We start from the raw sequence: 230,686 nt of genomic DNA, 5'->3' as shown, positions 1-230,686 counted from the left end.
CGATGAGAAAATCTGCATTGGTGATATATTTTATCGTACAGCCGGTGATTGTCGCATATGCGGCCGCCGCAGCACGATTAAAGTTCTGATGATCAGCGATTGCACGTGCTCCCTCAATGTCACGTACACGGGTCGCGTCAGAGAGGCGGCGTTTCAGGATCTGATCCTCGTCCGTCTCTACCAGGATGATGATATCCGGTTTGAGCTCACGAAGCACCCATTCAGGAAGTCCAGCCAGAAACCCGGCAGGAGTCTTCACTGAAGCATGGGTATCAATGATAACATTGCCTTCAATCTTTGCGATAGCCTGGGATGCAAGCTGCTGAAGCCTTCTCTGGGCATTCTTGTCAAGCTTACGCATCTCATCGCGATCTTTGACCATCCCTTCACGCTGGGCGACCTCGAACATAAAGGTTCCAAAATTGATGTTCTGGTAGGGAACCCCTTCAGCCTCAAGCCGAGCCATAGACTCGTTGATAACTGAAGTTTTTCCTACTCCCGGAACACCCGTGATGATGACCTTTTTCCCAGCCATAGATATAATCCTTTATTACTCCTTGCCAAAGAACGTTCTCATGAAGGGATACATCTCCATGATCTGTTCACTTGCAATCTGTTCGTACAGCCGGTAGGTAATACTCACCGTCAGCAGCAGACCGGTACCAGAGACGGAACCGATCACACCGAAAAGGTTTGCGACCACAGACATGAGACCGATGAACACTCCACCGATGATAGTAACACGGGGGATGTACCGGTCAAGAACCTTCTCAAGGATTGCCGGGTTACGCCGGTATCCTGGGATGGACATTCCTGAGTTCTGAATCTGTCGTGCAACTGCCTTTGAGTCGAGACCTGCAGTCTTCACCCAGAAGAGTGCGAAGATTGCACCACCGACGATCATGACCATTGAGTCAATGCCGAGTCTGATGAGAACTTCCCATGGCGGGTGAGTTCCGACGTAATTCGGCATCCACCACATCCAGTCGGTCGGGTGGTTGATCGGAGCGAGGAACCACATCAGGCCGCTGACCGGTGACTGTCCCTGGAACTCACCAAGGAAGGTGATCCCGATATTATTCAGGAACAGACCGATCATCTGGAAGTTTGCCTGAAGCACACGGACGAGAATCATCGGAAGCACACTTGCGTAGATCAGTTTGACAGGGAAGCGTGCCCTGGCCCCTCTGACCTGTGTGTGTGCCAGCGGAATCTCAACCCTGGTAGACTCTACATACACGATCAGGAGGAAGATACCAATTGTACAGATGAACGCGATCAGTTCGGTTCCAAAGTACTGGATAAAGTTTGCACCGTCCAGCACAACCGCGAATAACCGTGGGAAGAAACCAACCGGATACGCATCGTTCACTGACGTCCAGTTGATGAAACCGTTCACAAGTGCCTGTGAGATACCTGCAATGATGAAGAGACCCACACCAGAGCCAATACCCCACTTGGTCACTACCTCATCCATCATGAATACCAGAACGCCACCAAGGCAGATCTGCAGGAAGATGATGAGTGCAAGTACTGTCGAATTTCCTCCGAAGAGTGCGAGTGCAACAGCCGGATCCGGCTTTAAAAATCCACCCACAATCATCGGTGCTGCTTCAACTGCAATCATCACAAAGATCATGAGTTTCTGCAGACCCATGTACTGGATCTGCCCTTTGATCTCACTGGTATCTATGTGAATGATGTCCGCTCCCTTGAGGAGCTGAAGAACGATCGATGCAGTAACAATTGGTCCGATACCGAGATGAACGATTGAACCACTTGCACCGGCAAGCAGAGCCCGGTAGTACTCGAACATATCCTGGGATGACGTAGCCAGTCCAAACACAGGAATGTTTGTCAGAATAAAGTAGACCAGCAGAATCCCGGCTGTCCAAGCCAGTTTGTTCTTAAAATGAACGTGACCTTCCGGAGCTTTTACTGCTGGCATCATTGCCAGAAGAGGCTCCATCCGGTCTAGAATCTCACCCATTATATTCCCCCAAAAAAGAGGTTCAGGAGGTCATCGCATGACCGCCTTTCGCCTCAATCTTGGCGATCGCCTGCTGGGAGAACGCCGCGGCCGTGATTTTCATCTTGTGGCTGACCTTACCGCCACCAAGAACCTTTTCAACACCAAGGACTGCTGCATCGAAGACAACGGTGTCGCCTTCTTCTTGTGCAGCTCCGGACCTGACGAGGACCGGCACCATCTGGTCGATCTCGCCAATGTCCAGGACGTCTCCGGTGATAGAGGCCTCATGGTGGTGCTTGAATCCGCACTTGCCAAAGACCGGGCCTCTGATCATGTAGGCCCTGACAAAGTGGTGTGCATTGACACCGGCATTGCCTCGGCCTCCGCGGTTTCCTGCTCCACGACGGTTCTTGTGGGTCCCACCACCACAGGTGCGTGAGCCACGGTACTTGGATCGCTTGTTGACTGGCATCTGCTCACCTCATCTTGTAGAGGAGATCGTTAATATTCTCCCCATGGTACCCGAGTGAACCGCCCTGCTGGTAGGTCCTCTTGGTGGTCTTATACCCTTTGCGTGGCGGGTGAAGCCGCAGAACCGGTTTGAGTTCGGGAACATCTGCCAGCCGTGCCTCGCCTGACGAGAGTGCCTTTGCAAACTCCGAGATTCCTGCGTACTGGGAGTTCTCCTTGATGTACTCATCAGTAAGATGAATATCACCAGTGAGACGTCCACGGGTTTTCAGAAGTTCCTCAACCGTACTGGCATCAACTTCACCATATGCAACAAAGTCCTTGACCTTGCGAATCATTCCGACGTAGGCCGGAGTGTCAGGGATGATGACACAGTGGTTGATGTGGTGAAGACGGAGCATCTTCAGGGTGTCCTTGATCTCCCGGCGGGTCTTAACCGTTCCGCGGACCTGAACAACTGCATACATTACTCCTTTCCTCCCAGCCTGATCATATTGGTCGCTTTCAGAGCGTTGAAGGTCGCCTTGGCGTAGTTGATGGTCGTCCGGGTCTGACCCTCGGTCTGTGCCCAGACATCACGGATACCGGCGAGCTGAAGCACCTTCTTCCCGATGTCTCCGGTAACAAGCCCGATACCCTGTGGTGCAGGCTTGAGTGTCACTCTGACACTGCCTGCATCCCCGGTGACCTGCATAGGGATTGAGTGTGGATGGACACATCCACATTCCCATGAACCACATCCACGCTTTACCTTGATCACGTGTGTCTTGGCATTTACGATCGCTTTCTTGATCGCGTCTCCAACCTGGGAGTCCTTGCCCTGTCCGAAGCCGATGTATCCGTCGTGGTTACCGACGACGACAACAGCCCTGAACTTGACACGACGACCGGAATCGGTCATCCGCTGTACCATGTTGATGTCGAGCACCTCATCCACGAGGTCAGGGAGGAATGCATCAACGATCTCAGGTTCTTTGATGGGTTTCCCACTGGCGAGCGCCTCGTCAATGCTCTTGATCTCACCGGCCTGGACCATGCGTCCAAGACCGGTCAGGGGTACCCATTCTGTCTTCTCGTATGCCATCTCAGTTCAGCTCCCCCATGATTGCATCCCGAGTTGCTGCCACATTGGCAGGCAGGGCTCCTGCACGGTCGGGGGCGTATGCTGCGATATGTTCTCCGGTACACCGCTCATCAGAGGGAAGGATATCCTCAGAGTGCGGAATGTCAAGACCAGCTTCTGATGCACCCTTCAGTGCGGCAAAGACACGTGCTCCTGCACTTGCACGGTGAAGACCGATATCAAGGATTGCAGTGTCTTTTCCAGCATTGAGTGCCCTGACTGCAAAGAGGATGCCGGTCAGGTATGCTGCAGGGGTGTTGCTCAGGGATCCCTGGTACCCGAACTTGCGAAGATCTGCTGAGTTCGCAGTAACATGGGTACGGTCTCCCTCAAGGTGAGCAGTCACCATCTGACAGATGATGTGCTTGTTGGTCTTTCTGACAACCATCCGCGGACGGATTGACACGACAAGTTTGTGTCGTGCATGGTAGTCGGTTCTTCCTTCGCGCCTGCGGCGGAAGGAGACAAAGTATCGTGGACCTGTTGCCATTACTGTGCCCTCCCTATTTCGATCTGGGCCTTCAGATGTGCCACAGTCCTGAACTGACCACCAGCTGCACGACGGTAGAACCGGCGGTACACGGAACGTTCAATATCACCAGATTCACGCAGGTCACGGAGTACCTTCCGCTGGGCACGGATACGCGAAACCCAGCGTTCCTTGCTGACGGTACGGGAACCAATTGCTCCCTTTCTGCGGCCCGGACCCTTACGGTGTCCGTAACTCCGCTTTGCCATCATGATACGTGCCCGTCCACGGGAGTTACCTACCTTCTGGTGGGCAGCAATGGCTCCCTCCGTGATCAGGTTTCTGATGTCTTCACGAGAGATAGCCCGCTGCACGTCGTCGATCTTTTCGGGATCGAACCAGACGCGGTTGAGGCCACACTTAAGGACCTCGGCAGCCAGGCGTCTCTGACCAGAAATCTGACTCATTTATTCTTCCTCCTCACTTGCATCAGTCTTGGCGACTTTTGATGCAGATTTTCCTGCCGATGCCGGCTTGGTTGCATCCTTCCAGTTAAGAACGCGGATCTTTACTTCTGCGGCCTTGTTCTGGATGATCTCACGCTTTTTGCGCCCGACAGTTGCACCGATGCGGATTGCCTGGGTTGCTGCGTCGAGCCCTTCCATATCGTTCAGGTTGCAGACTCTGACTTCACGCAGGCCGCACGGGTGCATACCGCGAACAGCGAGAGGACTGCCGTACCCTGGATCCGGATGAGCGCCCTTAGCCTTGCGGAGTTTCCTCTGCTTGCTGTGCAGACCACGGGGTCTTCGCCAGGAGTCCTTGATGGTTACCTTCTTATCAACGCCCTCACGTTTAAATCGGGCTTCTTTTGCCTTTCTTACACGGAGGAGGCGTCTGATCTCTGATACCATTACTGTTCACCTCTGGCAACGATGTAAATCCCGTCCTGGAAGACACGTGGGTCACGATCCCGAATCCGGGTAGCCTTTTCGATGTTTGAAGCGGTTGAACCGACAAGTTCCTTGTCAATACCGGTCACAGACACCTCGTCGGTTCCGAGTTTTACTGATGTTCCCGGAAGGACACGTGCATACCGTGGGTATTTCTCACCAAGGAAGTTGACAATCTCAAGTTTCTCGCCCTGCACCTTCAGCTGGATCGGGAAGTGGCTGTAGACAACCTTGAGGTTGTACTGGTACCCGTTGGTCACACCTGTGCACATGTTCTTGCAGTGTGACGCAAGGGTTCCGACCATTGCCACGACCAGCTTCTTCGGCGAGTCGGTGGTAAAGTTCGCGTGACCATCTTCGATAGCGATATTGATGGCAGGGTGCCACATGTCACGCTGAAGTTCGCCTTTGGGTCCTTTTACTTTAAGAACGGAGTCAACCATGGTTACGGTGACTCCTTCCGGAATGGATACAGTTCTATGAGCTGACATCTGTTCCACCCTTAGTACACGTACCCCAGCAGTTCGCCACCGATTCCAAGTTCTCGTGCTTCGTGATGTGGAAGTACCCCTTTCGAGGTAGAAACCAGCAGCATACCGATGCTCTTGGATGGGAGGTACTGCTGTTCCCAGCTCTCCATGTCAGCCAGCTTTACCGAGAACCGGGGGGAGATGGCACCACACTTGTTGATCATACCTGACATGGTTACCTTAAACTGGCCGCCACGTCCGTCCTCAACAAGGGTATACTCCCTGATATAACCGGCATCTTTCATAACGCGAAGCATCTCGCCGATCAAGGTAGATGCAGGCTGGACAATGCATTCAGCTCGTCCAGTATCTGCAGCGTTCTTGAGCGTGCATAACGCATCCGCAACCGTATTCAGTCTTGCCATTACTCTCCTCCTCAGTTCAGTTTCTTAAAGCCAAGTTTGCTGGCCCACTCTCTGAAGCACTGTCTGCAGAAGTATATACTGTATCTGCGGACAAGTCCCTGTTTACGCCCACAGAGCTTGCATTCGTGTGCTCCGCGTCCGAAAACTTTTGTCCTCTCTTTTCCAGCCTTCTCAGACATTACTGAACCTCCACACCGTATTTCTCTCCCAGGAAACCAACCGTGTCTTCATGGGAGACCCGCTGTTTTAGCGGAAGTTTCTTGGTCTGGATGTGTCTCCGGGCAATCCGAAGACCGTTGCGTTTTACAACAACAGTAACATCAAGACCAAAGATTCCGATCTTCGGATCATAACTCTGACCCGGGTAATCGGTGTGTTCTTCGATACCAAAGGAAAAATTCCCCTGCTGATCGACTGCTCGTGTCGAGAGTTTGTTCCCGACTACCTTGAGTGAGGTGGTCAGAAACTCTTCTGCTACAGCGCCACGGAGAGTGGTCTTGCAACTGAGAGGCATTCCCTTACGAAGTCCGAATGCCGGGATTGTCTGCTTGGCCACACCGCGAACAGGCTTGTTCCCGGTGATCTCACTCATGATCTTCTCTGCACTGACAAGACGATCTCCGGCTTCTCCGACACCCATGTGAACGACAATCTTGTCGATGGAGACTGCACGGTTTGGGTTCATTCTTCAATCCCCCAGTTGTCTACTGCTGACTTCTCACGGCCAACGGTCACAACATACTCATCGATGGTCTCGAAGGCATCCCCGGTCTCTTCATCCTTGAGGATGACACGGTTTGGAAGACTGCCGCTCACAATGACACGGTCAGTAATCCGGGCGATGTTGCCGGAGTGCTTCCCACCGATGACCATAACCATGTTACCGGCCTGGTACGGGAAGTGATCGAGGATCTTGTTCATCTCACCATCTTTCAGGGAAAGAACAATCGAGTCACCGGATTTGTAACTGTTATCTGCGATAAGGTTGGAACCATCACGCAGATTCAGCTGAACCTTGCCACCCTTGATGATCGTCTTGTTGGTGATCTTGACCAGTCTGGACTGGGCTGCTTCTGCATCGATCTGGATGGTCTTGTGCCGGCCTTTTGCGTCACGAAGAATCCGGTAGTGTTTGCCGGTCTTCGGGATGGAGATGATATCAAAGATACCAATTCCCATGTCTGCATGCCTGCATGCACGGCCATTCACAATAACCTCACGCTGCCGAAGGATCTGCTTGACTTCCTTCATATTGCGGGCTACCCCGATATGATCACGGAGCCAGACAGCGATCGGCAGTGCATTGGTGTTGTGCGGACCCGGGGAGGGCTTCATGACGAACTTGGTCGTCTTTCTTGCAATACCCCAGGAATTTGGTGCTACAACTCTCTTCAGGTGTTGTCCCATCTTATTCACCACCCAGTTTCTGCTCGCGTCGCTTGTCCTCAAGGTTCAGTTCTGTAACTATGACATTTGAGGGATCAATCGGGCGTGGTACTTCAGTACCATCAGCTTTCTTGACGGCCACGCCGTCAACGATGATCTGGGATTTCTTTGTTATTACTGAATCCACAGAGCCTGATGTCCCGGTGTGGTCACCACGGACAACCTTGACGGTGTCACCCTTGATAACCCGGACACTTCTCTGGTGGTACTTCTCACGCAGTTCCTTGGAGAGGGAAGCGTGCAGAAGTGATCCGCGCTCGTGGTGCGCGGCATTGTACCGGGCTTTGCGCTGCTTTCTTGGTTGTTTGCTTGCAATCCTTACCATTCGCACCACTCACACGATGATCGTGGCCATCGAACCAATACGTGGGTACCGGATCGCGACCTCACGAGCAACCGGACCCTTGATCTCGGTTCCTCGTGGCTCATTCTTCTCATCAACGACCACAACAGCGTTGTCCTCAAAGCTGAGGCGCAGTCCGCTGGGGCGGCGAATCTCTTTCTTCTGGCGGATAACCACAGCACGCACGAGTTTCCTCCGCATGTCTGGTGTACCCTTCTTGACACTCACCGTAGCGATATCAGCAAGTCCGAGCTTTGGTTGCCTGCGGCGAACACCGTGGTACCCAAAGACCGAGACGACCTGAACAAGCCGTGCTCCGGTGTTGTCTGCACAGGCCATTCTGGTTCCGGTGCTGACTGATCGTGGGACCTTTATCCCAAGACCCTTCATGACTTGTTCACCTCAATGACCACGAAGGTCTTGGTCTTGGAGAGTGGTCTGCACTCGGCTATACTCACGGTATCTCCAACCCGTGCATGCAGGCATGGTGGGTTGTGTGCGTGAATCTTTGAACTCCGCTTCTCGTACCGCTGGTACTTCTTGACAAAGTGCAGGTAGTCCCTCCTGATCACTACCGACCCCGTCATCTTGTCGCTCACGACTTTGCCGGTGATCACCTGGCCGCGCACCGGCAAGGTGCCATGGAACGGGCAGTTTACGTCCGTACACTCTTTTTCCGGTACAGGGACGTTAAATCCGATATTTCTTGCCATTATGAACCTCTATCTTCTGATTCGCATTGTTGTCCGTCTCTCCGGAGCCATCAGGAGTGCTGAGCCATCCAGATCGACGACTTTTCCCCCTGAAAGCCGGGTACGAAGGGTTACACCCTTCTTTCCCACCATCTTCAGACCAGATTCGGTCTTAACCATGACCGTATTTCTGGTCTCATCGATGATGAGCCCGGTGACCCCCACAAGGGATGGGTTTGAGGCATGTGCCACCGCAACATCCAGTCCGATGAGTTCATGGAACAGGATGTTCTGCGGTGTGATCATGCCAGGGTTCTGCGGTTCTGTTCGGTCTTCATCCGGGCGATGGTCCGGCGAATCTCGCGGATCTGACCCGGGTTTTCTGGAGCGCCACCAGCACTGACCTTGCCACGGAACTGGATCAGTTCCATTTTAAGCTTGTCGACCTGTTCTACCAGTTCGACGTCAGATAACTGGCTGACATCATGTGCTCTGAATATCGCCATCAGAGATCCTCTCCTGCATCAGGCTCGTCAATCAGCTCTTCGAGAGAAACATCCTCTTCACTGGCTGATTCAGATGCAATCTTTGTCAGATGAGGAGCGAGGCTTGCCTTCTTCTTCTCAAGAACTGCAGTGACCTGGAAGTGATCAGGGAGCTGTGCGCCTGGCGGAATGATCCGTACCTGAACACCGATAACACCGAGTTTCTTGATTGCTACCGCGAATCCCTTCTCGACGATGGTGTTTACCGGATCTCCGGAGTGCTTGATGTATCCTTCAGTGAACTTCTGGACACGACCACGGGAACCGGTAAGTTTTCCGGAGATGACGACCTCACAGCCGAGTGCACCGGATTCCATGATCCTGCGGATCGTGGAAGAGCCTGCCTTTCTGAAGTACCAGCCGCGCTCAAGCGCACTGGCAAGCCGCTCTGCCATGATCTGTGCATTCAGGTTCGGGTTGTCGACCTGCTGGACCTCGATCTGTGGGGATTCGACCCCGTAAACAGTTGCAAGGTCCTGAGTCAGGCCACGGACTACCTTTCCACCTTTTCCAATGACGATACCCGGCTTTTCTGCAAAGATCGTCACCTGGGTGCCGAGAGGGGTACGGATAAGATCCATACCACCATACCCGGCACGCTTGAGCTCGCGGGAGAGGTGTTTCTCTACCCTGACCTTCCGGACGCCGTCTGCTACAAACTTACGTTCAATTGCCATACGTTCAGGCCTCCTGCTCGGAGACGATCATCTCGATGTTGACGGTCTGCCGATCCTTGGGGGTTGCCCTTCCCATTGCACGGGGCATAAAGCTCCGGCGGCGGATCCCGCGGTTTGCAGAGACGTGAATGATCCGAAGTTTTTCGGTGTCAAGTCCGCTGTACTCGGCGTTCTTGCGCACGCTGTTAAAAAGCCGGAGGTAAACCAGACTTGCCTTCTGGGGATAGCGACCGCCATCCCAACCGACAAGACCACGCTTGTGGGCAACATTTCTGTTGAACTTCTTGAAGGGGATGGCCTTTTTCAGGTCAACCACATCATTCAGGTATGCTTCAGCCTCTGCAAGGGATTTCCCCCTGACAAACCGGGCAATCTCAATTGCATGTTTGGGGGAGATCGGTGCCTCATTTACCCTGCCACGAGCAAGATTGTCCCCTTCCACCTTGTTTGAATACTCGATTCTTCCCATTCACATCACTTCAGTGGAACGAACTTGCTCGACCGGGTTGCTCCGATACCAGCAGAACCGTGAGAGACTTTCCTTCGTGTCAGGGCGAATTCACCAAGGTAATGGAAGACTGATTCAGGCTGAATTTCAACCTTTACAAACTCCTTCCCGTTGTAAATCTCGATCTCACGTCCGATCATCTCAGGGAGAATGATCATATCACGGACATGGGTCTTAACACGGTTGTCACCCTTACGCAGATCAGCAAGGAGTTTATCCTCACTGATGGTCCATCCACGGAGAACCTTCCGGCGTGCCCGTGATGGCATGACCGGGAGCAGTTCCTCAATAGTCATGGATTTGAGTGCCTCGGCGTTGAATCCATGATAGGTGAACTCCTCCTTTCGCCGTGGCAACTTCTTCACTATCTTCTTTGCCATCCGCTTACCTCCTTCTGCCTGTGCGGCGTGCAGCTACGTGCCCGACCTTCCGACCTGGCGATGTTCCGCGGCTCACTGTCTTTGGTCTGCCGGCGTGCTGATGTCCTCCACCACCGAACGGATGGTCGATGACGTTCATAGCCTCACCTCTGACCCGTGGCCAGTTGCTTGCGGTATTCTTCATCTTGTGATATTTCTTACCAGCCTTGACGAACGGCTTCTCGCTGCGGCCACCGCCAGCGACAACACCAACGGTTGCACGGCACTGGCCGTTGAACCACTTGGTCTTCCCGCTCGGCATCCGGACTGCAACCCGGCCCTCCATCTTGTCGGTGATCAATGCCTGAACACCGCCTGCACGGACGAACTTGCCGCCGTCGTTTGGTCTGGCTTCAATATTACAGATATATGCACCAGTCGGGATTTCCGACATCGGAAGTGTGTTTCCGTTCTTGTAGGAGACTTCGGATCCCCAGGACATTGTGTCCCCGACTCCGAGTCCTTCTGGGACAAGAACGTACTTCTTCTCTTTGCCCTCAATCTCGACCTTTGCAATCGGCGTGTGCCTGGCCGGATCGTGCTCGATATCAATAATGACTGCGTTCACCGTCAGGTCATTGCGGCCAAGGTGGCGCAGTGCAGCCTTGTACCGGTGTGACGGTGCACGGTAGGTTGGTCCTCCGTGTCCACGGCTCTGTGTTGTGATTCGATGTCCCATCTTACACCACCTTACATTATGCCGAGACGGCTGAGGATCTCCTCTGCGGACTTCTCATTGGTAAATCCGATGATGGCTTTCTTTTCACCCTTGGTGGTCATCATCGTCCTTACTGAGGTGACCTGCTGGCCGAACATCTTCTCGACCGCCTTCTTGATCTCCGGTTTGGTTGCGTTACGATCAACGACAAACTGGATTTTACTCTCGTTCTCTACCCCGTAGGTTGCTTTTTCAGTTGCATGCGGGTACTTCAGAACCATTATTGTTCACCCCCGAGCCTGACGATTGCATCCTCAGTCCAGACTGTCAGCCGTGCCGACTGGGTTCCCGGAGCGAGGAGTTCGACATTCAGGCTGTCAACCGGGCAGACATCCACACCTGCAAGGTTGCGTGCTGCACGGAGTGGCTGGTTTCCGGTAACAATGAGCAGACTCTTGCGCTGTTTGTACCGGCGTCCACGCATCTTTCCGCGACCTGCACGGACCTTGCGTGATCCTTCAGCCTTGAGAATATCGTTGTATACACCGATTGCTCGCAGTGCTGCGATAACATCCTTGGTCTTTCCAAGAGCTTCAAACTCGTTGGTCAGCACAAACGGAAGAGAGCCTTCAAAGACATGACCACGTGACTTGACAAGATCATCGCTGATGGTTGCTGCAATTGCTGAACCGAGAGCTTTTCTTCTCTCCTTGCGGTTGATGTCGCGGGTCAGGACTTTCTGGACTACAGGCGGATGAGCCTCACGACCACCCTTTGCCTGCGGAACCTTTGCAGCCCGTGAACTGTTCTTCAGACGTGGAACATGTGATGCACCACGACCACTACCCCAGCCGACGGCTGACTTCGTGATACCTGCATAGACGTATGCTCCATGGGGCTGGTACCGGTGACTCTGAATCGAGATGACCGCCTTCTTGATGAGATCCGGGCGGTACTCGGATGCAAAGACAGACGGGAGTTCAATCTCATGGTCAACCGAACCTGACAATGATAAAACCTGTGCTTTCATCTAACTCACCCCTGTTTGCTCTGCTGGCTCACGAATTCAACCACAGGCTCGCGGATCTTATGCTCACCCTGGCGGATTGCGTGTCTGATTCTTACAAGGCGCTTGCACGGACCTGGAAGTGAACCCTTGATGAGAACATACCGGCTCCGGACGTTACCATAGTGCAGGAATCCTCCCTCTGGGGTCACATCTGCGCCATCTTCTCCGATCCGGATGAGGCGCTTGTTGTATTCAGTCCGCTGCTGGTATCCCATCTGACCCATCATCGGAACCTGCCACCGTACATGGTGCGGATTCCATGGTCCGAGAGTACCAACATGGCGTTCTTTGCCACCACGGGAGTGCTTGCGTTTGCGGAGGTGAACTCCCCAGCGCTTTACAGGACCCTGCGTACCCTTTCCTTTGGTGATTGCAGTAACATCGGTGTACTGACCAACCTGAAACATGCCACGGATGTCTACATCCTTTCCAAGCATGCCGACAGCAAAGTCGAACCGTTCTGCAATGCTTCCTCCACCAACACGAGTCTCCATAAGGTCAGGGACCTTCTTTGGGACACCGGTGAGAAGTGCAGGGCGGGTGTATGTAATGGCAACGACATCGACGATCTTGTCTGCTTCAATTGCCTCGCGAATCTTCTTTTCAGCCTCTTCGCGTTTGTAATTCTTTGGCAGGTTGATTCTGCGTCCGAGGTCTGACTCAAGGTTCTCTGCCCAGATCTCGGTCATCGGGTGGTGACCGTAGGTATCTTTGCGGTAAACACGGATTGCAGCAACCTTCATGTCAGGTACTTCAACAACCGTGACAGGAACCATGATGTCCTTGCCTTCATTTGGACTCTTAACATGGTCGTCGACCATGATGACATGGGTCATTCCAACCTTATATCCGGCAAAACCCTGGAGCGCTGGCTCTCCTTCATATGCGGGCCATGCATGATATTTCGGCACCTGGCTCTTCGCCCGTTTCCGTGGGCTGAATGCCAGGGAACCCATGCGGGGTCTGTGTACGTTTGGCATTTTTCAATCAGTCCTTCTGTCTGTATCAGATCATTCAGGCAGTTCTGCCAGAATGATAGTCGATGCAGGATCAGAGACACGAAGTATACCTTATAGCAGAAGCTGCATGAAGCGGAACTTCTGCTGAACGAACGTTCAGACCTGCCTCTCCCCACAGCGTCAAGGTACCAGAGGTCATATGCGCCCCTAATTATTCAGGGTGCCAGAACGAAATCCTTGGCGTGTAGTCAGGCAGTCAGATGTAATGCGTTCAGATACCGGTCTCTCGTAAGATGCGTGAAATTCAGGCTTAACCTGTGATCAGTCACAGGCAATGGGCCGCATCGTCCACCCTTGCCGAAATCACATCCCACTATATCAGCCCATTGCGATGAACGCAATCCTGTCACTCCACAGAAATTTTATTTTTCTGCGATTTGACCGTCAAATATACAGGTACATAAAAATACCTATAGATTCAGGCTTCATACATATGAGAGAAAAAGAGTAATAAAGGTATTGCCATCAGGAAACTTCATTCAAAGTAAAGATCCCCATCATCTTTGATGTAGACCTCGATCGGATTTCGAACATACCGTGAACGGTTCTTCTCAGGGATCTCATCACGAATCCGGTTCATCAGTTGAACCGTATCATACTTTACCTTAATACCAATCTTTTCTGCTTCATCAAATATTTGCTGAACAGACTCTAGCAGATCCTGACCCTTACCAATTGTGCAGAGATGACGTGAATCCAGACTGTGAAAGAACTCAATCGTCTCTCTGGCACGTTTGATATTCTCCATCGCTGACTTCTCAACGGTGCAGACATTTGCCTTCGATGTATTGATGATATCGGCAATCTGTTGTTGTGTCAGGCCTGACTTCCGGTATCGTAGAACCTCTTTCTGTCGGTCGGTCAGTAGCCCATCTTTCATACATACCAATAAGATTGAGATAATTTAAACGCTTTTCGTTAACAATACAAATTTTATCTCATTTCTGATACTTTTGTGCATGAAGAATTACCCAGGCGGAGGAGGATTCACATCCCTGCTCCATTTATTACAATAAATACTCCGAAAAAACGATTTCACAACCTTTATTATGATATTTATCATAGTATCGTTGAACACACAGAGGTGTGCAATGGTAGTAAAAGTAGGAATTGCAAAACTTGGAAATATTGCAAGCGGTGTCATGGCAGAACTTCTCCTCGATGAACGGGCAGACCGTGAGGATATGCAGACCTTCATGGCCACCTCGGGAACCAAGCTCCAGCCAGAAGATATCGAACGTGTCGTCTCCAATATGAAAGCATGGGGTCCGGACTTCTGCGTTGTTGTTTCTCCAAACGGAGTTCTTCCAGGGCCAAAAGGGGCACGCGAGGCACTCGCAGCAGCAGGCATCCCCTGTGTTGTCATTACTGACGACATCACCACCAAGAAAGAGGAGTGGGAAGCACTCAAGGCAAGCGAATTCGGATACATCATCATGAAGGGAGACTCCATGATCGGTGCACGCCGCGAATTCCTTGACCCCATCGAGATGGCTGACTTCAACGGAAACCTTGTCAAGGTGCTCGCACTCACCGGTGCATTCCGTAAACTTCAGGTTGCTCTTGACGAGGTCATCGACCAGGTCAAGGCAGGAAAGAAGGGCAAGGACCTCGCACTGCCAAAGATTGTCATGACCTCAGACAAGGCTGTCGAGGGAGAGTTCAGCAACCCATACGCATATGCAAAGGCACGGGCAGCATACGAGATCTCCAGCGCTGTTGCAGGAGTCAATGTCAAGGGCTGCTTTATGACAAAGGGCTTTGAGAACTACACTCCAATCGTTGCATCTGCACATGAGATGATGCGCCAGGCCGCATTCCTCTGTGATGAGGCACGTGAGATGGAGAAGGCAACCGACGCAGTCATCCGCAAGCCACACAAGAACGACGGAACCCGCGTTGCAAAGAAGACCCTCATCAGCAAGCCTGAATAATCGGATCTTTCCATTTTTTCCTTTTTTTTCTAAACACCAAAGCGGCGAAGGTTTTCGATAAGAACTAATTCTTCAGGGACTCTCTCCAGGTATCTGCCAGGTCTTCAGGGAGGGTGAGAATCACGGGTTCAAGATGCAGCCGCTCCATAAATGCAGTATCAGATGTTGAGAGAGGGTTCGGGTTGATGCGCGATATGAGTGAGCAGAACGCTGAGAAGTGATCACGGTCCTCATCCGTTCCGAAAAATATCGCCATATTGAATGCACTTGTTCCGAGATCCTGGTAGAATCCAAGAATTGTAACCAGGTCATCTGCAAAAACCTCGAGGACCCTGCGAAACTCCTGAATGGTTGTAAGTGGGAGAAGACATCTGATCTCCCGTTCACCCACCGGAACAGGATTTGCATACCAGAACATTCTGGTCCCGGGGAGGTCTCTTTTATTCTGTTCTTCATACTCCCTGACATGTTCGAAGTATTTTTTCCCATGTAGTCCGGGATATCCAGCTCCTGCAGAAAGATACCGGGCAGGTAGTGTGTCTGGAGCTTTATCGCACAGGCCCTGGAGGTGGGGATGAGGAAGTGAAGCTCCGGCTGAGGGAAGGTAGTTCCAGTTGATAGAGACATACCCGGTCTGCTTTTCAAGAGCGACCACCTGTCCGCGAAGGGCATCTGCAATCTGCCGGGGTGTAAAACGGGAGACCGTGTGTTCATGTGTTATTGAGGTCACCACATGGTAGGCTGCAAACGGGTAGAGGTTTGGAAATGTGATACTCTCACCGACACATATCCGTTTCCCGTCAGGAAATACCGGAGTGACCTCCTCAATATGATCAGGGCAGAACGGACAGCCTTCATTGGAATATGCAGGAACATAGGCACCACCGATACCCCTCTTTAGTCGTTCAGGACAGATTCGGGTCCGAAGTCCGGTCAGTTCTTCAGTGCGGTATTCGATAAAGCCACCAGCGTGCTCTGTTTTGAATGAGGTAAACATCAGCCTGCCCTACTCCTCGTATGGGCATGTCACTATAAATATGAACCGAAAAAAAGAGAATTTTGTTTTGCGCTCAGACTACGTACTTTCCAAGCAGGCGGATAGAGTTGACAACATCCGGGCCGAGTGGTGATCCGAAGATAACCTGGGTAACACCGGATTTCATCAGGTCCTCACACTTCTGCTTGACAGTGTCAGGGGTTCCTGCAATGGTGAATGCATCGATGGTTGCATCATCGACATTTTCTCCAGCAGTCTTGAAGTCAAACTTGCCTAGTGCTGCCTTGATATTTGCAACCTTTGCAAGGTCGAGGCCGTGGCGCTGGAGCAGTGGCTCTGGAGATCCGGCTGCAATAAATGCTGCAACAATCTTTGCTGCATTGCGTGCCTTCTTCTCGTTTTTGTCGATTGACATTGCGGTGTATGCACCGATGTCGAAGTTCTTCTTACCAACCTTCTCGCAGGCTGCCTTGATGATTGGAATTGCGACTTCGAAGTCCTTCGGGTTGGATGCGTTGATCAATGCACCGTCTCCGATGGTACCGGCGAGTTCGAGGACTTTTGGACCCTGGGCACCGATGTACATCGGAATACCCTTCTTTCCTGGGAGGGTGACACCGGTGAGCTTGGCACCGTCGTAGTCAAAGAATTTCATGCCGCTCTTTGAAACCTGTTCACCGGCGAGGAGCTTGCGCATCTGCACAACTGCTTCCTCAAGACGGCCGACTGGTTTCTCTGGGTTGATTGCAAGTTTCGGAAGGGTTGAGAGGTCACCAGGTCCGATACCCATGACTGCACGGCCCTCTGATATCTCATCAAGGGTGCATGCAAAGGATGCCATTGCAGCGGGTGTGTCGGTGAAGGCGTTCATAATACCCGGACCCATCTTCAGGGTTGTGGTTGCCTGAGCGATTGCTGCAAGGGTTGGGTAGCAGTGGCGGTTGTTGTAGTGGTTGGTAATCCAGGCAAAGTCAATATCCTTTGACTCTGCGAGTTTACAATAATTGACCACCTGTTTGACGTTAATGTTTCCTGGAACGAATTCTATACCATAACTCAAGGTCTGTCACCTCAAAAAATTAATAAAACCCGAACCGGTAAAAACATTATTATTTGAATCTCAAAAAATCAGGCAATATTAGAATAATAAAGCGATATCATCCGAATTTTCATGTCGAGATCTCTATTATGACAAAAAAATAATTGCAGACGCATGGAGTTACGGAGCATACCGGCTGTTACGGGCAAATTTTCAGGTTGCCCCCAGATACTCTATATGAGATCAAGGGAGTACATATATACACTTCAACGACCGGTTTGAGGATTATCGTGCAACGGGTGATGAAATGAGACTCTTGATATTAGGACTTGGCACGGCTGGGAGCAGGATTGCTGATGCGATAGCTGAACCGGCCGGCAGAGCAACCCGTGGCCCTGCAGTCCATGCGATAGCGGTTGACAATGATCCTGTAATCCTTGAGAGCCTTAAAAATATCGACAGAGAAAGGAAGATCTACTTTCCAAGAGACTCCATTTCCACGCCCGAACTCCGGACCACCACCTTCACTATCGATGAAGTGAAAGCCCTGCTCCGTTCCAATGATGCCGGGGGTCATGATGCAGTACTCCTTTGTGCAGGGCTCGGAGGCGGTCTTATCGATCTGGTCCCTCACCTGGTCGATATCATCAGGGAGACAATGTTTGAACCTGTATTTGCCCTGGTCACCCTCCCCTCTGATGAAGAGGGCCAGGAAAGGCTCAAACGTGCTGCTACAAATATGCGTCAGATACGTGCGATCCTTGACGGGGTCATCGTTTTTGACAACCAGCTCTGGCTTGACAAAGTCCGTGAGCAGATGGAGACAGCGGTCCAACAGACCGGACCAGGAGTGACCGAACGGTTCTGGATACCGGGAACTCCAGAGAAGACTTCGGTCGAACCGTATGATCTGATTAACCACCAGATCGCAATACGAATACAGTTGCTGATTCAGGCAGGAGAAATACAGGATACACCACCACAGATGGTTCTGGATACCAGGGAGATCCTGAATACTATCACCGGTGCTGGACTGATCACAATAGGTTTTGCAGACGAACCTCTTGAAGAGCACTCAAAGATAGGATTCTTCCGCCAGAAACAGGAGTCAATCGTATACCGGCAGGAACGGGCAGGAAGAATTGTAAAACTTGCTGAGAAAGCGGTATTCAGGGATATATCAGCATATAGCGATCTTTCATCAGCCACGAAAGCCCTTATCCTGCTGGTCGGACCTGAAGAAGAACTTTCCATGAAAGGGTTTATGGCTGTCAGAAAGTGGATTGATGACAGTATCAACGGATATGAACTCAGGTCCGGGGACAGTCCTGTTTCAGCACGGCATGGATCCCATGTAGCAGTCCTTATTGTCCTCTCAGGTCTGAATGAGATACCCAGAGTCAGTGAGTTGGATCAGTTAATTCAGACGAAGTAAAAAAACGAGTATTTACTTTTAATTTTTATTTTCAATCCGGGAGAAGGAAATCGTTCCTGCTCCTATCTCAGTGGAAAGTTTGAGACCTTCTTCTGCCGCATACCCGATGGAGTTCATTCCGGAGTATGAAACAAGGGAAATTCTACCAGGATCGGTCACCAGATTAAAGATCTGACCTCTTCCCATCATAAGTGGAAATCTGAATCCACATCCCTGCATTCTGGTGATCAGATCTGATGCCCGATCCCATGACGAACCCGGAATCTGCCTGATATTTGCCAGAAGAACCCCTGAACCATCGGATATAAAGGGGCCGATTGAAGTGAGACCTGAGTTGATGAAGAGTTGGAGGGGATCCACAGTGGAGCCCTGATAGCCGATCAGATCTACGAACTCAATCGGCTTATTATTCTCAATCCGGATCGTCCCCCCATAGGCCATCTTCACCGGGATGCCATTGTGCTGGAAGACACCATCCATTGTAATACTACAGACGGTTAGAATCCCGGTGTGATCTGCCGGAACCCGCGTGTCGCGATCCAGAAGAGCGTAGGAGTGGAAAAAACTGCATCCTGCATCCCGGACCCGGTCAAAAACGCTTGTCACGGCATCAAGTTTCTCGTTTGGAACAATGGTCAGGTTATAGGCCACATCGCCGGTTGAGGTGTCAGGGTTGAACGTACTGCGAAATGCCAGACGTTCAAGTTTTGAGATAACAAACCCGATACGATCTTCCACCAGGGCACGATCTGTCTCTGCAATACCGGTAGAAGTCAGAATCCGTCCCTGATTGCCAACCTTCTCGGTGAATCCACGGGTATCAAGGTACCTGAGATAGTACTGAACCGCCCGGTCAGTCATCACGTATCCCCGTTCTGCCAGAAGTTCAGAGAGACGCTTTGCCCCCATAGGCTCCTGGTGATCCTTGAGGATTCGCAAAATCTCGATATATTTATGCTCTGTTTTTATCATCGTGCTGGAACCACTCCGTTGCTGTCCTGGTATCTCCCATTATAGATCTCGTCACCTGCACTAACTTCAGAGAAGATCATCTGCACAACCCGGTCACCTGCACTGATAGAGACGGGTTCTGCACCCATGTTCACCAGACAGAGGGTAAGGTGTCCCCTGAATCCGGGATCCACAAATCCCCCGCTGAGCAGGAGACCACGGCGTGCGTATGAGGAACGACAACGAAGTGTGGCTGCCAGGTCACCAGGCAGTTCCACCCATTCCATCGTTGCAACAAGCGTCATCATCCCGCGTTCAAGGGTGTAATCTTCTGCAGCCCTGAGATCATATGAAGCAGGCTGTTGGCACTCTGTGCCATACGGCTCGAGGACAACACCTCCGTTACCGGCAGGAATCCCGAGTCTCTGCCGGAGCGAGCGTGATGACAGAATCATACCATACAGGTAGGATAAAAATCATTAATACCTTACGGATGGAACCATCTAGAGGATCCATGGGGTAGCGGATATCCTTCCGGGCTTCGAACCCGGGGACGTGGGTTCGATTCCCACTGGATCCGTAAAAAAAATCAGAGTGATCTCCTTCTGAGATCAATTCGTCTTCTTCTTGCACGTGATGATGGTCTCTTCCCGCCACCCCTGAAATAGAGGATAAGGAGTAACGCCACCACCACGAGGACTATGATTCCTGCCTGCATCAAGGGGAATGGAGTTACTACATTCTCTTTCTCTTTGGGGGTAAGAACGAGAATCACCGGGGTTGAGACAGGTGGGATTATGGTTGTATTATTCTGCAGATACCCTGCCAGTTCTGCCCCGATATGATAGGACTGTTTTTCTTTGAGGGCCAGAACTGTCGATCCATTGCCGTTACTTACAGCCATCTGGGAGCCATTGACCAGAACCGAAGCATTGGGAAGGGATCGTCCTTGAGTATCCTTGACCATCACTGGCACCGAAATCAGATCAGGAGTCAGATCAAAGATAATATCTGATTTATTTGATGTGAGATCAACGGTCCTGCTTTCAGGTTTGTACCCTTTCTTACTGACACTAATGAGATAGGACCGGAGTTCAAGATCTGGTATCGAGATTCTCCCATACTGGGTTGTAGATCCTGCTGACTCACCATCTATCCGAATCTCTGCCCCCTCGATAGGTTGTTTAGCAGGATCATATACAGAGACAAACACTGTGGACTTGAGGGGTATCAGGGCAACATCCAGAATGAGATCCTCTTCACCAGGATTTTTCTGCAGGATCGTCTTCTCATATCCCGGGGATCTCGCTTCGATCATATGATCCACACCCCGGCTCATATTGGTGATAAGAATTCCTTTCTCGTTAGTCTTCCCTGAATCCTTGCCATCAGTAAATACCTGAACGTCTGCAACCGGGTGTTTGGTTTGAGCATCCTGCACCAGAAGTGAGATCCGATCATTTCTGATCATCGAGTACTGAACAGCCGTATTCTCAAACCCTGTCACCAGTTTGTCCCTGATAGTCTGATATTTGCCTCCAGTGATCGTGAGATCATAGACCTGCTCGGTTCGGAGAGGGAGGAGAACACTCCCGTTCGAACTGGTATGATTCTGACGAACTGTCCCATCCGCCAGGCTGGCTTTTACCTGAAGGTCAGGTAGAGGAAGGAGTGTATCAGCATCAAAAACCTGGATCGAATATGTACAGTTGCGAATCTGCAACGGAACCAATAGCAGGGTGTCATTTACATGCGGTGTTCCGGTCCACTCGCGATATCCGGCCTTTGCTATCCTCAAAGCAGGAGGAACGCCTTCATATGAGAGGTTGTAGGTCCCGTTCTCGTTAGTAGTTGCAGCATACTCCCCGTTTGTGTAAATGAGTGCCTGAGGGATCGGGGCTGTCCGATCAGTCTGCTCAAACACCATGATATTGAGACCACAGACCGGAGCAGTTGCCAGAAGGCAGAGCAGGAGAAGTATTCCTCCTGATACCAGTCTCAGTTTCCTGTGTTCCATCTGTCACTTCCTGCCTTACTGTCCAGAATTTTCCTCACAGTACATTATTCAACACCGTTGGTACGCTGCCTGGAGGGGACCCACTCCCTCTGGTTTGGAACACGATCGATCAGCATCCCTTCCACAATCACCGGACGGAGTGTCCGGGCAGTTTCAAGTGCCTTCTCTAGTCTCCATTTCCTCTCGGCATACAGAGTAAATATCGGATCACCACGCTTGAGACGGGTTCCTGGCTTTGCATGAATGTAGAGTCCGGCCCCATGATCATTTGGCGCTCCGGCAACGCGGGCAATAGTGATAAGGGAGCGGTTGTTGAGATCCACAACATATCCGTCATACTCTGCCTTTACGATATGGAAAAACTCCCCTGGTTTTACCATATCAGAAGTGACCTCCGGATTTCCACCCTGGATTGCAATGATATCCTGCATCTTTTTCAGGGCTTTTCCAGTCTTGAGAAGTTCAAGGGCCAGATTTGCTCCTTCACCGCGGTTTGCTTTTCCTGCAAGCTCTAGGGCTATTCCTGCAATCACCGTGCTCTTCTCAATTAGTGAGTTCGGGGATTCAGCTCCTTCAAGGATAGCAAGGGCCTCTTTCACTTCCAGTGCAGGGCCGATTGCCCGTCCAACCGGTGCGTCACCATATGTCAGAGCACATTCAACACGCATTCCCAGCCGATCACCGATCTCAATGAACAACTGGGCAAGTTTCCTTCCTTCCTGTATGGAATGAACCTTGCAGTTTATCCCCACCGGAATGTCAATGGCAACAACATCAGCACCGACTGCATATTTTTTTGCCATGACACTGGCGATCATCTGCCCAACCTGATCAATTTTGAACGGATACTCCTGAATGATGATCTTGTCATCAGCAGGGGCAATGTTGGTTGCACCACCCCACACAATGACACCACCGACCTTCTGTGTCATCTGCTGAACTTCTGTAGCCGAGAATTCCACAGGTGCCAGTACTTCCATCAGATCAGCAGTTCCCCCTGCCCCCGTAATTGCACGAGAACTGGTTTTAGGAATCAACAGTCCGGCAGCTGCTATGATAGGAACAACTAGAAATGTGATCTTATTTCCCGGAACCCCGCCGATCGAGTGTTTGTCAACAATGGGTCCGGTATGAAACTCAAGTTGGTCTCCAGTCTCCACCATCGAACGGGTGAGAGATTCAATCTCATCAATATCCAGATTGTTGATGTAGGAACTGATAACAAACGCAGTGATCTCGCTTGGTGACAGATTGTCATGAACAATATCGCTCACGATCATTTTGATCTCTTCACGTGAGAGACGGGTTCCGTCCATCTTCTTCCTGATATAATCAAGCGATACCGGACGGTCAGCCACCCTGACCTCTACAGATTCACCATCTTTTACCTGTAGTTGCTCGTTACTCTGGTGATAGATACCGAGTTTTCCTTGTTTAATGAGAGAAGAGGTAGTTTCAACATAATCTGCTATGGAGAGACCTGTTGAGATATTGGTAATTTCAACCCGGTCTCCTGGAAAAACACCCAGGGATTTTGCATCCTGCTGGTGCAGGAGCACACCCCGTGCAGCAATATCAACGAGGCGTACAGCAAGTTTCATGCATAAAATTGACGCTGTATCCTAATTAGTTCATTGGAAGAATCAGCGGAGACAAAAAGCAGAGTACACTAACAGAACTTGCTGTGTAAAAAAAAGAAAAATTAGGGTTTAACCCTTAGTTCCGGCGCAGTGCAAGGAATGCAACTGCTCCGAGGCCTGCGAGTGCTGCCATTGCGCCAAATCCTGGGGACTTCTTAGTCGGCTCAGGGGTTGGAACGGTGGTTGCCTTCTCGGTTGGCTTGCTGGTTGGAGCTGCAGTGGTTGCTACTGCGGTCGGCTTCTCGGTTGGAGTTGCGTTCTTCTCAGTAACATTTGCTGCTGGAGTTGCATTGGTCTTCTCTGCTACTGGTGCTGCTGGGGTGACTTTTGCTGCCGGGGTAGCTGCTGCTGCCGGAGCTCCGCCTGCCTCAACAACGTTGAACAGTGTAGTCTCAACTACGTCGGTGGTAACACCGGAAACACGGACGATGTACTCGTCTGGCTTGAAGGTGGATGCGTCAACGCTGAAGCTCCACTTGTTCAGACCGTCAGTGCCCTGCTGGACCTTGACAGTTCCGGTTGCGCCGCTGAACTCACCGCTCTGTGACTTGTCGGTCGGCTTGAATGAGGATGAAGTAACCTCAACGAGCAGATCGTTGTCGTCGTATGCCAGGTTGGTGGTACCGGCGATCTCGAACTTGGAACCTACCTTCTGCTCACCGATCGGGTTGATGGTGACTTTTGGCTCCTCTACGAGGAACTGCAGTTTGGTGTAGGTGTCGTCTACCATGGCGTTGTTGATTGCCTGGATGAGTGCCTCTGCTGCGTCAGTGCCCTGAAGTGCACCCTGACCGCCGATCTTGAAGAGCTGTGATCCACGGGTTGGGTATGAACCAAGGACATTCTGTGGGCTTAATGGGTTGTCTGGGTAGACATCGAACTCGTTGTTGTACATTGGGTGCTGAACAACGACGAAGTACTGACCTGCGTAGAGGCTCTTGGTGGTTTCCTTAGTGAGTTCGTATTCGAATGACATGTCATCATTCACGGACTCTGTTGCGTAGAGAACCTTGTTCTTTCCAAGAATCCACAGTGCAATTCCCAGTGATGGGTCGCCTTCTGCGGTACCTCTGACGTAGAGCTTGTCACCCTTTGCAACGACTGAGCCGGATGCAGTTGCCTGGATGTACGGCTTCTTGATCACGAGTGAGACAGTGTCATACTGTGCATCATTCAGGTGATCCTTGTCGTTTGGTGCACTTACTGCGTAGATTGTGTAGGTTCCTGCATCCATCTCAAGGTTTGCAGTCTGCCACTTGTACTCGTAAGTGTCGTCATCCTGAACATCAGCTTCGTCAAAGGACTGTGGCTGATTGTTGTTGACTTCCTTCTTTGGAGACTTGAGCATTGCTCCATTTGTTGGAAGGTTTGGACCAGTGATGAAGAGATACGTAGTGTCAGTCTCGGAGTTAGTTCCGGAGAGTTTGACTTCCTCACCAAGGTAGTAGCTCTGATCGCCTGCAGCGACGATGGTGACATCGCCCTTCTCTACCTTGATATCGACCTCATCGGACTTGTACTGGTTGCCGGACTTGCGCTCGACACGTACGGTGTACTTCTTGTCCTTGGTGTCCTTGGTTGTCTTGAACTCAACGGTTCTGGTACCACTGGAATTAAGTTTTACCTGTGCGTAGCACTTGGTTCCGTGGTAGTCGGGGTCGTCGGGGACATCTTGCTTAACGCTTTTCCCTGCGCCACCCTCGTACTGATACTTACCAATCTCGTATGGGCCTGCCGGGTCGTCCTGCTTAACGTTGTCCTGAGCTGTCAGGATCATCGGTGGCTGGTCGCCGGTTGCGCCGGTCATGGAGTTGGTTCCCTTAACCCAGAGAACGTACTGGGCGTTTGGAACACCAGTGATGGTGACGGAGAACGGATTGCCACGGACTACAGTGTCCTTGTTGGCTTCGATCTTAACTTGATCGGTGGCAATCTGAACGCTCTTTACAGCGGAAACAGTTTTTCCAGTGTAGTCCGAGCCATCTGGTGCCTTGTACTGGTCCTTCATTGCATTGGCGTTGCACTCTGCCCAGACAGTGTACACACCGGCCTTGTACAGGCGGTTGTTGTTCTTGTCTTCAGCTGCAGTGTTCCAGCCATCGTTCTTTGCATACTTTGAGTGATCGCTGCCTTCTCCGACCCAGTACCAAAGCTGGTTGTTAATGGTCAGAGCGTTGAGTGGCCACTCTTTGCCGTTGTTTCCAACGAGCTGCTGGTAGACACCACCGTCTGAGGTCTTAACCTTCAGCTTGAATGGGCCATCAGCTGCCTGGTATCCTGGACGGGATGCAATGCTCTGCATGTTGGTTTCAACTGCAAAGTTTGCATAGTTCCCGACTGGAATTGCCTTGCCGGTGATATCCTCACCTGCGGTTGCGTCCCAGATCTTAAGACTAAGGGAAGGCTCCTTCACGTTGAAGGCTGGGGAACCCTTTATAGTCCCATTCCACTGGTACCAGATACCGGTCTTGCCGACGAAGATGTCTGGTGACACATAGAATGTTTTAGCGTCGGAAACTGACTGAATGTCAGCAGGCTGCTCAGTGTCTGAGTTGCTGCCTGGCTGCCACCATGCAATCTGCTTGGCGCCGCCGGTTGCTGCGCTCACATCAAGGTTCTTTTCTCCAAGGAAGATATCTCCTCCCTGGCTGACCTTGTTGAGTGCTGCAGATGCCGGAAGTGCAATACATGCACATGCGACAAGCACCATTAATATAACTGCGATTCGTGCGTTCATTGAATGTCCTCCGAACAATCCGATTGTTCGAAAAGCACTGATTCTGGAAACACCGCTGATCCAACGATGATAACCAGAACGTCATGCCACATACTCCGAGATAATCGAAGTATGACTAGATGTTTGTGAACTCCATATTATATCCTTTCTGGTATCTCTGCGAAGAAAAGAGGCAAAAATCTGGGCCAAAATTCAGTAGAATCCTCAATGTCAAAAAATTCAGGATCTATCAGCCCGGTATCACCAATGATGATGAACGAATAAACCGGCCCTCGGAAGGCCGATATCGCGCCAGCATGAGGAAGCAAAAAATCCTGAAAAAAGATACCGATGAGCAGCACTATTATATACCACGAGCGAGAAAAATATGGAGGCACGAAGCCCGATAGTGTAGAGGTCAATCATACGAGGCTCTGGACCTTGTGACAGCAGTTCGAATCTGCTTCGGGCTATTACGTTCAGAAATTCTCTTTTTTGCATACAATAGCTGCATGATCCCGATGGTATTTGTCTAGCCATGTTACGTTGATCTCATCAAGACCTGCATTCTGTAATGCTGATACTGCTTCACTACAAACCTGCTTAGGGTCCAGCTGGGAAGCTACACTCCGCGTTTTCAGCATCAGAATTAACAATCCCCCAGGATTCAGAAAGAACAGATTTTTTATTACTATCTCTACCTGTTCTTTCTGCGCAATATCCTGATAGATCAGGTCTACCCTGCTGACCAGTGGAGCGTAGGTTCGAGGATTAGCAGCATCAGCAGGGATAGGGATAATATTCTTCTTTATACCACAGACCTGGAGTAACTTCACAAGAGGCTCCGGTGCTATCTCAACAGCATATACAACCCCTGCATAGTCAGCGATAAACGAGACCGTGGTTCCTGATGCAGCACCAAGATACAAAATCTGATCTGTTGCATTGATCTCAGGGCCAGATCCCAGATAATAAAGAGCAGATAGTTTACTTCGCTCTGGTGGCCAGACCCGAAAGGAGCCTATCATCCTGTCACCTTTGATGGCTCTCCCATGAGAACACAATATACCATTCTGCCAGATCAAGACTTTCTACCCGCCTTTTCTATCCGTAACCGTGCTCGTTCCAGAAATGTTATATCCCCTATCCCCCGGTAGTAATCAATTCTTGATGCAATGGCAAGATTTGCAGCAAGCGTCCGGGAGACCCTCCCCCTAATCTTACGGGATGCAGAATGTATGCGTTTGTGCTCAAAGATAAGCCCGTGCTTAGGAGGGGGAGAGCCTGATGAGAGATGGGAGAAGAGAGCATTGCGGGCCCCCAGAACCTGGATCTTTGATGCTGGCATTTGAGATAAGTGTCTCAAATTACCTGCCTCTACAAGCAGCCTTGCAGCAACCAGGGGACCCACTATAATACTACTGTTGGGAAGGAGTCTCTCGCTTCTTGTTGAAATATCACGGACCAGTCCTGCCCGGCTCTCCTTCATGCTTACAAGACTGCGACAAAGTAGTGTAATACCATCATTCCCACTTCCTGACGCTACCTCCCTGATAGAATCCTGACCTTTTTTAACCGGGCTACTTGAGTCATACCCATTCTCCCCCATCGAGAGCCAGAAGATGATCTGTTCAGACAGGCGGCTGATCATCTGATCAGTCTCACGAAGTATCAGCATCAGTTTTATCAGCCTAACCTCTTCGGATGAGTTATAAATCTGCAACTCTTTCCGGGACCAGAACATACAGATCTCACGAAGTGAGGAGTAATATTCATCCTTATCTTTACAGATACCCTTGACAACTGCCTCCTGCCAATTGGGAAGGATCGAAAATTTATCTCTATTTGCGATATTTGCTATGAATCCGGAGTAGAGTTGAGTCAAATCAGATGAGTCAGACCCCTCAACCGACTTGCACTCATTGTACCAGTAATGAGAAGTTATCTGCTGGTTACCGGTTTGATCAGATTGTTTTGAATCCATCAAAATCCCCAGAGCCCAAGTGAATATAGAATAACAGGCAATGTTACAACTCCCATGCAGGTTATGCGTGAGAGGTTCAGAAGCACAGGAATCAGACCAATCCCAGTTGCACAGGCGAGGATAAATAATCCAAATGGGCCGGATATGACTCCGCAGAGAAGAATCACAAACCCGGCCACAAGAGTGTTGAGTTTTTTGCCATCAACTCCTGAGAACCACCTTGCATAAGAGGCAAGGCGCAGGGTTATCAGATAAGCTGCCCCCGATGCAATTACCGTAATCAGGAGAAGCACCCAAAACGAAGGTGGATCCAGAGATGATATCATCACCATGACGCCGTTCCTGGTTCTTTCAATTCCGTAAAAAGCAGCAAGGCCGACCACCACGTTTGCACAGGCTGCAGCTCCGGCAGCAACCAGATAGGTTCGCCGGTTTGTATCATATTTTATTCTGGCATTAATCACAGCAGTTGCAGATGCTGTTGAGAGGCCCGGGAGCCATCCAACCAACAGACCAGCAATTGTCCCGGAGAGTGACGCATACAGAATGTTTCCTGTTTCAAGCCCAAGATCTGTAAACCGTTGTCGTGGAACCGGAGCATGGGAAGAGGAGATTAATACAGACAGTCCAAACAACCCGGTCAGAAGAGGCATCAGAACCGTACTCTCACCATTCATCCCCCAGACAAGATACTGGTACCTGAACGCAAAAAGCCCGAGCAGACCAGATGACACAAAGATCAAAAGCCCCCAGATTACAGACTCCTCCTGAATAATTATCAGACCCATAATCAGTACAAGCACCGGACCGGTGAACCAGTCGATGGAAGACTGGATCTGAGGCAGGGCAAGATATGCTATCACAGAAACAGGCACTCCAAAAATAACACCATATACACAACCAATAGCTGAAAGCCTGACTGCCTCTTCCCCTTTTCCTTCCATGGTCAGTGCATGTGCGGGAAGCACTGACAAGGCAGTTCCGGAGTCCGGAACTCCGAAGAATGTGGATGGAATCAGATCAAGAAACGAGTGACTGATAAGCATGGAGATCAGAGCAGCAGCAAGACCCTCTACACCGATAAACGGGATTAAAGCAGGAGAAAGGCCAGCCATGATTCCTGCCATGGTGTTTGAATGAATACCCGGGATCAGACCACTTATGACACCACAAGCAAGCCCGATCACAAGCCCTGATAGTAAGGGAATCATGGGATTCTCATGCATTATAAGTGTGAAGAGAGCTTAAAATAACCGCATATCAGGTCTGTGGACCAGTGATCAGGGGATGGAATGAAGATCGCAATTACCAGGCTTCGGGGGAAGGAACTGGATGATCAGCAGAGATGCGCACGTCGCGGACATGATTGTTACCCGGTAACACCGCTGACAGGGGAGATTGATCAGGATCAGATCGATCTCTTCATTGAACAGGTGCGCGAGGAGCGATTTGACTGCATATTCTTTACCAGTGCCCTTCCTGCCCACAAAATTGGCCCTCTTCTTGGACAGTGCCCACTTCCCCGGGTTATTGCAATAGGCCCGCAGACTGCTAAGGCACTTCGCGAATCCGGTGTTCCCTGTGAAGTATTGCCTGAGTATTACTCACGGGCTTTTGTCCCGTACCTGGGCGAGTGGATATCAGGAAAAACCATCGGCATTCCCCGGTCTGATGCACCAAATCCAGGATTATTGAATGCTATCTCAGAGGCAGGAGCAATTCCTGCGGAGTTCACTATTTACTCCCTGATACCAACATATGAAGAACTCGATCTGAATAGTGCAGAAGCGGTGCTATTCACAAGTGCATTCTCGTTTAAATCTGCAATATGGAAACGAAGGGAGGATCTGATCATCGTTGCAATCGGGGATGTAACTGGATCAGCCATGGAAGATGCTGGTCTGCCCCCTGATGTTGTAGGAGATGGTTCCCTTGAAGGGACACTTGATGAGTTGAACATGTTTCTCCTGATGAACCCCTGATACCCATGCAAACCACATCTGAAGTGAAATTAACAGGAAAGCCGATCATTCCATTACAAAATGGCGGGGGCATTCTCCTTATCGATAAGCCGAGAGGACCAAGCAGCCACCAGGTGGCGGCATGGGTACGAGAGATGACAGGAGTTTCTCAGGTGGGCCATACCGGAACTCTCGACCCTCAGGTTTCAGGAGTACTCGTGGTGCTTCTTGGCAAGGCGGTGCGTCTGACTTCAATCCTTCATCTGGATGAAAAAGAATACATCTGCCTGATGCGCCTACAGGGTAATGTAAGCCAGCAGGACCTTGAAAGGAACATCGCAGAGTTTACAGGCAAGATCTACCAGCGCCCTCCTCGAAAAAGTGCTGTGAAACGTGCTCTTCGGATCAGGGAGATTTTGGAACTTGAGATCCTGAGTCGTGAAGACCGGCTTGTCCTGCTCAGGGTCAGATGCGATTCGGGCACATACATCAGATCACTCTGCCACCATATCGGGATGGCCCTTGGCGTCGGTGCTCATATGCAGGAACTGCGAAGAAGCAGATCTGCAGATTTCCCAGAGTCTCAGATCCATACTCTTCACGATGTTCGTGATGCCGTAGAAGCAGCAAAAGCAGGACACCTGGAATTGTTATCGTCAATGATTCTTCCGATGGAGATCTCGATAAAACACCTCCCGACTGTGACGATCAAGGATTCTGCAGCCGGTGCGATCTGTCACGGAGCACGTCTCTCAATGAGGGGAATCATAAAGACCGACGCGTTTCAGATGGAAGATATGGTCACAATCTTCACCGATTCGGGTGATTTAATCGGAGTCGGCGAAGCGCTCATGAGTGCATCGAGAATTATACCCGGAGAAAAAGGGCTTGCTGTTGCTCCACGAATCATATTCCCGGATGCTGATGCATACCCGGCAATATGGAAAGGCCACCAGACCAGTGATAAGACCAGCAAGGCTTAAATCTGCAAGAGCTAACAGTATGAGGCAATTCTTTTGCTGAGGTAGTCTAGTCTGGGAAGGCGCAAGATTGGAAATCTTGTGAGGCTTGCCTCTCGGGAGTTCAAATCTCCCCCTTAGCGTTCTATTATTCAATTACTACACTGAATCAGAAATTCTGATCTCGAATCTGAAAAAAAGGTTATGCGGATTTGCGGATCCACTCTGCCACCCAGTCGCCAACACCGCTTGTAGTGGCTGAGCCGCCCATATCACGGGTCACAACACCGTTACTGATAGAGGCTTCAATTCCTTTTACAACCGCTGCACCTGCTTCTGTTTCGCCAAGGTGATCAAGCAGCATCGCACCTGCCCATATGGTTGCAAACGGATTTGCAACATTCAGGCCCTTGTACTTCGGCGCAGAACCATGAATCGGTTCAAACATAGAGGTTCCCGTTGGATTGATATTTCCTCCGGGAGCCAATCCCAGCCCACCCTGAATCATGGCACCCAGATCAGTGATGATATCACCAAACATGTTCGGAGTGACCACTACATCGAACCATTCCGGATTCTTTACAAACCACATGGTTATTGCATCCACGTAGTTGAACTCGGTAGAGATATCCGGGTTCTTTGCAGAAACATCACGAAATACATCTCTCCAAAGCCCATAGACATCGGACAGAACATTGGCCTTATCGACCGAAGTCACCTTTTTCCTGCGCTTACGGGAGGCATCAAAGGCGTACTCAATGACCCGCCTTGAACCTTCCCGGGTAAGAACTCCGATCTGGTATGCAATCTCCTCCGCGTCACTCTCGACATCAAGACCAAACTTGACAGAGTAGAGGTTTCTCACAACTTCAAGCTGTTTCTTCTCTTTTCCTGAAAAACGGGAGCCAATCCCAACGTAGAAGTCCTCTGTGTTCTCTCTGACAACGAGGAAATCGATGTCCTGAGGGCCTTTTCCTGCCAGGGGAGTTTCCACTCCTGCGAGCATCTTCACCGGTCTCAGGTTCACATACTGATCAAAGGCAAACCTGAGGGTCAGCAGGATGCCTTTCTCGAGAATGCCCGGTGTTACACGATCATCCCCGATTGCCCCGAAATATATCGCCGGATAGGAGGAGAGAGCATCAATTTCCGATTCACTGACCAGTTCACCGGTCTTCAGATATCGCTCCGCACCGATGTCAAAATCGGTCCAGCCGATCTCAAACCCGAACTTCTCTCCTGCTGCATCAAGCACTCTGCGGCCCGATACTATGATTTCGGGGCCGATTCCGTCCCCTCCGATTACCGCTACTTCATGCACAGGTCTTCACTCCTGATCTGCTTTGCGTATTCAACCAGTCCACCTGCATCTATAATTTGTTGCAAGAATACTGGAACCGGTTCAATGTCAAATCGTTTCCCTGAAACTTCAATGTAACCTTCTGCAAATTGACCCGTGATCTGATCCTGCTCGGTAATCTCTCCGGCTCGTGGGCATATCACAGGAAGGAGTCCAACATTGACACTATTGCGGTAGAAGATTCGTGCGAACGACTCAGCAATAACAACCCTGACACCAGAACCGGTCAGAGCAAGGGGAGCATGTTCACGTGATGAGCCACAGCCGAAGTTGCGCCCTGCAACGATCATATCCCCTTCCTTTACCCCTTTTGCGAATTCGTCCCTGAATCCTTCGAATGCATGTTCGGAAAGACCCTTGGGATCATTGATGGTGAGAAAACGCCCGGGAATGATCGCATCTGTATCGATGTTATCACCGAATTTCCAGACCCTCATTACTGCACCTCCCGTGGATCAGTGATAACCCCGGTGATTGCCGTGGCAGTAGCCGTGGCGGCAGATCCAAGGTAGACCTTGCCGTCAGTCGAACCCTGCCTTCCCTTGAAGTTCCGGTTAGAAGTAGAGAATGATACCTCACCTGACGCTATCAGACCAAATGAGCCTCCCATGCACGGTCCGCAACAGGGTGCCTCGACAAGTGCTCCTGCTTCAACAAACCGCTCTATGATGCCGGCCCTTAAGGTCTTCAGGTACTCAGGCTTTGACGCAGGAATTACAAGCACCCTGACGTTCTCAGAGAATGAGCGATCACCCAGAACCTCTGCTGCCTCCTGCATGTCTTCGAACCTCCCGTTTGTACAGGAGCCGATGAACACCTGGTCAACGGGCGTTCCGGCAATCTTGTCAACATCCACAACCTGGTCAACATTGTGCGGAACAGCGACCTGTGGCACCAGGTCACTTACATCATACTCCCTCCGTGATATGTAGGATGCACCATCGTCGCTTCCCAGATCTGTTGGAGGACAGGAGACCCGTTGCTTCAGATATTCAGCAGTGATCTGATCGGGCGGTACGATACCGGCTTTTCCACCCATCTCAATTGCCATGTTACAACAGGTCATCCTTCCTGCCATTGACATAGAGGAAACGGTTTCACCGGTAAACTCCACAGCCTTGTATGTCGCACCGTCAACAGTGATGTCTTTGATAATCTTCAGGATCAGATCCTTGGCACCGACACGTTTTGTAAACCTACCGGTCACATCTGCCCTTATTGTTTCAGGTACACGGAAGTACAGACACCCATACCGGAGTGCAAAGCCGAGATCAGTTGAACCAACCCCGGTGGCAAACGCACCAACTGCACCATAGGTGCAGGTATGCGAGTCACCACCGATGACAATGTCACCAGGACAGACCCGTCCTTTTTCGAGGGTGACCTGGTGGCAGACCCCCTCTTTTATGTCATAATTCAGAATCCCCTGTTCTTTTCCGAATGCACGCATTCTCTTCTGATTTTCTGCGGCATTCAGTGAATCAGCCGGGGTCTGGTGATCAAAGAGCATGATGACCTTCTTCGGATCAAAAACCTTCGTACCACCCATTTCGTAGAATTTTTCTATCGCCAATGGACCGGTGATGTCATGCATCATTGCACCATCTACCGGAGCCATTACTACCTCACCCGCAAAGACGTCTTTTTTGCATCGACGGGAGAAGATCTTCTCAACTATTGTCTGTTCCATTGCGATATACCATATTTAACGCATTTGCCATTGCTTCTGCCGATGCCAGGACGATATCGTCCCCTGATGCAGCTGCATCAAACAGTTGTCCCTTGTCATCCTGAACAACCAGTGCCACGTGTGCTATCGCATCACTTCCTTCAGAGATGGCGGAGACATTGAACTCCTTCAGTTCAGCATGCCGGGGGACAGTCCCGATCAGTGCTCTGACTGCGGCATCAACCGGACCGTTACCGGTGCAGCAGCATACCTTCTCTGAACCATTAACCATGGCTCTGACGGTTGCTGTCGGGATCATGTGATTCCCGGTCATGATAGCAATATCAACCAGGTCAATGTAGCGTCCGATTGTTCCTGTTCCCACTACAGTTTCCGCGATCTCATAGAGATCTGATTCTGTGATCTTCTTGCCTTTTGAAGCGATTTGCTTGACCCTTGCAATGATTGTATCGATCTGTTCCTCATCAGGCGTGATATGCACCTGATTCAGCATCTCTCTGACCGCATGCCGGCCGACGTGCTTTCCAAGTTTTAGCCTGCGGCGATGCCCGACCATTTCAGGGGTCATGATACCTGGCTCGAAGGTACTGGCATGTTCCAATACTCCCTGTGCATGAATCCCGCTCTCATGGGAGAAGGCATAATCACCGGTCACAGGCCAGTTAGGAGGCACCATCAGACCTGAGAATCTCGAGATCATCCGGGATGTTTCCACCAGCCTTTCGGTCTTAATCCCTGTGGTGTAGCCAAAGATCGACTCGATGATCATGGTGGTGCACGCCAGATCGGCATTCCCGGCCCTTTCACCAATACCATTCACTGTCACCTGGACCTGGTCAGCACCAGCCTCCACCGCAGATATGGTATTTGCAGTAGCCATCCCGAAGTCGTTGTGACAATGAACATCAATTGTGCAGGATATCTCCTTCCTCAATGCTGAAATGAGAGCCTTCATCGAGGTTGGTGTAGCAACACCGACCGTGTCAGGAACATTGATTGCAGTAGCACCTGCATCAACCGCAGTTTTGAAAACTTCCATCAGATCAGGCAGATCAGTGCGGGTTGCATCCATCGCTGAAAAAAGGACCTGATCAGCATGGTCACGGGCATATCTGACGATTTCTCCCGTTATAGAAACAACCTCCTGGTGGGTCTTTCTGATGGTGTGGGTCCGCTGCACTTCAGAAGTGGGGATAAACACATGCACCATATCAACACCGGCATCGATGCACCGGTCAACATCACCTTTCACCGATCTGGCCAGCCCACATATCGTGGAATCCAGACCTTCGGCTACAATTGCTTTGACCGTTGCATACTCATCCTGGGATGATGCTGGAAACCCGGCTTCGATGACACTGACGCCGATATCAGACAGTTGTCTTGCTATCTCGATCTTATCGGCAGTGGTAAAAGATACACCCGGAGTTTGCTCCCCATCACGGAGGGTTGTGTCGAAAACAGAGATCTTCTTTACAGTAGAATTCTTATCGCTGGAGAAAGCGACCTGCCGAGTGTACAACACCGGCGCTCCCTGCCTCGAAAGTGTTCTGAGACATGATCATACTAATCACCCTCATTGATATAAAGTCTTTGGGCTTATGGTGCAGAGACCCTCATACCATGCACCAAAAATGATCAGGATGCAGGGCTGACAACCTGATATACTTCAGCATCTCTGGTAGAGAAGACCTGTTTGAACACCGCAGGTGAGGTAAAGTCCTTATTGTATGAGAAAAATTCACCGGCGTTCATGTATTGATCATTACTCTTTTTCCCGTTCAAAGAAACGATCATCTGCCCGGGATGGAGTTTGGTAAGAAGTTTCCTTGCTGTTTCACCATTTCCCTGTTCAGGAAGAGTAGGAATCGCTCTGGACGTATGCAATTGCATCGCACGGGGATTGTTGCTGAATATTTCTGCACCATGAGGGATATTCTGCATTACCCACTGGTACTCTTCGATCGGTTCGTCGTACCATGATGGGTCAGTATAGGAGCGTCCCCCTTTTTCTGACATAATTGGGATAGAGGCAAACACCTGTCCGGATAAAAATCCTAGAATTAGAATAGTGCACAAAACACTGCTCATAACTCTGTATGAAGAGGGGTTCATACGGCCACATGCACCACGCATGAACGAAAGAACTAGTATGATAACAAAGGGATAAACCGGAAGAAGGTAACGCGTCTGAACAGCTGCAATATCTCCCATTCCAATCTCCAGAACAAAGAGTGAGGCAACATAAATCAGAATATAACTGATAATCACCCGTTTATCCGAGATAAATTTCCAGATATTCAAGTTGAACTTTCTTTTATCTGATAGATAGACACCATACAACAGTAACGCTGCAACAATTACCAGGATAATGCAGGTAACCGCAAAAACTCCATTGGATACACCCAGGTTTCCCAGAAGTTTGAAAGGAGTCAGATCAGATATGAGAATCTGTGACATATCATGAGCAACCCCCGCGATATTTCCAGAGCCACCACCACGGTCTGCACCACTAAAATGACCAGTGCTGGAAATATTCCTGATAAAAACTAAACATACAGGGAGAGATGAAATAATGCCGAACAATCCGATCTGCTTTAGTTGTGATACGGGTTTTTTCCATGGCTGGATTGCTATGATAAGTAATCCGGTTAAGATCAGGGTTACACCCATGTATCGTGTGACTGCACCAGCCCCACAGAGCAGGGCAGCAAATAGGAGAAACCAATACGTTCCTGACTTGAGATATCGGATGAGGAAATACAAACTAATAATCGAGAAAAAGATGTACGGCACCTCTGTTAACGCCATTCTGGCCATTTCCCAGAGTGTACTCATTAACAGGATTACAAAGGCTGAGAGATATCCCACAAGTGGAGAGTCAGTTTCCTTCCCCAGATGGAAAGAAACCACCACAATGCCTGCAAGGGAGAGGATTTGTACCCACATTGCAGCATTTACCGATGTAAAACCCACCAGCACGAAAGCAGCGATAAGAATCGGATAGAATGGAGGCCAGACAGTCAATGACCAGAATTTATGAATCGTATCTGACTCCCAACCACTGACAACCCCTTTCCCATGCACAATGTTTTCTGCCACATTGATGTAATCAGAAGCATCCCAGTCAACCCAGGGGGCCTGAAAAGTAAGGCCCATTCCTATGACAAATAATGCACAGCAGATACAGAAGCTCCAGGAGACATCCTGGCGTTTCATAAAGTCAGCATATCGCTGGCAGACTTGAGTATTCATACATCCTCCGGATTTAAAAATATTGGTTCTAGTTGTACCCTGATAGCCTTAATCGGGTTAGCAAATAGCCTTACCTAGATCAAATGCCTTGAGGTTCAACTCAACAGTCTTTTTTGGAACAATCCTGCTTACAGCATCACGGAGAGACTGCTCCTTTAACGGAAGACACCTGGAAGTTGCACCAAGAAGAACAATATTCTGAGTCAGAACGCTCCCAGCCTCTTCAGCCAATTTTCTTGCATCAATCACAACCACAGCGCGATCTCCAAGTAAACCCTTGAGCATATACTCATCAGGTGCAGGAAAATCCTGCATAAACACAGATGTGGGGACCACATACTCACGACTGGTAAATATCTGGCCACTTTCCTTGAGATAATGGCAGTAACGTGCTGCTTCCATGAGATCAAAGGAGATGATGAGATCTGCAGTGCCGGGAGCAATCAGAGGTCCATATTCCTGCCCGATTCGGATCTGACTCTCAACAGAACCACCACGTTGTGCCATTCCATGCGTTTCAGCACCACGAACCGGCACACCTTCAATAACACATGCCTCTCCCAGGATGTTTGAGGTCAGAATGGTACCCTGACCACCGATTCCGACAATGAGCACATCAAAACTCATTCTTTTACCTCCAGGGATATTGCAGATACAGGGCATAATTGGGCACAGGCCCCACACCCGGAACAGAGATCGGTGATCTGTGCAAGGCCATTGTGAAGTTCAATCGCAGGACATCCGAATTTGATGCATGCCTTACATCCGATGCATCCGTTCGGGTCGACCATGAACTTCCCACGGTTGACCTTTGCCCTACGCTCGGTGATAACACAGGGTTGTTTGGCGATGATCACCTTCACACCAGAGCGGGATTTTGCTTCCTTGAGAACACCGGTAAACTGGACAAGGTCGGAGGGGCTTACTGTCTCAACGAAGGACACACCGCATGATCTACAGAGCATCTCAAGGGAGACTGCCGGGCGCTCAACTCCACCGGCCGTAACTCCTGTGGTGGGGTTTGGCTGATGTCCGGTCATCGCAGTGATGCGATTATCGAGAATTACCACCGTGATATTCGCATTATTGTATACTGCGTTTAAAAGACCCTGGATACCGGTGTGGAGGAAGGTAGAGTCACCAATAGTGCAGACGATATCGTGTTTCTCACCAGCCTGGGCCATCCCTGACGCTATCGTGATCGAAGCACCCATACAGATAGTGGTATCAACAACACCCAGTTGAAGCCCGAGCGTGTAACATCCAATATCGCTCGGAAAAATTCCATCACGAAAGACTTTTCTCATTGCATACATGGCTGTGCGATGCATACACCCGGCACACAGGATAGGGGGTCTGACAGGAAGGCCTGCAGGTGTAGGTATAGCAGGATACTCTATCTTCACCTGGATTTCTGCTGCCTGAAGGTATTGGGCCACCCTCTCGGGGGATAGTTCTCCCTCATAGGGAACATGTCCGGTCTTCTTTCCCAGTACCGGAACCAGCCCTGCCACCTGTCTTGCTATCTCCTCGATCACCGGGGCCAGTTCCTCAACCACTAGGATTCGCTCGTGGCTTTTTATAAAATCAGAGAGCCACTCTTCGTCGATAGGATACGCACCAATCTGGGCAATAGAAACCGAATCCGCAACAACTTCACGAACATACGATGCTGCAATTCCTCCTGTTATCACCCCGGTCTTTCCCCGGATGGTACATCGGTTATACCCTGATTCAACGAGCCTTTTTTTGAGAGATGGCTGTTTTTCATTGAGTCGTTTATGAAGAATGCGTGTATGTGCAGGTATGACAACATACTGACTGGGATCTTTTTCAAAAGATGCTTGCCGGTCTGATGCCGCAACCTCTCCAAGGTTCACATCACTCTTTGAGTGACATATGCGCGTGGTTGGCCGGAAGAGTACAGGTAGCAGAAACTCTTCAGAGAGGGGGAATGCATCTCTGACCATGTCATGTGCTTCCTGGACAGAACTTGGATCCAGACAGGGAATCCGTGCAAAAGCAGCGTAACAACGGCTGTCCTGCTCATTCTGTGAAGAATGTGCAAACGGGTCATCAGCAGAAAGCACGACGAAACCTCCTTTCACCCCGGTGTAAGCAGAGGTCATCAGGGGATCTGCCGCGACGTTTAGACCGACATGCTTCATGGTTACAATTGACCTCAATCCACACCAGGATGATGCCAATGCCTCTTCATATGCCACTTTCTCATTTACTGACCACTCAACATACGACTGGCGGTCAGGCCATGCCCTGAGGGTATCAATGACTTCAGATGATGGGGTGCCCGGATATCCAAATGCAGTATCAAGCGCTGCTTCAAGGCAGCCATGGGCAATTGCCTCATTCCCAAGGAGATATTTCACAACCATGTCAGTTCAGTTCCAGATATTCAGATATTGGATTTGATTTCTCATCCAGATATGAACCATGCATCTGTCGGGAAGGGAGGCCGCCATAATTTCACAAGATTTAATACCTCATAGCATCCACCTAATTAGAGCCTCTGGGGCCCGTAGCATAGACAGGTGGTGCACCCGGCTGATAACCGGGAGGTCGTGCGTTCGAATCGCACCGGGCCCACTCTTCAATTTTAATCTCTGGGACCAAACAGAGTATGTGAATAAGAATATTGTTCTGACCGCTGTTTTTGGAATCATAATTACTCTACTTTTAGGGTTTTTTTTCGGACAGGCTGCAGCAGGCATTGCGGCAGTAATCCTTCTCACGATCCTACTTGCGATGGCGATATCCGAGGATGCAGCAAAGTCTGCGCACCCGGAGCTCTCTGCCTCATTACATGAGGATGCAGAAACGGTAATTGTCGAGAATCTTGGAACTGCACCTGCAAAATCAACACAAGTGCGAATAATTCCTGATGATATCAGATATGAGATCGGAGATCTGAATCCCGACTCTGTTCACCGGTACCTCCTTCCATCTATTGTGCGCAACGCAAAAGCAGCAGTATCATGGGAGAGGAAAGACGGATCGCGGACAGAGCGGATCTTCAGGTTATCAGGATATGAAGACGAGACTGATCCACTCAGGCCGCTTTTCCCTCTTTTCAACTGGAAAGAAAAATAGAACCTGATGATCAGGCAGAGTTCACGAGAAACTGGAGAGTAACCTCAAGGGCGCTCAGGAGCTTCTCCTGCCCTTCCAGGTACTGTTTCATTCCTTTGTACAGCATAAACACCGCATCGTATCCGTAAAGATCGATCAACTGGCGCGGAGTAAGTTCACCCATGTACGAATCGACCACAAGGTCATCTGTACTGTACATCACTTCGTAAAACTTCCCATCCTCGCTGAGAAGACAGAACTGATCAATAACCTGCCGCGACATATTATCCGGGCGGTATGGGGCAGGATCTGCACTTTTTCCAAGGACAAAAACCCTTGAGGAGTAGTGCTTCGCATCGTATATCTCCCCCTGATTGTCCTTTTTTCCTTTTTCAAGGATGGTTATTCCCATTGTGTGAATGACAGGTGCTGTAATTGCACCCATTTTTCCGACAAGGTCATCCTCCTGTGCGCGGATTACGGCGCTCCGCTGATCTATCCCAGTGTCTGTTGTCTGAATTAGATCGATAAGGCGATTATACCCATTGAGTATGACATCTTCCATGTATTCACCAGATACAGGTACCGTCTCCCGGGTGAGAGAAAAACCCCACTGACTTCACCACCAGTTTTGGATTCAGGAAAGTGATCTCACAACCCTTCCAAGCAGGTAATGTGTTCGTTCATCAGTGAACTCCACCAGATACTTAGTACCTACCGGGAGATCTTCACCGATAACAACCCCAGTATACGATCTGGTTCTTCCCATCACTGTGCCAGGCTTGAGTTTTTCTGTGATTATTACCTCTTCTGACCTTCCTACCAGTTCCCGTTTCTTCTCTTTCAGGATCGAGTATCCGATACGAACCAGTTCCCGTGATCGATCCTTCCTGATGCGGTCAGGGAGTTCACCTGATCGCGATGCCGTTGAACCCGGTCTGTAGGAGTACCGGGTAACATTAAGTGCATCCGGTTTTAGGATGGTAATGAGATTCCTCGTAGCCCTGAACTCCTCTTCACTTTCTGCCACGAAACCTGTAATAACATCTGTGGCTATTGAGATTCCAGGAGTACGTTTCCTGATAATCTCAACCATTTCAAGATAGGTAGAGGAACTGTACTCCCGGCCCATCCGCTGCAACACCTGATCAGATCCAGATTGAACAGGGAGATGAACAAAAGAGAAGATATGATCGTTGTCCAGCGCATCAGCAACATCATGAATGATTGGGAGCAGTGTCGCCGGGTTCATCATCCCAAGTCTGACATAGAAGTTGCCGGAGATTTTCCCGATCTCCCGAAGAAGGGCAGGAAGAGAAGGCTCACCCAGATCATACCCGTATGCACTCAGATCCTGTCCAGTGAGGCGGATCTCAACTACACCCCCAAGGACTGCTGAACGTATCTGCGAGAGTATTTCATCCTGCGGGACACTCCGGATATGCCCTCTTGCAAGTCTCGTAATACAGTATGTACAGTGACCAAGGCAGCCGGAACCGATCTGAACAACTGCAACAGGACCACAAGAAGTCATACAGGGATCCAGATCTATTGTATGGATGCTCTCTGGTGATAGCACCCGGACAGCAGGAAACTCATCAAGGACTGCTGGACGTGCAGCAGGAAGACAACCGGAGATCCAGATCTCCTTTCCCTCCAGTTCCCGCATCAGTTTGATCATCTTCCGTTCGGTCTTCTCTATAACAATGCAGGTGTTGAGAATCACTACATCCGCATCCTGCGGATCCTGTGTGAAGACAGAGCCCACACGAACAAGAATATTCTTGAGCCGATCAGAATCTCCTTCATTGTAGGTGCATCCAAAAGTCAGGATGCAGATCCGCTTTCCGGAGAGAGCCTGAACCCATGACGGAGAGAGAGGGCTTTTGGAACCATCACCCATTATCCTAATAATACAGCCTTCAGGCAGATAGGGACAGCGATTGTACCAAATATACCGTGCAAAGTTGTTTAATTTTGTTCGGCAAACATGTAGGCAATGGTCAGAATTGGGCTCCTGGGTTGTGGCAATGTTGGAAAGATTATAGCAACCCATCAGGAGGGTTTCCAGGTTGTTGCAGTCTTTGACCAACTGCCTGAACACGCAGAGAGCCTTGCAGAATTGACCGGATCAAAACCATACTCTGATTTTGATGAGTTTATCACTGCTGATTTTGATATCTGTGTTGAAGCAGCCTCTATCGTAGCAGTCCGGGCATATGCACTCAAGATAATCGAACGAGGAAAAGACGTTCTCATATTAAGTGTAGGGGCCCTTGCAGACAATGCATTCAGGGAAGATCTCATATCAGTGGCCAGAGAAAACCAAAGGCGTATCCATATACCAAGCGGTGCCATCATGGGCCTTGACAATCTCAAAGTGGGCCAGATCAGCCATATCGAGAGCATTCTTCTCAGAACTACAAAAAGCCCACAGAGTCTGAAGATGGATGTCAGTACCCGGACACTTGCATTCAAGGGAAAGGCAAAGGATTGCGTGAAACAGTTCCCAAAAAATATCAATGTCTCGGTGGCTATCGCTCTTGCCAGTTCTCATGAGGTCCAGGTAGAATTATGGGCAGATCCTACAGTTGATAAAAACATCCATGAGATTTTTGTAAAAGGGGAGTTTGGAGAGATGTATTCAAAGATCACTAATCTTCCATCGCCAGACAACCCGGCAACAAGTTATCTTGCTGCCCTCTCAGTGCTCTCCCTCCTGAAGAACATCGACAGCCCCCTGGTGATAGGGGCATGAGTCCGAAGGTAGATCCGGACATCCAAAAAATCAACCAAATCAAGGGAGAACTACACGCAAATATCCTTGCACATAACTACCAGATTCCAGAGGTTCATGCTGTTGCCGATGTCATCGGAGACAGTCTGGAACTGGCCCTTGCAGCCAGGGATACTGATGTCGATGTATTGATCGTCTGCGGTGTCAGATTTATGGCTGAAACCGCAAAACTCCTCAATCCAGAGAAACGGGTATATATACCGATTCCTGATGCAGGATGTCCACTCGCTGACTTCCTCACACCTGAATTAATCAGGGATTCTAGGCAGAAGTATCCTGATGCTGCGGTAGTTGTGTATGTCAATAGTTCGGCTGCATGCAAATCTGTTGCAGATATCGTCTGTACATCAGGAAATGCTGTAACGATTGTCAAATCCCTGCCCCAATCCCGGATTATCTTCGGCCCTGATGCTAATCTCGCGAGTTATGTCAGGGAGCAGGTGCCAGAGAAAGAGATCATCACAATACCTGTAGATGGTCACTGCTATGTTCATCAGCAGTTCAGCCTTGAGGACATCAGGAACGCACGACTGATTGGGGGCACCATACTTGCCCACCCTGAATGTCCGGAGATTATCAGGCATCATGCTGACATTGTTGCATCTACGGGGAGGATGATCAGGATCATCGGGGAACATGAAGAACGGGTGTGGCATATCTTTACCGAAGAGGGAATGGTGATGCGGCTTCGTTCACTCTTCCCTGACAAAGAATTCCACTCAGTTCAAAGTGCAGTCTGTAAGGATATGAGGAAGACAACCATCGGGGATATCATCCGGTGTCTTGAGAGTCTTCAGGGTGAGATCATACTTGACCAGGATTCATCAGAATCCGCACGGAGATCGCTTGATCGCATGCTGGAAGCATCATCATGATGTATCCCGATATCCCATTAGGGCATCTTATCAGTTTCGTAGAAGAGGATGCCCCGTTCGGCGATATCACCTCGGAGTATGTTCTTGAAAAGCAGACTTGCAATGCAGAGATCATTGCAAAAGAGGATCTGATTCTCGCGGGCCTCTCTGATATCTCACGCCTCTTTGAACACTATGGAGTGGTGACCTCTTCCCAAAACCAGGACGGAGACAGGATCAAAGCAGATACATCCATTCTTTTCCTCCATGGCGATGCCCATGCCATCCTTCTGGTGGAGCGGACCGCCCTGAATCTGATCGGCAGGATGAGCGGGATAGCAACTCAAGCAAGAAGAATGCAGGAGAGAGTGAGTTCAATCAATCCGGACTGCCGGATTACAGCAACCCGTAAAACCGCACCTGGCCTCAGGCTGCCTGACAAAAAGGCAGCAATGATTGGAGGGGCAGATCCTCACCGGTTTTCCCTCTCAGACGCGGTTCTGATCAAGGACACACACCGCATGCTGGTACCGATTGGAGAAGCCATCAGACGTGCCAGGAGTGCCGGAGCTTACCATATCATTGAAGCCGAGGCTGAATCTGCTGAAGAGGCCATGGAAGCAGCACGGGCAGGTGCTGACATCATCCTGCTCGACAATATGACGCCTGGACAGATCACAGTTGTTCTGGACCTCCTGAGAACCAACGGACTTCGTGATCAAGTCCTGATAGAACTTTCAGGCGGAATAAATCCTGATACCATCGATGAGTATGCAGCAGTTGGGGCTGATCGGATCAGCCTTGGAATGCTCACTCATACTGTCAGGAACGCAGATTTTTCCCTTGAGGTCCGACTAGAACAGTGAGATCTCCAGGATCTTTTACAAGTATCTCCCGCTTTCCTTTCCAGATCTGGACAGTCCCGTAAACCCTGATGATATCACCCTGGGAAATCTCTGCCATACCAGCAGCAGGAGAAGGGATAAAGATCGTGACACCTCCCAGATCAAGGATCAGGTTTTCTCCTGTGGCTGTATGAGTGACTGTTTGGACAATCCCCTGGAACGAGACCAGTTCTCCTTCCTGGGACTGGGAGGTATAATTCCGGGCGAACGGGCCCTTCCCAACCCCTTCACCAACCCATGCGAAGATACCGCAGGATATGAGTATAACCAGGAGGATCAGCAGAGCAGTCCTCTCCTGCCTCTCAATCATTACCGAGTGATTGGTACCCAGCATGCATAGGATTATCGATATGCATGACCCGGGGAAGTTTATACCGTATCATTACAGATGCTTGTACATGCATAGAATCCGATATCAGAGAGTTCTGATAACCGGGCTCTGCCTTTTTCTCATTCTGATGACCGGAGCAGCCGCATCAGAACAGCCGAAAGAGGTGAGCAAGGAGGTTACCAATCCTGATGTCACCGCTGTTGATCCAAGTGACTCCGGCCTCGGCTGGACAAAAATACCGATGACAGATGCAGTAACCGGAGAGCAGTTTACCATTGATCAACTCGCAAAGCAGGGGAAACCGGTCCTCCTTCATACCTTTGCGGTCTGGTGTCCTGCCTGTTCGATGCAACTCAAAGAGAGTGAAAGTATGCTGGCTGCATCACCAGATGCGTTTACCATCGTCGGAATTGATCTCGATCCAAATGAGAACCAGAATATGATAAAACAGCATATCGAGAAGGAGAAGTATACCGGGCACTTTGCTGCCTCACCTAAAGAACTGACGCGTGGTTTGGTTGGGACATTTGGGACCAGTTTCGCACTTGAACTTCCGCAGACTGTTATTGTCTGCAGCAGGACTGTGAACCATATCGGGTCAGGACTATTCAGAACACAGACCCTGAAGAGCGCCCTCTCTCAGGTCTGCGCATAACCATGGATTTCAGTCCTGACACCTGGATACTCTCATTTCTTGCAGGCCTGTACACTCCCCTCGGGGCGATGTGTGTTCTTCCATTGTACCCAGGTTATCTCGCATTTCTGGCAGGAAGAACTGCCCAGAGAAAAAGAGCCTCCACCCTTCTGCTTGGCCTGACTGTCACAGCAGGGGTGATCGGGGCGATGCTCGCATTCGGAGTGATTTTTGTATCAGTCCTGCAGGCTTCGACCAGCCTAGTTATCGGATACCTCGGCCCGGTTGTGTATCTGATTCTGGCAATTATGAGTATCGGCATGATACTGGGCGTTGACATCGGCAGGATATTTCCGACAGTTCAGACGCCTGAAGCAAAAACTCCCTGGATCACGGCTTTCCTGTTTGGTGCGTTCTTCGGCCTTGTAGCACTTCCCTGCAATCCTGCCTCGATCATCATGCTCTTTGCCCTCTCCACGACAACCGCTGATTTTCTTGCTAACTTCGTCAACTTTGTCATATTCGGGATAGGCATGGCAACCCCGCTCCTGGTCCTTTCAGCATTCTCAATCGATGCAAACAGACGGGCAGTATTATTCTTGACAACCTACCACGGTATAATCAACCGACTGGCAGGAGCTCTGATGCTAGTGGTAGCCCTCTATTATCTGATCTTTGTATTCCTGAGTGAATATCTCTGAACTCTTTTTTTATCGCCGATGACGCCACCAGTATAGTGCCCCAACCATGCAGATGATCATGCAGGCAAGGCCGATTTTCGTCATATCCAGTCCGGATTCAGCCTGCTGTTGTGGATGTTTATACCCACTCCAGTCTTGTTCAAACACAGATGCATAATACCCGGCAACACTGATGTCCCTGATGATGAGACCGGCCTCCCTGTTGAAAACAGGCGAGTTTTCATTCCAGTTGATGCTTGATATCAGTACAGAGTCATCGGCTATCAACCCTTTTGCATGAAGTTTGAGCAGTCCAGACCCCGATAGATCCAGAAGTCTTGGCTCAATCGGGATGTGCTCACGACTGGCAAGAGCAGTGATCTCGGCTGCGATCTCATCGTTATCGTTCTCTTCTTCAGTGTTGTAATAATACGAATCAAGAAGGATCCTGACATTCACTCCCCGCCTGGCAGCGTTGATTGCTGACTCAAGGTAGGGGTTCCGCTTTCCATGCGACCAGTGCTTGATGTAAGCCTCTTCAATCAGTAACCGGCTACTGGTTTCATTGATGAGCGAAAGGATAAGATCACTCGTATCAGGGGCCAGTACAGGAGTTACTGAAGAGGCAGTGAACTTGAGAGGAGCAAACACGGGAGTATACGTATCAGCAGAATAGGGAATGGTTTCTGAAGGGTGCCCCTCGATACCGGTCACGCCCGGCCCGTTCAGATCTGAGTAAAATACCTTTGAAAAGTATGAGCAGAGGTCAGGGGATGAGATCAGAACACCCCACCCACGGTTTCCGGCAAGGCCAGATCCGGGGAATGAGTGATCCTTGAAGTTCTCTGTTGTGAGAAGGAGGTCTTTCCCGTCGATGACCATGTACTTTGCATGATCATAGCGATACGGGGCATGGTCCTCCCCTGCTCCTGTCATGGCCTTCACCGGGATGCCTGCGGTTTGAAGTTTTGTGATGACAGAACGTTCTTCAGGGCTCACACCACCAACCGGACCACCTTCCAGCAGTACAGTAACCTTCACCCCGCGTGTGGCAGCCTGACAGAGGAGATCAGCCAGTCCCGGATCAGTAAATTCGTAGACATTTACCAGAATTTCGTGCCCTGCAGAAGAGATAGCCTGCTCAAAAACAGCACGCCCGCAGTCAGGAGATACAAAAGCCGTACCCTGAACCTGGGTGAAAGTTTCAGGTTTGAACCTGCTCGCCCCTGATATGAAGACCCGACTGTCCCATACCCTGTCTAAACCAAGGACATGAACCTGCCCTTTGCGGGGCTTAAAGGATCCCGGCCAGGTGAGATTCTGGATGAGGAGGCCATGCTCCATCAGCAGAAGTTCATCTTTCTGGTTTGCCAACTGGAACTTTCCGGTTATCATGGGCTTTGGAGCCGACGAATTCTTCCCTATTAGATCATAATCAGGATATCTTCCGGTGACCTTGTGGAATGCTTCTCCATCACGTGCTATAGTTATCGAACCAGATGATACTGCACCTGCCGGGAAGGTGATCCGTCCTTCCCCATCGGTCACCTCAAGAGAACTGAGCGATCCTTCTCCACTTATGACCAGGTACTCATCAGCGTCTCCATCCAGATAGGTGTCAGGATACACTTCAGTTATCTGAAAAGCACTGGTGACCGGACAGAGAAGAATAACCAGAACCAGTACGAAAAGACGCATGATGGAGAGTATACAGGCAGCCATAAATGAACCTGCTGAAATAAACTTCTCGTATGGAAAAGCCATTGGTGATCAAAATAGGAGGGAGCCTGCTGCCTCATTCCGCGGAGATCATCAGTACAATTCTTGAATCCGGGATAAGTGCCCTCATACTCCCTGGCGGCGGTATCTTCGCTGATGCAGTCCGGGAGACTGGAACAGATGGAACGATAGCCCACTGGATGGCGATCGCAGGAATGGAGCAGTACGGATGGTTCCTATCGGGATTTGGTATTGAAGTTATTGAAAATCCAGGGTTTTCAGATAAACCTCGGGTACTACTTCCCTACCAGTATTTCAGAGAGAGAGATCCTCTGCCCCATACCTGGGATATCACGTCAGACACAATCAGTGCCTGGCTTGCTGATCACCTGGGAGCGAAGCTCCTTGTCCTGAAGTCAATAGATCAGATCCGCGCAGCAGGTGCCCCGCTGGAACAGATATCCAGTCAGGTTGAGACTCAGGACCTCGATCCTCTCTTCATCCCTTATATCCTGCACCATTCCATAAGCGGCATGATTATCAACGGTACTTTTCCGGAAAGAATCGTAAAGGCACTGAGGGGAGAGACGATTGTGGGGACGAGATTTGGCATCATGATTTAAGAGGATCAAGAAAGAATAAGATAAGCACCTTTGGAGATATCCGAATATGAGTGAAGAGAAATGTACCTCATGCAACGGCCCAATGGCAGAGCAGGGATCAACTGAATTCGGTTGCCCAGCCTGTGGTGTCCGTATCAGCCGCTGCTACCGCTGCCGGGAACAGAGTGTCGAGTACGTCTGCCCGACATGTGGGTTCCGGGGGCCTTAAGGCATGGGCGATGTGGCACTGATCATCAAGGCAATGCCAGAATCCCCTGAAGTTAACCGTGAAGATATCAAGAAAGAGATTCGCGCAAAACTTCCACGGGTTCAGGATATTCAGGAAGAACCGATTGGGTTCGGACTTGTTGCACTCAAGGTTGTCGTTGTTGTACCGGATGCAGAAGGACAGACCGATGCAGCTGAGGCCGCACTGAATAGCATTCCCGGAATTGAACGGGCAGAGATCATCGGATCAACACTCGTCTAAACTAAAAACAAACCTATTTTTCAGGCTCTTTCTTACATGAATCAGACTGCTGAAGAGTGGTAAGAACCTGTTCAGTCAAATTGCGAATGCGTTCAACTGATCGTTGAAATGCATGTACCTCAAGCGGATCTAGCCTGATTGAGACAGGAAACACCCCTTTCCGGTTTATTCTTGCCGGGACACCGATGCAGACGTCACCAATGTTGTGAACCTCGCTCTTTACGTACGCTGATACTGTCAGGATCCGGTTTTCATTTCCAAGCAGGGTCTTGACGATCGTGGCTATTGCATCTCCCGGTCCCCAGACCGTGGCACCTTTACTGGCAATGATCTGCTGACCCGATGTACGGACCGTTCCCATGATCTCATCAATGGGCAGGTTGCCAAACGAGGGCAGATTCGATATCTGAATGCCACCGATAGTGGTTGCTGACCAGAGAGGCACCATACTCTCCCCGTGTTCACCAATGATGCGCGTATGAACCTCGCTGACATGAACCTGAAAGAACGACGCAATCAGGGATTTCAGTCGCATTGAGTCGAGATGAGTACCGAGGCCGAAGACCTGGTGAGGTTTTTTTCCCGAATACCGGAGCGCCACCGATGTCATGATATCAACCGGGTTTGTTACCATCATGATCATAGACTCGGGAGCATACTTCTGAACCTGCTGTGACAGGTCTGCTACAACTTTTGCATTCTCATACGCAAGATCCAGACGATCCTGATCAGGTCTGCGTGCCACTCCTGCAGTGATGATGACGACATCAGACCCCTTCATGTCTGCAAGATCACAGCTCCACCGCACCGCACTCGCGGTCCCGGTTGCAGCAAATGAATCGATGAGGTCACGTGAAATTCCATCAAGGAGAGACTGCGAACCTTCGCGGCCGTACAACTGGATCTCCCGGATATACGGTATCCGCGAAATCGAGAGGGCCGCGTACTGGCCAACCCGTCCGGTAGCACCAATGATCGTGACTTTTGTCATGAGAATCAGCGTATAAAAATAGGGACACGTTCTCGGTCGACAGACCGTTGCAACCCTGGTCTCAAGCCTTCTCCTCCGCCCCGCAACCCCATGGGCGCCGAACGTTCACGGTAAGTCTGCTCCCTTCCGGGCCTGGACCGTTCCCCGCGACAACAGGTCGTTCCTTCCTCCGAAGGTTTGATTCCTGGCCATCGACCTCACAGGACAGGGTTTCTTCGTTGAAAGCATGGAGAATTCAGGCAGTACGTGTAAGCCTTCCTCGAACTTCGCCCCCTGCGTACCGGCGGTTTCAGGTGACAGGTGACGTCGATCCACCCGGGCTAGTCCCCATTATTATGCGAAGACTTATGGAATAAAAACTTCCCCTCCGACGGTATTCGCCCATCCAGATAAAAAGGACTGATTCTGTCTGAACTGTTTTTTATTAAAGGGATCAAAGACCGTCAGAACCGGGTGATCATGAATCAAGGGAGAGAGTAGTTCCATCCGTCCCTGAAACACCTCAACATCTTTCTCTGAACCATGGCCTTCCGCAACCTGAAGTGGTTCATCATGAACTTTTTCTCGTGAAAGATGGAGAAAATCAGTTGTAAATGTGCATTCATCAAGACCTAACGAGTCTTTATTCACGAGTAGATTAAACGCAGAAAAATAGGCCGCAGCGTACCAGGGATCATTAAGAAGAACATGATGAACACCGAGGATTCCGCCAGCAATCCCCAGCGTTCCAACACCCGAACAAGCATCAACAAAGAGAGATGGATGGACCCTTCGTATCGCAGTTTCAACAGAACGGATTTTGGGATCACTTCCATGAGGAAATTCGATATGTGCTGCACCCTGTTTTTTGTATACTACTACCGGGCCTTTACTCGTTGGAAATAGATCTGCCCTGACATCACAACCGCAGAGAAGGTTCTGTTCAGAACAGACCGGAGGATGAACATCCACCCTATCTCCAATCCCTGGAGGATTTCTCCCCTCGTTGAGAATTCCAGATATTTGAGGGACTTCGTGGTATGCACGATGCGCGGTTGCGTCATCAAAAACAGAAGAGATCAGAAGAAAAGAACGGGAGGGAAGAAACGGAGGGGAGCGTAAAAAAATACCAGGATCAATAAGAGGTGTCCCAACGGAAGAGAGGGGCTCATCTCCTGAAAAAAGCCCGGTATCAACCAGGAGAAGGTAGAGCCGGGCATATACATCATCAATGAAAGCCTTGCCACAGTGGCAGGGAGGAGGCGGTGAATCATCGGGTGGCCCGGACTTATTTCGGATTATTCTGTTACAATCGGGACATGGAGAAAAATTATCATGCCGCCTGCTGAGGAGATCCTGCGCATAACAGATATGATCTTTCCCACAGACAGGACAATACATTCAGATAATGAATGCTACGAGACCATAGAATAAAAAGTAACCGGGTTATGGGCCTGATGCGATTCGAACGCATGACCGCCCGGTTATGAGCCGGGCGCTCTAACCACTAAGCTACAGGCCCAAAAAGAATAACGCCGCCAACAGGACTCGAACCTGTGACATACTGGTTAACAGCCAGTCACTCTACCAACTGAGTTATGGCGGCTCAGAGGTGCTCTATAATGTAAGATGAATTTCCATATAAATATTATGATATTCTCTCATTCAGGATCTCTGAATGAGTGATCTCATCCCACTCAACAAAACGGATATCTCCTCAATATCAGTATCAAGAGTGGTGAACAGCTCGTCTGCCTTCTCGGTCGTGATAGCACCGGTTGGGGAGGCGCGGATATACCCAAGCCCTTCCATGACCCTGAGCGAGTATCGTATCCGATGCTGGGGAACATCCAATACTTCGGATAATTTGATGATGCCTATCGGCTGATGCTGCGCTACCGTGGATAAGACTTCGAGATGTCTGCCGATTAACTCAATGTCCCCCTTAATCTTCTTTAGCATGACATCCTCATTCAGGCATTTTTATCCAGCCACTCTTTTGTTTTCAGGTATTGTCTTCTGAAAATTATCATGAGAATCAGTGCTATGATGAGAGATACAACTGATCCCGGGATCCTCCATGCTTGAGGGAAGAGAAAAAGAGCGAGTACCCCCACTGCAAAGAAGAGGATTACTCCATTCAAAATTACTGCATTGTACCAGAATTTCCATTTGAACTGCTCTTTAGCAGACTCGTTCATTATTCATACATCAGTTTTATCATAAAAGTACTTGTGGTCTCATCAGCAATGTGTAGAGGATGGACTACCTCGATGATCTCATTGGCCGGTCCGGCGCCTCCGCATACTGTCTGTTTGCCTCATCAGATGACCCGGATATGCGGTACCTCACCCGATTTGTAACCAATGACCCGGTCCCGGTGATAAAAAAAAGAGGGGAAAAGCCCATCATGATCCTGCCAGTCATGGAGGCTGACCGGGCAGAACGTGAATCAGTCGCGCAAAGCATTACCAGGCAGCAGGCTGGTTACCAGGAGATTGCTGCAACAGAAAAGAATCCGTACCATATCACTGCTGCCATGATAGAACGGTGTGCAGGTGGGGCAGTGATTGTTCCACCCCAGTTTCCTCTCGCCCTGGCCCGGGCACTTGAGAAAAAAGTACCGGTCATACTGGATGAGCATTCGGCAATTGCACAGATCAGAGCCAGGAAAAGCAGTACTGAGATCGAACAGATATCAGTTGTGCAAAAAGCAACTGAAAAAGCAATGGAGCAGGCAATAAACCTGATCAGAGAGACGACAATACGAAACGGACTACTCTGGCATGGCGAAAAAACACTTACATCAGAGCAGATCAGGTATACCATTCACTCCACACTTCTTGCTCATGGATGTACTGCCCATGACACCATCGTCTCCTGTGGAGAGGAGACTGCAATGCCCCATTGCACAGGAGAAGGGCCACTTCAGGCCCATCAGCCTATTGTGATCGATCTCTTTCCCAGAAGTGAGGCCAGTGGTTATCATGCAGATATGACCCGGACGGTCTCAAAAGGAGAGCCATCCCGGAAAGTCTGCGAATTATTTGAAGCCGTCCGTCAGGCAGAGATCCTTGGTGAGAGCCTGATATCTGCCGGAGTCAGTGGGGCAGACTGTTATCAGAAGGTCAGGGATTATTTCGATGACCATGGATTCAAAACAGACACTGAGGGATTTATTCACAGTCTTGGGCACGGGATCGGCCTTGAGGTACACGAAAAACCAAGCCTCTCTCCTGCAGGAGAAGAATTGAAAGAAGGGCATGTCGTGACTGTGGAGCCCGGCCTCTACTATCGGGGAGTTGGAGGCGTGAGGATAGAAAATATGGGAGTAGTTACCAGCAACGGATTTAACAGACTTACAAATTTCCCGGTGGAGTTGATTCTTTGAAAGAAGAAATTTTTGAACGATATATACAGGCAGGAAAGGTGGCATCCACAATCCTGAAAAAAGGAGCTGACATGATCAGACCGGATGCATCACTCGCAGAGACGGCTGCCCAGGTCGAACAGATGATCATCGATGCAGGCCTTGGTGTGGCATTCCCAGTAAACATCTCACTGAATGAATCTGCAGCCCATGACACACCCTCACCAGAGGACGACCGGACATTTCGTACAGGCGATATGGTAAAACTGGACCTGGGTGCGCACTTGGATGGGTATATCGCAGACACAGCATTAACCGTTGACCTTGGTGACCAGGGACTGCTTGTGGAGGCATCAGTTGCTGCGCGTGATGCAGCAATTGCCAGGGTAAGGCCCGGAGTCGCAATTGGTGAACTAGGAGTGGCTGTAGCGGCAGAGATTGGATCACGGGGATTCAGACCTGTTGCAAATCTTACCGGGCATGGCCTTGACCAGTTCAGACTTCACATGGGACCAAATGTTCCAAATATCGGAGGGATCGGCGGAGCAGTGCTTGAAGAAGGTATGGCAATCGCAATTGAGCCATTTGCAACAACCGGTACAGGATACGTCAGTGATCTAAAACGCGTTGAGATCTTCTCCCAGCAGTCATGGAAACCAGTCAGAATGCCAGCATCGCGAAAGATATTGAGCGAGATTGAACCACGTAAGGGCCTTCCCTTTGCAAGAAGGCATCTTAAAACGCCAAAACCGGATCTGGCCCTGCTCAGACTAGTCAGGGAAGGTGTCCTTCATTCTTACCCGGTTCTGGCCGACATCCCGGGATCGTATGTATCTCAGTCAGAACACACCATGATCGTCACCAGTGACGGGTGTGTTGTGACCACCGCATAAGTACCGAATAAAAATAACACGTTCATCTGTGATCAGCACCAACGATATGAGTTATTGACATGGCCCGTGACGAGGAGATCCTGGACCTGATCGAACTGCTTCTGGCGGCCGAGATTTTTAACCAGAATCAGAATCTGGATATCAACGATCTGACCCCCATTGCACGTGAGGTATATGGTGTTCAGAGCATGGAAGGGGAACGGGGACCCGTTGTGGTCTCGGAGAGCGCGCTACAGAAGGTTCTCGGTATCCCGGACGCACATCTGCGTCTGGAAAAACACCCACTCACGGTGTATGAGGAGTTCGGACACCGGCTCAGAATAACCACACTTCCAACCGGATTCAGTTGGTTTATCAAGCATAACGGAGAGAAACGGATAAAAAAGAACCCGGTTCTCGCCTGGTACGCTGAAGCCAACAATCTTCTTTCTGATGCCTCGCATGCTTCAGCCAGGGATCTTAACCCCAGGTTTGAAGACAGCCGGGTCTCTCTGGACCGGAGAATATCCCGGATGCTTGCAGAAGATGAGAAACTCAGGGCCGGCCTTGATCTTATCATCATCAGCGCACCGGAAGAGGTTGAACAGACCCTGGATGATATCATCTGCACCCCAGATCAGGTTCAACGGATCCTGAAACTGAAGGTGGCCCTGGAAAACCTTGAGTTTTTACGGACACACCAGGTGTTTGATATAGGAAAACTGCTCTTTATCGGTCCGCCGGGAACTGGAAAGACATCTCTTGCTTTTGCTCTCTCGCGGGTCTTCCATATGCCAATTCTAGAGGTGAGGCTCCCGATGGTAACCTCACAGTACCTTGGTGAAACCTCCAAGAACATCGACCGGATCTTTGAGGTTGCACGATCTCTCTCCCCCTGCATCCTGTTTATCGATGAGTTTGACTTCCTGGCAAAAAGCAGAATCGGCGACGACCACGGAGCCATGAAACGTGCAGTAAATGCACTTCTGAAAAATATCGACCGGATCAGTCTTATCAGAAACAACGTGCTCCTGATCGGAGCCACCAACCACCCACAACTGCTTGATGAGGCTGCATGGCGTCGGTTTGATGAGGTCATCCCCTTCGACCTGCCTGACCTGGCAACAAGACAACTCATTCTTGGAAGGCTTCTCCAGGGATTTTCATCAGGGTGTGACGTAAGTGAGGTAGCACGCGAGACTGACGGATACTCTGGAGCAGATCTCAAGATGGTTGTTCGTGAAGCCATACTCACCGCACTCATTGATGGCAGGAATCTTTTGAAAGATGAAGATCTGGCTGCAGGTCAGAACCTGATCAAGAACAGAGATGCCAACAGGACCAAAAACTGCCAGTAAGGACAACGATGGAGATAACCCTGCTCGGTACTGGGGATGCTGTTGGAACTCCCCATGTAGGATGTGAATGCGCACAGTGCACCTATGCAAAAAAGAACGGCATCGAACGGCTCAGGACATCAATACTGATCAGGAACGATGACAGAACCATCCTCATTGACTCCTCACCCGATCTGAGGAGACAACTCCTGCAGAACGGATCCCCGAAGATCGATGCGGTCATCTGGACACACGGACATTATGATCACTTCATGGGATTCGGGGAGTTTTACCGCGTGCAGAGGATCCCCCCGGTATATACAGCCCCGCAGGTTATGGAATACTGCGGAGAGGTCTTCCGGTTCCTGATCCATGAGAGACATGAGATCCCGGTGTATACCCCGTTCACTCTTTTTGGCCTTGAATTCATTCTGGTCGAGGTCACGCACCCGGATGTTTACACCTGCGGGGTTATCTTCTCTGATGGAAAGGTGAGGATAGGGTATACGTCTGATACAAATGAGCATCTCCCTGATAAGACCCGTGAACTCCTGACAGGAGTGGATCTCCTCTTCATAGACGGACTCTTCCCTTCATCATTCAAAAAGGTGGCCAAGCACCTCAACTATGAAGAGTCAGTTGCATTGGCCACGGAACTAAAGGCCAAGGATTTTCGGGTCGTTCATATGAGCCATTACCTTCCGTTCAATCTCCCTCATCAGGGCTATGACGGGGAACAATTTATCGTCTGAAGAGGTGGCTGTAGGTTTATGAGTTTTGAAGACACACTAATCTGGAATGAATATTACCGTTCTTGAACTGAGTGAAGATAAGGTTAAAATTGCCCTGATTGGTCAGGGCCATACGTTCATGAACGCCCTCATCAGCGAGATTCAGAAGGATCCAACTGTAGACGTTGCTAACTACGTCATTGAATTCCAATTTTCTGACCCGGTGCTTACTGTCACCACATACGACAAAAAAGACCCGGTTGCACCAATTATCGCTGCATGCACCCGTATTTCTGCAGCATGCAATGACCTGTTAAAAGATGTAGCGTCAGTAAAAAAGTAACTTATTTTTCAGCCTATGGCTGTTCGGTAAATATAATCGAGCCTGATACTTTTGCTATCCTGACTTTCAGTTTTTGACCTGGTTTTGCACCCTTTACATATACAATATACTTACCGATCTTGGCGACTCCATCACCACGACGGGAGGTAGACTCGATATTGACCTCGATGATGTTTCCGGGTTCAAGGCTGCTAGTTGCCATTTCAGTCTTTGCTTTGCGTTTTCTGACCGGGCGGTGACTACCGCAGGCTTCACATTTGATTACCAGAACGCGATCATCCTTGAATAATTTCGTATCAGGTTTGCCACACTCAGAGCAGATGACATAATCATCGACATAACTCTTGACGAGCGGGACGAACAATGACTCCTCAAATTTTCCGTTGAATATTACCCTGTTGCCATCGATCTTCCCGGATGTACCAAGTTCACCAAGGAAGAATTTCATGAGATGATCAGGGTCACGGCGGAGAGCACTGACAATATCGGTAAAGTTCTCAAGGATGGTCGTTTTGCCCTCGATTGAAATCCTGGGTTCGGGGTATGACCAGCGCTCACCATCCTCGGAGGGCTCAGTCACCTCCTCGTATGCCTTATGTAACAGGGCCTCGTATGAATCGACCATGGTACCTATCATTTCTCCCGGTAGCGGGATAAACATAAGGCACCCCCAAGGTACGGTACCCCCTATCTGTAGAGATGAAGGTTGAATGTATCAGCAAAGAACAAGGAGGAACAATTCCTGACATTATTATCCACCCTTTTATTATTGGATAGCAATGTCGCGGAATTTCATCTTTTCTGATTATGTGAAGCAATAGACAACCTATTAGTATCTCCAGTACTCAGTTGTAGGAACCAGCTCAATCCCTACTATAAGAAAGGAGCGATGATCATAACGAAAACTGCAGAGCGGGCCTTTGTCAGGGAACTCCCCGATGTACAATCCACCACCCCGGATGTCAGAATCAACCTCACCCGGGTGGGCGTCAAAAACGTCAAGAAGATGGTGGAGGTATCCCGTCCAGGAAAACGCCCGGTCATATTTATATCAAATTTTGATATCTTTGTTGACCTGCCAGGCAGCCTTAAAGGAGCAAATCTTTCACGGAATTTTGAAGTGATCGATGAGGTACTCCAGCAGGCAATTGAAGGAGAAGTCAAGGAGATCGAAGAACTATGCAGCATGGTTGCCAGAAAACTGCTTGACAAGCATGAGTATGCTGACCGGACTGAAGTCCTCATGCGGAGCGAGTTCATGGTTGCCGGTGAGACACCGGTTACCCGGACAGTCTGTCAGGAGGTTGTCAAGGTTTTTGCAAGTGCAATAGCCAAGCGAACCTTCAAGGACCCAATTGTCCGAAAGAGCATCGGTGCAGAAGTCACCGGGATGACTGCATGCCCTTGTGCCCAGAACATCATGCAGGAGCGGGCCCGGGAGGTTATGGAGGGGCTCAATATTGAGGCCGCAACCATTGAGAGATTCTTCCAGGAGGTCCCGATGGCCACCCATAACCAGCGGGGAAGAGGATTCCTCTCGATCGAGACCGATGACGAGAGTCATGTTCCGCTCGATAAGATCATCAAGATATTAAAGCAGTCGATGAGCACCCCGATCTTCGAACTCCTGAAAAGGGGAGATGAGGGGCATGTTGTACTTGCTGCGCACAAGAATCCCAGGTTTGTTGAGGATTGCGTACGAGAGATGGCACGCCGTGTTCATGCAGAGTTCGGAGAACTACCGGGTGACTCTGTTGTAACCATTGCACAGGATAATGAGGAGAGTATCCACCAGCACGACGCATTTGCCGAGCGACAGGCGACTATTGCAGAATTATCAGATGAGATCAACGGGGACAACACCTGATCTCATCCTAATAGGAAGATAACTACAAGGATACATACCAACAGCACTATCCCGGCAGCAAGAACCATCTGTTTGCGGGTAATGAGATTGGTCCGGCTGAGTTCTTCACGCATTAGGATAGCATAGGATTCATAGCGTGGAAGTGAGTCCATGACTTCTTTCAGATCCTCTTTTGTCACCTCATGAAAATGGTGAGAGCACTGGTTCCTGAAATTCACAAGAAAAATGAGATCCTGACGTGTTGCCGGATCAATAACATTGTAATCTGAAAGACGTTTGAAGATCGCTTTATTTCGAATCTCTTCTTCAGGTCCTGCGTACCCACGGAAATAGACAGTCTCTCTTCCAAGGTCGATCAGACGATTTGCAAGAGCAAAGAGTACCATAGAGAGGGCATAGAAATTACGTCTATCTCTATCCTGACGTGTCTGCTGCAGACTGATACTTCGGGCGTCTTCAAGGTACTGATTGATGTCCGAAAGGATCTTTCCTTGTTCCGGAGTGAGCCTGCTTCCCATATCTCACATTTAGTTGGGCATGGTTCAGGATAAGCAGATCAGTCCAGGTTGATTCGATCATCAGGATCATAAATCTGCTGCCGATTGATAAAATGTAAAGGAATCTTTACCGGTTCCAAGCGCAAACTGATAATTTTTATTCTTCTTAAAATTTAAGAGATTATAACTGCAGAATCAGTGTACCCACAAATAATAAACAGAGGATGCTGAAAAGGAGATAGATATTTGCAGTGAGTAATACAAAGAAAAAACATGAGGTAGATAATATCCAATATTTTTTATCCATTTTCAGAAATTTGCTAAATATGCAGTAGTTTATTTTTGGTCACCAAATTTTTTGTTGAAATAATAAAGGACATAGTAATACACCTGGTTGAAAAGTGCTACCCATAGCACCCAATACGAAATTAAATAACACACATCAAATAAATTTGGCGCGATTTTCCCCAATATTTGGGGTTCAAATGGCAAAATAGATATATGAAACTCTCAAATTACCAATTGTCGTACACTGGTACGGTCGTACCCTCAGATCTCCTGAGGGCTCTCTCGCGATGAGTGGTATAGCACTACGAACAAACCAATAATGAAAGGCGATTCTCTTGTCCAAAGTAGTAGAAATTTCCCCAACCACAAGACATGAGGGGCATTCCAAGCTCGTTCTCAAAGTCAATGATGAGGGAATTATTGAGCGAGGAGACTGGCTCAGTATAACCCCGGTTAGAGGCCTGGAAAAACTGTGTATCGGAAAGACGATGCACCAGGCACCAAAGATCTCATCCCGTGTCTGCGGTATCTGCCCGATTGCACACACTCTGGCAGGTATCGGAGCCATGGAGGCATCTATCGGCTGTGAGATTCCACAGGATGCATATCTGCTCAGGCTGATCCTTCAGTGCGCAAATAAACTTCACAGCATTGCACTGCACGACATCCTTGCGCTGCCTGATATGTACATCCCAGGCACCGAGACAAAGATCAATCCGTTCACTCCGGAAGAACCAGTCAGAACCGTTGCAAAGCGGATCCAGCGGCTCCGTGAGATCGGACAGACTATCGGTGAGATTGCAGGTGGAGAACCAGTTCATCCAAGCAACCCACGTGTCGGTGGAATGTATTACAACATCAGTCCTCAGGCAAAGCAGAAACTCTTTGATCTCGCAAAGGAAGCACTCCCGATGGCCATCGCCCAGATGGACTTCATGAATGCTGTCTTTAAGAACTTCGAGAAGAGGGAGACCGTTACCGTCGGGAAGACCACCGTTGAGATGCCAAAGGAATTCGGATACCACAACCAGGGATACATGGCTGTTGACTCGATATTCCAGTCATCCAGCCTGGACTTTGACCCCAAGTGGGATCCAAACCGCTGGACTGATGTAACCCCCTGGGACTGGTATATGGGTGAGTGTGAAGTTTCACTTGAAGACCCAGACTACCCAATTGGTGGAACCTCCAAGATCGGAACCAAGGCATGGCCACAGATGCAGGCCTGCACCTCCATTCCACTCTACGACGGCCAGCCAGTCGAAGTCGGTCCACGTGCCCGTATGGTCACCTTCAAGAACTTCGACCACAAGGGAGCCATGGGTCAGAACATTGCCCGAGAAATGGAGTACCCAGACTGTCTGTACACCATTATCGATGCCCTGGATGCCCTTGACTGCAATGGATCTGTCCTCGCTGACGAGATCCCACAGGGAGATGGCAGCCTCGGATGGAACGCCAACGAAGCACCCCGTGGAACCGATGTCCACCTGGCAAAGGTCAAGGATGGAAGAGTCCAGATGTACAACCTGCTTGTGCCAACCACCTGGAACTTCCCGACCTGCAGCCGGGCACTCGAAGGAGCACCCTGGCAGCTCGCAGAGGTTATTGTACGTGCATATGACCCCTGCGTCTCCTGTGCAACCCACATGCTGGTCGTAGACGAGAACAAGAAGATCATCGCCCAGAAACTCGTCCAGTGAGAGAGTCTCACGCATGCTATTCCAGGAGATCGTGATATGCGGGTGCGGTAACCCGCTCTTTGCTGACGACGGGTTCGGTCCGGAAGTAGTAGAGGAACTTAAAAAGATCTCACTACCTGAAACTGTAAAGGTGATTGATGCAGGCCTTGGAGGCCCGCATTTTATCTTTACTCTGCTAGACCAGTCTGAAGAGCCGGTGAAGAAGATAATCATCATTGATATTGCAGACTTTGGTGGAAATCCCGGAGAGATAACACTGTTAACTCCATATGATCTGCCTCCAGGCAAATACCGGGATGCTCATTCATGGGATCTTGCAGAACCACTTCACCGCTTAAAAGACAAGATAGACATCACGATCATTGGATGTCAGCCCAAGCGTGTTACTGCTCCTGATTTAGAAATCGGACTCTCGGATGAGGTTGCAAGCGCGATTCCACGAACAGTACAGTTAGTGCTGAAGTTGTTGGAGGAGCATTATGGGACTACTATCGCTGATATTCGGGAGGAAGGAGAAGAAGCCGGAAGAGGTAAAACCACCACAACCGGCTGCAGCTCCTAAACCCGTGGCGAGTGTGAAACAAGAATCACATAAGGAGGAAAGACCTGTGTCTAACAAAATTACTCTCGGACATGTGCACATGAGTGGGTGTACAGGATGCTGTGTCTCAATTGCAGACACCTATGGGGGCCTGTTCACTCTACTCGATAATTACGCAGATCTGGTATACACCCTGACGCTGGTGGATGTCAGACACATCCCAAAGATGGATGTTGCCCTCGTTGAGGGATCTGTATGCCTGCAGGATGAACTCTCTGTTGAAGAGATCAAAGAGACCCGTGAGAGAGCAACTGTCGTGGTTGCACTTGGTGGATGTTCAGCATACGGAAACATCACCCGGTTCTGCCGTGGTGGCCAGTTCAACCAGCCCCAGCACGAGTCATTTGTCCCAATCTCAAAGTTGATCGATGTAGATGTCTACATCCCTGGCTGCGCACCAAACCCAGAGGTAATCAGGAATGTTGCTGTTATGGCATACCTGCTGCTCAAGGGCAATGACGCACAGAAGAAGCTGGCAACTGCTTACCTTGCACCACTGATGGCACTGGCAAAGGACGGATCACGGATCGAGTCCGACAGTGAGGCCTGTGGCTGCGACATTATGCTCAAGGTCATCAACCAGGGCCTGTGCATGGGCTGTGGAACCTGTGCAGCATCCTGCCCGGTCTTTGCTATCAGCATGGAATACGGTAAGCCAAACATTGACCGCGAGATGTGCATCAAGTGTGGTGCCTGCTATGCCTCATGCCCACGGAGCTTCTTCAGTTTCGATGTATGTGGCGATTACGAGAACATTCTCGGCGCAATTACTGCTGCAATGAACCCAGGAGGCAACTAACATGGATATGCTCGGCAAGTACAAATCCTGTGTTGCAGCACGCAGCACCAGCAGTGAGATCCTGAAGTCATCCCAGGATGGCGGTATTGTCACCCAGATGTTCGTGTATGCTCTTGAAGAGGGCATCATCGACGGTGCAATTGTCGCAGGACCTGGCGATGAACCTTGGAAGCCAGAACCCATGGTTGCAACTTCTCCAGAAGAGATCCTTGCAGCCCGGGGAACCAGGTACAACATCTCACCAAATATGGCAGTTCTCAAGGAGTCTGTCCGGAAGTACGGCCTTGACAAGGTTGGTATTGTCGGTACTCCCTGCCAGATCCAGGCACTTCGCAAGGCTCAGCTCTACCCAATTGGGATGCGGTACGTCACCGACAAGATCGCTCTCGCAATGGGTATCTTCTGCATGGAGAACTTCTCCTACCAGAGCATGAAGCAGATCGTCGAAGACCACTGCAATGTGGATCTGCACTCACTCAAGAAGACCGATATCGGGAAGGGTAAGTACTGGGCATACACCAACCGTGGTGCGGTCTCCCAGATCCCCCTGAAGGTCACTCACAAGTACGAGCAGCCAGGCTGCCACGTTTGTCTGGACTATGTAGCCAACATGGCTGATATCTCAACCGGATCAGTTGGAACCCCGGACGGATGGAGCACAGTCTTTGTCCGGTCCACCAATGGTGACAACATCTGGAAGAAGGCAGTTGAGGCAGGCGTATTCGAGATCAAGGCAATCGACAGTGTCAAGCCAGGCCTTGACCTGGTGACCAAGCTCGCAACCGAGAAGATCACCAAGAACCAGAAGGAACTTGAACACCGTGCATCTATCGGTGTTGGCAAGGGTCTTCGCAACCCATACATCTAAAGGAACCTTCGGGTTCGTTTATCTTTTTTTGCCTCGATTGACCCTGAATTGAGAATACGGTTTAAACCTATCTACAGAATTCTATCAACTTCCAAAAAGCATCATAAGGAAATCCATAATTATTCATCCTTAAGGTGAGTAATTTGAACAATATATCGAATAATGATATACATAAGAGATAGCAAAACCCAATACCCATTATTCCAAGTGGATGAACAAGGATACCATGAAGAATAGAAAACTGCTGATTGCTAGGCTAACCGCTAAAGAGTAGAGAGCGAGTGATAGAGGACAATCCTGCTTATTGGGTCATTGTTGATACTTCAACGCTTGAAAGAGATCCCGGTTTTCAGCAGTTGATGAATCATAATCCAGCATGTATCCTCATGATTGTGTTGGGCCCTATTTGGAAATAGAGAGAAAGAGAGGTCAGAACAAAAATATCAGCAGGAACCGCAGAAGACGCGATTACACCACATATTGCGTAGTATACGACGATTACTGCGAACGTCAATCTTCAAACAAGACTCGTAACAGAAACGATGAATAATTACGCGTTTGGAGGCTGAAACATCAACCAAACTACCATTCCGAGAATATCTACATTGAAACTTTAGAAAGCTGGAACTGCAATAAGGTACTGAAAAAAGAGTTAGAAAGTATCAATCACAGATTTATGAATACTTAAACAATGAGGTAGAGGGCTGCATACTCTTGACATCGCTTGAGTTAAACTTCTCACTCGGCTGCATGCTCTTGACATCACTTGAGTTGAACTTCTCACTCGGCTGCATGCTCTTGACATCACTTGAGTTGAACTTCTCACTCGGCTGCATGCTCTTGACATCACTTGAGTTGAACTTCTCACTCGGCTGCATGCTCTTGACATCACTTGAGTTGAACTTCTCACTCGGCTGCATACTCTTGACATCACTTGAGTTGAACTTCTCACTCGGCTGCATACTCTTGACATCACTTGAGTTGAACTTCTCACTCGGCTGCATACTCTTGACATCACTTGAGTTGAACTTCTCACTCGGCTGCATGCTCTTGACATCACTTGAGTTGAACTTTTGACTCGGCTGCATGCTAGTCGGGTATAACACATCATCGGCAAAGGATACTCCCACAATGCCAACTAATAGGGCGATTATTACACCCGAAACCATCACCATACTCATACGCTTCATATCAGGATTCCTCATATAAAATTGATGGATATGGTATTTAATCTTACTATTCTTTAAAGAGAAAAACCGGAACAATCCATTTTAGAGAGAAATTTCTTTCAGAAATACACACTCTCTGTTAACCATTGCTTCAAAATCGGGAGGAATCACACTATAAAAAGAAAAACCAGGATTATTAAATTTAAACCCTGAATCCGGATTGATATGCAAAAGCCTTCTGGAAGTTCTTAATTCCTCCAGTTACCATTGTCGAATCTTTCCAGGTATTGGTTGCCGCGGTCTTGTTCCAGGTTGCAGTTGCTGAATTATAGTTATCATCGCCACCATCACGTGCTTCCATGATGCTGCCTGCGAAAACAGTCTTGACTGTTCCTTCAGCGTACCCACTTCCAGAATTGGAATCAGGAGTTACAGCAATCTGATAGTTCAGACCGGCAGGCACCCCTGCATCAGAAGCAACTGCCCGAATCTGGCCTTTAGTAGATATTTGAGCACTGTTTACGTTGATGAGGCTGCTCTTAGCTGATACAATATTACAGAAGGCCGGGAGGGCATCGTTCGCACTTGTTGAGAAGACACATCTGATGTTGCCATCTCCTGAAGCATAATTACCTGCTACCGAGAGGGTATACTCTTCTTCACCAACAAGGTGTGCACCTTCGGTACTGGCATATGTCAGAACTTTCTGTGCTTCAACATTGTACAGACCACTGGACTGATCCTTCGAACTGAAGTCAAAGTTCTTGTTCATACTGAGTTTACCACCATTTGTCATGATCGAATCACGATAGGTAATATCTGCAATCGATTGGGAGGCACCCAGAATACCTGTTGGGATCGCTCCAGGCGAGGCAATAACCCATGACAACATGGTGTTGTCAGATACAAAACCAGTAACATCAATCACAGTATCGATTGAGAACACCTGATTTTCCGGTGTCTGGTTGGGAAGCCGATCACCCGCGGCATAACCGATCATGGCGAAAAAAACCACCAACACAGCACATACAACTGTTCTATATTTCACAATAGTTCCCCACTACCATACCTGGAAAACCAGGCATATGAGGATACATTATGACCTGAATTATAAGTAGTTTCTTAAAGAAATTGTTCCAGAAAAAATCACAAATAAAATCCCATTCGCAAAACAAAAGCCAAAACAAAACGCAGTTTGAATTTACCGCGAAGCACTAAAAAAAGAAATCCCAAAAGGGAAATTATTGGGTATCAGAGTTATACTCTGAATCCGGAGCTGTATGTGAAGGCCTTCTGCATGGTCTTGATTCCACCGGTCACTGTGGTAGAATCTTTCCAGGTGTTGGTTGCAGAGGTCTTGTTCCAGGTTGCGCCTGAGCTCAGTGCATAGTTGGCGTCGCCACCGTCACGGGCTTCCATGATGGAGCCTGCGAAGACGGTTGAGACAGTACCCTCTGCAAAGCCGCTTCCGGAGTTTGCATCAGGGGTAACAGCGATCTGGTAGTTCAGGCCTGCTGGCACATCACCGGTCTCGGCGACTGCACGGATCTGGCCCTTGGTTGAAACCTGTGCGCTGTTCACGTTAACAAGGCTGCTCTTTGCAGAGACGATGTTGCAGAATGCTGGGAGAACACTGCCGTGGTTGGTTGAGAAGACACAGCGGATGTTGTCTACTGCATTTGCGTAGTTACCTGCAACTGAGAGAGTGTACTCCTCTTCGCCAACAAGGTGTGCACCTTCGGTGCTGGCGTAGGTCAGGACCTTCTGCTGCTCAATGTTGTAGAGGCCGCTTCCCATGTTCTTGGAGCTGAAATCAAAGTTCTTGTTTTCAGCGAGCTTTCCACCGTTGGTGAGGATTGCATCCTTAAAGGTGACGTCAGCGATTGTCTGGCCTGCCTTCAGAATTCCGGTTGGAATTGCACCTGGACCTGCAATGACCCAGGACATGGTGGTCTTGTCGTCGACTGCACCAGTTGCATCGATGACGGTGTCAATAGAGAATACCTGGTTCTCTGGGGTTGCGTTGGGCAGACGGTCTGCTGCTGCAAACCCGGTAACTGCCACAAGGGCAACCAGTGCAACAATTGCTGCAAATACGAACTTCATTTATTTCCTCCTACATTTCATGCTGATACTCTCAGCATCAACGTAGACACGTTGTCAGTAACGAGTTATATATTTTCTGAGTTTTATGATTTACCAAAAAGAGGCACATTCAAAACTCAAATTGAAAAATAAAAGAGGTACAGAGGATCACTTCCGCATAATCGTGATGTACCCACTGTGGCAGACACGGGTTGAAGGCCTTGTTCCTCGTTCACCACGGTCCATATCACGCATAATGCATTCGTACGAAGCACACTCACCAAACATGCCTTTCGAACCATCATATGCCAGGGCCATCTGTTCAAAAAATGGAGTGTAACACGCAAGGTATCCACCCGGTTTGAGGACAGAATGGGCATGAATTATATGATCATGAGTGAGCCCGAGATCCAGATGAACCACATCATACATCCGTGCCTCTTTCAGAATATCCCCGTTGATTATCTCAAGGTTCTGTATCCCTGCTTCACTGATGGTCATTCGGGCCTGTTCGGCTGATTCTGCCCTTCGTTCATATGATGTAACATGGGCCGCTACTCCAGCAAAAAAGATTGCCGAAATACCACTCCCAGTGCCGGCATCCAGAACATGATCATGCTTGTTCATGCCGGTCAGGCCAATCACAAGACCAATATCACGAGGCAGCATGGGAGCCGTGCTTCTTTTTGCATACTCAAAAAAGTCGGTTGAGCGGGGAAGCCGGATCAGGAACTCTTTTCCCGAATGTGTGTGGATGACATCCCCCGGCTCCTTTCCCACAAGTTGCCCCAGATCTACAAGACCGAGATCAGTCCCAAGCTTCCCATCTGACGCTCGCACAAACCAGGACTTCCCATTACAGGAGATGATAACCCGATCAGATAACCCGATCATTCACTATTTCCGGCTAACTTCAAAATAGCATCAGCAATGTCACCCTTCGATGCTTCAAGGGCTGCCCTGGCAGTATCCATCGGGACATGTGCCTGCTCGGCAACCAGCGATGCATCATCATCAGGAATTTCCAACACTGCATCTTCAAACCGGGGCTCTCCCGTTATCTGCCAGGTGGTAACACCCTGCATTTTCATTATGGCAACTTCAGCCTGATCAAAAACATATCGCCCTTTAGGGGTTGTGACCACAATCTCCAGGACATCCTCAACCGGGCGGACATCCATACCGAGCTGTTTCATTACCTGTTTCATCTTTCTGGGGTTCATTCCTGGTATCATTCCTTATCCTCCTGATCTTTTCCTTTTCGCACAGATACTGCTACACCACAATCTGACAGAACCATCTCATCCCCTGATATCATTGCATCCCCAACGGCCTGGAGAGTCCCGTCACCAGAGAGCACAAGAACCTCATCTCCGGCCTGGATATCAGAAGACGCTTGAGTCACATGTTTTGCAAAAACGCTCTTCCCAATAGCAATGTACGGGCAGACGTCATCACGGACTATCACCCGGTTCCGGGAAGAATCCAGAACCTGTGCAAGCCGTTCAGCCCCTAAAAGACCTAAAGTAAGCCGCCCGTCATGAGCACGAAGAGTGGCAAGCCGGCGGCCATCAAGCATAACCTGCCTGACACCACCCCTTCTGGAGGTGATAAAGCGGCTGGTTTGCGGAAATAACTGAACTCCGATACCCTTTCCAAACTGATAGTCAGCAAGAATCTGAACTCTTTTGAGCATATTGCTGCTTAATTATTCGGTTGACATCTTCGATAAACTCTTGTTCAGCATCACGGGGAATAAATGCCCCTGCAGCAATCCGATGACCGCCTCCCGAAGAACCGTCAACCCGTTCACATGCCACACAGAGGGCTTTCTGAAGATCAACCCCTTTATCCACGACTTCAGGCTTGGTCCGCATCGAGATCTTGGTTTTGGACGGATCAAGAGAGTCCTCGCACATGATTAAAATTGGTTTTTCAGGATTAAGACGCGAAAGTGACATCCCCGCACCAATACCAACAATGGTATCAGGGAACCGGTCACCGACATGGATATAAAGCAGATGAGAAAGCTCAGAGACTCCGTTGTCGGTGATATACTCCATCACTTCCCTGATCTTGTTCCGGTGATTTCTCAGCATCTGTTCAGCTTCACGGTATGCCACCACCCGATCCCCACGGCAGATTGCTCCTCCGAGTTCCGGCCTCTTCCATCTTCCGCATGAGTTCAGGAGGGTCGCATATTCTGATGCATTCCGGAGAGTCGCCTGGATTATATTCTCATCAGGAAAGAGATAATGATCTGCAAACAGCCGATCCAGACTCTTCCCAAAAGCCATCATCTGATCAATAATAGAACAGACAACAGTCTGTTTCTCCTCTAATGTGAGTGATTCCCATACCGGCCACCGGTTTGCGGAAACTGGTTTGATACCTATCCTTTCAAGGAAACGCCTTGCACCATCGGGATCGTGGGATACTCCGGGAATGTCTATGTCGTCAGAGTATGCAAGTGCATTCGGAAGGGGCCTTGTAGATATTCCGTATATATTGAGATCATGTTCCCAGACCTCGACATTACCATAGCCCACCCCATCGGCCATGATCTCACGTGCAGGACCTGATAATTTCAGGTTCTCCCGATCCATCATGTCGCCGATATTGCCGACCACTGCCAGTTTTGCAAGATCGCAATTGATCTCATCCATCTCACGAGCAACCAGATAGGCGACTCCGGCGGCACTCATCTTTTCATGCCCGTGCAGGAGGCAGTTAACCTCCAGATACCCCGTATCAGCGGGCTGGCTTACATGATGATCGATGATGACAACATTATCTGGATGAATCCCCTTCTCCTGGAGCATTGTCTGTTGACCTGAACCAAAGTCAGAAAAGATCTTGAGCGAGTTATCCCCGGGAATCTCATGAAGGGTGAGGGGATCCAGTTGTCTGAGATAGACACTCCTGACAGGGATCCCTGCACGCGAAATCGCCTGTGAAAGGATGGACTCGCTGGATATACCATCAGCATCGATATGAGAGATGACAGTTGCTGATTTACATGAAAGAATTGTTTCAGCAGCAGACCGCACATCCTTATCAAGACTCATTTAATGTATGATATGGGACTTGAGCAGAGAAGAATGAGTACCTGTGTGAGAGTAAGGTGACAACCAACAGGAATTGAATCATCTACTACTGAAGGCAGAGGTGCTCAAATACCCCAAATAATAAGTGAGGGTCTTAAGGTCAAATGATGAGATTTTGGGAAGATTCGCACCAGATCAGGAAATATCTGAATCAGCAGATCATCACCCCTGAAAGGATGAGGGTGATAGATGCAAACGCAAGGGTTCTTGGAGTCAGCGATCTGCAATTGATGGAGAGTGCCGGGCATGCTCTCGCAGATGTTGTCCGCCGGTACCACCCGACATCTGTTCTTATCCTCTGTGGCTCAGGAAATAATGGAGGAGATGGCATGGTTGCTGCACGTCTTCTCACGAGAGAGACCGAGGTTACCATCCTCTATTATGACAGTCCGAAGATGTCCCCTGCCTGTAGAACACAGTTGTCCGTTCTCCAGAATTGCGCAGTGAAACTCTTCCCAATGCGGTGCAAAGACGATCTTCTCACTAGGGAACATCTCTTTTCACAATCAGATCTGATAGTTGATGCACTGCTCGGAACCGGTGTGGCAGGGGACCTAAAAGAACCCTATAAGAGTTGCGTATACCTCGCCAATGAAACAAAATTGCCAATAATATCTGCAGACATGCCCACCCCGGGGATCATACCAACCGTAATCTGTTCATTCCACCGGGCAAAGTCAGAAGGTTCAGAAACTGTTGATATTGGTATTCCGGTTCTCGCAGAGATCTGCACCGGGCCGGGGGATCTGCTCCTCATACCTGATCGGAGGTCGTCCGCGCATAAAGGGATCGGAGGATCACTTCTTGTCATCGGGGGAGGACCATACCAGGGAGCACCATATCTCACAGGAATGGCAGCCCTTCGGGCAGGAGCAGATATCGTCCGCGTAGCATCTCCCTCGTATCTCCAGTTCCCGGATCTTATTCACGTACCAACAAAAAGAGAGCAGATATCAGAAGATGATATTGACAGTCTCGCCGGTTTGTGCGAGAGGGCTGATGTGGTCGTCTGCGGTATGGGGCTTGGTCCTGATTCACACCAGGTAGTCAGTGCAATTGCCCCGTACTGCAGAAAAGCAGTTTTTGATGCCGATGCCCTCCGCCTGCCTCTCCCGGTTGCAAAAGAGACGATATACACCCCCCATGCAGGCGAGTTTGCGAGGATTACCGGGAAAAACCCGGGTACAGAGATCCATACCAGGGCTGATGTTGTCAGGAATGCAGCAACTGATGGCACAGTTCTCCTCAAAGGAGAAGTCGATGTCATATCAGATGGAGAAGAGATCAGATTTAACCGAACAGGTACACCTGCGATGACAGTAGGAGGGACCGGAGACATCCTGGCAGGAGTGTGTGGGGCACTGTTTGCAGTGATCCCCGCATTTGATGCAGCATGCATCGGAGCCTATGTGACCGGTTCTGCAGGAGAAATTATTACAGAGCAGATGGGGTACGGACTTACCGCACAGGATCTTCTCCCGGTCATCCCTCAAATTCTGTACAGACATACAACACTGGGGCACACATGACAGAGTTCACACATATTACAGATGATCGCGCCCGTATGGTTGATGTTTCATCAAAAAACGAAGTAAACCGTGAGGCGGTCGCTTCAGGAGTTATCATCCTTCGCCCGGAGACACTGAAGGCGATCGCAGATGGAACAACTATTAAGGGTAATGTCCTGGCAACCGCACGGGTAGCCGCAACACTGGCAGTAAAAGATACCTCCCGGATGATTCCGATGTGTCATAATATCCCGGTGCATGGGATTGATATCGAATTTGAACAGGATGAGAGATCCATCACAGCGCGCGTAAAGGTGATCTCAAGCGGAAAGACAGGTGTTGAGATGGAGGCCCTGGTCGGAGCCAGCACTGCACTCCTCACAATATGGGATATGGTGAAATCGGCAGAAAAAGACGAGAACGGACAGTATCCGGTCACCCGGATCAGCGACATCATAGTAGAAGAGAAACGAAAAGGGCACCAGCCATAAGGGTACGGCAATAAATAGCAGCGCTCCCCATAAAGTAAGGAACACGGGATTAGTCCTGTTTAGGAATGTGGCCTGATATCAGGCTGAACCTTTGGAGAGATCATGGCAAAATCGATGTATGCATATGTCAGGGATGCATGGAAGGTTCCGGCAAAGTCCGGAGTTCGTGCACTCCTCTGGGAACGTATGCAGGTATGGCGCCGGGAAGGCAGCGTAGTACGTGTCCTCCGGCCAACAAGAATTGACCGTGCACGTTCACTCGGATACAAGGCAAAACAAGGAATTGTTGTCGTCCGTGTAAAAGTCCGTCGTGGTGGAAGAAGGGCATCCCGGTATGTCCGGGCCCGGAGAACTGCACGGATGGGCATCAACAAGCGCACCATGGGTAAGAGTATTCAGCGGATCGCAGAAGAGCGTGCAAGCAGAAAATACCCGAACATGGAAGCACTGAACTCATACTGGGTTGGTGAAGACGGTAAGCAGAAGTGGTATGAAGTTATTTTAGTAGACCCACACCACCCGTCGGTTATCAATGACTCCAATCTCAGCTGGATCAGTCAGACCGGACACCGCGGTCGTGCTGAGCGTGGAAAGACCAGTGCAGGTATGAAAGGCCGTGGTATGGGCAAGCGTGGAATCGGTACCGAAAAGTGCCGCCCAAGTGTAAGGTCCAATGCCAACCGGGCCAAATAATTTTTTTTGGAATGCAGCGTATTGACGGCTGTTCTTTTTTATTTCAATCAGGTTCCTACTCAGTCAGTCGTGCCATAAGGGAACTGAAAGAGATCGGATATACCGGAATGGTTGCCTGTGGCATCAGGGATGAGAAGGTACCATTCGATGATTTCCAGATTATTCCTGCCAGGTACATCAGAGGAACTAACATCAGAAATCTCCAGAAAGAGATCCAGGATCCTGCCGAAAAAGGCAAGTATTGCATGGTACAGGCTGGAGAAAACGGGCTCAATCGTTCTCTTTTAACCCTTCCAGGAATCCATACCCTTTGTGATCTGCAGAGTGCCCCGAAAAATGCTTTCGACCGCTTTTGCGGACAATTAGCGGTTGAACGGAATATCGCCATTGACATCAGAGTCAGACCACTCTGGGAACTGAGAGGAGTCCCAAGAGAACGAGTGATACGAGCGTATGAGGAAATCCTTCTCCTGCAGAACAGGTATGAATTTCCAGTCACAATCTCCAGCGGTGCACAGACAGTCTTTGAAATAAGAAACAGCCGGGCAGTTACGGCACTTCTCAAAGAGGTTGGAATGGACAAGGATCTCATCGCCAGATCCTTTGCATCAGTGCCTGGCCTTCTTGAAACCCATAAAGCAGTACAGGAGATATCCGAATGAGGCTCAGACCCTCAATGCGGGAGAATTATCGATATATCCTCACCAGAGTTGTATCTGCAGAACAGATTGATGCTAAAGATATCTACCTGGCAATTTCTGACACATTTGGTTCACTTTTTGGTGAGATTCACGCATCATGTGCCTGGGTAGCAGTAATGGAGTACAAAATCCCATACACCATTATCAGATTCAGAAGAGGGTATGAACAGAAAGTAGAGGCTGCACTTGCCACCATTACAACAGTAAAAGGATCAGCGGCAGCAGTACATCCGGTGAAGACATCGGGAACAATCAGGACGATCAGAGAAGAGATTCACAAGAGAAATTTCTCATCCCGCCCTGGCAAAGTGAAAATTAACGGCGAATGGTTCTCTGCTGAAATTCGAACAGACAACAGGATCGATCTGAAGGAGAAGGGCATTAATCCTAATATACCCCTCTATATAACAGAAGAGGATATCGAGGACCTGCACTATGATGAATAATAACCAAGCTGCATATGATCGTGCGATAACCGTCTTCAGTCCTGACGGGCGCCTATATCAGGTAGAGTATGCCCGTGAAGCGGTTAAAAGGGGGACCACTGCCGTAGGAATCAAATGTCAGGATGGAGTGGTTCTGATAGTAGACAAGCGAATCAACTCCCGCCTCCTTGAAGCAAATTCTATTGAGAAGATCTTCAGAATTGACGAACATATCGGAGTGGCCTCATCTGGTCTGGTCGGTGATGCGCGTGCTTTGGTTGACAGGGCACGGGTCGAGGCACAGATTAACCGGATCTCATATGACGAGCCCATTGATGTGGAGACTCTCTCAAAGAAACTCGGGGATCACATGCAGACCTACACCCAGTTTGGAGGAGCCAGACCGTATGGAACAGCTCTCCTGATAACGGGAATCTCTGATGGTCAGTTCAGACTGTTCGAAACCGATCCCAGTGGCACACTCCTTGAGTACAAAGCAACAGGGATAGGAACCGGAAGGCCGGCTGTAATGAAACTCTTTGAAGAAGAGTATACCCATGAATGTTCTCTCGATGATGCCATTAAACTCGGACTGAAAGCACTTCACGAGGCTACTGAAGGGAAATTTGATGTCTCAACGGTTGAGATCGGAGTGATCTCCCGAAGTGAAGGCATCTTTAGAAAGATGACCAGGGAAGAGGTCGCAACATACATCGATCAGCCCGCGTAACGCGGTGATGTGAGGGGATGAGAGATGATACCACTAGATCATGCAGTGGTTGCCAGAATCGAGAGTCATGGTGAACGGTTTGAAATTCTGGTAGATCCAGATATTGCCGCAAAAATCCGCCATGGCGAATCAATCGATATTGAGGATGCAGTTGCTGCCCTCTACATCTTTGAGAACGCATCACAGGCAGAGAAAGCATCAGATGAAGGTCTGAAGAAAGTATTCGGGACCACCTCTTTCCAGGAGATTGCAACAAAGATCATCCTGAAAGGAGAGATTCATCTTACCGCAGAACAGCGACGGGCAATGATTGTAGAGAAGCGTAAGCAGGTCGTATTCTTCATTGCACGAAACGCTATCAACCCACAGACAGGTCACCCGCATCCACCCCAGAGAATTGAGATGGCCATGGAAGAGGCAAAAGTGAATATCGATCCTTTCCGCAGCCTGGAAGAACTCGTGAAGGATACGATGAAACTGCTTCGGCCTCTCATTCCAATTAAATTTGAGGAGATCAAGGTAGCAGTCCATATCCCTGCCGATTATGCACCCCGGGCCTATGGCGAGATCCAGTCTGCTGCCACCATCGATCAGCAGGAGTGGCAGAAAGACGGCTCATGGATCTGTGTTGTAACCATCCCCGCAGGAATTCAGAACGAATTCTATGATCTGATCAACAAGATCAGCCGCGGAGAAGCAGAAACGAAACTTGTCAAGTAACTATAAGTGGAACTAGAACAGATTAGAAAGGACATTCGATAGAGGTATCTTATATGGGTAGTGTCAAGACAAAGGCCAAAGGAAGGGTTTCCGGATCAACTGGTCGCTTTGGCCCACGATATGGAAGATTTATCCGCAAACGCGTTCGAGAAATTGAAGTTATTTCAAAAGCTGCTCACACATGCCCACGGTGCGACAATATTACTGTAAAAAGAGTCGGAACCGGAATCTGGGAATGTAAGAAGTGCCAGTTCAAATATGCCGGAGGCGCATATGTTCCGGTTACTCCAAACCTGAAGATCGCACTTCGCGCAATTGAACGCACGGTAAAGGAGGGATAATCCCCCCATGCCAGGCTCATATAAGTGCGCCCGGTGTAAACAGAAGGTCGAGATCGATATTAATGTCCGCTGTCCTTTCTGCGGACACCGGATCCTCTTCAAGGAACGAGGAGCAGCGATCAAAGAACTGAAAGCCCGATGACTCTTGTAACCACATCACGCCGTTCAACCACTGAAAGCAGAGGTGTGGCAAAAGATCTCGCGTTTGCCTTAGGTGCCAGGTATGTTGCCAGGGGTAAACGGGGAATGCGTGAGCTCATTGAGGATGACTCATCTTTTTTCATCATTTCACAGGACGAGAGAGGTCTTATGCTTCGCTGGTATCATAACAGCTCTCCTGAACTTCAGCGGAAGATCGTTTCATATGAATGCAAAACCCGCGAAGGAGTTCTGACCAGAGGCGTTGTGACATCAGACAGGGATATTTATCAGCAACTGAACCGGATGTACCCGGTATTAATGCAGGAAAGCGATACTTCACTCCTCATAGCAGATGGACCACAGCGCCGGCAGAGTATTTTGAAACTTGGAAAAGCAGAATAAAATACTCATGCACGTTGCACAATTCAGGATAGAAACGATCTCAGCATCAATTATCTGTGAGGCTGTTGTTCCTGAAGAAGAGGATGAAAAAACCGGAATGAGATCACAGGGTGTGTGCCGGATGATATCTGATGAATGCCTTGAGATATTAATCCACGCTGCAGACCTTCCCGCACTTCGTGCATCAGTAAACTCATGGCTCAGATTGATACAGGTTGCATCCGAGATGATTGACAGCACTCAAATCAAAGTAGGTATAACATCAGAGGGAACTTCACTATGAACAGTATTCCACCAAAAGTGCAGAACCAGATAAATATGCTGCAGCAGCTGCAGCAGCAGTTACAGACTGTCGCGGGTCAGAAAAACCAATATGAACTCGCTGCCCAGGAAGCGAGAAGAGCAGTTGAAGAGCTCGGTGACGCTCCCGATGGTGCAGCGGTTTACATGACTGTGGGAACTGTTGTTATAGAAAAACCGCGCGATCAGGTGCTTGAAAAATTAAATGAAAAGGTTGAGACATTCGAGATCAGAATAAAATCAATCGAAAGACAGGAAAAAGCACTTCAGGAGAAGTTTGAAAAACTTCAGGCACAGGTCAGACAGGTTCTCGACGGGGGAAGCACTCCGGAAGCTGCCTGATATTTCCAGTTTATTCTCTTATCTCATTATTAGGTGGGAGTATCCGAGCCAGGTCAAAGGAGTAGGATTTAGGGTCCTATCGCGCAGGCGTTCGGGGGTTCGAATCCCTCCTCCCACACTCATTTCCTACGCATATATCCTATTGTAAAAACCTACCAGTGGTTTTCTATCTTCCCTTCATCCCACTCGTAAAGTTATCCATAGAATAAAAACATGATCAATAGCTATACTTTTTTATTGATACATAATATAATATCAGAGAGGATATATTCTGGAAGGTATCCTTTCTGGATGGGGGTTAAGATATGGATTTGGAAAGGGGGAGATGGGGAAATCCCCTGATAGCATCGGATTATAGAATATCACGAATCATTTTTTTGATTTTAATAATCGGGATTTTTTCTTTTCCGGCGGTATCAGGAGTCATACCACCGAATACGAACACAACATCAGACACTTCACCAGGGGTAAAGATCGTTGATGTTTCTGCAATAATGGATGTGAGTCAGATAGGTGAGGTGCCAATCGGGCAGATCCCTGATGAGCGGATAACAGTCATCACATCTGTGGTTAACACCGGGATCAATGTCCTGTCTGGACTGCGTATCAAAATATTTCTTGTGCGAGAAGGAAGAGAAGATACGATCAGTGCCCAGCTCGGGAGTGACTTCAGGAATGTTGATTTAAATCCGGGGGAACTGAAGGCATTCAAAAATAATTATATGGTACCCAAGAGCCTCAAACCCGCAAACTACAAGATTATGATCAGAATTGATTCAGATGGAAAGGAAGAAGGTAATTCATTTGTTCAATATATCAGCGATCATATTGTCAAGATCGGAGCATTCGCAGGATCGGGTGGATCTGTACCGGTGTACTCCCCAAATTCAATCGAGACACCGGGATCATATCTGTTGATGAGAGATATCCAGGGAGGTGACAGGAACACAATCATAAAAATTACCTGTTCTGATGTTACTATCGACGGAGGTGGCCATACGATACAGGGGCTGCCTACAGGGTTCACTTCTGCAATATATGCAGATGGAGGAAATGCAATCAAGAATATCAATATTAAGAACTGTGTCTTTGACGGGGTAGATTTCGGGGTCTGGTTGTACCGCGTCGAAGGTGGATCCATTGTAAACTGCACATTTAAAAACTGTAAAAATATCGGTATACGCCTGGATCAATCACGTACCACAACCATTTCTGATAACACGATCGTGGATAACGTGATGGGTATTGGTGCATTCCAGTCGGTGGGTAATAAAATCACCAACAACTACCTGAAAAACCAGTTTAATGCTGCAGCTAACGATGACCAGCGTAACTTCTGGAGTAGTGAAACGCAGGCAGGGACCAACATTGCCGGAGGAAGTGTAAGGGGAGGGAATGTGTGGCTGGATATCAACGGAAGCGGGTTTTCCATGCTTACCCCTGATCTGAACCACGATGGTATCGTCGATACCCCGTACACAATCAACGGAAACAATATCGATTATTATCCTATTGCAATTTCTCATACTGCCACGGCCCAGTCTTCACCAACACAAACCCCTGAATCAACCCAGGTTCAGGACGAGCAGGTGATAAATTCATCAGAAAACAGCACAGTTTCTGTAGCAGATCCTATTGTAAGGCAGCAAAATATCACTCCAACCAGGGAACAAAACCTCACACCTTCACAATCGCCAGCTTTTGACATCACGACAGGTGGACAGAACGGTACTGGTTATGCAGATCTGGTTCTTAGTAATCTGAATGCAACAGACAGCATCTGCAGCACATCAGGCCTTCCAATAACATGTATGATAGAGAACACCGGGGATCTGGAGGCAAGATACTTTTCAGTTCATTACTACCTGTCAGATGACCAGGTAATCACAGGATCGGATGAGGAACTCGGGTATCATATGGTCGAGAATCTTAACCCTCATGAGAAACAGGACCTCACCGATACCCTCAAAATTCCCGTCGGGACGCCCATGAAAATGTATTCCATCGGGGCAATCGCAGATCCATCCAATGATATCTACGAGAAGAACAAGATCAACAACACTGTACTCATGAATCACCGGGTACAGATCAGAGACTGTTAAACCATGTAGCCTTAAAGAACCACTGACCCCTCTTTTACATTAAGGTCCGATGTTCAGATAAGGTAACAAATCAGCTTACGTTTCTGAATTAAACAGATACAAAAAAGAATTAGAGAGTCTTCTTCTGGGTTGTTGCCTCTTGAGAAGAAGAGGACTGACTCTGGCCGGTTGTATCAACAGGAACCTGAACAGTCTGATTCTGCTCCTCCTGCAGTTGCTTCATCAACTCCTGAACCTCTTTTGCAGGAGTGACGTTGACAAGGGTAACCTCAAATGTAAGGCTCTGGCCTGCAAGCTGGCTGTTCAGATCAAATGTCACATTTGTGGTGTTCATCTCGATGATCTTTGCAGGGAAGTATGCCTGACCGTTAAACAGCGTCACGGTGTCACCGATGGTTACATTCTCACCCTTTGGGACAAAGTCAATTGGCATTGATTTGATCAGGGACGGGTCATACTGGCCATATGCCTCTTCAGGGCTCAGGGTGAACTTCTTGTCCTGACCGACCTTCATACCACGAATCTGATTATCGAACCCGGTAATCGCAGTACCGGTTCCAACAACGAACTGGAACGGACCACGGTCTTTTGAGCTGTCAAATACTGAGCCGTTTGCCAGGGTTCCGGTGTAGTTAATTTCAACCATGTCACCATTCTGAACCCCGTCTGCGGGGGCTGCTGACTGAGCGGCCTGGGATGGCTGTGATGTCGATGCTGGTGATTTTTCATCCTTGCTGGTGCACCCGGCGGCCAGCAGGGCAAGGGCGAGAAGAACGACGCAGACAACGGTGAGATATCTGTGTCTGCGGGGAATGATCTGAGATCTGTCCATACTCAGCTATAGCACAGATTTGGTCAAATAGTATTCCCTCATGAGGAGTTTTATTCATCTCCAATAATCACTCATCAAAATTTTTATCTGATGAAAAAGGCAGACCGGCGAGATCTCTACCGGGATCAAGAAGCAGGTGAGCAGGAAGCCCCACCAGTGCCACTGCCGCAAGAGCGCCGATCACACCATCACCACCAGAGAGGATGACCGAGGATGATTCAGCTATACTTCGGGCAGTCTTGCAGGATACGATTTCACGGCGGGCAGTAAGACCGAATGACTTCAGATCGTCAGAAATCCGAAGGCCGGAACGAACTGCAACACCCCATGACGGAGACACACTTTCATCACTAACAAACCTGACAGTTTCAGAGATGATCTGTTCGACTATACCAGGCTCAACTGCAAGTTCGATTGCGCTGCATGAGTTCCCGGCGGTCTTCTCGTAAACGCCAGGATAGAGCATCATCACATGATGAGTAATAGGAAATACATCGGAAAATCCGGCAAGATGCTGAAGCAGAGCGATTGCCAGTGCAAATGTTGCGCCCCCACTTTCTGAGTCTGTGTTGTCGATCCCGATGGTCAGGTGTGAGAGTGCCTTTGTACGAATAATTCCTTCAGTGCAGGGACCATCTTTGAGTATCTCCACATCAAGCACACCCCTGGCAAGTCCCATCATCCCGGAGAGTGAAAATGCCGGGCCACCTACAGATCGAATTCGCTGAAGAACCTGATCATTCTTTAGGTACACCCCGGTTACTGCAACTGCAGAATGAGGATAGAGCCCGACAACTGCTTCACATTCCCCGAGGTGGATAAACTCGCGGAGCAGGGTTCCATCCCTGACAACAGTCATTTGCTTTCCCCCGCCAAGCTGATGATGATAGCCGCAGAAGCCGGCACATGCACTACTCATACACTCATGTACAATCTCAACGAGATCGCCATCGATTGATGTGAAGATCCGCTTGCACGCACTTCTCGGAAGAGCACTTGTTGCTGCATACTGGGCAGGCGTTCTCCCTCTGGGAGGATGAAGAACGACCACACACCCTTCTTCACTCAGACGCAGGATCCAGTCCTGAGCGGTACTTCGTGGAACACCAGCCTCCTGCTGAATCTCCTGTACAGTAAAGAACCCTTTTTCTAGGGTCAGCCTGCGCATGAGCTGGAGATACGCACGCCTTCGCTCAATTACCCCCTGCATCCAAATCCCTTATTGAGAGAATATCACCAATAACAGCACTGGCAGTCTCTTTTGACCCTGCACCCTTTCCCACAAAGAGAAGATCACCTGCAAGATCTGTTCTGACAATGATGGCATTGAGTGAGCCCTGTACGACCAGAGGATGATCTCTCGGTACAATCCGGGGACAGAGCCGATAGATATTTTGTCCGGGTATAATCTCGCCGATGAGTCTGATGGTTGCATCCTGCTGCTCAGCAAGCCGTAGTGCCTCTTCAGTCAGAAGATCGATCCCGGTCACGTCCACATCATCCAGGCATATATTCTTCTTCCATACCGTATTTGCAAGGATGACCAATTTTATCGCGGCATCGATGCCCTTTACATCATAGGTTGGATCAGCCTCTGCATACCCGAGGGTCCGTGCTTCATCAAGGGCCTGTTTATAGGTGAGCCCTTCTTCTGCCATCCTGGTGAGGATGTAATTGCAGGTACCGTTGAGAACTCCGTAAAGGGAGAGGATATCGTTGCCCCCAAGGTTGTGCATGAGAGTCTGAAGAATCGGGATTGCTCCGGCTACCGTTGCTTCAAACCTGAACTGAACATTGTTCTTTTTGGCGAGAGAGGAGAGGTCGTGGTAGTGAAGAGCGACCGGACCTTTATTTGAAGTGACCACATGGCACCCCCTTGTCAGTGATTCCCTGATATATGATGTCGCAGGCTCTCCATTCCGGGCATCGGTGGGGGTCATCTCGACAAGGATATCATACGGTGCAGTCCTGACTATCGTCTCTGCACTGATGTTCACATCCCCACAGATCCCGGCCTTCTCTTTCCGATCGAGGAGTTCTTTGAGGTCAAGGCCATCAGGATCGATGCAACCGGACCGCGAATCTGCCACTGCTGTGATAACAAGTCCCAGATCTTTTTCTGCGACTGTCTGGATGATGCCACGGCCAACTGCACCCATACCAAGTAATGCTAGACGAACTGCCATTTCAGAACTCCAGAGGCTCGATCAGAAGGAACTCCTTCTGCTTTGCAACCTGCCTGAGTATCAGAAGAGCCTGTTGCATATGCTCTCGGGTCAGGGACTTGATAATAAACTGTGCAGATGTTCGTTCATTGATCGCCGGCATTGCAAGGCTCATATAGGTCACTTCGGCAAACCCGGTCTTATCGATGCGATCGATAGTATCACCCAGATCGGTATGCACAAGATGTCCGATCAGGATGACACTCTGACGGTAACTCATCCGCTCCTCGCCGAGCCGGAGGACATTTATCCCCCGTTCACGCAGCCGGGCAATCAATCCGTCAAGGAGTTCGGGTGGTATCTCAATCACCACCTCCACGCTCAGAACGCCCTGGCCTGAAGTATGTTCATGCTCATGGATGACAGTTTTGATATTACCACCCATATCAGAGATCGGCATGAGGGCAGCAACAAGTTGCCCGGGAGAATCACGGAGCTCAAGTTTCATCGATACCTGCACGAGTTACCCTCCATCACAAACAACAGACATTGTCGTATGTCTCAGATCACCTTAAAAGTTGGATGACTGGTTGAAAAGCCTTACCTTATCGGCAGGTTTTACCCGGAAAAAGAAGGGAATCAGGAAGGAGATCAGTGATCAGTCATGATGATCATGACATCATACCCGTCACCCAGGGTATTGGTTGTGGAAATTGTAGACACTTTGAGATTATTGTAGGTGTTTGTTTTTGGAGAGGTTTCAGTTGTGTTGTTCAGATGAGTGTACGACGAACCCGGGACCTCATTTCCTGATATTCTCATAACACCACGGGCAACATCGACTGCAACATCAGGGCCTGATGTGGTGTTATTACCGGTTTTGGTGTATGCCAGATGTGAAGACTGGGAAAGCCCGGGCATAAGATCAGAGAAAGCAGACCCTCCTGTCCGTATGCCTGAGCCTTGACTCAAGGTGATATGAAAGGAGACATCACGATCAGCAGTGACATACGCCTCCATTGTCTCATTCTGATACCCATCCTTGGTCAGGTTTACGATATAGGAGCCCTCCTTAAGCCCTGCAACTTTATTCGGAGTCATTCCCCGGAGGTTATTATTTATATAAATCTCAGCACCCTCCGGGTTTGTCGAGAGCATGATACCGCCGGTTCCACCTTCCCGGATCTGGGGATGATCAGTGCCGATACCCCTGACACCGAGAACCTGACTTGTGGAAAGGGCATAATCATCAGTTCCTATGAACCTGGCTCTGAGATATTCAGGTGAAGACCCCTTGGGTCTCATAAACTCATACCTGCCATTCCTATCGGTCACAACCATATCTATCGTTGAGAAACTGTCGTTGTCCTGGCTTGTTTTTTCTGAAGAGTCGAGGAGTATACGTTTGTTTCCAAGAGGCTCCCCTCCGGCAGATGTCAGGATCCCTGATATGTGAAATGACTGATTTATCGTCGGATCAACCGGAAGCGCACTGATGGTCAGGGAAGTAGGTATCTTCTCCTGGGTCAGCCCTGCAGTGGCGCCACCAGATCCGATGACAAAGATAAGGCAGATTAGAACTGAATATCTGATTAAAGCACGGAGATATTTTGAATCGAAGAGAGACATGAGTGTCTGAAGTTGGGTTTCTGCAGGCATGAAGATATCTTTTCAGGGTTCTTGTTTCTGGTGATGAAGAAAAAAGAGGATTCAATCCGGAAGATTATGTTATTGCTTAAGTGTTATTTCAAGGGAGGCGTCATATTTCGTGGTTATGTATATATCCTGGGTTTCGTTGAGATATCCTTTCTTAACCAGGGTTACATAATGGGTACCTTCTGTAAGCCCACCCGCGTGATAAGGGGAGACACCACGCAGAACATCATCAATATAGACATCTGCTCCCTGTGGGGTTGAGTAGATCATAACAGTACCCGTTTTCCCGGTACTGACCTGCGGGTGATCTGTTCCCGCTCCCCTGGCACTTATGGCCACACTGGTAACAGGTGCAAAATTATCATTTCCCAAAAATTTTACACGCAGGAATTCAGGAGGGGTATCTACGGGCCGGAAGAAGTCATACTTTCCTTCGGTATCGGTATCTTTGGTTGCCAGAACCTCATAACTGTCCGAATCTGTAGAACTCTTCTGGGATGATTCAAGGGTAATATGTTTGTTTCCGAGGGTTTTCCCGTCTGACGACGTGAGTATACCAGATACATGAAATGACTGGTTCGCTGCAGGATCTGCCGGTGAGAGTCCTATTGTCAGGTTTGTCTGAGTCTTATCTGCACTAGCCCCGGCAGTACCTGCAATCAGACTGATTGCACAGATGAGTCCGAGGGTTGCCCAGAGGTGAAGAGAATTTTGAGAGAGAAGATCCCGAACACATGACATACACCGGGGTTGGACAGCAGAAAAGATGAAGATATCTTTGAACGGGTTATCAGGTATATATAGCCATTAATATTGCAAATGGGGATAAAAAAGATGAAGATACCAATCAGAATCAAAATGAGAATCCGGCTTTACTCTGCGTAGCAACAAACTCCGGATTTCCGTCATGGTACTGTACGATCAGTTTTGCAAACTCAACCGAAGCCTCATGGCCGTTTGCAGTAACGATCCTGTCTTTGTATACTATCGGTTTATTCACGATGATCGCATCATCGATCATCATCTCACGGACAGTCGGACCCGGAGCAACTGTAGCCTCTTTCTTTTTGAGGAGACCTGCCTTGGCAATAACAATAGGCCCATTGTCAATACCGGCAATTACTTTTCCCTTGGCATTAAAGATCCGCGCAAGTTCGTGCAGATGGGTGTTATTCCAGAGGTGAACCATTGTACCCGGCCCACCAACGATCATCATGGCGTAGTACTCATCGGAACCTTTCAGAAGAATATCTTCAAATGTCCGGTTTACCTTTGCTTTTTTGCCCAGAACTCCCATCACAACCCCTACATGGGTTGAAGCCAGGTCAAATTTAATACCGGCTTCCTGAAACACCTGTACCGGTTGGAGCAGTTCTTCGTCCCTGAACTTTTCAGGGGGTATCACGATGAGTACCTTCATGTTACTAACCATTTTTCAGCAGAATTATTAACAGTATTGATATCAGACCTGCGATTTTAACGAACCTATCAAATTCCTGCAAAACCCTTAATTAATCATGTCAAATTTAAATATCGTAATAATCGGACCCGAAGATATCGGAAAAGAGATCGGAAAGAAAGGAACCTCTACCGATATCACATTCTATAATCTCAGGAAAGGAGAGTCAACACTCACGCTGATAGAGCCGTCACGGTATCCTGAAAAACTCTCCTCACTCTTCTATGCAGTTTCACTTGCTGATATGGCGGTTGTAGTCATCGACAAAGTCACCGCACAACTCGGGGAGTGCATTCTTGAGTTGAACTGTGCCCGGCTCTCACGGGGATATCTCATTCTCAGGAACTATCTGGATGTGGCACAGATCTCACCGCTCATAAAGGGGACAGTGCTTGAGCAGTACAAGGTGATTCCCGATGATTTCAACGCCCTCCGTGAAGCACTTCTTGCAGATGCAGATGCTTTACCGGCGGCAAAAACAGACTCACCGGGAATAATCCCCATCGATCACCACTTCAATGTAAAGGGGATTGGAACCGTGATCCTCGGGTGTGTCCAGGATGGGACCGTCCACAAGCATGATCAGGTCACCATTCACCCCCTTGGCAAGACAGCACAGATCCGCTCGATTCAGAAGCACGATGATGATGTGAATGAGGCCCATACCGGAGACAGGGTAGGACTTGCTCTCAAAGGAATTGAAGCTGATGACCTGGACAGAGGATATGTGCTGACAGCATCACAGGATATCCAGAGCAAATGCGAGGTGACAGGGAAAGTGACCATCATCCCATACTGGCCTGAACCCCTCAAAGAACAGATGGTCCTTTACGCAGGCCACTGGATGCAGTTCCTCCCCTGCAGGGTTCAGAAATTTACTACCGGAGGAGACTGGCGGTCAGCAGAGTTAACTCTTGCCTTTGAGAAGGAACTCATCTTCAGACCGGGATCAGTGGTAGTCCTGCATTACCTGGAGGGAGAAAAACTCAGAATTGTCGGGACCCTTGAGCTTGCATAATCCTGGCCAGTGGTTCCGGTCATGAGAGAAGAGCAGGATACAAAGCATCACCCCCAACCGGAATACCTTCCGATCTCGCTGGAGGAACTTGAGAAGATCGGGGTGGATCGCCCTGATATCATTCTTATTTCGGGTGATGCATACCTCGATCATCCTGCATCTGCCACAGCCCTTCTTGGCAGATCACTCTGGGATGCCGGGTACACCGTAGGAGTGATCCCCCAGCCTGATATCAAAAGTGATGATTCATTCACGGTCTTCGGACAGCCGAATCTCTTCTTCTCGGTATCTGCAGGATCCATGGACTCGATGGTGGCCCATTACACACCGGCACGAAAACGGCGGCATGAGGATGCATTCTCGCCAGGTGGATGCCTGCTCCGGCCAGACCGGGCCACCCTTGTATATACCGATCTCATCCACAGGATCTATCCTGATTCGCCCATTGTAATCGGTGGGGTGGAGGCGTCACTGAGAAGATTTGCCCACTATGACTACTGGTCTGACCGGATACGCCAGTCTCTCCTCGCTGATGCTCCTGCTGACATTCTGGTCTTCGGGATGGGCGAACAGCAACTCATACGCCTTGCCAAAGATGCTGCATCCGGCAAAAGCATACATGATACCCACGACATTCCAGGCACCTGCTGGAAGATAGCCCCAAAGAAGTGGGCAGAACAGAGGGAAGAGATGAACTGGGAGATTCTTGAGATCCCTTCCTTCACGGAGGTGAGCAACGATCCCCTCCTGTACGCACAGAGTCACATCCAGGTATCTGATGAACAGAACCCATTCCAGGGCAAAATGGTCCTTCAGCGGCACCCGAAGACTATTATCATCCAGAATCCTCCTGCATTGCCACTCTCCACAGAGAGGCTTGATCAGATCTACGGTCTTCCGTACAAACGAAAGGCTCATCCTTCATACCAGGAACCGATCCCTGCACTCGAATCCATCAGGTTCTCGGTAACCTCTCACCGGGGCTGCTTTGGCAACTGTTCATTCTGTGCTCTCGCCATGCACCAGGGAAAGATCATCCAGAGCAGAAGTCATGATTCTGTCATCAGGGAGATTGAGAGGATCGTCAGGATGAAAGAGTTCAGAGGCACCATATCCGACATCGGAGGGCCAAGTGCAAACATGTACGATGACTGGTGCGAACGCTGGGACTTACAGGGGGCGTGTTCTGAGAGAGAGTGCACCTCCTGCAAGAGCCGGAGATCAGGAATCTCAAGGTACCTCTCCCTTCTCATGGACGCCCTCGATGTGCCAGGCGTCAAACACGTCTTCATCGGCTCCGGCCTTAGATATGACCTGATTCCTGACGAACCCGGTACCATGCAACAGATCTGCACCCATGTTTCAGGACAACTGAAGGTTGCCCCAGAACACATCAGTCAGAGTGTGACAGACCTGATGAATAAGCCAGGTCCTCATGTGTTTGGCTCGTTCAGAAAGCGGTTTGAAGAAGCACAGAAGGGGAAAAATCCACGGCAGTATATCATCCCATACCTGATGTCAGGCCACCCGGGATGCACAATCCAGGATATGATCACACTTGCCGAGTACCTCAGAGACCATCGTCTCTACACCGAACAGGTACAGGACTTCACACCTACACCCATGACAACCTCGACCTGTATGTATGCGACAGGTCTCGATCCCAGGACCAGAAAACAGATCCATATACCAAAGGCTGAAGAAAAGAGGATTCAGCGGGCACTGCTCTCATGGCGTGACCCTGCCGGATATGATCTGGTCAGGGAGGGGCTCAGGCAGGCAGGACGGGAGGATCTCATCGGGAGCGGACCGGAGTGTCTTATTGGTAGAAGAAGACAGCAGAGAGAGCAGGCATCAGGAGAAAAAAAGACCGGAAAGAAAGGGAAGGGTATCGGGAGAATGTCAACCGGCAGTCGTCGCCCGGAGGATTACTGATCCTCTCCGGGAATCTTCATCGCACAGGCAGCACACTCCTCGATACTCTCCGCATAGGTCCGGTATGCATCAGCAAGGACGGTTGACTGGGACGTAAGGCCTGCAATAAGTATGGCCTCAAGTATCTCATCCTTTGTTGCTCCCTTCCTGATGGCTGCCTGTACATGATAATCAGTACAATGATTACACCGGAGTGCGGCAGAGACTGCTATACTGATGAGCTCGACATACTTCGGTTCGAGTGAACCTGTCTTGAGGACGGCTGTTTTATAGAGAAGATGAGAGACAAGAACCTCTGGGCGTTCAGCCATGCGTTCAAAGATCAGGGGAACTCTTCCATTCTCTGCGAGAATCGCATCCATCCAGGACTGGGCAGTCTCGGCTGCCCCGGACTCGAGAACACTTCTGATGATCTGTTCGTATCCTTCAGTGGGTTTTCCCATCTGTGCCTCCATCTCCGGTTATACCGGCAGGTAGTGTAATATCAGTGACCCAGATATCTGAAGGTTGGCAGGCCACAAAGTCAGGCCGCCATAACTATAATAGAGTACATTCAGCTCTTCTATACAATGAACCGATATCAGATTATTCTTATTGCAGGTCTCCTTGCCTGTTTGCTGCTGGTTGCAGGATGCACAGAGCAGGCAGCTCCCAAGCAGCAGACCCTGTCACCAACACCTGCACCCACCCAGATCATATCCACATCACCCACTCCGGAAACTCCTGTGCCATCACAGACACAAGTTCCTTCCCTCTTTGATAACCAGGTCATGCAGCCTCCACCGGAACTGGGTGTTTCGGTTTCAGTACAGAAAGACCCGGTATACTCGAACATCACCACAACCTTTGACGGTGGAAAAGGTCAGGAACTCACCCAGTCAGCTCAGGTCCGGATCACGCTGAGCGATGGCAGAATCATTGAACAGGATCTCGGAAAACAGAAAGGTGATGAGATCACAACTGCAGGAACCAAAGGAACAGATCGCGTTCAGGTCGTAGTCACATTCATGAACGGTGATTCGTACCTCATCCTTGACAAGAAGGTTGGTCAGGAGCGGGCGGGACTCGCTACAGCGACATCAACAGGGGTCACAACAGAGACAACCAGAAGCGATCAGGGGTTGTATGAAGGACCGGTCACCCAGCCGCCAAACAGTCTTTCAGTCTCTGTTGACGTGAACAAGGAGCCGATATACCGGGTGATCACCGGTACATTCAGGGGAGGACACGGCCAGTCCCTGGTAAGTTCAATAGACATGCGGGCAAAACTCGGCAATGGTGAACTGATAACCCGGCAGATTGCCAACAACATCGGAGCCATCGGGGAGATCCAGGGATCAGACGGAATAGATCATGTTCAGGTGATCGTATCATTCAAGAATGGTGAAACATACAAGATCTTCGAGAAAACATTCGGACCGAGAGGATAGGTCAGGTCCTCTCAACTCTATATTTATCTTCTTTTTATCTGTAGCACACAGGCACAGAGCAGTCCCAGAACTACAAGGACCGGAGCAGATCCTGCTTCAGGAGTTGGTACAGGAGTCGGTGCCAGGGTTGTTGGTAATGGTGTCGGCGTCGCAGTCGGCACCGGCTGGAGAAATACTGAAACAGGCACACGCTGACCGGCAGTAAGGACAACCTGGTTCTGTGCATTCTGATACCCGGGAAGGGCAAACCCGATGATATAGACTCCCTGCTCAAGTTCGGCTGCCGTGACAGGAGTGATTCCATATGACAACCCGTTGATAGTCACTGCCGCTCCTGCAGGAGTTGAAGAGACATCAAGAGTCCCGGTTGTAATTGGGTCAAGAGTAATTCTGACTTTATTTTCAAGGTTCGGGGTGACGTACACCTGCTGAATGAAGTCCTTATACCCGGGCATGGTCACCTGCACCATCCGGTTCCCTGAGTTGATGGTTCTGATCGTCATGATCCCTGACTGACCGACCACACCGACAGATACGTTATCGATACTCACTGCGGAGCCGGGAGGGCTAACTGCAAGAGAGAGCGAGCCGGTGAGATTGAGCGGAACAACCTGAAGGGTTCCCCGTATAACCATCGTGTCCCCTGCTTTGGGACCTTTCACCAGTGTTTCACGGTACGTGGAGTAACCATTCGCTTCCATGCGAAGTTCGCGTCTGAAAGAGGTATCATAGACATCCACCAGGATCTTCAGCGAACCCCCCCTGATTGTCCCGACACTCTGATTGTCAAGGATTACATTGGCACCTTCGACATTTGATCTGAACTCGAAGAATCCGCTTCCGACAGGTCCGGGGAGAACCTGATTATTCATTCCATTCTGCGGGGGGAGACCTCCCGGGAGATCTGCAACGCAGAGCCCGCATGAGATCAATGCCAATATTGCAATCAGGAGACGACCGTAGTAAATATTCATATTCCCACCTCATTCTGATGTCTCTGACAAGCAGGGTGATTGATATCAGGTGCCACCAGTATGAAGATCTGAGGAAACAATAGGGTAAAACTCTTTGCTATTGATATCCCATCTCATCGAAATAGGATATGAAAAACCCCCAATGGTGCCCATTGGGGGCCCCAGGCGAGACCTTTGAATTGTTTTTCATGAAAAATGGTATATCACCTGCTGTACCATGAAACCAGAAGCATTAGGCGAAGCAATGAACAGAAAAACTGGTTGGTACCAGAAGGAGAAACCTGCTCAGGGTTTCTGTCTCCTGAATGCCCAGACGACGATCACACCGCAACAGATGATAAGTATCACGAGAAGGATGAAAAATCCGTAGACTACAGAACTATTCTCCTGGGGCACAACCTGTTCAGGTGCGGGTGTAGCATCAGAACAGGTCGGTGTGGGAGTCGGGGGAAGAGAGACGAGGACTGCATCCACCTGGTTGGACTCTGCCCCCAGAACCGATATCTCGCTGCCCCAGTCCTGGTAGCCTTCCTGTGTGATCTTCACAGTATGGTTTCCGACAGGAACCTCCGGAATAGTGAGCGGTGAGAGACCTGCATACCTGTTGTTCAGATACACACCAGCACCTTCCGGCGAGGTATTGATATGAACATCCCCGGTCGTTGCGGGCTTGAGGCTTACCCGGTATACGGTGATCGCATTTGAGGAGACATACTGCTGCTCGCTTATCGAAAGATTCCCTGGTCTCTTCACAGTGAACTGGTACAGTCCGGCCGGGACAGCCTGGATCTGAAGAATCCCTGAATCAGGAGTTACTCCTTTCTTTTCACCGTTGAGGAACAGTTCAGCACCTGGAAGTCCGCTCTCAAATGAGATGATTCCTCTCCGTTCATACCCGGTTTTGTTCAGATCAGCCAGAACAGTCACGGTCTTTCCGGGAACCAGCTCAGGAAGCGGGCCAAGGTATGTCTGATACCCGGTGTACTCAATGATGAGATTGCTATATTGAGGAGACGCCATCACATCGACGGGGATCGTGATGGCCCCGTTCTGAATAAATCCCATAAAGATCCGATCCAGGTATACCCGCGCCCCATCCACGGGAGCCTGAATCTGGAGATATCCGACAGTAGCAAGATCAATTCCCCCGCTTTCAGCACCTGCAACGATGCCGGAGGAGAAGAAGGCTGGCATAACCAGCAGTACAATCAGGAAGAGAAACCTGTTCACAACACATCAACCCTTCGTTCTTTGAGGATGGATCTTCAGCAATCATAACCTTTTTGCGTGCAGAACAAAGCACCGGATTCAGGATTGCAGATGAAAACTGAAATGAGTAGAGTATAGCATCATAGGATTCATGATGATCGTACCCTTTTTTTCAGTTTTCAGTCCTCTTCCCACCGGTGTGAGATATTCTCACTTGCAGACACCACATAATGAGGAATTTCAGAGATTATGACGAGAAGAATCCGGTGATCACAGTACGGACACTTCCCCTGACGAAGCGAACGCATCTCGTTCATCTCGTCGGCTGAGGAGAGTGAGCGGTAATCAACAACCTCTGCCGTGGTCTGCGGGAGATTCATGAGAACTGCCGGGCTGAACTCATGATGACACTTCTGGCAGAACCCCCAGATGCCGTACTGAATAATGATCCTGGAGAGACCCTGCTCCTCAAGGGCCTGGATGACCGGATGATTCCGATAAAAGATGAAGAATTTCCTGATCGCAACAGGGAGAGCAGCATAAACTTTCAGCGAACTGATCTCGGTCCCTGTACAGTATCCTCCAGGAATGTGAAAGATATCGCCACAACTCTGGCACATCGGCTGGGCACCAAGGATGGGATGCACCTCACCTTCAGAGACGGTGTTGATGACATCACAGACAGGACACGGAAAGATCAGAAGACCATTTCTGCATTTCACATCGGTCGTGGTCTTGTTGAGGGGTATTCTGATCCTCTTCGGTACACACTCAGAATTCCCGGTACCAGGAGGAGTTTTTAATCCTGGCTTATCTGGTTCACGAACACATTCCTCAACTACATGAGGTGTCTGAAACCTGCTGAATATCCCCATAATTCCCACCAGCCACTATGGGGATAGTGAGTGGAGAACACGATAAAACTATTGTAATAAGCTGATGTGCCGAACACTGAACCACATAACTCATATTCTTTATCCTTACCCATGTTCAAATGAATTATGATGATTCGCACAGTCGCATTACTCACCTGTATCGTTATGCTTTTTGGAGCAGTCATTGCTGAAGATACAAACAGCACAACCAACTCAACCTCCAATCTGACAAATGCTACAAATATAAGCCAGACACTCACCAATACCACAATAGCGGCAGACAATCTGACGAACAGTTCCAGCCTCACTACAGAAGGAGGTGCCCCTGACATGAATGGCAGCAATCAGGCAACTGCCCAGGTAGCACCAGCAGCAACTCAGAAACCAGTATACAAGCAGAGCGTCGGCAGTGTCTATGAAGCAGACTACCAGGAACCACAGCCGATGACATTTACCAGTTATCCAACCTGCTAATAATATACGATACTACAAAATGTTCCGGAATACCCGGAACATATCTCCAGTAATGAGTCATTTATTACTGACGTGATGAACTAATCTCCGTTTCATACCAATTATTCAAACCATAATGTCTTGTCTATAACTGCAACCAGAACAGAATACAGATAGAACCATCAGGGTGTGACCTGCATAACAGTCTCATACCAGGTGTAATACAGGAAACCCAACGAATCTTCAGGGATTCAGTCAGGTCATCATGGGAACCGAGGAAAAATCAGGACAGTTCAGCCGGGGTCTGCGGGCATTCAAGTCTGGTGATTTTCAGACTGCAGTTGAGTACCTCTCTGACGCAGTTGAGTACGATGACCAGAACGATCGTGCATGGAATGCACTGGGAACTGCCTGCGCAAAGATAGGAAGAACCGAGGATGCCGATCTCTGCTTTGAGAACGCCCTGACCATTGCACCTGATAACCCGGTATACCTGAAGAACAAGAGGACCAACTCAAAGCACCTGAAAAACTCAAGCAACTCACATGAGTTGGCACCGAAAGGGGGAATCCTTGATCGTATCCCTCTCGATAAACTACCCTTTGACAAGCCGCTTCTGCTTGCAGGGATCGCCATTGCCCTGATCATCGTTCTCGGGTTTGTACTGATCTCTGCCATCTCCTTCTTCACAACTCCTGCTGTCCCTCCAGGACCGGGAATACTCCTCTCCGCAAGCCAGAATGGATCATTCATAAACGTCACCAACGGGGGGGGCCGTGAGATCAACTCTGTGGCATCCTTCTCCTGGAAAGTCAATAATATACCGATAGGCACAGGAAATCCTGGCGATCCGGCGACCCTTGGAGTGGAGAAAGGCTTCACTGCGACAGTCCCCTTGTCAACCCTTGCCGGAACAAACCTGAGTGAAGGGATACGGGTGATGGTCATCGCGACATACAAGGATGGATCCCAGATGCTTGCACTGGACACGAAGCTTCAACCTCCATCGCCTGACCTGATCACGCCACTTACAGGAACCCCTGTACCAACGCCCACCCTGCCTCCTGATGTTCCCCGGTTCAAGAGTGGAGACATCATACTGGAGGGCAGCAAAAACGTCTGGTGGCTGGTGACCGCCCCGCCGGTCAACGGCTCATACTCAATAGTTCCTGCTGCAAGACTGCCTAACGGATCGTTCACCAGCCTTGGCACAACAGCCACCAACGTCAGCCTGAAAAGTTTTGAGAAGAGCGGCACGTACATCGGAAACCAGGGGCCAGGAGGTACACCCGCCGGGCTCCCGGGTGAGGTTGCCCCGCCAGTCACCGGCATTCCTTCAACCCATCCACAGCCGATATATCCTGCCGGGGATCTGGTGAATCCTTCACCAAACGGCGAGACCGGGATGATGGTGATCCTCGGGTATGATCATGTGTCAGACCAGTACCAGGCAGACGACATCTACCCGTATTATACCGGGGAGTGGGGGTACAGGACAAACGCGACAGCCAAGTGGTTTATGAGGCCGATACTGGAAGAGAGGTACAGCCACCGGACAGGGCGAATCGCAACCAGTGATGTAGGGATAGGAGCCGACTCAGCGCCACCCCGCACCCCGGTGAAGTACACAGCAGGAGATATTATCAGCCCTGATCCGGCTGGTGTGGACCGTATCCTTGTCATCACCGGATACAACAAGAGCGATGACCGGTACCAGATCGATGCAGTCAGATCTGCATACGATGGGGGCTGGAAACTGGGTGGAGATCCAATATGGGAGAAACGTGCCTTTGTGGAACGGGACAACCCCTACCAGATCAGAAAGATTGACCTCTCACTGATCAGGAGTTGACCTGCTGCGAGATGACGCTCTGCATCCCCTGCAAAGGAAAGGGGCTCTGTGGACGGGAGCAATGCCCGGTCATCTCCCGGTTCCATGCCCAGATGAAGACCACGCCCAGATCTGAATACGTGGGCACAACCCCATCCATTTTTGTCGGAAGTTCGGGTTACCCCGATGTCAGTGCCGGGCCGCTGCTCACTGCAGATCAGGATCATCCTCCCGAATGGATGAACCGTGACCTCTCCATTGCTGATATCGTCAATATACGTGCCCAGACGATAAGGGCCACCACTCTGCCGCACCGGTACGAAGATCATCTCCAGGAGATAGCACGATCCAGTGTTCCACTCGGGGTCGAGACCGCTTTTGACAGGCCGGTCTCGTTTGATCTCAGGTTTGACGGGATGGTGGCCCCGATGGGGATGTCAGGGAATATCAGGTCGTTCGATCTCCTCGACAACGCAAAGGTCGAACGGGTGGTTGACCGGATCACCAGCGATACCGACCTTCCCGCAGCAGGTGCCTGTCATGAACTCACCGAAGGAGGAACTGACACCTACCGGATCATCAGCCTCATGTCTGCAGGTCTGCTTGGCACAGAAAAGAGCAGGCACATGGTCCCGACCAGGTGGGCCATCACTGCCGTGGATGATACGCTTGGAAAAAACCTGAAACCGCAGGTGTTCAGGTTTCCAGATTATGAGAGCATCAGCCTCTTCTACTCTAAAAGGTTCGGAAACGCCATTGCCGTCATTCTCCTGCCTGGTGACTGGCAGTTTGAGATGATAGAGATCTGGGGCAGTCAGTCGCTCTGGGCCGGGGGAAACGAGACCATTGTGGCTGACCGGGAAGGCCGGACAAAAACAGGATACTCACCGATCACCGGTGCATACTACTCGGCACGGCTGGCGATTCTTGAGTTTCTGACAGCAATCAACCGGAACGCACGGGTCATCGTGATCAGATGGATCACCTCTGAATACTGGGCACCGCTCGGCACCTGGGTGATCAGGGAGGTGACCAGGCAGGCCATGGCATCGCCCCCATCCCACCATGAGAACATCACTGCAGTTGTTTCTACAGCATCAGCAGCACTGGGAATGGACCGGTGGACTGCCCACAGTACACTGCTGACCGAGATCAGAACACAGCGATCACTCGCTGACTTCTTCTGATCACAACCACAAATTGTACTTCTCGCTCCAGAGAACGGGTCATTATGGGAGAGTCATCATCATACCGGGTTGCCGGAATTGCCATCATTCTCTGTCTGATTATCGCCGGATTCATCACCCTCATCACCAGTACTCCCCAAAATCATGATGAACTCACCAAGCAGTCCCAGGTAGCCACAAGACCGGATGCATCGCACACCCAGGCGGGGACTGCAAACCAGTCAGCAACCACCAGGATGAGGGTGCTCTGGTATGACGATGCAGGCAAGACCTACACGTTCCATGATTATTCTAGTCCAAAAGGAGTTGGTCCCGATACATGGAGGGAGGCCGATCTCCCATCACCCGAGAACGGAACACTGCAGCGAAAAGCTGCGATGGTGAGATTTCTCGATTGGGATGGATCCATCGAGCGGATGACGGGAACAAAATACCTCATCGATCAGGAGACAATTACCAGTATTCTCAACAGTTACACCCTGATAGCCCCGCCACCGGCGATTCAGACGCCTGAAGTCACAGGGACGCCAACCATCATACAGCCGACACCTGATGTTACCCCTGCCCCTGGCATGCTTATCCCGACCTGCAGCAGGCCGTGTAACCTGGGTGATGGAACAGTCCGGGTCTCGTTCGGGTACATCAATCGCCACAATGGCCCGGTCTCCCTGGCCATCGGTGACCGGAATTACTTCTCTCCCGGCTATCCTGACCGGGGTCAGCCTGCCTCATTCCAGCCCGGGATACACCAGGATATCTTTACAGTCCGGCTTCCTGAGAACGGAACAAATATCGCCTGGCATCTGATGGACACCATGGTCGGAGCAGGGCAGGTCCCGAGATTACAGGCAGGGTTGATCGCTGAACCTACTGTTGGATATGCCCCACTTGACGTCAGGTTTTCTGATCAGTCAACCGGAGGTACAACCGATGATCCCCTGACCGGATCATGGAACTTCGGGGACGGGACCACAGCTGAAGGCACATCAGCATTTCACCGGTACGAACTCCCGGGGACATATGAGAGCAGTAGGATCGTCAGCACATCATGTGGGAGTGAGACTGCAAAAAAGACCATCACCGTGAACCAGGTCTCATTCACTGCAGAACCTGTTCCAGACAGGCAGCAGACCTTTAGATTCACGGACCGGTCAACCGGTGAGCCGACGGTCTGGGCATGGGACTTCAACGACGGCTTCTCATCATGGGAAAAAAGCCCGGTTCATACCTGGAAGTCACCAGGTACCTATCTCGTCGGGCTGACAGTATCAGGAAAATCAGGTTCCGGGACGACGGTGCAACGCATCACTGTGTAGTAGGTTAGTTTCAGATCACTTTTTCGAGGATGAACCTGTCCTCTCCAGGGCCAAAGTATGCTGGTTCGCGGCTCCTGATAGTATATCTCTGCTTGTGGTAGAGAGCGAGCGCCCCTTCATTAACCGGAGAGCAGGAGAGGAGAATCCGGTTTATTCCATACCCTTTCATCGATTCTTCAATTCTGATCAGCATCCTGGTTGCAACTCCCATCCGCTGCATCGCTTCAACAACCCTGACCCTCAGTATCCAGCCTGTTTCCAGGTCATCACCTGATATCGATCCGACAAGATACCCTGCAGACTGATCTTCTACTTCGGCAACAAGGAACAGCCCGGGCCAGAGGGTCATCGCCTGCCGGACAAACACTGCTGCCTGGTACTGCGAGCCTGACTGACCCTGTTCAAGGAGGCATACATGAGGGTAGTCTGCCTCATCGATTGCTCGTACATCGATATATTTCATGGATTATTACGCTCCGGTGAGAGGGACTGGGGAGGATTGCCGTGCACTATAAAAGGAGACCTGACAGAACATATCCTATGGATATTATCAAGACGCTTTCGATATTGCTTCTCCTCCTGATGCTGGTACTCTCTTTTCAGGTGAGTGCTGATGAGAATATCTCTGCAACTGATTCAGAGTTCCAGGAAACCCTGACAGATACAGGAGAGATCGTAGAACAGAATGTCGTAGCAAATGATACTGGTGAACCAGTTGAGCCAGAACCCGTGGAGGTGAACTCCTCCCCTCCTCTGCAGAATACTTCACCAGTGAAGATTGAATCAGCGAACAAGACGGCCCCGGAAGGAAATAAGACAAACCAGACCGGCCCGAGTGCCGCTGACATTCAGAAGGCGTTCAACGGATGGTACGAGAAGGCACTAAACGCTTCAATCAGCGGAAACAACAAGGCTGCAGCAGATGCATTCGCAGCCGCACTCAGGCTCGACAAAGGATCAGAGAAGGCACTGACCGGGTATGGGGAAGTTCTCTCAAAACTCGGGCGGGATACCGAAGCACTTGAGATCTATTCCAGGCTTCAGAACCTCTCACCAACAAACACAACCATCCTCATCCCGCTCGGAAGGGAACAGAACGCAGTCGGCAGCCATGAGGCAGCACTTGCCACCCTGCTGAATGCGACCGCAGCATACCCGAATGATACAGAAGGGTGGAACCAGCTTGCAGCAGCGTATGATGGGCTTACACGGTACGAGGAGGCACTGACAACAGTCAGGAGATCACTCCAGATCTCGACCGACCAGGCCGGAGGATGGGGCCAGCTCGGTGCCATTCTTTCAGGACAGGGAAGATTCTACGAAGCAATCGCAGCCTTTGAGAAGTCTCTCACCCTTGATCCAAAGAACGGAATTACCTGGGCAGACCTCGGCAACACATGGACTGCACTGGGCAGATATAAGGAGGCAGCACAGGCTTATGAGGCTGCAACAGAGAGCAGGCCGTCAGACACAACTCTCTGGCTGAAACTTGCAGCGGTGTACGAGAAAGAACAGAAGACAAAAGAGGCTGCAGAAGCGTACCGCAAGGGAGGAGTTATTTCTCCTTCAGATACAACAAACCAGTCTGTTTTGGAGCTGAACAAAACAGAAACAAAGCCTGATGCAAATATAACAGTGAATATGACAGGAGAGAGCACATCCAACTCTCCTGCTCATAACGAAACCAGTCAGACAAAAGAGTAATTTATCAGGGACAGCGAGCAGATCACTGCCACGTTATCCCTGCTTTGTTTCCAGGCGGACCCACAATCCGCTCGACTGCCTTGAGAAGGTTTGTGGCCTGGTACGGCTTGACAACATACCCTTTTGCCCCGATTCTTCTGGCGAGATCGACCATCCCTTCCTCACCAACAGAGGTACAGAGCATCACCCGTGCTTCAGGATACTCCTCACGAATCCTGCGCAGGGTATCTATTCCATTCAGATCCGGCATGATCAGATCCAGCATGGCAAGATCAGGGATCATCTCCCGGTAGAGCTGAATCCCTTCCTCACCGCCGCTTGCCAGACCTGCTATCTCATAACCGGCAGAGACCAGAATATTCCTGAGAAGATTCCGGTCAAAGTCAGTATCATCTACAATAAGAACCCGAGGCATCCCCATCCCTCTTCTTTCCGATCATCTGCACCTGTTCCCCCATCAAACCCTCTGTTATTCAGAGATCAACAAGACCATATTCACCTGTACCTGCCTTCGATCTCCGTGGTGTACCCATAAATTACTTTTCTTTCGTTTGTCAGATGCTGAACAGGCCTGATCAGCATCAGACCTGTTCAGGAAGGCTTATCCAGAAGGTGGCTCCTGAATCCGGAACGCCTTCAGCCCATATCTTCCCTCCATGCCGAAAGACGATCCGCTGCACGGTTGCAAGACCTATACCGTTTCCTGGGAACTCCTCCTGAGAATGAAGCCGCTGGAGAGGGATGAAGAGAAGGTTCGCCTTTTCAGGCGGGAATCCTGCACCGTTATCCCTGACATAGAATGTCAGGCCCTTTCCACGCAGTGTTCCGGCCACTTCGATCCGTGCCTCGCTCCTCCTGCCGGTGTACTTCCACGCGTTGGTGAGCAGATTCTGTACTGCGATCAGGAGAAGACCTCTGTCTCCGACTGCCTCAAGGCCTGGCTCAACCGTCCAGATAACCTTCCGGTCAGGGTGCTCCTGTGACAGTCCCTCCAGAATTTCCGTGGCAAGGGCACTGATATCAACCGGTTCAATCACCAGTGAAGTCCTGGTTACCCGTGAGAGCCTGAGGAAGTCATTGACCAGTTTATCCATATTGGCTGCAGCCTGGCGAACCCGGTGAAGACACTCCTGCCCGTCAGGGGGCAGATATGTCATATATGACTCTTCAAGAATCCGGGAGAAGCCGTCTATGGCAATAAGGGGAGCCCTCAGGTCATGCGAGACCGAGTAACTGAATGAGTCAAGCTCGCGGTTGGCTGCTTCAAGTTCTGCTTCAAGCCGCGAGCGTTCCTGTGCCATCCGTATCGTCGCATGTAGATCCCGCTCCCTGAACGGTTTTATCAGGTACCCAAACGGCTTTGCCTCCTTTGCCCGCTCAAGGGTCTGGTCATCTGCATACGCAGTGAGAAATATCACAGGAATACGATACGAACCCGAGATACTTCCTGCTGCATCGATCCCGTCGATTGTGCCTGCTAGATGGATATCCATCAGCACAACATCAGGCCTGACCTCACCGGCGAGTTTCACCGCTTCTTCCCCGGTCGGAACCGGACCGGCGACGTCGTATCCGAACTTTTTGAGTTTGGAGGCGATAGACTCCGCTACAATAGCCTCATCCTCTACAATCAGTATCTGTGTCGCAATTATCTCCCCCTTCTATTCAGTGATCAGGAAACCGTATGGTGAAATGTGCTCCCGGACCATCTCCACCGCCGACAGTTACAGACCCCAGCAACTGACGGGTCAGAACACGTACGAGTCGCATACCAAGACTACTTGACGAATCGATGGAGAAATCAGGAGGAAGACCGACTCCGTCATCCGCATAGGCGAGCACGAAAGACCCCTCCTCGTGCTCCATGCAGACCCTGATAAGTCCCTTCCCCTTTCCGGTGAAGGCATACTTCATCGAGTTCACCATCAGTTCATTGATAATCAGACCCAGGGTGACCACGGTATCCAGGCTGAACCGTATATCACCGACTTCGATCTCTGTCCTGATATCCCTTACGGTTGCGATGCTGCTGATAACCTCTTCAGCAAGGTTCTCAAGGTACGATGAAAACGGGATGTCAGAGAGTGACTCACTGCGGTACAGTGTCTCATGCACCAGGGCCATCGATGCGATACGCTGCTCACAATCATGAATCGCTGAAATAACACGCTCATCCTCGATGTACTCCTCCTGAAGCTGGAGCAGGCTTGAGATCACCTGCATGTTGTTCTTGACCCGGTGATGGAGTTCACGGAAGAGGACATCCTTCTCCTCTATCGTCCGTTTGAGCTTCTCCTGATACTGCTTCATCTCGGTGATGTCCACGATCACACCGCGGACCCCGTCATACACGGTATCGCGGAATACCGGGGAGAGTGAGAGCAGAACAGAACGCTCTCCACCGTCTTTTGCCCTGACGGCAAATCCCCCGTTTCTGACAGCAGGATCTGCACGGACCTCATCCATAACACGCGCAAGTTCTCCCTGATCTGCGTCGCTGAAGAACCGGAGAAACGACTCACCGATAAGCGTTGCATCATCAGATGATGAGAGCAGGGCATGTGCTCCCCGGTTGCAGAAGGTAACCCGGCCGCTCGCATCAGTCTCAAAGACCGGTTCAGGCAGAAGGTCTGCAAGTTCACGGAAGTGCCGTTCACTCTCTGCCAGCGCCCGTTCTGCGAGTTTCTGCTCGGTCCGGTCACGTATGATCAGGAGAACAGCGGTATCACCTGCTTGAGTGATAGGTACTGCAATCAGCTCTGCAAAGATCTCTCTGCCTGATATGCTCCACATCACCGCTTCGCACGAGTTCGGGCTCCGGATTGAGAAACTCTGGGAGAGCATCTCGGTCACTGCCGGATATGATGCCTGATCAAAGTACTCGGTTAACGGCCTGGTCATAAACTCATCAAACGAGTGGACACCAAAGAGGCAGAGTGCAGCCGGATTGAGATACACAGGCCGGTTTTCTGACGAAAGAATTGCAATTGCGTCTGGTGATGACTCGGAGAGCTGCATATACCGCTCCTCACTCTCGATGAGTGCATCACGCAGGGCATCTTCAGCCTGGATTCTGGCGATCACGTTCCCTATCTGTGAGACCACCGTCTCCAGGGAGTCGCGGCAGTTGACCGGGACCTCCTTCATGCCATCAGATCCCAGCACAAACCATCCGATAACCTCATCATAGCGCTGGACAGGGACAAGTGCCATCGAGAGAAACGGAGAATCTGACCGGCTCATATCGGTCTGACTGTAGTACCGGGATGCACCTGCGAGGACAGCAAGGAGATCGATGTTCTCGTTCTGCCAGGCCTCCATGAACTGATAGAGTGAGCGACGGTGGGGACCTGAGTCATACGCTTTCGTTACCGCCCCGGTGGCACGGTCACGAAGATACACCGCCCCGGTCTCCAGCCCGGTGAGCCTCACCATTGCCCTCAGTGACATCTCAAGCACCATATCAGCTGAGGAGACCATCGCCAGTTCAAGAGCGAGATCACGCTGGATCGATATCTGTCGTGCCACCTCTTTCTGGGCACTGATGTCACGCCCTACTGCCAGGATCTCCCTCGGTTCAAACGAGGAGTCGAAGAGGAGCCTGAGCGTCCAGTGGAGATATGAACCCGAGCCGTCAGGACGAACCTGCCTGATCTCTGCATATACCACCGGATTATCAGGGTCACATACATCAGGGGCATCCTTCAGGTTCTCCCCTCCCTCCCCGAAGAGGGAGAAGAAGTCTGAACCAACGAGGTCACCGGGTTCGCGGGAGAGGTATGAGGCAAAAGAGGTGTTGACGAATCGTATCATCCCTTCAGGATCCATCTGGCAGATGAACTCGGTCTGATCCTCAACAACAGCACGGTAGAGCTGCTCACTTTCAAGGAGGGCACGTTCAGCCCTGAACTGTCGTGCCGCCTTTCCGATGTCATGCGCGAGTTCGGCAAAGAGTTCCTCAGCATTGCCTCCCTTCTGCAGGTAAAAGTCTGCACCGTTGTTGATGGCATCAATTACGACTTCCTCACGACTTTTGCCTGTGAAGACGATGACCGGAATATCAGGATCCACCTCCCGTATCGCCTTGAGGAGGGTGATACCATTCATTTCAGGCATATCGTAATCCACTACCAGGCAGTCATAGGAGAAGAGCTGCCCGCTCTGGATGGCATCCACAGGATCGTCTGTTATATCAACCTCAAGAGAATGAATAATCGTCAGATAATCGCGAATTGCATGGAGCATTGCCGGCTCGTCATCAACAAAAAGAACACGGACGGCATGATCAAACCCCATGATTACGGCCCTGTATTCTGCGGCGATATCGCCGCAATGACCTGACGCTGGTATTTTATTCGCGATACTACGATCATGCTTATCTTATCCGAATTAGTACAATGATACGTTACACAGAAGCATTATGAAGCAACACACATATTTTCTTCTGCTTGGGTTCATCGCACTGATCGAAGTGGGCATATTTATCTGGTCTGTTGAACACCTCGAACCACTGGTGATGACCGGTGCAGTTATCATCGGCGTTCTTGCCGCATGGATCGTACGGCAACTCGTCGATGAGGTGGTTGCCGATGAACGGACTCACCTGATCACAGAGAAGGCATCACTCAGGACCCTTCAGGTCCTCGGTGTGATCCTCTTCTCGTATGCACTCGGAGGTGCTGTCATCAGCCTCAGGGGTGAGGTGTTCGGCCCGTTCTCGTATCAGGTGGCCAGGTTTGCATTCATCCTCATGTTTATCGTCTTTCTCATGATCATCGTATACGTCATCTTTCTCTCCTGGTATGAACGAAAATACGGGGCCGGGGGGGAGGATGAAGAATAAGATAAAGGTCTTTCGTGCAATGAATGATCTTACGCAGGAAGATCTGGCCAGGGATGTAGGAGTGACCAGGCAAACTATTCTTGCCATTGAGAAGGGGAAGTATGATCCCTCTCTCGAACTCGCCTTCAGGATCTCATCGAGGTTTGGAGTTCACATCGAAGAGATTTTTACCTATGAAGAGATTGTGGGAGATGGACAGGGATCAGGAGACCATCCCTGACCGTAACCAGTCCGAACAGGCAGACTTTTTGAGTTCTTATCTGACAAAACGGCAAGCATACTTGCCGGATAGGAAAGTAGATATAACACAATGTAAATACTACTATACATGCGCAGGCAGAGACCTGCACAGAAGAACAGGAGGTGATACCAGAATCTTGTTGCATGTAACCCCACACCAACCCATCCGGTATGCCATCTTCATCAGAGGGTAATGTATGCCAGAACCCATGCCTCCCGACACGCCGTGTAGAAACACCCCCCATCCAGCACTCCCCGCATAATACAACCATGCACGGCTGACGGAGTCAATATACACCCCATACCCTTCAAGGCTGAGGATCCGTGCGGACACCACCGATCCAGACACAATATTCCCCGGATATACGGTTCCTGTCGATAACAGGAACCTCCTCAGCCGGCATAACCGCCAGACACTCACGAAAGTCTCAAAGTTGTTCTCTTTCCTTGTTACATTGTATCAGATTTGACGCAGAATACATTCTGCTTCGAGGATCTACACAAAAAATCATGCCTTGATCAGACGGGAGCGTCTGACAGTGGCGGACCTATCATACGCTCCACTTCCTGGAGCAGACGGTGTGCAGGATATGGTTTTGGAAAGAATGCAAAAGCCCCTGATCTCCGTGCAAGATCTGCCACCACCTCGTGACCGAACGAGGAGCAGACCATGACAGGAATTGAGGGATAGGCAGCACGGATGGAACGAAGAAGGTCGATGCCGTTCATATCAGGCATCACGATATCCAGGGTTACAAGAGAGGGTTTTATTGACCTGAGAAGTTTCACTGCTTCAGTGCCTGACGAGGCAGATCCGATGACAGGATATCCGGCTTCGTTCAGGATGGTTCTGAGTTGTTCGCGTTGAACCGGGTTATCATCCACGATCAGAATTCCACTCATACCTAAAAAATTCCAGTTTAGTATGCTTATGGAATGTTTCGATATTGAGTATAAAGAAATATGCCATGCAATACCCCAAATCGCGCGAGTTACGTGAAATAGAGAAGCCATAGGGCGTAGACCAGGGCCTGAAGAAGAGTCAGCGGAAGACCGGCCAGAAGAAAGTCACGAAACCGGATTGAAAAGCCAGCCTTTTCAGCCTGCTGAATGACGATAACGTTGCTTGCAGCACCGAGGATGGTCAGATTCCCTGCAATCGTGGAGCCAGCAGCAAGGGCCAGCATGGATCCCGATGAGAGGCCTGATACTGCAATAACAGGCTGAAAAAGGGCGATGAACGGGACGTTTGAGATCAACTGAGAGAGGATGATGCTTGCTGCAAGGATCAGGGGGATCGTGGTAAGATCAGTGAACGGCACCGACGACTGAAACCAGCCTGAATCATACACACTCTGCATCAGGACAAACATTGCTGCAAAGAAGATCAGGGTTCTCCAGTCGATCTGTCTGATGATGGTTGCCCGTTGTTCTGCCAGAAGAAGGATGGGAAAGGCAGCACAGAGGGCGATGGTCCCGAGAGGAAACAGGGGGAGGTCGAAGAATGAGCTGGTTATCCTGATACCGATCAGAGAGAGAAGGATCGCCATGGAGAGAATAGTCACTCTGGCAAGCCGTGTATCAGGAGCCAGCGGGAGATCAGGAGGCACAAAGGTTCCATCATCCACCTTCATCCACCGGGACCTCATCAGCAGCACGATCAGGCAGAGGCTGATGATCGTCGGGACGAGCAGACCCGTTGCAAATGACACAAAAGGCTCAGGAGGATTCCAGTACGTCGCAACCAGGAAATTCTGGGGGTTTCCAATTGGGCTCGGTACACTTCCGGTCGTCAGGGAGAAGCAGAGGACCAGGAGTACTGCTGCCGGGGGGATACGATACCTGCTGGCAAGAGAGAGTGCAAGGGGAGTACCGATGATCGCAACGGTGTCGTTGATCAAAAATGCAGACGACACGGCCATTACACAGATAAAAACAGGCAGCAGCCGATCACGGGTCCCGGCTACCCGGCAGATCTGATCAGAGATCCGGGCAAGAAGCCCGCTGGCAGAAACGGCCTCACCCACGACAAACATCCCGAAGAGGAAGATCATCACATCAGGATTGATCGCAGACAGGGCTTCAGGGAGGCTGATCTCCCCGGTGAGGAGGACAAGAACCGCTCCGACGGTCATCACCTGCCATATGCGGAATGTAAACCGTCCGATCTGTCTGACGGTGATGAGGAGAAAGACAAGGCCCAGGATAAGGAGACTCAGATGCGTGCAGAAAAGTAGTCATCCCTGATATTTGAGTTCCACGTTCTATGGGCCATCCGGGGCCATAACCCTAATGCCGCAAAACGGCACACGTAGCTGAGATTATTGTATGACGGATCGCATTCTCATTCCTTTCATCATTCTCATCGGACTCCTGTTTGTTCCTGCTGCTCTTGCAGCAGACAACAAAGTTCCCCATGGGGGGACCGTGTTTGTGGGAGAAGCAGACCTTGACCTCTCCAGTTGTGATGTTCATACCGGAGACGAGATCGCCTGGTGGGACTCAGGAAACGCCCAGGGAACGCCAACCTCCCGGTCCAGGGTGACTGATGTCCAGCATTTCAGCGTTGACACTGACACGTTCAAAGGTCACACAGGTCAATGGTATGCATTAATTACCAAAAAGCCGGTCTTCACGGTTGAAGACCCCACGCTTGAGGTTGCCCTGGTTGAGAACGGGATGGACACTGACCCAGACATGATCAAACGTGGAAACCTTGTCTCGTTCAAGATAGCAACCAACCTTGCAGGGATAAGCCAGCGTGCAGGATCGTCAGGTGCCCCGGTATCCATCAACCTCACCGGACCGAACGACACGGTGTTCCACACGATCACCTCCTCGCAGACCGGCGACTTCAACCTCGAAAAGGTGTACGTCTACGCATCCCCGTATGACACCGGTGCCGTGTGGGATACCTCTGATGCAAAGAAGTTCCCAGACGGAGAATATACGATCTCTGCGGTCACCAATGTCAACAAGATCAACGAGAACAACCCTGATTCAGGGGCCACCGTCACCGAAGAGAAGACGTACACACTCTCAAAGACAGGGGTAAAAGGGAAGGATAATTCTGATAAGACTGTTAGCAGCAAGGACAAGAGCGGGGATGTGAAGACCGAGAGTGTCACAACCGAGAAGAAATCTTCAAAGAAGGCTGCAAACGTTTCAGAAGATGCTACACCGAAGATAACCTCTGAACCCACTCCTGAAGAGACAAGCAGCAAGAGTTCAAAGAGCAAAAAGTCTGTAGACGAGGAAGAGACCCCTACCGAAAAGCCCACAAAGAAGGTGACAAGCGAACCGACATCTGAGGGCAAGTCAAACAAGACCAAGAAGTTAACGGCAGAAGAACTGGAAAAGCAGGAAAATCTGACCGAACAGAAGACCCAGAAACCGACCAGGGAACCAACCGAGGTCCAGACATCCATTGTCACCCCGATACCAACCAAAGAAGTGACTGATGAACCGACACCGGTCATCACCCCGCATCCAAAGAAGACCTACGCTCACCCGCCAACCCCGTCTGCAACAGCCACACAGGCAAGTCCGCTGCCGGTCGGAGTGATCTGCGCAGCACTCGGCGCAGCAGCCCTGCTCATCGGATCAAAGCGGAGCCAGTGAGCCCCAATACATCTCTTTTCTTTCTGCAGCCCGTCGGGCCATCACCCTCATTACCGCGTATGCCCTAGTATATTCCCATGAAGCGTGCACTGCTCTCAGTCTGGAACAAGGATGGGATCATCGATCTCGCAAAGGCGCTCTCTGCAGCCGGAATTGAGATCCTGAGTTCAGGTGGGACGGCAAAGACTCTGGAGAAGGAGGGCATCCCGATCATCGAGGTCTCTGACTACACCGGACATCCTGAGATGATGGACGGCAGGGTCAAGACGCTCCATCCCAGGATTCACGGCGGGCTTCTGGGAAGGCGGGGAAAAGACGAGGCAGAGATGGAGAAGAACAACATCCAGCCTATCGACCTGCTCGTCGTCAACCTCTACCCGTTCGAAGAGATGGCAAAACAGGCACTGCCTCTGGAAGAACTGATCGAGTTCATCGACATCGGCGGACCAGCCATGATTCGGGCTGCTGCCAAGAACTTCAAGGACGTCGTGGTCGTCACTGATCCTTCAGACTATCCTGCACTCATCACGGCAATAAAGAGCGGAGCAGGGTTCGGGTATGAGGAGCGTCTCGCCCTCGCCTGCAAGGTCTTCACAAAGATGGCAGCATATGACGGGGCCATATCCAACTACCTCCAGAGTCTTGAGGGAAAATTCCCTGACACGCTCTCTGTGCAGTACAGGAACGGGAGATCACTCAGGTACGGAGAGAACCCGCACCAGGAGGCTGCCGTGTACGGAGAGTCCGGAATTGCAGGGGCAGTCCCGGTCCAGGGGAAGGCGATGTCATACAACAACTACCTTGACCTGGATGCCGCCGTCTCACTGCTCAGGGAGTTCTCAGAGACTGCAGCGGTCATCATCAAGCACAACAACCCCTGCGGGGTTGCAACGGGCAAAGATGTCTGCACAGCCTACCTTACCGCACGGGAGTCTGATCCGGTCTCTGCGTACGGAGGAATCGTGGCTGTCAACCAGGAGGTCGGCGAGGATCTCGCACGCGAGATAGCATCCACCTTCATCGAGGTCCTGGTCGCCCCATCCTACGCACCGGGAGCACTTCCCATCCTGGCAAAGAAAGAGAACATGAGGGTGCTCACACTCCCTGACCCGGTGGATCATACCGAGATCAGGACAATAGACGGTGGAGCCCTTGCCCAGCGGAACACCACATTCAGGGAGGACTGGGAGGTCGTCTCTGACCGGGACCCGACCGCGGCAGAAGAGGCTGCCATGCACCTCGCCATGAAGGTCTGCAAGCACACCAAGAGCAACGCAATCATCTTTGCAGACAGCACGAAGGCGATTGGTATCGGGGCAGGACAGATGAACCGTGTTGATTCAGCACGTATCGCGGTCTCCAGATCGCTCTCACCACTCAAGGGCACGGCAGTGGCATCTGATGCATTCCTCCCGTTCCCGGATACCCTGCAGGTCGCTGCAGAGGCAGGAGCAACAGCCCTCATCCAGCCAGGCGGTTCAATCAGGGATGAAGAGGTGATCGCCGAGGCGAACAGGCTCAACATCGCAATGGTCTTCACCGGGGTCAGATATTTCAGACACTGATCCCACAAAACCAGACTTTCTTTTTTTGCCGGTGCGCTCCGTCATATATTTGAGGACCACAACAGCACCTTGTAATCATTCATGGATTCGTGTATCCCGCTGCAGGACCTGATGCTGATGATGATCTCCCGGATCGAGGAGGTCGCAAAATCGATTGATCAGCGCCAGGTGGAGTGTATTCTCACCGAGATTAACCGGGCTGAACGGATCTTTGTGCTTGGTGCAGGCAGATCAGGGTTTGTTGCAAAGTCATTCGGGATGCGTCTCATGCACCTTGGCCTGACCGCATATGTTGTCGGAGAGACGGTCACCCCTGCCTTTAACGAGCGTGACGTTCTTATCGCCTTTTCAGGTTCAGGAAAGACCAAGTCTGTACTTGAGGCATGCCAGACAACCCACCAGATCGGGGGATCGCTCTGCCTGATCACAGGAACGAAGAGTTCTCCAATGGCTGACCTTGCCACCTGCGTTGTCTACCTCATGACCGATGATGAGAGCATCCGCACCGGGTCTGATCACTTCGATCTCCGCCAGCTGAAAGGAGAACACCGATCCATATCACACCCGTCAACTCCGCTCGGCACACTCTTTGAGACATCAGCGATGATATTTGCGGATTCGATCATCTCTGCGCTTATCGAGCTGAAAAAATGTAGTATCGATGATATCATTCACCGGTACTCCAACATGCAGTAACAAACACGGACTTTTTATTCAGGAAGGCCTTATACGGTGTATGGCTGACAGCCTTGCAGAACAGACCGCCCCGGTGATCAGGATCATGACCGTCGTGCCGGTACTGATTTACATCGTGCTTGCGTTGTTTCTCACCATTGTGGCACTGATATCACTCGGAATAACCCTGTTTGATATCATCTCGCTGTTTACCACCCAGAACTGGGACGAAGGGATCATTCAGATAGTATACTCGATCCTACTCACCGTCATCATCATCGAACTCTTTGAGACGGTTATCGTGTACCTGCGGACAAAGCGGGTGCCGGTCAGGGCAATCCTCATCGCAGGACTTACCGCGATGATCAGGCATGTGATCATCTTCAACATATCAAGTGCCCAGCCGATCGAGATCATTGGCCCTGCCGTGATGCTTGCGGTCCTTATTGCAGGTGTATATCTGCTTAGGGAAGAGATCGACACAGGAAATATCAGGATCTGACGACGGTTCACCGGCAAGGAGTTAGCCTGAGTATCATCAGGAGCTCTCCTCCATCAACCCTCTCCTCTGCCACAGTACAACTCTCAAACCCGTTTTTTCTGACAAGATTACCAACCTCATCAGGTTCGGTCAGGGATGAGATAAGAAGAAGCACCCTGCCTTCTGGTGAGATGATGCCAGGTATCTGCTGCAGAAACCTGGCAATAATATCCCTGCCTGACGGGCCGCCATCAAGGGCAAGTTCAAGCCAGTCATCGATCCGCTCGGCTGGATCAGTAGGAAGGTATGGCGGGTTGAAGAGGATCAGATCAAAAGGTCCACACAGACCGGCCGCGAGATCGGTCAATACCACCGGGACACCAGTGGCATGAGCGATAGCGGCTGCATGGGGGTTTCTATCGGTTGCAATCAGCAGACGACAGGATGAGAGGAGTCCTGATGAGACATACCCTGACCCGACACCGATCTCAAGTACCCGGTCAGATGACCTGACCTCCTGTTTCGCTGTTTCAAGGAGGAGAAAAGAGTCTTCAGCAGGCTGGTAGACCTGACTGCTGTCAGCCTGAAAGGGCGTTTGCGATTGTGGCATAATCCTCGAGATAGAGTTCCTCGGGACGGGATGAGAGGATAGCAGGATCCAGACCTGAGAGCAGGGATGCAACCAGGTCAGCACCGAAGATACCCCCCGTGTTCTTCAGGATACTCCGCACCGTCTTTCTCCGGCCTGCATACAGGATCTTCACAACCTCTGCATACACAGACCGGTTATTAACCGGGAAGAGCGGCGGACGTGGCTCTATCCTGACGACCGTCGAGTATACCGCGGGCGGAGGAGAGAACGCCCCGGGAGGGAGGTCAAAGCACCGGCTTGCACGGGCAAAGGTCTGCACCATCACCGTGAGCCTGCCACAGTCGCGGGTCCCGATATCTGCAAGCATCCGGTCTGCAAACTCCTTCTGGTACATGAGAACCGCAGCCTCAAACCCGATATCAAGCAGACGAAACGTGATCTTGGATGATGCAGAATAGGGAAGGTTTGCAACAACGATGTCAAACGGCGGGATATCAACCCTTGTGGCATCACCAGGAACCAGCGTAAGAGCTCCTGAGTCTATCGCCTGGGCAAACTCATGCTTCAGAAAAGTAACCAGGGACCCGTCGAGTTCAACTGCGATAACCCGTGCCCCCCTGGCAAGCAGAGCACGGGTAAGCACACCCCTGCCGGGCCCTATCTCCAGAACCCGGCGATCTGCAAGATCAAGAACTGACGCAATCCGTTCTACCGCATTGCGGTCAGCAAGAAAGTGCTGATCCCGGTACGCACTCATCGTGAGGTGAAGAGGTGATACTTCACCGTCTGATCCTGAAGCTCTTCCAGAATCCGGTTGAGAATCATCTTTTCAGGGTGGGGAAGAGACTTGATCCGTGTTGAGATATCAGCAAAATTCTCAAACGGTTTCTTCTCCCTTGACTCGATGATCTCCCACATCAGTTTCTTTCCGATGCCAGGAAGCAGGTGAAGCATGTGAAGTTTGGGTGTGATAGAGATCGACTTGTTGTAGAAGTTGACATACTCACTCTCCCGTTCCTTGACGATCTTCTCGATGACGAAGGGAAGTTCTGATAAAGCCCCGTTGGTCAGTTCGTGATACCCAATCCTGCGTTTGACCCGCTCGATCTTCTCGCGTTCACCGCTCCCGATGTAGATCAGCTCACCGATCGCCACATCCAGTGTCTTTGGGATCAGTTCAAGAAGCTTGAACTGCTCCACACCGATTGCCTGCACAACCGGCTCTCGCTTATATATGGGACGCGGATCGCCAGGATACCCTTTAGGAAGGATATCAAGAACAACTGCGTTGATCTCCTTCTTCTCAGCCCGCTCAGTCTTCATCATGAGCGCACCTAGTTGAAGTGAGTTATAACGAGATCGATGATCTGGTCGAGTTCCTCGGTTGTGTGCGCAAACTTATCCTTGCCAAAGACGGCTCTAACCTCGTCTCTGGTCCTGGGCATTGTGTTTGCAATCCGAAGTGCTACATCAGGTTTTACCTTTTCAACCTGGAGCAGTGCATCAACAAGACTGCGGGACTTCGCTGCAGAGGTCCGGGAGATCTGGTTGGCATGTTCGATGCTCCTGCGGAGCTCATACGACATCTCTTTTCCTTTTTCCAGACGGACTGCTTCAACATTGAGCAGTTCCTCTTTCAGTTCAGGAACAGTGATCGCATTTTCTTCAATAATTCCTTTGATCTTCATGCCAACCGACCTATCTTCCGTTAGTACTGCTGCGCCTTAAGGTGCTGGGGACGTGAGATAATTGTCTTCATCTTGTTGCCGTCGTAGATCTGCACGAGCCATGCACGGCCTCTGCGACCAACAACTGAACCAGTCTTGCCGTGGAAGCGTGCATGAGGCATTCCCTTCTGAATGCTTGGCTCACAAACGATGTGAACCTTCTGTCCCATGTCAAACTCCTGGATGACGGTGGTGACCGGCAGAACGCCGCGCTTTCTCAGATCTTTCTTAAACTTATACCGGGTCTTCTTCCTCGGTCCATTGTGAAGTGCCATTTCCGTTCACCTACTCGATTCCCTGCACATCGACAACATCTAGTTGTACGACCCGTGCCGGTGTTCCCAGGATCTCTGATAGACTGGGCGTGGTCCGCCCCTGGTCACCTGATATTAACTCCTTGATGTACAGACCGGCCTCTCCTGTTACTTCGAACGCGAAGAGGTTCGCTTCACGGCCTGCCCATATGAGATCAAGGACAACCCTCTCCCGTACCTTGTCTGCCCTCCGGTGGGCAACCCGGGCCGGGGTGCGCTGATGTATCGTGGCACCCGTCAGCTGTTCTGCGGCTGCAGAGAGGGTTTCTTCGGGGATGGAGCCGTCTATATCGACCAGAATCCTGTATTTTTTATGCCCTTTGTGTGTCTTAAGGGTTTCCACCTCACCCCGTTCGGTCCATCTGAGATCCTTTACCCCCACTCTGCCGCCGGCAGCCTCGTTGATCCTCTTTTCAAGGGTTTCAACGTCTGCCTGTCTCAGGCGGGGTTCAGAGATCTCGATGATGAACGGGCGGCCGGATCCGATCATCACTGCATCGATGTCCTCGCGTCCGGCGCCGTGAAGTGTTGCTGCTGTGCCTTCGAAGATCTCGCAGAGGGGCCTGCCTATCAATTCCTCCACCGAATCTGCGTACTGTTTGCCTGTCCCGTTGCATGCTTCGCAGCCTGCGCCCTTGCATGACCTGCAGAACCAGTGAGTCTGGGGGATTCCCCGCTCGTACTTGAAGTACCTGCCATAGAGGAAGATTGGGCGGATCTGAACCTCTGCAATCTCTTCATGAAGGTTCAGGACTACCACCACGTCAGGGTTCTTCAGTTCGACCTGAAGCCCGTTTCGTGCTGATACGGCCTTACCTACCTCACGGTTGATCTCAGACTTGAGAGGCTCGGGGTCCTGCAGCGCCATATCGCTCCAGATCATCTCCTCTGCCTCGGTGATCAACGGAGGAATCCGTGATCCGATCAGAAAGGTCTTGCACTCGATTCCCACAAGAGACGAGATGACCCGCTCTGCCCACTCTGCAGTGTGATCAAAGAAGTTGTTGCAGATCCAGCAGGGTTCAGACGGTGGAGTGTACGGTTCATTTGCCTCAAGTGCAGACGCGATCCGGATCGCGCTTCCGCGCATATCATTCGATAATCCGTGCGAACGCTTTGCTACGAGGCGACCGAGACAGTGATCACAGATCGGCCCGTACTCCTGTACTTTGCGGTATAATTCAGTCAGTTCCATCCGGATCTTCTCCGATCGATCTCATTGTAGAGCAGGACAATTGCGTGGTCTGCATGCAGAATCTGCGGCCCCAGCGAGTACCTGGGCAGATCCCGGATCAACAGTTCCTCTTCAGGTGTGAAGTTCTGATGATCAGAGAGCAGAAAACCTTCAGGAAGATCTTTCACCCCTGCATTTCTGATGTCTGTTCCGGCTTCGTCAAGCACTCCGAACCGGTGCTCACCAAGAAGGGTTTCAAGTCCCGCCTTCCTAACCGAGACACCGGGGGTAACCTCCCGGAAGAGGCTGCCTGCCGGGATCTCAAGGGCTTTCTTGATGAAGGAGGCACTGCTCCGCTCATCCGGGCTCAGGCTGCGAACACTGGCCCCCTCAAACCTGACGGTCTTGGTTGCACCAGGCCCGCCTGCAAGGATCAGGAAACAGGATGCATCCTCCCTGATGCCGTGCGATAGGAAGAGCGAGGCCTGTACGCACCGGCAGAGGAGATCCATCCTGCCACCGCTGCTTGGAAGGTCGTTCAGGCTGAATGAGGCGTCATTCTTTGCCTGGTGACCTGTCACCGCAAAAAAGACCATGGGATCAGGAGAAGCGGCCGAACTTCTTCATAAGCCGTTGCATCCCCTTCTCCCCTCCTTTCAGGTTTTTGAAGGTGCGTTTCATCATCTTGTAGTACTTGATGAGTTCACGCACCTCTTCAAGAGTCGCACCAGCTCCCATGGCAATCCTCTGCACACGTGAACCGTTCAGCACCGTGGGATCATCCATCTCGATGTTGGTCATCGAGTCCATGATGATCCGGTAGCGTTCCATCTTGGTCGAGGTGACATCGATAGCGCCATCAGGAACCTCCATGCCTCCGAGCGGAAGCATGCTGAGCACCTGCTTGAGTGGCCCCATCTTGTTCACTGCCTCGAGCTGTTTGTACATATCCCGAAGCGTGAACTTGCCTGAGAGCATCGCGTTGACATCGATGTCCTCCTCCTGGATGCTCTCCTGGACCTTCTCGGCAAGGGCCTTGAGATCACCCATACCAAGCAGACGCGAGATGAAGCTGTCAGGATCAAACCATTCGAGATCCTCAACAGTCTCACCGGCACCAACAAAGACGATCCCTGCCCCGGTTTCGGAGACAGCCGAGAGGGCGCCTCCTCCCTTTGCGGTACCGTCCATCTTAGTGATGATGACACCATCTATCTGGACGGCCTCGTGGAACCGGCGTGCCTGCTCACGTGCCTGCTGACCCAGTGCTGCATCAAGGACAAGCCAGCGGTGGGTGGCATGGGTCATCTCATTGAGATCGATGATCTCCTGGATCAGTTCATCCTCAAGGGCGTGACGCCCCTGGGTATCCACGATGATGACCTCGTCCTTGAGGTGCTGGAGACCCTCTGCCACGATCTTACGGGCATCGGTCTCTTTGGGGTTGCCAAAACAGTTCACCTGCACCCGGTCACAAAGGGTCTTGATCTGGGTGTAGGCACCGGGCCTGAAGGTATCGGCACAGATGACTCCAACCCGGAGACCCTTCTTCTTGAAGTACCGGGCGATCTTGGCGGTGGTGGTGGTCTTACCAGACCCCTGCAGACCTGCCATCAGGATGGTCTGCCTGCCAAGCTGGACATCGACCTTGCCGCCAACGAGGTGAACGAGCTCCTCGTACACGATCTTGAGCACATGCTCACGTGCAGTAACCCCTTTCGGTGGTTCCTCCTCGAGAGAACGCTTCTTGATCGTCTGGGAGAGCTGCATCACCTGCTTGACGTTGACATCGGCCTGTAGGAGGGCACGCTGAAGATCCTTGACCAGTTCCTCAACAGCCACCCGATCGATGACCGTCTTTCCGGCAAGTTTCTTCAGGGCATCCTTGAGGTTGGTGCCGAGATTTCCGAGCATCAGGCCTCACCTGCAAGGAGGTCAGCAACGATCGCCTTCGGCTCAAAGGGCACAATGTCGTCGTACCCCTGGCCTACACCGATGAAGATGAGTGGTTTTCCAACCGCATGGGCGATCGAGATCGCTGCTCCGCCCTTGGGGTCCATGTCAACCTTGGTCAGCATCACAGCGTCCATACCGACAGACTTTGCAAACTCTTCGGCACGGATGACCGCGTCGTTGCCTGCAACAGCTTCGTCAACATACACGATGAGATCAGGCTGAATGACCCTGCGGATCTTGGCGAGCTGGTTCATCAGGTTGACACGGTTGTGGAACCTTCCGGCTGTATCTCCAAGAACCACATCGATGTTGTGGGCTTTTGCATACTGCACGGTGTCAAAGAGAACAGCAGAGGGGTCAGACCCCTCCTGGTGCTGAATAACCTTGAGACCGAGCCTCTCGCCATGAACATCGATCTGCTCTATCGCACCGGCACGGAAGGTATCTCCCGCACCAATAGCAACAGTCAGCCCGTTCTTGGTGAGATAGTGTGCAACCTTCGCAACCGACGTGGTCTTTCCGGTTCCATTCACCCCGGTGAAGAGGATCTTCACCGGTTTCTCACGTGCTGCGATGAAGTCAAGGATGTTGACTCCTTCACCGAGAACTGACAGAAGAGCATCGGAGAGGGCATTCGTGATGACCGAGTCGACCGAGGTTCCGATCTTGCGTTTTGATCCGGTGAGATCTGCACGGACCTTTGTCAGGATAGCATCGGTTGCAGAAAAGGCGACATCGCTCTCTAAGAGGCCGATCTCAAGATCAGAGAGGGACTCCTCGATGTCTTTTTCAGAGATGATAAACTCGCGGTCTCTGACGAGCGAGACCACCTTCTGGGCAAACCCAGGAGCCTTCTTCTCTTTGGCACCCTCATCAGCGTGAGCCACCGGTAGAGCCGGTTCCGGCTCTGAAGCCTGAGAGACTGCCGGAGATTCCGGAATCTCCCGGGTAACAGAAGCAGCCCCATCATCTGCAGGCTGCTCACTGATGGTGGTCTCCAGTCGCTGCCTGACCGAGAAGAGTTTCTCTTTAAGCGCTTTGAACATCAGAGACCACTCAAGTCCTTAAAAGGCCTTATCGCGGCCCTGCACCGCCGGCACCCTGTTCCTGCTGGGCCTGGCGGTAGAGCTGCTCAAGACGCTTGGAGATATCTTTGACCTGGGCGTCAATCTTCTGGAGTGCTTCGCTCAGATTCTTGCTTGATGCTTCCATCTCAACGATGCGATCCTTGAGGTAACTGGCACCACCCTCACTGGTCTTCTGGAGAATGATCTCTGAGCCGATGTTGACGTAGACCTCATCCGGGTGTTCTACCCGTGCCCGGACGTTTACGCCTCCGCCGACCGGCATCAGGATCGTGGAGTCTCCTGCCTCTAAAAGAGCCTTCAGGGTCTCAATTGCGGCATTCCCTTCCCGGATCCCCTCTTCCATGATACCGAGCTGGCGTGAGTAGATCTCTGCCTGCTGGTTGTACTGGTTCAGGTATGCCTGAAGGGACTGAACTTCACGGGGATCAACGGGTGCCATCGGGATCACTCACCTGCACATTCAGTGATGGTATCGATCTGAATATACATGCGTTTAAGGCGGTGTTTGCTTCCGATCAGGTTGTAGATCCGTTCCTGTGCCTGCTTCTCATTTGGGGCAACAAGAACCTTGGTGTATGGCTTCCATCCACGCAGTTCCTGGTATTTGCCCGTGACTTCGTACTTCTTCTGGTCCATAGTTCACTCCTCAAATCCGAAAATATCTTCTATTCTTCCGAGTTCGTAGCCGCTTGTCTCTGTTCCGGCAAGGTACCCTTTAGTATTTGCCACGAGACCGGTCCCGACCATTGCATTCCCCATGTTGATCGAGCCCTTCCCCACCGGCAGCTCGCAGACCTTCTCAAGAGTGCTCATCTCATGGAGGCTGCTACGTGGACTGACCACGACACCGTTGTTGGTTGCAACCGCAGCCATCCCGACAACCTTCACATCTCCAAGAGTGAGAGGGGTTATCGGGACCTTCAGAAACTCACCGATCTCTTTCTGAAGCTTCTTGTCCATTTCAGGATGAACAGCAGCGAACTTATCACACGCGAGTATGACGTTGCCGGCTGCGTTCATCCCATGTTCAAGGAAGAAGAGTTCGCGGTATTCACTAAGCCGATCGGCTTCTGCCTGCGTCGCAAGACCGGAGACCACAAACCCGTTGCTGTTTCCGGCAAGGAGGGAGCCGATGATCGGACTGCCCTGGATGTTTGTCCTGACTATCTCCAGATCAAAGGCCTCACGGTAATGAACCTCGAGCTCTTCAGGTGCCTCGAGCGGAATGACCGCGATGTCCTCAAAGACGCGGGTAAATACGCCAATATGGGAGTCGCCTGATATCGAGACCGTGCGGTCCATCTCACTCCTCAGCCAGTTCCGCCTGCACCTGACCGTCTTCAAGCTTCATAGCTTTGACACGGATCCGTGCTGGCGGCTTCTGGGAACCACGGGACCAGACCTTCTCGTTGATTGAGGCGTGAAGTTTCACATCCTCGCTCTTCATGTGGTGTCCCAGAAACTCCCTGATATCCTTCATTGCCTTTGCGCTGCGTCTCCAGCGGGGAACGCGCCGAACCGATCCCAGTGGAATGACATATATCTGCTCTTTCAGATTATCGACCATATTCTTACACCTTCAGGGTGCTGCGGCGCCAGCTGTGACGTGCGGGGTGAGTCATCACTTTTCTCTTCGTCTTTATCATAACCCACTGCGGCACACGCCTGTTCTGCTGGGTCTTTTTAGAAAGCCGGATCTTCCGGCACTTTGAAACTTTGCTCATTGTATTTCTCCAGATGACCGTCTTGCGGTCACGAGGGATTGCTCATGATTCGGGGGGAACACCGAAGAGACAGGGATTCCCCGACTCTCCAGTTCACACCTGATCTCATGTTCATAGTCCCCGCTGCGGATTTGTCCGGTCTCCCCGTATCTGATCTCGAGGTACCGGGCAGCAAGCCGCTGTACCTCCCGCTTCGGATACCCGATAAGCGGGCGGACATAGGAACATCCACATCCGTCTGATATACTCCTGACTTCGTCATTGGTCAGAAGTGGTACCCGGTCACCAAACCTGGTACCATCGCCAACAACCTCGTAGGAGGTGCAGAGGATACGAACCGCCTCCCGGTGGATCCGCTGGATTGCCTGTGACGGATGCCCGCACACCACGACTGTATCTGCTACCTCCGTAAGGAGGCCGGATGGAAATATCCGTTTATGGTGCGGGAATCCGAGTACTGCCGCCGCCTGTTCGATCTGCTCAATTGCAGATTCAGGTGAGAAGACAAAGGTGTTCAGTTCAACCTCATAGTTCTCTGCAAGCAGAATTGCTGCAAGAGAACTGTCTTTTCCGCCTGAGAACAGGACGCCGGCCTTCATCCTTTACGTCTGATATTGAATTCGCGCTTGGCAGGCGTTACCTGTTTAAGGATGACTTTCAGCTGCTCGTCATTGATCTTTGTCTTGATCCTTCCGCTCTGGGCAAGCATGATCAGCTGCTGTTCTACAGACTTGGCGAAATCAGGCTTGGTGAGCTTGATGGTGTTCAACCTCTCCCGGGCTTCAGGCTCAAGGATCTGTACGAGTGCCGAGTGAATCTGGGCCTCATACTGACGCTGCCGTTCGGCTTCATCCTGCTGGGAAGCAGCCTGCTGCTGCATCTCCATCATTCGACGCCGTCGGATCTCTGCTAATTCATCATCTCCCATTCAGGAGTACCTTCGTTTACGCGGACTCAGAGACGATACTATACGCTACTCCGTCAAGGAACGATGCGCCTGCAGGAGTGACGACTCTGCCGCTCTTCTGCTGGGCGATGTACCCTGCCTTCTCGAGCTGCTGAACCGCCTTTCTCAGGACGGAACCGCTCCCCTTCACCGTCTTGTTCGGCTTGGAGCCTCTGTTCTTGCTTCCGCCATAGGCAGACCGCATCCGCTCAACACCGACCGGGCCGTCAATGTATACGCGCCTCAGTACAGCTGCTGCCCGGGTGTACCACCAGTCAGAATCTTCAGGTGGCATCCCCTTGTGGGCACCGGTCTTTGCAAAGGCTGCCCATTCAGGAGCAGTTATTTCAGGTTTTTCCTTCAGTTCCGCTGCGACGCGTGAAATCAGCTTCTCAGCTGGAACATCATATACAGTTGTCATCGATAGTCCACACTCTCAATGCAGATAGTCGTCTCTACTTATTCGTATGAAGTGTTCTTATATATTTCGCGGACGGCTTCCGGAGGCAGAGCCTGAATCTCCAAGCACCATCGTTCTTCCACGCACCTGGAGGAGAACTGTGCCGCTCTCTGTTGCGACCGATGCAGGATCCACATCAACCGACTCAAGCCACTTCACCTTGATGGTCTTCCGGGTCTTGATCTGACTGCGGATCTCTTCGATGATCGTCTCGGTCATTCCCTGTTTGCCAACCCAGATGGTCGGTTTGAGGTCATGATATCCCCCGGCAGGGGCTGATGTCTTCTTTCGGGAACTTATTCTGTCTTGACTCATGGTTTATTCCGATATAGCGGGTAGCGGCGGCGATATCCACAGGCCATGCAGGTGACGACCACACGGCTTTTGTGTATGCGGGTCTGCACGGTCACACCGGGAACAAAGAACCGGTAGCAACTGCGGCAGAACTGCCGTCTGAGTTCGTGAGGCATGCGGATCCGCTCTTTCATCGCGATCCGCCGGGCGAGTGCCACGCACCGGTCACTCCAGACAGGGTTCTCGGGAAAGAACCGCGAAGCCTGGATGAAGAGGATGCGGACCCGCTCCCCTGCAATCTGCCTGCGATCCGAACGCTGGTGACGTTTGGCCATCAGTCACACCGGTTCAGGGAGGGGGAACTACTGATTCTCACAGCCCTTCCTTCGATCCTGAGCCTCTCTTCAAAGAAGAGACGGATCGCTTCAGGGAACGCCTTGTGCTCCTCGACAAGGATACGGTCTGCAAGGATATCACCGTCATCACCTTCGAGGACGGGAACGGTCCGCTGGATGATCACCGGGCCGGCATCCATATCCTCGGTCACGAAGTGCACCGTGCACCCGGCAACCTTGACACCATATTGTATCGCCTGATCCTGGGCGTGAAGCCCGGCAAATGAGGGGAGCAGACTCGGATGAATATTCACCATCCGTCCCGAGTATCTCCTGACGACCTCGCTCCCCAGGATCCTCATGTACCCGGCAAGCACGACGAGATCAGGGTCATACTTCTGAATCGCAGCGATGAGGGCCGACTCATACAACTGCTTGTTTGTGAACGATCTGAACGCAACAACCTCACCCGGTATCCCTGCGGCACGCGCACGTTCAATAGCATATGCATCAGGGTTGTCGGTGATGAGGGCGGTGCAGACCGCAGGGATGTATCCATCAGAAACACGGTCGATGATGGCCTGAAAGTTGGAGCCTCTCCCGGAAGCAAGTACGACAAACGTCTTCTCTGCCTTCATGCTGCACCCTTCTCAGGAACATTCCGGGGACGGGAGATCAGCAGTTTTATCCTGGTTATCCGCTTCCCTTTCATCTGAATCACGATCAGTCGTATACCCCCGTCCAGATCACAGGACTCACCAATTCGTGGAATATATCCCAGCTGATCGATGATAAGGCCTGCTATCGTTTCATACGTCTCGCATTCAGGCAGATCAAGATCTAGTTCCTTGTTGAGATCTGAAACCCACATCCTGGCATCCAGCGAGTAGACCCCTTCTGTAACCCGTATCAGTTCAGGCTCTTCGGTATCGAACTCGTCAAGGATATCTCCCACAAGTTCCTCAACGATATCCTCTACCGTGATGATCCCGACAAACGCCCCGTACTCGTCAAGGACGATGGCCTGGTGGTTCTTGCGTGCCTTCATCTCGCGGAGGAGATCATCTATCTTCTTGGTCTCTGGGACATAGACCGGTTCGGAACAGAGTTCAACAAGCGGGTGATGAGTCCTTCCATCCATCACGGCTGTAAAAACGTCCTTTATGTTGAGAATACCCCTGATGGTATCGATGTTCTCATGGTAGACAGGAATTCGTGAGAAACCGGTTTTCTTGAAGACCTCAAGGGCGTCCTCGGGGGAGAGGGTATCTTCTGCCATCACCACGTCGATACGCGGTGTCATCGCTTCCCTGACCCTGGTGTCAGCAAACTCAAAGACCGAGTGGAGCATCTCCTGCTCGTCCTTCTCAATAGTCCCCTCCTCCTGGCCGACATCGATCCACTCCTTGATCTCCTCCTCGGTGATGAGGTGCTGCGAGAAGACCGGACCACCGGTCATCTTTCCTGCAGCCGTATTGAAGATCCATATCAGCGGGCTGAATACCCGGGAGAGCAGGTAGACAGTGGGCGAGACACCGAGAGCCGTGCTGGTCGGGTTCCTGCTCGCGTACATCTTGGGCAGAATCTCACCAAAGACCAGCATGAGGAGTACCACAACCACGGTTGCTATGGCAACCGCAGCAGCCCCGGGCCCGAAGACGCCGATCGCAACCGCGGTCACAACCGAGGCGGCAAGGATGTTCACGATATTGTTGCCTATCAGGATCGTGAGGAGGAACCGGTCAGGGTTCTGTTTCAGTGTCAGGAGGGCCTGGGCACCCGGCACTCCATCGTTGATGAGGGTCCTGACCTTTGCACGGGTTGTCGAGAAGAGGGCCACTTCAGAGCCGGAGAAGAACGCAGAACAGATAACCGCCAGAATAAAGATGCCTATGTAGAGATAATATTCGATCGTCACTGAAAACCTGACCCCCGCAGACCAGAAGCGGCTGGCAGATATATTCGTATGGATGCCTGGGATACCTGTGATATTCCCATAAAGAACTCAAACACCGTCCGGGAGATACAGATCTCCTCAACTCTGATTAATGAGAGCGGGCCACAGAAATATAATCTTTTTCTCAATCTTTTCTGTCTTCACCAGGAGATCGCCCACTGCCTGAACGGATCAAAATGCGAAGCTGTCTGAATCTGAACCGGATCAGAATATAGATCAGGCCAGACGATCCCTGACGACCCTGACATCTTCAGAGATCATCCTGATCTTCTCCTCAGCAGAGAGGGGGTCTCCGACAGAGAGGTCGTTGATCTCCAGCGTGACAAGCCCGTCGTACCCGGCACCGGCAAGGGACAGGAGTGATTGCTCTGCCCATGCATTCCCCTTCACCGGCAGATGCATCACTGCCCCTGATGCCCCTGACAGGTGAACATTTGCAATCCTGCCCTTTGCAACCGAGAGGAACTCATCAAGCACCCCACTGCCACGCGATGAAACATGGCAGGCATCAAGGGTGACAGAGAGCCACGTGCGAGCCTCAAGGAGATTAGAGATCTCTTCAGGTGTTGTGAGCAGGGCGTTGACCTGCGGCTCCATGTTCTCGATCGCGACAGAGACCTGTGACGACTTTGCAAGATCGGCTATCTCATCGAGCATATGATCAAGGCGATGGTAATCGAGCTCTGTTGGTGGCCGTTTCGATGTTCTCCGCCCCGGGTGGATCGTGCAGACCGCAGCACCGAGGGATTCTGCCAGTCGTATTGAGTGTTGTATCCACTTGATCGAGGCCTCAACCACGTCAGGATTGATCGAGCAGGGGTTGAGATCAAGGACCGGGGCATGCACTGACAGGCGTGAAGGAAGTGGGTACTGCCTGACCACCTGGTTCAGATGGTCCTCCGGGAGTCCTGAAAGCCACCAGTCCGGTGTTTCTGGCCAGAACTCGAGGGTATCAGCGCCTGTTCTCCTGACCGCATCAAAGATCAGGTCAAGAGGATGATCGTGGAAGAACATCGTCGAGAAGGAGATCTCCATTACCATTGATTATCTATACCGGGGGAAATAACCTCAGGTGAAGATGGATCAGCAGACACTGGATTCCTGGGGAGCTCAGGAGAAACCTGCGGTCATGCGGGTATCTGAAGTGACTGCAGTGATATCCAGCCTTCTTGATACCCCGGCTCTGACCAACATCAGGGTGATCGGCGAGATCACCAACTACAAGAGGCACGGGTCAGGGCATATCTACTTCTCACTTTCAGAGCGGCAAGGAGCGAAGGAGTTCGTGATCAGGTGCACGATCTGGAAGACCGCTGCCAAGTACCTCCCCTGGACACCCGAGGACGGGATGATCGTCGAGGCGTTCGGGACCATCAACCACTACGAAGGGGGAGGGCAGTACAACCTGAACGTCACCCAGATGTGGCAGTCAGGGGCAGGCGAGAAGGCCCTGCTCATCGAACGGTGGAAGAAGGAACTCGGGCTGAAAGGATACTTCTCTCCTGACCGAAAACGTCCTCTCCCGGATTACCCGGTCAGGATAGGGGTCGTCACATCAGAGACCGGTGCCGTCATCCATGACATCCAGAACGTGCTCTCCTGCCGGTTCCCGGTCGAGATCGTCCTCTCACCGACTGCAGTGCAGGGCCCGACCGCCCATGAGGAGATTGCAGCCGCAATACGACGGGTTGCACCGATGGTGGATCTCGTGATCGTCGGGAGAGGAGGAGGCAGTTTTGAGGACCTCTTCGCCTTCAACAACCCTGCTGTCGTGGAGGCTATCGCCACCTGCCCGGTCCCGGTCATCGCAGCCATCGGGCATGAGGTCGATGTGACTCTTGCAGATCTCGCTGCAGATGTGAGGGCTTCAACACCCTCGCATGCAGCCGAGCTTGCTGTCCGGGATAGGAAGACAGAACTCGAACAGATATCCCAGATCAGGAGCCGGATCGTAAGAAGACTCCTCTCCAGGATGGAGCAGGCAGACGAGGAACTCAACGATCTCCGTGACCGGTTCTTACCGGTGAGGATGGAGCGGAGACTTGCTGAACGAAGGCAGAACCTGGTTGACATCACCGATCGGATGAGCAGCCTCTCTGAACTCTCGCTCGGCAGGCTGAAGGTCCAGGTAACTGAACTTCGTGCCAGGCTTGAGGCGAGGAATCCGTCAGGTATTCTTATGAGGGAGATTCCTGAACGGAGGATCAGGGTTGCAGATCTGGACAGGCAACTCTGCCACGGGGCAGGTTCATTTCTTGCACGATACCGTGCTGAACTCGATTCGTTATCCAAGATTCTTGAGGCACGGAGCCCGTATGCTGCTGCCAGGGACGGATACTGCATCGTCCTTATGGACGGCAGGGCAGTCACCTCTGCAGGTGTGCTCTCACAGGGCGAGATGGTGGAACTCAAATTCAGAGACGGGGCTGCATCGGCAGTCATTGAGCAGGTGAAACCGAGTGAAGAAGTATGAGGAACTGGTGAGCGATCTCAAGGAGATCGTCAAGAAGATTGAGGACGGAGAGACGAGCCTTGATGAGATGATCATGCTGTATGAACAGGGGAGTGTGCTCATCAAGCAGTGCGAAGAGCGGCTGGCTGAGGCAGAGATGAAGATCAGCAAACTTTCAAAGGAGTAATTATGAGAACAATTCTGCTCATTCTGGTTCTTCTGCTCGGAGGAATGGTCGCACTATCAGGCTGCACAAAGTATGCCGATCCTGAGATGAAGATAACGACAAACCTCTCAAAGGTATCTGATGACCCGGGCACAGGAAACATCACCTATGACGTGAAGCTGACAGTCGCCAATACCGGGACCAACAACGCGTACAGGGTCAAGGTCATGACGATCCTCTCAACTGCGAAGGATCAGCCAGAATACAGGTTTACAAACAGGAATACCGATGTCGGGGATGTGGAGAAAGGAGATGTCAAGTCATTTACCGAGCGAATGACCATTCCTGCAACGAAGACGAATTATGATCTCATCGTTGCCGGAACACAGCAGCCCACAGTAGAGACTCAGATCATGTCAGTCTCTTCAAACGTGATGGGGTAGGTCAGGCTACTCCAATACTTTTATCAATCCTCATGGAGAAGATGAGTCTGTGAGTGCCACCAACCGTGTCCTTCTGATCCTGGATGTTGTCAAGGGGATCATTGCGGTTCTCTTCGGCAACATAGGACTGCCACCTCTGGTCAGGTACCTGATCGGTATGATCCAGTCTGTGCAGGTTCAGCTGGAGACTAATACTCTTATAATCAGCCTTGTCTGTCTGCTTATTACGGTTGTTGCGTATCATAAGACAGAGAATAAGATCATCAAGGCCCTGGTAGTGATATGCCTCTTTGTCCCGGTCTTACTTATCTTTCTCTCGTACTTCACCGTGATGAAGGTCCCGATGCCGTTCTGATATTTTTGAACGGCTCAAAACCGGATCTGATACAGGTATCAAAGCCAGCGGTACTGATCTGAATGAGTCAATCACCGTGAACCCTGAAATGAAAATCTCCTGATCTCCAATCAGGTGTTCATGTCCGGGATCACAGGTCATCAGGAATTATGAACCTACACATGGTATCTCCGGTTTCAAGCAATAGGGATAAATCGGATCTTTTTTATTCTATACTACCACACACTGAAATATGTTGATGCAGGAGGCTTCTCCTAAAATGGTTAAAGCATGGAAGGCTACATATTCAAAATACCGGGCCAGGCTGAAACCAAATAACAGATCATCTTCAGAGATTATGACATATGTTACACAGAAATATCCTCTTGAGGAACTTCCCCATGAGGGGTTAAAAGAACTTGTCAGGCATAATATTCTCAATAACGAATGTTACGAAAGAAAAATTCCTGTTGGAAGACCTCTCATACCACGTGTCTTCCATGTTGAGCATACGGGATCAGGAAATGATCTGTATGAAAATCAGGATGACGAGTTCAAAGGATATGAGATCCTTGTTGGATTTGAACTCGAAACCGGTTACTTTCTTGTTGAAGGGAGTAGTCAACTTTGGGATGAGATATTCCTATTCAGGGGCCTTGATGAGTATGATATTGACAATGCATACCTTGTTTCTGAATATATTGATTGTCTCAAAAAAGCGGGTCAACTGGACAGTGTGCTCAGCCCAGAAGATACACCCACTCTCTGAATCATTCGCAGGGTCAGTTCATGTCCGGGTTACCTGATTCAGGTACGAGATATTTGATTTAATCTTTTTTATAATCAAAAAGCGTTGATCTTGAGCCATATCACCTTCGTACTGAGGAGAGATCGCTAAACCCCGGGCAGGGGATCTGGACAGGTTTTTCGATGAATTCAACCTGATGGGGCGATAGTGCTCTGTTCATCCAGATATGCCAGGGTCTCAGGGCACATTCAGGATAATGGCACTCAAGCCTGATACAAAAAGGAGACATAACCAGGAGAAAATAAGGATTTACACGTTCTCCCGGGAGAGTGTGATAAGGAGCGCTTTCATATCCGGGCCATCCTCGAAATATTTAAGCTTTAATTCATTATCGCTGTTCATTTTTCCGATTATGACTCCGGCAACGTAATCTACCAGGTAAATCGTTCCATCATCATCTACAATTCCGGAGAATGTCTCGTTATATGATTTCCCGTCCTTCTTCAGGTACTCTTTTGCACCAGTAAATGCCTGACCTTTCTGCTCTGTGATGTTATAGGTGACCGAGTCAAATTCAACGAAACCGTCGACCTTTGTGTGTCCGACTGCTGTACCATTCCATATCCCGACTAAATCCGGAGTAGAAACAGTTGTCGTTGCCTTTGTTTCTGCAGAAGCAGTTAAGACCAGACTCCCTACGATGACAAGGAGGATAATGAGGATAGCACCTGCGATCTTCATGATGGATACTACATCATACCGCTATATATAGAATCGGTGGCTGAGACCAGCCATCAGTGTTACCATTCAGAAAAATCAATCGATCTCCCACATTCAGAGGTCCTCTGTCAAAAATAGTATTGTGAAATTTAAGCGAGTTTAAGGCAGTATTATCCTTTCAGACAGTATGTATCCGGATTCAGCCATCACGTACCGTATGTGATACCACTTCTTTTCCTATGAGTCCTATTCCAGTTCTACCTGGGGCCCTCAACGATCAGCGTTGGGGTTTTTGCTGATACAGGAAATCAAGCGTTAATGCAGCGATCTGATCCGGAACCTGATACATCATACCATGCCCTCCTCCGGGCACTTCGACACATGTGGCATCGTTCAGATGAGAGGTAAGCACCTCTCCATCTTCAACCGGAGTAATACAATCTTCTTCTCCGGTCAGAAGAAGCACGGGTTTGCTGATGCCTGCAAGGGCTTCATCAGAGATCTCCCAGGCACCTATTGCATCCAGTTGCCGGAGAATTGCAGGTATATTTACAGGATGAGCAGAAGGAGGAAACACATCTGACAGGTCAGGATGCTCGTTCAGAAATTCCGGAGGAAACCGTGCACGAGGGGGAATGATTCCCGGATTTTCAGGGTCGAACCATGAGGTGATCCGATTGTACACACTGATACCGGACCGGGATGTACTACAGAGCACGAGTGAACTTACCAAATCCGGATGAGATACGGCAAGTTGCAATCCGATCATTGAACCAAGGGAATATCCGAAGATATGGCATGGAGAGATACCAAGCCCTTTCAAGAGGAGACAGGCGTCGGTTGCCATAGCCTGAATCGATACCTCAGCATTCTCACCTGATGAATACCCGGTCCCCCTGATATCATAGATGATCACTCGATATTCCTGTGAAAACTGCGAAATCAGCCTTCGATCCCATCCAGACATCGTCCCACCCATTGCCATAATCATAAGGATGGGTTCTCCGGATCCGATGGACCGGTACGCAGTCCTGACTGGTCCGGTCTGAAGGTGATGAACAGGATGGTCTGTCAGAAGATCGGTCATGGATTGAGAGATACCATCATTTCATCATCAGAGATATCGTGTCTGCCATACATGATTCATATACTCCGGTTGTGACACACTCAATTCCTGCAGTCCATATTCAAAGGCAGTATCTTATTCACCTGTTCTTTCAGGTCCTGACACCGGTTGCGGATCAGGGAGATAATCGGGATGCACCTGCGGGTACCCGAAGAACGCAACAACGAGGATGAGAATACTCACAAGAAAGGCAAATCCAAATGCCCAGTGAAACCCGGCTGCAAGGTTTACAACATCAACGGAGGCAAGTTTTTCCATATTGATACCGCTGGAAAGGGGCAGGTCTGGAATACCCAGCATAAAGATGATATTAAAAATGGGTATACCGATGATCAGGGGAATGAACCGTGAGAGACTGATAAAACTAGATATCATCCCCTGATATTTCTTTGATACCGAATGGATGACCATATTAGACGCCGAAGTCCAGATCAGACCTGACCCGATACCAATCAAAAGCAGGCAGGCTACCATATACCAGGAATCCATGAATATCCTGATGTAGTACACCAGGAAGTATCCAAGAATAAGAGGGATACAGGCTATGATATTGATGTATCTTCCCCCGATTTTGTTAAATAAATTCCCCGCACAAAAACCTCCGGCCATTAACGCAATGGGAAATGAAGTAAATATAAGGCCTGTCACATAGGGAGAGAACTTCATTACAAGTTGCAGATAGAAGGGAATGAGGTATACAAGACCATTGAAGTCGATGAACATCAGGATAGTCAACGCATTTATCAGAAAGAAATTTCTCTGCGTAAACAGGCGTAGTTCAAGGAGCGGTTTCGGGCTTCTGAGTTCACATACCCCAAACAAGCAGAGAGAACAGATGGCAAGAAGCATCGCCCCGATGATCACCGGATGCGTCCATCCAACTGTCTGACCTGTTGAAACGGTAAATAACAGGAAGGCAAGTCCGAGAAAGAATAAGACAGCACCAACCCAGTCAAACCCGGGCCTCCATTCAACCCCGGCCAGATCAGGAATAACTGCCAGTCCAAGGAGAATGGCACCAATGCCGATGGGGATATTGATGTAAAAGATCCAGCTCCAGGAGAGATACTGGATGAGTATCCCGCCTGCAGTTGGTCCAAGAGCCATTCCAAGACCGGCAAACGTGAATATGGTTCCCATCGCTTTTCCTCTCATCTCCATCGGAAGGAACGCAGCGACCATTGCAGGACCGATTGCCGTTATCATCGAAGCACCGATTCCCTGAATGACCCGGGAGGCGACCAACGCCTCAAATGAATTGAAGAAGACAGGGAGAAAGCCACAGAAAAAAGAACCCAGGGTGAAGATACCAAATCCTGATAAAAATAACCTTTTGTACCCGATGATATCAGATATGCCTCCAAATATCAGAACCAGACCGGCCATTACCAGAACATACACCGTCAGGATAGAACTTACAGTTCCGGGAAGGATATTGAACAGTTTTGAAATCGTCGGGTTTGCCACACTCACGATGGTGGCATCAAATGCTGCGATAAAATTGGCAAGGGAGATTGAGACAATGAGGAGCGTGAATCTGGTATGATGGGAGTGATCCCCCCGTAGATACATACTACCCTTTTGTTTTTCGTGAATATGAGCCTGACGAAGTAATTCAGACCATTACTATGGGTATTGAAATGTGAATTGGGTCAGGAGTATCCTGACGGTTCAAGCATTTATTAGTTATTTACAGCAGAATTAAATGCTGCCCATGCTCCATCTGCATTACTTGCAGTACTTTGCAATAAATTTAAGTTGAACTTAATATCACTCATTGAATCCCGTTCTGAAAGTGTGCTTGATGCGGTTGAGTAGAACAATTTCGAGCTTCCTAACGCGGTTTTCAATTTTGTTTTTGCTTCTTCACGGTCTTTTGAGACATTGAACTTCTGCAATCTTGCAATATCTACATCGATATCCTTCTTGTATCCATTTACGAGCGATAGTGCCTCATCCCATTTTTGTGCTTTTATCGCTGCACCTAACGTCTTCTGTTCATTCATGTATTTCGTTGCCAGATTCGCAAGATTCAGATCATCCTGCCCAATTGACTCGGTATCATTAGATTGAGACGTGCCTGAATCTTCGATGGTAAATGTCTTATTAATCAGTGATTGTCCGTCAAATTGAACATCAACGTTCCACGTCCCTGGAAACCGTGTCGGGGGATTTTTGGCGATGTTAATCTCAGCAAAAAGAATACATGGTGAGATGGTGTGACCTATCGGATTACTCCCGGTTATGGGAACTGACTTGTATAATATGTCACCCGGCCTATACCAGACAAAAGATACATCGTGAGGGCCGGTTACAGAATTCAGATCAATCCAGGCATAGACAGCCTTGTCTGACGTTGAAAATGTATCTTTTTGCGGACCCGGAACTTTTGTAAACGGATCTACCTGAGAAGTGATAATAAAGTCATCAACGGTTGGCGCTGCAAAAACAGGGAGAATTATACAGAAAATTGCTAACAGGAGCAAAAAAAGGGATGCTGATCGTGAAATTATCAATATTTGTCCTATTCTTTTAAAGTTTTCTGGCGGCATCAATGGGTTTAGGCTGATTAACCCTATAAATGTATTGCGTCATCACCAGAGAGAAAGGTGTGAGGAGCGGACTGTAAAATGTTACTCGTCAGATTCTGTAAAATAAAGAAAGATTCTCTTATTCAGGACAGATCGCAAACACCCTGGCAGGGAACCCGGACCCGTCACGGGGTTTTGGGAACGAGACCACGACCAAGGACCCGGACTCCGGGACCTGGTCAAGATCTGTGAGGAGTTCGACCTGGTATCTGTCCTTTGAAAGAATATAGGTCTCAAGCGGGTACTGATCACGGCTTACCACCAGACCCGGGTCAGTATCTGTCGTTTCATGCCCAGATGCAGTGATGTTGCACTGTTCATACAGGTATGTCAAAACCTCCTGGCTCCAACCCGGATAATGGGCCATTCCTTCAGCGTCAAGGTTCTGCATCGCATCCTGATCAGGCCATCGTGTGGACCAGTCGGTTCTGAGTGCAACAAACGAGCCCTGGGGAATATGCCCGTACTTCTTCTCCCATGCTCTGATATCATCCATTGAGACGACATAATCCGGATTCTCCTTCACCTTCTGGTGGATGTCAATGACAACAAGCGGGAGGATCATCTCCTTTGGGCTGATCTGATCGAGTGTCCGGAGACCTTTGATGAAATGTGCCGGTGGGTCGACATGGGTTCCCCATTGCCCCACATGAGAGTAATCCTGCATGTAAAAGCCAGATCCTAGCGTTCCATTGCCGGGTTCGTATGAGTACAATGTCTCCACCGTCTCATCAGGAGCTCCTTTCCAGTGAGGGATTCCAGGCTCAAACGTATGGGTAAGATCTACATAGGTTGAATTCTGCAATGTTTCCCAGACAGCGGTAAGGTTCTGAGGCTCTGAACCTGCTGATACCGGGCTGCAAACCAGCATCCCGGCAGAGATCATGATGATGAGAAGATGAAGTATCCCTGAAGACATACTGATGATGTATCATTGTGGAGCAGATGAATGTGCTGTCCCACTATACAGAACTAGGACGAAGTCAGGGTAAAACCAGAATGATTCCTTTTTACATCAAAAATCCTTCTCATCGGTTCTGCCTGGGGCCCCCGACGGGGCACCGTTGGGGTTTCAAGAGAGAAGAGCACCCGGTCATGAAGGTGAGTACTTCAGAGATCATCGCATATACATACTGAGTTTCATGGAGCACTATCCATTCTTCGCTGTCACTCCCCTCTTTCCGGTTTACCCGGAACCGGAGAGCCCATCATCTGCACATACACGCTGGATCATGGTCCAGGGTAATTCCGTATTCTTTCAGAGCAATTCAGAACCAGGCACCATCCTCATGCAGGAACCAGTCCCAAAGAACCTGACATCAGGAGATCATGTATACCTTGGCACTTGTGATGATCTCATCTATTATGCTGTTGAGATCGCTCCGGATACATCGATGCCTGCCGGATGGCAGCTCTCAGGGGTCAGGGAGCTTTCAGAAAAGGTCCCTGATAATGAAGTTGCCATAGCCTCGTATGCCGTCCGGATTCTGGACTTTCACAGATCAACAGCCTTCTGTGGCATATGTGGTACTAAAACAAACCCGGTCTGTACAGAGCGTGCACGGATCTGCCCGTCCTGTAGTCGGACCATCTACCCGAGGATCTCCCCGGCCATCATCGTTCTGATCAAAAAAGATGAGGAGATCCTGCTGGCACACTCCCCCCGCTTTCCATCCGGGTTCTATTCAGTCATCGCCGGTTTCAATGAGCCGGGAGAGAACCTTGAGCAGACGATTCACCGCGAAGTCCGTGAAGAGGTCGGAATTTCGGTCAAAAATATCAGGTACTTCGCGAGTGAGCCGTGGCCGTTTCCTGATTCACTCATGATAGGGTTTGTCGCGGATTATGCAGGCGGAGAGATACAGATTGATAAAAATGAGATTGATGATGCCGGATGGTATACCAGGGATACCCTGCCTGAATTTCCATCAAAGGTGAGCATCTCCCGGGCTCTCATCGATGCCTGGATCAGAAGAGAGATCTGATCAGACACTGGTTCTGGTCTGCAAACCTGAAGCAACACAGGAAAACAGTTGTAGTCATTCACAGGATGTCTGATGGATACCAATACCAGAGCATCAATAACCAGTTTCAAATGGCTGATGAACACCGACGGTCCTGAAACCTATGAACAATACATCGTCCCGACATGGATGACTGACTGGACACCTGAACTCATCAAAGCCGGATCTATCGGTCCGGACACCCGGGTTCTGGACGTTGCCTGTGGTACAGGGATTGTTGCACGAATGGCAGCAGAGATTTCCGGACAGAACGGGAGATTTTTCGGGATCGACATCAATGATGGGATGCTACGGCTTGCCAGGAGAACTACAGCAGAGAAGGGCGTAAAATGTGGATTCTATCTGGGGAATGCAACCCGGATGCCATTCTCTTCAGGAGTATTTGACACTGTTCTGTGTCAGCAGGGGCTGCAGTTCTTTCCTGACCGGTCTGCTGCCCTGCAGGAGATGAACCGGGTCCTTACACCTGAGGGAACACTTGCTATCAGCGTATGGGGACGGGCAGAGAAGAGCCCGCATGTGGGTGCCATATGCGAAGCATTCACCAAATACCTTGGAGAGGATTCGACAACGATGTTCAGGGTTGCCTGTTCACTCTCTAATCCCCACCTCCTGCAAAGACTGGTGGAGGATGCAGGATTTTCTAACATACAGATCAGAACTGGGGTGAAGACTGCCCGCCATCCATCACTTGCTGAGTTCCTCCCTGCATACTTCTCTATCTTTCCGGTTGCTGCTCAGATAACAGCAATGGCTGAAGACGACAGGACCCGGATGTTCAGAAGCATAGAGAGTGCTCTTGGACCATGGAAGGAGAATGAAGGTATTGCAGTGCCGACTGAAAACTGCATTCTGACCGCGGTAAAGAGATAATCACCGATCCCACCCCTGGAGATACCGGCATATGATACCCCTGATCCAGGATATCATGTCAGAAGGAATAACCCATATAGAACTGGAAAAACAAAGATCGGGATGACGATCTGCCAGCAAACAAGAAAGAACCAGGCAGCCAAATAGTTACTCTAAGCCCGAGAAGAAGATCAAGTATTTTTTGCCCTCCTTTTTACAAACCAGTTTTTTACATTCCGGTTCTATCCTTTGGATCTTTTACGATAAGCGAGAAGAGTATCTTCCGGAATCATCTCATCAGGACAAAGAACCGGAATAGTAAAAACAAGGGATAAAGGTCTGGCTCTTGCCAGGGTCTGCATTACAGATTATTGTACATCCACAGAGCCTGATTTGTAATATGCCCCGTCCTTGATGTATCTGCTACCTGAGTACGTATTACTTGAGATGTAAGCAGACCTTCCCGGCATCACTGCCTCTACAGATCTGCTAACCGGGGATCCCTGCACCGAATCAACCATCCATCGTCCATCGAGGGATGTTGCATTTGCATCAGTGAAATCGATCACCATCTTTGAGACACCATTGATCCGGGATGTTGACATTGAATTTCTGGGCTTTCCAGCAGTAATGTTGCTGTTAACCCCGGTCTCTACTGAATGCTGGTTATACGTCCCACCCTCTGCCTTCCGCTGTGTTGTTGCCCCTGATAACAGAATATCCTCTGATAATATGGCCGTATTGTCGGCAAATTCACCAAGCACCCATCCATCCATGGTAGCAGGAATTGCTGACTTGTTTGTTCCCTGCTGCACAGCTGATGCTTCGGTCCAACCCTCTGCAAATTCTAAATACGCGAAGGGGTCATCCGGATTTGTTTGCGGAGATATTTTGTAACTAATAGATTTCCCGGTTCCTTTTGTCAGACCATATGCTCCAAAGAGGTTCTTATTATAGATCGCTGCTCCGGTATGATCAAGCGAGGTAACGTCTTGAGCCACTACCTCTTCCATTGACTGGTTGCCATGCACATTCATGTTCTCAGTCGGCCACTCTTCTCCATATGAATTGACCCTGATAGTCGTTCCTGACCCCTCGCGGAGTTGATGATGCCCGAATGATTCATTATCCCCGCTTATCGCATACCCATAATAATTCCCTATCGTGCCATGATCAACCCATAAAAAATCACCAGCATAGTGATCATAGTGGAAAATTGCCGGGGATTCATTTCTGACACCACCCGAAGGGTTCCATTCAAGACCCGGAACTCCCGGGGCAGATACCTCTGAAGAGTTGGGTTCTATCGTATGATATGATCTACACAGGTGATCGATTGATCCGATTTCATTATCACCGGTGACCAGAGCCACCGTCCCGTATTCGTCTGTTTGAACCTCAATTCCAATATTCCCTGAATACCGGCCAGCATCGCTCCACAACTCATCAGGAAGGCCGGTTCCTGCATAGGCAACATACTGATCCCTGCTGATTGCATGACCCTGGAGAAGTATCTTGTCTGCATTCTCAACCTGAACTATTCCAGATGCAACGCATCCATCCGAAGTATTGCTGCTTTGAAGCAGATAACTCCAGTTTGTGGTATCTGTTCCTACGATCTTCAGTTCAACAAATGCATACGCACCTGCAGAGTTGTTTACTTCAACCAGTTTGGTCAGATTCCCGGTCCCATTGATTAATGAGGCCTTCTGATTACTCATATCGAGTGTCTTTGGAATTGCCCTGGTTTCCTGAAACATCGGTGTTACAGAAAGCCCTACCTCCAATGCAGCCTGCGATGAATTAAACGAAGTGTTTTCATTCTGCGATTCGGCAGATGTTCCTGATGAGAGAAAGAGAATTCCAAAAAGGATCAATCCGGTAACATACCATCGTGTACCCATACCCAACACCAATAAACTAATTTTATTACTTCAATTGCATAAAAAATGTTCTCATATAAGGAGACCACATAAGTCAGAATAATGAAAATGGTCCTGAAATATCCGACAGGACACGGGGTCACACCATAAGCTATGGGTAGTCAGGGCCTGTCTGTTCACTGAGTGGGATCTGCTGAACACCGTTTCAATACAAGTATACAGACATACCATCGCAGTTCAATGAAAAACCATCTCCGTTTTTTAATGAGATGCTTTTTTACCGTTACGAATAAACCGGGTACATGGTCTTTTACCCGGATATTTCGAGTCTGTATCAGTACCGGGGCCGGATAGTTCTTCTCCTGATGATTATCGGATATACGGGCCTTTATATCCTCAATATCATTCTGCCACTGGATCTTTGTGTTCCCTTTCAGTACTCAAACCTTACATCCCGGATATGGTCATGGACTGAACTTGTTCTGGGAATGCTGGCATTGTTCATTCTTGCAATAAACCGGCATACAGTATCCAAAAGTGAGATCTGCACAGGAACCATCCTTGGAATAATCAGCGGGATAAGTCATTATCTCATGAACAAGAGCCTGACTGACGGAGTCCTCACCACGATACTGGTCCTGATATGTTATTCATCTGCGGTACTCCTGATTCGATCAGGGACAGGGAGGACGATCATCACCTTTCAGGATTCTCCGGGCACCATTGCATGGCTCATTCTCCTTGGAATCATCATATCGATTCCGTTTGCTTCACTTAACCTTGCGTATTTTTATCTGAATTCCGGGTTGCAGCCCTTTACCGGAGGCATATATGCAGGTATTCTTGCATGCAACCCTGCGATATCAGAAGAGATCATCTTCAGATTATTCCCGGTAATCCTGGTCATTACACTGCTCAGGCATGAGTGTTCACAGCGATCTGCACTCGTGGCAGCGATCTGTATCGGGGTTATACCACACAGCCTGAACCATCTCCCTGACCTGTTCATCACCAATCCGGTTGCAGCGATGAGCATGTGGGTTCTGACTTCACTCCTCTTCGGTCTTCCCCTCTGCCTGCTGCAATTGTATAAGGGATTGCCATCAGCCTGTGGATTTCACTGGTTTGTTGATATGACCAGGTTTCTGTTTGGATATTGAAGGTGTATACGATGGATCAACTGACCTACGGTGTGAAGAGTAATGCGTGAACACCTATTGACCACATATCAGGTCATTCAGACGCTATGCATTATTTTTCTGATTGATTCGAGGAGTAACCGGTCGGCAAAAAGGGGAGATCCTTTTGAAGATCAGGATTCCAGCGCAATGTCATCCGGATCATTCATTCTCTGACTGGACTGCAGGGCAGAAGTTGCAGAGGGAGTACGGGACCTCTTTCTCTTTGTCTCTGATCAGGCAGTAGAAGACCCCATCCTTATCCTCAACTCTGAATCCACCCGGAAACGGCATTCCGACAGGATGCCCTGGTTCTTCAAGGATAAACATCGTGAATGCAGCGATGAGATAGTAGAAGAGCCGGTGCCTGATGGTGTACGGGATCGGCATCCTGCTGACTGTGTCATCCCACTCTGTGCATCCGGTAGGGATGATCTCACAGAATGCCCTGAAGGTCTCCAGATCAGGAATAGATTCGGACATTGTTTTGAACTTTCCTGACCGATGATATGTCATAAGCCGGTGATATCCTCCAAGAATCTGGTCACTCAGGTATGGGCCGACCTGCTCCCGGTATGATCGGGGGAGCCTAATCAGTTCGGTATGAAGTCTGCCACCGATGACCTGCAGATCATGCAGGGTATACCTGGCGACCACTTCGCTCAGGATCTCGCCAAGTTCTCCCTTTGTTCTGGCACGGGAGAGTTTTTTGGAGACCTCAATGGTACCAGCAATATCATCTTCATCAGTCATCTCTATCTCCTTGTTCTGAATTACCAGATTCTGCCCTTGTAATGGATGTCTTCCGCTATCCCCGGTAGCAGAATCAGAGCACACCCGGAAGAGTGAACGGTCTGGGGAGTGATCAGGTACCATGTTTCCACTTACCTTCCGGCACAATAATCTCAAACCTGACACCTTCTCCATGCACTCCGGTTTCTCTGATGGTCGCTTCAGTTATCGCCAGAATCTGTTTTGAAACATACAGTCCGACCCCGGTATGCTTTCCAAATGACCAGTCAAAGATGCGGGGTTTGTCTTCGTTGGCAATACCGACCCCATTATCCTCATATATCACTATCAGGACTGAATCCTGGAATTGTATCCTGAAGGTGATATCTGTCACATGCTCCCCATGCCGTGAAGAGTTCTCAACAAATGTATAGAATACCTTCTCAAACATCGGATCAGCCAGTATTTCCACAGGAACCAGATCAAGGTGCCAGGTGAATTGCACAGTAGGAAGAAGCAGGTGTATGCGGTTGATAATTGTCTCCAGATCCTGCCAGACCGGTTCAGTTGTTCCGATATTCTCATAGACCCGGGTAAATTCTATTTGAGCCTGAACAGATCGTGTCAGATCCATACATGAACGCAGATATGATTGAGTAGGTCCTTCAGAAGTCTCTTCCAGACAAATCTCCAGGTATCCGAGCAGCCCGGTAACCTGGTTCAGGATGTCATGGCGGGTTATCCCTGTCAGGAGATTTAGTCTGATATTCGCCTGCCTGAATGCTTCCTGTGTTGCATGGAGTTCGCGGGTCCGATCGGCAACCATGGTTTCAAGATCCTCATACAGACGGGTAAGTTTCTCTTCAGCGTCTTTCCGGAGCGTGATGTCAGTGAAACTTGCTCTGATCACCTTTGGACCAAGGCTCGGGAGATGGACAATTGTAACATCACAATAGATCTCTTTTCTGTCATACGTGGTTATTCTGCGCTCAAATTGAATAACCTGTCCTGATAAGACCTGGTTGATATGTTCCCGGATGATCGTCGCCAGATTATCATCCAATTCCGTGGCTTTCTCATAAAATCTGAAGAAATCCATGGATAATAATTGATCAAGCGAACATCCCAGCAGATACACTGCTTTCGGATTCGCGTCAATAAACCTGTTCTTTTCGAGATCATACACGATAATGGCATCAGGTGCGTTGTTAATGAGAGTCCGGTACCGTTCCTCGCTCTCCCGAAGAAGGGTTTCAGCAGATAGTCTTCGTCTCCGATTCACGATTAGACCAAAAATAAGCAGAGTTTCAGAAGAGATGATGATGATTATACTTATGATACCTGATGAGTACTTTTCCCAGACCGATTCCTCCCGGTTTACGATAATGCTTTCTTTGGGAAGGGTTGCCGGATCGACACCAAATCGTGAGAGTTCGTTCCAGTCAAACTTGTAAATTCTGATATTTTCCGGGTTCAATCTTTCAGGTTTTGTACCATTTCCCTGTAATGCCTGGAGAGCCAGAGACCCAATCTCCTTTCCATACATCTCCGGACTGAGCAGATATCCTCCGACAATTCCCTTGTTGATATATGTTTCAATTGGCCCGAATATCGGAGCCTGTGCTATGGTATATATCCGGCTCAATGAATCTTCAGGGCTAAAGTGGTTTCCATTGATATCCTGTGCATAACTGATATATAATATCGCAGAATCCCGTGGAATTTTTGATATTTGAGGCAATAGTTCATTGTGAGACTGGTTTATGAGATATGTTACCGGAACAGAGAGATTCATATCAGAGATCTGCTGTTTCAGAGCCTCTAATTCATCAATCTCATCAGGTCCTGATCCGGATATTACATAGATCTGTCTGGTATGAGGAAACAATGAGAGTATTGTCTCAATATTTTTTCCTGTGCTATATCCCTTCTCTGGAACCACCGGGGTGATTGTCAGGTTATGTATCACTCCGGGATCTACATCGCTGATGATTGGGATACCTTGTACAAGTTCCAGGGGCATCCGGGACAACAGATCGATTGCAAGGATATCTTTTGTAATTATTACATCCGGTTTGAGGGCTTGGATCTTGTATCTGAACAGGTCATCTATCTTTGAAAGATACGTCTCATCACGATAATCAGGAATATTCAGGTACTCGGTTACGAATCGTAGGGGAACAGAAGAGTTCTTTTTGAGTTCTTCGTTGATCCCTGTGATAAAAAGAGTCTCATAAGGACTTTTGCCGTCGGTTGATACGAGTAATAGAATCGTTTTGACTGAACTCTCTGAAAAATCTGAGTGCGCCGGATCATCTGATTGAAGAATGAGTTCTGAGGATGCCGGGATTGAAAACAGAGAAACGAGAACCAGCATCAGGATTACTCTTTGGAAAATCACCGAATATGGCATCATGAATCAACGAATACTTGTATCCTCTTTCATTGAAATTATTTTCAGAATATTCTCATGATGATATGTTTTCTAATATTTTATGTGATATGGTATACCAGGATGACTGATACCCCTGGAATGAACCTCATTTTTGGCTTTTTATTCTCAACTATTCCAGAAATTATCAGATCACCTAATTAGGCCATATGAATTGTGAGGGTATTCTCATTACGATGGTATCTTCTGCCTCCAAAAAATTGGTTGGACCGGAATTCACGTGAGAACAGGTATGAAAAATATACCATAAATCAGGATCTGTGACGTATACCGGTATAATACGGGATATATCGGATAATTATACCTGGAAAAAAGAGATCATTTCTGTCCAAATTGCCAAAAGGCCATAATTTTGGTTGCAGGTGGTTCTCAGGTACAGGAATCGTACTGTTCAGCAGAAACCATACTGAATTTGATCACCGAGCTACAGAGTAAACGATACTGGAAAGGGTACAGTGTAGAATACCGGAGATAGAAGTGATGAATCGGTCAGCTTTGGTGATCTTCTCGAGTATTCTACCAAATTAGAAAGGGACTAAAATTTCCCGGATTATATCACGTTGTTCTTTGATCAATATTTCCAAACAGTGTATCAAAAATTGATAGTTGTATATATATATAGTACACATGAAATGCGTTTTGTATTTGATCAAAATGAAAAAACAAAAGAATGCACAGTACAAGCAATGATATAAATAGTACATACGAGAAGTTAATGGTATGGCCTCTTCGACAAAGGAGAATACCACCTCTCAAAGGATTCTCTCTTATCTGAAGGAATGTCCTGAAGGGGCCAATATCATTGAGATATCTAAACGGATCGGCATTGGAAGAAACCAGGTTGCCAGGCATCTGGCTAACCTCAGTCAGGTCGGACGTCTTGATCTCATTACTGACGGGAATAATAAGATCTACCGGCTAGCCCACCGGATACCGTTTCACATCTTTTCCACATACCCAAAGGGGGGAGCGATCGGCTTTAATCGTTCGTTACTTGTCCAGGAAGTATCTGAAAATGCCCTTCGCATACTTGGATGTTCAGAGTCTGAACTCATTGATACATGGATTGAAGACCTGCCTCATCCTCTTTTTCACGAGTTGAATCTGGATTCAATGGCCCGTGAAGTGCTTGATGGGAGGATATCAACTCACCATACCGTTACAGGTCAGATAGGAACAAATTTTTTTGAAGTTTCACTCTACCCCTGTATTTTTGATGACTTAACCAATGGTGTTGCAATTGTCCTTTCTGACCTTTCTGATACTGAAAAAATCATCAAGACAGAGCAACGAGTATCAGACCGGTTTGATGATCTCATGGAGGAGACTGAAGAGTTTATCGTCGATCTTGATGCAAATGACCGGATTGCCAGGGTCAACCGTGCTCTTGCATGCTACTTTGATACTGTTCCTGCCAATCTGATCGGTTTGCTGGGGCTTCCGTCTATCCCACCAGAAGATTTGGTGATTGTAAAACAGACGGCACGTTCAGATCCAACCTCTTCAGATAGTCCATCCACCCCGGTTGAAGTCAGGGTGGTAATGCCAGATGGAAAGGTAAGATACCAGAAATGGCGTGCATATCCTGAAGAGAGGAATGGTATCCTCTGGTCATTACACTGCATCGGTTCTGATATTACAGAAAAAAAATTGCAGGAAGAACGGATCAGATTGTATGAATCCGGATTCGCCACGATAATAGATGAGAGAACGAGTGATCTTCGGGGAATTATTCAAAAATTAAAAGCCCGGATTGATGACCTGCAGAGAATCGAACAGCAGCAGTATTTAACCGAAAGCAGATACTTGAGACTGACTGAAACCATCAGTGAGATCATCTGGGAGACTGGTGAAGATCACCAGTTTACCTATGTAAGCCCGAGGGTTCAGGATAGTATTCGAGAAACACCAGATAACTTAATCGGAAAACACTTCTTTGATCTCATAGACGATACTGTTGGACAAGCCAGAACATTAGATTTTATTTCACTGTTGATATCTGGAAAACCCATTGATCGGATGGTTACACCCATACGAAGCAGTGATGGTTCAACCCAATGGTTTGAGATATCAGGTGTTCCAAATATCGGACCTGACGGAAGTTTCCATGGGTATTGCGGGATAGCAAATGATATTACCAGAAAGGTACTGGAAGACGAGTTAAAAACTGAGATTCTTTCAATTATTGAATCTACAGCACATATTGTCGCAATTACACGTGAAGATGGTTTCTTTACATATCTCAACAAGGCAGGAAAGAAGTTTTTTGGGCTTTCAAAATTATCAGACATTAGCCAGGTCTGTTTCTTCTCTTTTATCCCCAGGGCTGATTATCAGGATTATCTTGCAAAGAGGGCAGAGGCTGCCGAGGCCGGGTACTGGATGGGTGATTCCATCATTATTTCATGTGATGGTACATTGGTTCCAGTATCACAGACCATTCAATGTCACAGACATGAGATATCTAAAAAACCATACTTTTCTACGATAATCAGGGATATTTCTGATCGTCTGGCCTTTGAACAGGAACTTGCAACCGCATATGAATACTCGCGGATGCTTACCGAAGTGAACCCTGATCTTATCGCCACTTTTAGCGTGGAAGGAAAAATCCTGGATGTTAATGCTGCGGTAGAACGGGTTACAGGATTCACCAGACAAAAACTCATCGGTAAAGAGTATTTCCAGTTTTTTAGCGATTCTGAAAAGGTAAAAGATGCTCATATGAAGGTTCTTTCTCAGGGTTCTGCAGTTGAGTATACAACTGATATTGTTCATAAAACCGGAAGAATTACTCAGGTAATCGGGAGATGCGTAGCGTTTAGGGATCAATTCGGGAATTTGAAAGGCGTATTCGCAACTGCCAGAATCATTCAACCTGATTCTGATCAAAAAACCGGAGGGGACCTTCATATGGAACAAAAGGAAAAGCACCGGAAACCTCCTCCCGGTGAAAAACATGCAGATGATTAACGGGCTGGAGGAGCCCTGTCTTCTGCAGGACCATAAGGAGGAACTAGTGAGGTGGGAAAAATGAAAAAAATTGAATTCAAGTCTATTAAAACAAAACTTATTGTATCGATGGTTGCCCTTGTGCTGGTCAGCTGTATCATCCTTGCGTCAGTGAGTGCAATCAACGCACGTTCCACTATGGAAAACGAGATGCACGGAACCTACAATGCCGTCGGGCTCAACTCTGCCGGACAGATGACCCTTATCGTGCAGGAAGGGGTAGATCTCGTTAACATGGTGGCTACACGACCGGCCAGTATTGACCTTCTTTCAACAGAACAGAAATCCGGAGTTAATCAGGAGAAACGAACCACCAGTAATGCCGGGTTTAAAACGTCTGCTGACAGAACCAGTGACGCATTTGGCAATGTCATGCTCGTCAACCTCGCAGGAGATGTTATCTCATCAAATTTACCGGAGAACATCGGAAAAAGTTACAAGGATAGTCCATTGTTTACCGAGGGGGAGAAAGGCAACTATATCTCGACCCCGTACTTTGACGATAAAAAAGTTCCAACACTTGGATACGCCACAAATGTAGTCGATTCTGAAAATAAAACCGTAGGAGTGGTGTTAGTCACTACACCGATGGAAGCTGTGGAGAAGATCGTTCTCGATCCCTCTGGTCTTGGTTCAACTGGAAAAGGAATGCTGATCGATCTCAATCAGGGAGGCCTCATAATAAGTCATGTAAAGGGTGCAGATGATGTATTCCTGAACAAAAAAGCCAAGATAGACATGATCCAGGAGGGAAAACTCAACTACTGGACCAACTTCATGGGTGAAAACGTTCTTGGAAGCAGATATGCAATAAAAGAGAAACCTGGATGGTTCCTCGTGTACATGGAGGATCAGGGAGACGCTCTGAACGATATCAATGCCATGATTATGATGATGATCATTATCACAATCCTGATTATCATCGCCGGAGTAGCATTTGCGTATTATCTTGCCAGGAGCATCGCAACCCCTATCATCGCTCTTTCAAAAGTATCTGATGATCTCGCTCTTGGAGATGTCAACCAGAAGATTACATACTCTTCCAGTGATGAACTCGGAGCTCTGGCTGACTCGTTCAGACGGATGATCGATAACTTTAAAGGAAAAACCGAGGTTGCATCAGCCCTTTCAGTGGGAGATCTGAACGTCACAGTCCCGGTTGCATCTGACAAAGACTCTCTTGGTCTTGCCATGAGTCAGATGAAAGATACCATTACCGGTATGGTAACCACTGTCAAGCGTATTGCAACAGCTGCAGAGGCCGGACAGTTACAAGAGAGAGGAGATGCAACCCGGTTCAACGGAGAGTACCAAAATATCATTTCAGGCCTGAACAACACCCTTGATTCAGTCATTAACCCGGTAAATGAAGCAATGAGGCTGGCCGGATCGTATGCAGACGGTGATTACACAGATCGGATCGATGAAAAACTCGTAGTGAAAGGAGATTTCATCCCATTCAAAGAGGCCTTAAACCAGATTGGTGTCGCTGGAAGTATTGCGATCGGTGGAGTGAAGAGCGAGGTAGAGAGTCTTACTGCCGGAATGGAGGAGACAAATGCCAGTGCGGAAGAAGTCTCAAGTGCTACAAATACCGTGGCACAGAGTTCTACCGTGGTAAGTTCCCTTGCAGAACGGAGTGGCAACGGGATCGTACAGTCACTCAAAGCAATGGAAGATCTCTCCAATACCGTGACAGATGTTGCAACAAAGGCTGAGCAAGCTTCAGTACTAGCCAAACAGACCGTTGACCTCTCAGAAAAAGGTGCCAATCTTGCCGGGAAAGCAGAGGCAGGGATGGAAGGGATCATGCAGTCGGTTGATGAAACAAGTGAGATCATCACTGACATCACCAGCCAGATGGAAGAGATCGGGAAGATTGTTGATGTAATCACCGGTATTGCAGAGCAGACCGGCCTTCTTGCTCTCAATGCAGCAATTGAGGCTGCCCGGGCTGGTGATGCTGGAATGGGCTTTGCAGTTGTTGCTGACGAAGTCAAATCCCTGGCTCTTGAGTCTCAGAAATCTGCAGAAAATATCGCTTCAATCATTGGAAACCTGCAGAAGAAGTCACAACTGGTTTCAGCCTCAATGAAGACATCTGCAACTGAAGTCAAGGCAGGCAATTCTGCAGTTACTGAAACACTTGAAGTTTTCACCCAGATTGTCAGGGCAATTAATGAAGTTCACCAGAACATGATGGAGGTTGCCGGAGCTACCGAGGAACAGGCCGCTGCAGTTGAAGAGATCACTGCAAGTGTCCATGAGGTCGGAAGTCTGGTGCAAAAAACAGCAGAAGAAGCAGTAAGTTCAGCAGCTGCAACAGAAGAGGTTACTGCCTCAATTGATCAGATCTCAAAAGCAATTTCTGATGCTGCTGTTTCTGTTCAGAAGATATCTGAAGAGATGAATAGGTTTACAACAGCCTGAAGGGGCATCATGGAACCTATTACTGTAAAGCAGACAGATATGAGAAAATTTGCACCTGATTCAGGCATTAGCCGGGGAAGGGACCATATCTCCTACTCCCGGATTAAAGATACTGAACAGGTGGTTGAATTTGGGATTGGGGATGAGATGTTTGCGGTTGACCTCTTTGATACCAGAGAAGTGATTACTACACCCGATGTCACACCAATTCCCAATGTCCCTGAATTTATTACCGGAATCATAGATCTCAGGGGCATGATCACCACGATCATAGACCTTCGGGTTATGATGCACATCACCCGGGAATCTACAGGAAAGAGGCGCTCAAGGGTGATTGTGCTTGATAAAACTGTCAGTGATAAGATGATCGGGATCCTGGTCGATGATGTCTATTCGGTCACTACATATTATAAGAACGATATTGACCAGGAGGCTCATTCATCCAGTGAGGGTTCACGGGATATTCTCGGAGTAATACGTAAACATCGCAAGGATGGAAGAGGAAAAGACAAGAATGTCCTTGTGATCTGGCTTGATATCAAAAAGATGATACAGCGAATAGAGAAGGATCTTTAACCATAGAGAATCAGGTTTTTTTAAATTACAATAATCGGAGATATCATGGATTTGAACAATATTGAAAAACTGAGTACTGAAGAGTTAAAAGCTTTAATATCAACCCTTCAGGAAGAACGAAAAGAATTAAGTATTTTTGTTGAAGAAATTGCCTTGATGAGGCAGAACCAGAAAGCCGGCGATATTGAGTGGTTCATGCCTGTAGACAAATTTACCGGTGTGTACCGCACTATGGCAGAAGGGGTGAATGAGCAGGTTAGTGATCATATCGGGGTTAAAAAGCGCATTGTAGAAGTGATACGGCACTTTGGAGAAGGGGATTTTTCTATTGAGATGGAACAACTTCCCGGAAAAAAGGCATTTATCACTCATGATGTCAACATGTTTCGCTCCAGGATTCTGGAACTCTTCTCTGTCCTCAATGATTTAACAACCGCATCAGCAGAGGGAAAATTATCAACCCGGGCAGACATCTCAAAATTTGAAGGAGACTGGAAAAACCTTGTGCAAAATATCAACCAGATGCTAGATGCTATCCTTCTCCCTATTGGAGAAGGAAACAGGATATTGAGGCAGATAAGGGGAGGAGATCTTCGGGAACGGGTTGAGATTGAATGTTATGGCGATCATGAGGAGATGAAAAATGCCATTAACGGAGTGCATCAATGGCTATCAGAACTCATCGAGTATGTCACGAAGATATCAGCCGGTGATATGACTGCCCAGATGAATATGGCATCTGAAAAAGATCAGATCTATGAATACCTTATTAAGATGAAAGAGAGCATCAAAGCCCTTGTCGCAGATGCAAACATGCTTTCTCACGCAGCTATTGAGGGAAAACTCGAAACCCGCGCTGATGCCACGAAACACCAGGGAGATTTTAGAAAGATTGTAGAAGGAGTAAATGAGACTCTTGATGCAGTTATTGACCCCCTAAACGTTGCTGCAAATTATGTTGACAATATTTCAAAAGGAAAAATCCCACCAAAAATTACTGACACATATCACGGCGACTTCAATATCATCAAAAACAACCTGAACACCTGCATTGACGCGGTAAATGCACTTGTCGCAGATGCAAACATACTCTCTCAGGCAGCTATTGAAGGAAAACTTGAGACAAGGGCTGATGATTCTAAACACCAGGGAGATTTCCGCAAGATTGTAGAGGGCGTCAACAAAACACTTGATGCAGTTATTGACCCTCTAAACGTCGCTGCAAATTATGTTGACAATATTTCAAAAGGAAAAATTCCACCAAAAATTACTGACACATATCACGGCGACTTCAATATCATCAAAAACAACCTGAACACCTGCATAGATGCCGTAAATGCACTTGTCGCAGATGCTAACATGCTCTCTCAGGCAGCTATTGACGGAAAACTCGAAACACGTGCGGATGCTAACAAGCATCAGGGCGACTTCAGAAAGATTGTAGAAGGTGTCAACAAAACTCTCGATGCAGTTATTGGACCTCTTAATGTGGCTGCAAACTATGTTGACCGAATCAGTAAAGGTGACATTCCGGTTAAGATCACCGATTCGTATAATGGTGACTTTAACACGATCAAGGACAATCTCAATATCTGTATTGATGCAGTCAACGCTCTAGTATCAGATGCAAATCTGTTATCTAAGGCAGGAGTAGAAGGGCGACTTCAAACCCGTGCGGATGCAAACAAACACCAGGGTGACTTCCGCAAGATCGTTGAGGGAGTTAATGAGACACTTGACAGTGTTATCATCCCGGTCAATGAGGCACTCCGGGTCTCAAAAGAATATGCAAACTCAAATTTTGCTGCACGGGTTGATACTTCTCTCAATGTATCAGGTGACTGGATTGCATTCAAAGATGCTCTGAATAATATCGGAATCCAGGTATCAGAAGCAGTCGGGCTCATCAATAAACAGGTTATAGATCTTGCCTCAAATGCAGAAGAGGCAACAGCAAGTACTGAGGAAGTAGCAGCTGGTGCACAGCAGGTTGTGCGGATCACCGGGGAAGTCAGTAGTAACTCACGGCAAGGAGAAGATAGCATCATCCAGGTGCTCAAAGCAATGGAAGACCTGAATATCACTGTTTCTGAAGTATCAAGAAAAGCAGAGATGGTCTCAGTAACAGCAACCCAGGCCAACAACTTTGCAAAGAGCGGTGTTGAACTTGCTCATAAGTCTGAAACGGCAATGAATGAGATAAAACACTCATCATCAGAGGTTGATCAGATCGTTAAAGATATTAATCAGAAGATGGATGAGATTGGAAAGATTGTCCGCCTGATATCAGATATTGCAAACCAGACCAACCTTCTAGCCCTGAATGCTGCAATAGAAGCTGCACGGGCAGGTGAAGCAGGACGAGGATTTGCCGTTGTTGCAGCTGAAGTCAAATCTCTGGCACAGGATTCCCGCACTTCGGCTGAAAATATCGCAGATATGATAACTGACCTGCAAAATAAAGCGAAACAGGCAAATGCTGCCATGGGCCACGCTGGTGAGACGGTGGAGGTTGGCAGTTCAGCCCTGCTTGAAACCCTGGATGCTTTCAACCAGATTGCTATTTCGATTGATGAGATAACCAGGAATGCAACCGATGTAGCGTCTTCATCAGAAGAACAGGCTGCATCTGTTGAGGAAGTTACTGCAAGTATCAATGAAGTGAGCGGTCTCATTCAGAACACTACAAAGGATGCAAGAGATGCTGCTGCAGCAACTGAAGAAGCATCATCCGCTATTGAGCAGGTTAGCAGAGTTATCACGAATGTGAGTGGGATCGCTGATGTGGTCTCTAGAGAGATGGCGAAGTTTAGAATCTAGGAGCGAAGATGGATCTTGCTAACATCAAAACACAGTCAGGAAAGGAAAATCAGGAAGATGAGGTGCAGGTTGTCGAATTCATTATTGGAGAAGACAAATTTGCGGTCAACCTTTTTGATGTCCGGGAGATTGTAGAGGCTTCAAAGATCACTCCTCTTCCTCATGCTCCATCCCATGTCAGAGGGATAATTGATCTTCGTGGTGAAATTACAACCATTGTTGACCTCCGACAGTTACTCAGGATAAAAGCATCAAAAGATGCATCCACTGCAGATCTCAGGTTCATTGTGATGGACGATACGGTCTCTTCACAGAAAACCGGTATTGTTGTTGATGAAGTAACCTCAGTGCTGACTGTTCCGGTGACAGATATCGATCAGGCAACGAAAGGCGGATCTGATGACGGAGGGCACATCCTCGGGGTAATTAAGAAAGAGGTTGGAGAGCGGGGAGAAAGCAGAAAAGAACTGGTAATCTGGATTGATGTCAGGGAATTAATCACCAACATGAATTAAAAAACACCGAATTTAAGGACTTAAGGGCTTATCGAGTAGGGATCCAAAAAAATACATCACATTTTTGTTGGTATTGCAGATCATGAGGAGAAGACCAAGTTTCTAATTTCTTCGATATCATTGATGGGTGTTACATCTCCTGATCTGATTCTCAATCATTCCCTTTTTAATTCTCACCATGGAACACATACACCCAATTGTATCCCGGTTATCCAACGATCATGTTACCTGCCTCCTCAAACAACGCCGCCTTCTTCTTCGGCCAGTACTCCAGCACGTTCCAGACCTGTGTGACAACCGCTACAAACCGACCGCCATCCTCTCCCGGAATCTCGATCACAAACGATTTGATCCCATTATTCTCCAAGTGTTTGATCTTAACTGAAATTCACTTATCTGATCTGGACATATTGAGAATTCAATTTCCAATCTGTCCATAGTGATATTCTATGATCTCAAGAACAGCCGGAAAAGGATACTGGAGTTGGTTGCAGGATTTCCTGCAGTGATCATAACCGGGCCACGTCAGTCCGGGAAAACTACCCTGGTCAAGACTCTGTTCCCCTCAAAACCATGCATCTTTCTCGAAGAGCCTGACACCCGGAGATTTGCAGAGGAGGATCCCAGGAGTTTTCTGGCACAGTTTCAGGATACCGGGGCAATTATTGATGAAGCACAGTATGTTCCGGAGTTGTTCTCATATTTACAGGGGATTCTGGATCACAATAATACTCCAGGCCAATTCATTCTAACAGGTTCACAGAACTTTCTCATGATGGAACGTATATCCCAGTCTCTTGCTGGGAGAATCGGTATCATTCGGCTACTGCCACTATCAATGAATGAACTGATCCAGGCAGGGTTTCAATACGACAGGTATGAAGAATATCTATACAGGGGCTTTTATCCCCGGCTATATAACTCAACGATTCTCCCATCTGACTATTACTCGTCGTATGTTCAGACATATCTTGAACGGGATCTCAGGCAACTGAAACAGGTCCATAATCTCACCACGTTTCAGACCTTCCTCAGGATGTGTGCCAACCGGGTCGGGCAGATAGTAAATTTTTCATCTATTGGTAGTGATTACGGCATAAACCATAAGACTGTCAAGGAATGGATATCTCTTCTTGAAACATCAGGGATTGTTTTTCTCTTAAAGATTCATCATAAAAATTTCAATAAACGCCTGATTCAGATGCCAAAGGTATATTTTACCGATCCCGGACTTGCGGCATATCTTGCAGGGAGAAAATCTGCTGAAGAGATCGTGACTCATCCATTGAAAGGAGGTTTGTTTGAGACAGGGATTATAATTCACCATCAAATTTAGGTCATCTGCCAAACTTTTCTTCACATTGTTCAAAGAAGAAACATTGTTTACAAAGGTTTTTATCAAGAGTACCTAATATAGGTCTTTTACCTGAGGCAACATCTTTAGCTCTTTCGACGAGTTGAGGAACCCCTTTAATAATTGTTTTTATTTGATCAACACTATATCGAATTAATGGTTCTTCCTCTTCAAGATAAAGGACATGTACTCCAGGAAAAAGACCCGTATTTTGATAAAACATTTTTGAATATAGAGCTGTTTGAATTAACTCTTGAGTTGGATTTGATGCCATTTTCCCTTTATATTCAACAATTATAGGAGTATTCTCTGTAATATCAAAAAGAATCCCATCGGTGCTACCTCTGACCAAAACCTTTGTTCCATCAATAGTAATAAATTCTGTTTTCATCATGGGGCTAGCGTCTTGAAATACCATCCTAATAACTACATCGGGTTTTTCCCCGATATCTATATGGGGAGTAACCATCTCACAAAGATAATTGCTCCAAACTTTCATTGCTGCCCCAAGTGCTATGGCATTATCGGGACCAAATTTTATGCCATGATCAAGCAGATAAGGATAAAAATACTCCATTTTAATAGTTTCAAGAACAAAAGAGGACCGCGTTTTTGATGGTTTTCCAAATGCATTTATCAACTTTTGACGCTTTTCTTGATCTCCTCTCCCAGAGATATCCGAATGTACCTTTCGGCTAATATAATGAAAGTATTTACCAGGTAACTTGCCTGATCCCTTATGACCAATTCTCCATGCTTTTCCGTTTTTTTCTAAAAAGTATCCAAGTAGACGAGGACAATGTTGGCAAAGATGTAAGGCACTTACAGATAATTTTAACATGTTGCTGATGATCCATATAGCATAATTGTCAATCCAGAACCAGTAGGAATAAGTTTGAAATCATCTTCATGACTTTTACAGCAATCAATAAGCGAATCGAGACTTATTGGAAATGTTTTTATCAATTCTTTATGGATATAATCAATATCTGCAATGAAGGATGGGCCAGTCCGAAGGAGGTCAGTTAATACGTTTTTTATATGATCACACTGTGGAGGAAGCGGGATATTCTTTGGCGGGATTGATAGTAATACCTCTCCAAACTTTTCTGGAGTTTTAATAAAGAGATTTAGGTCTTCTAATGTAACATTCCTTGATCCATCAAGAGTTTCATATGTAATATCACCGACAACAACATTCCGTCGTAGATTATCAAGAGCGTAAAAACGACAGATATCTGCATAATGAGGAGAATAAACATACCCACCTTTATTAGCAAATTCTTTTTGTTTCTTTCCAGTAGCTATCCATGATTTTTTACTCAACGTACACCTTGGATCAGCAATAATTATGCAAAATTGATCTTTATTCTTATTAATTAACTTTATCCCCTCTGTGAAATATCCTCCTACTGTTTGATAGTTACTCTCAGTATTAATTAGGATGACTGCTTTTTCGTTTTTATTTGAGATTTTTATATACTTTTTACTATCTGTACTTGTAGTTACATGCCAACCAATTCCTTTAAAATAGAGAGATGTGGCAGATAGTAACTGTTCTTTTGAGAGAGACCATTTGGTGGGTTCTAAGCATCTCAATTCTTCAGTTGCTTCTTTAAATTTTAAAGACAGAATATCAAGTGGATTTACCTTTTTTATCTGCTGATTATTTAAGATAATCTTGTTGGCTTTTATTATTACTTCTCGAGGAGAAAGAGTACCAATATTGTTTTGAAATAGGTTCTTTTTCAGTTCATTGGAAAGCCAATTATACAATTCAATCCATTTTTCGGGGAATTTACTTTTTATCCTTCCTTGAAGTATTTCATCAACTTGATCAGGTGAACAACCCATTATCGCAAATGAATTCATCTCAACTCTTTCAATCACGCTTGTATTGAGAAACGGTTTAAGTCCGGTATCCCAGTACCTCATTCTGGAAAGGACAACAGGTAGAGTTCCAGGGCAAAAATTAACCAATGTTTGTATCATTTGACCAAATGCAGTTCGTTGGTTTTCAGAACTCAAATCTTCAAGTTGGTCGAAACATATAATAATTGTAAGATGGTAGCGAGCAGCTAACGCGGTTATTGATAATATTCTATCAAACATTATCTGTTCATGAACATCTTCTGCAATTTTTTTTGCATGATAGGTAACACCAATCTCTTTTGACTCTTTTTCATCAAGCCTTTCACCATATAACCATTTCCTAGCAATATGCCGCTTTAAGTCATTACAATAAGCAAATAACGCCCTCAAAAAATCATTCGAGACACGAACTTCTTCTCCAACAAGCCATGCAATTGCATTATCCGCTAGAATTTGTGCCTCTGCTTGTTTATCTTTCTGTGGTAAAAAGAAAAACCATTGATTGTCTTCTATTTTTTGATTTATATTAGGGATCCCATTTTCTTTACTGACGTATTCTCTTAAAACCTCAGTAATTAAACGGTGAATTTGAGTGTACCTGGGTCTGCCAGGGATGTTTTTTCCAAGGCTAGTTATGATTTCACGATTGAGATGGTCCATTGGTTTTGAAGAAGCAAAGATCGGAATTATTGAAACAAAAAATGCATTTACTTTTTCATCAGAACATTTTTTCAGAATTCTTGCCAGTAAATGCGTTTTTCCAGATCCATTTTCTCCTTTTATCAAAATACCAATTGGTAGTTCTGGATTTTCTGATTTCGCTTTTACAAGTTTAAAGAGGTTATCAAATGGCCCAGCACAAATAGATGGAACATCATAATCATTATTACCCCAAGGCTGAGGGGCAGAGTTTGAACAAAAAGGATTGTTATCTCGAAGGATTTTCTTAGGATCCATTACATTCCACTCCATAGAAGGAGTATTCGTAATGTATTCTCACGATCAAGAAATGAATCATCACGTTGTTTTTGCGTTAGAGACTCTTGGTTACTCGTTTGTAACACAATATCTCCTTGAACCCATAAAGTCTCTAAAAGGTTATCGAATTGATCCCTTTCCCATTTTAGATGTTCTCGAATTTCATAGATCTCAACATAACCACGTCCACGTTCGAGATTATCATAAGCTCGTTTTAATTCCGTCCGATCAGAATTATAATTAGTTATAGGAGTTACCTCTGATTTTAATTTAAAAACCCATTTAGATCTATTTCCTACTTTTAATTCAATTTCAATACCAATTTTACCTTCCTTAATTAGGACATTCAAGATTTGAGTAAGCTCTTCTTTTTTAAAGGGGAGCTTAGTTGAAATTTGATTAATGGTTAATTGGGGATACTCTGTGATACATTGCAGGCATAACTCAATCGGAGTATAGGTAGAGATATACTTTCTTTCTCCTCTTGGAAAGATTTTAGTATAGATGAAGGGTTGTGGTTTAATGCTATTTATGATCTTAATTACGTCTTGATCCTCTGAATTTTTTAAAATCCCAATTTGTTTTCTCAGTTTTGAAGGGATATTAGATTTAAAGTTAGTGATAGAGCGATACCGTTTTGGATCACCTCTAATGAACTGTACGATTGCTTGTGCTACTGAATCTAATTCTTTTTTTTCCATAGATGTAAATATATGTATAGATATTTATCGATGCCGACATGGTTTTCTATTGATTTTTTAGTAGGTAAATTGTGATTTTTTCTCTTTTCTCACATAATAATTGCATAACAGACAATATATTTAGAATTATAGAAGATATACATTAAATTTGTTTAATGAAACTAAGTTATTTAAGTTTAACTTAATAATTCGAAATGAGTTACTAATTAATACATTTTTTTATTATTTCGGGAATATGTTATTCAGAATAAGAAAATTTTTATGATTAATTCGAAATATATTGGTGATATTCACTGATAATAATCAAGGGATAGTAACAATCTAAACACCAGATTTAAATGATTGACCAAGAGATAATAGAATACCCAATATAATAAGAGCACAAATTTGTGATTTTTTACTGATATTGAATAAACTCAAATAGGGACAGGACTAGGAGAGACACTTTTCATACTCAAAGAAACAGTCAAGGAACATTCCTCGTCTAAAGCTAAACCAATTCACTCCACTCAATAACCTTTGTAGCAATCTCTATCGCTTCTTCCGGGGTGAGAGTATCAGCAATAGTATCATCATATCTTGCCTTGACTGCATACAGATTGAGAAGGGCAACCTTATCACCACCAACCGGCAATGTGAGTGAAAGATCCTGAACTAATTCAGTCAATTCAACAAGATCATGAATCTTCCTAATGGGAATGCCTTTCCGTATCAATACTGCTTTTAACCCTTTCTCCACCGTCTGTTGAGCATGAAAGCAGATAATTGATGATGGTCCATCCTTTTCATAAAGGATTTTTGCAGCAATAAGATCATCATAAGCGAGACGGATTAATGCTGCACTCTCCTCCTCAGCACTCATACAGTACCTTTCCTTCTGATAAAGCCCAGTATACAACAGTGCCAGGGACAGGGTCTCTGGTTTTCTCTGTCGGGTACACCAGAATATCAATACCAACTCCAGGGGCTATTCTGCCGGCTGCTTTTCTCAACCGTACCATCTCCATTCCCTGGTGCTTGACAGTATCCTCTATTACCATGAGATCAATATCTGAATCAGGAGTCTCTTCACCGCGGGCATATGAACCGAACAGGATGATTTTTCGTGGGTTAGCAGCCTTAACAAGACGTTTCACCACATTTTGTATATCATCCATAGTTACCGGAACCTGGTTCATAATTCACCATATAATTCTGAAAGAGTACATCCTGCCTGAAATATCCCGAGATATATAATTATAGTATTAGTGTCGCTAATAATAACTCTCATCTCTCCTTTCATGTTGACATACAATAAGAATCTCTTCAATATTCTCTGTCTATACCGATCCTTCCTCAAACAACGCCGCCTTCTTCTTCGGCCAGTACTCAAGCATATTCCAGACCTGCATGGCTACCGCCACAAACCTCCCTTATTCTCTTCCGAAACCAAGATCACAACCGATTTGATCCGTACATTTTCCAGGGTTTAGGTCTTAGCCGAAATTTACATACCCAATCTGTCCATAGTGATATTCAATGCTCTCAAGAACAGCCGGAAAAAAGATGCTCGAGTCGTTCAGTCTTAACAAACTCCTTCGGGCATAAGGGGTCAACTGGATCCGGCCAGAGGGATGCACAGATAACTGCACGGCAAGCAGCAAGAGACCGACGAGCCCACCAGATATGAAGTGTCGAAATATGATGACCATGACGGATGGATTTCTCACGACGGGCATGTTCTGATAACTTTCTTGATCGGAAGATCAACTTCAATGAGATGCTTTAGGTAGGAGGAGGTTTGTTGAGACATTTTTATCAGATGTGTGTTAAAGCACGATTTGTTTTGGAGGATCATGAAATGGTTTATCAGAATCAGGGATAGAATCTAAATATTCAGCTACTTTCCCATTAAATGGGATAAAATCACCAAATACTTCCTCATAGTTTTTTGTCACATCGGGTATCCGGGTATGAACAACTACTACCTTATTCCATCGCTTTCCATGTCGGTGGATCTTAGCTTCATGAATAATATCTCTGATTTTCGTATCAGATGGGGCTAAAGAATATCCCAAAAAATACAGTTCATCTGCTTCTGCGATCTTTTCTATTGCAGCATTCGAGATCTCAATAAGATAAGGGGACCTCTCTACTTTTTTTCCAAATGGGGGAACAATTAAAGACTTTGGATCAAATTTTTCACAGCAAAAATATCGTTCTTGCTCTTTCGGAGGGAGAGATTTTATATATTCAATATATTTTTGAACTCCGATCCATGGTGTAAGGTATGTTACAAATAATTCTCCACAATTTGTACATCTGCCCCAATTTATTGAACCGTGTAGCCAAAAAACGTGTAATTTATATTTAACCCAATCCGGGGTTCTAATGCGATAACAAATTGGACCATGACAAGCCAGATCAACGTCAGGGGATAACTCGCGATAATTTACCCCATAATCAATATCTTTTCTATCCAATACTCCAGATAATGCGAATTCAAGAAAATGGTCATAATTAAAGGTGAGTATAGTATCTCCCGGGTCGACGATTTTGGCGAACTTACAATAATTTCTCACGTAACCTTGGGCTTCGCTTGATAATGAACTGATATCTCCGTCATCTTTACACGAACCATCTCGAAGAGAACGATAATATTCCAATTCTCTTTCCATATTAAGAATATTTTTGGCTCGAATTACTCCCCCCATATCCTCCTCCTCACAAAGATATGCGGCATATGGATTATCAATCGGACCGATATCTAAATCTGTATTTATTTTGTCCCATGTTTTGGCAATTATTTCAATTATTGCATTAACAAATACCTGACGTAAAGAAAACAGTTCTTCTGGAGAATAATTTTTTAAAGGAGATCCCTCAATCAAACAATTGTCTATTTCTGATAATATTTCTTCAATATTTGGAGTATTATCTGGGAGATATACATCAAAGAGAAATTTGAGTATTTTTTTTGATCTTCCTCATTCACGAGAGATAAAAACCGTTCTTCTAAAAAGTTTCTAATTATTGGAGCTCCGCAATCGGCTGACATTCCAGCACCGATAATAAAAACCCGCTTTGGGGAGAGATGGGATACTTCTGTTTCACTCATGAATATTCCTCTGATAACTCCTCATTGTAACGATATTTGTGCCAGATATGCTCCGGCTCATAAGTCCTCACCTCGATATAATCCTGGCTCATATCCGCACATATTCTCACTCCTCCCAGACATAATATGTCCCCTTCCTGGTCCCTTTTTGCTGAACCGAAGGGTAATTCTCAACCATTTTATTGAGTAATTTCGAAGCCTGGGATCCGGTGAGGGTGCATAAATCCATCACCCCGGACCGGGTAATTTTTCCATGTTCTTTAAGCCAGGTTATAATCATCTGTTCCTGCTGGATTCTATCAAACCCTTTAGCCCTGACATAAGCTGAGGATTCATTCAGCCGCTTGTACACTCTTGGAGATAGGATGTAATGTCTGCCTCCTTTCTCTCCAACTCCTTGGACAAGCCCTCTCTCGATAAGTCGTTCAAGTGTAGCCTTCGCTGAATTCAATCCTTTCTGGGTCAGGTTGCCCGCTTCAGCGGTGGTAATCCTCCGCTCTGAATGGAGGGCATTTAAAATAAGCAATTCATCAAGTTTCAGAGATTTCCCATTTCTATCCTGTTCAAAGACCAGGGCAGCGAATTCAAGCGACGACTCTCCCCCCGGGAGAACCACCCGGACCGCATTTGAATCAGTTCGTGAGTAATCGGGAATCGGTCTGCCATAGGTGATCTGACCGATGTAGATCTTATCGACACCCCGCCCGGTCGTCTCCACAAGTCCGATTCTCCGGAAGACTTCAGCAAGTCGCGGGTTTCGGGGCTTCGGTTCATGTACGAGGATGTTGTCTAGGGTGACCCCTTCAGGAAACCCTCCGGGATTGGTAATGAGAATATGGTCTGTCTGCCACTGGATGAACACCGGCCCGGATTTTGCATAATCCCGGTGAAGAATGGCATTCATCATCGCTTCACGAAACCCTTCAGAAGAATAATCCGGAATCGGAACACGGAATAACCCAACGATTACTTCGCGTTCAGCATTCCGGGCATTGAAACGATCCTCAATCTCCTGAAGAACACGGGAGAGCGGGCCATGAAACACATCATTAAGCCTGACATCTCCCCGTTCATCGAGAACCTGGAAGAATACCTCATGGGTAGGCAGATAGGTCGTGATGATTTCTTCCTTTCCAAGGAGCAATAGACCGGCGTAATTGGGGATGAGCACTCCATCCTTGGTTTCCACAAGTTTTAGAGCTTTTACTAACTCCTCATCTGTCAGTTCAAGGAGAGTATTCTCTCCTTTGCGGGCTTTGATGATCCTGCGAATCCACGCGAAAGCAACCGGGTCGAAAGCATCGAACCCAAGATCAGGAACCTGTTCAGCGGTCAGGTCTATGGATTGGATCTGTATCCTCCGGGAGAGATGATCCCGGGGATAGAACGGAACAGATTGAGGCTTTCCCTGAGTCTCAATAATCCGATGGAGTGCTTTCCCTTGAGAGGTCGAGCAGATCTCCGGGTGTTGATCCACCTCAATCGAGACAACCTGAACGTCATCAACAGGCACAACCGATATACGTGTATTAATATTTGGCACAGTCTTAGTGTAGATCATCGCTCTGATCTTAACCGGATCAATCCCCGTACCTGACCGATTGGGGATTCCGGTTACTGTCCCGTCATCCTCAACTCCAAGGAGAAGCACTCCTCCGTCGGTATTTGCCATTGCCACAATATCAGATACAATCTCATCATCGCTTTGGATCCGGTGGAGTTCAGATTTGAACTCCCTGCCCAGACCCTCACCCGCTGCGGCTAATCTCCGGATCTCCTCCTCATCCATCAGTCTACTGCTCCCAGAATCGAATCAGCCCCAACATGAATTTGTATTTATTATCCGGAGTTTTCATAGGCTTCAATAAATTCTTCACGAGGTATTCCCGCCTGTGTACAAATCATTCGAAGCGTAGATCCCTTTATTTTATTGTGACCTGGCAGAGTAAGTGGGGTGCTCGTATTATCCAGGTTGTTTCTTTCCATTGAAATGTGGTTTCCCGACCTAACGACATGAAATCCTAATACCTCCAGAGATTTGATTACCCGGGTTAGAGGAGCGTCGTGCGGGAATTTCATTCAGATAACAACCTCAGCAAGTTCAGCTCCGATGAGATCATAATCCAGGAATGCCTTATTTCCAAAGGTTTCTAGGTGAAACCGTATTGCTGAAGTTACATCATCTAATGCTTCCTGATACGTGTCACCCTCACCAATAACAACCCCGTTCAATCCTACAGGATAGGCAATATATCCATCAGGATGATGTTCAACGATTATTTTTATTTGATTCATATTGATCTTGATTTAGTTTAAATTCACAAAAGGTTACTCATAGAGATACTGTAGGTGTCTCACCAGTATGACCCATGACATCCTGCCAAACATCTCCACCGGCCTTTATTTTCCCCCTTCTATCCATCCTCAAACAACGCTGCCTTCTTCCTCGGCCAGTACTCCAGCATATTCCAGACCTGCATAGCAACTGCTACAAACCGCCCACCACCATCTCCCGGAATCTCGATCACAACCCCGTGTCCGGAGGGAGATAACCCGACCGTTCCCCCGGGGTCCACCAGTATGCCTTCCTCCTTATGTATCACAGCCCGGGCATCATCCCGGGATATCCTCCCGATCTCACCCGGACCGTCGATGATCACCCTGACCTGATCAGAAGCCGGATCTGGCTTCAGCCTGCCAACCTTCCAGAGCACGGAACACCCGAACAGGAACCAGAGCAGGTGAGGCAGATTGAACCTGAACACTGGAGAGATCATGACCCCTCCCGGAGAATCCTTGACCGGCACGAATCACAGACTGTTGTCCGTGACCCGGGATCATGCCATGTTGCCTTGAACGTACCACATACCTGACATCTCCCGATATCAGAGGTCAGCCGTGTCATCGACCCGGCATCAACCACACCGGGAAGAGACCTTACCGATGCTGCCTCCTCAAGCCGTGCATGTTCATAACACGACCTGCATATCTTCCTGTTCATTCGTGGAGGAGCAGAGAGCCGCTCTCGTGTCATCCGTTCCTGGTACTGCACCCATTCTGACCCGCAGCAGTCACATGGACCAGCACCAAACCCCCGGTCAATCTCACAGAAATCAGATGGTCTCACCTTCCAGGAGCCTGGTCCGCTACTGCCCGGTGCTGCGGAGCCTGATACTGATCGGGGCTCACTGTGAGCATCTGCGGCATCATTGCGGAAAACAGGGCAATGATTATCTGCCTCATTCTTGCGATATGAACTCTTCCCTGGTTCAGATTCATAATCCTGATCACTTGTTGCGGCACAACGAATTTCAGAAGTAGAGTCATGATCACACCTCTGATCACACTCATCATCCTGTGTGTTTTCACATATTCCGCAATGAGTACATAAAATAATATTATTATTGTTTAATACCTGATCTGACCCGCAATGTGAGCCAGAATCTGTTGCGGCACCTTCCGCTGAACTGCCGCAACGCTCCGCAATGCCGCAGTCACGCTGATCACCTGACCGGTCTGGTGATTCATCATCATGACCATCCTTGTCAAGCCAGCATCCCCCTTCAAAACACCAGGACTCGTAGATCCTCTCGTCCCAGGAGTAGGCCTTTGACCTCCGGTGAGCAGAGGTTGTCCCACTCTCATCAACTACAAGCGTCCGGTCACAGACCGAAACAGCCGGACACTTTTCCAGAAGTCCTGAATACTCACGACCTCTGCTTGAAGAGCCGTGTATCATCTTGTAGATAACCGAATTTGACAGATCAGTGATATGCTGAAGTTCGGCAATCGTTATCTCTCCTGTCCCGTGCGACCTGATTGCATCGACCAGGGTCGCCTCTCTTCGGGTTAGTTTGGACTCAAGACTTCCTGATGAACTGTTGAGTGCCATGTAGAGCCGCTGTGCTGCAGAAAAGTCGTCCTCTGTGGCAAGGATCTGCACCATCCCATCTGCATCTGCATGGACCCTCTGATGCTGGTTCAGCACCGCATGGGATCGCACGAGGTCGAGTAACATATCCGGGTTTCTCCGGTTTATCGCCGAAGAGAACCGGATCCGCTCTGCAAACGGGATCACCACCCAGGCTGGTGATATCTGTCTCCAGATCTCCTGACAGACAAGAGCCTCACTCCTGATATCGGTCTTTTCAGGCTTGAACCCGGATGCATCCTGAAGCGTCCGCCTGAGGACAGCAGCATCCTGCTCCTCCGAATCATCGATCCAGCAGGTCAGCATCCGGTTCCAGACCTGATCGTCACCAGTACCGTCAACCTTGGCAACCCACCAGACACACCGTTCAGGGATGATACAGGTCTCACCAACCCGGTCCTTGCTTACGGTCCGGTACGTGAACGGACGACGGAACGAGGTCGTGACACCTTTGAGGATCTCCTGCATCTGATCTGAAAGAGATACATCATCCAGAGCAATCACGCTCCCCGGTTGCATGCCCTTGATGTAGAAGAGGGCCTTCTCACTCATCCGCCCTTCAAGCCTGAACTCCGGGGGTACCTGGCTCATCATCGTCTCAAATGCATGAGATTTGCCTTTACCGGATTCTCCGGTGACAGAAACATGCAGACCACGTGCATTGATCACCTTCCGGGATGCAAGTGACATAACCAGGCACTCGGCTACAACCGGGTCACCGATATGATCGAGTGCAAAGGTCTCAAGCATGTAGGAGAGCGGATCTCCATCATTGAGAACAGTTAAAGCAGTTCTGGAAACTTCATCCGAAACCGTAGGAGACGTATCCTGTTCACAGGCACCGGAGGATTGACCGGCCTTCAGGTCATGAACTGCTGAAGAACTATTCCGGTTCCTCCGATCAGGCTCCTGTTGCTGACGTGACCGGGAAGGCCCAGGACCCTCAAACATCTCACGAAGTTCCTGCCACCGCTGTCTTCCACCGCCACATGATGCATGATGGCATCCGGCAAATATGGCACCATTTGGGAACTGGATAGCGTATGAACCGTCTGTATGGTCTGACGAGAACGGGCACCGGGTAAGTACAAAGATTGAACCTCCGGCATATGGCTTCTGTCTGTACCCGATGCCATAGCGATCCAGCCATGCTGCAAGATCTATCGCTCCCCTGCTTTCACGGGATGTGCATTCAGGAGCTTCTGCCTCGTTTGGGAACATCCCGGCAATGCCTGCGAGTTGCTCACCGGTTACAACCTTCACAACCTCAGGAACTGAGAGGATCGCAGCCTTCCGGTGTGGCCGTGCAGCGATATTGTCCCCTTTCCGGCTCGTTGTGCCGTAGAGTTTCCAGATCCGTGCCGCGTTGAACACCGAGGTGTCTATCGTTGACGACTCATCAGAGAAGAGGATATGCAGGGTTTCAAGCACACCCCTGACGAGATCCCGGGACACCGCATCGTTCGGACAATCGATCCTGTACAACAGGTGTGCCCCGTTTCCCGAGTCTGCGAAAACCGGCTCTGGCCATCCGAGTTCAGTGAGATACGCCGCAACACGGGATGCTTTCTTTATCGCTGCTGCATGCTCTGATTCAGAGGAAGAGACACCGGAGGGTCTTACCGGATCGATGTCTACCGGGAGCCATCTCCGGCAGAGGATGTCGCTGTCACCTGCTGACTTCTCGTCCTTTCCAAGCCGGGTCTCGATCCTGTTGGCCCGTCGTGCCAGGAGATCAGGATTGACCGGGTTGAGGGTGACATAGGTTCCTGCATACTCTCCCCGGTTGTCAAACATGACAGCGTCAAGACTGAGCCTATCATAGTTGTTGTAAAACCCTGATGCCGTCCCCCGCTTTCCGATAAGCCTGACCTCGACGGTCTGGCCCGGTTCAAAGAGGATCGAGCAGGCAGAACGGGTCGGATGATCGATCATGGATTCATGCCCGGCCATGAGTTTCCTCCTCCCAGCAGTCGTAAAACTCCCGGTCTATGAGAGCACAGACAGTGAGCCGCTCTTCACCGGTGAGGACAGACCTGCATGCTGTGCACCGGGTGCCGAGACATGATACAAGATCCTGTCCGATTGAGATGAACGGGCAGATCCGGGAATGTTCTGCAGGAGTCATAGAGGAGCCCCCTCTCTGACCGGGATGGCTCCTCCTGGCATAATCCTGTACCTGTACCACTGCCTGAAGATGAAGATCCAGATGTATACAAGTCCCGGGAGGGTATTGCCACTCGCAAGTTCTGCAAGATGGCTCACGTCCTCGCTGAACCGGGATATCCCGCCGCTGCGGGCACGTCTGACTGCAATGAAGAGGATCGTCTCACCATTCCATGCGATGAGATCGAACTGACGCGTTGAACCTGCGATCCTGACCGAATGGTACCCTTCATGGTCGAGTTCTCTCGCTGCATGATAGAGGATGGACCGGGAGGCAGGACTATTATCTCTCATTCCGGTCACCTGTCCCATGAGAGATGCCTGCAGGATTCCATGCCGAAGCGCTGGTATCTACCTGTCTGCGCCGGGATGTCACAGAGCATGGGATCGTCCTACAATCCACGATACGCACCCCTGGATGACAGAAAGGTACAATAGTTCGGAAGATTATACAGGTAGTTTACCCCCGCCAATCTTCCCGTCCGGCCAAGAAGGAGAAGTGTTGTGCGGGGCTTGTCTGTTTTTGTTCTGTTCATTGTATCACATCGGTTCTGTGATGACACGGTGCCATGTCGAGACACAAGGCCCTTTGAAGATTGACCATTGAGGGGATCAGTATCTGCGTATGGTTGAACCGCTGATCAAAACACGGGTATCGTGCTGAGATCTGGTGATTCACCGGGCATTTGTGCATATTCAGCCATGGACATTGAGGACATGGCATATGGTGATTCAGTAGGAGGGTATCTAAAGGTTAGGTAAACAGGGTGAAAGTGATCAGGGGGGTTCTGGATAACAGCAATTTGCTGCTTAATAGCAAGATGGAGCAAGATAGTTGAGAGATACACTTTCGCAAAACCCTCTGATCACTGTCATTTTTTGTTATCTTCGATCAGTACCTGGTCAGATCGTGGAGCGTCATGTTCCCGGATACGAAGCCTGTTGATCGCGTGGTCCTGTTCCCATCTGATCCTGAACGAAGGAGCATGATACCGCTCCCGTTCACCAGTGTTTCTCCAGAGATCCCGCGACCCGGTACACGGGTCATGGCATAGATTCCGGAGCTCAGGATACCTGATGCGTCGAGGTTGGCCCGGCTGTCTGCGTTGATCCGGTCAGGTGTCAGAAAGACACAGGCCTGACCTAACTGAGTAGGGGTGGTTCCGGTTGTGTGATCAGAGAAGAGGAGGGGGCCTCTTCCCTGCACGGTCATCCCGATGCCTCCTTCATCTCCTATAATACGGGAGAGTTCTGATGTACCGATTGCCATGATCCGGGAGGCGACCGACCCGTTTCCATCCTGGTCAGATCCGGTGAGTATCACGACGCCGTCGGTGCTGATGGTGGTTCCGAGGTACTCTGCTCCGGTGAGCGACGCCAGGATCAGGAGGAGAGATCCTGCAAGCAGATGATTCCACTGCATTCTCTCTCGGGCGATTAGGCCAGGAGGGCAACGGTATCGGCCCAGCTCTCTATTCCGGTCAGGATGGTGTCTGCTTCGTATCCTGATACGACGACACTGTCACGTCTGAATGTGACCATGAAGGTCTCTCCGTTCGTGTTGTGGCATTTGAGTGCACAGCTGAAGGTGTCTTCTGAACTGTCATGTGAGGGTGTTCCTCCCATTGCGGTGTTTATCGCCGTTGCTGCCACGATGGTGCTGATGTTTGTGCTGAAGGCTGCAGAGGTTGGTGCCCGGACAGAGATCTGGCCGACGGTCTTTGCTTCTGCGTTCTCATACACGACTTTGCCTGAGTAGTGTTCGGTTCCTCTGACAACTGCTGCAACGGTTGCCCCGTTTGAGGTGTACGAGGTGCAGCCCCAGGGGTTGTTGTCGATGATGTCCTGGACAAGGGCCAGGAAGCTTGCTACGGTGCCAATAGGTGCGGCGAGTTTTCGCTCTGCCGACTTGGTGACACTCTTGGTTGTAAAGTCTGCCATTGTTCGATTCCCTGCCGATTTCTCGGCTGTGTACTATGTCAGCAGGGTATGGGAAGTACTTTCGAAGGAGTGAGAAACCGGCAGAGAAGAAAAGAGGGATGAGGAATCAGAGCGATTTGAAATACTATTTTTGTGCACGACCAGAATCAGATCATGTATGAGAATCTGGTTCGCAGACCTTCCTGGCTATCCGGGATTTGTAAAAAACCCAACGTGCCCCGTTGGGGGCCCCAGACAGGACTGATGAAAAGGACTTCATGAAGTAACAGGTAAGATCTGGATGAACAATCACTATCATCCATCCGATCCATCAGAACGCGATCAGACCTGTGGTTATTGTCTGATAGAGATTTTTCATCAGACGAGACGATTTCATGCTTAATTCGAAAGTATGACCAATACTTTACTCGAAGAACCTGTACATTACTAATATAATTACTACTTAATGGATAGTATTGAGTTTCTCATAGAATAGTCCTCATATCAAAAATCATGACGATATCTTGTGTATACCGGAAGAGCGGAATGTGTGAGTGATCAGATGTATGTCATTGGAATAAATGGAAGTCCAAGAAAACGGTGTAATACCGGGACTCTTATCGAACATGCTCTCCAGGGAGCCCGGTCAAAAGGGGCTGAAACTGAATGTATCAATCTGTATGATTTTGAGTACAAGGGTTGCAGAAGTTGCTATGCATGCAAACGTGAGGGACCCGGATACGGGGTATGTGCGATACATGATGATCTAACACCCATTCTCGACAGAGTCACAACGGCAGACGCACTCATCCTTGGAACACCGATCTTTTATGGCTCTGCTAACGGGGAGATGAGGTCTTTTCTTGAACGCCTTCTTTTTCCAAGAAAATCGTGGGATGACTGGACATCTCTTGTTGAGAAGAAGATCCCGGTAGGAATCATCTTCACCATGGGTGCACCCGATGATCTGATGAAACAGATGGGATATGAAGCACATCTCAATCTGATTGAACAATTTATCAGGGATATTTTTGGATCCTGCGAATCGGTCTATGTAACAAATACAGTCCATGTTCCTGACTATTCAAAGTTCAGGATGAGATACTTCGATGCTGATGCAAAGATCAAGAGGAGAAAGGAGGTATTTCCACAGGATTGTGAGAAAGCCTATTCGATGGGTGTGAGGTTTGTTCAGGGGAGCCAGGAGAGATAATGCGGAAAATTCTTGTCTTTATTGCTGACGGGATGGCGGATTTTGAGATCAATCTGACATGCCACCTCCTCTCGAGGTATAACTGGGAGATTATGACTGTTGCATATGACACAAGCATAATCACCGCATTATCAGGTCTCCAGTACATTCCCCGCTCAACCATCTCTGAGATCTCCGGTGATTCAGGGGTTGATGGCATTATTATCCCTGGCGGTTTTCATTACGAACAGCGGCCCGAGTTAACTGAATTGATACGGGAATATTACCGCTCCGGAAAACTTACTGCTGCCACATGTGCCGGCCCGCAATATCTGGCTCGGGCAGGATTATTTGAGAGAGCTCATTATACGACGACCATGACGAGAGATTCTCACCGGGAACTGTTTTCAGGATCCGGAGACTTTCCCTTTCCTCAGGATACATACATTGAAAACCCGGTAGTACGAGACGGAACTGTGATCACAGCCAAAGGAACAGCGTTCATAGATTTTTCAGTAGAGATTCTGGATTATTTCGGAGTGTTTGCAGATCAACATGAGAAGAGAGCGTTAGCAGAACAATATCAGCCTTCTTTCTCAGGAATCTCCATCAGTTCATAGTGGAATCAGAATTTCACAGTTGCCGATATGAAATACCATAGGGCCAATGTCATGCCCATAATCGATAGGACAAGCAATTGCTCAGGATTACTCGTATTATCCGGAATTGATCCCTTTACTCATTTCATTTCTGTACTTGAGTAGGTAAAATCAAATTTTTAGCACATAAATCTCCATATGAAATAGAGCAAGTGCCTCTGTAATATTTCATCCACGTTCGATCACAGTAATTCTGGACCTATAATTTTTGGTACGAATATACCAAATTGTTCTGAATCACCCTCTTGAGTTGGAAACACTCTTAATTGTAAAGCCTGCCATTGTTCGATTCCCTGCCGCAATCGCGGCTGTGTAGTATACCAGCAGGATATGAGAAGTACTTTCGAAGGGATGAGAAGGAGACGGAGAAAAAGAGAGGGATGAGGAATCAGAGTGTTTTGAAATACTATTTTTGTGCAGTGTGATGGTGATGGACAATCATACCCTCATCCCGGATACGTACCCAAACCGCTTCTGCAGATTTCTGATTTCTCCGCTGCTCTGGGTGATATCCTTCCATGAGTTGGTTGCAGCGGTCCTGTTCCAGGTATCTTCTGACTGGTTGGTATCCCGGGCTTCCATGATACTTCCTGCAAACTCGGTTTTCACAATGCCTTGTGCCGGCACATTCTTGTCAGCTGTGACTGCAATCCGGTAGTTCAGTGCTGCCGGGGTACTGAACCCGCCCGCTGATCTGATCTCTCCTTTTGTTGAGACCTTTGCCTGGTTGATGTTGATGAGATCGCTCTTTGCCTGGACGATATTACAAAATGAAGGAGTCAATATCTCTTTTGGTTCAGCAAACACACATCGTGGCGGTGATGTATCACTCGTGCAGTTGCCCATATTGTCCATCATAAGGCTCTCTGCTCCAAGCAGATGGGAGCCGTCATGGCTGTTGTAGGTTAGAATCTTCTCGTTTTCAATATTGTATGTCGAACGGCTTTTTGAGTTGGAGTCAAACTCGAAGTTCTTCACTTCTATGAGTGTACCTCCATTTCCCAGGAGTGAGTCACTGTACCTGACCAGGGAGATGAGGTCAGAACTGTTGAGGATGTTGCTCTCCAATGGAGTTCCACTTGATACAGTCCAGTCCATCTTTGTTGACTGGTCGGTAATTCCGGTTGCACTGAGGGTTGTTCCGATCGAGAAGATCTGCGATTCAGGCATGCCTGACGGGAGACGGTCTGCAGATATACATCCGATACAGAGGAGGAGGATGAGAAGGCAGATCCACTTCATGGTGACTTCACCGTGACGGTTCCATCCGTTCCAACAGTCACGGTGAACTGGACCGGATCACCTGCCGGGATTCGGATGTCTTTTCCGGTGGTCGGATCTCTGGTGATCTGCATCGGTTTGAAGATGTAGACATAAGACCCGGGTTGCGACGGGACCTGGAACTGATAGGTGAGGACGTACGCTCCGTCCTTGTATACGAGGGGTTGTTCTCCTATTGACTGGGCCAGGGCGTTTGTGGGAATAAGTCCAAGCCGGGCCTGTGGAGAGAGCTGGATAGATCCCCTGCTATCTAGCACAAGGTTTAGGGTTGTCAGGCTTCCTGGTACTGCACTGCCCGAAAACGTTGCAGAAGTGATGACGAGATAGACACCAGTGTGGTCAGGGGTCGGGTCGCTGTTGTCCAAAAAGTATGAGTCAGAATTATCTGTTGTCGTCGTTGTTTGTGTGGGTGAGACAGTGGGTGTAGGAGTCGGTGAGGCGGTTACCGTAGGGGAGGGTGAGACCGTGGGCGTTGCTGTCGGTGTTTCGGTAGGCAGCATCCCGATCAGCGGATTGTAATCATACACACCGGATGTCACCTCATACGGAGTCAGTGAATACCCGGTCTCATTCGGTGTCTGCAGGTCTGACCAGCCGTTACCGCTTGCGTTGCTCCAGTAGTTGCCGGCATGGTATGACCCGCCGACAACGTTTGTTCCAAGCCTGGGTTCGGTGTTGTTCCAGTGGTACCGACTGGCTGAAGAGGCTGTTGCACAGACGTTCAGGTCATTGCCGAAGTAGTTGTTGTAGATCGAACCATCGCCGGTTCCGGTACCGGTTGAGATGTTCAGGCCTGCTACGATGCTCTGGTTTATCCAGTTCCCGGTCAGGGTAAGACCGGTCGCTGAGTCAGAGATGCCAATGCCGTACCGGTTCCCGGAGACCTGGTTGCCGGTGATGGTAGCGTAATCACCGGTTGCGTTGATGCCGAAGCCGCCGGTGAGTGTCAGGGTTTTTGTGAGAGTTCCCGGACCGGTTGCGGTTGCAGATCCGGATATCGTGTTATTGGATGCGGTGTTGTTGAAGATGGTAGCATAATTGCCTGAAGAAAAGATGCCGGTGCCTCCATTGGCTGTTGCTGTTGAGGAGGAGTGGGTGAAGGAGGAGGAGTAGGAGGAGGAGGAGGAGGAGGCATATGCCGAGTTATTGTTGGCCTCATTGTCTGCTATGGTAACGTTGTTTCCAAGTGATTGTATGCCATACCCTCCAATGGCTGTTGCTGTTGAGGAGGAGGAGGAGGAGGAGGAGGAGGAGGAGGAGGAGGCATATGCCGAGTTATTGTTGGCCTCGTTGTCTGCTATGGTAACGTTGTTTCCAAGTGATTGTATGCCATACCCTCCATTGGCTGTTGCTGTTGAGGAGGAGTCGGTGAAGGAGGAGGAGGAGGCATATGCCGAGTTATTGTTGGCCTCGTTGTCTGCTATGGTAACGTTGTTTCCAAGTGATTGTATGCCATACCCTCCATTAACTGTTGCTGTTGAGGAGGAGGAGTAGGAGGAGGAGGAGGAGGAGGCATATGCCGAGTTATTATTGGCCTCGTTGTCTGCTATGGTAACGTTGTTTCCAAGTGATTGTATGCCATACCCTCCATTGGCTGTTGCTGTTGAGGAGGAGTCGGTTAAGGAGGAGGAGGAGGAGGAGGAGGAGGCATATGCCGAGTTATTGTTGGCCTCGTTGTCTGCTATGGTAACGTTGTTTCCAAGTGATTGTATGCCATACCCTCCATTGGCTGTTGCTGTTGAGGAGGAGTGGGTGAAGGAGGAGGAGGAGGAGGGGGAGGCATATGCCAAGTTATTGTTGGCCTCGTTGTTTGCAATGGTAACGTTGTTTCCAAGTGATTGTATGCCATACCCTCCATTAGCTGTTGCTGTTGAGGAGGAGGAGGAGGAGGAGGCATATGCCGAGTTATTATTGACCTCGTTGTTCGTGATTACGGTATCATTCCCGGTTGAGTAAATCCCATACCCACCGGTTGCACTCACCGTTGCATCCCCGGTGACCCCGCTCTTTGACGCTGTTACCGAGTTGAAACTCGCGTTGTTCCCCTGGATTGTAGCATGCTCCCCGGTCGACCAGATCCCATACCCGCCGGTGACTTCTCCATTACCGGTAGCGTTATTGAAACACGCTACATTATCGGTGATATTCGCAGAATCACCGGATGACCAGATCCCGTAGATATTACTACTCGCGTTATTATCGAATATCTTAGCAGACGAGTTATTCGAGTATATCCCGTAATCGTTCCAGTACACCGTATTGTTCTCGATATCTGCACCTTCTGCGTATGCTGAGATCCCGTGCTCAAACCCAGTGATACCGGCAAAGTTCTCAACCGATGCACCTTTTGCGGTTGAGTCAATCAACACACCCGAGGTTCCGGCGTTATCTGTTCCGGTATACGTGACGGTATGGCTGTTCCCGTCCAGGGTGACATCTGATGCCTGGATCTCAATGGCGAATGAATTACTGGTTGAGATATCCTCGTCAAGATAGTATGACCCGGCCCTCGTGATCGTGTACGATTTAGTGCCTGAATCGTAGGAATATCCGGCCCCTCCATCTCCGCCGGTATGATTAATCGAGACAGGTGTCCCGGATCCGGAACTGGTCACTGTTATGGTTCCGAGGGTCACAACGCCTGAACCTGAACCTTCGCTCGTCGAAGATGTTGCAGATACACTTCTGCTCATCGAGACCAGACTCGTTGTTGTGCTGGTTGTATCTGAAGAGTCATCAGAACTCTCTGACAGGTTAGTGCTGTTTGTCAGCGAAGTCCCATCAGATACGGAAGAGCTATCACTATCAGTTGTCTCTGTCGTGTTCGATGCTTCAGAAAGAGCTGAAAATGAAGCGGTAAGGGTTGTTTCTTCGTCGGAAGTATCTGTATCTGAAGAGAAAGAGGTGCCAGTACCGGTTGTGTTCGTATCTGTTGTCGTTGAATTTGATCCTGATGATGTATCTGAAGAAGACCCTGACGATGGGGAATTGGAAACAGTGTCAGATGAGGACGTCTCTGTTGATCCGATATCGGTTAAATCGGATGTCGTAGAGTCAGAGGAGGTTGATGACGATGTGTTCGTCGTTGAAGTGGAACCGGTGGTTGTTGGAGTTGAAGAACTGCCAGATGAAGTCGTGTCGGTTGCTGATGAACCAATATCAGTTGCACCGGAGGTACTATCAGACGAAGTCGTGTCAGTTATTGTTGAGTCAGAAGATGAAGTGCCAGAGGTGCCAGATGAAGTTGTGTCAGTTGCAGATGATCCTAACGTAGATGTATCTGCTGATCCAGTATCTACTGTAGGTGATCCTGAAAACGACGAATCAGAGGAAGAGGAAGTATCACCAGAGGATCCACTCACAGTTGTATCGGTTGAATTCCCTTCTGCACATACTCCGGGAGTGGCCACCACCAGGATGATGACAAGAATGAAGAGTAAACCAAAGACCTTCATTACACAACACCCATCCCCTCAAGTTTCTTAAGATACTGGGCAGCCTTTGTCTTACCTTGGGGATCATGACGTATCGCGGTCTCAAAGGCAGACTTTGCCTCAACATACCGATTCTGTGCAATTCTGATCACACCGAGGTTGGTGTATGCCATGGCAGCACCGGACGGATCGGCATCTATCGCATTCAGAAATGCCATCTCTGCAGCAATAATATCATTTTTCATGAACTCGATTCCACCGATACCGGTGTACATATCTACTGCAACCTGTCCGCTGGCCCCTGGTTCTGCAGATTTAAATGCTGCAAGGGATTCATCGAGTTTTTTCTGACTTGCAAGCAGGGTTCCTTTCTTTACTGCAGCCTCGGCTAATAGAGCAGGATCTCCGGATACTTTTTCATAACTGGTTAATGCTTCTGACTGACGGCCCAGACGCTCCTGCACAACTCCAAGATTAATCCAACCTCTCCCATATGAAGGATCAGCGGTTACTGCCCGGATATAATACTCAACTGCCTTTTCAGGCTGGCCAAGTGAGACATAACAGGTTCCGATATTGTTTAACAGCGGTGCCTGGGAAGAACCTGATACATCATGTAACTCACTCTCGAACGCAGATATTGCACTGGAATAATCTCCTGATGAGTACAGTTGTGTACCTGAATCTGCTATGCTTAGTGGCAGTAGGAAGACCAGGACTACAAAAAAGAGAAGCGCTCCTCTAATCATCTCTGAGGCTGTCCAATGAAAAGATGTAGATTGGACAGATTGTCAATCAAATAATTCGCTTTTTGTCGAACTACCAATTTTTACAATAGAATGATAGATACACGCACTGCAAAGGATGGGAATCAACATCCAAACTACTCAAAATTACAGTTGATAGACGAAGAAGAACTAAAAACTCGATAGCATTCGCTACTTAATGGGACATCTGCATTTTATTTTTTCAGTAATATTTTGATAGACCCTGACCCTTTCCTTGGTTTTTTACTAAATTTGCAAGTAATACAAACTGATATGAAATGAGATTCAATGTCATGTAAAATTCTTCAGATCTTTTCTGAATCCATTTTACACTGAAATTAAACATTCGTTTCATGTGTGAATGAGTTCTTTCACAATCTGCCCTTGATTTGTATTCAACTCTGAAATTTGGATTAAGTAAGTTCTGATTGCGAAGATACATCCCGACCTGTTTCTCCCTTCCATTATTCGTGAGAAATAGCATTTTTTCCTCAATAGAATCTCGAATGTCTCCCCCTTTCTTCCACATTTTATTTACCCAATGATCAATTCTCTCAATTGTCCCCTCTATGTTCAAAATTGCGTTCTTGCTTGGATCGATTAGTGGTTGAATTCTGAAAATTCTCCAGTATCTCGCATAAATCATGAAGGAATCATAGCCACCATCAAGTTGAACTTTGATCATGCTTGGATTCATCGTACCAACAATTTCAGCTAATGGGATTGCATATGGGGAATCATGAGCATTACCTTCAGAAAATATTCCATAAAGTGGAAAGTTGTTTAAATGAAATATGTGATATTTGTGCATCCTGCAAGCGTAATGGGGATTATATTCTGCATATTTATCATACCTTGAGGCTTCAATAGGGGTTGAATCAACCATTCCGTGACCATTCTGAATAGATTGACATGCAATGGCTCCGTTTAGGTACATGATCTTCTTAAAGCCGTCTAATCGCAAACGATTGTAAGCAAAATCATGTAAATTACTTGCAGAGGGAATATGATATTTTCCGGGCTCTATTTCAGGAATTCCAAGAGCAATGCAATCTTCAAGTGTTAGTGATTTGATGAATTTTCGATAGGATTGTTTTCGAAAGGAATGGACAATCAAGAGTTTGAATAATAATATTGGTGAATATAACCATTTTCGAGTTTGGCTGTAATTGAGATGGTTGTGCAATTCAATTTCAATCTGGGTAAGATCCATTTTTCCAAGTAATGTACTGATTGAAACACTATTTGTTGGATTTACAGTCCCATGTAATGTCCTTTTTTCGTTTGAGCCAACGAGCATAGAGGCCAGTTTCAATAGTATATAATGGTGCCGAAATCGGTCCCACGGCAATTAACGAAATGAAAAAAGAGTGGAGAGTCGAGAAATTTTATGACCTATTTAAATAATAGGGCCTTCGTTGGACGGCCTCCATCTCTGATTAGAGATTTTTTGGAGAACATATTTAACCATACTGAAATATTTTTTTGATCGGTACCCTAAAATAAATTCAAAATGCACTACATTTTTGATAAGTGCCACAGGATAGACATATTTTAGTGAACCGTCGCGAGGATGCAATTGACCAAGAAATGTTTTTATTTTAGAGATTAAATTAATTTAAACGGTTTCATTAAGTAACAATTATTTTCCCGTTTTTTCTTTTTAGGGATTTATGTATGGAGGAAATAGATTAATCTATAGAGATCCAAATTGAAGACAGAATCACCCAATATATCAACCACGCAGAATCATAGGAAAAATGTAGATTAAAAATAATAAATTAATATCCAACCGCCCGGTTGTATATTTGCATTCAGGAATGAGGGATATTGTTACTCTATATGACACCAGATACCCAATAAAATCTATGAACAATGGAGAAAGATCGTTTATCTTCAGTTGGGGATGACATTTGAAAAAATGAATTGTCAGATCTGGATGAATAACTAGGTAATCATAAAAAAATAAGATCTTACCTACTCTTTCTCTTTAAAAACGATTAATACAGTAGATTTATTGTCAAGGCCCAAGTGATGAGTTCAATAATTGTATATCATGTCAATTGAATTTGACGAAGGAACTGCTAGTTCATCATACCCTCATCCCAGAAACATATCCGAACCGCTTCTGCAGGTTTCTGATCTCTCCGATTGTCTCGGATGTATCCTTCCAGGAGTTCGTTGCAGCGGTTCTGTTCCAGGTATCACCCGACTGGTTGGTATCCCGGGATTCCATGATACTGCCTGCAAACTCGGTTCTTACTGTGCCCTTTGCAGGAACATTCTTGTCAGCCGTGATCGCTATCCGGTAGTTCAGTGCTGCCGGGGTGCTGAACCCGCCTGCTGATCTGATCTCTCCTTTGCCCGAGATCTTTGCCTGGTTGATATTGATGAGATCGCTTTTGGCCTGGACGATGTTACAGAATGCTGGCATCAGGATCTCATTATAGTCAGCAAAGACACACCGGGGTGGTGCTGTGCTGCTCGTACAGTTGCCCATGTTGTTTATCATCAGGATCTCTGCTCCGAGGAGATGGGAACCGTCATGGCTTTTGTAGGTCAGGATCTTCTCGCTGTCGATGTTGTATGTCGAACGACCCTTCGAGTCTGAGTCAAACTCAAAGTTCCTGACTTCTATGATATTCCCGCCGTTTCCAAGGAGTGAATCACTGTACCTGACAAGCGAGATGAGGTCAGAACTGTTGAGTTTGTTACTCTCCAGAGGAATTCCACTTGATACAGTCCAGTCCATCTTTGTTGACTGGTCTGTGATCCCGGTGACACTGAGTGTTGTGCCGATTGAGAATATCTGCGACTCGGGCATGCCCGAGGGGAGCCGATCTGCAGATGCTCCTCCGAACAACAGGAGCAGGATGAAGAGGCAGATCCACTTCATGGTGACTTCACCGTGACGGTTCCATCCGGCCCTACGGTTACGGTGAACTGGACAGGATCACCGGCAGGGATGCGAATGTCTTTTCCGGTGGTCGGATCTTTTGAGAGATACACAGGATTAAAGATATAAATATAGGTGCCCGGGTCTTTGGGAATCTGGATCTGGAATGTGAGGAGATACTTTCCATTTTCATATATTGCAGGTTGTTCACCTACTATTTGTGCCAGAGGATTTATTGGAGACAGGATAATTCTCGCTTCCTTGGAGAGGGCAGTTGAGCCTGAATTCTCTAATGTGAGTTGTAATTCTGCCACATCTCCTGGTTTTGTCTCCAGTGGGAGTGATACTGTCACTACCCCAAGATGGATCCCGGGGATGGATGAGGATGAATCGGATATCTGATTTGGACTGTCAGACAGCGGAATGGTTGTAGGCGTGGGAGAAAGAGTGGGGGTAGGTAAAACTGTCGGAGTTGGCGATGTAGTAGGGGTGGTTGTTGTCTTTACCAGTGGAGCGTGATCAAATACCTCTGTAGCAATCTGATAGGGCGTCGTAGTGTATCCAACCTCATTTTGCTCCTGCTGGTCAGACCACCCGGTTTCAGTTTCATCACTCCAATAATTTCCTGCTAGGTTCGGACCACCAACTACATTCGTCCCTGGTGTGGGGTATACATTCCATTTAAAGACGCTTGCATCCCCATTTCCACCAATATTCTCATCATTACCAAGATAATTATTGACTATATTTCCGTCACCACCTCCGCCTCCATTGGTAATGTGAATACCCTCATCATTGTTTCGAATTTTATTGCTTGTTATTTTCGTCGATTTAAAATTGTCAGAGGTAGAGATACCGATTTTATTTTCAGTGATTGTATTTTTGGTGATAGTTCTGTTTTCTCCAGACCCTAATGAAATGCCGTCACCAGAGTTATCGTAGATCGTATTCTTACTGATTGTGACATTATTTCCGGTTATTGCTATTCCTTGAACGTTGTCAGAAACCTCGTTTCCATCAATAATTGAATTAGTTCCCTTTGAATTGATTCCGGTGCCCTGATTTAGTGTACCTATAGAATATCCTTTTACCACATTGTTAAGGATACTCGTATTGACAGATTCTGATTCAATACCATTATTGGCTCCTCCTATACCACTGATGGAATTATTTGAAATAATGGTCTGTGTATTTATCGTACCACTTGCTGAATAGATCCCGGTGTCGTAGTTCTGATCAATAGTATTGTTTGAGATGGCAGCGCTTTTCCCATGGGATTCTATACCCATTGCAGTCCCGGTTATTGAATTGTTGGTTATCTTTGCATAGTTTCCCGATGTTTCTATTCCTTTTACGCCCCACCCGTCATACCCACCACCATTTACGGTGTTATCATCGATTGTGGCATTTAATCCAGTAGTATAGATTCCACGGAAACTCTCACTAATACTGTTATTGTGAATCGTGGTATCATCAGCCCATGACTCAATACCAGTACCAAAATAATATCCTGATACCAATCCGATATTTTCGATTGCTACATTATTAGCTCCGGATTTAACTTCTACTCCTGCGGTTCCGGACCATCCATCACCGGTAATGGTATGTCCATTCCCATCAAGGGTAACATCAGAAGCAACGATTTGAATCGCATACGAGGTAGATGTAGAAATATCTTCATCAAGTCGATAGGAACCAGGGCTTGAAATTATGTATGAATCTGAAGAAGTCCAGGTATACCCGGCATTGCCTGCGATTCCACCAGTCTGGTTGATTGAAATGGCATTCGAAGTTCCACTGCTACTGACTATCACGGTCCCCAGGGTAACAACCTTTGAATTTTCTTTCTCTTCATCAGATGAAGAAAACGAGGTAACCAACTGAGTGGCTGATTGGGAGATATTCTGTTTTCCTGATGTTTGATCTGAGGTTTTGTCTGTAGTCGAACTATTTGTTTCAGAAGTTCCAACTGAATCATCGGAATTTGGTGTCAAATTTGTTGTTAATGTCTCTTTAGACGCATCAGGAGAATAGGCTCTTGTTTCAGTAGGTTTTACAGTGATTGTTGGAGTAACTTCAGGCGTTATTGTTTCTTCACCGGTCTGCATCGATGTGGGTTCAACCGTGATAGTTGGAGTTGCTTCAGGCTTTATTGTTTCTTCTACATCCTGTGTCGATGTAGGTTCAATGGTATTAATCACCGTAGGTTCCACAGTTATGGTTTGTATTGGATTTTGTTCTGTTGAGGGCTCGGGGGGGTGTTGCACATCAGGAGGTGTGACCGTCATATCACCAGGATTGGTTGAATTTCCATCCGCTAAAATCCCGGGGATACACACTCCAAAAAGAACTATGCATATTGATAAAATGATCTGATAGTTCATCATGCCACCCCCATTGCCTGAATCTTTTTCAGATAAACAGCAGCATTTGTTTTTCCAGCCTTATCATGAAGAATAGCAGTCTCAAAAGCACGCTTTGCATCAGCATATTCTCCCTTGGAAATTTTGAGCACCCCAAGATTTGTCCATGCAAGAGCAGCTCCCTGTGGATCTTCATTAATTGCTTTTTTAAAATCCGTTTCTGCTGCCCCTAAATTCTTTTGCATGAACTCTATGGCTCCAATACCAGTGTGGAGATCAACAAGAACCTGTCCTCTTGCTCCTGTTTCACCCTGGTGAAATGCGAACAGAGCATCAGCAAGCTTTCCCTGGACAGATAGAAGAGTACCCTTTTTGACCATCGCTTCTGCATAAATTTCCGGGTTTGAACCTGAAACCCGGTCATAACTCTGGAGTGCATCATCAGGTCTGCCAAGTTTTTCCTGTGTAACTCCCAGATTTATCCACCCACGATCATAAGTGGGATCAACTGCCACAGCACGTGAATAATAATCAAAAGCTTTCTCCTGCTGGTGAAGAGCCATATACCCGGTTCCAATATTGTTGAGAATAGGTGCCTGATCAGGTCCTGTAGACCCACGAAGCGCCTGCTCATACCATCCAATAGAAGCAGAATAATCTCCTGATGCATAGAAATCACCTCCTGGATCTGCAACTCCGGTGGATATCACAATTGTAGTCAGTAAAAGAATGAACACCCATCTTATCGAACTAATCTTTCCATTCATGTGAAAAGCCAGATTTATGAGTGCAACAAAAAAAAGAATAAGAAATTACCGGGAGGGCAAAAGATGTGCTATATAGAATCGAGTTTTTACATAATTAAAAATTTTACAAATTAAATAAAATATTAAATGCTTTAAATTATTGAAATGCCCATAGAGTGCAACACATACATGCAAATAAGTCTTTTAATTATGTTTCGTTCAAATCTTATAAAAATAAAATCGAAATGATGATTTATTCATAAATTAACAATTAAGTGATGCATTATTATCTCAGATATCATTCTGGTTGATAATCGTTGTAGAATTGGAATTTATCATTCAAATTGAAATTAATTATCAAAACAGGTGAAAAAATGCAGTTCCTCTGCATCTGCAAGAATATTATCTGATAAAACAAAAATAGGAAGGCCTATTTTTTAGCATTCATTAAATTGTGCAGACTATGTTGCATTTTCACACAGTAATATCCAGTTGATAATAAAAACACACTCGGTTTACGGGTGAAAACTAAAACCGCCGACAGGAACAGTGATGGAATATCTGTTTAGGATACATTCTTTCGACAAATCATAAATCTGGCATCAGGAGAATGAAATGAAAATATCAGATGAAGAGATTGTGCTTGTTATGTCTATTTTTAAAAACAATCTCCAGGGATTGTCCATATCAGAGATATCAAGAAAGAGTTGCATCCACAGAAATAAGGTTGCTCAGATCTCAAATGATCTTCACAATGATGGAATCATTACCTGTACCCAGAAGGGTTCATCAAAAATATACTCACTCAAGGTAAGATCATCAATCCATCCTCTTCTGGAAGTGCTTACTGATCCCTGGCTCATTCTGGATAACGAGTTTCGTGTTATTGAAGCCAGCGAAGCATTCCTGAAAAAAAAACGTGTTGAACTTACGAAAATATTAGGAAATAACTACTTTGAGATTACAGATAACCTGACTCTTCCTTTCAGACAGGAAGATCTCCTTCAAATAATGAATTCACAAATTGAAGGAGAAAAGAAAATATACGATGCAAAAAACGGATACGAACGGTATTCTTGTTTACAGATTAGTTTAAATGGAGAGATGAGAGGCATTCTTATTGTAATCCAGGCTCATCATGCAGATGATAAAACAGATCAAAACATAAATACCCTCTGCAAGACTTTGGAGAACTTGCTTGACAATCTTACAAAGATTGTACAAAAACCTCATGAAGAAGTATCTTCACTTATAGCAGACATAATCCACGATACCTACCCAGATACTATTATATGTACCATCAGGATCGATGAATCAGAACTATCAGGGCAAATAACAAAGATACTGATACCCCATTCAATTCTCCGGAGTGTACACCATCTCATTGATTTTCTCCAGAAAACACCCTTTCAGATACCTCCGCTCACCCTCATGCGGTATAAAACCGGTAAACCATACCTCTATGAAGATATTTCTGTTTTCCTGGAAAATGTCTTGAATCAACAGGAACTGGAAGATATACGAGACATCCTCCAATTTTACTCGGGCTTCCTGATTGGAATGTCACATAATGAAAAATTAGTGGAAATTTTTGTGATAGGAGTAAAAAATGAAAACATTCAACCAGAAATATTTTCAAAGGTGCTCCAATTAATCTCGCATCTGTTTTTTGCAGCAGGTTTGATTGAACAAAAAAACAGAACACTACAGGAAAATCTGGTAAGTTATCAGTCACATTACAAGGAAATATACAATTTACTATCCCAAAAAACAAAAGAAGAGAAAATCCATACCATAAATGAAAACCACATGAAAAATATTCTTTTTATGGTAATGGATATGCAAAAGATTCCGGTTATGATAACAAATAGGAACGGAGCGATTATTGACTTAAACCAGACTGGTGAAGAAATTTTTAAGTCAAACCGGATGGCTCTCATGTCAAATCCATCAATACAGGATATATTTAATCAGGAAATGTCAGAAGCCCTGATGAAGCTCATTGAGGGCAATGGAAATTTGCTAAACTCTAATATTCACGATCTCGGCATCCATGATACCAGTCATGCTGTCCCACTCATATGGCACCTGGTTAAAAACAGAAATGTATCGATGCAGGGTTTATTTATTTTTATTGCAGAATCACTCCCGGGATCACTCCTTGAGTATCTGACAGATCAAGGATTATAACAGAAATCAGATTCTGAATTTACGATTGTTCATCCACCTTATCGCTCAGGCAGTACCTGCTTGCCTGATCTAGATTTCTGGTTGCTTTTGAAATTATTGGATCTACACACCCAAGGGTAAGTTTAATCTGGTCTGAATCAGAATGCACAACTTTTGATATCTCATTCCAAAGGTGTGCTTCTTCTGTGAGGATACTCATGAGATACCGGTTTTTTTCAGATTCGGTTTGTAATTGCAAAAAAATGTCAGAGTTTTCTCTGATACTCATTTCTATCATAACCTGATTATCATATTCAATGTGGCTCAATCTAACCTGAGCATCTATTCTTTTGTTTCCAGATTGAAATACCCAGGAGAAATCAACCTGATTGCCATTTTCGGCAAGGGTTAGGTAATATTTGAATTTTTCCGTGATATCATCAATATTTCTCTGGTTATTTGCAGAAAGGAGAGTAGGATCCATCCCAATTATTCTATCGCAGAATTCACCAAATACTTCCAATGCAACAGGATTGCATTCTATGATCGTATTATTTGAGATGATCAGTATTGGATCCCTGTTTGATAGGAAAAATTCCTTGTATCTTTGATTTTGTATTCGTTTCTCTTTTTCTTTTATCAACTGAATATGAGCATCATGGACCTGCTTTTCAAGATTGATGGTATTTGTAATATCAGTGAGAACAACCAGATAGGCTCCTTCTGTTCCTATTTTATTCTTTATCCATTTTGCTGATATGCTGTACCCTCTTATGCCATCACCTGAAAGGGTAAGGATCTGATCGGGTATATTTTCAGGTGACTCAAGAATATTTTTCAGTTTCGGGTTTAGCGATGGAATTTCAGAAGGATGCCTGCCAAATGACTCATTGAGTGGGACATTCATAAGTTTCTCTGCGATGGGATTTACATCAATAATTTTTAAATTTCTATTGAGAACAATCAGCCCGGAGTTCAGTATGTCAAAAAAATTCTCTCTGAAAATTGGAGAAAACTGAAGAATATCGTATCGAAGTATTCCATATGAAATGAGAAATCCTGATACAATAATGTCAAGACCCAGAGGTTCAAACCAGGGGAATATATTACTATCAACAATCAGTTCTGAAATTAAAACTATACTTGAACCCGCGATAAGAAAAATAATCTGTGTCTTGAAGATTTTTGATACAGATAGAAATCGTTTCAGTAAATAAGCCTCTCCCACTATAGGGAGGCCATAAAGGTACCCGTACCTCATAATCTCATATACAAAATTGAAATCATTCAGAAACTGATCGTATGAATATCCAAGGGAGGGATCTATTAAGGAAATAATCCTAAAAACCCTTAAAAACAATGGAGTGAACAGTAACAAAGCTAGAACTTTTAAAGTTAGAAATTCTTCCTTCCCTAAATAGTTCATACAAAACAGGAACCAGGTTATTGGAAGCAAAAAATAACAGGTTGTATTAATCATTAACAGAGGCTCTGATTGTTTCCAGAGTGTCGGGAACACATAACTTATGTTATCAATGCCAATTGTGAGACATATAAGAGAATATAGGAAGAATGTAACCCATAATACTGAATAACCACTTTCATCTTTCTTTTTGTATGCAAACATGGTTACATAGAGAAAGAAAATTCCACATCCCAGATTTAATGGAACAATATACCAGGGTAGTGTCATCCATTATACGGTTAGGATGAGAATTAATTAATATTATGAAATTATTCTCAAGAAAATCTAATATCTGGATAAAATGATTTTTCCCAAGATGGGGGTTACGTTGAAACTCATTCATCTCCAATGAGTCGAAGAATCGAGAGAAAAAACCTATTATTATGGGTTTGAGTATGAAATAAGATTGAATGTGCATTATTTAACAGGTTTTTACCCCTATATTGAGGCAATAAATCCTGGAAGAACCTATATTATTGGATTACAGAAGGATGAGGGAATAATTAAAGGATTTTTCGAAACCTTCAGGTTTTTCAATCTCCCCGGATACTTGGGTTTTGGTAGTGGCCTTGAATATAACAGGTGATGAAAATCCTTCATATTATGGTTAATTCACACAATTTTGATCCAATTTATCGGAGCAAATCCTTTCAAAGAATGAATATTCATCTTCAGTTATCAAGTGGGCCACTACCAGATTGTATCAGCCATCCGAACGAATATCATCTCAATTGGAGTAATTACCTGGTTGAGTTTCTCTTCAGTACGGGAATATCACCAGGAATATCGCAGCACAAACCACGAGACCCCAGAATACTCTGGGAATCTCGGACTGTTTCCCGGCAGCGAACATGAATAACGGGTACACAATAATGCCGATGCTCAGACCAAGGCCGATATTCTGGGTGATGCTCATGGTAACCATAAGGACAAATGCAGTCAGCATCTCACCACGGCTGGAAAGAGAGGGGATCCTGAACTGTGCCAGCATTAACAGACCGATCACAAGAAGAACTGCAGATGTTGCAACATCAGGGAACGCGGTCACGAGCGGGAGGAAGAAGAGCGATGCTGCGATCAGAACTGCTGCAACAACGGCCACAAGCCCGGTTTTCCCTCCTTCTTCAACACCGGCAACTGACTCAATAAATATCGCAGAGGTGGTACACCCGACAAGGGGGGAGACCATCATGGAGAGACCATTGGTAAGAAAAGATCTCCTGATATCTGAATTATCCCTGGGCTCTTCGTTCTGGTGAATCAAACTTGACAGGCCAAAGATTGATGCAATCGAGTCAAAAAGGGTGAGAAAAAAGAGTAAAACAACAACTGGGATCATAGTCGGCGTCAGGACAGCAGCGATGTCAGGATACCATTGCAACCCAGAAAACGCCGGTGGAGCAGTAACAATATCAGTCGGCAGTTTCTCTATGCCCAGGGCATATGCAAGGAGTGCACAGGTCAGGATTCCACAGATAAGAGCGCCGGTCTTCTTCCTGATCATAATGACCCCGATGACTGTAATCCCGGCAAGGAGCACGAAGAGGTTTGATGGCTGGATATCGCGGAGATAGGGTGACGTGACCGCCATTGCTCCTACGAGGATGATCCCAGAGTTGGATGAGCCGAGAAACGCAATAAAAAAGCCGATACCCCGGGTGCAGGAACGGCTGATGGTGCCGGGTATGCTTTTGATGAAGATATCCCAATACCCGGAGACGATAAAGAGAGAGAACAATAATCCTGCAACCAGGCTCGCTCCGAGGACTGCACGCCACGGGTAGTTCAGGACACCGCAGAGGACATACACGACGAGGGTGCTCTGACTCACAATGGGGGCGACCACATACGGGCGGTTGGCATACAACCCGATGAGAAGAGTGCCTGCACAGGCAGAGATGATTGTTGCCCAGACTGCATCCCCGAATGGTACACCGGCCACCATCAGCATGGCCGGGTTGACCACGAGGATGTAACACATTGAGAGGAAGGTTGTCAGGCCGGCAAGAATCTCGGTCCTGATACTACTTCCCCTGGCAGTGATACCAAAGAACCTATCAATGTGTGATATCAGTGAGCCGGACATAGTTTTACAGGATACAAGAATCTATTCTCTTATCGGGTGAACAGGAAATATACTTCCTGATAAGAACAGATCCTGCAATAATACCTTGAATCTGTTTCTGATACAGATTAGAGTTCCGGTTTGATTCCGGTTGTACCAGGATGAGGACTGAATAATCCGCTCACCGGTGACAATTGGGAGCCAATATTCTAATACCTGCATCGGCATATGTCTACATATTCAGTGATTGCAGAGTATTATGTCAGAGCAGAATAATATTTTCTTTTTCGGCTATGATGCATTCACCGAGGGTATACTGATCACTGACAATACTCTCACCCTTCTCTCCTGCAATACAGCATGGAAAAGACTCTTCGATCTTCCTGAAGAATGGACTGCTCACACTATAGATGAACTCATCAGGGTCCTCTCTGACCGGGGTGTTGAAACCGACCCAATCTGCGGCATACTGGCAGCGATAAGAGCAGATCCCTTCTGGTCCGGTTGTCTGGATCTTACGGTTTCTGTTCAAAGAACAGTGCATCTGACGTCCAGGCCCATCAGGGATACTCATAATGAATCCATTGGACGAGTCTGGATGTGTGAAGAGATCCCGGATGTGCTTACGAGCGGAGATGGCCTTACCCATCCTAATCAGTCTGACCTGATGTTTAAGACGATTTTTAACCTGATTCCGGAAGGGATCGCAATATCAGACCTTACGAACGGTACATTCTACGAAGTTAACGATCACTTCAGCCAGTGGTGGGGATATACCAGAGAAGAGGTTATCGGCAAGAGTGCCATTGATCTGGACTTCTGGGTTGATATACAGCAGAGAGACGAGATCGTGAGACTGCTTAAGAAGGATGGTTTTTGTAAGCAGGTACCGGTGAAGATGAGAGGAAAGGATAAAAAGGTGAGAGATATCCTCTTATCGGGCAAGACCATCACCATTGATGGCTCCCCCTATATGCTCACAATTCCATTCGATGTTACCGAACTCATGCAGTATGAAGAAAAGGTCAGGTCTCTTGCTTCATTCATTGAATTAAACCCGAATCCTGTCTTTGAGATCAATGCATCCGGGACCATCACGATGCACAACGAGGCAACAGTGCGGGTTATTCGTGATCTGACCGGGACCGGTGATATATATCGCTTTATTCCTGATGACTTAAGCGAGATAGTGCAGGCCATTCAGAAAGGCATCGAACGGACATGTACCCTGGAGATAGTCGTTGAGGATAGAACATTTATCGAGTATATCCACGTCACGAACCAGTATCACACTGCACGTATCTATCTGACCGATATTACCGAGAGAAAAAGGGCAGAACATGAACTGCTGAAGAGAAATGATGATATCGCTGCTGCATATGAGGAGATAGCCACAGCAGAGGAGGAACTTCGGCAGAATTATGACCGGCTGGTTGAGCAGGAACAGATTCTCTTTGAGAGTGAGAAGAAGCTCAGGATGATCGTTGATCACATTCCCGGTCTCGTGCTGACAACTGATACCGAATTGAATGTGAAGAGTATCTTTGGTGCTGCTCTTGAGAAGATCGGTCTTCGTCCAAATACAGGGGTAGGTCATAGTATTCGTGATCTCTTTTCGTCTGTTGATGCCGGTATGCTTGATGCACACAAACAGGCTTTACAGGGTGCAACCTCAACCATTGAAGGATATTATCATGATAGATCCTTTCTGCTGTATGCATCCCCTATCGTTGATCTGTCAGATACAATAACCGGCTCAATCGGGGTTGCAATTGATATCACCGAGCAGAAGAAGTTGGAACAGGAGCGAAGAGATCTTCTCACCCAGCTTGAGAAGAACCTTGTTGAACTGGCATTTCTGAATGATAAGATCAGAAATCCTCTCACGGTTATCGCCACACTGGTTGACATGCATGCTCCTGATATTGAAGAGCCTGTCAGTCGTTGTGTGAAGGATATTGATGATATCATCGATAATCTGGACAAACGCTGGATTGAGTCAGAGAAGACGATAAACTTTCTTCAGAAACACTACGGTGTCCGTGCTGAATTCAGGAAATATAATATTTGATGTCGTATTAAGAACGCAAATGCTTTCGGTTCCCTAGATGAGAGGACTGATAATTCTCAATAGGAGACCTTTAAATTCATTCTTTTTGATGCGAAGAAATATTTGATAGTTTTGAAATTTCCCATAATTTTCGTACCATTGAAAAAAGGAAATTATTGATATAATTTCGCCGATACGGTAGTAGTAACTCCTTTCTTTACAGTGATGGTTTCGGACCAATTTGCATAGCCCTCAGTATGGAGCCCGAGGGTGTGCGATCCAGCCGGTATACCTGAAATCTTTTTTGCGGTCTGGTATTGGGTATTTTTCCCGTCTAGAGATATTTCAGCACCTGAAGGAGTTGAATAGATAAAGATTGAACCATTATATCCCCCTGACATCATGGTTGCTGAAACCTGGGTTGTTTCCCGAGCTTTGATGCTGACGGTATCGGTCCAATCTTTGTAAAGGTCTTTTTTCAGCAAGATTGTGTGAATACCGGGAGTTAATCCCGAAATGGATTGAGGTGTCTGAAACCCGGTATCTACCTGATCTACAAAAATCACCGCGCCTGATGGAACGGAAGAGATAGATACTGTTCCGCCGGTCTGATTTAGGATCGCGATAATTTGGGACGTAAACCCTGGCTGAATTTGAACAGATGTTGAATAATTTTCAAATCCTGATTTCGCGAGTTTCACGTCATGAATTTCTGGAGTTAGGGGAGATAATGTACAACTCGTTTTCTTTCCGGTATCAGATCCATCAAGCCATACTGATGAACCAGCAGGTTTTGTGATAACTGATAGTTTCCCTGCCCGAGTAAGTGTTGCAGAAATCATTGTTGTTATGTTAGATTTGATGGAAAATGATTGATTATAGTCCACATAACCATTCTTTGTCAACTTCAGTGTGTGATCACCAGAGGTGATATTCATAATGGTCTGTGGAGTTAGAATTCCAGTATTCTGATCATCAATCCAGATTGAAACAGATGATGGAGAGGATGATATAGTTAAGTTTCCAGTTCCCCGGGGTAAAGGTTTATACTCGGTAGTGAATGTTTCAAAATAATTCATGTACCCATAATCTTCCCCATCGTGATAGGTACTGTTATAGTTCATATACATTTTTAGTCGAAACAGACCAGTAGGTCTCTGATCCTTGATTCCCCAGCTATTCAGAACTATCCAGTAGGGATCACTGCAGGTATCATTATACCCAACGATGATAGTGCAGTGTCCGGCTGATGGGATGGTTTCATTGTAAATATCAGGATCCCAGAGGATATTTTCGGATTCATTCTTCCAGAATGAACGGAAAGAAGTCCATCCATCTTGTGGGAGATAGAAGGTATAGATTACAGGAATATCCGAATTAATTAATGATTTTATGGTATTAATTGCAGCAGTTTGTCCGTCATATGCCCAAATTATATTATCAGTTACAGAGATGAATGGATAATTCGGTGATGTTGCGATATACGATGCTGGCATCGCGGAGGTTTTGCCGGATGTCCAATAATAATCTGCATAACTGGCATTTGAGTTAGACCAGGGAACAGCCTGGTGAAGAGTATTATTGAAGAATGAGGCAACATCTCCTGTCCATCCCCCTCTACAGGCGTTTCCTTGAATAGATCCATTATTCCAATTAGAATTAAAGTATTGAACAGAGAGTCTATCGCTGACTTCATCATTTACGGTGTGGGCTATTTCAAGCAACCCGATAGAAGCCCATACCCAACAATTGCCACAATATCCCTGATCTCGTTCTTTCCCTACATAAGGCATAGCAGACAGGAGTGATTTTGAAGCAGGAGGGAGGGATACACCTTGATATGTAGGGACTCTGGACATCTGTACCCTTTCCACCTGAAGCTTTCTCATCTGTTCTTTGTTGAACTCCATCAGACCACGATCAAAATCAGAGTCCGACAGAGTTTGTGATGCACTATCATTTCCTGAACATTCAATCTGACCACAATCGAGTGAGTTTGAAGTGATGGGAGGAGTAAATATCCCAGAGTCAGCAGTGCAGACAGGAAGAAGAATAGTCACGAGTAAAACAAATAGAAGAACCAGGGACAAGTTCCTCAGTAGAGTAATGGGGTTCACAATAAGGTAAAATTAGTTTAGTAGAATATATATTCGATGATAAATATCGTCATATAGCAGTGGCCCACCTGGTAACTGAAGATGGATATTCATCTGTTGAAAGGATTTGCTTTGATAATTTGGATCAAATCTGTAGGAATAAACGAAAATATGCCGGATTCCCATTACCAGTTATATTTTGGTCACTACCCAGAATTATGATCTCTGAAAAAAGGGTATTCGTATTTGAGACGATCAGCAGGAATCATGATTCCCGATAATTCAAAGGTATTAGCCGAAAATTGACCTCATTATATAATCTGTTTCCAGTGATATTGTCCAATACAGCTCCGTCGTCTGCAACACCAGAACCAACCATCATTACGGCGACAATGAAACAGAGGAACAGGATATGGATAAAGCCACTCCTGCCGAAAAATCGTCAGGTTTCATCAGATAGATCAGATCTCGTCATCATTCCCCCAACTCCTCTTTGTCCCGGAAAAATCCCCCATCTTGACTCCCCGATTGTATAGATTTCTAATTAAGAGGGCTTTATATATCGATCAAATATATCTGGGAGGATAGCTAAAAACCCCCCCTTCGCGAAGTTTGAGTTTAAATACCCCATATATATTCGACGATGGAAATAGGGGGTTTTTAGTTATTCTCCAGGGATTATTAAAGAGAGAGAGAGAGAGAGAGAGGATATCCAGAAAATCAATGCCAATATGCCTTGAAGAGAATCTATTTCCCGAATTTTTAGCCTTTCAATCGTTCCTGATTCTTACTCAACGTTCCTGTCAAGAACCGACAAGGACCCGACAGGCGGTAACCAAAAAAAGGGGTTTCTGTTATTCTGATAATCTCTTGTTCATCTCCCGGTAATCAGTGACTAATTTCTCGACCAGTACCTCTAATGAGTGTAAGTCTTCCTTGTTAACCTCCCCATCCTTTTCATATGAGGCAAACATCTGCTCAGCTCCATCCATGATGTTCTGTTTCGAAAGTTTCAGATCCTCAAAGGATTCATTGGTAAAGTTACCCTCATGTTTGGCAACAACGGTATCAAACATCCCGAAATTTTTCAGAGCATGTTCCTTTTCGGTTATGTTTGCGGTCGCCGGGTATGCATGTGACTCTTCTATTGCAAGTAACAGAAAGGTATAACCGGACCGTTGTCTTGCATATGCAGTTGGCGGTGTCAGATTTGTCATCGTTGCCAACCACGTCTTATCAGAGGCATGAATGATATTGTCTCCAGCCTCTTCAAACGCTTTGGCATCATCTACATTAATTTTGCCATCCTTTTCAAACGAAGAAAACATGGTTTCTGCGGCATCCTTCATAACCGGAATAGATTTTTTAACATCTTCCATTCCGCTGATAAAGGTTGAGTCATGTTCGCTGGGGGTTACATTGGCCTTCTCAAATGCAGCAATCGCCGCTTCCGTTGCGTTCATCTCCTCATAATACTCATCCTTCATGGCTGAATTATTTGTAAGGACATAATCGAACGCGGTTTCAGATGTAATCATTGCCTGCATCTCAACTGCTGAAAAATAATAGCGTAAATACAACGGCTCACTCAGATTGACCGTCGGTGAGTTTGTATCAGGTGCTCCTTCTGCATACACTGCTGTTGTCAACAAAACCAATCCAATCAGGATTAATACCGATAAACACTTTCTCTTCATCTCGTGCTCCTGGAAATATGTAATAGAGAATATGAGTATATAAAGAACATGGTATCACCCACATATTGAAATCCCGATTTTATGCAACTCATTACAGGAGAACAATCTCCTCATTCGTCACCTATTGAATCGCAAATATTCCTAACTCCGGATCGTCAATTACGAAAAAAGGGGTAAGATCGGGGGGATCTGGGTGAATCAGGGGGCCGTTATGTATCCTTTCTTTTCTATGCTGCCTGAACTGGCACCGTTCTGAACGGTAAGGCCTACCGGATACGTTCCCTTCATTGTATAGAGATGAGTCACGTTCCGGGATGTAGAGAGGTTTCCATCACCAAGATCCCATACCCAGGATGTCGGGTTTCCGGTTGATTTATCCACAAACGAAACCTGCATCGGAGCAGATCCTGAAGTATGGTCTGCTGAAAATGCTGCGGTTATCTTTCCCGGTACCTTTGTCGGGGTCGGAGAGGGAACAATCCCGGCAGTTGCAGTCAGGGCATGGGCTAACGTGGCAACTCCTCCGGTCAGGGCATTGGTTGCCCGGAGTGTGACGTGTATGTTCCCGGAGTCGTATAGGTATGGACCGGATCCTTCTCGGTCGAACTTCCACCATCACCGAAGTCCCATACGAACGAACTCGGTTCTCCGAGCGACTGATTTGTGAACTGTACCGTCAGGGGAACTGCCCCCCAGGTGGTATTCAGGGTGACAAATGCATGGACCTGACCGGGGGTTGGCTGACCTGCCGTTGCAAAGGTACGATTGGCAGTAATCGTTGAGAACGTCCAGTTGCTCACCGGACCAACCGGTTCGTCATCGACAGAGACATTTACGATATCGGCCCCGGGCTTTGCCTCTGCCCGGTAGGTTACCTTCGTCCCTTCAATGTATGACGTTGTACCGGGAGGATAGGCGATAGTCCAGGAGTCAGAGGTGGCAGTAACCGGATGGCTTGCAGTCAGGAGAGCCAGCCAGACGTCATAAGGACCATGGTTCCCGACCACATCGCCGTCGGTAGAATCCGTTGATCCGCAGACCAGGTACCTCCCGTCAGGGGTCTGAATCATGAACTCAGGCCATTCATAACTCGATCCACCCAGACATCTCTGCCAGACCAGATTTCTGGGAGCATCAAGTTTCACAATCCAGTTGTCCATCTGTCCATGGAGTCCGGAGACATCTCCATCGTTGGAGTAGGTCATTGCCCTGAGCAGGTATCCTCCATCAGCGGTCTGAAGAATTGTGCGGGGATAATCATCACTCGTTCTCCAAGACACCTCTGCCAGGTCAGGATACCAGCACTATCAAGTTTATTACCCAGATATCCGTATTCCCATGATTACAAGAGACATTGCCATTTATGGAGAAGGTGTTTCCGTTCACCAGATATCCGCCGTCTGAAGTCTGTACTACCTGAAATGCCATTTCTGCTGCAGACCCCCCCTGACATGTCTGCCAGACAAGATCTCCGGAGGAATCAAGTTTGCCACTTAACGTCAGACACTTGATGAGATCATCCCCTATTTTGATCAATATTTTCCAGAATTTCATCGGGTAACGGTATTTGACAGTTGAAGGTTCTCTCTTCAAAATTGCATCTAATCACCCAATTTTGTATAAAAACATGGTGTAGATTGCATCAAAATTGGAGTAAATGAACCGTATTTGTCTTTCTCATCTACGAATACTGCGTAACTGTCAAATTCAATAGCGCTATTTTTGATGAATTTCGTCGATGTATGCTTAATTTTTTGGTCGATCCACAATCAATAAGAACACTTTTGTAAGTGGCAAAGTTGGGTTACAACCCGGATTTCCTCGCTCCCATGGTTTCCGGTCTCATTGCCATTATTTGAGCATGTATTTCCCTGGACCAGGAATCCCCCATCGGCGGTCTGAATGACTGAACTTGAATAATCAGATCTGGATCCTCCGAGGCACTTCTGCCAGACCAGATTTCCGGAGGAATCCAGTTTTGTACCTGACAAGGGAGATGAGGTCAGAACGGTTTAGTTTTTTGCTCTCCAGGGGAGTTCCACTTGATACAATCCAGTCCATCTTCATTGACTGGTCTGTGATCCCGGTTACACTGAGTATTGTTCCGATAGAGAAGATCTGGGACTCAAGCATGCCTGATGGGAGCCGATCAGCAGATACTCCTCCGATGAGCAGGAACACGATGAAGAGACAGATCCACTTCATGGTGATCTCACCGTGACTGTTCCATCCGGCCCTACGGTTACCGTGAACTGCACCGGATCCCCGGCCGGGATGCGGATGTCCTTTCCGGTTGTTGGGTCTCTGGTGATCTGCATCGGTTTGAAGATGTAGACGTAGGTTCCGGCTAGTGACGGGACCTGGAGTAGGTAGGTGAGATGGTACGTTCCATCCCTGAATACGAGCGGCTGTTCTCCTATTAACTGAGCCTGGGCATTTGCCGGGAAAAGGATGATCCGGGCCTGGTTTGAGAGTTGGATAGAACCCCTGTTCTCAAAGACAAGGTTCAAAGTAGTCGAACTGCCTGATGCTGCACTGCCCGTAAATGTTGCAGAAGTGATGACGAGATAGACACCGGTGTGGTCAGGGGCCGGGTCGCTGCTATCCAAAAAGTATGAGTCAGAATCATCTGTTGTTGTGGTCTGTGTGGGTGAGATAGTGGGCGTTGCTGTCGGTATTGTGGTCACCGTAGGGGTGGGTGAGATAGTGGGCGTTGCTGTCGGTATTGTGGTCACCGTAGGGGTGGGTGAGATAGTGGGCGTTGCTGTCGGTATTGTGGTCACCGTAGGGGTGGGTGAGATAGTGGGCGTTGCTGTCGGCAGCGTCCCGATCAGCGGATTGTAATCATTTACTCCTGATGTCACCTCGTAGGGAGTCAATGAGTACCCTGTCTCATTCGGGGTCTGTTGGTCTGACCAGCCATCTCCGGTAGCATTGCTCCAGTAGTTACCAGCAAGGAATGAGCCGTCGACAATGTTGGTTCCAAGGGTTGGTTCAGAGGTGTTCCAGTGGTAACGATCAAAATGCCCGGAACCCCCGATGTTTTCTTCATTTCCAAAGTAATTATTGTAAATATCTCCGTTCCCAACGGTTCCGGATTGGGAGCGAATTTCCAGCCCATATCTGGAATTTCTGGTTACATTATTTCCTGATATCAGGAGATCCGTGTTCGAATCATCTATCCCAATTCCTACCACATTTCCGGTAACGTTATTAGAAGTAATTGTGGCAGTTTCTCCGGTAGACAGGATTCCATATTCGGTATTATCAGTAACATTATTTCCAGATATTTTCACAGAAGATCCTGTTGAAGAAATACCGGATTTCAGATTGCTTGATACAGTGTTATTAGTGATATTGCTCCCGGCTGCTGTAGATAATATGCCGATTCTATCATTCCCACAAACTGTATTATTAATGATATCAGTTCCAACTCCAGTCGACTGGATCCCATTTCCCCCGTCTGTAGACGTAACGGTATTCAGAGTTAGATATGCATATTGCTCACTACCTGGATTTGTAAAAGGAGTGCCTGATTTCTGCGAGGTACTGGTTTGTGAGTTCTCATTTCCATTTGCAGAATTATTAGTAATCAAAGCCTGAGGGGAGTTCGATAAAATCCCGGTACCTCCATTTGCAGAAGCCGTAACATCGGCAGTAACAAAGTCAGAGAAATATTGGTATGAACTGGGCAACATATATGCAAATGCAGATACAGACGTTGCTGAAGACACTGAATTATCATCTGCAGAGTTTTGGGAGACGGTACCTCCCGAACCCTCGGTATGGATTCCATAACCACCTGTTGCCAAACTGGAAATATCTGCATCAACAGTATAACTCATACTCCTGTCATTCGTCTGTATGGCTTCTGATTTTAAATTTGCAGAGGATGAGGCAGTATTCTGATCCGCCGAATTGTTGAAGATGGTATTGTTCGCCCCTTGTGAGAATATTCCTGTTCCGCCTGAAGCGGTAGCCAGAGCATCGGCATCCACCCTATGGTTACCCCAATTTCCATCGCTCGAAATATCGGAATCAACATCTGTATCGGCAGAAACAGAGTTATTAATAGCACTATTATGGTTAATTACAGAATCTGATCCGATGGAGTAGATACCGTACCCACCGGAGGCAGTTGTCTTGCCATAAGTAGTTGAAGAAGTGAATGAAGATGTGGCATACGCATTTGTTTTTGATTTCGCTGTTGCCTTGGCAAGATTATTATCAGCAGAGTTATACAGAATCGTCCCATTTGAACCCTCTGAATAGACACCGTACCCACCGGAGACAGAAGAAATTGAAGAAGCCGAAGTAACACTAGCAGACTCACTTGATGCAGTTACATAATTATCATGGGCAGAGTTGTTGGTGATGTTTGCATTCTCTCCGGTCGAATGGATACCATACCCACCTGTTGCAGATGAAGTTGCAGAAGAATCCGATCCCGCAGAGGCTGTTGCATGATTATAATTTGCCTTGTTATTATCAATAGTAGCATAGTCGCCAGAAGAACGGATCCCTATTCCTCCGGAAGCAATCGCTGATGCAGAAACAGTTTCCGCAGAGACTGTGGTCACATTGTAATTTGAACTGGCATCATTATTGAGTATCCTGGCATAGTCTCCGGAGGAGTCGATCCCGATGTTATTTCCTGATACGACATTATTGGATATGTTTGCTTGATCTCCGGCTGAATAGATACCAGTCTCAAAATTAGTAATCAGATCAAAGTTTTCTACTGTTACCCCGGTGGTACCGGAGTCGATGGATATGCCTACACCGGTATCTGTCCCAGATCCACTTATTGTCTGTTCATTCCCGTCAAGAGTAACCCCGGACACTGTTATCTGGATGGCAAATGAGTTCGTTGTTGAAAAACTTTCACCGAGGTAATAATCTCCAGGAGTGTTGATTATGTAATATCCTGACCCTGCAATAAAATCTCCTCCAGTCGAATATCCAGTCCCTCCTTCAGGTTTAAGTTCAGTTCCGGTTGCTGTAATTGTTATGGTTCCAAGGGTTACTACTTCAGAATCAGAACTTGTGCTCTCTTCAGATGAAGCAGAACTACTACTGGTCAGAGACACAGCGGCTGTTGTCGTGGTGGTTGATCCAGAAAAATCGTCTGAACTATCTGTCATGTTGGTGCTTTTTGTCAGCGATGTTCCATCAGATGCAGAAGGTGTTGTGGTTGTAGCGGATGATGGTGTGCTGTCAGACGCTTCCGAGAGAACTTCAAATGATGCGGTAAGAGCTGTACTATCCTCATTAGATTCTGATTCAGATGAGTCACAGGTCCCTGAATTTGTTTCTGTTGTTGAGTTTGATGTATCTGATGTAAGGCTTGAAGAACTTGTTCCGGATGAAGAGGAGCCGGTTGAAGAGGTACTATCGGTTACTGTCGTGTCAGAACCCGTTTCAGATGGAGACGAGTCGGTTGAAGAGGTACTATCGGTTACTGTCGTGTCAGAACCCGTTTCAGATGGAGACGAATCGGTTGAAGAGGTACTATCGGTTACTGTCGTGTCAGAACCCGTTTCAGATGGAGACGAATCGGTTGAAGAGGTACTATCGGTTACTGTCGTGTCAGAACCCGTTCCAGATGAAGACGAGTCGGTTGAAGAGGTACTATCGGTTACTGTCGTGTCAGAGCCTGTACCGGATGAAGACGAGTCAGTTGCATTCACTTCTGCAAAAACACAGGAGGTAAACACTAAAAAAAGAAGGGTAAAAATCAGGAAAAAACCTGATGCCTTCATCACAAAACACCCATCCCCTGAAGTTTCTGGAGATATTGAGCAGCTTTTGTCTTTCCCTGAGGATCATTATGTATTGCAGTCTCAAAAGCAGATTTCGCTTCAGTATACCGTTTCTGTGTAATTCTGATAACACCGAGGTTGGTATATGCCATAGCAGCACCAGAAGGATCAATCTCAATAGCATTCAAAAAAGCCATCTCGGCTGCCGGAATGTCACCTTTCATGAAATCGGCACCCCCGATGCCGGTGTACAGATCAACAGCAACCGATCCTTTTGCATTACCTTCAGCAGATTCAAAGGCAGTAATTGCCTCATCAAACCGGCCTTTACTGGCTAACAGTGTTCCTTTTTTGACGTTTGCCTCTGCAATAAGTGCCAGATCCCCTGAATCAGATACTCTGCCATAACTGTTCAGAGCTTCCTCTAGCTTTCCGAGTTTTTCCTGACTAACCCCGAGATTGATCCAGCCCCTTCCATATCCGGGATCAACACTCACAGCCTTTGCATAGTTCTCTTCTGCCAGATCTGGTTTTCCAAGTGCCATGTAGCAGGTGCCAATGTTGCTTAATACCGGCGCTTGGGCTGCTCCGGTCGTGGCACTCAGTTCATTCTGAAAGGCTTTTAATGCACCATTATAGTCTCCAGTTGCAAACAGATCTGGCCCCGTTCCAAGTACAGACGGAATTACAAGATCTAATGAGCATAAACAGATTAGAAGAAAGAAAAACAACATTTTCATCAAGCAATACCCCCCACCGGCAATATTAGTTCATCATGCAAGAAGGTATAAAAAGATTTAGGCAGTTTAGGTAACGTTTTTTTAAATTTACAGGTAATCAAGCAATAAATATTTTTTTAAAATCACATTCTCATCCCTGACACGTATCCGAACCGTTTCTGCAGGTTTCTGATCTCACCAGTTGTCCCGGTTGTATCCATCCACGAGTTGGTTGCAGCGGTCTTGTTCCAGGTATCATCTGACTGGTTGGTATCCCGGGCTTCCATGATACTTCCTGAAAACTCGGTTCTGACCGTTCCCTGTGCGGGTACATTCTTATCAGCGGTGACTGCTATCCGGTAGTTCAGTGCTGCCGGGGTGCTGAATCCCCCTGCCGATCTGATCTCTCCGTGGCCCGAGATCTTTGCCTGGACGATGTTGCAGAATGAAGGCATCAGGATCTCTGCTCCAAGGAGGTGGGAGCCGTCATGGCTGTTGTAGGTCAGGATCTTCTCACTGTCGATGTTGTATGCCGAACGGCCCTTCGAGTTGGAGTCAAACTCAAAGCTCTTCACTTCGATGATGGAACCGCCGTTTCCCATGAGTGAGTCACTGTATCTGACAAGGGAGATGAGGTCAGAACTGTTGAGTTTGTTGCTCTCCAGGGAGTTCCGCTTGATACAATCCAGTCCATCTTCGTTAACTGGCCTGTGATCCCGGTGGCACTGAGTGTTGTCCCGATTGAGAAGACCTGGGACTCGGGCATGCCTGAAGGGAGGCGATCGGTAGATACTCCTCCGATGAGCAGGAGCACGATGAAGAGGTAGATCAACCTCATGGTGATGTTACCGTGACCGTTCCATCAGCCCCGACGGTGACGGTGAACTGCACCGGATCCCCGGCCGGGATGCGGATATCTTTTCCGGAGGTCGGATCTCTGGTGATCTGTATTGGTTTGAAGATGTAGACGTAGGTACCTGGCAGTGACGGGACCTGGAGTTGATAGGTGAGATGGTACGTTCCGTCCTTGAATACAAGCGGCTGTTCTCCTATTGACCGGGCCAGGGCATTTGCCGGGACAAGGATGATCCGGGCCTGGTTTGAGAGCTGGATAGATCCCCTGTTCTCAAGGACAAGGTTCAGGGTTGTCGAACTGCCTGATGCTGCACTGCCTGAAAATGTTGCAGAAGTGATGACGAGATAGACACCGGTGTGGCCAGTGGTCGGATCACTGTTGTCCATGAAGTACGAGCCTGAATCGTCCGGTATTCTCGTCTGTGTGGGGGAGACTGTGGGTGTAGGAGTCGGTGTTACGGTTGCCGTAGGGGAGGGTGAGACCGTGGGTATTGAGGTAGGGGTTGAAGTCGGCAGTGTTCCGATCAGCGGATTGTAATCATACACCCCGGTGGTCACCTCGTACGGAGTCAGCGAGTACCCAGTCTCGTTTGGTGTCTGTTGATCAGACCAGCCATTCCCGGTGGCATTGCTCCAGTAGTTTCCGGCAAGGTACTTCCCGCCAACAACGTTGGTTCCGAGTGTGGGTCCGTTCGGATTTGTCCAGGAATAAAGACTGGCATCTCCCGCTGCTTCAATATTCTCATCATTTCCAAAATAGTTGTTGTAAATCACTCCATCACCGGTACCGTCATTGTCGATGATATATAATCCGTTCCAGGAGTTATTTGTGATATTATTGCCGGTTATTGTTACCTTTTTGTCAGAATCCTGGATGGCAATCCCGCTGTTGGTATTATTGGAGACAATATTTCCGTTAATAATGGTGCCATTCCCTTGTACATATATCCCGGTATCCCGATTATTGGCAACAGTATTGGTGAGGATCTGATTCTCTTCTCCTCTCGATCGTATTCCATTAAAATTTCCTGTTGCATTGTTACCTGAAATAACAGCAGAATCATTGTCAGCAAAAATACCCACTCCATCAGAGGTGACAGTATTCTTGCTGATTGCAGCATCACTGCCCAGTGTATAGATTCCATAGGCACTTCCCGTAATGGTGTTCGCCTGGATACTGGCATTATAACCATTTGACTGGATACCGACAGACGGATTTTTTGCAAGGGTGTTGTCACGAATTATTACATCTGTTCCGTCAGAAAAAATACCATAATTTGAGTTATTATTCGCCTGATTTGTGCTGATGGTTGCAGATGTACCCTTGGCATTAATCCCGGTTTCCAAATTGTTATTTACGCTGTTTTTAGAAATTTCGGCAAATTTCCCCAACGAGTTGATCCCGATGGTGTTCTTATCCGCAGTATTACCTGATATCGTGACTGCATCGCCAGATGAATCGATCCCGTTCTCGCCGTTATCGCGTACGGTGTTTCCAGAAATCGTGACAGATGACCCAGTGGAGTTTATTCCATCGTATGTATTGGAGGAAGCGGTGTTGTTAATGATATTTACATTGATACCGAGGGAGAAGATACCAGTCCAGCCATTTCCGGTTGCGTTGTTGGATGTGATGGTAGTATCGGAACCGGTCGTGTTGATCCCGTCATGAGTATTGGATAAGAGATCGTTCATGCTGATGGTGGCGTTATTGCCTGTGGAATTGATACCAAATCCTCCGGAAAGGGTTGTTTCGTTTATCTGGCTGGTACCGTTTGCTTTCACAACAGCAGAGAGAGATGCGGAATTATAACTGGCATTATTTGCCAGTATGATGGCGCGAGCTCCAGAGGAGGTAATTCCGGTCCCTCCTGCCGCAATATTTGAATTCCCTGACGCTGAGGCATATTTGTCTCCCTTCGCCGTGGCACTGAGAGAAGTGGTTATGGTATTATCATTCGCGGTATTGTTCAGGATCGCGATATCATTCCCGGTGGAAAAGATTCCTTTTCCCCCATCTATCATGATCACATTAGCATCAGCATAGGAAAGACCATATGTGTTTATAGTTCGGTCCGCCTCAGCCGTAAGTGATGCTACTGCAGCATTTTCATTCGCAGTATTATTCCTGATTGTGGCGTTATTCCCGGTGGAAGCAATTCCATTACCCCCTTCTGCCATGACTTCATTAGAATTGGCATAGATGTACATTCCAGCAGAGGATCTGGCGTTGAGAATAGCAGTTCCCTCATTGGTATTTACCGTATTATTGAGAATCGAAGCGTTATTTCCGGTAGAAGAGATCCCGTTACCCCCATCCAGATGAATCGTATTCGAATTGGTTTTTCCTTTACTATTGCTCAGGCCTGAAACCTGTACCGTAAGTGATGCAATTGCAGCATTTTCGTTCGCAGCATTATTCCTGATTGAGGCATTGTTTCCGGTAGAAGCGATCCCGTTACCTCCAGATGCAATAACTTTATTCGAACTGGTTGAAATCGTATCAAAAGCAGCATCTTCGTATGAATTCGATGAAGAGCCGGTATACGAGGATATCAGCGTATTGCTCGTCGCATAATTATTTCTGATTGAAGCATTCATCCCGGTTGAATAGATACCGTTACCCCCGACTGCGGTCACGGTATTTGAATCGCCATACACATTAAGATTAAGAGACGAGGATCCTGTCAGGACTGCTGTTGCTGTTGCACCATTATTATCTGCGACATTTTCACTGATGATACCATTTTTACCGAGTGAGTAAATCCCGTTACCACCCGTTGTCGTAGCAGAATTATCATTGATTACGACATCGTTGGAACCTGTGCCATAACTGTCAATGACAAGTGAAGCGGTCACCGAGTTATTATTCACAGAATTTTTGATAATGAGGCTATCATCTCCCGACGAATAAATTCCAATACCGCCCGTTGCCGTAGCAGAATTCGAGTTGGTAGATTTTCCATATACGGAAGGGACAGAGGCAGCAGTAAATATTGCCGTAGCAGAGTTGTTATTCGCCTTATTTTCTGATATAACAGAATAATTTCCGGTAGAATATATTCCATATCCACCTGTCGCTTCCACATGGTTTCCTTGAGCAATTTCCCCGCTCATACTCTTTGAAGCATTCACCGAGTTGAAACTCGCGTTATTCCCGTGAATCGTTGTATGCTCCCCTGAAGACCATATTCCGTACCCCCCGGTAACGGTCCCGTCTCCGGTAGCATTATTGAAACACGCGATATTACCGGTGATATTTGTGTAATCACCGGACGCCCATATCCCGTACACATTCCTGCTCGCATTATTATCGAAGATCGTAGCAGACGTGTTATTCGCGTATATCCCGTAATCGTTCCCGTAAACCGTGTTGTTCTCGATCATGGCCTTCTCTCCATATGCCGAGATCCCGTGCTCAAATCCGGTGATGCCGGCAAAGTTCTCAACCGTTGCACCTTTTGCGGTTGAGTCAATCAGCACACCTGATGTCCCGGTGTTGTCTGATCCGGTGAACGAGATGGTATGGCTGTTCCCGTCCAGGGTGACATCTGATGCCTGAATCTCGATGGCGAATGAATTACTGGTCTCGATATCCTCATCAAGAAAGTATGACCCGCCCCTCGTGATTGTGTACGATTTAGTGCCTGAATCGTAGGAATACCCGGCCCCTCCATCTCCTCCGGTATGATTAATCGAGACAGGTGTCCCGGATCCGGAACTCGTCACCGTCACGGTCCCGAGTGTCACAACACCGGAACCTGAACCTTCACCCGTCGAAGAGGTTGAAGATAAACTTCTGCTCATCGAGAAGAGACGTGCCTGGGTGGTAGGGGTATCAGATGAGTCGTCAGAACTCCCGGTCAGGTTGGTGCTGTTAGTGAGAGAAGTTCCATCAGATGCAGATGAACTCTCGGCGGTTTCTGTGCTGTTCGAGGCTTCAGAAAGGGAGGCAAAGGCAGCGGTGAGAGTCGTCTCTTCTTCAGCAGATCCTGACGAGTCAGATGCCTCTGAACTTGTTGTATTTGCTGCTGGTGTCGTCGTGTTTGATGAAGATGTACCTGACGAAGAAGAGGCTGATGATGTGGAATTTGAGGCAGATTCGGATGAAAACGTGTCTACTGTCGGGGATGTATCCGGTGTCGTCGAGTCAGAAGAGGAGGAGGAAGAGTTCGTCGCTGGTGGTGAACCGGTCGCTGGAGTTGAGGGACTGCCCGATGAAGACGTGTCAGTTGTTGATGAACCAGTATCTGTTGTATCGGAGGTACTGTCAGACGAAGATGTGTCGGATGATGAACCTGGCGTCGAAGCACCAGATTCAGATGAAGATGAGTCAGTAGTTGGTGATGAACCGGTATCAGGTGTTCCGGAGGCACTATCAGACGAAGATGTGCCAGTCGAACCTGATGTTGATGTATCAGTGGTACCGGACGAAGACGTATCGGTTGCAGGTGAACCTGACGTGGATGTGGCTGATGCTCCGGTATCTGGTGTCCCGGAATCAGAGGAAGAAGAAGTGTCCCCAGAGGATGCACTCACACCGGTATCGGTTGAATTCCCGTCTGCACATACTCCGGGAGTTGCCACTGCTAAAAGGATGACAAGGATGAGGAGTGATCCATAGACCTTCATCACACAACACCCATACATTTTGTCACACCCTCATCCCGGATACGTATCCGAACCGCTTCTGCAGGTTTCTGATCTCACCAGTTGTGCCAGTCCTATCCTTCCACGAATTGGTTGCAGCGGTTTTGTTCCAGGTGTTATCTGACTGGTTGGTATCCCGGGCCTCCATGATACTTCCTGCAAATTCGGTTCTGACGGTCCCCTGTGCAGGTACATTCTTGTCAGCCGTGACCGCTATCCGGTAGTTCAGTGCTGCCGGGGTGCTGAATCCGCCTGCTGATCTGATCTCTCCTTTGTCCGAGATCTTTGCCTGGTTGATGTTGATGAGATCACTCTTTGCCTGGACGATGTTGCAGAATGAAGGCATCAGGATCTCATTATGATCAGCAAAGACACACCGGGGTGGTGAAGTGTCACTGGTGCAGTTGCCCATGTTGTCCATCATCAGGATCTCTGCTCCGAGGAGATGGGAACCGTCATGGCTGTTGTAGGTCAGGATCTTCTCGCTGTCGATGTTGTATGCCGATCTTCCCTGCGAGTTTGAGTTAAACTCAAAGTTCTTCACCTCGATGATGGTTCCGCCGTTTCCCATGAGTGAGTCACTGTACCTGACGAGGGAGATGAGATCAGAACTGTTGAGTTTGTTACTCTCCAGGGGAGTTCCGCTTGATACAATCCAGTCCATCTTCGTTGACTGGTCTGTGATCCCGGTTGCACTGAGTGTTGTTCCGATCGAGAAGATCTGGGACTCAGGCATACCTGACGGGAGCCGGTCTGCAGATACTCCTCCGATGAGCAGGAGCACGATAAGGATGCAGATCACCCTCATGGTGATTTCACCGTGACTGTTCCATCAGCTCCGACGGTGACGGTGAACTGTACCGGATCACCTGCCGGGATACGGATATCTTTTCCGGAGGTCGGATCTCTGGTGATCTGCATCGGTTTGAAGATGTAGACGTAGGTACCTGGCAGTGACGAGACCTGAAGTTGATAGGTGAGATGGTACGTTCCGTCTTTGAATACAAGCGGTTGTTCTCCTATTAACTGAGCCTGGGCATTTGCCGGGACAAGGATGATCCGGGCCTGGTTTGAGAGTTGGATAGAACCCCTGTTCTCAAGGACAAGGTTCAAAGTAGTCGAACTGCCTGATGCTGCACTTCCCTCTAATGTTGCAGAAGTGATGACGAGATAGACACCGGTGTGGCCAGTGGTCGGATCGCTGTTGTCCATAAAGTAAGAGCCGGAATCGTCTGTTGTCGTTGTTGTTTGTGTGGGTGAGACAGTGGGTGTAGGAGTCGGTGAGGCTGTTGGTAAAGTCCCGATCAGCGGGTTGTAATCATAGACTCCTGATGTCACTTCATACGGAGTCAGCGAGTACCCGGTCTCATTTGGTGTCTGCTGGTCAGACCATCCGTCTCCGGTGGCGTTGCTCCAGTAGTTGCCGGCATGGTATTTTCCACCGACGATGTTTGTTCCAAGCCTGGGTTCGCTGTTGTTCCAGTGGTACTGGTTGGCTGACGAGGCCGTTGCACAGACGTTCAGGTCGCTGCCGAAGTAGTTGTTGAAGATGTACCCGTTTCCGCCTCCTCCGTTGTCAGAGATGTTGAGCCCTGCATCCGTGCTCTGGTTTATCCAGTTCCCGGTCAGGTTCAGGCCTGTCGCTGAGTCAGAGATCCCGATACCGTACCGGTTCCCGGAGACGCGGTTGTCGGTGATGGTGGCGTCGTTGCCGGTAGCGTTGATGCCGAAGCCGCCGGTGAGGGAGGTGGTTGTGGCCTGGCTAACACCGTTTTCGAATGCACTGGCTGAAATGGTTGCGGTGTTGGCATTGGCGGTGTTGTTTGTAATGGTGACATAGTCCCCTGTGGACTCTATCCCAAAACCGCCGTTCGCAGAAGCCGAATTGGAATTGGCATCGGCATATATAGAAGCCGAAGCAGATGCAGAAGCATTCAGAATCGAGGTAGCCGAGTTCCCATCCGCGGTGTTGTTCGTAATGGTTGCATAGTTCCCTGTTGACTCTATCCCAAAACCGCCGTTAGCAGAAGCCGAATTTGATAAGGCATTGGCATAACCAGAACCAGAAGTTGAAGCTGAAGCATTCAGAATCGTGGTAGCCGAGTTCCCATCCGCGGTGTTGTTCGTAATAGTTGCATTGTTCCCTGTGGACTCTATCCCAAAACCACCGTTAGTAGAAGCCGAATTTGATAAGGCATTGGCATAGCCTCTGTCATAGCCAGAAGTAGAAGCATTCAGAATCGAGGTAGCCGAATTTCCATCCGCGGCGTTGTTCGTAATGGTTGCATTGTTCCCTGTGGACTCTATCCCAAAACCGCCGTTAACAGAAGCCGAATTGGCATAGGCATAGGCACTGCCAATGGCAGAAACAGAAACAGAAGCATCCAGAATCGAGGTAGCCGAATTTCCATCCGCGGTGTTGTTCGTAATGGTTGCATTGTTCCCTGTGGACTCTATCCCAAAACCACCGTTAGTAGAAGCCGAATTAGAATCGGCATTGGTACTGGCAAAACCAGAAGAAGCAGAAACATTCAGAATCGAGGTTGCCGAATTTCTATCCGCGGTGTTGTTCGTTATGGTTGCATTGTTCCCTGTGGACTCTATCCCAAAACCGCCGTTAACAGAAGCCGAATTGAAATTGGCATCGGCATAGACAGAAGCAGAAGCATTCAGAATCGAGGTTGCCGAGTTGCCAATCGCGTTGTTGTTCGTAATGGTTGCATTATTCCCTGTGGACTCTATCCCAAAACCGCCGTTCGCAGAAGCCGAAGTGGAATTGACATCGGCATTGCCAGAAGCAAAAACATTCAGAATCGAGGTAGCCGAGTTGAAACTCGCCGCATTCTCCCTGATGATCACATCATTCCCGGTCGAGTAGATACCGTATCCTCCGGTGACGTTCACGAGCGAAGTGACATCGCTTGTACTACTACTTGTACTATTGATCCCGGTAGCCAAGTTGAAACTCGCATTGTTCCCGGTGATCGTAGCATGATCTCCTGAAGACCAGATCCCATACCCACCGGTGACCTCTCCATCCCCGGTTGCATTATTGAAACACGCTACATTATCACTGATATTCGCGTAATCACCCGACGACCTGATCCCGTACACGTTCCTGCTGGCGTCATTTCCGGAGATGGCGGCCCTTACTCCGGTGGAGTTTATCCCGACGACGTTGCTGCTCACGCTGTTCTCTGATATCGTGGCTGCATCGCCGGTTGAGTATATCCCGTTCTCCTCATTGCCAGTCGCGGTGTTGCCGGTGATCAGGGATCCTAAACCGCTGGAGGCAATGCCGCTGTTTGAGTTGAAGGAGGCGTTGTTCCCGGTGATAGCGGCGTCGCTCCCGGTGGCGTTGATGCCAAAGCCGCCGGTGAGGGAGGTAGTAGTGGCCTGGCTGATGCCGTTTGCAAAGGCTGTGGCTGAAACCGCTGCTGTGTTGTGCATTGCGGTGTTGTTCGAGATAGTGGCATTGCTACTTGTTGATTCTATGCCATAGCCCCCGGTGGCTACGGCAGAATTTGAATCTGCATAGGGAGCAACTCCAGAGGCAGAAGCAATGAGGACAGCACTAGCAGAGTTGGAATCAGCGGTATTGTTCGAGATAGTGGCATTGCTCCCGGTAGATTCCATACCGAATCCACCTGTAGCCGATGCGGAATTGAAAGAGGCCTTGACACCTGTCCCAGAGTCATAAGAATAGGCAAAGGCATTTAGAACAGCAGTAGCCGAGTTGAAATTCGCATTGTTGTTCGTTATGGTCGCATTGCTCCCGGTAGATTCTATTCCGTATCCACCTCTTGCTGATGCGGAATTGGAAGCGGCAAAGGCTTTATTGCCATTCCCATAGGAATTGGCAGAGGCATTTAGAACAGCAGTAGCCGAGTTGAAATTCGCATTGTTGTTCGTTATGGTCGCATTGCTCCCGGTAGATTCTATTCCGTATCCACCTCTTGCTGATGCGGAATTGGCAGAGGCAAAGGCTAAGCCATTAGAGACATAGGAATTGGCAGAGGCATTTAGAACAGCAGTAGCCGAGTTGAAATTCGCATTGTTGTTCGTTATGATCACATTGCTCCCGGTAGATTCTATTCCGTATCCACCTCTTGCTGATGCGGAATTGGTAATGGAATCGGCTTCAGAGGAATCGACAGAGGTAGAGGCATTTAGAACAGCAGTAGCTGAGTTGAAATCCGCATTGTTGTTCGTTATGGTCGCATTATTCCCTGTTGCCTCTATCCCAAAGCCACCTGTTGCACATGCGGAATTTAAATAGACCATTTCAGAGGAAGAGGCATCAAGAACAGCCACAGCCGAATTGTTACTCGCAATATTATCCCTTATTATCACATCATTCCCCGTTGAGTAGATCCCGTACCCACCAGTGGCATTGACTTTTTCATTACGAATAAAACCAGAGGTGGTTACATCCCGGGAAGCATTCACCGAGTTGAAACTCGCGTTGTTCCCCTGGATCGTCGAGTAATCTCCGGTCGAGTAGATCCCGTATCCCCCGGTGACCTCCCATGAGTTCGTCCCGACGCTGGCGAGGGTGGAGTTGCTGTTGAAACACGCTACATTATCACTGATATTCGCGTAATCACCCGATGCCCATATCCCGTACACATTACTGCTCGCATTATTCCCGAATATCGTCGCAGATGTGTTGTTCGAATATATCCCATAATCGTTCCAGTACACCGTATTGTTCTCGATCTCAGCATCCTCTGCGTACACCGAGATCCCATGTTCAAACCCGGTGATTCCTGCAAAGTTCTCAATCGTCGCACCTTTTGCGGTTGAGTCGATCAACACACCCGATGTCCCGGTGTTGTCTGATCCGGTGAACGAGATGGTATGGCTGTTCCCGTCCAGGGTGACATCTGATGCCTGAATCTCGATGGCGAATGAATTACTGGTCTCGATATCCTCATCAAGAAAGTATGACCCGCCCCTCGTAATCGTGTACGATTTAGTGCCTGAATCGTAGGAATACCCGGCCCCTCCATCTCCTCCGGTATGATTAATCGAGACCGGGGTCCCGGATCCGGAACTGGTCACCGTCACGGTTCCAAGGGTCACAACACCTGAACCTGAACCTTCGCTCGTCGAAGAGGTTGCAGATAAACTCCTGCTCATCGAGAAGAGACGGGACGGGGCAGAAGGGGTATCAGATGAGTCGTCAGAACTCCCGGTCAGGTTGGTGCTGTTCGTCAGCGAGACACCGTCAGATACAGAAGAGTCTCCGGTGGATTCTGTCGTATTCGAGACTTCAGAGAGAGCCGCAAAGGCAGCGGTGAGAGTCGTCTCTTCTTCAGCAGAACCTGACGAGTCAGAAGCCTCTGAACCGGTCGTATTTGCTGCTGGTGTCGTCGTGTTTGATGAAGATGTACCTGACGAAGAAGAGGCTGATGATGTGGAATTTGAGGCAGATTCGGATGAAGACGTGTCTACTGTCGGGGATGTATCCGGTGTCGTCGAGTCAGAAGAGGAGAAGGAAGAGTTCGTCGCTGGAGTTGAGGGACTGCCCGATGAAGACGTGTCAGTTGTTGATGAACCTGGCGTCGAAGCACCAGATTCAGATGAAGATGAGTCAGTAGTTGGTGATGAACCGGTATCAGGTGTTCCGGAGGCACTATCAGACGAAGATGTGCCAGTCGAACCTGATGCTGAAGTGCCGGAGGTACCGGATGAAGACGTATCAGTCACTGATGATCCTGACGTGGATGTATCTGATGCTCCGGTATCTGGTGTCCCGGAATCAGAGGAAGAAGAAGAATCACCAGAGGATGCACTCACTGTCGTATCGGTTGAATTCCCGTCTGCACATACTCCGGGAGTTGCCACTGCCAAAAGGATGACAAGGATGAGGAGTGATCCATAGACCTTCATCACACAACACCCATACATTTTGTCACACCCTCATCCCGGATACGTATCCGAACCGCTTCTGCAGGTTTCTGATCTCACCAGTTGTGCCAGTCCTATCCTTCCACGAATTGGTTGCAGCGGTTTTGTTCCAGGTGTTATCTGACTGATTGGTATCCCGGGCCTCCATGATACTTCCTGCAAATTCGGTTCTGACGGTCCCCTGTGCAGGTACATTCTTGTCAGCCGTGACCGCTATCCGGTAGTTCAGTGCTGCCGGGGTGCTGAATCCGCCTGCCGATCTGATCTCTCCATGGCCCGAGATCTTTGCCTGATTGATGTTGATGAGATCGCTTTTGGCCTGAACGATATTGCAGAATGCTGGCATCAGAATCTCGTTATGGTCAGCAAAGACACACCGGGGTGGCGAAGAGTCACTGGTGCAGTTGCCCATGTTGTCCATCATAAGGCTCTCTGCTCCGAGGAGGTGGGAGCCGTCATGGCTGTTGTAGGTCAGGATCTTCTCGCTGTCGATGTTGTATGCCGATCTTCCCTGATAGTTTGAGTTAAACTCAAAGTTCTTCACCTCGATGATGGTTCCGCCGTTTCCCATGAGTGAGTCACTGTATCTGACGAGGGAGATGAGATCAGAACTGTTGAGTTTGTTGCTCTCCAGGGGTGTTCCGCTTGATACTGTCCAGTCCATCTTCGTTGACTGGTCTGTGATCCCGGTTGCACTGAGTGTTGTGTCGATCGAGAAGATCTGGGATTCAGGCATACCGGAGGGGAGCCGGTCAGCAGATACTCCTCCGATGAGCAGGAGCACGAGGAAGATGCAGATCAACCTCATGGTGATCTCACCGTGACTGTTCCATCAGCCCCGACGGTGACGGTGAACTGGACCGGATCCCCGGCCGGGATACGGATGTCTTTCCCGGTGGTCGGATCTCTGGTGATCTGCATCGGTTTGAAGATGTAGACGTAGGTCCCGGGTAGTGACGGGACCTGGAGTTGGTAGGTGAGATGGTACGTTCCATCTTTGAATACAAGCGGTTGTTCTCCTATTAACTGAGCCTGGGCATTTGCCGGGACAAGGATGATCCGGGCCTGGTTTGAGAGTTGGATAGAACCCCTGTTCTCAAGGACAAGGTTCAAAGATGTCGAGCTTCCTGATGCTGCACTGCCTGAAAATGTTGCAGAGGTGATGACAAGGTAGATACCGGGGTGGTTAGGGGCCGGATCGCTGTTGTCCATAAAGTAAGAGCCGGAATCGTCTGTTGTCGTTGTTGTTTGTGTGGGTGAGACAGTGGGTGTAGGAGTCGGTGAGGCTGTTGGTAAAGTCCCGATCAGCGGGTTGTAATCATAGACTCCTGATGTCACTTCATACGGAGTCAGCGAGTACCCGGTCTCATTTGGTGTCTGCTGGTCAGACCATCCGTCTCCGGTGGCGTTGCTCCAGTAGTTTCCGGCACGGTATGAGCCGTCGACGATGTTTGTCTCTGAAGCAGCAGTTGTTCTCATAGAATTACTGGCCAGGGTCGGTTCGGTGTTGTTCCAGTGATACCGTCCCGCTGACGAGGCCGTTGCACAGACGTTCAGATCATTTCCGAAATAATTATTGAAGATGGAGCCCCCGCCGCCTCCACCGTCGTCTGAGATGTTCAGACCTGATTCTGTACTCTGATTGATCCAGTTCCCGGTCAGGTTCAGGCCGGTTGCTGAGTCAGAGATCCCGATGCCGTACCGGTTGGCTGATACCCGGTTTTCGGTGATGGTGGCATCGTTCCCGGTAGCGTTTATGCCGAAGCCGTCGGTGAGTGTCAGGGTTTTTATAAGTGTTCCAGGGCCAGTTGCGGTTGCAGATCCGGTTATCATGTTATTGGATGCGGTGTTGTTGAAGATGGTAGCATAATCGCCTGAAGAGAGGATACCGGTGCCGCCATTGGCTGTTGCTGTTGCCAGTGAGGAGGAAGAAGAAGAAGAGGTGGAGGAGGAAGAGGAGGCATATGCAGTGTTATTACAAGCCTCGTTGTTTGCTATGGTAACGTTGTTTCCTTGTGAGTATATTCCATAACCACCACTGGATTTTGCAGTTGCCGTTGAGTCGGAGTTGTGGGGGAGGGAGGAAGAGGAGGAAGAAGAAGAGGTGGCATATGCAGTGTTATTGCAAGCCTCGTTGTTTGCTATGGTAACGTTGTTTCCTTGTGAGTATATTCCATATCCTCCATTGGTTGTTACAGAAGCGTCGGAGGAGGAGGGCGAAGAGGACGAGGAGGAAGAGGAGGTGGCATATGCCGAATTATTGTTCACCAAGTTGTCAAAAATGGTAACATTGGTACCTTGTGAGTATATTCCATATCCTCCATTGGTTGTTACAGATGAGTCGGAGGAGGAGGGCGAGGAGGAAGAGGAGGTGGCATATGCCGAATTATTGTTCACCAAGTTGTCAGAAATGGTAACATTGGATCCTTGTGAGTAGATCCCATATCCTCCATCGGTTGTTACTGTTGAGTCGGAGGGGATGTGGGAGGACAAGGAAGAGGAAGAAGAGGTGGCATATGCCGAATTATTGTTCACCAAGTTGTCAGAAATGGTAACATTGGATCCTTGTGAGTAGATCCCATATCCTCCATCGGTTGTTACTGTTGAGTCGGAGGGGACGGAGGAGGAAGAGGAAGAGGAAGAAGAGGTATATGCAGAGTTATTACAAGCCTCGTTGTTTGCTATGGTAACATTGGTTCCTTGTGAGTATATACCATAACCCCCATTGGCTGTTCCTGATGAGGAGTGGATGGAGGACGAGAAGGCATATGCAGAGTTATTGTTCCCCTCGTTGTTTGAAATGGTAGCAGTGTTTCCTTGTGAATATATACCATAACCCCCAATAACAGTCGCAGTAGCAACTGATGCAATATGGGAGGACAAGGAAGAAGCATATGCAGAGTTATTGTTCACCAAGTTGTCTGAAATGGTAACATTGGTACCTTGTGAGTAGATCCCATATCCTCCATTGGCTTTTCCTGTTGATGTTAAGGAGGAGGAAGAGGTGGCATATGCAAAGTTTCTGTTGGCCTCATTGTTCGTGATAACCGTATCATTCCCGGTTGAGTATATCCCATATCCACCGGTGACGTTCACAAGCGAATAAGCACTTCCCGAACTACTACTAGTACTATTGATCCCGGTAGCCGAGTTAAAACTCGCATTGTTCCCGGTGATCGTTGCATGATCTCCTGAAGACCAGATCCCATATCCACCGGTGACCTCTCCATCCCCAGTTGCATTATTGAAACACGCTACATTATCGTTGATATTATCGTAATCACCGGATGATCTGATCCCGTATACATTCCTGCTGGCGTCATTTCCGGAGATGGTGACCCTCGCCCCGGTGGAGTTTATCCCGACGGTATTACTGCTGACCCGGTTCTCTGAGATCTCTGCATCATCGCCGGTTGAGTATATGCCGTTCTCATCATTGCCAGTCGCGGTGTTCCAGGTGATCGTGGATCTCTGACCGCTGGAGACTATGCCGCTGTTTGAGTTGAACGAGGCGTTGTTGTTAGAGATGGTGGCGTCATTTCCGGTAGAATTGATGCCGAAACCACCGGTGATAGAGGTGGTGGTGATCGGAGCGTTTCCGGTTACGGTTCCGACGGTGATGGCGGCATTGGCTGTGTTGTTGCTTGCTATATTATTGCTAATGGTGGCATTTGTCCCGGAAGAGGAGATGCCAGAGCCACCTATACTACTAGTATTGCCAGTAATTACGGCAATACCAGAGCCAAAAGTAGAGGTAGAGGCATAATCTATCGAAGCAAGAGCAGTGTTGTTGCTTGCTATATTATTGCTAATGGTGGCATTTGTCCCGGAAGAGGAGATGCCAGAGCCACCTATACTACTAGTATTGCCAATAATTACGGCAGAGCCAGGGCCTGTGTTAGAAGCAGAGGCAGAAACATAGTATATCGAAGCAAGAGCAGTGTTGTTACTTGCTGTATTTTCACTGATTGTGACATTATTACCAGAAGAGGAGATACCATAACCACCAACACTACTTGTATTGCCGATAATTATGGCAGAGTAATAGTTAGAGCCATCAGGAAAGGCAGAGGCAGAGCCATAGTATATCGAAGCAAGAGCAGTGTTATTGCTTGCAGTATTTTCACTGATCGTGACATTATCACCCGAAGAGGAGATACCATAACCACCAACACTACTTGTATTGCCGATAATTATGGAAGAGGAAGAGGAAGAGGAACCGGGAATGGCGTTGACAAAGGCGTAGTATATCGAAGCAATCGCAGTATTATTACTTGCTGTATTTTTACTGATTGTGACATTATTACCAGAAGAGGAGATACCATAACCACCAACACTACTTGTATTGCCGATAATTTTGGCATTGGTAGAAAATGAGTCATAATCTATCGAAGCAAGAGCAGTGTTATTGCTTGCTGTATTTTCACTGATTGTGATATTTTTACCGGACGAGTAAATCCCATACCCACCCGTACTATATGCATTACCGGTATTGTCGTCAGAGCCAGTGACATGGTTATTGTATATCGAAGCAATAGCCGTGTTATCACTTGCTGTATTTTCTCTGATGATGGCATTATTACCGGACGAGTAAATCCCATACCCTCCGGTTGCACTCACCGTTGCATCCCCGCTCTTTGACACATTCACCGAGTTGAAACTCGCGTTGTTCCCTGCAATCGTTGCATGGTCCCCGGTCGAATAGATACCGTACCCGCCGGTGACCTCCCCATCTCCGGTTGCATTATTGAAACATGCGATGTTATCGGTGATATTCGCAGAATCACCGGATGACCAGATCCCGTAGATATTACTGCTCGCATTATTCCCGAATATTGTAACAGACGTGTTGTTCGAATATATCCCATAATCGTTCCAGTACACCGTATTGTTCTCTATCTCAGCATCCTCTGCGTACGCCGAGATCCCATGTTCAAACCCGGTGATTCCTGCAAAGTTCTCAATCGTCGCACCTTTTGCGGTTGAGTCGATCAACACACCCGAGGTTCCGGTGTTGTCTGATCCGGTGTACGAGATGGTATGGCTGTTCCCATCAAGGGTGACATCTGATGCCTGAATCTCGATGGCGAATGAATTACTGGTCTCGATATCCTCATCAAGAAAATATGACCCGCCCCTCGTGATCGTGTACGATTTAGTGCCTGAATCGTAGGAATATCCAGCCCCTCCATCTCCTCCGGTATGATTAATCGACACCGGGGTCCCGGATCCGGAACTGGTCACCGTCACGGTCCCGAGTGTCACAACGCCTGAACCTGAACCTTCACCCGTCGAAGAGGTTGAAGATAAACTTCTGCTCATCGAGAAGAGACGAGCCTGGGTGGTAGGGGTATCAGATGAGTCGTCAGAACTCCCGGTCAGGTTGGTGCTGTTAGTGAGAGAAGTTCCATCAGATGCAGATGAACTCTCGGTCGTTTCTGTGCTGTTCGAGGCTTCAGAAAGGGAAGCAAAGGCAGCGGTGAGAGTCGTCTCTTCTTCAGCAGATCCTGACGAGTCAGAAGCCTCTGAACCGGTTGTATTTGCTGCTGGTGTCGTCGTGTTTGATGGTGATGAAGTTGCGTCAGAAGAGGTACCTGACGAAGAAGAGGCTGATGATGTGGAATTTGAGGCAGATTCGGATGAAGATGTATCTGGTGTAGAAGATGTATCTGATGTCGTCGAGTCTGAAGAGGAAGATGAAGAGTTCGTCGCTGAACTGGAACTGGTGGTTGGTGAAGTTGAGGGACTGCCCGATGAAGACGTATCGGTTGTTGATGAACCGGTATCAGGTGTACCGGAAGTACTATCAGACGAAGATGTGTCGGATGATGAACCTGGCGTCGAAGCACCAGATTCAGATGAAGATGAGTCAGTAGTTGGTGATGAACCGGTATCAGGTGTTCCAGAGGCACTATCAGACGAAGATGTGCCAGTCGAACCTGATGTTGATGTATCAGTGGTACCGGACGAAGACGTATCGGTTGCAGGTGAACCTGACGTGGATGTGGCTGATGCTCCGGTATCCGGCGTCCCGGAATCAGAGGAAGAAGAAGTATCACCAGAGGATGCACTCATACCGGTATCGGTTGAGTTCCCGTCTGCACATACTCCGGGAGTTGCCATTGCCAAAAGGATGACAAGGATGAGGAGTGATCCAAAGACCTTCATCACACAACACCCATCCCCTGAAGTTTCTTCAGGTACTTGGCTGCCTTGGTCTTACCCTGGGGATCATTCTGTATCGCGGTCTCAAAGGCTGACTTTGCCTCTGCGTACCGGTTCTGTGCAATCCTGATCACCCCAAGGTTGGTATAGGCCATGGCTGCACCGGAGGGATCGACCTCTATCGCATTCAGAAACGCCATCTCTGCCGCGGTGATATCATTCTTCATGAACTCGGCACCCCCAATGCCGGTGTACATATCAACAGCAACCGAGCCTTTTGCATCACCTTCAGCAGACTCAAACGCAGCAATCGCTTCATCAAACCTGCCGCTGCCGGCTAGCAGTGTCCCTTTCTTGACGTTCGCCTCTGCAGTCAGTTCCTCATTACCAGAAGCAGACACCCTGCCATAACTCATCAGTGCCTCCTCCGGCCTGCCAAGCTTCTCCAGGGCAACCCCGAGATTGATCCAGCCACGACCGTATCCGGGATCGAGATCAACTGCCTTCTGATAACTCCCGGCTGCCAGATCAGACTGGCCGAGTGCCATGTAACAGGTACCGATATTATTCAGTACCGGAGCCTGTGCAGGCCCGGTCGTCTCACCGAGTTCTTTCTCAAACGCAGCAAGTGCCCCGGCATAATCACCGGATGAGAACAGATCGGTACCGGCACCTTCAGCACGGGGTATCACAACCAGAGCTGTTCCCACAACCACCAGGAGAAAGAGAAGCCATATCTTCCACCTGGACCACATCCTCTTCATACACCCGGATCTCCGGGTGCAAAGACATAAAGGTTGAGGAGAAAAAGCCGAACCCCGTCTGAAAATCCTGCATATTTTAAATATTAATTCAAAAATATAAATCCATAAATCAATCAAAATATTAAAAACGCATCAATGTGCAGGATAGATGCAAAAATAAAAAATTAAACGTAGTTAATAGATAAAAAAATTAAGAAATTCGCCATATGAAGAAGAATTATGCAATATCCTGCACATATTGACACTTAAAAAATGAGGTAACAAGAGTCATTAGTGAATTCAATCACAAAATTATTAGACCTGAAGAGCACAATATAGAAAATATAAGAGATGTGCAGGACAATTTAGGACACCGGGGATGACCGGGAGGAATTTCAACCCCGCGGGCCCGGATTCTGAAACCCGGCTGAAAGTGCAGGATTAAGGTTTTTCCTGCATCTGCACAGGCCCTTAAGAGCCCCGTAAAACCGGATATTAACTCAAACGCGGCATTGAATTCGATGTCACTGAACCGAGCGACGCTGCACAAAATTACCGAAGAAAAGACATGATCATCACACAACAGAACCGCGAGACGGTCATCCAGACATTTCGTGAGTACCCTGCAGGACTCTCGATATCAGACCTCTCACTAAAAAGCGGGATCAATCGCAACAAATGCTCTCAGATCTGTAGCGATTATCACAAAAGTGACATACTCGGGCTTATTCAGAAGAGTTCATACAAGATCTATTTTCTCAAACATCAGTCAGTCCTTACCCAGATCATCGATTCCATCAGTGGACCGGTACTGGTTGTAAACGAATCATTCGCTGTCATTGCAATAAACAAAGAGTATGTCAGATCATTCGGGATACACCCAGATGAGATCCTTGGCAGATCAGCAGAAGAACTGCTCGTCCCCCTCTACCCTGATCTCATACAGGTGATCAAAGAACAGACAGGGCCCGGAATGAGTGGGAAAACTGCCACATTCCCGGATGAAACCGGAGTACCACGCTGTAAAACCCTCACCATTGCACTGAACGAGAGCCAGTTCTGCATCATCATCCTGCAGACACAAGCCCCCCTGCAGGGTGAGAACGATACCCAGATCTCCACTGCAGAGAGCAGGTTTACAGCAGCAGTCCCGGGACTCATGGCAGAAAATACCTGGCCACAGGCACTCGGGCAGATCACTCGATTACTCCATGAAACCATACCAGATGCCCTGATCTTCACCCTGCTCATCGAGGAGCCACTCAGAACATGTATGATCCACACCCTCGCCAGCCCTGCAGGGTGGACAGAGCCGGAGATATCAGGAGTCCCCATTCCCATGACCGGCATCGAGATCCTCCAGTACAAGACCAGAGAACCGACAACCTACTACACCGGCACACCTGAATCACTCTCGAGCACCCCGCTTCCAAAACCTCTCAGGACCATGTGCCAGGAGAAGGGAATCTCCTCAATATCCCTGCTTGGAATCAGCAGTAACGGCAACAGTACCACCGTCCTCGGGATAGGAACTGAGGACAGCAGTGTCTCGATTGCACATGTGAGACTTCTTCAATCACTCTCCGGGTACCTGAACCTGCTCTGCACACTCTATCACCGTGCATCTGATATGCAGAATATAAAGGCAGGACATCAGAAGCATTACAGTGAGATCTATGCACTCCTTACCGAAAAGACACAGGAGAATGCTGCTCTTATCACCGGGACACAGCACCTCATATCAGTCCTTGAAACTGTCCTCGACTCCATGAAGATCTCCCTCATTTCTGTCAACAGACAGGGAGCCCTGATCACTGCAAACAAGACCGCATCAACGGTATACTCAATATCCGGACAGGACCTTGCAGATAATGTCCCGATAACAAACGTGCTCTCGCCTGAACTCGCAGCATCACTTCTGGCACTCATACCTGACCAGACCAGCCATTCTCCCGGTACGGCTGCTTCGCATATTGAAGAACAGCAGACCGGCAGGACCCACTGGTACCTGATACCCTCACATGGAACACAACAGGAAACCACATATCTGTATGTCGGGGAGAAGCATCCGGCTCATCTCATCAAGTACCTCAAATCAATAAACCGATAAGGGGGAGGCATAGATAGCAGTTCAGATCGTATCAGAACTGCCGGTCTTCCCATCGCGTTGTGCAGGAGCAGAACTGAGATTCTGTGTAGCCATCTGAACAATCTCTTCTAGAGAATGCTGATGTTCTGCTCCAGTACCCGCATGGTCTCGTCTGGTGAGCTGAGAGACCTGGTTCCAGAGATAGATGTCACTCGCAACAATCCGGTTCAGAACCTCGTTGTCCTGACGTACCTCCATCATGGCGGCAGCCACATGGGAGATGTCCCTGATACACATCTCAACCAGAACCTGGTCGTCATATAACAGTCTGCTGAGTCTGACCTCGGTCTCAACCGGTGCATCACTGGCAAGAAACGTCCAGGGAAAATCGATCAGATCTCCTGCAGCTGCCTGTGAGATCTGATACTTGAGTTTATCAGGCACATCAGACTGACGACCCTGCACCTGGGCAGACAGCAGGCACGGGTCAAGACCAATGATATCAGATCTCTTCTTCCCAAAAAACTGCACTGCTACCTGGTTACAATCACTGATCACCCCGTTGGCAACAATCAGGATCGCATCGCGATGTGAGTTGAAGAACTCCCGGTACAGCAGCTCATGACGCTTCTTCTCCTTCTCAACCATAAGCCTTGAATTCGCTTCTGATACCTGCTTTTCCAGGAGTATGTTATGGGTGATATCAGTGATCATGAGAAGGTACACCTCTTCTGCACCGACATTGCCATGATCATGCTGGACAGATATCCGGTACCACCTGGTCTCATCATCGGTCAGCACTGAAATGGGAGATGCATTCCGGAGAAGATCCGGGCTCGTGAGCATCCCGGTGAACCCTTCTGGAAAGACTGCGATTTCTGATGGTTGTTTCCCAAAGACCTCGGCAAGACTTGTATGCAGGATCTGCTCTGCAGTCTCATTCATGTCAATGATCTGACACCGGTTATTAAGGACCACAAGACCTGACCCGACAACGCCAAAAAACCGCTCCCGAAATACCGGAGAGAACGTGAGCAGATCAAAATAAAGCATCCCGAACCCGAATATAAGTCCACAGATTCCAAAATGTATACCAACCGGATTAAACCCGGGAAACAACTTGCTGTCAAAAAATGTGACAAGCAGAACAACCAGGCAGGATGTTCCGACAAGGATCAGAATCTGGTACCTGAACTGATCTGAAACATTCCTGTACTTCTGAATCAGAAGACCAATTCCTGCCAGATACAGAATACAGCATTTTGCCAGCGCTGACATTCCGAATATCCACAAGAAGGTATCAAGCAGTGGAATACCTGAACTATAGGAGTAATGCCGGACCATCTGGAACACGATGAATCCGATGATAGTATACACAAGGAGAAGTGCAATGATCGGCCTGGTCAGATACTTCGACTTTCCTGCATAGAGCAGACAGAAGAAGAACCAGATAGTCGTGATAAGATGACCACAAAAGATGGTCAAAAAGGTAATTGCCGGGAAGGCGGGATATGGTCCAAACTCAGGGTAAATCTCTCCAAGATTATCAAGGCTAAGGAGCAGGCAGATGATCGAAAGCAGAAAAAGGATCATCCAGAAGTAGTACTGCCCGAGGATGGTCTTCCGCCGGTATACCTGAAGCGAAAGGTACAGGAGAATGACACTGCATTCAAGTGTAAATAGTACCAGGAATGCAGCAACGGTCATATGATATACGGTACCTGAGTATTAAGGTTTGAATGTTGCGAAAGGATGGGAGATAATCTCTCCGAACATCGCGTGTGATCAGAATGTACCACCAGACGTGCGATAATATCCAATCCGGAAAAAAATACTGAAGACCAGGTATCAGGATATCGATGAAGCTCTCTGATCCCGATCTGTTCTTACTTCATCCAGCCCATATCCACATACCAGTCGTACTCATGGGAGAATCGCTCTTTGTTAAACTTTACCAGTTGACAGAAGTAATCCCGGGTCTGTTCATGTATTGCATCCTGTTCAGGGTATGAATGCTCTCCCCTGATAGACTGGGCCAGTTTCTTTCCAAGTTCAAAAGCCTGTTTCTTTGCCGGTTCGAGTGCTGACGGATCCCTGCCAATGGCAACTCCTACCCCACCGATAGCAGTTGCACCAAGTGTTGTCAGGACACTGTTCATGTACCCGACAACATCCATCTCATGGGCACCACCTGCTGTGCAGACCGAACATCCGTATTTTTTGTAAAACATCTGGCAATGGATCGCATCTGCCATCCGGTCAAACATTGCCTTCATCGGTGCAGTGACCGAGTTGATGTAATTGGGTGAGCCAAGAACAATCCCATCTGCATCCATCATCTTGTCGAAAAGATCTGAGAAATCATCAAGAAGAGGGCATTCACCCTTGGCATAGCAGAGTCCGCAGTCGTTGCAGTACAGGATCTTATATTCGTACAGGTCAAGGGATTCGATTTCAGCCCCTTCTGCCTTCGCCCCCTCGAGTACTGCATCAACGAGTGTAAGTGTTCTACTCTCCTTTCCTTTTGGACTTGCGTTTATTCCGATAATTTTCATGATATACCAGGCAGAGGATCAGCTGTTTCAGCAGAAAAAGGATCTGATGCAGCGATCTGATCCTGATAAAGACAGGTCCCCATTCAAACGAATGATAATACCGAAAGCCCTGGAATACAGGTGAGTTATTGTACCGCGGTACACAAGAGCCATGATGAGAAACTGTCCATCATATATCCAATACTACCTAACAGGAAGTAACGCCATATCGCCACCAGAATGGATAGTAACATGGACATCATTGACGTAATAAAAAGCCGCAGGTCGGTTCGCAAATACCGCTCTGACCCGGTAAGAAGAGAGGATATCATAACCATCCTTGAGGCTGCTCATTCTGCTCCTTCAGCGATGAATCATAAACCCTGGGAATTCCTGGTCATCACCGGTGAGAAGATCCTGAAGATGGGTGAGAACTTTTTACCGATAGTTGAGCAGTTTTCAGCAGGCTGGAAGTTATCCAATGTCCAGGGCTCCATCTCCCGTGATGAGTTCCTCACATTTGCACGATATTATGGGGGTGCTCCGGTAGTAATCGTGATACTCTTTGAGAAACAGAGTCATGAAAATTTCCAGAAAGCATACCTTGAGAGTGCATCTGCAGCCATGGAGAACCTGCTTCTTGCCGCTACAGCACGGGGTCTGGGAACGTGCTGGATGACCGGACCACTCGCTGATGAAGAATCGCTTCGTAGAATCATCGAGATTCCTGAAACAAAAGAGATCGTAGCGGTCACTCCGGTAGGATATCCGTTGGAGACACCGGGGCCTGTTCCTGACCAGTACTCAGGGGGAGATCTTGAGAGTAAGATCAGATGGATAGAATAGGCGCAGATGTTTCAGAGAAATATCCCGTGATTGGTTAACGGGAAAATTTTAGTCGCTTATTTCATGACAAAATAGATCGACAGAACATAATCACATTGCATCTGAAAAGAGGATTAAAGAAGTTGAAGCTGATTTTTCAACCCTCTGACAACGCTTCTTTAATCTTTGATGCCACGTCTCCATGAAGCGGCCCCTGCAGAAGAATAACATACGGACCGTGAGTGAGGATAACCCCGTTTGGTCTTCCCCGGGTCTGTGAATTAAACCCTCGAATCGCTGCATCCCGGGTCTCTTCTGACTCGAACTTCTGAACATGGATAATGATGTCAGGACTCTGATCAACAGCCTTGCAGTCTGCTGATATGACATATGTCTTCCCGCCAAGTGCTCCGGAAACATCCCAGGAGTTGTCCTTCTCACTGCAGAGAACGATCCCGGCGCTGAGCATGGCATCCTTGATCTTCTCAATAGAGGTCTCCTTAGTGAACGGGCCGGGAGGCTCATGTGAAAGGAGAATCCATCCGAATGGAAGCAGGATTATCAGGATCACCAGGATTACGGCCCCGATCTCCATCGTTTTTTGATCCATTATACTTCACCTGATTCGGTGTGGTGTTCATGAGGCATCCAGGATGGTTTTTTCAGTTTCAAAAAGACCAGCGGAGGCCCGGCCAGCAGCACTGTTCCAAGAAGGACACCAAAGACATACTCAGCAGCATTCGGGTAGTAACTTGGAGGAATCAGACCCACGATAAACGCACAGACAACCCCGATGATTCCAAGTCCACCGACAAGCCAGACTCCGATCATTCCTCCCGGTATCCGGTATGGCCGGGGCGTGTCAGCCTGACTGTACCGCAGTTTTATGAGTGAGGCAAAGACGAGAACATAGACGATGCAGAGAAGTTCCACAGTCATTGCAGAGAGTATCCAGTATGCCTGGTTGACTGACGGCAGAAATACGTACAACAGGGATATGAGGGATCCTATGATCGCCTGGGTGATCAGGACACCAACCGGGGCACCGTACTTGTTGGTATGGTCAAACATCGGTGGCATATTCCCTTCTTCTGCAACTACGGCAAGCCCTTTTGCAGGACCAATAAGCCATGAGGCAAGCAGGGCTATCCCACCCACCGTTATCAGGACTGCAACCGGAGCGATGAGCCAGGCTATTCCCATTGTGGTAAAGAAGTACTGGATCGCCTGCATGACACCTGATGCCAGGTTGAGTTTCTCAACCGGAACGGCAAACGAGATTGCCAGAGTCCCAAAGACCGTGCAGAAGAGGATGATGAGGGTTGAAAGACCCATTGCTTTTGGAAAGTCGGTCTGCGGGTTTCTGACCTCAAGGGCATGGAACCCTGCCATCTCCATTCCGGCAAAGAGGAGAATGATGGTAGAGAAGAACGGAATGGTGGAGAGTGTTATCTGTGGTATCATCGCACCAACCGAGAAATGGGGAATTGCCAGGGGAGCACCGAGGACCACCCAGAGGACACCAAGGCAGATGATGAGAATAGCCGGTATGATACTCCCGACAATAGCACCGAAGTTTCCGAATTTTGCAGAAAACTCCTCGCCAAAGTATGCAACAGCCGTTGTTCCCCAGAATGCAACCATCATGACCGTGAACATGTACCACGGACTGGATGAGAGCTGAGGGGTCAGCGCAAACGCGAGTGTTGATGCAATAAATGAGAGTGCGGTCGGGAACCAGACAAGGTTGTTCGACCATTCACAGAAAAGGGCAATAAACCCGCTCTTCTCTCCAAATGCCTGTTTCACCCAGGTATATACACCACCTCCCTGAGGCCAGCCTGTTGCAAGCTCGGCACCTGCAAGTGCGATCGGGATAAGAAAGAAGATCGTTCCGAGAAGATACCACCCGATACATGACCATCCGTAGATTGCCATAGAAGGAAAATTCCTGACACTCAGGACTGCAGCCACGTTTATCATGGCGAGCGAGAAGACACCAAGAATCTTCTTCACCGGTGGTTTGCCGGCCTTTATTACTGGTTCACTCATAATTTCCTCTGATTACTCTTTGATACAGCTGACAAGGTACTTCCCGCCAACAACCTCTACGCCATGGGTATCATGACCAAATCCCGGGAACCGGGAGTCAAAGTCCTGGAGCCCTTTCAGGTACTCGAGAATCGGTCCCTTCTGATCTCCGGCTCGTTCACCGGGAAGCAGCAGCGGGATACCCGGAGGATAGGGGACAACACCTGTTGCAACAACCCTGTCGCCCATCTCTTCGACCGGGACCTGTTCTACAGCCCCCCTGACCAGCCGCTTGTATGCATCTGCAAATGTGATCACCGGTTCAGGCAGCATTGAGAATGCCTGTGAAAGGGTCTCAAGCATCTTGTGATCCCGCTTGAATGCATGCATCTCTGTAGCAAGGTCAGGCAGGGTCATTGTGCCATACCGGTCAGGATAGGACTCAATAAGATCAGGGAAGACCTCTTCAAGCGGCGTGTTCTCATCATAGAGCCGCTTGAACTCAAAGAGTTCTGTGACAAGCGTTCCCCATTTCCCTTTCGTTATACCTACCGAGAAGAGGAAGAGGATGCTGTAATCTCCTGACTTCTCATTGATGATACCCCGGGTGTCAAGGAATTTAACCACAAGTGCTGCAGGAATCCCGAACTGCTCAAGGCTTCCATCATTTGCAACACCGGGAGTCAGGACCGTGACCTTGATCGGATCCAGCATGCAGTAGTCATCTTCAAGTCCTTCAAATCCGTGCCAGACATCACCAGGATGCAGAACCCAGCATGACGGATTGTCACGAAGCGTCTCTATCGGAGCATCGGTAAAGGATATCTTTTTGCCACTCTGGGGATCGGTAACCGCTTCAGGCTGCCACATCCCAAACCACCAGTCGGCAGGGGTCTCTCTGTGGCCGATCTCCCGGTGAATCCGGGCCATGGTCCTTCTGAACCTGATAGCCTCCTCGATACATTCATCGGTCAGGATCCTCCCTGATGGCCCGTCCATCATCTTGGATGATACATCCAGTGATGCAATGATGGTATAGAGCGGGGATGTGGAGGTGTGCATCATGAATCCCTCGTTGAATCGCGAGTGTTCAATCGGAACCCTGCCGTTTCTGACATGGACCATGGATGCCTGCGAAAGGGCTGCAAGAAGTTTATGGGTGGACTGGGTTGCAAACACTGTCGGACCGGTGGGGTCCCGTGCTCCATCCCTCATGGCAAACCGGTCTCGGTACAGCGGATTGAACCGTGCATACCCGTACCATGCCTCATCAAAATGGATCCGGTCAACAGTCTGCCCAAGCAGATGCTCAACTTTTGCAGCATGATAGCAGAGACCATCATAGGTGGAGTTGGTGATGATGGCATGAACCGGGTGATCACTGTCTGCATACTGTGTAAACGGACATGCCTGCACTTTTTTGGTGATGGCTTCAGGGGTCATCTGATCTGGGTGGATCGGGCCGATGATACCATACCTGTTCCGTGACGGGATGAGGTAGACCGGGACAGAGTGAGTCATGGTGAGGGCATGTTCTGCTGATTTGTGGCAGTTCCTGTCAACAAGGACGATATCACCCTCGGTCACTGCCCCAAAAAAGACGATCTTATTGGCAGTTGATGTTCCGTTTGTGACAAAATAGGTCTTTTCAGCTCCAAACACCTTGGCAGCATACTTTTCAGCCTTTCCGATAGGTCCTGAGTGGTCAAGCAGTGAGCCGAGTTCATCGACCGATATCGAGAGGTCTGATCTGAAGAGTTGTTCGCCAAAGAAGGTGTGAAACGCCCTGCCGACAGGAGTTTTTCGAAACGCTGTCCCCCCGGCATGGCCGGGAGTGTGCCAGGAGTATTCAAAGTCACGGGAGAATTTTATGAGTTCTGAAAAGAAAGGTGACAGCATCTGTTCCCGGTATCGCCTTGCGGCGGCTGCAATCCTTCCTGCAAGGAAATCAGGTGTGTCATCCATCAGGTAGACATATTCATTGATCTCCCTGATGATGTCTACAGTAAATCCGGCCGGAGCCTGTGAGGATGGTTGTGCAAGTAAGAAAATGGGGAGTTCTTCGTTGCGTCTTCTGATCTCATGGATGATTCTGGACGTGGATTCATGATTCTGTTGTGAATCACCTCCAAGGTTCCAGTTGATCAAGATACAGTCAACCCCGGGAAGCTGGGCTGCTGCTGCCCGGGCATCCTCAACTGATGACACGTCCCCTACAACTAATCCTGATTCTTCAAGCTTTTTTACAATTCTCCTCATTGTGCGGCCATGAGGAGTTTCAGTATTGATTGCATCATCTATGATAGCAATAGTCAGTCTCTCTTCAGGATTCATACTCTCCTCTCTGATAACAGAAGAACGGCATCAGTACCGAACATCTTCCCTTTCAGGAGGAGAAGGTACCTACCTTTGTAGAGAGGGGGATTAATCGTATAAAACAATAGTGACCGATTTCTGATACAGACTTGTGAGAGAGATACAAGTAATTGAATATATTTAAGATGATGATTAATTCCATACATTAGATCTAACTTCTGTGCATGTATGAATCAATTTGAGTGAAAAAAATCTTACTGGTTGGTATCATCTGGTCATTCTTTCCGATCCAAATATCAGGCCTAATATCCCGAGTTTTTTAAGAAATATTTTTCAATGGGCAGATCAGAGTTCTACCTATGACTGGACATGGTAGGTCTGTTATTTTTTTTATATTTCTCATCGTCATTCTGATTTCCATAACTTCTCCAGTGTATGCAGGCGACAAATACTCTTCCGGAGAGATGGTTCTGACCGCCGGGATAGGAGGAAGTAATGAACTCCAGATCGGTGAAAAGACCCAGGTCATCGTGACGGTAGCCAATGCCGGCCTTATCAATATGAAGTTCGTAAATACCGGTACGATAACTCCGGATTATCTCCCGACAACCGCTCTCTCACTCACTGCACTCCTTGATGGTGGCACCTCTCCGGTGCAGGTATCATCTGACCCCCAGGTGCTCGGTGATGTCAAGGCAGGAACTGTTGTTCAGGCACCGTTTGTTGTCACTGTTCCGGATTATGCCCAGGCGGGAAGTTACCAGCTCCCACTCACGGTGAAGTACAAGTACATGGATGAAGCTACCCAGCATGGACTTGATGAGATCCAGTACAGTTTCAAGGAAGAAGAGCAGACGCTCTACATCCCGGTAACACTCAGAAAGAGCGTCCGCCTTGATGTCAACTCAATCAACACGGGAGATCTCTATGTTGGTGGCGACGGCCATATCATCATCAATGTCACCAACACCGGTTCAGATGACGGGAAAAACACAGTATTCTACCTTGAGCCGGTAGGAAAGGGACCGATTGCCCCGTACCAGGACAGTGTGTACCAGGGAGATTTCCCGGCAAAAACCTCTGCCACCCTCTCATACAAAGTATCGGTTGCATCAAATGCCGATCCATCCATCCAGTATCCTCTGACACTACAGGCTGTATATACCGATTATCAGGGGCTCACTGCACAGAGTGATAAGAAGTCGATCAGTGCAGGATTCAGACCAAAAATATCATTTGTAATCGGAGATCAGCAGAACACGATAAACTCCGGCGGTGAAGGAGTCATCACTGTTCATTACAAAAACACCGGGTCTGACACTATCTATAACGCCCAGGCAGGAATCACGATTGTTGATCCGTTCACCAGCGAGGACGATCAGGCCTACCTTGGTATGATGAAGCCCGGAGATACTGCTGTTGCAAAGTTTAAACTGAACGTCAACAGTGGTTCTACCGCTAAACAGTATGCCCTTGACTCAGAGATCAGATACACAGATGAGAACCTGACCGAGTTTGTGTCAGATCCTATAAAGGTGCCGGTTACTGTGACAGACTCTTCAGGAAATACGATGCTGATATCAGGAATTATCATCCTCATCATCATTGGGGGAGGATACCTCTACCTTCGTCGCAGGCAACTGATCTGAGGAGTTCAAGAGATGACACTCCTGACTCCTTCAGATTTTTATCTGGCAGGCCGGACTGCACACAGCGGGACCATGATACGGGTACTTCTTGCTCTGTTCATCCTCTCCCTCACTGTATCTGGATGCATAATCCATGTATCTGCAGTCCCGTACCCGTATGGAGAGCCTGAATTCATGGCAACCATCGTCGGAGATAATGAATGCACTCCAGGGAATCTGACTCCGCTTACCATTAAAGTTGCAAATATTGCTACAAACCCGGAGTTGATCCTTGACGCTTCAAATCCTGTCGAGTCAAGCCCGATCGTCTCGTATGCAGTACTGCTTACCCTGGAAGCGGGTAATGCTCCGGTAGATATCATTCACACCGTCCAGACCCTGCCGGTTCTTCCGCCTTCAACCGGCGTACCGCTCACCTTTCCGGTGATCATTCCTGCTGAAGCAAAAGCAGGGAACTATTCGCTTGATCTCAAGGTCCAGTACCAGTACGCTGACTCGATTGCAAAAGATGGCCTTACCAATGTGTTCCATTACACAACAAAGGATACAACACTCACCATCCCGATCGTGATCAAGGAGAAGGTCAGACTGCAGGTTGACAATATCACAACCTCATATATCGCACCCGGTCAGGAGGGAATTATCAGGGCAGACATCACGAATATCGGGTATTATTCTGGGGATAATGCATCGGCAGAACTCACAACAGATAAGGAGAGCCCGATATCAGTATACCAGGGAAGTTACCACATCGGAACGTTTGGTGTTGGAGAGACAAAGAGTGTTGAGTGGAGAGCGAAAGTATCAGATACCCTTGATGCAACCTCTATCCCGGCCACGATCCAGATTTCATATGAGGACAGGAACGGTAACCTCACATCTTCACAGCCGGTATCAATAGGAATCCCGGTAAGCAGAGGACCGAAATTCAACATCACGTATGATCAGCCAACAGTTACACCGGGAGGAAGTGCGATTGTCCATGTTACATACATCAACACTGGAGATGCACCGGCCATCGGGGCAACCGCAAAGATCGTCCCGGTAACCCCGGTTTCATCAAAGCAGACCGGCGGACTGCTTGGAGATGTTGCACCCGGAGAGTCGGTTACCACCTCGTATGAGTTCATACTGAGTGAGAAAGCACTGGTCAAACCATACGGTGTGCTCACCGATGTGAAGTTCAGGGGAGAAGACGGTATCATATACCTTTCTGATCCTCTCAAGATAGAACTCAAAACGGCGGAACCCGGGATCCTTGCAACTCTCCTCTCACCAGTCTCCCTGATCGTTCTCATCGGGATACTCCTGATTATAGGATACCTGTTTCTCAAGCGTGAAGGGCTGATCAGAGCATGATTCTGATCAGATTATCTCCTCAACGGGGTGAGTTATGAGCCTGCTGAACTCGTTCTACTGCGGGGTATCTGATCTGGTACTGAAGCGACCTGCCGAGATTCTCCTGGTAATGGCCCTTCTCTTCCTTGCAGCACTCATCGTGATCGGAAATCTCTCCATGGAGTCGGGAGCATCCATCTATCTGAACCATGATGATCCTTCGATGCGATGGTATACCATCTACACCGACAAATTTGCACTTGAAAAGGATGTTGTCCTCTACATATCAGCCCCAAAACCTCTCGATCATGCACTGATCACAGACCTTGGAATCCTGAAGAAGGAACTGCTCAGGATACAGGGGGTTGAAGATGTTCAGACGGTGTACGACGCGATTCTGTTAACAAACCAGGGAACTATCCCGGCAACCAACGATGAGATCGCTGAGGCATTTGCACGACTTCCCAAATCAGATCAGAAGGAGATTGTCCCTGATTCCCTGCATACTCTCGGGACGGTTGTCACCAAAGGTGACACCCAATCACTTCTTGATCCTATCCAGGCAGTAATTGCAGATGCACACCTGCCTCCGGGTGTAACAATCGAGATCAGCGGGAGCGACGCCTTTGATCAGCAGATGATGACCGAGATGACAGAACAGATCTTCGTTCTCATCCTTGGTGCCTTTATCCTGATGTTTATCGGCCTCTTTGTCCTGTTCGGATCTGTACGGTACCGTCTTCTTCCCTTAGCCTTCGTCATGGTCGGCCTTGCATATCTCTTCGGAATACTCGGGGCACTGCGTATCCCGATCAACATCGGGGCAATCGGAGGATTTCCAATCCTTCTCGGGCTTGGGATAGATTATGCAGTTCAGTTCCAGGCCCGGCTCGATGACGAACTCAAAACATCCAGCCTTGAAGATGCTATCAGAACAACGATCTGTAACACCGGATCTGCGGTCCTGTACGCGATGGTTGCAACGATGCTCGGGTTTATTGTCCTCTTCATCACCCCGCTTCCGATCCTTACCGGGTTCACATTCACCGCTATTATCGGTATCCTCTGTGCGTACGGAGCAACACTCTTTGGTTTCCCGGCACTTGCCATCCTGATCAGGTACCACCCGAAAGAGAAATCAGAAAGTGGAGGGCTCCACTTCTTTGAGAAGTATAATAAGGTACTTTCAGGTGTTGCAGAAAGGATTGCCAGGGCTCCGGTGCTTGTTCTCGTTATCGTCCTGATGCTCGCCGGTATCGGAATGGTAATCGATGATCTTATTCCCATAGATACCACCGAGGATTCGATGGTCCCGTCAGATATGCCTGCAAAAGTGGTGATGGACAAGGTAACCAACCTTCTCGGGTCCCAGACACCGGTAGAACTTGTCCTTACCGGATCTGATCTGACCTCACTCGAATCACTCCAGTGGATGGACAGGTATGGAGCATTTATCTCGTCGGTTTACCCAGATGAGATCATCGGGTACACAAGTATTGCAACCCTTGTAAAGGAGTATAACGGTGGAGATCTCCCGTCTTCCTTGTCACAACTCGATCAGGTTCTCTCAACAATTCCTGAAAGTGATAAGAAGAAGTACCTTTCAGATAAAACCATCGGCCTGATGGAGTTTCAGACCATTTCATTGAAAGCACAGCAGATGAGCGATATCAGGAAGGTCGTCACTGACAATGTTGGATGGGCACAGCCGCCACCAGGCCTTTCTGCACGGACCAGCGGGATGTTTGAACTAAATGCAATCACCCTGGATGATATTGTCAAGTTCAAACCACTGATGACAAACCTTGCATTCCTGATGATCCTCCTCTTCCTCATCTTTGCGTACCGGCATTTTGTATCGATTGCACCGATGGTTCCGATCATCTGCGTTGTGGGCTGGAATGCACTTGTGATGTATATTTTTTCGATAGATTACACGTTTATTACGGCTTCACTCGGAGCAATTACCATAGGAGTCTCATCAGAGTACACAATCCTGATGATGGAGCGCTACCTTGAAGAACGGAAAACAACCCCTGATCTGATCGAAGCCATCACAAAGAGTGTCCAGAAGATCGGAGCATCAGTGACGGTATCCGGCCTGGTCACAGCATTCGGGTTTTCTGCTCTCCTGCTTTCATCATTCCCGATTATTTCCAACTTCGGAGTTATGACCGTGATAGCAGTGTTATTCTCTCTTATCGGGGCTATCCTTATCATGCCGGCAGTTCTTGCAATACTCGGGAGGATCGAGGATCACTTCGGGTGATCCTTCTCCTTCTCTGTACACAGAAATGAGATCACCAGAA

The 230,686-nt window shown here is 48.4% G+C and carries 232 protein-coding genes, 7 tRNA genes and 1 other RNA gene (1 of these 240 only partly in view); 83 read left to right on the top strand and 157 right to left on the bottom strand.

Features of this window, described 5'->3' with window-relative positions:
• The 26 genes from ACHZA2_RS10275 to ACHZA2_RS10150 all read right to left on the bottom strand — a co-directional run.
• Positions 1–535, bottom strand: the 5' portion of a protein-coding gene (locus ACHZA2_RS10275; protein ID WP_319538886.1) for an adenylate kinase. 38 nt of this gene lie to the left of the window's left edge; the window shows 535 of its 573 coding nt (coding positions 1–535); it begins with the start codon at positions 533–535; its stop codon lies off the left edge, out of view.
• Between the two features lie 15 nt (positions 536–550).
• Positions 551–1,990: a preprotein translocase subunit SecY gene (secY, locus tag ACHZA2_RS10270; protein WP_319579618.1), complete on the bottom strand. Its 1,440-nt coding sequence runs from the start codon at positions 1,988–1,990 to the stop codon at positions 551–553.
• Between the two features lie 22 nt (positions 1,991–2,012).
• Positions 2,013–2,444, bottom strand: coding sequence for an uL15m family ribosomal protein (locus tag ACHZA2_RS10265; RefSeq protein WP_319538888.1), 432 nt, complete (start codon positions 2,442–2,444; stop codon positions 2,013–2,015).
• 4 nt (positions 2,445–2,448) lie between these two features.
• The gene (locus tag ACHZA2_RS10260; protein ID WP_319538889.1) at positions 2,449–2,910 is read right to left on the bottom strand and encodes a 50S ribosomal protein L30; all 462 of its coding nucleotides are present in this window, start codon (positions 2,908–2,910) and stop codon (positions 2,449–2,451) included.
• On the bottom strand, positions 2,910–3,527 hold the full coding sequence (locus ACHZA2_RS10255; RefSeq protein ID WP_319538890.1) for a 30S ribosomal protein S5: 618 nt from the start codon (positions 3,525–3,527) through the stop codon (positions 2,910–2,912). The genes ACHZA2_RS10260 and ACHZA2_RS10255 overlap by 1 nt, the downstream gene beginning before the upstream one ends.
• Position 3,528: 1 nt before the next feature.
• Positions 3,529–4,056, bottom strand: coding sequence for a 50S ribosomal protein L18 (locus tag ACHZA2_RS10250; RefSeq protein WP_319538891.1), 528 nt, complete (start codon positions 4,054–4,056; stop codon positions 3,529–3,531).
• Positions 4,056–4,502 (bottom strand): 50S ribosomal protein L19e, encoded by a 447-nt coding sequence (locus tag ACHZA2_RS10245; RefSeq protein ID WP_319538892.1) that lies wholly within the window; start codon positions 4,500–4,502, stop codon positions 4,056–4,058. Before ACHZA2_RS10245 ends, ACHZA2_RS10250 begins: the two co-directional genes overlap by 1 nt.
• Positions 4,503–4,949 carry a 50S ribosomal protein L32e gene (locus ACHZA2_RS10240; protein ID WP_319538893.1) on the bottom strand — a complete coding sequence of 149 codons (447 nt, stop codon included), beginning with the start codon at positions 4,947–4,949 and terminating at the stop codon, positions 4,503–4,505.
• The gene (gene rpl6p, locus ACHZA2_RS10235; protein ID WP_319579617.1) at positions 4,949–5,479 is read right to left on the bottom strand and encodes a 50S ribosomal protein L6; all 531 of its coding nucleotides are present in this window, start codon (positions 5,477–5,479) and stop codon (positions 4,949–4,951) included. Before rpl6p ends, ACHZA2_RS10240 begins: the two co-directional genes overlap by 1 nt.
• 11 nt (positions 5,480–5,490) lie before the next feature.
• Positions 5,491–5,883, bottom strand: coding sequence for a 30S ribosomal protein S8 (locus ACHZA2_RS10230; RefSeq protein WP_319538895.1), 393 nt, complete (start codon positions 5,881–5,883; stop codon positions 5,491–5,493).
• A gap of 11 nt (positions 5,884–5,894) precedes the next feature.
• The gene (locus ACHZA2_RS10225; RefSeq protein WP_109969507.1) at positions 5,895–6,062 is read right to left on the bottom strand and encodes a 30S ribosomal protein S14; all 168 of its coding nucleotides are present in this window, start codon (positions 6,060–6,062) and stop codon (positions 5,895–5,897) included.
• Positions 6,062–6,568: a 50S ribosomal protein L5 gene (locus ACHZA2_RS10220; protein WP_319538896.1), complete on the bottom strand. Its 507-nt coding sequence runs from the start codon at positions 6,566–6,568 to the stop codon at positions 6,062–6,064. Before ACHZA2_RS10220 ends, ACHZA2_RS10225 begins: the two co-directional genes overlap by 1 nt.
• Positions 6,565–7,290: a 30S ribosomal protein S4e gene (locus tag ACHZA2_RS10215; RefSeq protein WP_319538897.1), complete on the bottom strand. Its 726-nt coding sequence runs from the start codon at positions 7,288–7,290 to the stop codon at positions 6,565–6,567. Before ACHZA2_RS10215 ends, ACHZA2_RS10220 begins: the two co-directional genes overlap by 4 nt.
• Position 7,291: 1 nt before the next feature.
• A complete protein-coding gene (gene rplX / locus ACHZA2_RS10210) occupies positions 7,292–7,654 on the bottom strand; it encodes a 50S ribosomal protein L24 (RefSeq protein WP_319538898.1) in 363 nt (120 codons plus the stop codon).
• Between the two features lie 9 nt (positions 7,655–7,663).
• Entirely contained in the window at positions 7,664–8,062 is a 399-nt protein-coding gene (locus ACHZA2_RS10205) for a 50S ribosomal protein L14 (protein WP_319538899.1), read from the bottom strand.
• Entirely contained in the window at positions 8,059–8,385 is a 327-nt protein-coding gene (locus tag ACHZA2_RS10200) for a 30S ribosomal protein S17 (protein ID WP_319538900.1), read from the bottom strand. Before ACHZA2_RS10200 ends, ACHZA2_RS10205 begins: the two co-directional genes overlap by 4 nt.
• Positions 8,386–8,394: 9 nt before the next feature.
• Positions 8,395–8,670: a ribonuclease P protein component 1 gene (locus ACHZA2_RS10195; RefSeq protein ID WP_319579616.1), complete on the bottom strand. Its 276-nt coding sequence runs from the start codon at positions 8,668–8,670 to the stop codon at positions 8,395–8,397.
• A complete protein-coding gene (gene rpmC / locus ACHZA2_RS10190; RefSeq protein ID WP_319579615.1) occupies positions 8,667–8,870 on the bottom strand; it encodes a 50S ribosomal protein L29 in 204 nt (67 codons plus the stop codon). Before rpmC ends, ACHZA2_RS10195 begins: the two co-directional genes overlap by 4 nt.
• Positions 8,870–9,586, bottom strand: a complete 717-nt coding sequence (locus ACHZA2_RS10185) for a 30S ribosomal protein S3 (RefSeq protein ID WP_319579614.1) — start codon at positions 9,584–9,586, stop codon at positions 8,870–8,872. Before ACHZA2_RS10185 ends, rpmC begins: the two co-directional genes overlap by 1 nt.
• A 4-nt stretch (positions 9,587–9,590) precedes the next feature.
• Positions 9,591–10,055, bottom strand: a complete 465-nt coding sequence (locus ACHZA2_RS10180) for a 50S ribosomal protein L22 (protein ID WP_319579613.1) — start codon at positions 10,053–10,055, stop codon at positions 9,591–9,593.
• Between the two features lie 5 nt (positions 10,056–10,060).
• Entirely contained in the window at positions 10,061–10,474 is a 414-nt protein-coding gene (locus tag ACHZA2_RS10175; protein ID WP_319538904.1) for a 30S ribosomal protein S19, read from the bottom strand.
• 4 nt (positions 10,475–10,478) lie between these two features.
• Positions 10,479–11,192, bottom strand: a complete 714-nt coding sequence (locus tag ACHZA2_RS10170; protein ID WP_319538905.1) for a 50S ribosomal protein L2 — start codon at positions 11,190–11,192, stop codon at positions 10,479–10,481.
• Positions 11,193–11,203: 11 nt separating this feature from the next.
• A complete protein-coding gene (locus tag ACHZA2_RS10165) occupies positions 11,204–11,452 on the bottom strand; it encodes a 50S ribosomal protein L23 (protein WP_319538906.1) in 249 nt (82 codons plus the stop codon).
• Complete coding sequence (gene rpl4p / locus ACHZA2_RS10160) at positions 11,452–12,201, bottom strand: 50S ribosomal protein L4 (protein WP_319538907.1); 750 nt, start codon at positions 12,199–12,201, stop codon at positions 11,452–11,454. The genes ACHZA2_RS10165 and rpl4p overlap by 1 nt, the downstream gene beginning before the upstream one ends.
• A 5-nt stretch (positions 12,202–12,206) precedes the next feature.
• Entirely contained in the window at positions 12,207–13,220 is a 1,014-nt protein-coding gene (rpl3p, locus tag ACHZA2_RS10155) for a 50S ribosomal protein L3 (protein ID WP_319538908.1), read from the bottom strand.
• A 514-nt stretch (positions 13,221–13,734) separates the two neighbouring features.
• The gene (locus ACHZA2_RS10150) at positions 13,735–14,139 is read right to left on the bottom strand and encodes a Tfx family DNA-binding protein (protein ID WP_319538909.1); all 405 of its coding nucleotides are present in this window, start codon (positions 14,137–14,139) and stop codon (positions 13,735–13,737) included.
• 211 nt (positions 14,140–14,350) lie between these two features.
• Between ACHZA2_RS10150 and ACHZA2_RS10145 the strand changes: the two genes are divergently transcribed.
• Complete coding sequence (locus ACHZA2_RS10145; RefSeq protein WP_319538910.1) at positions 14,351–15,193, top strand: F420-dependent methylenetetrahydromethanopterin dehydrogenase; 843 nt, start codon at positions 14,351–14,353, stop codon at positions 15,191–15,193.
• A gap of 64 nt (positions 15,194–15,257) precedes the next feature.
• On the opposite strand, the gene ACHZA2_RS10140 is transcribed toward ACHZA2_RS10145, so the two are convergent.
• Both ACHZA2_RS10140 and ACHZA2_RS10135 read right to left on the bottom strand, forming a co-directional pair.
• Positions 15,258–16,190, bottom strand: a complete 933-nt coding sequence (locus tag ACHZA2_RS10140; RefSeq protein WP_319579612.1) for a galactose-1-phosphate uridylyltransferase — start codon at positions 16,188–16,190, stop codon at positions 15,258–15,260.
• 73 nt (positions 16,191–16,263) lie between these two features.
• Complete coding sequence (locus ACHZA2_RS10135) at positions 16,264–17,250, bottom strand: 5,10-methylenetetrahydromethanopterin reductase (protein WP_319538912.1); 987 nt, start codon at positions 17,248–17,250, stop codon at positions 16,264–16,266.
• A gap of 286 nt (positions 17,251–17,536) precedes the next feature.
• Here ACHZA2_RS10135 and ACHZA2_RS10130 point away from each other — a divergent pair, with 286 nt between their 5' ends.
• Positions 17,537–18,664, top strand: coding sequence for a hypothetical protein (locus ACHZA2_RS10130; RefSeq protein ID WP_319579611.1), 1,128 nt, complete (start codon positions 17,537–17,539; stop codon positions 18,662–18,664).
• A gap of 18 nt (positions 18,665–18,682) precedes the next feature.
• Here the strand turns inward: ACHZA2_RS10130 and ACHZA2_RS10125 are convergent, their stop codons facing one another.
• On the bottom strand, positions 18,683–19,636 hold the full coding sequence (locus ACHZA2_RS10125; protein ID WP_319579610.1) for an NrpR regulatory domain-containing protein: 954 nt from the start codon (positions 19,634–19,636) through the stop codon (positions 18,683–18,685).
• Complete coding sequence (gene dcd, locus ACHZA2_RS10120; RefSeq protein ID WP_319579609.1) at positions 19,633–20,070, bottom strand: dCTP deaminase; 438 nt, start codon at positions 20,068–20,070, stop codon at positions 19,633–19,635. The genes ACHZA2_RS10125 and dcd overlap by 4 nt, the downstream gene beginning before the upstream one ends.
• Before the next feature lie 53 nt (positions 20,071–20,123).
• On the opposite strand from dcd, the gene ACHZA2_RS10115 reads away from it, so the two are divergent.
• Positions 20,124–20,195: transfer RNA gene (locus tag ACHZA2_RS10115), tRNA-Arg, on the top strand.
• Positions 20,196–20,204: 9 nt separating this feature from the next.
• Here the strand turns inward: ACHZA2_RS10115 and ACHZA2_RS10110 are convergent.
• The 3 genes from ACHZA2_RS10110 to ACHZA2_RS10100 form a co-directional block, all read right to left on the bottom strand.
• Positions 20,205–21,632, bottom strand: coding sequence for a carboxypeptidase-like regulatory domain-containing protein (locus ACHZA2_RS10110; RefSeq protein WP_319579608.1), 1,428 nt, complete (start codon positions 21,630–21,632; stop codon positions 20,205–20,207).
• Positions 21,633–21,676: 44 nt separating this feature from the next.
• A complete protein-coding gene (locus ACHZA2_RS10105) occupies positions 21,677–23,233 on the bottom strand; it encodes an AMP phosphorylase (RefSeq protein WP_319579607.1) in 1,557 nt (518 codons plus the stop codon).
• Between the two features lie 115 nt (positions 23,234–23,348).
• Positions 23,349–26,009: an MEMAR_RS02690 family S-layer glycoprotein gene (locus ACHZA2_RS10100; RefSeq protein WP_319579606.1), complete on the bottom strand. Its 2,661-nt coding sequence runs from the start codon at positions 26,007–26,009 to the stop codon at positions 23,349–23,351.
• A gap of 379 nt (positions 26,010–26,388) precedes the next feature.
• Between ACHZA2_RS10100 and ACHZA2_RS10095 the strand changes: the two genes are divergently transcribed.
• A tRNA-Gln gene (locus ACHZA2_RS10095) sits at positions 26,389–26,461 on the top strand.
• A gap of 6 nt (positions 26,462–26,467) precedes the next feature.
• Here the strand turns inward: ACHZA2_RS10095 and ACHZA2_RS10090 are convergent.
• Genes ACHZA2_RS10090 through ACHZA2_RS10080 form a run of 3 tightly spaced genes read right to left on the bottom strand, consistent with a single transcriptional unit; the run spans position 26,468 to position 29,183 of the window.
• Positions 26,468–27,016 carry a fibrillarin-like rRNA/tRNA 2'-O-methyltransferase gene (locus tag ACHZA2_RS10090; RefSeq protein ID WP_319579605.1) on the bottom strand — a complete coding sequence of 183 codons (549 nt, stop codon included), beginning with the start codon at positions 27,014–27,016 and terminating at the stop codon, positions 26,468–26,470.
• A gap of 53 nt (positions 27,017–27,069) precedes the next feature.
• Positions 27,070–27,972: an RNA-processing protein gene (locus ACHZA2_RS10085; RefSeq protein ID WP_319579604.1), complete on the bottom strand. Its 903-nt coding sequence runs from the start codon at positions 27,970–27,972 to the stop codon at positions 27,070–27,072.
• Positions 27,972–29,183, bottom strand: coding sequence for a tripartite tricarboxylate transporter permease (locus ACHZA2_RS10080; protein WP_319579603.1), 1,212 nt, complete (start codon positions 29,181–29,183; stop codon positions 27,972–27,974). Before ACHZA2_RS10080 ends, ACHZA2_RS10085 begins: the two co-directional genes overlap by 1 nt.
• Positions 29,184–29,264: 81 nt before the next feature.
• Between ACHZA2_RS10080 and ACHZA2_RS10075 the strand changes: the two genes are divergently transcribed.
• The 3 genes from ACHZA2_RS10075 (at position 29,265) to ACHZA2_RS10065 (ending at position 31,035) form a co-directional block, all read left to right on the top strand.
• Positions 29,265–29,954 carry a uroporphyrinogen-III synthase gene (locus ACHZA2_RS10075; protein ID WP_319538922.1) on the top strand — a complete coding sequence of 230 codons (690 nt, stop codon included), beginning with the start codon at positions 29,265–29,267 and terminating at the stop codon, positions 29,952–29,954.
• Positions 29,955–29,959: 5 nt separating this feature from the next.
• On the top strand, positions 29,960–30,916 hold the full coding sequence (locus ACHZA2_RS10070; protein WP_319579602.1) for an RNA-guided pseudouridylation complex pseudouridine synthase subunit Cbf5: 957 nt from the start codon (positions 29,960–29,962) through the stop codon (positions 30,914–30,916).
• A gap of 35 nt (positions 30,917–30,951) precedes the next feature.
• Positions 30,952–31,035 (top strand) — tRNA-Ser (locus ACHZA2_RS10065).
• Between the two features lie 59 nt (positions 31,036–31,094).
• Here the strand turns inward: ACHZA2_RS10065 and ACHZA2_RS10060 are convergent.
• From ACHZA2_RS10060 to iorA, 7 genes are all read right to left on the bottom strand, one after another.
• Complete coding sequence (locus tag ACHZA2_RS10060) at positions 31,095–32,213, bottom strand: isocitrate/isopropylmalate family dehydrogenase (protein WP_319579601.1); 1,119 nt, start codon at positions 32,211–32,213, stop codon at positions 31,095–31,097.
• Positions 32,201–32,689, bottom strand: a complete 489-nt coding sequence (locus ACHZA2_RS10055; RefSeq protein WP_319579600.1) for a 3-isopropylmalate dehydratase — start codon at positions 32,687–32,689, stop codon at positions 32,201–32,203. The genes ACHZA2_RS10060 and ACHZA2_RS10055 overlap by 13 nt, the downstream gene beginning before the upstream one ends.
• Complete coding sequence (locus tag ACHZA2_RS10050) at positions 32,689–33,942, bottom strand: 3-isopropylmalate dehydratase large subunit (protein WP_319579599.1); 1,254 nt, start codon at positions 33,940–33,942, stop codon at positions 32,689–32,691. The genes ACHZA2_RS10055 and ACHZA2_RS10050 overlap by 1 nt, the downstream gene beginning before the upstream one ends.
• Entirely contained in the window at positions 33,923–35,467 is a 1,545-nt protein-coding gene (locus ACHZA2_RS10045; RefSeq protein ID WP_319579598.1) for a 2-isopropylmalate synthase, read from the bottom strand. Before ACHZA2_RS10045 ends, ACHZA2_RS10050 begins: the two co-directional genes overlap by 20 nt.
• A gap of 113 nt (positions 35,468–35,580) precedes the next feature.
• A complete protein-coding gene (locus tag ACHZA2_RS10040) occupies positions 35,581–37,197 on the bottom strand; it encodes a glycosyltransferase family 39 protein (protein ID WP_319579597.1) in 1,617 nt (538 codons plus the stop codon).
• 57 nt (positions 37,198–37,254) lie between these two features.
• Positions 37,255–37,824 (bottom strand): indolepyruvate oxidoreductase subunit beta, encoded by a 570-nt coding sequence (locus ACHZA2_RS10035; RefSeq protein ID WP_319579596.1) that lies wholly within the window; start codon positions 37,822–37,824, stop codon positions 37,255–37,257.
• The gene (gene iorA, locus ACHZA2_RS10030) at positions 37,821–39,590 is read right to left on the bottom strand and encodes an indolepyruvate ferredoxin oxidoreductase subunit alpha (protein ID WP_319579595.1); all 1,770 of its coding nucleotides are present in this window, start codon (positions 39,588–39,590) and stop codon (positions 37,821–37,823) included. The genes ACHZA2_RS10035 and iorA overlap by 4 nt, the downstream gene beginning before the upstream one ends.
• Before the next feature lie 137 nt (positions 39,591–39,727).
• Here iorA and ACHZA2_RS10025 point away from each other — a divergent pair.
• Together ACHZA2_RS10025 and ACHZA2_RS10020 are read left to right on the top strand one after the other, a co-directional pair.
• Positions 39,728–39,801: transfer RNA gene (locus tag ACHZA2_RS10025), tRNA-Ile, on the top strand.
• A gap of 36 nt (positions 39,802–39,837) precedes the next feature.
• Entirely contained in the window at positions 39,838–40,305 is a 468-nt protein-coding gene (locus tag ACHZA2_RS10020; RefSeq protein WP_319579594.1) for a hypothetical protein, read from the top strand.
• Between the two features lie 10 nt (positions 40,306–40,315).
• On the opposite strand, the gene ACHZA2_RS10015 is transcribed toward ACHZA2_RS10020, so the two are convergent.
• The gene (locus tag ACHZA2_RS10015; RefSeq protein ID WP_319579593.1) at positions 40,316–40,849 is read right to left on the bottom strand and encodes a hypothetical protein; all 534 of its coding nucleotides are present in this window, start codon (positions 40,847–40,849) and stop codon (positions 40,316–40,318) included.
• Positions 40,850–40,921: 72 nt separating this feature from the next.
• Positions 40,922–42,187 carry a tRNA (N(6)-L-threonylcarbamoyladenosine(37)-C(2))-methylthiotransferase gene (locus ACHZA2_RS10010; RefSeq protein ID WP_319579592.1) on the bottom strand — a complete coding sequence of 422 codons (1,266 nt, stop codon included), beginning with the start codon at positions 42,185–42,187 and terminating at the stop codon, positions 40,922–40,924.
• Between the two features lie 96 nt (positions 42,188–42,283).
• Between ACHZA2_RS10010 and nadX the strand changes: the two genes are divergently transcribed.
• The 3 genes from nadX to nadC are packed head-to-tail and all read left to right on the top strand — an operon-like array spanning position 42,284 to position 44,801.
• A complete protein-coding gene (gene nadX / locus ACHZA2_RS10005) occupies positions 42,284–43,042 on the top strand; it encodes an aspartate dehydrogenase (RefSeq protein WP_319579591.1) in 759 nt (252 codons plus the stop codon).
• The gene (gene nadA / locus ACHZA2_RS10000; protein ID WP_319579590.1) at positions 43,039–43,956 is read left to right on the top strand and encodes a quinolinate synthase NadA; all 918 of its coding nucleotides are present in this window, start codon (positions 43,039–43,041) and stop codon (positions 43,954–43,956) included. The genes nadX and nadA overlap by 4 nt, the downstream gene beginning before the upstream one ends.
• Positions 43,953–44,801, top strand: coding sequence for a carboxylating nicotinate-nucleotide diphosphorylase (gene nadC / locus ACHZA2_RS09995; protein WP_319579589.1), 849 nt, complete (start codon positions 43,953–43,955; stop codon positions 44,799–44,801). Before nadA ends, nadC begins: the two co-directional genes overlap by 4 nt.
• On the opposite strand, the gene ACHZA2_RS09990 is transcribed toward nadC, so the two are convergent.
• Positions 44,758–45,174 carry a hypothetical protein gene (locus ACHZA2_RS09990; RefSeq protein ID WP_319538937.1) on the bottom strand — a complete coding sequence of 139 codons (417 nt, stop codon included), beginning with the start codon at positions 45,172–45,174 and terminating at the stop codon, positions 44,758–44,760. The two genes, nadC and ACHZA2_RS09990, sit on opposite strands and share 44 nt — an antisense overlap.
• A 64-nt stretch (positions 45,175–45,238) precedes the next feature.
• On the opposite strand from ACHZA2_RS09990, the gene ACHZA2_RS09985 reads away from it, so the two are divergent.
• A complete protein-coding gene (locus ACHZA2_RS09985; RefSeq protein ID WP_319538938.1) occupies positions 45,239–45,826 on the top strand; it encodes a redoxin domain-containing protein in 588 nt (195 codons plus the stop codon).
• Between the two features lie 2 nt (positions 45,827–45,828).
• Complete coding sequence (locus ACHZA2_RS09980; protein ID WP_319538939.1) at positions 45,829–46,506, top strand: cytochrome c biogenesis protein CcdA; 678 nt, start codon at positions 45,829–45,831, stop codon at positions 46,504–46,506.
• Between the two features lie 9 nt (positions 46,507–46,515).
• On the opposite strand, the gene ACHZA2_RS09975 is transcribed toward ACHZA2_RS09980, so the two are convergent.
• Positions 46,516–48,207 carry a phospholipase D-like domain-containing protein gene (locus ACHZA2_RS09975; RefSeq protein WP_394698546.1) on the bottom strand — a complete coding sequence of 564 codons (1,692 nt, stop codon included), beginning with the start codon at positions 48,205–48,207 and terminating at the stop codon, positions 46,516–46,518.
• Positions 48,208–48,236: 29 nt separating this feature from the next.
• Here ACHZA2_RS09975 and ACHZA2_RS09970 point away from each other — a divergent pair, with 29 nt between their 5' ends.
• From ACHZA2_RS09970 to ACHZA2_RS09960, 3 genes are read left to right on the top strand one after another with little or no spacing between them, the layout of a single operon-like run.
• Complete coding sequence (locus ACHZA2_RS09970; protein WP_319579586.1) at positions 48,237–48,827, top strand: uridylate kinase; 591 nt, start codon at positions 48,237–48,239, stop codon at positions 48,825–48,827.
• Positions 48,828–48,873: 46 nt separating this feature from the next.
• Positions 48,874–49,035: a zinc finger domain-containing protein gene (locus ACHZA2_RS09965; protein ID WP_319538942.1), complete on the top strand. Its 162-nt coding sequence runs from the start codon at positions 48,874–48,876 to the stop codon at positions 49,033–49,035.
• 3 nt (positions 49,036–49,038) lie between these two features.
• Positions 49,039–49,296: an elongation factor 1-beta gene (locus ACHZA2_RS09960; protein ID WP_319538943.1), complete on the top strand. Its 258-nt coding sequence runs from the start codon at positions 49,039–49,041 to the stop codon at positions 49,294–49,296.
• 13 nt (positions 49,297–49,309) lie between these two features.
• Here ACHZA2_RS09960 and ACHZA2_RS09955 read toward each other — a convergent pair whose 3' ends face one another.
• The 7 genes from ACHZA2_RS09955 to ACHZA2_RS09925 all read right to left on the bottom strand — a co-directional run bounded on the left by ACHZA2_RS09955 (position 49,310) and on the right by ACHZA2_RS09925 (position 52,467).
• Positions 49,310–50,287 (bottom strand): malate dehydrogenase, encoded by a 978-nt coding sequence (locus ACHZA2_RS09955; protein ID WP_319579585.1) that lies wholly within the window; start codon positions 50,285–50,287, stop codon positions 49,310–49,312.
• Between the two features lie 18 nt (positions 50,288–50,305).
• An RNA gene (ffs, locus tag ACHZA2_RS09950) (signal recognition particle sRNA) lies at positions 50,306–50,618 on the bottom strand.
• 14 nt (positions 50,619–50,632) lie between these two features.
• Positions 50,633–51,667 (bottom strand): hypothetical protein, encoded by a 1,035-nt coding sequence (locus ACHZA2_RS09945; protein ID WP_319538945.1) that lies wholly within the window; start codon positions 51,665–51,667, stop codon positions 50,633–50,635.
• Between the two features lie 48 nt (positions 51,668–51,715).
• Positions 51,716–51,788, bottom strand: a tRNA-Ile gene (locus ACHZA2_RS09940).
• Positions 51,789–51,799: 11 nt separating this feature from the next.
• A tRNA-Asn gene (locus tag ACHZA2_RS09935) sits at positions 51,800–51,872 on the bottom strand.
• 59 nt (positions 51,873–51,931) lie between these two features.
• Positions 51,932–52,228 carry a hypothetical protein gene (locus ACHZA2_RS09930; protein ID WP_319538946.1) on the bottom strand — a complete coding sequence of 99 codons (297 nt, stop codon included), beginning with the start codon at positions 52,226–52,228 and terminating at the stop codon, positions 51,932–51,934.
• Between the two features lie 11 nt (positions 52,229–52,239).
• Positions 52,240–52,467, bottom strand: coding sequence for a hypothetical protein (locus ACHZA2_RS09925; protein ID WP_319579584.1), 228 nt, complete (start codon positions 52,465–52,467; stop codon positions 52,240–52,242).
• A 59-nt stretch (positions 52,468–52,526) separates the two neighbouring features.
• On the opposite strand from ACHZA2_RS09925, the gene ACHZA2_RS09920 reads away from it, so the two are divergent.
• From ACHZA2_RS09920 to ACHZA2_RS09900, 5 genes are read left to right on the top strand one after another with little or no spacing between them, the layout of a single operon-like run.
• Positions 52,527–53,657, top strand: a complete 1,131-nt coding sequence (locus ACHZA2_RS09920) for a Xaa-Pro peptidase family protein (RefSeq protein ID WP_319579583.1) — start codon at positions 52,527–52,529, stop codon at positions 53,655–53,657.
• Positions 53,654–54,529 carry a type II methionyl aminopeptidase gene (gene map / locus ACHZA2_RS09915; RefSeq protein ID WP_319579582.1) on the top strand — a complete coding sequence of 292 codons (876 nt, stop codon included), beginning with the start codon at positions 53,654–53,656 and terminating at the stop codon, positions 54,527–54,529. Before ACHZA2_RS09920 ends, map begins: the two co-directional genes overlap by 4 nt.
• A gap of 59 nt (positions 54,530–54,588) precedes the next feature.
• Complete coding sequence (locus ACHZA2_RS09910) at positions 54,589–55,866, top strand: ATP-binding protein (protein WP_319538950.1); 1,278 nt, start codon at positions 54,589–54,591, stop codon at positions 55,864–55,866.
• A gap of 8 nt (positions 55,867–55,874) precedes the next feature.
• Positions 55,875–56,597 (top strand): MBL fold metallo-hydrolase, encoded by a 723-nt coding sequence (locus ACHZA2_RS09905; protein ID WP_319579581.1) that lies wholly within the window; start codon positions 55,875–55,877, stop codon positions 56,595–56,597.
• A 46-nt stretch (positions 56,598–56,643) separates the two neighbouring features.
• The gene (locus ACHZA2_RS09900; protein WP_319579580.1) at positions 56,644–56,919 is read left to right on the top strand and encodes a DNA-directed RNA polymerase subunit L; all 276 of its coding nucleotides are present in this window, start codon (positions 56,644–56,646) and stop codon (positions 56,917–56,919) included.
• Between the two features lie 13 nt (positions 56,920–56,932).
• On the opposite strand, the gene ACHZA2_RS09895 is transcribed toward ACHZA2_RS09900, so the two are convergent.
• Positions 56,933–57,544: a translation initiation factor IF-2 subunit beta gene (locus ACHZA2_RS09895; protein WP_319538953.1), complete on the bottom strand. Its 612-nt coding sequence runs from the start codon at positions 57,542–57,544 to the stop codon at positions 56,933–56,935.
• A 264-nt stretch (positions 57,545–57,808) separates the two neighbouring features.
• Here ACHZA2_RS09895 and mptA point away from each other — a divergent pair, with 264 nt between their 5' ends.
• Complete coding sequence (mptA, locus tag ACHZA2_RS09890) at positions 57,809–58,786, top strand: GTP cyclohydrolase MptA (RefSeq protein ID WP_319579579.1); 978 nt, start codon at positions 57,809–57,811, stop codon at positions 58,784–58,786.
• 2 nt (positions 58,787–58,788) lie between these two features.
• Here mptA and ACHZA2_RS09885 read toward each other — a convergent pair whose 3' ends face one another.
• Complete coding sequence (locus ACHZA2_RS09885) at positions 58,789–59,304, bottom strand: HepT-like ribonuclease domain-containing protein (RefSeq protein WP_319579578.1); 516 nt, start codon at positions 59,302–59,304, stop codon at positions 58,789–58,791.
• A 602-nt stretch (positions 59,305–59,906) separates the two neighbouring features.
• On the opposite strand from ACHZA2_RS09885, the gene frhA reads away from it, so the two are divergent.
• The 4 genes from frhA to frhB are packed head-to-tail and all read left to right on the top strand — an operon-like array spanning position 59,907 to position 63,542.
• Positions 59,907–61,274, top strand: a complete 1,368-nt coding sequence (gene frhA, locus ACHZA2_RS09880) for a coenzyme F420 hydrogenase subunit alpha (protein ID WP_319579577.1) — start codon at positions 59,907–59,909, stop codon at positions 61,272–61,274.
• 13 nt (positions 61,275–61,287) lie between these two features.
• A complete protein-coding gene (frhD, locus tag ACHZA2_RS09875; protein WP_319579576.1) occupies positions 61,288–61,836 on the top strand; it encodes a coenzyme F420-reducing hydrogenase, FrhD protein in 549 nt (182 codons plus the stop codon).
• Between the two features lie 46 nt (positions 61,837–61,882).
• Positions 61,883–62,674 carry a coenzyme F420 hydrogenase subunit gamma gene (gene frhG / locus ACHZA2_RS09870; protein WP_319538958.1) on the top strand — a complete coding sequence of 264 codons (792 nt, stop codon included), beginning with the start codon at positions 61,883–61,885 and terminating at the stop codon, positions 62,672–62,674.
• A 1-nt stretch (position 62,675) separates the two neighbouring features.
• Positions 62,676–63,542, top strand: coding sequence for a coenzyme F420 hydrogenase subunit beta (gene frhB, locus ACHZA2_RS09865; protein WP_319579575.1), 867 nt, complete (start codon positions 62,676–62,678; stop codon positions 63,540–63,542).
• A gap of 674 nt (positions 63,543–64,216) precedes the next feature.
• Here frhB and ACHZA2_RS09860 read toward each other — a convergent pair.
• From ACHZA2_RS09860 to ACHZA2_RS09830, 7 genes are all read right to left on the bottom strand, one after another.
• The gene (locus ACHZA2_RS09860; protein WP_319579574.1) at positions 64,217–64,732 is read right to left on the bottom strand and encodes a hypothetical protein; all 516 of its coding nucleotides are present in this window, start codon (positions 64,730–64,732) and stop codon (positions 64,217–64,219) included.
• 181 nt (positions 64,733–64,913) lie between these two features.
• Positions 64,914–65,711 (bottom strand): hypothetical protein, encoded by a 798-nt coding sequence (locus tag ACHZA2_RS09855; protein WP_319579573.1) that lies wholly within the window; start codon positions 65,709–65,711, stop codon positions 64,914–64,916.
• A gap of 257 nt (positions 65,712–65,968) precedes the next feature.
• Positions 65,969–66,817, bottom strand: coding sequence for a hypothetical protein (locus tag ACHZA2_RS09850; protein WP_319579572.1), 849 nt, complete (start codon positions 66,815–66,817; stop codon positions 65,969–65,971).
• A 147-nt stretch (positions 66,818–66,964) separates the two neighbouring features.
• Positions 66,965–67,690: a methyltransferase domain-containing protein gene (locus ACHZA2_RS09845; protein ID WP_319579571.1), complete on the bottom strand. Its 726-nt coding sequence runs from the start codon at positions 67,688–67,690 to the stop codon at positions 66,965–66,967.
• Positions 67,687–68,004: a nascent polypeptide-associated complex protein gene (locus tag ACHZA2_RS09840; RefSeq protein ID WP_394698544.1), complete on the bottom strand. Its 318-nt coding sequence runs from the start codon at positions 68,002–68,004 to the stop codon at positions 67,687–67,689. The genes ACHZA2_RS09845 and ACHZA2_RS09840 overlap by 4 nt, the downstream gene beginning before the upstream one ends.
• A 23-nt stretch (positions 68,005–68,027) precedes the next feature.
• Positions 68,028–68,492, bottom strand: coding sequence for a PUA domain-containing protein (locus ACHZA2_RS09835; RefSeq protein ID WP_319538965.1), 465 nt, complete (start codon positions 68,490–68,492; stop codon positions 68,028–68,030).
• The gene (locus ACHZA2_RS09830) at positions 68,464–69,864 is read right to left on the bottom strand and encodes a DHH family phosphoesterase (RefSeq protein ID WP_319579569.1); all 1,401 of its coding nucleotides are present in this window, start codon (positions 69,862–69,864) and stop codon (positions 68,464–68,466) included. Before ACHZA2_RS09830 ends, ACHZA2_RS09835 begins: the two co-directional genes overlap by 29 nt.
• 143 nt (positions 69,865–70,007) lie before the next feature.
• On the opposite strand from ACHZA2_RS09830, the gene ACHZA2_RS09825 reads away from it, so the two are divergent.
• The 14 genes from ACHZA2_RS09825 (at position 70,008) to ACHZA2_RS09760 (ending at position 78,799) form a co-directional block, all read left to right on the top strand.
• Positions 70,008–71,432, top strand: a complete 1,425-nt coding sequence (locus tag ACHZA2_RS09825) for an NAD(P)H-hydrate dehydratase (RefSeq protein ID WP_319579568.1) — start codon at positions 70,008–70,010, stop codon at positions 71,430–71,432.
• Complete coding sequence (moaC, locus tag ACHZA2_RS09820) at positions 71,429–71,902, top strand: cyclic pyranopterin monophosphate synthase MoaC (RefSeq protein WP_319538968.1); 474 nt, start codon at positions 71,429–71,431, stop codon at positions 71,900–71,902. The genes ACHZA2_RS09825 and moaC overlap by 4 nt, the downstream gene beginning before the upstream one ends.
• A 102-nt stretch (positions 71,903–72,004) precedes the next feature.
• Positions 72,005–72,595 (top strand): 50S ribosomal protein L15e, encoded by a 591-nt coding sequence (locus ACHZA2_RS09815; protein WP_319538969.1) that lies wholly within the window; start codon positions 72,005–72,007, stop codon positions 72,593–72,595.
• An 11-nt stretch (positions 72,596–72,606) separates the two neighbouring features.
• Positions 72,607–73,257 (top strand): RNase P subunit p30 family protein, encoded by a 651-nt coding sequence (locus tag ACHZA2_RS09810; RefSeq protein ID WP_319579567.1) that lies wholly within the window; start codon positions 72,607–72,609, stop codon positions 73,255–73,257.
• Complete coding sequence (locus ACHZA2_RS09805) at positions 73,254–73,742, top strand: Rpp14/Pop5 family protein (RefSeq protein WP_319579566.1); 489 nt, start codon at positions 73,254–73,256, stop codon at positions 73,740–73,742. Before ACHZA2_RS09810 ends, ACHZA2_RS09805 begins: the two co-directional genes overlap by 4 nt.
• Positions 73,732–74,451, top strand: coding sequence for an archaeal proteasome endopeptidase complex subunit alpha (gene psmA, locus ACHZA2_RS09800; protein ID WP_319538972.1), 720 nt, complete (start codon positions 73,732–73,734; stop codon positions 74,449–74,451). Before ACHZA2_RS09805 ends, psmA begins: the two co-directional genes overlap by 11 nt.
• A gap of 24 nt (positions 74,452–74,475) precedes the next feature.
• Positions 74,476–75,171 carry a ribosome assembly factor SBDS gene (locus ACHZA2_RS09795; RefSeq protein ID WP_319538973.1) on the top strand — a complete coding sequence of 232 codons (696 nt, stop codon included), beginning with the start codon at positions 74,476–74,478 and terminating at the stop codon, positions 75,169–75,171.
• Positions 75,172–75,224: 53 nt separating this feature from the next.
• Positions 75,225–75,512 carry a 50S ribosomal protein L37ae gene (locus ACHZA2_RS09790; RefSeq protein WP_319538974.1) on the top strand — a complete coding sequence of 96 codons (288 nt, stop codon included), beginning with the start codon at positions 75,225–75,227 and terminating at the stop codon, positions 75,510–75,512.
• Between the two features lie 7 nt (positions 75,513–75,519).
• Positions 75,520–75,654, top strand: coding sequence for a DNA-directed RNA polymerase subunit P (locus ACHZA2_RS09785; protein ID WP_109940869.1), 135 nt, complete (start codon positions 75,520–75,522; stop codon positions 75,652–75,654).
• The gene (locus ACHZA2_RS09780) at positions 75,651–76,055 is read left to right on the top strand and encodes a hypothetical protein (protein WP_319579565.1); all 405 of its coding nucleotides are present in this window, start codon (positions 75,651–75,653) and stop codon (positions 76,053–76,055) included. The genes ACHZA2_RS09785 and ACHZA2_RS09780 overlap by 4 nt, the downstream gene beginning before the upstream one ends.
• Positions 76,056–76,062: 7 nt before the next feature.
• The gene (locus ACHZA2_RS09775; RefSeq protein ID WP_319579564.1) at positions 76,063–76,338 is read left to right on the top strand and encodes a KEOPS complex subunit Pcc1; all 276 of its coding nucleotides are present in this window, start codon (positions 76,063–76,065) and stop codon (positions 76,336–76,338) included.
• Complete coding sequence (locus ACHZA2_RS09770) at positions 76,335–76,697, top strand: prefoldin subunit beta (protein WP_319538977.1); 363 nt, start codon at positions 76,335–76,337, stop codon at positions 76,695–76,697. The genes ACHZA2_RS09775 and ACHZA2_RS09770 overlap by 4 nt, the downstream gene beginning before the upstream one ends.
• 33 nt (positions 76,698–76,730) lie before the next feature.
• Positions 76,731–76,815 (top strand) — tRNA-Leu (locus ACHZA2_RS09765).
• 382 nt (positions 76,816–77,197) lie between these two features.
• Complete coding sequence (locus ACHZA2_RS09760) at positions 77,198–78,799, top strand: NosD domain-containing protein (protein WP_394698543.1); 1,602 nt, start codon at positions 77,198–77,200, stop codon at positions 78,797–78,799.
• Positions 78,800–78,908: 109 nt separating this feature from the next.
• On the opposite strand, the gene ACHZA2_RS09755 is transcribed toward ACHZA2_RS09760, so the two are convergent.
• The 7 genes from ACHZA2_RS09755 to ACHZA2_RS09725 form a co-directional block, all read right to left on the bottom strand.
• Positions 78,909–79,631: a peptidylprolyl isomerase gene (locus ACHZA2_RS09755; RefSeq protein ID WP_319538979.1), complete on the bottom strand. Its 723-nt coding sequence runs from the start codon at positions 79,629–79,631 to the stop codon at positions 78,909–78,911.
• Between the two features lie 67 nt (positions 79,632–79,698).
• The gene (locus ACHZA2_RS09750; protein WP_319579562.1) at positions 79,699–80,841 is read right to left on the bottom strand and encodes a sugar-specific transcriptional regulator TrmB; all 1,143 of its coding nucleotides are present in this window, start codon (positions 80,839–80,841) and stop codon (positions 79,699–79,701) included.
• Positions 80,825–81,817 (bottom strand): homoserine dehydrogenase, encoded by a 993-nt coding sequence (locus ACHZA2_RS09745; protein WP_319579561.1) that lies wholly within the window; start codon positions 81,815–81,817, stop codon positions 80,825–80,827. The genes ACHZA2_RS09750 and ACHZA2_RS09745 overlap by 17 nt, the downstream gene beginning before the upstream one ends.
• 1 nt (position 81,818) lies before the next feature.
• Positions 81,819–82,304 carry an amino acid-binding protein gene (locus tag ACHZA2_RS09740; RefSeq protein WP_319579560.1) on the bottom strand — a complete coding sequence of 162 codons (486 nt, stop codon included), beginning with the start codon at positions 82,302–82,304 and terminating at the stop codon, positions 81,819–81,821.
• 143 nt (positions 82,305–82,447) lie between these two features.
• The gene (locus ACHZA2_RS09735) at positions 82,448–83,455 is read right to left on the bottom strand and encodes a PEGA domain-containing protein (protein ID WP_319579559.1); all 1,008 of its coding nucleotides are present in this window, start codon (positions 83,453–83,455) and stop codon (positions 82,448–82,450) included.
• A gap of 69 nt (positions 83,456–83,524) precedes the next feature.
• Positions 83,525–84,193 carry a PEGA domain-containing protein gene (locus ACHZA2_RS09730; protein WP_319579558.1) on the bottom strand — a complete coding sequence of 223 codons (669 nt, stop codon included), beginning with the start codon at positions 84,191–84,193 and terminating at the stop codon, positions 83,525–83,527.
• A gap of 112 nt (positions 84,194–84,305) precedes the next feature.
• A complete protein-coding gene (locus tag ACHZA2_RS09725; protein WP_394698542.1) occupies positions 84,306–84,884 on the bottom strand; it encodes a DJ-1/PfpI family protein in 579 nt (192 codons plus the stop codon).
• Positions 84,885–84,969: 85 nt separating this feature from the next.
• Between ACHZA2_RS09725 and ACHZA2_RS09720 the strand changes: the two genes are divergently transcribed.
• Together ACHZA2_RS09720 and ACHZA2_RS09715 are read left to right on the top strand one after the other, a co-directional pair.
• Positions 84,970–85,929 (top strand): EF-Tu/IF-2/RF-3 family GTPase, encoded by a 960-nt coding sequence (locus tag ACHZA2_RS09720; protein ID WP_319579557.1) that lies wholly within the window; start codon positions 84,970–84,972, stop codon positions 85,927–85,929.
• Between the two features lie 21 nt (positions 85,930–85,950).
• Positions 85,951–87,864, top strand: coding sequence for a YgiQ family radical SAM protein (locus ACHZA2_RS09715; RefSeq protein ID WP_319579556.1), 1,914 nt, complete (start codon positions 85,951–85,953; stop codon positions 87,862–87,864).
• Here ACHZA2_RS09715 and ACHZA2_RS09710 read toward each other — a convergent pair.
• Positions 87,858–88,319, bottom strand: coding sequence for a carboxymuconolactone decarboxylase family protein (locus ACHZA2_RS09710; protein WP_319579555.1), 462 nt, complete (start codon positions 88,317–88,319; stop codon positions 87,858–87,860). The genes ACHZA2_RS09715 and ACHZA2_RS09710 overlap by 7 nt on opposite strands.
• Positions 88,320–88,433: 114 nt before the next feature.
• Here ACHZA2_RS09710 and ACHZA2_RS09705 point away from each other — a divergent pair, with 114 nt between their 5' ends.
• Entirely contained in the window at positions 88,434–89,294 is an 861-nt protein-coding gene (locus ACHZA2_RS09705; RefSeq protein WP_319579554.1) for a hypothetical protein, read from the top strand.
• 23 nt (positions 89,295–89,317) lie between these two features.
• Here the strand turns inward: ACHZA2_RS09705 and ACHZA2_RS09700 are convergent, their stop codons facing one another.
• The 3 genes from ACHZA2_RS09700 to ACHZA2_RS09690 form a co-directional block, all read right to left on the bottom strand.
• Entirely contained in the window at positions 89,318–90,268 is a 951-nt protein-coding gene (locus tag ACHZA2_RS09700) for a PEGA domain-containing protein (RefSeq protein ID WP_319579553.1), read from the bottom strand.
• A gap of 285 nt (positions 90,269–90,553) precedes the next feature.
• Positions 90,554–91,498: a PEGA domain-containing protein gene (locus ACHZA2_RS09695; protein ID WP_319579552.1), complete on the bottom strand. Its 945-nt coding sequence runs from the start codon at positions 91,496–91,498 to the stop codon at positions 90,554–90,556.
• Between the two features lie 158 nt (positions 91,499–91,656).
• The gene (locus ACHZA2_RS09690; RefSeq protein ID WP_319579551.1) at positions 91,657–92,352 is read right to left on the bottom strand and encodes a hypothetical protein; all 696 of its coding nucleotides are present in this window, start codon (positions 92,350–92,352) and stop codon (positions 91,657–91,659) included.
• Between the two features lie 126 nt (positions 92,353–92,478).
• On the opposite strand from ACHZA2_RS09690, the gene ACHZA2_RS09685 reads away from it, so the two are divergent.
• From ACHZA2_RS09685 to ACHZA2_RS09670, 4 genes are all read left to right on the top strand, one after another.
• Positions 92,479–92,826 (top strand): hypothetical protein, encoded by a 348-nt coding sequence (locus ACHZA2_RS09685; RefSeq protein WP_319579550.1) that lies wholly within the window; start codon positions 92,479–92,481, stop codon positions 92,824–92,826.
• A gap of 244 nt (positions 92,827–93,070) precedes the next feature.
• On the top strand, positions 93,071–94,657 hold the full coding sequence (locus ACHZA2_RS09680) for a tetratricopeptide repeat protein (RefSeq protein ID WP_319579549.1): 1,587 nt from the start codon (positions 93,071–93,073) through the stop codon (positions 94,655–94,657).
• Positions 94,654–95,823: a hypothetical protein gene (locus tag ACHZA2_RS09675; protein ID WP_394698541.1), complete on the top strand. Its 1,170-nt coding sequence runs from the start codon at positions 94,654–94,656 to the stop codon at positions 95,821–95,823. The genes ACHZA2_RS09680 and ACHZA2_RS09675 overlap by 4 nt, the downstream gene beginning before the upstream one ends.
• Before the next feature lie 44 nt (positions 95,824–95,867).
• On the top strand, positions 95,868–97,139 hold the full coding sequence (locus ACHZA2_RS09670; RefSeq protein WP_319579547.1) for a PKD domain-containing protein: 1,272 nt from the start codon (positions 95,868–95,870) through the stop codon (positions 97,137–97,139).
• 10 nt (positions 97,140–97,149) lie between these two features.
• On the opposite strand, the gene ACHZA2_RS09665 is transcribed toward ACHZA2_RS09670, so the two are convergent.
• Complete coding sequence (locus ACHZA2_RS09665; protein WP_319579546.1) at positions 97,150–97,602, bottom strand: GNAT family N-acetyltransferase; 453 nt, start codon at positions 97,600–97,602, stop codon at positions 97,150–97,152.
• Positions 97,603–97,679: 77 nt separating this feature from the next.
• On the opposite strand from ACHZA2_RS09665, the gene ACHZA2_RS09660 reads away from it, so the two are divergent.
• Positions 97,680–98,843 (top strand): tetratricopeptide repeat protein, encoded by a 1,164-nt coding sequence (locus ACHZA2_RS09660; RefSeq protein ID WP_394698540.1) that lies wholly within the window; start codon positions 97,680–97,682, stop codon positions 98,841–98,843.
• A 22-nt stretch (positions 98,844–98,865) separates the two neighbouring features.
• Here the strand turns inward: ACHZA2_RS09660 and ACHZA2_RS09655 are convergent, their stop codons facing one another.
• From ACHZA2_RS09655 to ACHZA2_RS09645, 3 genes are all read right to left on the bottom strand, one after another.
• The gene (locus tag ACHZA2_RS09655) at positions 98,866–99,258 is read right to left on the bottom strand and encodes a response regulator (protein ID WP_319538999.1); all 393 of its coding nucleotides are present in this window, start codon (positions 99,256–99,258) and stop codon (positions 98,866–98,868) included.
• A 166-nt stretch (positions 99,259–99,424) separates the two neighbouring features.
• Complete coding sequence (locus tag ACHZA2_RS09650; protein WP_319580960.1) at positions 99,425–100,474, bottom strand: ATP-binding protein; 1,050 nt, start codon at positions 100,472–100,474, stop codon at positions 99,425–99,427.
• A 34-nt stretch (positions 100,475–100,508) separates the two neighbouring features.
• A complete protein-coding gene (locus ACHZA2_RS09645) occupies positions 100,509–103,139 on the bottom strand; it encodes a PAS domain S-box protein (protein ID WP_319579544.1) in 2,631 nt (876 codons plus the stop codon).
• A gap of 124 nt (positions 103,140–103,263) precedes the next feature.
• Between ACHZA2_RS09645 and ACHZA2_RS09640 the strand changes: the two genes are divergently transcribed.
• Together ACHZA2_RS09640 and ACHZA2_RS09635 are read left to right on the top strand one after the other, a co-directional pair.
• Entirely contained in the window at positions 103,264–103,686 is a 423-nt protein-coding gene (locus ACHZA2_RS09640) for a DUF2178 domain-containing protein (protein ID WP_319579543.1), read from the top strand.
• Complete coding sequence (locus tag ACHZA2_RS09635; RefSeq protein WP_319579542.1) at positions 103,676–103,906, top strand: helix-turn-helix transcriptional regulator; 231 nt, start codon at positions 103,676–103,678, stop codon at positions 103,904–103,906. Before ACHZA2_RS09640 ends, ACHZA2_RS09635 begins: the two co-directional genes overlap by 11 nt.
• A 539-nt stretch (positions 103,907–104,445) precedes the next feature.
• Here the strand turns inward: ACHZA2_RS09635 and ACHZA2_RS09630 are convergent.
• Positions 104,446–104,829, bottom strand: a complete 384-nt coding sequence (locus ACHZA2_RS09630) for a response regulator (RefSeq protein WP_319579541.1) — start codon at positions 104,827–104,829, stop codon at positions 104,446–104,448.
• Positions 104,830–104,918: 89 nt separating this feature from the next.
• Positions 104,919–106,094 carry an SLC13 family permease gene (locus tag ACHZA2_RS09625; RefSeq protein WP_324292175.1) on the bottom strand — a complete coding sequence of 392 codons (1,176 nt, stop codon included), beginning with the start codon at positions 106,092–106,094 and terminating at the stop codon, positions 104,919–104,921.
• Between the two features lie 160 nt (positions 106,095–106,254).
• On the opposite strand from ACHZA2_RS09625, the gene ACHZA2_RS09620 reads away from it, so the two are divergent.
• The 4 genes from ACHZA2_RS09620 (at position 106,255) to ACHZA2_RS09605 (ending at position 110,289) form a co-directional block, all read left to right on the top strand.
• Positions 106,255–107,547: a DUF3821 domain-containing protein gene (locus ACHZA2_RS09620; protein WP_319579539.1), complete on the top strand. Its 1,293-nt coding sequence runs from the start codon at positions 106,255–106,257 to the stop codon at positions 107,545–107,547.
• A 77-nt stretch (positions 107,548–107,624) separates the two neighbouring features.
• The gene (gene purH / locus ACHZA2_RS09615; RefSeq protein ID WP_319579538.1) at positions 107,625–109,112 is read left to right on the top strand and encodes a bifunctional phosphoribosylaminoimidazolecarboxamide formyltransferase/IMP cyclohydrolase; all 1,488 of its coding nucleotides are present in this window, start codon (positions 107,625–107,627) and stop codon (positions 109,110–109,112) included.
• Between the two features lie 81 nt (positions 109,113–109,193).
• Positions 109,194–109,808 (top strand): 6-phospho-3-hexuloisomerase, encoded by a 615-nt coding sequence (gene hxlB, locus ACHZA2_RS09610; RefSeq protein WP_319579537.1) that lies wholly within the window; start codon positions 109,194–109,196, stop codon positions 109,806–109,808.
• Between the two features lie 40 nt (positions 109,809–109,848).
• Complete coding sequence (locus ACHZA2_RS09605; RefSeq protein ID WP_319579536.1) at positions 109,849–110,289, top strand: phosphate-starvation-inducible PsiE family protein; 441 nt, start codon at positions 109,849–109,851, stop codon at positions 110,287–110,289.
• Between the two features lie 7 nt (positions 110,290–110,296).
• Here ACHZA2_RS09605 and ACHZA2_RS09600 read toward each other — a convergent pair whose 3' ends face one another.
• The 21 genes from ACHZA2_RS09600 to ACHZA2_RS09500 are packed head-to-tail and all read right to left on the bottom strand — an operon-like array spanning position 110,297 to position 122,796.
• Entirely contained in the window at positions 110,297–110,878 is a 582-nt protein-coding gene (locus ACHZA2_RS09600; protein ID WP_319579535.1) for a HemK2/MTQ2 family protein methyltransferase, read from the bottom strand.
• The gene (rsmA, locus tag ACHZA2_RS09595; RefSeq protein WP_319579534.1) at positions 110,847–111,617 is read right to left on the bottom strand and encodes a 16S rRNA (adenine(1518)-N(6)/adenine(1519)-N(6))-dimethyltransferase RsmA; all 771 of its coding nucleotides are present in this window, start codon (positions 111,615–111,617) and stop codon (positions 110,847–110,849) included. The genes ACHZA2_RS09600 and rsmA overlap by 32 nt, the downstream gene beginning before the upstream one ends.
• On the bottom strand, positions 111,614–112,183 hold the full coding sequence (locus ACHZA2_RS09590; RefSeq protein ID WP_319540912.1) for a DUF655 domain-containing protein: 570 nt from the start codon (positions 112,181–112,183) through the stop codon (positions 111,614–111,616). Before ACHZA2_RS09590 ends, rsmA begins: the two co-directional genes overlap by 4 nt.
• An 11-nt stretch (positions 112,184–112,194) precedes the next feature.
• Positions 112,195–112,548, bottom strand: coding sequence for an RNA polymerase Rpb4 family protein (locus tag ACHZA2_RS09585; RefSeq protein ID WP_319539010.1), 354 nt, complete (start codon positions 112,546–112,548; stop codon positions 112,195–112,197).
• Positions 112,549–112,568: 20 nt separating this feature from the next.
• Positions 112,569–112,862 (bottom strand): 50S ribosomal protein L21e, encoded by a 294-nt coding sequence (locus ACHZA2_RS09580; protein WP_319539011.1) that lies wholly within the window; start codon positions 112,860–112,862, stop codon positions 112,569–112,571.
• Between the two features lie 10 nt (positions 112,863–112,872).
• Complete coding sequence (locus ACHZA2_RS09575; protein WP_319579533.1) at positions 112,873–114,096, bottom strand: tRNA pseudouridine(54/55) synthase Pus10; 1,224 nt, start codon at positions 114,094–114,096, stop codon at positions 112,873–112,875.
• On the bottom strand, positions 114,087–114,671 hold the full coding sequence (gene trmY / locus ACHZA2_RS09570) for a tRNA (pseudouridine(54)-N(1))-methyltransferase TrmY (protein ID WP_319579532.1): 585 nt from the start codon (positions 114,669–114,671) through the stop codon (positions 114,087–114,089). Before trmY ends, ACHZA2_RS09575 begins: the two co-directional genes overlap by 10 nt.
• Before the next feature lie 4 nt (positions 114,672–114,675).
• Positions 114,676–115,989 carry a signal recognition particle protein Srp54 gene (locus ACHZA2_RS09565; RefSeq protein ID WP_319579531.1) on the bottom strand — a complete coding sequence of 438 codons (1,314 nt, stop codon included), beginning with the start codon at positions 115,987–115,989 and terminating at the stop codon, positions 114,676–114,678.
• Positions 115,989–117,077 (bottom strand): signal recognition particle-docking protein FtsY, encoded by a 1,089-nt coding sequence (gene ftsY / locus ACHZA2_RS09560; RefSeq protein ID WP_319579530.1) that lies wholly within the window; start codon positions 117,075–117,077, stop codon positions 115,989–115,991. The genes ACHZA2_RS09565 and ftsY overlap by 1 nt, the downstream gene beginning before the upstream one ends.
• Before the next feature lie 28 nt (positions 117,078–117,105).
• Positions 117,106–117,558 (bottom strand): prefoldin subunit alpha, encoded by a 453-nt coding sequence (gene pfdA, locus ACHZA2_RS09555; protein WP_319579529.1) that lies wholly within the window; start codon positions 117,556–117,558, stop codon positions 117,106–117,108.
• A 5-nt stretch (positions 117,559–117,563) separates the two neighbouring features.
• The gene (rpl18a, locus tag ACHZA2_RS09550) at positions 117,564–117,755 is read right to left on the bottom strand and encodes a 50S ribosomal protein L18Ae (RefSeq protein ID WP_319539017.1); all 192 of its coding nucleotides are present in this window, start codon (positions 117,753–117,755) and stop codon (positions 117,564–117,566) included.
• 3 nt (positions 117,756–117,758) lie between these two features.
• A complete protein-coding gene (locus ACHZA2_RS09545; RefSeq protein WP_319579528.1) occupies positions 117,759–118,421 on the bottom strand; it encodes a translation initiation factor IF-6 in 663 nt (220 codons plus the stop codon).
• Between the two features lies 1 nt (position 118,422).
• Complete coding sequence (locus tag ACHZA2_RS09540; protein WP_319539019.1) at positions 118,423–118,686, bottom strand: 50S ribosomal protein L31e; 264 nt, start codon at positions 118,684–118,686, stop codon at positions 118,423–118,425.
• Between the two features lie 4 nt (positions 118,687–118,690).
• Entirely contained in the window at positions 118,691–118,843 is a 153-nt protein-coding gene (locus tag ACHZA2_RS09535) for a 50S ribosomal protein L39e (protein ID WP_109970059.1), read from the bottom strand.
• Positions 118,840–119,442, bottom strand: a complete 603-nt coding sequence (locus ACHZA2_RS09530; protein WP_319539020.1) for an asparagine synthase-related protein — start codon at positions 119,440–119,442, stop codon at positions 118,840–118,842. The genes ACHZA2_RS09535 and ACHZA2_RS09530 overlap by 4 nt, the downstream gene beginning before the upstream one ends.
• Positions 119,439–119,771 (bottom strand): DNA-binding protein, encoded by a 333-nt coding sequence (locus ACHZA2_RS09525; protein ID WP_319539021.1) that lies wholly within the window; start codon positions 119,769–119,771, stop codon positions 119,439–119,441. The genes ACHZA2_RS09530 and ACHZA2_RS09525 overlap by 4 nt, the downstream gene beginning before the upstream one ends.
• Positions 119,772–119,787: 16 nt before the next feature.
• Positions 119,788–120,210 (bottom strand): 30S ribosomal protein S19e, encoded by a 423-nt coding sequence (locus ACHZA2_RS09520; RefSeq protein ID WP_319539022.1) that lies wholly within the window; start codon positions 120,208–120,210, stop codon positions 119,788–119,790.
• A 57-nt stretch (positions 120,211–120,267) separates the two neighbouring features.
• The gene (locus ACHZA2_RS09515; RefSeq protein WP_319539023.1) at positions 120,268–120,564 is read right to left on the bottom strand and encodes a YhbY family RNA-binding protein; all 297 of its coding nucleotides are present in this window, start codon (positions 120,562–120,564) and stop codon (positions 120,268–120,270) included.
• Entirely contained in the window at positions 120,561–120,878 is a 318-nt protein-coding gene (locus tag ACHZA2_RS09510) for a ribonuclease P (RefSeq protein WP_319539024.1), read from the bottom strand. The genes ACHZA2_RS09515 and ACHZA2_RS09510 overlap by 4 nt, the downstream gene beginning before the upstream one ends.
• Positions 120,878–121,516, bottom strand: a complete 639-nt coding sequence (gene purN / locus ACHZA2_RS09505; protein ID WP_319579527.1) for a phosphoribosylglycinamide formyltransferase — start codon at positions 121,514–121,516, stop codon at positions 120,878–120,880. The genes ACHZA2_RS09510 and purN overlap by 1 nt, the downstream gene beginning before the upstream one ends.
• Entirely contained in the window at positions 121,513–122,796 is a 1,284-nt protein-coding gene (locus tag ACHZA2_RS09500; protein ID WP_319579526.1) for a hemolysin family protein, read from the bottom strand. Before ACHZA2_RS09500 ends, purN begins: the two co-directional genes overlap by 4 nt.
• A 48-nt stretch (positions 122,797–122,844) precedes the next feature.
• Here ACHZA2_RS09500 and ACHZA2_RS09495 point away from each other — a divergent pair, with 48 nt between their 5' ends.
• Entirely contained in the window at positions 122,845–123,027 is a 183-nt protein-coding gene (locus ACHZA2_RS09495) for a hypothetical protein (RefSeq protein WP_319579525.1), read from the top strand.
• A gap of 24 nt (positions 123,028–123,051) precedes the next feature.
• On the opposite strand, the gene ACHZA2_RS09490 is transcribed toward ACHZA2_RS09495, so the two are convergent.
• On the bottom strand, positions 123,052–123,876 hold the full coding sequence (locus ACHZA2_RS09490) for a sugar phosphate isomerase/epimerase family protein (protein WP_319579524.1): 825 nt from the start codon (positions 123,874–123,876) through the stop codon (positions 123,052–123,054).
• A 37-nt stretch (positions 123,877–123,913) separates the two neighbouring features.
• Between ACHZA2_RS09490 and xseA the strand changes: the two genes are divergently transcribed.
• From xseA to ACHZA2_RS09465, 5 genes are all read left to right on the top strand, one after another.
• Entirely contained in the window at positions 123,914–125,308 is a 1,395-nt protein-coding gene (gene xseA / locus ACHZA2_RS09485; protein WP_319579523.1) for an exodeoxyribonuclease VII large subunit, read from the top strand.
• Complete coding sequence (gene xseB, locus ACHZA2_RS09480) at positions 125,295–125,474, top strand: exodeoxyribonuclease VII small subunit (protein ID WP_319579522.1); 180 nt, start codon at positions 125,295–125,297, stop codon at positions 125,472–125,474. The genes xseA and xseB overlap by 14 nt, the downstream gene beginning before the upstream one ends.
• 2 nt (positions 125,475–125,476) lie before the next feature.
• Positions 125,477–125,896 (top strand): hypothetical protein, encoded by a 420-nt coding sequence (locus ACHZA2_RS09475; protein ID WP_319579521.1) that lies wholly within the window; start codon positions 125,477–125,479, stop codon positions 125,894–125,896.
• A 49-nt stretch (positions 125,897–125,945) separates the two neighbouring features.
• Positions 125,946–126,251 carry a hypothetical protein gene (locus ACHZA2_RS09470; RefSeq protein WP_319579520.1) on the top strand — a complete coding sequence of 102 codons (306 nt, stop codon included), beginning with the start codon at positions 125,946–125,948 and terminating at the stop codon, positions 126,249–126,251.
• Between the two features lie 259 nt (positions 126,252–126,510).
• Positions 126,511–126,999, top strand: a complete 489-nt coding sequence (locus ACHZA2_RS09465; protein ID WP_319579519.1) for a hypothetical protein — start codon at positions 126,511–126,513, stop codon at positions 126,997–126,999.
• Between the two features lie 288 nt (positions 127,000–127,287).
• Here ACHZA2_RS09465 and ACHZA2_RS09460 read toward each other — a convergent pair whose 3' ends face one another.
• The 5 genes from ACHZA2_RS09460 to ACHZA2_RS09440 all read right to left on the bottom strand — a co-directional run bounded on the left by ACHZA2_RS09460 (position 127,288) and on the right by ACHZA2_RS09440 (position 132,334).
• Positions 127,288–127,719, bottom strand: coding sequence for a hypothetical protein (locus ACHZA2_RS09460; RefSeq protein ID WP_319579518.1), 432 nt, complete (start codon positions 127,717–127,719; stop codon positions 127,288–127,290).
• Positions 127,720–127,975: 256 nt separating this feature from the next.
• Complete coding sequence (locus ACHZA2_RS09455) at positions 127,976–128,785, bottom strand: alpha/beta hydrolase (RefSeq protein ID WP_319579517.1); 810 nt, start codon at positions 128,783–128,785, stop codon at positions 127,976–127,978.
• Positions 128,786–128,899: 114 nt separating this feature from the next.
• A complete protein-coding gene (locus ACHZA2_RS09450) occupies positions 128,900–130,396 on the bottom strand; it encodes an MFS transporter (protein ID WP_319579516.1) in 1,497 nt (498 codons plus the stop codon).
• Positions 130,397–130,506: 110 nt separating this feature from the next.
• Complete coding sequence (locus ACHZA2_RS09445) at positions 130,507–131,376, bottom strand: hypothetical protein (protein ID WP_319579515.1); 870 nt, start codon at positions 131,374–131,376, stop codon at positions 130,507–130,509.
• 118 nt (positions 131,377–131,494) lie between these two features.
• On the bottom strand, positions 131,495–132,334 hold the full coding sequence (locus ACHZA2_RS09440) for a cyclase family protein (RefSeq protein ID WP_319579514.1): 840 nt from the start codon (positions 132,332–132,334) through the stop codon (positions 131,495–131,497).
• Between the two features lie 223 nt (positions 132,335–132,557).
• Between ACHZA2_RS09440 and nudC the strand changes: the two genes are divergently transcribed.
• Positions 132,558–133,400 (top strand): NAD(+) diphosphatase, encoded by an 843-nt coding sequence (nudC, locus tag ACHZA2_RS09435; RefSeq protein ID WP_319579513.1) that lies wholly within the window; start codon positions 132,558–132,560, stop codon positions 133,398–133,400.
• 72 nt (positions 133,401–133,472) lie between these two features.
• A complete protein-coding gene (locus tag ACHZA2_RS09430) occupies positions 133,473–134,312 on the top strand; it encodes a methyltransferase domain-containing protein (protein WP_319579512.1) in 840 nt (279 codons plus the stop codon).
• Positions 134,313–134,659: 347 nt separating this feature from the next.
• Here the strand turns inward: ACHZA2_RS09430 and ACHZA2_RS09425 are convergent, their stop codons facing one another.
• Positions 134,660–136,195, bottom strand: coding sequence for a hypothetical protein (locus ACHZA2_RS09425; RefSeq protein WP_319579511.1), 1,536 nt, complete (start codon positions 136,193–136,195; stop codon positions 134,660–134,662).
• A gap of 281 nt (positions 136,196–136,476) precedes the next feature.
• Between ACHZA2_RS09425 and ACHZA2_RS09420 the strand changes: the two genes are divergently transcribed.
• A complete protein-coding gene (locus ACHZA2_RS09420) occupies positions 136,477–137,334 on the top strand; it encodes a hypothetical protein (RefSeq protein ID WP_319579510.1) in 858 nt (285 codons plus the stop codon).
• A gap of 180 nt (positions 137,335–137,514) precedes the next feature.
• On the opposite strand, the gene ACHZA2_RS09415 is transcribed toward ACHZA2_RS09420, so the two are convergent.
• Both ACHZA2_RS09415 and ACHZA2_RS09410 read right to left on the bottom strand, forming a co-directional pair.
• Positions 137,515–138,228 (bottom strand): DUF2115 domain-containing protein, encoded by a 714-nt coding sequence (locus tag ACHZA2_RS09415; RefSeq protein ID WP_319579509.1) that lies wholly within the window; start codon positions 138,226–138,228, stop codon positions 137,515–137,517.
• Complete coding sequence (locus tag ACHZA2_RS09410) at positions 138,218–140,461, bottom strand: ABC transporter substrate binding protein (protein ID WP_319579508.1); 2,244 nt, start codon at positions 140,459–140,461, stop codon at positions 138,218–138,220. The genes ACHZA2_RS09415 and ACHZA2_RS09410 overlap by 11 nt, the downstream gene beginning before the upstream one ends.
• Before the next feature lie 795 nt (positions 140,462–141,256).
• On the opposite strand from ACHZA2_RS09410, the gene ACHZA2_RS09405 reads away from it, so the two are divergent.
• The 5 genes from ACHZA2_RS09405 to ACHZA2_RS09385 are packed head-to-tail and all read left to right on the top strand — an operon-like array spanning position 141,257 to position 149,889.
• Positions 141,257–143,509 (top strand): PAS domain S-box protein, encoded by a 2,253-nt coding sequence (locus tag ACHZA2_RS09405; RefSeq protein ID WP_319579507.1) that lies wholly within the window; start codon positions 141,257–141,259, stop codon positions 143,507–143,509.
• Between the two features lie 60 nt (positions 143,510–143,569).
• Positions 143,570–145,978, top strand: a complete 2,409-nt coding sequence (locus ACHZA2_RS09400) for a methyl-accepting chemotaxis protein (protein WP_319579506.1) — start codon at positions 143,570–143,572, stop codon at positions 145,976–145,978.
• A 9-nt stretch (positions 145,979–145,987) separates the two neighbouring features.
• Positions 145,988–146,554 carry a chemotaxis protein CheW gene (locus ACHZA2_RS09395; protein WP_319579505.1) on the top strand — a complete coding sequence of 189 codons (567 nt, stop codon included), beginning with the start codon at positions 145,988–145,990 and terminating at the stop codon, positions 146,552–146,554.
• A gap of 45 nt (positions 146,555–146,599) precedes the next feature.
• Positions 146,600–149,374, top strand: a complete 2,775-nt coding sequence (locus ACHZA2_RS09390; protein WP_319579504.1) for a methyl-accepting chemotaxis protein — start codon at positions 146,600–146,602, stop codon at positions 149,372–149,374.
• 8 nt (positions 149,375–149,382) lie between these two features.
• Entirely contained in the window at positions 149,383–149,889 is a 507-nt protein-coding gene (locus ACHZA2_RS09385; RefSeq protein ID WP_319579503.1) for a chemotaxis protein CheW, read from the top strand.
• Positions 149,890–150,097: 208 nt separating this feature from the next.
• Here ACHZA2_RS09385 and ACHZA2_RS09380 read toward each other — a convergent pair whose 3' ends face one another.
• Positions 150,098–150,256, bottom strand: coding sequence for a hypothetical protein (locus ACHZA2_RS09380; RefSeq protein WP_319579502.1), 159 nt, complete (start codon positions 150,254–150,256; stop codon positions 150,098–150,100).
• Between the two features lie 117 nt (positions 150,257–150,373).
• Here ACHZA2_RS09380 and ACHZA2_RS09375 point away from each other — a divergent pair, with 117 nt between their 5' ends.
• Positions 150,374–151,225 (top strand): ATP-binding protein, encoded by an 852-nt coding sequence (locus tag ACHZA2_RS09375; protein ID WP_319579501.1) that lies wholly within the window; start codon positions 150,374–150,376, stop codon positions 151,223–151,225.
• 1 nt (position 151,226) lies between these two features.
• Here ACHZA2_RS09375 and ACHZA2_RS09370 read toward each other — a convergent pair whose 3' ends face one another.
• The 17 genes from ACHZA2_RS09370 to ACHZA2_RS09290 form a co-directional block, all read right to left on the bottom strand.
• On the bottom strand, positions 151,227–152,084 hold the full coding sequence (locus ACHZA2_RS09370; RefSeq protein ID WP_319579500.1) for a PD-(D/E)XK nuclease family protein: 858 nt from the start codon (positions 152,082–152,084) through the stop codon (positions 151,227–151,229).
• Positions 152,078–154,087, bottom strand: coding sequence for a P-loop NTPase fold protein (locus tag ACHZA2_RS09365; protein ID WP_394698538.1), 2,010 nt, complete (start codon positions 154,085–154,087; stop codon positions 152,078–152,080). The genes ACHZA2_RS09370 and ACHZA2_RS09365 overlap by 7 nt, the downstream gene beginning before the upstream one ends.
• On the bottom strand, positions 154,072–154,794 hold the full coding sequence (locus ACHZA2_RS09360) for a hypothetical protein (protein WP_319579498.1): 723 nt from the start codon (positions 154,792–154,794) through the stop codon (positions 154,072–154,074). The genes ACHZA2_RS09365 and ACHZA2_RS09360 overlap by 16 nt, the downstream gene beginning before the upstream one ends.
• A 490-nt stretch (positions 154,795–155,284) precedes the next feature.
• Positions 155,285–155,656 (bottom strand): HEPN domain-containing protein, encoded by a 372-nt coding sequence (locus tag ACHZA2_RS09355; protein WP_319579497.1) that lies wholly within the window; start codon positions 155,654–155,656, stop codon positions 155,285–155,287.
• Complete coding sequence (locus tag ACHZA2_RS09350; RefSeq protein ID WP_319579496.1) at positions 155,646–155,972, bottom strand: nucleotidyltransferase domain-containing protein; 327 nt, start codon at positions 155,970–155,972, stop codon at positions 155,646–155,648. Before ACHZA2_RS09350 ends, ACHZA2_RS09355 begins: the two co-directional genes overlap by 11 nt.
• Positions 155,973–156,318: 346 nt before the next feature.
• Positions 156,319–156,543 carry a DUF1156 domain-containing protein gene (locus ACHZA2_RS09345; protein ID WP_319580959.1) on the bottom strand — a complete coding sequence of 75 codons (225 nt, stop codon included), beginning with the start codon at positions 156,541–156,543 and terminating at the stop codon, positions 156,319–156,321.
• A gap of 59 nt (positions 156,544–156,602) precedes the next feature.
• Complete coding sequence (locus tag ACHZA2_RS09340; RefSeq protein ID WP_319579495.1) at positions 156,603–157,664, bottom strand: hypothetical protein; 1,062 nt, start codon at positions 157,662–157,664, stop codon at positions 156,603–156,605.
• An 8-nt stretch (positions 157,665–157,672) separates the two neighbouring features.
• A complete protein-coding gene (locus ACHZA2_RS09335; protein WP_319579494.1) occupies positions 157,673–157,891 on the bottom strand; it encodes a hypothetical protein in 219 nt (72 codons plus the stop codon).
• A 106-nt stretch (positions 157,892–157,997) separates the two neighbouring features.
• Positions 157,998–159,680 carry an RNA-binding domain-containing protein gene (locus tag ACHZA2_RS09330; protein WP_319579493.1) on the bottom strand — a complete coding sequence of 561 codons (1,683 nt, stop codon included), beginning with the start codon at positions 159,678–159,680 and terminating at the stop codon, positions 157,998–158,000.
• Positions 159,681–159,730: 50 nt separating this feature from the next.
• Positions 159,731–159,970, bottom strand: a complete 240-nt coding sequence (locus ACHZA2_RS09325) for a type II toxin-antitoxin system HicA family toxin (RefSeq protein WP_319579492.1) — start codon at positions 159,968–159,970, stop codon at positions 159,731–159,733.
• A complete protein-coding gene (locus tag ACHZA2_RS09320; protein ID WP_319579491.1) occupies positions 159,971–160,186 on the bottom strand; it encodes a type II toxin-antitoxin system HicB family antitoxin in 216 nt (71 codons plus the stop codon). It lies immediately after the preceding gene.
• A gap of 119 nt (positions 160,187–160,305) precedes the next feature.
• Positions 160,306–160,668 (bottom strand): hypothetical protein, encoded by a 363-nt coding sequence (locus tag ACHZA2_RS09315; RefSeq protein WP_319579490.1) that lies wholly within the window; start codon positions 160,666–160,668, stop codon positions 160,306–160,308.
• Positions 160,665–163,775: a hypothetical protein gene (locus ACHZA2_RS09310; RefSeq protein ID WP_319579489.1), complete on the bottom strand. Its 3,111-nt coding sequence runs from the start codon at positions 163,773–163,775 to the stop codon at positions 160,665–160,667. The genes ACHZA2_RS09315 and ACHZA2_RS09310 overlap by 4 nt, the downstream gene beginning before the upstream one ends.
• Entirely contained in the window at positions 163,762–163,950 is a 189-nt protein-coding gene (locus ACHZA2_RS09305) for a hypothetical protein (RefSeq protein WP_319579488.1), read from the bottom strand. Before ACHZA2_RS09305 ends, ACHZA2_RS09310 begins: the two co-directional genes overlap by 14 nt.
• Positions 163,947–164,282, bottom strand: coding sequence for a hypothetical protein (locus ACHZA2_RS09300; RefSeq protein WP_319579487.1), 336 nt, complete (start codon positions 164,280–164,282; stop codon positions 163,947–163,949). The genes ACHZA2_RS09305 and ACHZA2_RS09300 overlap by 4 nt, the downstream gene beginning before the upstream one ends.
• Positions 164,283–164,880: 598 nt before the next feature.
• Entirely contained in the window at positions 164,881–165,411 is a 531-nt protein-coding gene (locus ACHZA2_RS09295) for a hypothetical protein (protein WP_319579486.1), read from the bottom strand.
• Positions 165,412–165,425: 14 nt separating this feature from the next.
• Positions 165,426–165,929, bottom strand: coding sequence for a hypothetical protein (locus ACHZA2_RS09290; RefSeq protein ID WP_319579485.1), 504 nt, complete (start codon positions 165,927–165,929; stop codon positions 165,426–165,428).
• 529 nt (positions 165,930–166,458) lie between these two features.
• Here ACHZA2_RS09290 and ACHZA2_RS09285 point away from each other — a divergent pair.
• Together ACHZA2_RS09285 and ACHZA2_RS09280 are read left to right on the top strand one after the other, a co-directional pair.
• Complete coding sequence (locus ACHZA2_RS09285; protein ID WP_319579484.1) at positions 166,459–167,121, top strand: flavodoxin family protein; 663 nt, start codon at positions 166,459–166,461, stop codon at positions 167,119–167,121.
• Positions 167,121–167,720 carry a DJ-1/PfpI family protein gene (locus tag ACHZA2_RS09280; protein WP_319579483.1) on the top strand — a complete coding sequence of 200 codons (600 nt, stop codon included), beginning with the start codon at positions 167,121–167,123 and terminating at the stop codon, positions 167,718–167,720. The genes ACHZA2_RS09285 and ACHZA2_RS09280 overlap by 1 nt, the downstream gene beginning before the upstream one ends.
• 477 nt (positions 167,721–168,197) lie before the next feature.
• On the opposite strand, the gene ACHZA2_RS09275 is transcribed toward ACHZA2_RS09280, so the two are convergent.
• A complete protein-coding gene (locus tag ACHZA2_RS09275) occupies positions 168,198–169,001 on the bottom strand; it encodes a hypothetical protein (RefSeq protein ID WP_319579482.1) in 804 nt (267 codons plus the stop codon).
• Positions 168,998–171,676 carry a beta strand repeat-containing protein gene (locus tag ACHZA2_RS09270; RefSeq protein WP_394698537.1) on the bottom strand — a complete coding sequence of 893 codons (2,679 nt, stop codon included), beginning with the start codon at positions 171,674–171,676 and terminating at the stop codon, positions 168,998–169,000. Before ACHZA2_RS09270 ends, ACHZA2_RS09275 begins: the two co-directional genes overlap by 4 nt.
• Here ACHZA2_RS09270 and ACHZA2_RS09265 point away from each other — a divergent pair.
• Positions 171,660–172,526 (top strand): hypothetical protein, encoded by an 867-nt coding sequence (locus ACHZA2_RS09265; protein WP_319579480.1) that lies wholly within the window; start codon positions 171,660–171,662, stop codon positions 172,524–172,526. The genes ACHZA2_RS09270 and ACHZA2_RS09265 overlap by 17 nt on opposite strands.
• On the opposite strand, the gene ACHZA2_RS09260 is transcribed toward ACHZA2_RS09265, so the two are convergent.
• From ACHZA2_RS09260 to ACHZA2_RS09240, 5 genes are all read right to left on the bottom strand, one after another.
• Complete coding sequence (locus ACHZA2_RS09260) at positions 172,495–173,223, bottom strand: tetratricopeptide repeat protein (protein WP_319579479.1); 729 nt, start codon at positions 173,221–173,223, stop codon at positions 172,495–172,497. The genes ACHZA2_RS09265 and ACHZA2_RS09260 overlap by 32 nt on opposite strands.
• Positions 173,224–173,443: 220 nt before the next feature.
• Positions 173,444–174,541, bottom strand: a complete 1,098-nt coding sequence (locus tag ACHZA2_RS09255; RefSeq protein WP_319578110.1) for a transposase — start codon at positions 174,539–174,541, stop codon at positions 173,444–173,446.
• Positions 174,542–175,333: 792 nt separating this feature from the next.
• Complete coding sequence (locus tag ACHZA2_RS09250) at positions 175,334–176,137, bottom strand: hypothetical protein (RefSeq protein ID WP_319579478.1); 804 nt, start codon at positions 176,135–176,137, stop codon at positions 175,334–175,336.
• Positions 176,134–178,425: a NosD domain-containing protein gene (locus tag ACHZA2_RS09245; protein ID WP_319579477.1), complete on the bottom strand. Its 2,292-nt coding sequence runs from the start codon at positions 178,423–178,425 to the stop codon at positions 176,134–176,136. Before ACHZA2_RS09245 ends, ACHZA2_RS09250 begins: the two co-directional genes overlap by 4 nt.
• A gap of 95 nt (positions 178,426–178,520) precedes the next feature.
• A complete protein-coding gene (locus tag ACHZA2_RS09240) occupies positions 178,521–179,267 on the bottom strand; it encodes a tetratricopeptide repeat protein (protein WP_319579476.1) in 747 nt (248 codons plus the stop codon).
• Positions 179,268–179,861: 594 nt separating this feature from the next.
• Between ACHZA2_RS09240 and ACHZA2_RS09235 the strand changes: the two genes are divergently transcribed.
• Positions 179,862–181,436 carry a hypothetical protein gene (locus ACHZA2_RS09235; protein ID WP_319579475.1) on the top strand — a complete coding sequence of 525 codons (1,575 nt, stop codon included), beginning with the start codon at positions 179,862–179,864 and terminating at the stop codon, positions 181,434–181,436.
• Positions 181,437–181,455: 19 nt separating this feature from the next.
• Here ACHZA2_RS09235 and ACHZA2_RS09230 read toward each other — a convergent pair whose 3' ends face one another.
• Positions 181,456–183,108, bottom strand: coding sequence for a histidine kinase N-terminal 7TM domain-containing protein (locus ACHZA2_RS09230; RefSeq protein WP_319579474.1), 1,653 nt, complete (start codon positions 183,106–183,108; stop codon positions 181,456–181,458).
• A gap of 184 nt (positions 183,109–183,292) precedes the next feature.
• Here ACHZA2_RS09230 and ACHZA2_RS09225 point away from each other — a divergent pair, with 184 nt between their 5' ends.
• Positions 183,293–183,466, top strand: coding sequence for a hypothetical protein (locus ACHZA2_RS09225; RefSeq protein ID WP_319579473.1), 174 nt, complete (start codon positions 183,293–183,295; stop codon positions 183,464–183,466).
• Positions 183,467–183,640: 174 nt separating this feature from the next.
• On the opposite strand, the gene ACHZA2_RS09220 is transcribed toward ACHZA2_RS09225, so the two are convergent.
• Positions 183,641–184,966 (bottom strand): NCS2 family permease, encoded by a 1,326-nt coding sequence (locus ACHZA2_RS09220; RefSeq protein WP_319579472.1) that lies wholly within the window; start codon positions 184,964–184,966, stop codon positions 183,641–183,643.
• A 238-nt stretch (positions 184,967–185,204) separates the two neighbouring features.
• Here ACHZA2_RS09220 and ACHZA2_RS09215 point away from each other — a divergent pair, with 238 nt between their 5' ends.
• Positions 185,205–187,016, top strand: a complete 1,812-nt coding sequence (locus ACHZA2_RS09215; protein ID WP_394698536.1) for a PAS domain-containing protein — start codon at positions 185,205–185,207, stop codon at positions 187,014–187,016.
• Between the two features lie 152 nt (positions 187,017–187,168).
• On the opposite strand, the gene ACHZA2_RS09210 is transcribed toward ACHZA2_RS09215, so the two are convergent.
• The 10 genes from ACHZA2_RS09210 to ACHZA2_RS09165 form a co-directional block, all read right to left on the bottom strand.
• Complete coding sequence (locus ACHZA2_RS09210; protein WP_319579469.1) at positions 187,169–188,905, bottom strand: PEGA domain-containing protein; 1,737 nt, start codon at positions 188,903–188,905, stop codon at positions 187,169–187,171.
• A 1,040-nt stretch (positions 188,906–189,945) separates the two neighbouring features.
• Positions 189,946–190,788, bottom strand: coding sequence for a hypothetical protein (locus tag ACHZA2_RS09205; RefSeq protein ID WP_319579468.1), 843 nt, complete (start codon positions 190,786–190,788; stop codon positions 189,946–189,948).
• A gap of 198 nt (positions 190,789–190,986) precedes the next feature.
• The gene (locus ACHZA2_RS09200; RefSeq protein WP_319580958.1) at positions 190,987–191,229 is read right to left on the bottom strand and encodes a PKD domain-containing protein; all 243 of its coding nucleotides are present in this window, start codon (positions 191,227–191,229) and stop codon (positions 190,987–190,989) included.
• A gap of 86 nt (positions 191,230–191,315) precedes the next feature.
• On the bottom strand, positions 191,316–192,068 hold the full coding sequence (locus ACHZA2_RS09195) for a PKD domain-containing protein (RefSeq protein ID WP_319579467.1): 753 nt from the start codon (positions 192,066–192,068) through the stop codon (positions 191,316–191,318).
• 640 nt (positions 192,069–192,708) lie between these two features.
• A complete protein-coding gene (locus ACHZA2_RS09190) occupies positions 192,709–192,993 on the bottom strand; it encodes a hypothetical protein (protein WP_319579466.1) in 285 nt (94 codons plus the stop codon).
• On the bottom strand, positions 192,990–196,550 hold the full coding sequence (locus ACHZA2_RS09185) for a NosD domain-containing protein (protein ID WP_319579465.1): 3,561 nt from the start codon (positions 196,548–196,550) through the stop codon (positions 192,990–192,992). Before ACHZA2_RS09185 ends, ACHZA2_RS09190 begins: the two co-directional genes overlap by 4 nt.
• Positions 196,550–197,290, bottom strand: coding sequence for a tetratricopeptide repeat protein (locus ACHZA2_RS09180; protein ID WP_319579464.1), 741 nt, complete (start codon positions 197,288–197,290; stop codon positions 196,550–196,552). Before ACHZA2_RS09180 ends, ACHZA2_RS09185 begins: the two co-directional genes overlap by 1 nt.
• 122 nt (positions 197,291–197,412) lie before the next feature.
• Positions 197,413–197,871: a hypothetical protein gene (locus tag ACHZA2_RS09175; protein WP_319579463.1), complete on the bottom strand. Its 459-nt coding sequence runs from the start codon at positions 197,869–197,871 to the stop codon at positions 197,413–197,415.
• Positions 197,841–198,107, bottom strand: coding sequence for a hypothetical protein (locus ACHZA2_RS09170; protein WP_319579462.1), 267 nt, complete (start codon positions 198,105–198,107; stop codon positions 197,841–197,843). Before ACHZA2_RS09170 ends, ACHZA2_RS09175 begins: the two co-directional genes overlap by 31 nt.
• Positions 198,104–201,931, bottom strand: coding sequence for a right-handed parallel beta-helix repeat-containing protein (locus ACHZA2_RS09165; protein ID WP_319579461.1), 3,828 nt, complete (start codon positions 201,929–201,931; stop codon positions 198,104–198,106). The genes ACHZA2_RS09170 and ACHZA2_RS09165 overlap by 4 nt, the downstream gene beginning before the upstream one ends.
• 19 nt (positions 201,932–201,950) lie before the next feature.
• On the opposite strand from ACHZA2_RS09165, the gene ACHZA2_RS09160 reads away from it, so the two are divergent.
• On the top strand, positions 201,951–202,748 hold the full coding sequence (locus tag ACHZA2_RS09160) for a hypothetical protein (protein ID WP_319579460.1): 798 nt from the start codon (positions 201,951–201,953) through the stop codon (positions 202,746–202,748).
• A gap of 30 nt (positions 202,749–202,778) precedes the next feature.
• On the opposite strand, the gene ACHZA2_RS09155 is transcribed toward ACHZA2_RS09160, so the two are convergent.
• Together ACHZA2_RS09155 and ACHZA2_RS09150 are read right to left on the bottom strand one after the other, a co-directional pair.
• Positions 202,779–203,582 carry a hypothetical protein gene (locus ACHZA2_RS09155; RefSeq protein WP_319579459.1) on the bottom strand — a complete coding sequence of 268 codons (804 nt, stop codon included), beginning with the start codon at positions 203,580–203,582 and terminating at the stop codon, positions 202,779–202,781.
• Positions 203,579–207,916: a right-handed parallel beta-helix repeat-containing protein gene (locus ACHZA2_RS09150; protein WP_319579458.1), complete on the bottom strand. Its 4,338-nt coding sequence runs from the start codon at positions 207,914–207,916 to the stop codon at positions 203,579–203,581. Before ACHZA2_RS09150 ends, ACHZA2_RS09155 begins: the two co-directional genes overlap by 4 nt.
• A 64-nt stretch (positions 207,917–207,980) precedes the next feature.
• On the opposite strand from ACHZA2_RS09150, the gene ACHZA2_RS09145 reads away from it, so the two are divergent.
• A complete protein-coding gene (locus ACHZA2_RS09145; protein WP_319579457.1) occupies positions 207,981–208,661 on the top strand; it encodes a hypothetical protein in 681 nt (226 codons plus the stop codon).
• 30 nt (positions 208,662–208,691) lie between these two features.
• On the opposite strand, the gene ACHZA2_RS09140 is transcribed toward ACHZA2_RS09145, so the two are convergent.
• The 3 genes from ACHZA2_RS09140 to ACHZA2_RS09130 are packed head-to-tail and all read right to left on the bottom strand — an operon-like array spanning position 208,692 to position 215,616.
• The gene (locus tag ACHZA2_RS09140) at positions 208,692–209,495 is read right to left on the bottom strand and encodes a hypothetical protein (protein WP_319579456.1); all 804 of its coding nucleotides are present in this window, start codon (positions 209,493–209,495) and stop codon (positions 208,692–208,694) included.
• Positions 209,492–214,855 (bottom strand): right-handed parallel beta-helix repeat-containing protein, encoded by a 5,364-nt coding sequence (locus ACHZA2_RS09135; protein WP_319579455.1) that lies wholly within the window; start codon positions 214,853–214,855, stop codon positions 209,492–209,494. The genes ACHZA2_RS09140 and ACHZA2_RS09135 overlap by 4 nt, the downstream gene beginning before the upstream one ends.
• The gene (locus tag ACHZA2_RS09130) at positions 214,855–215,616 is read right to left on the bottom strand and encodes a tetratricopeptide repeat protein (RefSeq protein ID WP_319579454.1); all 762 of its coding nucleotides are present in this window, start codon (positions 215,614–215,616) and stop codon (positions 214,855–214,857) included. Before ACHZA2_RS09130 ends, ACHZA2_RS09135 begins: the two co-directional genes overlap by 1 nt.
• Before the next feature lie 547 nt (positions 215,617–216,163).
• On the opposite strand from ACHZA2_RS09130, the gene ACHZA2_RS09125 reads away from it, so the two are divergent.
• Positions 216,164–217,705, top strand: a complete 1,542-nt coding sequence (locus tag ACHZA2_RS09125) for a PAS domain-containing protein (RefSeq protein WP_319579453.1) — start codon at positions 216,164–216,166, stop codon at positions 217,703–217,705.
• Positions 217,706–217,726: 21 nt separating this feature from the next.
• Here ACHZA2_RS09125 and ACHZA2_RS09120 read toward each other — a convergent pair whose 3' ends face one another.
• Both ACHZA2_RS09120 and ACHZA2_RS09115 read right to left on the bottom strand, forming a co-directional pair.
• Complete coding sequence (locus ACHZA2_RS09120; protein ID WP_319579452.1) at positions 217,727–219,391, bottom strand: histidine kinase N-terminal 7TM domain-containing protein; 1,665 nt, start codon at positions 219,389–219,391, stop codon at positions 217,727–217,729.
• Positions 219,392–219,570: 179 nt separating this feature from the next.
• Positions 219,571–220,239, bottom strand: a complete 669-nt coding sequence (locus tag ACHZA2_RS09115; RefSeq protein WP_319579451.1) for a flavodoxin family protein — start codon at positions 220,237–220,239, stop codon at positions 219,571–219,573.
• Positions 220,240–220,470: 231 nt separating this feature from the next.
• Between ACHZA2_RS09115 and ACHZA2_RS09110 the strand changes: the two genes are divergently transcribed.
• Positions 220,471–221,064, top strand: a complete 594-nt coding sequence (locus ACHZA2_RS09110; protein ID WP_319579450.1) for a nitroreductase family protein — start codon at positions 220,471–220,473, stop codon at positions 221,062–221,064.
• A gap of 136 nt (positions 221,065–221,200) precedes the next feature.
• On the opposite strand, the gene ACHZA2_RS09105 is transcribed toward ACHZA2_RS09110, so the two are convergent.
• From ACHZA2_RS09105 to ACHZA2_RS09095, 3 genes are read right to left on the bottom strand one after another with little or no spacing between them, the layout of a single operon-like run.
• A complete protein-coding gene (locus tag ACHZA2_RS09105) occupies positions 221,201–221,653 on the bottom strand; it encodes a hypothetical protein (protein ID WP_319579449.1) in 453 nt (150 codons plus the stop codon).
• Positions 221,653–223,095 (bottom strand): amino acid permease, encoded by a 1,443-nt coding sequence (locus ACHZA2_RS09100; protein ID WP_319539095.1) that lies wholly within the window; start codon positions 223,093–223,095, stop codon positions 221,653–221,655. Before ACHZA2_RS09100 ends, ACHZA2_RS09105 begins: the two co-directional genes overlap by 1 nt.
• Positions 223,096–223,107: 12 nt before the next feature.
• A complete protein-coding gene (locus ACHZA2_RS09095; RefSeq protein WP_319579448.1) occupies positions 223,108–225,408 on the bottom strand; it encodes an Orn/Lys/Arg decarboxylase N-terminal domain-containing protein in 2,301 nt (766 codons plus the stop codon).
• A 341-nt stretch (positions 225,409–225,749) separates the two neighbouring features.
• Here ACHZA2_RS09095 and ACHZA2_RS09090 point away from each other — a divergent pair, with 341 nt between their 5' ends.
• From ACHZA2_RS09090 to ACHZA2_RS09080, 3 genes are read left to right on the top strand one after another with little or no spacing between them, the layout of a single operon-like run.
• Positions 225,750–227,039, top strand: coding sequence for an S-layer protein (locus ACHZA2_RS09090; RefSeq protein ID WP_319579447.1), 1,290 nt, complete (start codon positions 225,750–225,752; stop codon positions 227,037–227,039).
• Between the two features lie 12 nt (positions 227,040–227,051).
• Entirely contained in the window at positions 227,052–228,398 is a 1,347-nt protein-coding gene (locus ACHZA2_RS09085; protein WP_319579446.1) for a hypothetical protein, read from the top strand.
• 34 nt (positions 228,399–228,432) lie between these two features.
• Positions 228,433–230,646 carry a hydrophobe/amphiphile efflux-3 (HAE3) family transporter gene (locus ACHZA2_RS09080; protein ID WP_319579445.1) on the top strand — a complete coding sequence of 738 codons (2,214 nt, stop codon included), beginning with the start codon at positions 228,433–228,435 and terminating at the stop codon, positions 230,644–230,646.
• Positions 230,647–230,686 lie beyond the last annotated feature (40 nt).

Source organism: uncultured Methanospirillum sp. (assembly GCF_963668415.2).
Classification (GTDB): Archaea; Halobacteriota; Methanomicrobia; order Methanomicrobiales; family Methanospirillaceae; genus Methanospirillum.
This window is presented reverse-complemented; position numbering and strand designations above follow the sequence as displayed.

Bases quoted from the DNA above. Each gene is read 5' to 3' on its own strand.
- ACHZA2_RS09325 (WP_319579492.1), bottom strand. From the start codon at position 159,970: ATGAAATTCCCGCACGACGCTCCTCTAACCCGGGTAATCAAATCTCTG.
- ACHZA2_RS09455 (WP_319579517.1), bottom strand. From the start codon at position 128,785: ATGACCGATCTTCTGACAGACCATCCTGTTCATCACCTTCAGACCGGA.
- ACHZA2_RS09080 (WP_319579445.1), top strand. From the start codon at position 228,433: ATGAGCCTGCTGAACTCGTTCTACTGCGGGGTATCTGATCTGGTACTG.
- ACHZA2_RS09100 (WP_319539095.1), bottom strand. From the start codon at position 223,095: ATGAGTGAACCAGTAATAAAGGCCGGCAAACCACCGGTGAAGAAGATT.
- ACHZA2_RS09925 (WP_319579584.1), bottom strand. From the start codon at position 52,467: ATGAACGAGTCTGCTAAAGAGCAGTTCAAATGGAAATTCTGGTACAAT.
- nadA (WP_319579590.1), top strand. From the start codon at position 43,039: ATGAGTCCGAAGGTAGATCCGGACATCCAAAAAATCAACCAAATCAAG.
- rpl4p (WP_319538907.1), bottom strand. From the start codon at position 12,201: ATGAAAGCACAGGTTTTATCATTGTCAGGTTCGGTTGACCATGAGATT.
- ACHZA2_RS09495 (WP_319579525.1), top strand. From the start codon at position 122,845: ATGGATGCCTGGGATACCTGTGATATTCCCATAAAGAACTCAAACACC.
- purN (WP_319579527.1), bottom strand. From the start codon at position 121,516: ATGAAGGCAGAGAAGACGTTTGTCGTACTTGCTTCCGGGAGAGGCTCC.
- nadX (WP_319579591.1), top strand. From the start codon at position 42,284: ATGGTCAGAATTGGGCTCCTGGGTTGTGGCAATGTTGGAAAGATTATA.
- ACHZA2_RS10265 (WP_319538888.1), bottom strand. From the start codon at position 2,444: ATGCCAGTCAACAAGCGATCCAAGTACCGTGGCTCACGCACCTGTGGT.
- ACHZA2_RS09090 (WP_319579447.1), top strand. From the start codon at position 225,750: ATGACTGGACATGGTAGGTCTGTTATTTTTTTTATATTTCTCATCGTC.
- ACHZA2_RS09320 (WP_319579491.1), bottom strand. From the start codon at position 160,186: ATGAATCAAATAAAAATAATCGTTGAACATCATCCTGATGGATATATT.
- ACHZA2_RS09855 (WP_319579573.1), bottom strand. From the start codon at position 65,711: ATGATCGGTTATGCCGCGGGTGATCGGCTTCCCAACCAGACACCGGAA.
- ACHZA2_RS09475 (WP_319579521.1), top strand. From the start codon at position 125,477: ATGAGAACAATTCTGCTCATTCTGGTTCTTCTGCTCGGAGGAATGGTC.
- ACHZA2_RS09990 (WP_319538937.1), bottom strand. From the start codon at position 45,174: ATGCTGGGTACCAATCACTCGGTAATGATTGAGAGGCAGGAGAGGACT.
- ACHZA2_RS09575 (WP_319579533.1), bottom strand. From the start codon at position 114,096: ATGGAACTGACTGAATTATACCGCAAAGTACAGGAGTACGGGCCGATC.
- ACHZA2_RS10215 (WP_319538897.1), bottom strand. From the start codon at position 7,290: ATGGGACAACACCTGAAGAGAGTTGTAGCACCAAATTCCTGGGGTATT.
- ACHZA2_RS10175 (WP_319538904.1), bottom strand. From the start codon at position 10,474: ATGGCAAAGAAGATAGTGAAGAAGTTGCCACGGCGAAAGGAGGAGTTC.
- ACHZA2_RS09690 (WP_319579551.1), bottom strand. From the start codon at position 92,352: ATGGGGATATTCAGCAGGTTTCAGACACCTCATGTAGTTGAGGAATGT.
- ACHZA2_RS09680 (WP_319579549.1), top strand. From the start codon at position 93,071: ATGGGAACCGAGGAAAAATCAGGACAGTTCAGCCGGGGTCTGCGGGCA.
- ACHZA2_RS10200 (WP_319538900.1), bottom strand. From the start codon at position 8,385: ATGGCAAGAAATATCGGATTTAACGTCCCTGTACCGGAAAAAGAGTGT.
- ACHZA2_RS09630 (WP_319579541.1), bottom strand. From the start codon at position 104,829: ATGAGTGGAATTCTGATCGTGGATGATAACCCGGTTCAACGCGAACAA.
- ACHZA2_RS10125 (WP_319579610.1), bottom strand. From the start codon at position 19,636: ATGATAAAAACAGAGCATAAATATATCGAGATTTTGCGAATCCTCAAG.
- rpl6p (WP_319579617.1), bottom strand. From the start codon at position 5,479: ATGTCAGCTCATAGAACTGTATCCATTCCGGAAGGAGTCACCGTAACC.
- dcd (WP_319579609.1), bottom strand. From the start codon at position 20,070: ATGATTCTGTCATCACGCTCGCTCCGGCAGAGACTCGGGATTCCTGCC.
- ACHZA2_RS09510 (WP_319539024.1), bottom strand. From the start codon at position 120,878: ATGGCCAAACGTCACCAGCGTTCGGATCGCAGGCAGATTGCAGGGGAG.
- nudC (WP_319579513.1), top strand. From the start codon at position 132,558: ATGGAGCACTATCCATTCTTCGCTGTCACTCCCCTCTTTCCGGTTTAC.
- ACHZA2_RS09750 (WP_319579562.1), bottom strand. From the start codon at position 80,841: ATGCAGGGGGTAATTGAGCGAAGGCGTGCGTATCTCCAGCTCATGCGC.
- ACHZA2_RS09730 (WP_319579558.1), bottom strand. From the start codon at position 84,193: ATGTCATGTGTTCGGGATCTTCTCTCTCAAAATTCTCTTCACCTCTGG.
- ACHZA2_RS09520 (WP_319539022.1), bottom strand. From the start codon at position 120,210: ATGACAACTGTATATGATGTTCCAGCTGAGAAGCTGATTTCACGCGTC.
- ACHZA2_RS09255 (WP_319578110.1), bottom strand. From the start codon at position 174,541: ATGCTCGTTGGCTCAAACGAAAAAAGGACATTACATGGGACTGTAAAT.
- ACHZA2_RS09745 (WP_319579561.1), bottom strand. From the start codon at position 81,817: ATGGCAGTTCGTCTAGCATTACTTGGTATGGGTGCAGTTGGCCGTGGC.
- ACHZA2_RS10185 (WP_319579614.1), bottom strand. From the start codon at position 9,586: ATGGCAATTGAACGTAAGTTTGTAGCAGACGGCGTCCGGAAGGTCAGG.
- ACHZA2_RS09335 (WP_319579494.1), bottom strand. From the start codon at position 157,891: ATGAGTGAAACAGAAGTATCCCATCTCTCCCCAAAGCGGGTTTTTATT.
- ACHZA2_RS09640 (WP_319579543.1), top strand. From the start codon at position 103,264: ATGAAGCAACACACATATTTTCTTCTGCTTGGGTTCATCGCACTGATC.
- ACHZA2_RS09685 (WP_319579550.1), top strand. From the start codon at position 92,479: ATGATGATTCGCACAGTCGCATTACTCACCTGTATCGTTATGCTTTTT.
- ACHZA2_RS09580 (WP_319539011.1), bottom strand. From the start codon at position 112,862: ATGGCACTTCACAATGGACCGAGGAAGAAGACCCGGTATAAGTTTAAG.
- psmA (WP_319538972.1), top strand. From the start codon at position 73,732: ATGATGAATAATAACCAAGCTGCATATGATCGTGCGATAACCGTCTTC.
- ACHZA2_RS10220 (WP_319538896.1), bottom strand. From the start codon at position 6,568: ATGAACCCAAACCGTGCAGTCTCCATCGACAAGATTGTCGTTCACATG.
- ACHZA2_RS10225 (WP_109969507.1), bottom strand. From the start codon at position 6,062: ATGTCTGAGAAGGCTGGAAAAGAGAGGACAAAAGTTTTCGGACGCGGA.
- mptA (WP_319579579.1), top strand. From the start codon at position 57,809: ATGATCATAACGAAAACTGCAGAGCGGGCCTTTGTCAGGGAACTCCCC.
- ACHZA2_RS09545 (WP_319579528.1), bottom strand. From the start codon at position 118,421: ATGGACCGCACGGTCTCGATATCAGGCGACTCCCATATTGGCGTATTT.
- ACHZA2_RS09720 (WP_319579557.1), top strand. From the start codon at position 84,970: ATGTCAAATTTAAATATCGTAATAATCGGACCCGAAGATATCGGAAAA.
- ACHZA2_RS09665 (WP_319579546.1), bottom strand. From the start codon at position 97,602: ATGAAATATATCGATGTACGAGCAATCGATGAGGCAGACTACCCTCAT.
- ACHZA2_RS09315 (WP_319579490.1), bottom strand. From the start codon at position 160,668: ATGATCTCTCCAGTGTTCAGGTTCAATCTGCCTCACCTGCTCTGGTTC.
- iorA (WP_319579595.1), bottom strand. From the start codon at position 39,590: ATGGTTGTGAAATATCTCCTTGGGAATGAGGCAATTGCCCATGGCTGC.
- ACHZA2_RS09740 (WP_319579560.1), bottom strand. From the start codon at position 82,304: ATGAAACTTGAGCTCCGTGATTCTCCCGGGCAACTTGTTGCTGCCCTC.
- trmY (WP_319579532.1), bottom strand. From the start codon at position 114,671: ATGGTCTTTTTTGCGGTGACAGGTCACCAGGCAAAGAATGACGCCTCA.
- ACHZA2_RS09265 (WP_319579480.1), top strand. From the start codon at position 171,660: ATGGTTCCGAGGGTCACAACGCCTGAACCTGAACCTTCGCTCGTCGAA.
- ACHZA2_RS10145 (WP_319538910.1), top strand. From the start codon at position 14,351: ATGGTAGTAAAAGTAGGAATTGCAAAACTTGGAAATATTGCAAGCGGT.
- ACHZA2_RS09975 (WP_394698546.1), bottom strand. From the start codon at position 48,207: ATGGCTGCCTGTATACTCTCCATCATGCGTCTTTTCGTACTGGTTCTG.
- ACHZA2_RS09980 (WP_319538939.1), top strand. From the start codon at position 45,829: ATGGATTTCAGTCCTGACACCTGGATACTCTCATTTCTTGCAGGCCTG.
- ACHZA2_RS09850 (WP_319579572.1), bottom strand. From the start codon at position 66,817: ATGAAGTTCGTATTTGCAGCAATTGTTGCACTGGTTGCCCTTGTGGCA.
- ACHZA2_RS09835 (WP_319538965.1), bottom strand. From the start codon at position 68,492: ATGCTCAAAAGAGTTCAGATTCTTGCTGACTATCAGTTTGGAAAGGGT.
- hxlB (WP_319579537.1), top strand. From the start codon at position 109,194: ATGGATTCGTGTATCCCGCTGCAGGACCTGATGCTGATGATGATCTCC.
- ACHZA2_RS09830 (WP_319579569.1), bottom strand. From the start codon at position 69,864: ATGAGTCTTGATAAGGATGTGCGGTCTGCTGCTGAAACAATTCTTTCA.
- nadC (WP_319579589.1), top strand. From the start codon at position 43,953: ATGATGTATCCCGATATCCCATTAGGGCATCTTATCAGTTTCGTAGAA.
- ACHZA2_RS09660 (WP_394698540.1), top strand. From the start codon at position 97,680: ATGGATATTATCAAGACGCTTTCGATATTGCTTCTCCTCCTGATGCTG.
- ACHZA2_RS09600 (WP_319579535.1), bottom strand. From the start codon at position 110,878: ATGCCACAATCGCAAACGCCCTTTCAGGCTGACAGCAGTCAGGTCTAC.
- ACHZA2_RS09540 (WP_319539019.1), bottom strand. From the start codon at position 118,686: ATGGTCGATAATCTGAAAGAGCAGATATATGTCATTCCACTGGGATCG.
- ACHZA2_RS09635 (WP_319579542.1), top strand. From the start codon at position 103,676: ATGAAGAATAAGATAAAGGTCTTTCGTGCAATGAATGATCTTACGCAG.
- ACHZA2_RS09330 (WP_319579493.1), bottom strand. From the start codon at position 159,680: ATGGATGAGGAGGAGATCCGGAGATTAGCCGCAGCGGGTGAGGGTCTG.
- ACHZA2_RS09705 (WP_319579554.1), top strand. From the start codon at position 88,434: ATGAACCGATATCAGATTATTCTTATTGCAGGTCTCCTTGCCTGTTTG.
- ACHZA2_RS09120 (WP_319579452.1), bottom strand. From the start codon at position 219,391: ATGACCGTTGCTGCATTCCTGGTACTATTTACACTTGAATGCAGTGTC.
- ACHZA2_RS09390 (WP_319579504.1), top strand. From the start codon at position 146,600: ATGGATTTGAACAATATTGAAAAACTGAGTACTGAAGAGTTAAAAGCT.
- ACHZA2_RS10080 (WP_319579603.1), bottom strand. From the start codon at position 29,183: ATGATTCCCTTACTATCAGGGCTTGTGATCGGGCTTGCTTGTGGTGTC.
- ACHZA2_RS09845 (WP_319579571.1), bottom strand. From the start codon at position 67,690: ATGATCGGGTTATCTGATCGGGTTATCATCTCCTGTAATGGGAAGTCC.
- ACHZA2_RS09910 (WP_319538950.1), top strand. From the start codon at position 54,589: ATGGCCCGTGACGAGGAGATCCTGGACCTGATCGAACTGCTTCTGGCG.
- ACHZA2_RS10130 (WP_319579611.1), top strand. From the start codon at position 17,537: ATGAGACTCTTGATATTAGGACTTGGCACGGCTGGGAGCAGGATTGCT.
- ACHZA2_RS09370 (WP_319579500.1), bottom strand. From the start codon at position 152,084: ATGTTAAAATTATCTGTAAGTGCCTTACATCTTTGCCAACATTGTCCT.
- ACHZA2_RS10230 (WP_319538895.1), bottom strand. From the start codon at position 5,883: ATGGCAAGACTGAATACGGTTGCGGATGCGTTATGCACGCTCAAGAAC.
- ACHZA2_RS10205 (WP_319538899.1), bottom strand. From the start codon at position 8,062: ATGAAGGGTCTTGGGATAAAGGTCCCACGATCAGTCAGCACCGGAACC.
- ACHZA2_RS10165 (WP_319538906.1), bottom strand. From the start codon at position 11,452: ATGGTTCTGAAGTACCCGCATGCAACTGAAAAAGCAACCTACGGGGTA.
- ACHZA2_RS10110 (WP_319579608.1), bottom strand. From the start codon at position 21,632: ATGGAACACAGGAAACTGAGACTGGTATCAGGAGGAATACTTCTCCTG.
- ACHZA2_RS10170 (WP_319538905.1), bottom strand. From the start codon at position 11,192: ATGGGACATCGAATCACAACACAGAGCCGTGGACACGGAGGACCAACC.
- ACHZA2_RS09900 (WP_319579580.1), top strand. From the start codon at position 56,644: ATGAATATTACCGTTCTTGAACTGAGTGAAGATAAGGTTAAAATTGCC.
- ACHZA2_RS09245 (WP_319579477.1), bottom strand. From the start codon at position 178,425: ATGACGGTCACACCTCCTGATGTGCAACACCCCCCCGAGCCCTCAACA.
- ACHZA2_RS09620 (WP_319579539.1), top strand. From the start codon at position 106,255: ATGACGGATCGCATTCTCATTCCTTTCATCATTCTCATCGGACTCCTG.
- ACHZA2_RS09985 (WP_319538938.1), top strand. From the start codon at position 45,239: ATGCATAGAATCCGATATCAGAGAGTTCTGATAACCGGGCTCTGCCTT.
- ACHZA2_RS09445 (WP_319579515.1), bottom strand. From the start codon at position 131,376: ATGCCGCCAGAAAACTTTAAAAGAATAGGACAAATATTGATAATTTCA.
- ACHZA2_RS09355 (WP_319579497.1), bottom strand. From the start codon at position 155,656: ATGAGTGCTGAGGAGGAGAGTGCAGCATTAATCCGTCTCGCTTATGAT.
- rpl3p (WP_319538908.1), bottom strand. From the start codon at position 13,220: ATGCCAAACGTACACAGACCCCGCATGGGTTCCCTGGCATTCAGCCCA.
- ACHZA2_RS10260 (WP_319538889.1), bottom strand. From the start codon at position 2,910: ATGTATGCAGTTGTTCAGGTCCGCGGAACGGTTAAGACCCGCCGGGAG.
- ACHZA2_RS09810 (WP_319579567.1), top strand. From the start codon at position 72,607: ATGCAGCGTATTGACGGCTGTTCTTTTTTATTTCAATCAGGTTCCTAC.
- ACHZA2_RS09210 (WP_319579469.1), bottom strand. From the start codon at position 188,905: ATGGAGTTCAACAAAGAACAGATGAGAAAGCTTCAGGTGGAAAGGGTA.
- ACHZA2_RS10195 (WP_319579616.1), bottom strand. From the start codon at position 8,670: ATGATCACACCGCAGAACATCCTGTTCCATGAACTCATCGGACTGGAT.
- ACHZA2_RS09590 (WP_319540912.1), bottom strand. From the start codon at position 112,183: ATGAAGACTGAGCGGGCTGAGAAGAAGGAGATCAACGCAGTTGTTCTT.
- ACHZA2_RS09805 (WP_319579566.1), top strand. From the start codon at position 73,254: ATGAGGCTCAGACCCTCAATGCGGGAGAATTATCGATATATCCTCACC.
- ACHZA2_RS09945 (WP_319538945.1), bottom strand. From the start codon at position 51,667: ATGTATTGTCCTGTCTGTGGGAAAGATCATATCTGTTATGCGCAGGAT.
- ACHZA2_RS09770 (WP_319538977.1), top strand. From the start codon at position 76,335: ATGAACAGTATTCCACCAAAAGTGCAGAACCAGATAAATATGCTGCAG.
- ACHZA2_RS09790 (WP_319538974.1), top strand. From the start codon at position 75,225: ATGGGTAGTGTCAAGACAAAGGCCAAAGGAAGGGTTTCCGGATCAACT.
- frhB (WP_319579575.1), top strand. From the start codon at position 62,676: ATGGATATGCTCGGCAAGTACAAATCCTGTGTTGCAGCACGCAGCACC.
- ACHZA2_RS09295 (WP_319579486.1), bottom strand. From the start codon at position 165,411: ATGCAGTGGAATCATCTGCTTGCAGGATCTCTCCTCCTGATCCTGGCG.
- ACHZA2_RS09490 (WP_319579524.1), bottom strand. From the start codon at position 123,876: ATGGTAATGGAGATCTCCTTCTCGACGATGTTCTTCCACGATCATCCT.
- ACHZA2_RS09970 (WP_319579586.1), top strand. From the start codon at position 48,237: ATGGAAAAGCCATTGGTGATCAAAATAGGAGGGAGCCTGCTGCCTCAT.
- ACHZA2_RS09175 (WP_319579463.1), bottom strand. From the start codon at position 197,871: ATGGGAAACGGCGGTTCCATCATCGAAGTGAAGAGCTTTGAGTTTGAC.
- ACHZA2_RS09535 (WP_109970059.1), bottom strand. From the start codon at position 118,843: ATGAGCAAAGTTTCAAAGTGCCGGAAGATCCGGCTTTCTAAAAAGACC.
- ACHZA2_RS09450 (WP_319579516.1), bottom strand. From the start codon at position 130,396: ATGTATCTACGGGGGGATCACTCCCATCATACCAGATTCACGCTCCTC.
- ACHZA2_RS09525 (WP_319539021.1), bottom strand. From the start codon at position 119,771: ATGGGAGATGATGAATTAGCAGAGATCCGACGGCGTCGAATGATGGAG.
- ACHZA2_RS09530 (WP_319539020.1), bottom strand. From the start codon at position 119,442: ATGAAGGCCGGCGTCCTGTTCTCAGGCGGAAAAGACAGTTCTCTTGCA.
- ACHZA2_RS09220 (WP_319579472.1), bottom strand. From the start codon at position 184,966: ATGTCCGGCTCACTGATATCACACATTGATAGGTTCTTTGGTATCACT.
- ACHZA2_RS09350 (WP_319579496.1), bottom strand. From the start codon at position 155,972: ATGAACCAGGTTCCGGTAACTATGGATGATATACAAAATGTGGTGAAA.
- ACHZA2_RS10140 (WP_319579612.1), bottom strand. From the start codon at position 16,190: ATGTTTACCTCATTCAAAACAGAGCACGCTGGTGGCTTTATCGAATAC.
- ACHZA2_RS09215 (WP_394698536.1), top strand. From the start codon at position 185,205: ATGTCAGAGCAGAATAATATTTTCTTTTTCGGCTATGATGCATTCACC.
- ACHZA2_RS09240 (WP_319579476.1), bottom strand. From the start codon at position 179,267: ATGAATGGAAAGATTAGTTCGATAAGATGGGTGTTCATTCTTTTACTG.
- ACHZA2_RS09755 (WP_319538979.1), bottom strand. From the start codon at position 79,631: ATGGACAGATCTCAGATCATTCCCCGCAGACACAGATATCTCACCGTT.
- ACHZA2_RS09440 (WP_319579514.1), bottom strand. From the start codon at position 132,334: ATGTCTTCAGGGATACTTCATCTTCTCATCATCATGATCTCTGCCGGG.
- ACHZA2_RS10240 (WP_319538893.1), bottom strand. From the start codon at position 4,949: ATGGTATCAGAGATCAGACGCCTCCTCCGTGTAAGAAAGGCAAAAGAA.
- ACHZA2_RS09170 (WP_319579462.1), bottom strand. From the start codon at position 198,107: ATGAGGTTGATCTACCTCTTCATCGTGCTCCTGCTCATCGGAGGAGTA.
- ACHZA2_RS10250 (WP_319538891.1), bottom strand. From the start codon at position 4,056: ATGGCAACAGGTCCACGATACTTTGTCTCCTTCCGCCGCAGGCGCGAA.
- frhD (WP_319579576.1), top strand. From the start codon at position 61,288: ATGCTATTCCAGGAGATCGTGATATGCGGGTGCGGTAACCCGCTCTTT.
- ACHZA2_RS09190 (WP_319579466.1), bottom strand. From the start codon at position 192,993: ATGAAGTGGATCTGTCTCTTCATCGTGTTCCTGCTCATCGGAGGAGTA.
- ACHZA2_RS10245 (WP_319538892.1), bottom strand. From the start codon at position 4,502: ATGAGTCAGATTTCTGGTCAGAGACGCCTGGCTGCCGAGGTCCTTAAG.
- ACHZA2_RS09725 (WP_394698542.1), bottom strand. From the start codon at position 84,884: ATGGTTAGTAACATGAAGGTACTCATCGTGATACCCCCTGAAAAGTTC.
- ACHZA2_RS09310 (WP_319579489.1), bottom strand. From the start codon at position 163,775: ATGGCCGGGCATGAATCCATGATCGATCATCCGACCCGTTCTGCCTGC.
- ACHZA2_RS09780 (WP_319579565.1), top strand. From the start codon at position 75,651: ATGACTCTTGTAACCACATCACGCCGTTCAACCACTGAAAGCAGAGGT.
- ACHZA2_RS09105 (WP_319579449.1), bottom strand. From the start codon at position 221,653: ATGGATCAAAAAACGATGGAGATCGGGGCCGTAATCCTGGTGATCCTG.
- ACHZA2_RS09095 (WP_319579448.1), bottom strand. From the start codon at position 225,408: ATGAATCCTGAAGAGAGACTGACTATTGCTATCATAGATGATGCAATC.
- ACHZA2_RS09775 (WP_319579564.1), top strand. From the start codon at position 76,063: ATGCACGTTGCACAATTCAGGATAGAAACGATCTCAGCATCAATTATC.
- ACHZA2_RS09140 (WP_319579456.1), bottom strand. From the start codon at position 209,495: ATGAGGTTGATCTGCATCTTCCTCGTGCTCCTGCTCATCGGAGGAGTA.
- ACHZA2_RS09895 (WP_319538953.1), bottom strand. From the start codon at position 57,544: ATGGTCGATTCATACGAGGCCCTGTTACATAAGGCATACGAGGAGGTG.
- ACHZA2_RS09960 (WP_319538943.1), top strand. From the start codon at position 49,039: ATGGGCGATGTGGCACTGATCATCAAGGCAATGCCAGAATCCCCTGAA.
- ACHZA2_RS09795 (WP_319538973.1), top strand. From the start codon at position 74,476: ATGATACCACTAGATCATGCAGTGGTTGCCAGAATCGAGAGTCATGGT.
- ACHZA2_RS09465 (WP_319579519.1), top strand. From the start codon at position 126,511: ATGGTTAAAGCATGGAAGGCTACATATTCAAAATACCGGGCCAGGCTG.
- ACHZA2_RS09205 (WP_319579468.1), bottom strand. From the start codon at position 190,788: ATGAAGAGAAAGTGTTTATCGGTATTAATCCTGATTGGATTGGTTTTG.
- ACHZA2_RS09840 (WP_394698544.1), bottom strand. From the start codon at position 68,004: ATGAAACAGGTAATGAAACAGCTCGGTATGGATGTCCGCCCGGTTGAG.
- ACHZA2_RS09405 (WP_319579507.1), top strand. From the start codon at position 141,257: ATGGCCTCTTCGACAAAGGAGAATACCACCTCTCAAAGGATTCTCTCT.
- rpmC (WP_319579615.1), bottom strand. From the start codon at position 8,870: ATGGCGATATTCAGAGCACATGATGTCAGCCAGTTATCTGACGTCGAA.
- ACHZA2_RS09250 (WP_319579478.1), bottom strand. From the start codon at position 176,137: ATGAAGTGGATCTGCCTCTTCATCCTGCTCCTGTTGTTCGGAGGAGCA.
- ACHZA2_RS09565 (WP_319579531.1), bottom strand. From the start codon at position 115,989: ATGCTCGGAAATCTCGGCACCAACCTCAAGGATGCCCTGAAGAAACTT.
- ACHZA2_RS09515 (WP_319539023.1), bottom strand. From the start codon at position 120,564: ATGAGTCAAGACAGAATAAGTTCCCGAAAGAAGACATCAGCCCCTGCC.
- ACHZA2_RS10150 (WP_319538909.1), bottom strand. From the start codon at position 14,139: ATGAAAGATGGGCTACTGACCGACCGACAGAAAGAGGTTCTACGATAC.
- ACHZA2_RS09115 (WP_319579451.1), bottom strand. From the start codon at position 220,239: ATGAAAATTATCGGAATAAACGCAAGTCCAAAAGGAAAGGAGAGTAGA.
- ACHZA2_RS09110 (WP_319579450.1), top strand. From the start codon at position 220,471: ATGGACATCATTGACGTAATAAAAAGCCGCAGGTCGGTTCGCAAATAC.
- ACHZA2_RS10090 (WP_319579605.1), bottom strand. From the start codon at position 27,016: ATGATAGGCTCCTTTCGGGTCTGGCCACCAGAGCGAAGTAAACTATCT.
- ACHZA2_RS09290 (WP_319579485.1), bottom strand. From the start codon at position 165,929: ATGGCAGACTTTACAACCAAGAGTGTCACCAAGTCGGCAGAGCGAAAA.
- ACHZA2_RS09655 (WP_319538999.1), bottom strand. From the start codon at position 99,258: ATGCCTCGGGTTCTTATTGTAGATGATACTGACTTTGACCGGAATCTT.
- purH (WP_319579538.1), top strand. From the start codon at position 107,625: ATGAAGCGTGCACTGCTCTCAGTCTGGAACAAGGATGGGATCATCGAT.
- rsmA (WP_319579534.1), bottom strand. From the start codon at position 111,617: ATGAGTGCGTACCGGGATCAGCACTTTCTTGCTGACCGCAATGCGGTA.
- ACHZA2_RS09365 (WP_394698538.1), bottom strand. From the start codon at position 154,087: ATGGAGTGGAATGTAATGGATCCTAAGAAAATCCTTCGAGATAACAAT.
- ACHZA2_RS09260 (WP_319579479.1), bottom strand. From the start codon at position 173,223: ATGATTAGAGGAGCGCTTCTCTTTTTTGTAGTCCTGGTCTTCCTACTG.
- ACHZA2_RS10035 (WP_319579596.1), bottom strand. From the start codon at position 37,824: ATGAGTTTTGATGTGCTCATTGTCGGAATCGGTGGTCAGGGTACCATT.
- ACHZA2_RS09905 (WP_319579581.1), top strand. From the start codon at position 55,875: ATGGAGATAACCCTGCTCGGTACTGGGGATGCTGTTGGAACTCCCCAT.
- ACHZA2_RS10100 (WP_319579606.1), bottom strand. From the start codon at position 26,009: ATGAACGCACGAATCGCAGTTATATTAATGGTGCTTGTCGCATGTGCA.
- ACHZA2_RS09825 (WP_319579568.1), top strand. From the start codon at position 70,008: ATGATGAGATTTTGGGAAGATTCGCACCAGATCAGGAAATATCTGAAT.
- ACHZA2_RS09460 (WP_319579518.1), bottom strand. From the start codon at position 127,719: ATGAAGATCGCAGGTGCTATCCTCATTATCCTCCTTGTCATCGTAGGG.
- ACHZA2_RS09230 (WP_319579474.1), bottom strand. From the start codon at position 183,108: ATGACACTACCCTGGTATATTGTTCCATTAAATCTGGGATGTGGAATT.
- ACHZA2_RS09150 (WP_319579458.1), bottom strand. From the start codon at position 207,916: ATGAGCAGGAGTTTATCTGCAACCTCTTCGACGAGCGAAGGTTCAGGT.
- ACHZA2_RS09815 (WP_319538969.1), top strand. From the start codon at position 72,005: ATGGCAAAATCGATGTATGCATATGTCAGGGATGCATGGAAGGTTCCG.
- ACHZA2_RS09735 (WP_319579559.1), bottom strand. From the start codon at position 83,455: ATGCCTGCAGAAACCCAACTTCAGACACTCATGTCTCTCTTCGATTCA.
- pfdA (WP_319579529.1), bottom strand. From the start codon at position 117,558: ATGGCACCCGTTGATCCCCGTGAAGTTCAGTCCCTTCAGGCATACCTG.
- ACHZA2_RS09920 (WP_319579583.1), top strand. From the start codon at position 52,527: ATGGACTACCTCGATGATCTCATTGGCCGGTCCGGCGCCTCCGCATAC.
- ACHZA2_RS09885 (WP_319579578.1), bottom strand. From the start codon at position 59,304: ATGGGAAGCAGGCTCACTCCGGAACAAGGAAAGATCCTTTCGGACATC.
- ACHZA2_RS09860 (WP_319579574.1), bottom strand. From the start codon at position 64,732: ATGAAGCGTATGAGTATGGTGATGGTTTCGGGTGTAATAATCGCCCTA.
- ACHZA2_RS09605 (WP_319579536.1), top strand. From the start codon at position 109,849: ATGGCTGACAGCCTTGCAGAACAGACCGCCCCGGTGATCAGGATCATG.
- ACHZA2_RS09400 (WP_319579506.1), top strand. From the start codon at position 143,570: ATGAAAAAAATTGAATTCAAGTCTATTAAAACAAAACTTATTGTATCG.
- ACHZA2_RS09700 (WP_319579553.1), bottom strand. From the start codon at position 90,268: ATGAATATTTACTACGGTCGTCTCCTGATTGCAATATTGGCATTGATC.
- xseA (WP_319579523.1), top strand. From the start codon at position 123,914: ATGGATCAGCAGACACTGGATTCCTGGGGAGCTCAGGAGAAACCTGCG.
- ACHZA2_RS09715 (WP_319579556.1), top strand. From the start codon at position 85,951: ATGAGAGAAGAGCAGGATACAAAGCATCACCCCCAACCGGAATACCTT.
- ACHZA2_RS10055 (WP_319579600.1), bottom strand. From the start codon at position 32,689: ATGAGGGTCTGGAAATTCGGTGATAACATCGATACAGATGCGATCATT.
- ACHZA2_RS09130 (WP_319579454.1), bottom strand. From the start codon at position 215,616: ATGAAGAGGATGTGGTCCAGGTGGAAGATATGGCTTCTCTTTCTCCTG.
- ACHZA2_RS10040 (WP_319579597.1), bottom strand. From the start codon at position 37,197: ATGAATACTCAAGTCTGCCAGCGATATGCTGACTTTATGAAACGCCAG.
- ACHZA2_RS09930 (WP_319538946.1), bottom strand. From the start codon at position 52,228: ATGCTAAAGAAGATTAAGGGGGACATTGAGTTAATCGGCAGACATCTC.
- ACHZA2_RS10015 (WP_319579593.1), bottom strand. From the start codon at position 40,849: ATGGAAGATGTCATACTCAATGGGTATAATCGCCTTATCGATCTAATT.
- ACHZA2_RS09155 (WP_319579459.1), bottom strand. From the start codon at position 203,582: ATGAGGGTGATCTGCATCCTTATCGTGCTCCTGCTCATCGGAGGAGTA.
- ACHZA2_RS09670 (WP_319579547.1), top strand. From the start codon at position 95,868: ATGGGAGAGTCATCATCATACCGGGTTGCCGGAATTGCCATCATTCTC.
- moaC (WP_319538968.1), top strand. From the start codon at position 71,429: ATGACAGAGTTCACACATATTACAGATGATCGCGCCCGTATGGTTGAT.
- ACHZA2_RS09165 (WP_319579461.1), bottom strand. From the start codon at position 201,931: ATGAGCAGAAGTTTATCTTCAACCTCTTCGACGGGTGAAGGTTCAGGT.
- ACHZA2_RS09180 (WP_319579464.1), bottom strand. From the start codon at position 197,290: ATGAAAATGTTGTTTTTCTTTCTTCTAATCTGTTTATGCTCATTAGAT.
- ACHZA2_RS09955 (WP_319579585.1), bottom strand. From the start codon at position 50,287: ATGACAAAAGTCACGATCATTGGTGCTACCGGACGGGTTGGCCAGTAC.
- ACHZA2_RS09385 (WP_319579503.1), top strand. From the start codon at position 149,383: ATGGATCTTGCTAACATCAAAACACAGTCAGGAAAGGAAAATCAGGAA.
- ACHZA2_RS09645 (WP_319579544.1), bottom strand. From the start codon at position 103,139: ATGGGGTTTGATCATGCCGTCCGTGTTCTTTTTGTTGATGACGAGCCG.
- ACHZA2_RS09415 (WP_319579509.1), bottom strand. From the start codon at position 138,228: ATGGTACCTGATCACTCCCCAGACCGTTCACTCTTCCGGGTGTGCTCT.
- ACHZA2_RS09425 (WP_319579511.1), bottom strand. From the start codon at position 136,195: ATGGGTACACGATGGTATGTTACCGGATTGATCCTTTTTGGAATTCTC.
- ACHZA2_RS09410 (WP_319579508.1), bottom strand. From the start codon at position 140,461: ATGCTGGTTCTCGTTTCTCTGTTTTCAATCCCGGCATCCTCAGAACTC.
- ACHZA2_RS09185 (WP_319579465.1), bottom strand. From the start codon at position 196,550: ATGAAGGCATCAGGTTTTTTCCTGATTTTTACCCTTCTTTTTTTAGTG.
- ACHZA2_RS09710 (WP_319579555.1), bottom strand. From the start codon at position 88,319: ATGGAGGCACAGATGGGAAAACCCACTGAAGGATACGAACAGATCATC.
- ACHZA2_RS10070 (WP_319579602.1), top strand. From the start codon at position 29,960: ATGCAAACCACATCTGAAGTGAAATTAACAGGAAAGCCGATCATTCCA.
- ACHZA2_RS09135 (WP_319579455.1), bottom strand. From the start codon at position 214,855: ATGAAGGTCTTTGGATCACTCCTCATCCTTGTCATCCTTTTGGCAATG.
- secY (WP_319579618.1), bottom strand. From the start codon at position 1,990: ATGGGTGAGATTCTAGACCGGATGGAGCCTCTTCTGGCAATGATGCCA.
- ACHZA2_RS10050 (WP_319579599.1), bottom strand. From the start codon at position 33,942: ATGGAACAGACAATAGTTGAGAAGATCTTCTCCCGTCGATGCAAAAAA.
- ACHZA2_RS10255 (WP_319538890.1), bottom strand. From the start codon at position 3,527: ATGGCATACGAGAAGACAGAATGGGTACCCCTGACCGGTCTTGGACGC.
- ACHZA2_RS09420 (WP_319579510.1), top strand. From the start codon at position 136,477: ATGGTCTTTTACCCGGATATTTCGAGTCTGTATCAGTACCGGGGCCGG.
- ACHZA2_RS10075 (WP_319538922.1), top strand. From the start codon at position 29,265: ATGAAGATCGCAATTACCAGGCTTCGGGGGAAGGAACTGGATGATCAG.
- rpl18a (WP_319539017.1), bottom strand. From the start codon at position 117,755: ATGGACCAGAAGAAGTACGAAGTCACGGGCAAATACCAGGAACTGCGT.
- ACHZA2_RS10010 (WP_319579592.1), bottom strand. From the start codon at position 42,187: ATGGGTGATGGTTCCAAAAGCCCTCTCTCTCCGTCATGGGTTCAGGCT.
- ACHZA2_RS09235 (WP_319579475.1), top strand. From the start codon at position 179,862: ATGAAAATATCAGATGAAGAGATTGTGCTTGTTATGTCTATTTTTAAA.
- ACHZA2_RS09785 (WP_109940869.1), top strand. From the start codon at position 75,520: ATGCCAGGCTCATATAAGTGCGCCCGGTGTAAACAGAAGGTCGAGATC.
- ACHZA2_RS10085 (WP_319579604.1), bottom strand. From the start codon at position 27,972: ATGGATTCAAAACAATCTGATCAAACCGGTAACCAGCAGATAACTTCT.
- ACHZA2_RS09300 (WP_319579487.1), bottom strand. From the start codon at position 164,282: ATGAGAGATAATAGTCCTGCCTCCCGGTCCATCCTCTATCATGCAGCG.
- ACHZA2_RS09280 (WP_319579483.1), top strand. From the start codon at position 167,121: ATGCGGAAAATTCTTGTCTTTATTGCTGACGGGATGGCGGATTTTGAG.
- ACHZA2_RS09585 (WP_319539010.1), bottom strand. From the start codon at position 112,548: ATGAAGATCAAAGGAATTATTGAAGAAAATGCGATCACTGTTCCTGAA.
- ACHZA2_RS10105 (WP_319579607.1), bottom strand. From the start codon at position 23,233: ATGAAACTTGCTGTACGCCTCGTTGATATTGCTGCACGGGGTGTGCTC.
- ACHZA2_RS09275 (WP_319579482.1), bottom strand. From the start codon at position 169,001: ATGAAGTGGATCTGCCTTCTCATCCTCCTCCTCTGTATCGGATGTATA.
- ACHZA2_RS09085 (WP_319579446.1), top strand. From the start codon at position 227,052: ATGACACTCCTGACTCCTTCAGATTTTTATCTGGCAGGCCGGACTGCA.
- ACHZA2_RS09125 (WP_319579453.1), top strand. From the start codon at position 216,164: ATGATCATCACACAACAGAACCGCGAGACGGTCATCCAGACATTTCGT.
- rplX (WP_319538898.1), bottom strand. From the start codon at position 7,654: ATGGTAAGGATTGCAAGCAAACAACCAAGAAAGCAGCGCAAAGCCCGG.
- ACHZA2_RS09305 (WP_319579488.1), bottom strand. From the start codon at position 163,950: ATGACTCCTGCAGAACATTCCCGGATCTGCCCGTTCATCTCAATCGGA.
- ACHZA2_RS09395 (WP_319579505.1), top strand. From the start codon at position 145,988: ATGGAACCTATTACTGTAAAGCAGACAGATATGAGAAAATTTGCACCT.
- ACHZA2_RS10180 (WP_319579613.1), bottom strand. From the start codon at position 10,055: ATGGGAAGAATCGAGTATTCAAACAAGGTGGAAGGGGACAATCTTGCT.
- ftsY (WP_319579530.1), bottom strand. From the start codon at position 117,077: ATGTTCAAAGCGCTTAAAGAGAAACTCTTCTCGGTCAGGCAGCGACTG.
- ACHZA2_RS09965 (WP_319538942.1), top strand. From the start codon at position 48,874: ATGAGTGAAGAGAAATGTACCTCATGCAACGGCCCAATGGCAGAGCAG.
- ACHZA2_RS09360 (WP_319579498.1), bottom strand. From the start codon at position 154,794: ATGGAAAAAAAAGAATTAGATTCAGTAGCACAAGCAATCGTACAGTTC.
- ACHZA2_RS09430 (WP_319579512.1), top strand. From the start codon at position 133,473: ATGGATACCAATACCAGAGCATCAATAACCAGTTTCAAATGGCTGATG.